At 71.3% G+C, this 229,274-nt stretch carries 205 protein-coding genes and 2 pseudogenes (2 of these 207 only partly in view); 109 read left to right on the forward strand and 98 right to left on the reverse strand.

All coding sequences use genetic code 11. The features are described from left to right. The 4 genes from SNA_RS21790 to SNA_RS21805 all read right to left on the reverse strand — a co-directional run. Positions 1-211, reverse strand: the beginning of a protein-coding gene (locus SNA_RS21790; RefSeq protein ID WP_051877211.1) for an MvdC/MvdD family ATP grasp protein. 782 nt of this gene lie to the left of the window's left edge; the window shows 211 of its 993 coding nt (coding positions 1-211); its start codon is at positions 209-211; its stop codon lies off the left edge, out of view. Beyond that, positions 208-1,272 carry a M12 family metallopeptidase gene (locus tag SNA_RS21795; protein ID WP_198535111.1) on the reverse strand — a complete coding sequence of 355 codons (1,065 nt, stop codon included), beginning with the start codon at positions 1,270-1,272 and terminating at the stop codon, positions 208-210. The genes SNA_RS21790 and SNA_RS21795 overlap by 4 nt, the downstream gene beginning before the upstream one ends. Positions 1,273-1,582: 310 nt before the next feature. Beyond that, the gene (locus SNA_RS21800) at positions 1,583-2,770 is read right to left on the reverse strand and encodes an AI-2E family transporter (RefSeq protein WP_078970088.1); all 1,188 of its coding nucleotides are present in this window, start codon (positions 2,768-2,770) and stop codon (positions 1,583-1,585) included. Between the two features lie 213 nt (positions 2,771-2,983). Then, positions 2,984-4,123 carry a substrate-binding domain-containing protein gene (locus tag SNA_RS21805; RefSeq protein ID WP_030065242.1) on the reverse strand — a complete coding sequence of 380 codons (1,140 nt, stop codon included), beginning with the start codon at positions 4,121-4,123 and terminating at the stop codon, positions 2,984-2,986. A gap of 546 nt (positions 4,124-4,669) precedes the next feature. Here SNA_RS21805 and SNA_RS21810 point away from each other — a divergent pair. The 4 genes from SNA_RS21810 to SNA_RS21825 are packed head-to-tail and all read left to right on the forward strand — an operon-like array spanning position 4,670 to position 8,562. Beyond that, positions 4,670-7,048, forward strand: a complete 2,379-nt coding sequence (locus SNA_RS21810; protein WP_044366645.1) for an ATP-binding protein — start codon at positions 4,670-4,672, stop codon at positions 7,046-7,048. Next, positions 7,029-7,505 (forward strand): roadblock/LC7 domain-containing protein, encoded by a 477-nt coding sequence (locus tag SNA_RS21815; RefSeq protein WP_044366289.1) that lies wholly within the window; start codon positions 7,029-7,031, stop codon positions 7,503-7,505. Before SNA_RS21810 ends, SNA_RS21815 begins: the two co-directional genes overlap by 20 nt. A gap of 51 nt (positions 7,506-7,556) precedes the next feature. Then, complete coding sequence (locus SNA_RS21820) at positions 7,557-8,000, forward strand: DUF742 domain-containing protein (protein ID WP_044366647.1); 444 nt, start codon at positions 7,557-7,559, stop codon at positions 7,998-8,000. After that, positions 7,948-8,562 (forward strand): GTP-binding protein, encoded by a 615-nt coding sequence (locus SNA_RS21825; protein ID WP_037789145.1) that lies wholly within the window; start codon positions 7,948-7,950, stop codon positions 8,560-8,562. Before SNA_RS21820 ends, SNA_RS21825 begins: the two co-directional genes overlap by 53 nt. A 136-nt stretch (positions 8,563-8,698) precedes the next feature. Here the strand turns inward: SNA_RS21825 and tgmB are convergent, their stop codons facing one another. From tgmB to SNA_RS21845, 4 genes are all read right to left on the reverse strand, one after another. Next, complete coding sequence (gene tgmB, locus SNA_RS21830) at positions 8,699-9,628, reverse strand: ATP-grasp ribosomal peptide maturase (protein WP_030065231.1); 930 nt, start codon at positions 9,626-9,628, stop codon at positions 8,699-8,701. A 6-nt stretch (positions 9,629-9,634) separates the two neighbouring features. Beyond that, complete coding sequence (gene tgmA / locus SNA_RS21835) at positions 9,635-9,826, reverse strand: putative ATP-grasp-modified RiPP (protein ID WP_030065229.1); 192 nt, start codon at positions 9,824-9,826, stop codon at positions 9,635-9,637. 252 nt (positions 9,827-10,078) lie between these two features. Further along, entirely contained in the window at positions 10,079-11,281 is a 1,203-nt protein-coding gene (locus SNA_RS21840) for a polysaccharide deacetylase family protein (RefSeq protein WP_030065227.1), read from the reverse strand. Between the two features lie 185 nt (positions 11,282-11,466). Further along, the gene (locus tag SNA_RS21845) at positions 11,467-12,123 is read right to left on the reverse strand and encodes a DUF4232 domain-containing protein (RefSeq protein ID WP_052808955.1); all 657 of its coding nucleotides are present in this window, start codon (positions 12,121-12,123) and stop codon (positions 11,467-11,469) included. Between the two features lie 240 nt (positions 12,124-12,363). Between SNA_RS21845 and SNA_RS21850 the strand changes: the two genes are divergently transcribed. Continuing rightward, the gene (locus tag SNA_RS21850) at positions 12,364-14,118 is read left to right on the forward strand and encodes a DUF885 domain-containing protein (RefSeq protein WP_044366291.1); all 1,755 of its coding nucleotides are present in this window, start codon (positions 12,364-12,366) and stop codon (positions 14,116-14,118) included. Here the strand turns inward: SNA_RS21850 and SNA_RS21855 are convergent. The 5 genes from SNA_RS21855 to SNA_RS21875 form a co-directional block, all read right to left on the reverse strand. Then, positions 14,094-16,019, reverse strand: a complete 1,926-nt coding sequence (locus tag SNA_RS21855) for an ArnT family glycosyltransferase (RefSeq protein WP_052808956.1) — start codon at positions 16,017-16,019, stop codon at positions 14,094-14,096. The genes SNA_RS21850 and SNA_RS21855 overlap by 25 nt on opposite strands. A gap of 77 nt (positions 16,020-16,096) precedes the next feature. Next, complete coding sequence (locus SNA_RS21860; protein ID WP_044366292.1) at positions 16,097-17,149, reverse strand: NlpC/P60 family protein; 1,053 nt, start codon at positions 17,147-17,149, stop codon at positions 16,097-16,099. 117 nt (positions 17,150-17,266) lie between these two features. Continuing rightward, positions 17,267-17,749, reverse strand: a complete 483-nt coding sequence (locus SNA_RS21865; RefSeq protein ID WP_030065218.1) for a poly-gamma-glutamate biosynthesis protein PgsC/CapC — start codon at positions 17,747-17,749, stop codon at positions 17,267-17,269. Beyond that, a complete protein-coding gene (pgsB, locus tag SNA_RS21870; RefSeq protein WP_078970089.1) occupies positions 17,746-19,158 on the reverse strand; it encodes a poly-gamma-glutamate synthase PgsB in 1,413 nt (470 codons plus the stop codon). Before pgsB ends, SNA_RS21865 begins: the two co-directional genes overlap by 4 nt. A gap of 13 nt (positions 19,159-19,171) precedes the next feature. After that, the gene (locus SNA_RS21875) at positions 19,172-21,643 is read right to left on the reverse strand and encodes a HAMP domain-containing protein (RefSeq protein ID WP_063894097.1); all 2,472 of its coding nucleotides are present in this window, start codon (positions 21,641-21,643) and stop codon (positions 19,172-19,174) included. 464 nt (positions 21,644-22,107) lie between these two features. On the opposite strand from SNA_RS21875, the gene SNA_RS21880 reads away from it, so the two are divergent. From SNA_RS21880 to SNA_RS21890, 3 genes are all read left to right on the forward strand, one after another. Continuing rightward, the gene (locus tag SNA_RS21880) at positions 22,108-23,391 is read left to right on the forward strand and encodes an alpha/beta hydrolase family protein (protein ID WP_030065208.1); all 1,284 of its coding nucleotides are present in this window, start codon (positions 22,108-22,110) and stop codon (positions 23,389-23,391) included. Positions 23,392-23,754: 363 nt separating this feature from the next. After that, positions 23,755-25,275, forward strand: coding sequence for a hypothetical protein (locus SNA_RS21885; protein ID WP_241779775.1), 1,521 nt, complete (start codon positions 23,755-23,757; stop codon positions 25,273-25,275). Positions 25,276-25,532: 257 nt separating this feature from the next. After that, positions 25,533-27,275 (forward strand): PKD domain-containing protein, encoded by a 1,743-nt coding sequence (locus SNA_RS21890; protein WP_241779776.1) that lies wholly within the window; start codon positions 25,533-25,535, stop codon positions 27,273-27,275. Positions 27,276-27,344: 69 nt separating this feature from the next. Here the strand turns inward: SNA_RS21890 and SNA_RS21895 are convergent, their stop codons facing one another. Continuing rightward, positions 27,345-28,271 carry a LysR family transcriptional regulator gene (locus SNA_RS21895; protein ID WP_030065203.1) on the reverse strand — a complete coding sequence of 309 codons (927 nt, stop codon included), beginning with the start codon at positions 28,269-28,271 and terminating at the stop codon, positions 27,345-27,347. Between the two features lie 134 nt (positions 28,272-28,405). Between SNA_RS21895 and SNA_RS21900 the strand changes: the two genes are divergently transcribed. Continuing rightward, entirely contained in the window at positions 28,406-29,650 is a 1,245-nt protein-coding gene (locus SNA_RS21900) for an MFS transporter (protein WP_030065201.1), read from the forward strand. Here the strand turns inward: SNA_RS21900 and SNA_RS21905 are convergent. After that, complete coding sequence (locus tag SNA_RS21905; RefSeq protein ID WP_030065199.1) at positions 29,643-30,398, reverse strand: dienelactone hydrolase family protein; 756 nt, start codon at positions 30,396-30,398, stop codon at positions 29,643-29,645. The two genes, SNA_RS21900 and SNA_RS21905, sit on opposite strands and share 8 nt — an antisense overlap. Positions 30,399-30,792: 394 nt before the next feature. Here SNA_RS21905 and SNA_RS21910 point away from each other — a divergent pair, with 394 nt between their 5' ends. The 3 genes from SNA_RS21910 to SNA_RS21920 all read left to right on the forward strand — a co-directional run bounded on the left by SNA_RS21910 (position 30,793) and on the right by SNA_RS21920 (position 34,185). Further along, complete coding sequence (locus tag SNA_RS21910) at positions 30,793-31,686, forward strand: alkaline phosphatase family protein (RefSeq protein ID WP_030065197.1); 894 nt, start codon at positions 30,793-30,795, stop codon at positions 31,684-31,686. 5 nt (positions 31,687-31,691) lie between these two features. Then, positions 31,692-33,083, forward strand: coding sequence for an MFS transporter (locus SNA_RS21915; protein ID WP_044366299.1), 1,392 nt, complete (start codon positions 31,692-31,694; stop codon positions 33,081-33,083). A gap of 73 nt (positions 33,084-33,156) precedes the next feature. Next, on the forward strand, positions 33,157-34,185 hold the full coding sequence (locus SNA_RS21920; protein ID WP_030065194.1) for a TolB family protein: 1,029 nt from the start codon (positions 33,157-33,159) through the stop codon (positions 34,183-34,185). Between the two features lie 32 nt (positions 34,186-34,217). Here the strand turns inward: SNA_RS21920 and SNA_RS21925 are convergent, their stop codons facing one another. Beyond that, positions 34,218-34,688 carry a hypothetical protein gene (locus tag SNA_RS21925; RefSeq protein ID WP_241779777.1) on the reverse strand — a complete coding sequence of 157 codons (471 nt, stop codon included), beginning with the start codon at positions 34,686-34,688 and terminating at the stop codon, positions 34,218-34,220. Positions 34,689-34,875: 187 nt separating this feature from the next. Further along, positions 34,876-36,147 (reverse strand): HAD family hydrolase, encoded by a 1,272-nt coding sequence (locus SNA_RS21930; RefSeq protein ID WP_030065191.1) that lies wholly within the window; start codon positions 36,145-36,147, stop codon positions 34,876-34,878. A 305-nt stretch (positions 36,148-36,452) separates the two neighbouring features. Here SNA_RS21930 and SNA_RS21935 point away from each other — a divergent pair, with 305 nt between their 5' ends. Then, positions 36,453-36,779, forward strand: coding sequence for a hypothetical protein (locus tag SNA_RS21935; protein ID WP_030065189.1), 327 nt, complete (start codon positions 36,453-36,455; stop codon positions 36,777-36,779). A gap of 135 nt (positions 36,780-36,914) precedes the next feature. On the opposite strand, the gene SNA_RS21940 is transcribed toward SNA_RS21935, so the two are convergent. Beyond that, positions 36,915-37,457: a hypothetical protein gene (locus tag SNA_RS21940; protein ID WP_044366303.1), complete on the reverse strand. Its 543-nt coding sequence runs from the start codon at positions 37,455-37,457 to the stop codon at positions 36,915-36,917. Between the two features lie 311 nt (positions 37,458-37,768). On the opposite strand from SNA_RS21940, the gene SNA_RS21945 reads away from it, so the two are divergent. After that, complete coding sequence (locus SNA_RS21945) at positions 37,769-38,329, forward strand: hemerythrin domain-containing protein (RefSeq protein ID WP_030065186.1); 561 nt, start codon at positions 37,769-37,771, stop codon at positions 38,327-38,329. A 25-nt stretch (positions 38,330-38,354) separates the two neighbouring features. Here SNA_RS21945 and SNA_RS21950 read toward each other — a convergent pair whose 3' ends face one another. After that, positions 38,355-39,008, reverse strand: coding sequence for a carbonic anhydrase (locus SNA_RS21950; protein WP_030065185.1), 654 nt, complete (start codon positions 39,006-39,008; stop codon positions 38,355-38,357). A gap of 306 nt (positions 39,009-39,314) precedes the next feature. Between SNA_RS21950 and SNA_RS21955 the strand changes: the two genes are divergently transcribed. From SNA_RS21955 to SNA_RS21965, 3 genes are all read left to right on the forward strand, one after another. Beyond that, on the forward strand, positions 39,315-39,833 hold the full coding sequence (locus SNA_RS21955; protein ID WP_044366305.1) for a YlcI/YnfO family protein: 519 nt from the start codon (positions 39,315-39,317) through the stop codon (positions 39,831-39,833). 83 nt (positions 39,834-39,916) lie between these two features. Next, positions 39,917-40,762, forward strand: coding sequence for a DUF4097 family beta strand repeat-containing protein (locus SNA_RS21960; RefSeq protein ID WP_030065183.1), 846 nt, complete (start codon positions 39,917-39,919; stop codon positions 40,760-40,762). 212 nt (positions 40,763-40,974) lie between these two features. Beyond that, positions 40,975-42,201, forward strand: coding sequence for a cytochrome P450 (locus SNA_RS21965; protein ID WP_030065181.1), 1,227 nt, complete (start codon positions 40,975-40,977; stop codon positions 42,199-42,201). Between the two features lie 38 nt (positions 42,202-42,239). Here SNA_RS21965 and SNA_RS21970 read toward each other — a convergent pair whose 3' ends face one another. From SNA_RS21970 to SNA_RS21980, 3 genes are all read right to left on the reverse strand, one after another. Beyond that, positions 42,240-42,980: an SOS response-associated peptidase gene (locus SNA_RS21970; RefSeq protein ID WP_044366307.1), complete on the reverse strand. Its 741-nt coding sequence runs from the start codon at positions 42,978-42,980 to the stop codon at positions 42,240-42,242. 76 nt (positions 42,981-43,056) lie between these two features. After that, positions 43,057-43,614, reverse strand: coding sequence for a hemerythrin domain-containing protein (locus tag SNA_RS21975; protein ID WP_030065178.1), 558 nt, complete (start codon positions 43,612-43,614; stop codon positions 43,057-43,059). A 216-nt stretch (positions 43,615-43,830) separates the two neighbouring features. Then, the gene (locus tag SNA_RS21980; protein ID WP_044366308.1) at positions 43,831-45,486 is read right to left on the reverse strand and encodes an APC family permease; all 1,656 of its coding nucleotides are present in this window, start codon (positions 45,484-45,486) and stop codon (positions 43,831-43,833) included. 502 nt (positions 45,487-45,988) lie between these two features. Here SNA_RS21980 and SNA_RS45290 point away from each other — a divergent pair. After that, on the forward strand, positions 45,989-46,453 hold the full coding sequence (locus SNA_RS45290; protein WP_078970090.1) for an alpha/beta hydrolase: 465 nt from the start codon (positions 45,989-45,991) through the stop codon (positions 46,451-46,453). Between the two features lie 21 nt (positions 46,454-46,474). Here SNA_RS45290 and SNA_RS21985 read toward each other — a convergent pair whose 3' ends face one another. From SNA_RS21985 to SNA_RS22010, 6 genes are all read right to left on the reverse strand, one after another. Next, positions 46,475-47,641: an acyl-CoA dehydrogenase family protein gene (locus SNA_RS21985; protein ID WP_030065171.1), complete on the reverse strand. Its 1,167-nt coding sequence runs from the start codon at positions 47,639-47,641 to the stop codon at positions 46,475-46,477. A 64-nt stretch (positions 47,642-47,705) separates the two neighbouring features. Next, entirely contained in the window at positions 47,706-48,902 is a 1,197-nt protein-coding gene (locus SNA_RS21990; protein ID WP_030065169.1) for a CaiB/BaiF CoA transferase family protein, read from the reverse strand. A gap of 90 nt (positions 48,903-48,992) precedes the next feature. After that, on the reverse strand, positions 48,993-49,367 hold the full coding sequence (locus SNA_RS21995) for an SDR family NAD(P)-dependent oxidoreductase (protein WP_241779778.1): 375 nt from the start codon (positions 49,365-49,367) through the stop codon (positions 48,993-48,995). A 101-nt stretch (positions 49,368-49,468) separates the two neighbouring features. After that, complete coding sequence (locus SNA_RS22000) at positions 49,469-49,954, reverse strand: nuclear transport factor 2 family protein (protein WP_030065160.1); 486 nt, start codon at positions 49,952-49,954, stop codon at positions 49,469-49,471. 51 nt (positions 49,955-50,005) lie between these two features. Then, on the reverse strand, positions 50,006-51,460 hold the full coding sequence (locus tag SNA_RS22005) for a sensor histidine kinase (protein ID WP_044366310.1): 1,455 nt from the start codon (positions 51,458-51,460) through the stop codon (positions 50,006-50,008). A gap of 94 nt (positions 51,461-51,554) precedes the next feature. Next, the gene (locus tag SNA_RS22010) at positions 51,555-52,289 is read right to left on the reverse strand and encodes a response regulator transcription factor (protein WP_030065152.1); all 735 of its coding nucleotides are present in this window, start codon (positions 52,287-52,289) and stop codon (positions 51,555-51,557) included. A gap of 123 nt (positions 52,290-52,412) precedes the next feature. Here SNA_RS22010 and SNA_RS22015 point away from each other — a divergent pair, with 123 nt between their 5' ends. Genes SNA_RS22015 through SNA_RS22025 form a run of 3 tightly spaced genes read left to right on the forward strand, consistent with a single transcriptional unit; the run spans position 52,413 to position 54,988 of the window. Beyond that, positions 52,413-53,774, forward strand: coding sequence for a ferredoxin reductase family protein (locus SNA_RS22015; protein ID WP_030065150.1), 1,362 nt, complete (start codon positions 52,413-52,415; stop codon positions 53,772-53,774). Positions 53,775-53,784: 10 nt separating this feature from the next. Beyond that, positions 53,785-54,225, forward strand: a complete 441-nt coding sequence (locus SNA_RS22020; RefSeq protein WP_030065148.1) for an FMN-binding protein — start codon at positions 53,785-53,787, stop codon at positions 54,223-54,225. Continuing rightward, the gene (locus tag SNA_RS22025) at positions 54,218-54,988 is read left to right on the forward strand and encodes an FAD:protein FMN transferase (RefSeq protein ID WP_030065146.1); all 771 of its coding nucleotides are present in this window, start codon (positions 54,218-54,220) and stop codon (positions 54,986-54,988) included. The genes SNA_RS22020 and SNA_RS22025 overlap by 8 nt, the downstream gene beginning before the upstream one ends. Positions 54,989-54,999: 11 nt before the next feature. Here SNA_RS22025 and SNA_RS22030 read toward each other — a convergent pair whose 3' ends face one another. Then, positions 55,000-55,626: a TetR/AcrR family transcriptional regulator gene (locus tag SNA_RS22030; RefSeq protein WP_030065143.1), complete on the reverse strand. Its 627-nt coding sequence runs from the start codon at positions 55,624-55,626 to the stop codon at positions 55,000-55,002. Positions 55,627-55,738: 112 nt separating this feature from the next. Here SNA_RS22030 and SNA_RS22035 point away from each other — a divergent pair, with 112 nt between their 5' ends. The 8 genes from SNA_RS22035 (at position 55,739) to SNA_RS22070 (ending at position 64,550) form a co-directional block, all read left to right on the forward strand. Continuing rightward, on the forward strand, positions 55,739-56,407 hold the full coding sequence (locus SNA_RS22035; RefSeq protein WP_051877208.1) for a hypothetical protein: 669 nt from the start codon (positions 55,739-55,741) through the stop codon (positions 56,405-56,407). A 94-nt stretch (positions 56,408-56,501) separates the two neighbouring features. Next, on the forward strand, positions 56,502-57,602 hold the full coding sequence (locus tag SNA_RS22040) for a PP2C family protein-serine/threonine phosphatase (RefSeq protein WP_052808957.1): 1,101 nt from the start codon (positions 56,502-56,504) through the stop codon (positions 57,600-57,602). 196 nt (positions 57,603-57,798) lie between these two features. Continuing rightward, positions 57,799-58,536 (forward strand): two-component system response regulator CseB, encoded by a 738-nt coding sequence (gene cseB / locus SNA_RS22045; protein ID WP_078970091.1) that lies wholly within the window; start codon positions 57,799-57,801, stop codon positions 58,534-58,536. Between the two features lie 47 nt (positions 58,537-58,583). Next, complete coding sequence (locus SNA_RS22050) at positions 58,584-59,873, forward strand: sensor histidine kinase (RefSeq protein ID WP_044366659.1); 1,290 nt, start codon at positions 58,584-58,586, stop codon at positions 59,871-59,873. Positions 59,874-60,019: 146 nt separating this feature from the next. Continuing rightward, entirely contained in the window at positions 60,020-60,802 is a 783-nt protein-coding gene (locus SNA_RS22055) for an ABC transporter ATP-binding protein (RefSeq protein ID WP_030065131.1), read from the forward strand. A gap of 80 nt (positions 60,803-60,882) precedes the next feature. Continuing rightward, positions 60,883-63,447 carry an ABC transporter permease gene (locus SNA_RS22060; RefSeq protein WP_030065129.1) on the forward strand — a complete coding sequence of 855 codons (2,565 nt, stop codon included), beginning with the start codon at positions 60,883-60,885 and terminating at the stop codon, positions 63,445-63,447. A gap of 192 nt (positions 63,448-63,639) precedes the next feature. After that, a complete protein-coding gene (locus SNA_RS22065; protein ID WP_030065127.1) occupies positions 63,640-64,101 on the forward strand; it encodes an SRPBCC family protein in 462 nt (153 codons plus the stop codon). 95 nt (positions 64,102-64,196) lie between these two features. Then, positions 64,197-64,550: a VOC family protein gene (locus SNA_RS22070; RefSeq protein WP_030065126.1), complete on the forward strand. Its 354-nt coding sequence runs from the start codon at positions 64,197-64,199 to the stop codon at positions 64,548-64,550. A 237-nt stretch (positions 64,551-64,787) separates the two neighbouring features. Here the strand turns inward: SNA_RS22070 and SNA_RS22075 are convergent, their stop codons facing one another. Together SNA_RS22075 and SNA_RS22080 are read right to left on the reverse strand one after the other, a co-directional pair. Next, the gene (locus SNA_RS22075; RefSeq protein ID WP_030065124.1) at positions 64,788-65,702 is read right to left on the reverse strand and encodes a helix-turn-helix domain-containing protein; all 915 of its coding nucleotides are present in this window, start codon (positions 65,700-65,702) and stop codon (positions 64,788-64,790) included. Positions 65,703-65,909: 207 nt separating this feature from the next. Beyond that, positions 65,910-66,149: a DUF397 domain-containing protein gene (locus tag SNA_RS22080; protein WP_030065123.1), complete on the reverse strand. Its 240-nt coding sequence runs from the start codon at positions 66,147-66,149 to the stop codon at positions 65,910-65,912. A 198-nt stretch (positions 66,150-66,347) separates the two neighbouring features. On the opposite strand from SNA_RS22080, the gene SNA_RS22085 reads away from it, so the two are divergent. Further along, on the forward strand, positions 66,348-66,920 hold the full coding sequence (locus tag SNA_RS22085) for an ATP-binding protein (RefSeq protein WP_052808958.1): 573 nt from the start codon (positions 66,348-66,350) through the stop codon (positions 66,918-66,920). Positions 66,921-66,945: 25 nt separating this feature from the next. Here the strand turns inward: SNA_RS22085 and SNA_RS22090 are convergent, their stop codons facing one another. Both SNA_RS22090 and SNA_RS22095 read right to left on the reverse strand, forming a co-directional pair. After that, a complete protein-coding gene (locus tag SNA_RS22090) occupies positions 66,946-67,767 on the reverse strand; it encodes an SAM-dependent methyltransferase (protein WP_198535112.1) in 822 nt (273 codons plus the stop codon). Between the two features lie 391 nt (positions 67,768-68,158). Beyond that, entirely contained in the window at positions 68,159-69,421 is a 1,263-nt protein-coding gene (locus tag SNA_RS22095; RefSeq protein ID WP_030065117.1) for a S53 family peptidase, read from the reverse strand. Positions 69,422-69,720: 299 nt separating this feature from the next. Between SNA_RS22095 and SNA_RS22100 the strand changes: the two genes are divergently transcribed. Further along, positions 69,721-70,662, forward strand: coding sequence for a TrmB family transcriptional regulator (locus SNA_RS22100; RefSeq protein ID WP_078970092.1), 942 nt, complete (start codon positions 69,721-69,723; stop codon positions 70,660-70,662). 179 nt (positions 70,663-70,841) lie between these two features. On the opposite strand, the gene SNA_RS22105 is transcribed toward SNA_RS22100, so the two are convergent. From SNA_RS22105 to SNA_RS22115, 3 genes are all read right to left on the reverse strand, one after another. Then, positions 70,842-71,633, reverse strand: coding sequence for a maleylpyruvate isomerase family mycothiol-dependent enzyme (locus SNA_RS22105; RefSeq protein WP_030065114.1), 792 nt, complete (start codon positions 71,631-71,633; stop codon positions 70,842-70,844). A 142-nt stretch (positions 71,634-71,775) separates the two neighbouring features. Further along, complete coding sequence (locus SNA_RS22110; protein WP_044366318.1) at positions 71,776-72,573, reverse strand: class I SAM-dependent methyltransferase; 798 nt, start codon at positions 72,571-72,573, stop codon at positions 71,776-71,778. 111 nt (positions 72,574-72,684) lie between these two features. Continuing rightward, positions 72,685-73,422, reverse strand: coding sequence for an SDR family oxidoreductase (locus SNA_RS22115; protein ID WP_030065109.1), 738 nt, complete (start codon positions 73,420-73,422; stop codon positions 72,685-72,687). 157 nt (positions 73,423-73,579) lie between these two features. Between SNA_RS22115 and SNA_RS22120 the strand changes: the two genes are divergently transcribed. Further along, positions 73,580-74,152: a TetR/AcrR family transcriptional regulator gene (locus SNA_RS22120; RefSeq protein WP_030065107.1), complete on the forward strand. Its 573-nt coding sequence runs from the start codon at positions 73,580-73,582 to the stop codon at positions 74,150-74,152. Between the two features lie 42 nt (positions 74,153-74,194). On the opposite strand, the gene SNA_RS22125 is transcribed toward SNA_RS22120, so the two are convergent. After that, positions 74,195-75,007, reverse strand: coding sequence for an alpha/beta fold hydrolase (locus SNA_RS22125; protein ID WP_104532031.1), 813 nt, complete (start codon positions 75,005-75,007; stop codon positions 74,195-74,197). 76 nt (positions 75,008-75,083) lie between these two features. On the opposite strand from SNA_RS22125, the gene SNA_RS22130 reads away from it, so the two are divergent. Further along, positions 75,084-75,557 (forward strand): MarR family winged helix-turn-helix transcriptional regulator, encoded by a 474-nt coding sequence (locus SNA_RS22130; protein ID WP_030065103.1) that lies wholly within the window; start codon positions 75,084-75,086, stop codon positions 75,555-75,557. A gap of 330 nt (positions 75,558-75,887) precedes the next feature. Here SNA_RS22130 and SNA_RS22135 read toward each other — a convergent pair whose 3' ends face one another. Continuing rightward, entirely contained in the window at positions 75,888-77,084 is a 1,197-nt protein-coding gene (locus SNA_RS22135) for a PucR family transcriptional regulator (protein ID WP_198535113.1), read from the reverse strand. A 223-nt stretch (positions 77,085-77,307) separates the two neighbouring features. On the opposite strand from SNA_RS22135, the gene SNA_RS22140 reads away from it, so the two are divergent. Continuing rightward, positions 77,308-78,207 carry an SGNH/GDSL hydrolase family protein gene (locus SNA_RS22140; protein ID WP_030065100.1) on the forward strand — a complete coding sequence of 300 codons (900 nt, stop codon included), beginning with the start codon at positions 77,308-77,310 and terminating at the stop codon, positions 78,205-78,207. 112 nt (positions 78,208-78,319) lie between these two features. Here the strand turns inward: SNA_RS22140 and SNA_RS22145 are convergent, their stop codons facing one another. From SNA_RS22145 to SNA_RS22155, 3 genes are all read right to left on the reverse strand, one after another. After that, the gene (locus tag SNA_RS22145) at positions 78,320-78,727 is read right to left on the reverse strand and encodes a hypothetical protein (protein WP_037789139.1); all 408 of its coding nucleotides are present in this window, start codon (positions 78,725-78,727) and stop codon (positions 78,320-78,322) included. Positions 78,728-78,812: 85 nt separating this feature from the next. Then, a complete protein-coding gene (locus SNA_RS22150) occupies positions 78,813-79,985 on the reverse strand; it encodes an NAD(P)H-dependent flavin oxidoreductase (protein WP_420823497.1) in 1,173 nt (390 codons plus the stop codon). A gap of 34 nt (positions 79,986-80,019) precedes the next feature. Then, on the reverse strand, positions 80,020-80,415 hold the full coding sequence (locus tag SNA_RS22155; protein ID WP_030065095.1) for a cupin domain-containing protein: 396 nt from the start codon (positions 80,413-80,415) through the stop codon (positions 80,020-80,022). 175 nt (positions 80,416-80,590) lie between these two features. Here SNA_RS22155 and SNA_RS22160 point away from each other — a divergent pair, with 175 nt between their 5' ends. Then, entirely contained in the window at positions 80,591-81,589 is a 999-nt protein-coding gene (locus SNA_RS22160) for a GlxA family transcriptional regulator (protein ID WP_241779779.1), read from the forward strand. Here SNA_RS22160 and SNA_RS22165 read toward each other — a convergent pair. Continuing rightward, positions 81,586-82,359, reverse strand: coding sequence for an SDR family oxidoreductase (locus SNA_RS22165; protein ID WP_063894098.1), 774 nt, complete (start codon positions 82,357-82,359; stop codon positions 81,586-81,588). The two genes, SNA_RS22160 and SNA_RS22165, sit on opposite strands and share 4 nt — an antisense overlap. Positions 82,360-82,856: 497 nt before the next feature. Between SNA_RS22165 and SNA_RS22170 the strand changes: the two genes are divergently transcribed. Continuing rightward, on the forward strand, positions 82,857-83,228 hold the full coding sequence (locus tag SNA_RS22170; protein WP_030065091.1) for a DUF4179 domain-containing protein: 372 nt from the start codon (positions 82,857-82,859) through the stop codon (positions 83,226-83,228). 94 nt (positions 83,229-83,322) lie between these two features. On the opposite strand, the gene SNA_RS22175 is transcribed toward SNA_RS22170, so the two are convergent. Then, positions 83,323-83,622 (reverse strand): helix-turn-helix domain-containing protein, encoded by a 300-nt coding sequence (locus SNA_RS22175; RefSeq protein WP_241779780.1) that lies wholly within the window; start codon positions 83,620-83,622, stop codon positions 83,323-83,325. A 40-nt stretch (positions 83,623-83,662) separates the two neighbouring features. Next, positions 83,663-84,415 (reverse strand): maleylpyruvate isomerase family mycothiol-dependent enzyme, encoded by a 753-nt coding sequence (locus SNA_RS22180; RefSeq protein WP_051877206.1) that lies wholly within the window; start codon positions 84,413-84,415, stop codon positions 83,663-83,665. Between the two features lie 289 nt (positions 84,416-84,704). Here SNA_RS22180 and SNA_RS42635 point away from each other — a divergent pair, with 289 nt between their 5' ends. The 15 genes and pseudogenes from SNA_RS42635 (at position 84,705) to SNA_RS22245 (ending at position 100,310) form a co-directional block, all read left to right on the forward strand. Continuing rightward, positions 84,705-84,866, forward strand: coding sequence for a hypothetical protein (locus SNA_RS42635; protein ID WP_157880039.1), 162 nt, complete (start codon positions 84,705-84,707; stop codon positions 84,864-84,866). Next, positions 84,863-86,467, forward strand: a complete 1,605-nt coding sequence (locus SNA_RS22185) for an AMP-binding protein (protein WP_037789137.1) — start codon at positions 84,863-84,865, stop codon at positions 86,465-86,467. Before SNA_RS42635 ends, SNA_RS22185 begins: the two co-directional genes overlap by 4 nt. Then, positions 86,464-87,486, forward strand: coding sequence for an NAD-dependent epimerase/dehydratase family protein (locus tag SNA_RS22190; RefSeq protein WP_030065087.1), 1,023 nt, complete (start codon positions 86,464-86,466; stop codon positions 87,484-87,486). The genes SNA_RS22185 and SNA_RS22190 overlap by 4 nt, the downstream gene beginning before the upstream one ends. 97 nt (positions 87,487-87,583) lie before the next feature. After that, positions 87,584-87,847 (forward strand): acyl carrier protein, encoded by a 264-nt coding sequence (locus tag SNA_RS22195; protein WP_044366324.1) that lies wholly within the window; start codon positions 87,584-87,586, stop codon positions 87,845-87,847. A gap of 10 nt (positions 87,848-87,857) precedes the next feature. Then, positions 87,858-87,980: a hypothetical protein gene (locus tag SNA_RS44780; RefSeq protein WP_275042021.1), complete on the forward strand. Its 123-nt coding sequence runs from the start codon at positions 87,858-87,860 to the stop codon at positions 87,978-87,980. A 30-nt stretch (positions 87,981-88,010) separates the two neighbouring features. Then, entirely contained in the window at positions 88,011-88,766 is a 756-nt protein-coding gene (locus tag SNA_RS22200; protein WP_030065085.1) for a response regulator transcription factor, read from the forward strand. Further along, the gene (locus tag SNA_RS22205) at positions 88,763-90,253 is read left to right on the forward strand and encodes a sensor histidine kinase (RefSeq protein ID WP_044366326.1); all 1,491 of its coding nucleotides are present in this window, start codon (positions 88,763-88,765) and stop codon (positions 90,251-90,253) included. Before SNA_RS22200 ends, SNA_RS22205 begins: the two co-directional genes overlap by 4 nt. Positions 90,254-90,450: 197 nt before the next feature. Next, positions 90,451-90,897: a hypothetical protein gene (locus SNA_RS22210; RefSeq protein WP_030065083.1), complete on the forward strand. Its 447-nt coding sequence runs from the start codon at positions 90,451-90,453 to the stop codon at positions 90,895-90,897. Continuing rightward, positions 90,894-91,130: a hypothetical protein gene (locus SNA_RS22215; protein WP_044366328.1), complete on the forward strand. Its 237-nt coding sequence runs from the start codon at positions 90,894-90,896 to the stop codon at positions 91,128-91,130. The genes SNA_RS22210 and SNA_RS22215 overlap by 4 nt, the downstream gene beginning before the upstream one ends. 179 nt (positions 91,131-91,309) lie before the next feature. Then, complete coding sequence (locus tag SNA_RS22220; protein ID WP_030065082.1) at positions 91,310-92,257, forward strand: cyclase family protein; 948 nt, start codon at positions 91,310-91,312, stop codon at positions 92,255-92,257. A gap of 118 nt (positions 92,258-92,375) precedes the next feature. Further along, a complete protein-coding gene (locus SNA_RS22225) occupies positions 92,376-95,225 on the forward strand; it encodes a SpoIIE family protein phosphatase (RefSeq protein ID WP_030065081.1) in 2,850 nt (949 codons plus the stop codon). Positions 95,226-95,266: 41 nt separating this feature from the next. Further along, positions 95,267-96,793 carry a sugar ABC transporter ATP-binding protein gene (locus SNA_RS22230; RefSeq protein ID WP_044366332.1) on the forward strand — a complete coding sequence of 509 codons (1,527 nt, stop codon included), beginning with the start codon at positions 95,267-95,269 and terminating at the stop codon, positions 96,791-96,793. Continuing rightward, positions 96,790-97,839, forward strand: coding sequence for an ABC transporter permease (locus SNA_RS22235; protein ID WP_044366333.1), 1,050 nt, complete (start codon positions 96,790-96,792; stop codon positions 97,837-97,839). Before SNA_RS22230 ends, SNA_RS22235 begins: the two co-directional genes overlap by 4 nt. Beyond that, complete coding sequence (locus SNA_RS22240) at positions 97,817-98,965, forward strand: substrate-binding domain-containing protein (protein WP_044366334.1); 1,149 nt, start codon at positions 97,817-97,819, stop codon at positions 98,963-98,965. The genes SNA_RS22235 and SNA_RS22240 overlap by 23 nt, the downstream gene beginning before the upstream one ends. 134 nt (positions 98,966-99,099) lie before the next feature. Continuing rightward, positions 99,100-100,310, forward strand: a pseudogene (locus SNA_RS22245) (PP2C family protein-serine/threonine phosphatase). Between the two features lie 89 nt (positions 100,311-100,399). On the opposite strand, the gene SNA_RS22250 reads toward SNA_RS22245, so the two are convergent. Further along, complete coding sequence (locus SNA_RS22250; protein ID WP_030065073.1) at positions 100,400-100,990, reverse strand: hypothetical protein; 591 nt, start codon at positions 100,988-100,990, stop codon at positions 100,400-100,402. A 179-nt stretch (positions 100,991-101,169) separates the two neighbouring features. On the opposite strand from SNA_RS22250, the gene SNA_RS22255 reads away from it, so the two are divergent. Continuing rightward, the gene (locus tag SNA_RS22255) at positions 101,170-101,904 is read left to right on the forward strand and encodes a GntR family transcriptional regulator (RefSeq protein WP_044366336.1); all 735 of its coding nucleotides are present in this window, start codon (positions 101,170-101,172) and stop codon (positions 101,902-101,904) included. On the opposite strand, the gene SNA_RS38465 is transcribed toward SNA_RS22255, so the two are convergent. The 3 genes from SNA_RS38465 to SNA_RS22270 all read right to left on the reverse strand — a co-directional run bounded on the left by SNA_RS38465 (position 101,889) and on the right by SNA_RS22270 (position 104,993). After that, a complete protein-coding gene (locus SNA_RS38465; RefSeq protein WP_078970095.1) occupies positions 101,889-102,800 on the reverse strand; it encodes a phosphatase domain-containing protein in 912 nt (303 codons plus the stop codon). The two genes, SNA_RS22255 and SNA_RS38465, sit on opposite strands and share 16 nt — an antisense overlap. A 2-nt stretch (positions 102,801-102,802) precedes the next feature. Next, on the reverse strand, positions 102,803-104,011 hold the full coding sequence (locus SNA_RS22265) for an RNA ligase (RefSeq protein WP_030065067.1): 1,209 nt from the start codon (positions 104,009-104,011) through the stop codon (positions 102,803-102,805). A gap of 115 nt (positions 104,012-104,126) precedes the next feature. Further along, positions 104,127-104,993 carry a dienelactone hydrolase family protein gene (locus tag SNA_RS22270; RefSeq protein ID WP_044366339.1) on the reverse strand — a complete coding sequence of 289 codons (867 nt, stop codon included), beginning with the start codon at positions 104,991-104,993 and terminating at the stop codon, positions 104,127-104,129. A gap of 254 nt (positions 104,994-105,247) precedes the next feature. On the opposite strand from SNA_RS22270, the gene SNA_RS22275 reads away from it, so the two are divergent. Further along, positions 105,248-105,862, forward strand: coding sequence for a hypothetical protein (locus tag SNA_RS22275; protein WP_044366342.1), 615 nt, complete (start codon positions 105,248-105,250; stop codon positions 105,860-105,862). A gap of 60 nt (positions 105,863-105,922) precedes the next feature. Here SNA_RS22275 and SNA_RS42640 read toward each other — a convergent pair whose 3' ends face one another. The 3 genes from SNA_RS42640 to SNA_RS22285 are packed head-to-tail and all read right to left on the reverse strand — an operon-like array spanning position 105,923 to position 108,761. After that, the gene (locus SNA_RS42640) at positions 105,923-106,099 is read right to left on the reverse strand and encodes a hypothetical protein (RefSeq protein WP_157880040.1); all 177 of its coding nucleotides are present in this window, start codon (positions 106,097-106,099) and stop codon (positions 105,923-105,925) included. Positions 106,100-106,156: 57 nt separating this feature from the next. Then, positions 106,157-106,774 carry a GOLPH3/VPS74 family protein gene (locus SNA_RS22280; RefSeq protein ID WP_030065060.1) on the reverse strand — a complete coding sequence of 206 codons (618 nt, stop codon included), beginning with the start codon at positions 106,772-106,774 and terminating at the stop codon, positions 106,157-106,159. A 22-nt stretch (positions 106,775-106,796) separates the two neighbouring features. Next, a complete protein-coding gene (locus tag SNA_RS22285; protein ID WP_157880041.1) occupies positions 106,797-108,761 on the reverse strand; it encodes an ATP-binding protein in 1,965 nt (654 codons plus the stop codon). Positions 108,762-109,157: 396 nt separating this feature from the next. Between SNA_RS22285 and SNA_RS22290 the strand changes: the two genes are divergently transcribed. The 6 genes from SNA_RS22290 to SNA_RS22315 all read left to right on the forward strand — a co-directional run bounded on the left by SNA_RS22290 (position 109,158) and on the right by SNA_RS22315 (position 117,117). Next, on the forward strand, positions 109,158-110,138 hold the full coding sequence (locus SNA_RS22290) for an ABC transporter permease (protein WP_030065055.1): 981 nt from the start codon (positions 109,158-109,160) through the stop codon (positions 110,136-110,138). Positions 110,139-110,189: 51 nt separating this feature from the next. Continuing rightward, the gene (locus SNA_RS22295) at positions 110,190-111,227 is read left to right on the forward strand and encodes an ABC transporter permease (RefSeq protein ID WP_044366344.1); all 1,038 of its coding nucleotides are present in this window, start codon (positions 110,190-110,192) and stop codon (positions 111,225-111,227) included. 62 nt (positions 111,228-111,289) lie between these two features. After that, entirely contained in the window at positions 111,290-113,464 is a 2,175-nt protein-coding gene (locus SNA_RS22300) for a dipeptide ABC transporter ATP-binding protein (protein ID WP_037789126.1), read from the forward strand. A gap of 60 nt (positions 113,465-113,524) precedes the next feature. Further along, positions 113,525-115,219 (forward strand): ABC transporter family substrate-binding protein, encoded by a 1,695-nt coding sequence (locus tag SNA_RS22305; RefSeq protein ID WP_030065049.1) that lies wholly within the window; start codon positions 113,525-113,527, stop codon positions 115,217-115,219. A 191-nt stretch (positions 115,220-115,410) separates the two neighbouring features. Continuing rightward, on the forward strand, positions 115,411-116,193 hold the full coding sequence (locus SNA_RS22310) for a PE-PPE domain-containing protein (RefSeq protein ID WP_241779781.1): 783 nt from the start codon (positions 115,411-115,413) through the stop codon (positions 116,191-116,193). 237 nt (positions 116,194-116,430) lie between these two features. Further along, a complete protein-coding gene (locus SNA_RS22315) occupies positions 116,431-117,117 on the forward strand; it encodes a helix-turn-helix domain-containing protein (protein ID WP_044366347.1) in 687 nt (228 codons plus the stop codon). Between the two features lie 43 nt (positions 117,118-117,160). Here SNA_RS22315 and SNA_RS22320 read toward each other — a convergent pair whose 3' ends face one another. Next, complete coding sequence (locus tag SNA_RS22320) at positions 117,161-118,096, reverse strand: universal stress protein (protein ID WP_044366349.1); 936 nt, start codon at positions 118,094-118,096, stop codon at positions 117,161-117,163. After that, the gene (locus SNA_RS22325; protein WP_030065039.1) at positions 118,093-118,554 is read right to left on the reverse strand and encodes a Crp/Fnr family transcriptional regulator; all 462 of its coding nucleotides are present in this window, start codon (positions 118,552-118,554) and stop codon (positions 118,093-118,095) included. Before SNA_RS22325 ends, SNA_RS22320 begins: the two co-directional genes overlap by 4 nt. A gap of 253 nt (positions 118,555-118,807) precedes the next feature. On the opposite strand from SNA_RS22325, the gene SNA_RS22330 reads away from it, so the two are divergent. Beyond that, on the forward strand, positions 118,808-119,665 hold the full coding sequence (locus SNA_RS22330) for a universal stress protein (RefSeq protein WP_030065038.1): 858 nt from the start codon (positions 118,808-118,810) through the stop codon (positions 119,663-119,665). A 71-nt stretch (positions 119,666-119,736) separates the two neighbouring features. On the opposite strand, the gene SNA_RS22335 is transcribed toward SNA_RS22330, so the two are convergent. Further along, complete coding sequence (locus tag SNA_RS22335; protein WP_030065037.1) at positions 119,737-120,624, reverse strand: universal stress protein; 888 nt, start codon at positions 120,622-120,624, stop codon at positions 119,737-119,739. Positions 120,625-120,893: 269 nt separating this feature from the next. On the opposite strand from SNA_RS22335, the gene SNA_RS22340 reads away from it, so the two are divergent. Continuing rightward, positions 120,894-122,603 carry a GAF domain-containing sensor histidine kinase gene (locus SNA_RS22340; RefSeq protein WP_030065036.1) on the forward strand — a complete coding sequence of 570 codons (1,710 nt, stop codon included), beginning with the start codon at positions 120,894-120,896 and terminating at the stop codon, positions 122,601-122,603. A gap of 20 nt (positions 122,604-122,623) precedes the next feature. On the opposite strand, the gene SNA_RS22345 is transcribed toward SNA_RS22340, so the two are convergent. The 6 genes from SNA_RS22345 to SNA_RS22370 form a co-directional block, all read right to left on the reverse strand. Further along, a complete protein-coding gene (locus SNA_RS22345; protein ID WP_030065034.1) occupies positions 122,624-123,331 on the reverse strand; it encodes a response regulator in 708 nt (235 codons plus the stop codon). A 43-nt stretch (positions 123,332-123,374) separates the two neighbouring features. Beyond that, on the reverse strand, positions 123,375-124,064 hold the full coding sequence (locus tag SNA_RS22350; RefSeq protein WP_241779782.1) for a CBS domain-containing protein: 690 nt from the start codon (positions 124,062-124,064) through the stop codon (positions 123,375-123,377). A 98-nt stretch (positions 124,065-124,162) separates the two neighbouring features. Next, positions 124,163-124,813: a CBS domain-containing protein gene (locus tag SNA_RS22355; RefSeq protein WP_037789179.1), complete on the reverse strand. Its 651-nt coding sequence runs from the start codon at positions 124,811-124,813 to the stop codon at positions 124,163-124,165. A gap of 266 nt (positions 124,814-125,079) precedes the next feature. Continuing rightward, entirely contained in the window at positions 125,080-127,278 is a 2,199-nt protein-coding gene (gene kdpB, locus SNA_RS22360) for a potassium-transporting ATPase subunit KdpB (RefSeq protein WP_030065029.1), read from the reverse strand. A 218-nt stretch (positions 127,279-127,496) separates the two neighbouring features. Then, positions 127,497-128,558, reverse strand: coding sequence for an LCP family protein (locus tag SNA_RS22365; RefSeq protein ID WP_037789122.1), 1,062 nt, complete (start codon positions 128,556-128,558; stop codon positions 127,497-127,499). A 177-nt stretch (positions 128,559-128,735) separates the two neighbouring features. Further along, complete coding sequence (locus SNA_RS22370) at positions 128,736-130,847, reverse strand: bifunctional polysaccharide deacetylase/glycosyltransferase family 2 protein (protein WP_030065025.1); 2,112 nt, start codon at positions 130,845-130,847, stop codon at positions 128,736-128,738. Between the two features lie 134 nt (positions 130,848-130,981). Between SNA_RS22370 and SNA_RS42645 the strand changes: the two genes are divergently transcribed. Continuing rightward, positions 130,982-131,134, forward strand: a complete 153-nt coding sequence (locus SNA_RS42645) for a hypothetical protein (protein ID WP_157880042.1) — start codon at positions 130,982-130,984, stop codon at positions 131,132-131,134. Positions 131,135-131,653: 519 nt separating this feature from the next. Here the strand turns inward: SNA_RS42645 and SNA_RS22375 are convergent. Beyond that, positions 131,654-132,607, reverse strand: coding sequence for a CPBP family glutamic-type intramembrane protease (locus SNA_RS22375; protein WP_157880043.1), 954 nt, complete (start codon positions 132,605-132,607; stop codon positions 131,654-131,656). A 164-nt stretch (positions 132,608-132,771) separates the two neighbouring features. On the opposite strand from SNA_RS22375, the gene SNA_RS22380 reads away from it, so the two are divergent. Beyond that, a complete protein-coding gene (locus SNA_RS22380) occupies positions 132,772-135,099 on the forward strand; it encodes an FUSC family protein (RefSeq protein ID WP_030065023.1) in 2,328 nt (775 codons plus the stop codon). A gap of 110 nt (positions 135,100-135,209) precedes the next feature. Continuing rightward, positions 135,210-136,448 (forward strand): carbohydrate-binding protein, encoded by a 1,239-nt coding sequence (locus SNA_RS22385; RefSeq protein WP_044366351.1) that lies wholly within the window; start codon positions 135,210-135,212, stop codon positions 136,446-136,448. A 228-nt stretch (positions 136,449-136,676) separates the two neighbouring features. On the opposite strand, the gene SNA_RS22390 is transcribed toward SNA_RS22385, so the two are convergent. Then, the gene (locus SNA_RS22390; RefSeq protein ID WP_044366352.1) at positions 136,677-137,753 is read right to left on the reverse strand and encodes a mechanosensitive ion channel family protein; all 1,077 of its coding nucleotides are present in this window, start codon (positions 137,751-137,753) and stop codon (positions 136,677-136,679) included. Positions 137,754-138,335: 582 nt separating this feature from the next. On the opposite strand from SNA_RS22390, the gene SNA_RS22395 reads away from it, so the two are divergent. After that, complete coding sequence (locus tag SNA_RS22395) at positions 138,336-138,557, forward strand: S1 domain-containing protein (RefSeq protein ID WP_030065021.1); 222 nt, start codon at positions 138,336-138,338, stop codon at positions 138,555-138,557. 90 nt (positions 138,558-138,647) lie between these two features. Further along, positions 138,648-139,481 (forward strand): polyphosphate kinase 2, encoded by an 834-nt coding sequence (ppk2, locus tag SNA_RS22400; RefSeq protein WP_044366354.1) that lies wholly within the window; start codon positions 138,648-138,650, stop codon positions 139,479-139,481. Here ppk2 and SNA_RS22405 read toward each other — a convergent pair. The 5 genes from SNA_RS22405 to argF form a co-directional block, all read right to left on the reverse strand. Next, positions 139,460-140,149 carry a CBS domain-containing protein gene (locus SNA_RS22405; RefSeq protein ID WP_044366356.1) on the reverse strand — a complete coding sequence of 230 codons (690 nt, stop codon included), beginning with the start codon at positions 140,147-140,149 and terminating at the stop codon, positions 139,460-139,462. The genes ppk2 and SNA_RS22405 overlap by 22 nt on opposite strands. A gap of 182 nt (positions 140,150-140,331) precedes the next feature. Further along, on the reverse strand, positions 140,332-141,672 hold the full coding sequence (locus SNA_RS22410; protein ID WP_051877202.1) for a lanthionine synthetase C family protein: 1,341 nt from the start codon (positions 141,670-141,672) through the stop codon (positions 140,332-140,334). Next, entirely contained in the window at positions 141,669-144,926 is a 3,258-nt protein-coding gene (locus tag SNA_RS22415; RefSeq protein ID WP_198535114.1) for a lantibiotic dehydratase, read from the reverse strand. The genes SNA_RS22410 and SNA_RS22415 overlap by 4 nt, the downstream gene beginning before the upstream one ends. Before the next feature lie 90 nt (positions 144,927-145,016). Continuing rightward, positions 145,017-145,181, reverse strand: a complete 165-nt coding sequence (locus tag SNA_RS42650) for a hypothetical protein (protein WP_157880044.1) — start codon at positions 145,179-145,181, stop codon at positions 145,017-145,019. Between the two features lie 151 nt (positions 145,182-145,332). Beyond that, positions 145,333-146,325, reverse strand: a complete 993-nt coding sequence (argF, locus tag SNA_RS22420) for an ornithine carbamoyltransferase (protein WP_044366361.1) — start codon at positions 146,323-146,325, stop codon at positions 145,333-145,335. A gap of 140 nt (positions 146,326-146,465) precedes the next feature. Between argF and SNA_RS22425 the strand changes: the two genes are divergently transcribed. The 7 genes from SNA_RS22425 to SNA_RS22455 all read left to right on the forward strand — a co-directional run bounded on the left by SNA_RS22425 (position 146,466) and on the right by SNA_RS22455 (position 155,368). Continuing rightward, entirely contained in the window at positions 146,466-147,752 is a 1,287-nt protein-coding gene (locus SNA_RS22425) for a carboxylate-amine ligase (protein WP_241779783.1), read from the forward strand. A 108-nt stretch (positions 147,753-147,860) separates the two neighbouring features. Continuing rightward, the gene (locus SNA_RS22430; RefSeq protein WP_030064997.1) at positions 147,861-148,421 is read left to right on the forward strand and encodes a SixA phosphatase family protein; all 561 of its coding nucleotides are present in this window, start codon (positions 147,861-147,863) and stop codon (positions 148,419-148,421) included. A 172-nt stretch (positions 148,422-148,593) separates the two neighbouring features. Continuing rightward, the gene (locus tag SNA_RS22435) at positions 148,594-149,856 is read left to right on the forward strand and encodes an EfeM/EfeO family lipoprotein (protein ID WP_044366362.1); all 1,263 of its coding nucleotides are present in this window, start codon (positions 148,594-148,596) and stop codon (positions 149,854-149,856) included. A 2-nt stretch (positions 149,857-149,858) separates the two neighbouring features. Then, positions 149,859-151,088, forward strand: a complete 1,230-nt coding sequence (gene efeB / locus SNA_RS22440) for an iron uptake transporter deferrochelatase/peroxidase subunit (RefSeq protein WP_030064993.1) — start codon at positions 149,859-149,861, stop codon at positions 151,086-151,088. Between the two features lie 179 nt (positions 151,089-151,267). After that, a complete protein-coding gene (locus SNA_RS22445; RefSeq protein WP_044366368.1) occupies positions 151,268-153,130 on the forward strand; it encodes a phospholipase C in 1,863 nt (620 codons plus the stop codon). A gap of 201 nt (positions 153,131-153,331) precedes the next feature. Then, positions 153,332-154,648: a PP2C family protein-serine/threonine phosphatase gene (locus SNA_RS22450; protein ID WP_044366370.1), complete on the forward strand. Its 1,317-nt coding sequence runs from the start codon at positions 153,332-153,334 to the stop codon at positions 154,646-154,648. 123 nt (positions 154,649-154,771) lie between these two features. Beyond that, a complete protein-coding gene (locus tag SNA_RS22455) occupies positions 154,772-155,368 on the forward strand; it encodes a dihydrofolate reductase family protein (RefSeq protein ID WP_030064987.1) in 597 nt (198 codons plus the stop codon). On the opposite strand, the gene SNA_RS22460 is transcribed toward SNA_RS22455, so the two are convergent. The 6 genes from SNA_RS22460 to SNA_RS22485 all read right to left on the reverse strand — a co-directional run bounded on the left by SNA_RS22460 (position 155,313) and on the right by SNA_RS22485 (position 161,771). Continuing rightward, the gene (locus SNA_RS22460) at positions 155,313-155,837 is read right to left on the reverse strand and encodes an ATP-binding protein (protein WP_078970099.1); all 525 of its coding nucleotides are present in this window, start codon (positions 155,835-155,837) and stop codon (positions 155,313-155,315) included. The two genes, SNA_RS22455 and SNA_RS22460, sit on opposite strands and share 56 nt — an antisense overlap. A gap of 225 nt (positions 155,838-156,062) precedes the next feature. Then, entirely contained in the window at positions 156,063-156,914 is an 852-nt protein-coding gene (locus SNA_RS22465) for a carbohydrate ABC transporter permease (RefSeq protein ID WP_044366372.1), read from the reverse strand. A 41-nt stretch (positions 156,915-156,955) separates the two neighbouring features. Beyond that, a complete protein-coding gene (locus SNA_RS22470; RefSeq protein WP_044366374.1) occupies positions 156,956-157,924 on the reverse strand; it encodes a carbohydrate ABC transporter permease in 969 nt (322 codons plus the stop codon). Continuing rightward, positions 157,905-159,284 (reverse strand): ABC transporter substrate-binding protein, encoded by a 1,380-nt coding sequence (locus tag SNA_RS22475; protein ID WP_044366376.1) that lies wholly within the window; start codon positions 159,282-159,284, stop codon positions 157,905-157,907. Before SNA_RS22475 ends, SNA_RS22470 begins: the two co-directional genes overlap by 20 nt. Before the next feature lie 98 nt (positions 159,285-159,382). Then, positions 159,383-160,333, reverse strand: coding sequence for a sugar-binding transcriptional regulator (locus SNA_RS22480; RefSeq protein WP_037793463.1), 951 nt, complete (start codon positions 160,331-160,333; stop codon positions 159,383-159,385). Between the two features lie 76 nt (positions 160,334-160,409). Continuing rightward, a complete protein-coding gene (locus SNA_RS22485) occupies positions 160,410-161,771 on the reverse strand; it encodes an MFS transporter (RefSeq protein ID WP_030071353.1) in 1,362 nt (453 codons plus the stop codon). A 158-nt stretch (positions 161,772-161,929) separates the two neighbouring features. On the opposite strand from SNA_RS22485, the gene SNA_RS22490 reads away from it, so the two are divergent. The 4 genes from SNA_RS22490 to SNA_RS22505 all read left to right on the forward strand — a co-directional run bounded on the left by SNA_RS22490 (position 161,930) and on the right by SNA_RS22505 (position 166,456). Further along, positions 161,930-162,736 carry a DeoR/GlpR family DNA-binding transcription regulator gene (locus tag SNA_RS22490; RefSeq protein WP_030071352.1) on the forward strand — a complete coding sequence of 269 codons (807 nt, stop codon included), beginning with the start codon at positions 161,930-161,932 and terminating at the stop codon, positions 162,734-162,736. 62 nt (positions 162,737-162,798) lie between these two features. Further along, positions 162,799-163,797, forward strand: coding sequence for a zinc-dependent alcohol dehydrogenase family protein (locus tag SNA_RS22495; RefSeq protein WP_030071350.1), 999 nt, complete (start codon positions 162,799-162,801; stop codon positions 163,795-163,797). 43 nt (positions 163,798-163,840) lie between these two features. Then, on the forward strand, positions 163,841-165,244 hold the full coding sequence (gene xylB, locus SNA_RS22500; RefSeq protein WP_044366379.1) for a xylulokinase: 1,404 nt from the start codon (positions 163,841-163,843) through the stop codon (positions 165,242-165,244). Between the two features lie 216 nt (positions 165,245-165,460). Next, positions 165,461-166,456: a DUF1259 domain-containing protein gene (locus SNA_RS22505; RefSeq protein WP_030071344.1), complete on the forward strand. Its 996-nt coding sequence runs from the start codon at positions 165,461-165,463 to the stop codon at positions 166,454-166,456. 6 nt (positions 166,457-166,462) lie between these two features. Here the strand turns inward: SNA_RS22505 and SNA_RS22510 are convergent, their stop codons facing one another. Beyond that, the gene (locus tag SNA_RS22510; RefSeq protein WP_044366381.1) at positions 166,463-168,151 is read right to left on the reverse strand and encodes a CocE/NonD family hydrolase; all 1,689 of its coding nucleotides are present in this window, start codon (positions 168,149-168,151) and stop codon (positions 166,463-166,465) included. A gap of 333 nt (positions 168,152-168,484) precedes the next feature. Further along, complete coding sequence (locus tag SNA_RS22515) at positions 168,485-169,834, reverse strand: NsdA family TPR-like regulatory protein (protein ID WP_044366678.1); 1,350 nt, start codon at positions 169,832-169,834, stop codon at positions 168,485-168,487. A gap of 350 nt (positions 169,835-170,184) precedes the next feature. Between SNA_RS22515 and SNA_RS22520 the strand changes: the two genes are divergently transcribed. From SNA_RS22520 to SNA_RS22565, 10 genes are all read left to right on the forward strand, one after another. Then, positions 170,185-171,552, forward strand: coding sequence for an NsdA family TPR-like regulatory protein (locus SNA_RS22520; RefSeq protein ID WP_051877503.1), 1,368 nt, complete (start codon positions 170,185-170,187; stop codon positions 171,550-171,552). 143 nt (positions 171,553-171,695) lie between these two features. Next, positions 171,696-172,787: an acyltransferase domain-containing protein gene (locus tag SNA_RS22525; protein ID WP_078970102.1), complete on the forward strand. Its 1,092-nt coding sequence runs from the start codon at positions 171,696-171,698 to the stop codon at positions 172,785-172,787. Further along, positions 172,759-174,627 carry an acyl-CoA dehydrogenase family protein gene (locus tag SNA_RS22530; protein ID WP_044366383.1) on the forward strand — a complete coding sequence of 623 codons (1,869 nt, stop codon included), beginning with the start codon at positions 172,759-172,761 and terminating at the stop codon, positions 174,625-174,627. The genes SNA_RS22525 and SNA_RS22530 overlap by 29 nt, the downstream gene beginning before the upstream one ends. Next, positions 174,624-175,748 carry a 3-oxoacyl-ACP synthase III family protein gene (locus SNA_RS22535; RefSeq protein WP_044366385.1) on the forward strand — a complete coding sequence of 375 codons (1,125 nt, stop codon included), beginning with the start codon at positions 174,624-174,626 and terminating at the stop codon, positions 175,746-175,748. Before SNA_RS22530 ends, SNA_RS22535 begins: the two co-directional genes overlap by 4 nt. Beyond that, on the forward strand, positions 175,748-176,587 hold the full coding sequence (locus SNA_RS22540) for an SDR family NAD(P)-dependent oxidoreductase (RefSeq protein ID WP_030071323.1): 840 nt from the start codon (positions 175,748-175,750) through the stop codon (positions 176,585-176,587). Before SNA_RS22535 ends, SNA_RS22540 begins: the two co-directional genes overlap by 1 nt. A 27-nt stretch (positions 176,588-176,614) precedes the next feature. Continuing rightward, on the forward strand, positions 176,615-177,718 hold the full coding sequence (locus SNA_RS22545; RefSeq protein WP_030071321.1) for a beta-ketoacyl-ACP synthase III: 1,104 nt from the start codon (positions 176,615-176,617) through the stop codon (positions 177,716-177,718). Beyond that, a complete protein-coding gene (locus tag SNA_RS22550; RefSeq protein ID WP_030071319.1) occupies positions 177,691-177,960 on the forward strand; it encodes an acyl carrier protein in 270 nt (89 codons plus the stop codon). The genes SNA_RS22545 and SNA_RS22550 overlap by 28 nt, the downstream gene beginning before the upstream one ends. Continuing rightward, on the forward strand, positions 177,957-179,201 hold the full coding sequence (locus SNA_RS22555) for a beta-ketoacyl-[acyl-carrier-protein] synthase family protein (protein WP_104532034.1): 1,245 nt from the start codon (positions 177,957-177,959) through the stop codon (positions 179,199-179,201). The genes SNA_RS22550 and SNA_RS22555 overlap by 4 nt, the downstream gene beginning before the upstream one ends. A 255-nt stretch (positions 179,202-179,456) precedes the next feature. Further along, on the forward strand, positions 179,457-180,335 hold the full coding sequence (locus SNA_RS22560) for an SCO2400 family protein (protein WP_078970103.1): 879 nt from the start codon (positions 179,457-179,459) through the stop codon (positions 180,333-180,335). A gap of 256 nt (positions 180,336-180,591) precedes the next feature. Continuing rightward, on the forward strand, positions 180,592-181,014 hold the full coding sequence (locus SNA_RS22565; protein WP_420823498.1) for a TIGR03668 family PPOX class F420-dependent oxidoreductase: 423 nt from the start codon (positions 180,592-180,594) through the stop codon (positions 181,012-181,014). Between the two features lie 38 nt (positions 181,015-181,052). On the opposite strand, the gene SNA_RS22570 is transcribed toward SNA_RS22565, so the two are convergent. From SNA_RS22570 to SNA_RS22585, 4 genes are all read right to left on the reverse strand, one after another. Beyond that, positions 181,053-181,673: an L-threonylcarbamoyladenylate synthase gene (locus tag SNA_RS22570; RefSeq protein WP_030071307.1), complete on the reverse strand. Its 621-nt coding sequence runs from the start codon at positions 181,671-181,673 to the stop codon at positions 181,053-181,055. A gap of 96 nt (positions 181,674-181,769) precedes the next feature. After that, positions 181,770-182,417, reverse strand: a complete 648-nt coding sequence (locus SNA_RS22575) for an HNH endonuclease family protein (RefSeq protein ID WP_030071306.1) — start codon at positions 182,415-182,417, stop codon at positions 181,770-181,772. 92 nt (positions 182,418-182,509) lie between these two features. After that, positions 182,510-184,249 carry a purine-cytosine permease family protein gene (locus SNA_RS22580; protein ID WP_030071304.1) on the reverse strand — a complete coding sequence of 580 codons (1,740 nt, stop codon included), beginning with the start codon at positions 184,247-184,249 and terminating at the stop codon, positions 182,510-182,512. A 160-nt stretch (positions 184,250-184,409) separates the two neighbouring features. Next, complete coding sequence (locus SNA_RS22585) at positions 184,410-185,543, reverse strand: PP2C family protein-serine/threonine phosphatase (protein ID WP_030071302.1); 1,134 nt, start codon at positions 185,541-185,543, stop codon at positions 184,410-184,412. A gap of 205 nt (positions 185,544-185,748) precedes the next feature. On the opposite strand from SNA_RS22585, the gene SNA_RS22590 reads away from it, so the two are divergent. Beyond that, the gene (locus SNA_RS22590) at positions 185,749-186,351 is read left to right on the forward strand and encodes a type-2Aa cytolytic delta-endotoxin (RefSeq protein ID WP_030071300.1); all 603 of its coding nucleotides are present in this window, start codon (positions 185,749-185,751) and stop codon (positions 186,349-186,351) included. 73 nt (positions 186,352-186,424) lie between these two features. On the opposite strand, the gene SNA_RS22595 is transcribed toward SNA_RS22590, so the two are convergent. The 4 genes from SNA_RS22595 to SNA_RS22610 form a co-directional block, all read right to left on the reverse strand. After that, positions 186,425-187,582 (reverse strand): PP2C family protein-serine/threonine phosphatase, encoded by a 1,158-nt coding sequence (locus SNA_RS22595; protein ID WP_241779784.1) that lies wholly within the window; start codon positions 187,580-187,582, stop codon positions 186,425-186,427. Positions 187,583-187,825: 243 nt separating this feature from the next. Further along, the gene (locus SNA_RS22600) at positions 187,826-188,599 is read right to left on the reverse strand and encodes a DUF72 domain-containing protein (protein WP_044366391.1); all 774 of its coding nucleotides are present in this window, start codon (positions 188,597-188,599) and stop codon (positions 187,826-187,828) included. Between the two features lie 34 nt (positions 188,600-188,633). Beyond that, positions 188,634-189,884: a glycosyltransferase gene (locus SNA_RS22605; RefSeq protein ID WP_030071295.1), complete on the reverse strand. Its 1,251-nt coding sequence runs from the start codon at positions 189,882-189,884 to the stop codon at positions 188,634-188,636. A 156-nt stretch (positions 189,885-190,040) separates the two neighbouring features. Continuing rightward, entirely contained in the window at positions 190,041-190,985 is a 945-nt protein-coding gene (locus SNA_RS22610) for a trypsin-like serine peptidase (protein ID WP_030071293.1), read from the reverse strand. A gap of 545 nt (positions 190,986-191,530) precedes the next feature. Between SNA_RS22610 and SNA_RS22615 the strand changes: the two genes are divergently transcribed. Both SNA_RS22615 and SNA_RS38470 read left to right on the forward strand, forming a co-directional pair. Then, positions 191,531-192,370: a peptidoglycan-binding protein gene (locus tag SNA_RS22615; RefSeq protein WP_044366393.1), complete on the forward strand. Its 840-nt coding sequence runs from the start codon at positions 191,531-191,533 to the stop codon at positions 192,368-192,370. A 113-nt stretch (positions 192,371-192,483) separates the two neighbouring features. Beyond that, positions 192,484-193,176, forward strand: coding sequence for a transglycosylase SLT domain-containing protein (locus tag SNA_RS38470; RefSeq protein ID WP_051877500.1), 693 nt, complete (start codon positions 192,484-192,486; stop codon positions 193,174-193,176). Positions 193,177-193,190: 14 nt separating this feature from the next. On the opposite strand, the gene SNA_RS45040 is transcribed toward SNA_RS38470, so the two are convergent. From SNA_RS45040 to SNA_RS22635, 3 genes and pseudogenes are all read right to left on the reverse strand, one after another. Further along, a complete protein-coding gene (locus SNA_RS45040; protein WP_338059814.1) occupies positions 193,191-194,000 on the reverse strand; it encodes an ATP-binding protein in 810 nt (269 codons plus the stop codon). Positions 194,001-194,212: 212 nt separating this feature from the next. Further along, positions 194,213-194,479 (reverse strand): annotated as a pseudogene (locus SNA_RS45045) (GNAT family N-acetyltransferase); the annotation flags it as partial. A gap of 23 nt (positions 194,480-194,502) precedes the next feature. Beyond that, positions 194,503-194,808 (reverse strand): SHOCT domain-containing protein, encoded by a 306-nt coding sequence (locus SNA_RS22635; RefSeq protein WP_030071287.1) that lies wholly within the window; start codon positions 194,806-194,808, stop codon positions 194,503-194,505. Positions 194,809-195,055: 247 nt separating this feature from the next. On the opposite strand from SNA_RS22635, the gene SNA_RS22640 reads away from it, so the two are divergent. From SNA_RS22640 to SNA_RS22660, 5 genes are all read left to right on the forward strand, one after another. Continuing rightward, positions 195,056-195,607 (forward strand): (2Fe-2S)-binding protein, encoded by a 552-nt coding sequence (locus SNA_RS22640; RefSeq protein WP_044366395.1) that lies wholly within the window; start codon positions 195,056-195,058, stop codon positions 195,605-195,607. 11 nt (positions 195,608-195,618) lie between these two features. Further along, positions 195,619-196,680: an FAD binding domain-containing protein gene (locus tag SNA_RS22645; protein WP_078970104.1), complete on the forward strand. Its 1,062-nt coding sequence runs from the start codon at positions 195,619-195,621 to the stop codon at positions 196,678-196,680. Next, positions 196,677-198,917, forward strand: a complete 2,241-nt coding sequence (locus SNA_RS22650) for a xanthine dehydrogenase family protein molybdopterin-binding subunit (RefSeq protein WP_044366397.1) — start codon at positions 196,677-196,679, stop codon at positions 198,915-198,917. The genes SNA_RS22645 and SNA_RS22650 overlap by 4 nt, the downstream gene beginning before the upstream one ends. Before the next feature lie 276 nt (positions 198,918-199,193). Further along, the gene (locus SNA_RS22655; protein WP_030071275.1) at positions 199,194-199,976 is read left to right on the forward strand and encodes a GNAT family N-acetyltransferase; all 783 of its coding nucleotides are present in this window, start codon (positions 199,194-199,196) and stop codon (positions 199,974-199,976) included. Positions 199,977-200,207: 231 nt separating this feature from the next. Beyond that, positions 200,208-201,743, forward strand: a complete 1,536-nt coding sequence (locus SNA_RS22660) for a GMC family oxidoreductase (RefSeq protein ID WP_044366399.1) — start codon at positions 200,208-200,210, stop codon at positions 201,741-201,743. Positions 201,744-201,812: 69 nt separating this feature from the next. Here SNA_RS22660 and SNA_RS22665 read toward each other — a convergent pair whose 3' ends face one another. Together SNA_RS22665 and SNA_RS22670 are read right to left on the reverse strand one after the other, a co-directional pair. Continuing rightward, positions 201,813-202,736, reverse strand: a complete 924-nt coding sequence (locus SNA_RS22665; RefSeq protein WP_030071271.1) for an LLM class F420-dependent oxidoreductase — start codon at positions 202,734-202,736, stop codon at positions 201,813-201,815. Between the two features lie 89 nt (positions 202,737-202,825). Continuing rightward, a complete protein-coding gene (locus SNA_RS22670; RefSeq protein WP_030071270.1) occupies positions 202,826-203,161 on the reverse strand; it encodes a putative quinol monooxygenase in 336 nt (111 codons plus the stop codon). A 251-nt stretch (positions 203,162-203,412) separates the two neighbouring features. On the opposite strand from SNA_RS22670, the gene SNA_RS22675 reads away from it, so the two are divergent. Both SNA_RS22675 and SNA_RS42655 read left to right on the forward strand, forming a co-directional pair. After that, entirely contained in the window at positions 203,413-204,192 is a 780-nt protein-coding gene (locus SNA_RS22675) for an aminotransferase class IV family protein (protein WP_030071269.1), read from the forward strand. A 152-nt stretch (positions 204,193-204,344) separates the two neighbouring features. Continuing rightward, the gene (locus SNA_RS42655) at positions 204,345-204,500 is read left to right on the forward strand and encodes a DUF6131 family protein (RefSeq protein WP_241779797.1); all 156 of its coding nucleotides are present in this window, start codon (positions 204,345-204,347) and stop codon (positions 204,498-204,500) included. 349 nt (positions 204,501-204,849) lie between these two features. On the opposite strand, the gene SNA_RS40255 is transcribed toward SNA_RS42655, so the two are convergent. From SNA_RS40255 to gvpO, 4 genes are all read right to left on the reverse strand, one after another. Beyond that, positions 204,850-205,023 (reverse strand): CsbD family protein, encoded by a 174-nt coding sequence (locus SNA_RS40255; RefSeq protein ID WP_078970105.1) that lies wholly within the window; start codon positions 205,021-205,023, stop codon positions 204,850-204,852. 96 nt (positions 205,024-205,119) lie between these two features. Next, positions 205,120-205,455, reverse strand: a complete 336-nt coding sequence (gene gvpK, locus SNA_RS44210) for a gas vesicle protein GvpK (RefSeq protein ID WP_052808963.1) — start codon at positions 205,453-205,455, stop codon at positions 205,120-205,122. Beyond that, entirely contained in the window at positions 205,452-206,348 is an 897-nt protein-coding gene (locus tag SNA_RS22685) for a GvpL/GvpF family gas vesicle protein (RefSeq protein ID WP_044366400.1), read from the reverse strand. Before SNA_RS22685 ends, gvpK begins: the two co-directional genes overlap by 4 nt. 38 nt (positions 206,349-206,386) lie before the next feature. Continuing rightward, entirely contained in the window at positions 206,387-206,608 is a 222-nt protein-coding gene (gene gvpO, locus SNA_RS44215; RefSeq protein WP_241779785.1) for a gas vesicle protein GvpO, read from the reverse strand. A gap of 346 nt (positions 206,609-206,954) precedes the next feature. On the opposite strand from gvpO, the gene SNA_RS22700 reads away from it, so the two are divergent. Then, positions 206,955-207,890, forward strand: a complete 936-nt coding sequence (locus SNA_RS22700) for a universal stress protein (RefSeq protein ID WP_044366402.1) — start codon at positions 206,955-206,957, stop codon at positions 207,888-207,890. A gap of 108 nt (positions 207,891-207,998) precedes the next feature. Here SNA_RS22700 and SNA_RS22705 read toward each other — a convergent pair whose 3' ends face one another. Then, entirely contained in the window at positions 207,999-208,898 is a 900-nt protein-coding gene (locus SNA_RS22705) for a glutathione S-transferase C-terminal domain-containing protein (protein ID WP_063894099.1), read from the reverse strand. 556 nt (positions 208,899-209,454) lie between these two features. Between SNA_RS22705 and SNA_RS22710 the strand changes: the two genes are divergently transcribed. Together SNA_RS22710 and SNA_RS22715 are read left to right on the forward strand one after the other, a co-directional pair. Next, the gene (locus SNA_RS22710) at positions 209,455-209,913 is read left to right on the forward strand and encodes an RrF2 family transcriptional regulator (protein WP_030071256.1); all 459 of its coding nucleotides are present in this window, start codon (positions 209,455-209,457) and stop codon (positions 209,911-209,913) included. A 227-nt stretch (positions 209,914-210,140) separates the two neighbouring features. Further along, entirely contained in the window at positions 210,141-211,409 is a 1,269-nt protein-coding gene (locus SNA_RS22715) for an acyl-CoA dehydrogenase family protein (RefSeq protein WP_044366404.1), read from the forward strand. Positions 211,410-211,451: 42 nt separating this feature from the next. Here SNA_RS22715 and SNA_RS22720 read toward each other — a convergent pair whose 3' ends face one another. Genes SNA_RS22720 through SNA_RS22730 form a run of 3 tightly spaced genes read right to left on the reverse strand, consistent with a single transcriptional unit; the run spans position 211,452 to position 214,195 of the window. Then, positions 211,452-212,486, reverse strand: coding sequence for an ABC transporter substrate-binding protein (locus SNA_RS22720; protein ID WP_030071254.1), 1,035 nt, complete (start codon positions 212,484-212,486; stop codon positions 211,452-211,454). Positions 212,487-212,523: 37 nt separating this feature from the next. Next, positions 212,524-213,390: an ABC transporter permease gene (locus SNA_RS22725; protein WP_030071252.1), complete on the reverse strand. Its 867-nt coding sequence runs from the start codon at positions 213,388-213,390 to the stop codon at positions 212,524-212,526. Further along, a complete protein-coding gene (locus SNA_RS22730) occupies positions 213,380-214,195 on the reverse strand; it encodes an ABC transporter ATP-binding protein (protein WP_030071248.1) in 816 nt (271 codons plus the stop codon). The genes SNA_RS22725 and SNA_RS22730 overlap by 11 nt, the downstream gene beginning before the upstream one ends. Positions 214,196-214,452: 257 nt before the next feature. On the opposite strand from SNA_RS22730, the gene SNA_RS22735 reads away from it, so the two are divergent. The 4 genes from SNA_RS22735 to grpE all read left to right on the forward strand — a co-directional run bounded on the left by SNA_RS22735 (position 214,453) and on the right by grpE (position 219,789). Then, entirely contained in the window at positions 214,453-216,225 is a 1,773-nt protein-coding gene (locus SNA_RS22735; RefSeq protein ID WP_044366407.1) for a sensor histidine kinase, read from the forward strand. 109 nt (positions 216,226-216,334) lie between these two features. After that, a complete protein-coding gene (locus SNA_RS22740) occupies positions 216,335-217,027 on the forward strand; it encodes a response regulator (RefSeq protein WP_030071242.1) in 693 nt (230 codons plus the stop codon). A gap of 210 nt (positions 217,028-217,237) precedes the next feature. Then, positions 217,238-219,121: a molecular chaperone DnaK gene (gene dnaK / locus SNA_RS22745; protein WP_044366409.1), complete on the forward strand. Its 1,884-nt coding sequence runs from the start codon at positions 217,238-217,240 to the stop codon at positions 219,119-219,121. Further along, the gene (gene grpE / locus SNA_RS22750) at positions 219,118-219,789 is read left to right on the forward strand and encodes a nucleotide exchange factor GrpE (RefSeq protein ID WP_044366412.1); all 672 of its coding nucleotides are present in this window, start codon (positions 219,118-219,120) and stop codon (positions 219,787-219,789) included. The genes dnaK and grpE overlap by 4 nt, the downstream gene beginning before the upstream one ends. Positions 219,790-219,895: 106 nt before the next feature. Here the strand turns inward: grpE and SNA_RS22755 are convergent, their stop codons facing one another. Both SNA_RS22755 and SNA_RS22760 read right to left on the reverse strand, forming a co-directional pair. Next, positions 219,896-220,324 (reverse strand): SRPBCC family protein, encoded by a 429-nt coding sequence (locus tag SNA_RS22755; protein ID WP_030074063.1) that lies wholly within the window; start codon positions 220,322-220,324, stop codon positions 219,896-219,898. Positions 220,325-220,446: 122 nt separating this feature from the next. Next, positions 220,447-222,417: an APC family permease gene (locus SNA_RS22760; RefSeq protein ID WP_044366414.1), complete on the reverse strand. Its 1,971-nt coding sequence runs from the start codon at positions 222,415-222,417 to the stop codon at positions 220,447-220,449. A 370-nt stretch (positions 222,418-222,787) separates the two neighbouring features. Here SNA_RS22760 and SNA_RS22765 point away from each other — a divergent pair, with 370 nt between their 5' ends. From SNA_RS22765 to SNA_RS22785, 5 genes are all read left to right on the forward strand, one after another. Continuing rightward, complete coding sequence (locus SNA_RS22765; RefSeq protein WP_030069511.1) at positions 222,788-223,993, forward strand: 4-hydroxybenzoate 3-monooxygenase; 1,206 nt, start codon at positions 222,788-222,790, stop codon at positions 223,991-223,993. An 85-nt stretch (positions 223,994-224,078) separates the two neighbouring features. Next, positions 224,079-225,116 (forward strand): zinc-dependent alcohol dehydrogenase family protein, encoded by a 1,038-nt coding sequence (locus SNA_RS22770; protein WP_044366416.1) that lies wholly within the window; start codon positions 224,079-224,081, stop codon positions 225,114-225,116. A gap of 198 nt (positions 225,117-225,314) precedes the next feature. Beyond that, positions 225,315-227,723, forward strand: a complete 2,409-nt coding sequence (locus SNA_RS22775) for a SpoIIE family protein phosphatase (RefSeq protein ID WP_030069517.1) — start codon at positions 225,315-225,317, stop codon at positions 227,721-227,723. A gap of 1 nt (position 227,724) precedes the next feature. Next, on the forward strand, positions 227,725-228,822 hold the full coding sequence (locus tag SNA_RS22780; protein ID WP_030069519.1) for a sugar ABC transporter substrate-binding protein: 1,098 nt from the start codon (positions 227,725-227,727) through the stop codon (positions 228,820-228,822). 10 nt (positions 228,823-228,832) lie between these two features. Further along, on the forward strand, positions 228,833-229,274 hold the 5' portion of the coding sequence (locus SNA_RS22785) for an ATP-binding cassette domain-containing protein (RefSeq protein ID WP_030069521.1). 338 nt of this gene lie beyond the right edge of the window; the window shows 442 of its 780 coding nt (coding positions 1-442); it begins with the start codon at positions 228,833-228,835; its stop codon lies beyond the right edge, outside the window.

Here is a 229,274-nt window from a genome sequence, read left to right on the forward strand (position 1 = left end):
ACCACGCGACGCGGCAGTTGTCCAGTGACGCGGATCCGGTGGACGCGGTGAGTGTGCAGTCCGGCGGCCCGCCATCGGAATAGTCGAGGTTGATCACGCCGTGGGCGGGAAAGTCCGCCAGGTCGAAGCGCACGACCTCCCGGCCGGCTGCCTCCAGCCGGCCCATGACGTCCAGGGTGTGGTCCTCGTCGTAGGAGATGACGAGGATCATCGCATCTGCCCCACACTTCCACTGCCGACGAGCAGCGGACCCAGCTGGGCCACGAGGCTTTGCTGGCTGGCAGTCACGGCGGCGAGGCCCTGCTGGACGGAGCCGAGCAGCTGGGTGAGCTGACGTACCTGCTCGGCCAGCCCGTCGGGCTGCCCGGTCAGCGCGGGTGACTGGTGCGGGGTGGCGAGTACGAAGGGGCTGGCGGCGGCCGGGCTCATCAGGTCGTGGCCCGGGAACTTCATGGCAACGTCATGAGCCGGGATCTTCGCGGGAATGTCGTGGACCGGCATCTTCGTGGCAAGATCGTGTACCGGGTCCTTCCCCTTGACGGGCACGGTCGGGTACAACGCCTGGACACCGGCGAGATCGCCCTGCGACAGCCCCGTCCGCTGGCCCATCACCACACCGGGAGGCAGCGGCTGCTTGGCGGTGATTGTCGGCCAACTGGCGTCGATCGCAAAGGCGTTGGGCGGGTAGTGCATGATCGACCCGAAGTCGTACGGCCCCATGTCATCACCGTCGGAAATCTGCTGAAGGAAATTGTGCTGCTGTTCCGGCGCGATGTTGGAGAAGTCGATGGAGATGAACTGGTCGCGGTCCTCCCGGCTCTGCTCGTGCCACAGCCCCACCGTGTGACCGATCTCGTGGATGGCGTTTCCGGCGGAGCAGTTGTCGCCCAGCGTGATGAGTTGCATGCCGCCCCGGCGGCCGACCCAGGACGAGCACCCGCCGCCGGGAACAAAGCGCACGAAGTCGGGGAACAGCGCCGCGTTGTCGGCGGTCCGTGCCTCGAAGCGGATCCGGGTGTTCGTCCTCCAGTGGGCGATGGCATCGAATACCCGGCCCTGGTCGGGAAGGGCGGGGTCGATCTCGAACGGGATGGTCGCGTTCGGCCAGCGGAATTGCTGCCCGGTAATCCCGATCGACCGGGGCATCAGCTCCTGACCGCCTGCGGACGCGGCCTCGGCCACCTCCGCCACGGTGCCGAGGACGATGTCTCCCTCGACCACCGCCATACCGTCCACCTCTGCGTACTGGACGCCCTTGCCGAGGAATGTCACGCCGTCCAGCAACGCGGTCCCTGCAATCGGGCCGGACCGGCACTCTCCGGAGCCACTGCCCTGGCTCTTGCTTCTGCGCCCTCCCCCGGTCGCGGCCGTCTTGCGGGCTGCGGTGGACTTTCGTGGGGTGGCTTTCTTCGTCCGGCGGGGGGATTCCGGCGGCTTGGCATTCATGGTTCACCTCGGGAAGGGGAGAGCAGGGGGCGGGATCGTGCTCCCGATTCCTTCCCATCGGCTCCGGATGCCTCCTACCGCCATCCGGGCGCTTGGACGGGTCCACTCGGACAGCGCCCGTCCGCTGTGGCCGCTCTCAGCGCATGGGGACCTTGACGTCGGCCGTCCGCAGCACGCCGTAGACGGACCACAGCACCGAGACCAGCGGTACCGCGACGACCGCGCCAAGGACGCCCGCCGTCACCGCGCCGCAGACCACGGAGAGCGCCACGACGACGGGGTGCAGTCGTACGGCGCGGCTCATCACCAAGGGGTGCAGCACATGCCCCTCGATCTGGCCGATGACCACGATCAGCAGAATGAGGATGAGGGCGACCAGGGGACCCTTCACGGCGAGGGCCACGACCGTGGCCACCGCCAGGGCGATGGGTGAGCCGACGAGTGGGATGAAGGCGGCGAAGAACTCCAGGACGGCCAGCGGGAGGACGAGCGGGACGCCCAGGAAGAAGAGCGCCAGCCCCACGAGGACCGCGTTGGTCGCGGCGACGATCACAATGCCGCGGGTGTAACCGGTGAAGGTCGTCCATGCGGCGTACCCGCTGATACGAGCCGCGCCGCGCCTCCGCTCCGGCAGTTGGCCGCCGAACCACCGCCACATCCGCTCCCCCGAATGCAGGAAGAAGACCGAGCAGAAGAGTGCCAGCAATCCGGCCGTCAGCACGTCCACCAGCTGGCCCACACCGCTGACCGCGGCGTTGAACAGGCTCGAACCGTGTGTGGCGATGAATCGCGACACCCACGACTGGAGGCGGGCCAGGGCTCCGTGCCGGAGGTGGAAGGGCGCGCCTTCGAGCCACCGTTCGGTCCGCGCCAGATCGCCGCCGAACTGCCGGCGCAGCTCTTGCCACTCGGCGGCCACATTCGCTCCGATCAGGCTCAGCACCCCGAGGACGAGCACGAGGGCGAGCAGCAGTCCGAGTGCGACGGCCGCCGAGCGCGGCATCCAGCGGTGGAGCAGATCGGTCAGCGGCCCCAGGAGGGCCGTCACCACCAGGGCGAGGAAGACCGCCAGCGTCACCTGGTGGAACCGTCCGAGCACCATGAAGATGACGTAGACGGCGGCGCCCACGACGAGCAGGCGCCAGGCGTACGCGGCGGCCGCCCACAGCAGCGGAGAGAATCCGTCATGGCCGCGGGTCGGATGCGCTCCCCCGCCCAGCCGCCCCGCGCGGGCCGTGCGCTCCAGGGCGCGCAGGCGCTGCCGAGTCGTCCGGCGAGGTACGGCAAAGGACCGCTCGCGCTCACCACCGGGTCGGTTCCGCACCCGCCGCCGCCACCTCCTGCCCGTCGCGTACCGAGGCCCCGCAAGGGGGCCGTTTGCGCACGGGGGCCGGGCGACGGCACCCGTGCATGCCCCATGGTGGTATCACCTCGGAGCGGTCTTCGAACGTGTACGGGCGGGCTTTCCCCCGAAGGCAGGGCACGACCTTTCGCGCCCACGCCGACCGCAGCCGAGCGGGCGTGCCCCTCCCCGGCGTCAGGCGCCCCAGATCTTCCGGTAGGCCTGGCGGTAGCCCTCGGAGTCCCAGGACAGTGCGCCGCCGCTGTTGGTGGCGGTGGCGATGTGGACGGGGGCGACGTATCCGCTGGCCGGGGCGCCGGCGAAGGCGCGGTTGAATTCGTCGATGATCTGCCAGCCCTGTTCGGAGAGCGGCTCGGGCACGGTGGCGGCCTGGAACTCCTTGCCGTTGACGCGCTGGAAGGCCGATGGATCGCCGTCACCGGCACCGATGTTGAAGGGGGCGCCGGCGCCGTCCTTGCCCGCGGCGCGCAGGGCGGGGGCGGCGTGCTGGAAGTACAGGTCGTTGATGGCGGCGGAATAGGTCCACTTGCCGCCGAAACGGGACAGCAGGGAGCGGACTGCCCCGATGGAGCGGGTGTTGGCCTGGGGAATGGGGATGTTGGTGTAGCTCAGCAGCTTGGTGCCGGAGCAGGTGGCGAGTTCCTTCTTGATCAGATCGGACTTGTGCTTCGCGAAGGGTATCGAGGCGTCGGTGAACAGGACGACGCCCGCGTGGCCGTTGGACCGTGCGATGATCCAGTCGGCGCTGATCTTCGCGACGTCCTCGACCCGGGAGGTGATGTTGCTGAAGAGCTGCGGATCCTTGCTGGGGCCGGGAGCGGCGGTGGCATGCCAGCCGATCAGCGGTATTCCCGCCTTGTTCGCTTTTTTGACGTCCGCTGCGACGGACCGGGGATCGAAACCGCCGATGACGATGCCGTCCGGTTTGAGGCCGAGGGCCTGCTTGAAGGCGGCCCGCATGCCGTCGGGCGTGCCCTGGCCGTTGAGGGTGCGGGCGTGCCAGCCGAGGATCTTGGCGGCTTCCTCGACGCCTTGGGCGACGCCGGCGACGCCGGGGTTGGTCAGGGTCTGGGCGATGTAGACGACGGTTTTGCCGTGGACGGCCTTGGGTCCGGTGGTGGGGCCCTTCCAGGGGGCGTTGACCTCCTGTGCCCGCTGGACGGCCCGCTTGGCCCGGGAGAGCTCGGTGGGGCAACCGGGCTTGGCGGCGCTGCGGTGGGATGCGGTGGTGTCGGCGCCGGGTTGGCAGCCGGCGGTCGCGGCCATGACCAGGAGTGCGGCGGCTGTCACGACCGCCTTGCGGGTGGGGTGCACGGGTCTCCTCGCAGGGCGGGATGAGGATGTGGGTCGGGGTGGGGGGAGACAGGTTACGGGTGGCGAGATTTCGACGGTCATCCGCCGTCGGAATTGGGCGCACGCCGCTGACATCGACCCCTCGCTCGTCGGCACATCGGCTCACGACCCGCTGGTCAAGGCGCTATCGCGCCAAAAGTGACAAAGAGCTGAATACCGTTTGACCTTTGATGGGGCACGTCTTGCATGCCTCCGCACACGCGGTAGTGTTCGCGGCCTGTTGGACGTGTGGCGCAATCTTGTCGCTCGCATTCCGGCATGAACGTCACGGGCGTCGCGTCACGCTCACCCCTCGTCGGCGGTCGGCAACAACAACATTTCGGTCACCGCTCAGGAGCACGTCGTAAGGAGGCCGGGGTGTCTGTGGACACAGTGGACCCGCCGCACGAGGTGGACCCGCCGCACCAACAGGACCCGTCCCGGCGTTCGCCGTTGAGGCCGCGGTTCCGTCAGCGGGCGGGCGCGCTCCTGGACCGATGGCCGTTCCGGCGGAAGCTCAACGTTCTGGTGATCGCGCCCGTCGCGGTCGTCGGCGTGCTGCTGGGCGTCGGCGTCGACGCTCAGGTGGACAAGGCCCTGGACGCCGACCGGACCGCGGAGCTGGTGCGCGACAGCGAGCAGGTCACCAGGCTGATCAATGACGTCCAGGCCGAACACCGGCAGGCGCTCCTGCTGTCCGTGGAGCAGGAGTCGGTCCGGCCCGGCGCCGCCCTGCCCTCCATCACCACCTACCGTCGCACGCAGCAGGACACCGATGAGCAGGTGAGCGCCGTGCATTCCGCGTTCGGGGCGAGCCTGCCGCGGAAGGAAGCACAGGCCCTCGACTACATCCGGGACCTTGCCGTGCTGCGCGACAAGGTCGAGCGGGGCTCCGTCCCGGCCGCCGGCATCGATCCCGCGTACGCGGCCGCGGTCGGCTACCTGATCGACGGCATCGGCCTGGACCGCTTCGTCGGCAGCTCGTCGTCCTCGGTCATCAACCTTCTCGACACGGTACTGCGCGCGGACGCCGCCCACGCGGCCTTCGAGAGCGGGGTGTTCTCCGCCCAGACCCGGGATGCCAATGCGCTCACCGAGTACACCCGTGCGGTCGGTGCCCACCAGGTCTACGAGGAGCAGACGGAACGCTTCGGCCGGATCGCCGACCCCGACCAGGTGCTGCGCCTGAGCGGGATCGAGCGGGATGCCGAGGAGAACGGCATCGAGGCGCAGTTCGCGGAGCTCCAGATCGACCCCGGCTCGTTGCAGGGCCAGACCCCGCACCAGCTGCGCAAGGCGATCGCCGCCGGCACCCGGCAGGCCGAGGCCCGGCTCGCCATCACCCGGTCGCTGATCCAGCAGATCGCCGCGCGGGCCGACGGGCTCTCCCGGGACTCCCTGGACAACGCGCTGGTGATGCTCGCCCTCGCCCTGCTCGGCTTCGCCTCCTGGCTGTCCTTCTCCGTCCTGGTCCGGCGGTCGGTCGTACGGCCCCTGGCGGCCCTGACCGGCGCCGCCCAGCAGGTCGTCGACGTGGCCGGCGAGGAACTGGCCAAGGTCGAGGACGACGAGTCGGCGGACGGCACCCCGCTGCAACCGCAGCCGATACCCGTTCCGGTCCGCGACGAGATCGGGCATCTGGCCGAGGCGTTCAACCAGGTGCAGGTCACCGCCGCGGCGCTGCTGGAGCGGCAGGTGCTCAGTCGCCGCAACGTCGCCGAGATGTTCGGCAACGTCGGACGCCGGGTCAGCAACCTCACCTCGCGCCAACTCCTGCTGATCGACGCCGTGGAGCGCGAGGAGACCGACCCCGACGTCCTGGAGCGGATGTATCGCATCGACCACATCGCGGTACGCCTCCAGCGCAACGCCGACAGCCTGATGCTGCTCGCCGGCATCCGCGACCCCGAGGTGGAGGCCCGGCCGACCGCCCTGGTCAACGTCATCCGGGCCGGGCTCGGCCAGATCGAGGGGTACCAGCGGGTGTCCCTGCGCTCCGAGACGGAGATCACCGTCGCGCCGGACATCGTCGACGATCTGACGCTGATGCTCGCCGAACTGCTGGAGAACGCGGTCTCGTTCTCCCCCTCCGACACACCCGTCGAGGTCGTCGTCCGGCCCGGCACCGACGTCACCTCGGACGGTGGTGCACTGATCGAGGTCATCGACCACGGCCTCGGCATGAGCACGGAGCGCCTCGACGAGGAGAACGCCCGGCTGGTCCGGCGGGAACGGCTCGACCTCGTACCGACCAAGGTCCTTGGCCTGTTCGTGGTCGGAAACCTCGCCCGGCGCTCGGGCATACGGGTCGCCCTGAGCCGTACGCCGGGCGGCGGGGTCACCGGCACCGTCTGGCTCCCTTCCGCGCTGCTGCTCGCCGTGGATCCGGCCGCCATGTCGGGCCCGGCCTCGGGCGTGACCGAGGCGGGGGCCGCGGAGGCGGATGTGGACGGCGCCGGTGCCCTCTCCGATGGCAGAACTGACGCCATGTCAGACGTGACGTCAGACACCACGTCAGGCCACCACCCGGCAGCGCCCGAGCGGGAATCCCGCACGCCCGAGCCCGAACGCGAGCAGGATCCCCGGCCCGCTCCCGTCTCCCCCACTCCCCTGCCGTTGCGCCGGACCTCCGCCGCCCCGCCCGAACCGCGCCCGGCGCAGCCCGGCCGGCCGCTGCGACGGCGGGTACGGGGTGCGACGCTCGGGATGACCGCCCCGGCGGCCGACCGCGGGGCCCAGGCGATGCGCCGGCCCGTCGACGCCGACGCGGTCCGTTCGGAACTCGATGAATTCGAGGCCGCCGTACGCAGGGCGGAGCAGGAGAGTGCCCCTGCCCCTGGGGACCCAGCATCTTCGCAACACCAGCAAACCCGGAAGGAGTCGGGCAGTGACCACGCCGACAGGTAAGAGCGGTTCCGAGCGGACGGAACCCACCGATCTGACAGCCGCCGCGGCCGACTTCACCTGGCTGCTCGACCGGTTCGCCACCCAGACCGCCGGTGTCGTCGACGCCATCGCGGTCTCCTCCGACGGTCTGCTGATCGCCGTCTCCCAACTGCGCGAGCAGGCCGACTCCGAGCGGCTCGCAGCGATCGTGTCGGGCGTGACGAGTCTGGCCGCCGGTGCGTCCGGCAATTACGGCCTCGGCGGCCTCAACAAGGTCATCATCGACCTGGAGGGCGGCCATGTGCTGGTGTCGGCCATCGGCTGCGGTGCCGTTCTCGGCGTGGTGACCACGAAGGAGGCGAAGCTCGGCAACATCGCCTACGAGATGACCCTCTTCGCCAACCGGGCCGGGAGCGCCCTCACCCCCCAGCTGGTGCTGGAGCTGAAGAAGACCGCCGGCGCCACACCGGCCCGCTGACCCGTCCCACACCGCCGAGACAGCGGTGCAGGGCTTGAGAAGAGGAGCATGATGGCCGGTGGTGAACCAGGACCGGACGAGGCGGAGGGCAGCGCCCGGGGCCCCTCGAAGCCGGTCGGCCGCGCTTCCGCGATCCGGCCGTTCCTGCTGACCGCCGGCCGGGTGGCCGGTGGCGGGACCGGCCCGCCGCTCCCGGTCGAAACCCAGGTCGTGGCGACGGCCTCCGGGCTCACCGTCCTGGGCTCGCTCGCCTTCGAACACCACGACATCGTCGCCGCATGCCGGCATCCGCAGTCGGTGGCGGAACTCGCCGCCCGGCTGCGCCTCCACCTCAACGTGGTCCGGGTGCTGGCGGAGGACCTGTGCGCCGCCGGGCATCTGGCGGTCCATGTCCCGGACGCCAGGGCAACCCAGGACATCTCCGTACTGCGAAGGGTTATCGATGGTCTCCGTGCCGTCCCCGACTCACGGGGCACACTCCGTGACAGCGGTTGAACAGCCGCCACTACCGGTCAAGTTGGTCATCGCCGGCGGCTTCGGCGTCGGCAAGACCACGGCCGTGGGCGCGATCTCCGAGATCCGGCCGCTGACGACGGAGGCGGCCATCACCGAGGTCGCGGCGGGCGTGGACGATCTCTCCCACACGCCCGGCAAGACCACCACCACGGTCGCCATGGACTTCGGCTGTATCACCATCGACCCGACGCTGAAGCTCTATCTGTTCGGCACACCGGGCCAGGACCGGTTCGGGTTCATGTGGGACGACGTGGTCGAGGGCGCTCTCGGTGCTCTGGTGATCGTGGACACCCGGCGCCTGGACGACTGTTACGCCGCGGTGGACTACTTCGAGCACAAGGGCATGCCGTTCGCCGTCGCGGTCAACGCGTTCGACGGCGAGGTCCACCACAACCTCGACGAGGTGCGGTGGGCGCTGGACGTCTCCGACCACGTGCCGCTGGTCGTCTTCGACGCCCGCACGACGGGCTCGGTCCGCGATGCGCTGCTGGTCGTACTCGAGGTCGCCCTGTCCCGTGCGGAAGGCACCGCAGGGGGCTGACTCCCGAAGCCCCTCGGGGGACTGCGGTCACTCCCCGGCCGCGTCGAGGAGGATCCGGGCCATCTGCTCATCCGTGAGGCCCTGACCGCCGCTGACAACGGCTCCGAGAACGGCCGACCGGCGAGCGGACAGGGCGTCAGGCGAGCGGGTCCGCCGCGAGCCAGGCGGCGATGGCCTCGGCGATGGGCTGGTCGGTGTCGAGCTGGATGAAGGCGAACTGGCCGCCCTGGTTGCATTCGAGGAACCACCAGGTCCCGTTGGCGTCCTCCGCGAAGTCGAAGGCCCCGTAAGCGAGTTGAGTGGCCGTCATATAGGCGGCCACCGACCGTCGGATGTGTTCGGGGACCTCGGCGGGCTTCCAGACGCCGTTCTCCGCGAAGCGGCTGTCCACCTCCTCTAAGTCGGCTTCCTTACGGGCCGCGAAGAGGTGGCCGCCGACACAGGTCAGCCGGATGTCGGCCCCCTTGCGGACATGCTGCTGGAGCAGGGTGGGGCCGGCCGCGACCGCGGTGAAGTCCGCGTCCGGACTGATACGGGTGGTGGGCAGCACCAACGGAGGGTCGTCGGGATGCTTCCCGGAGACCGACTTGACCACCAGGTCCTGGTACGTGTCGGCGAACTGGCGTGCGACGGCGGGGAAGGAGGTGATCAGCGTGGCGGGCACGGTGAAGCCGCTCTGCTGGGCGATATGGAGCTGCCAGGGTTTGTAGCGGGCCTGTCCGGCCGCCGCGGGGTGGTTCATCCAGCGAGCCCGGGTAGAGGTGAGCATGCCGTAGAGCGCCTGCTCGGATTCCAGGGTGAGCCAGGTCGACCGCTCCTCGGCTCGGGTGCCGGGGGTGCCGGGCCGGCGCACCCACACCGAACGCAGGCTGTTCAGGCTCACCATGCGTTCGTTCGTCCTGAGATAGCCGTGGAAGCCGTTGGTGCCGTAGTCCGCCGAGAGGTGGACCCGGCCGGGCAGGTCGGCGGGGTCGAGGCGGACGAGCGGCACGCCGAGGTCGTGCAGGACCGCGACGACCGTATCCGCGGTCAAGTCTTCCTCACAGGTGAGGACCAGAACCGTCATCGGCGTTCAGTCGTCGAAGTGGGTCTTGGACCCGGCGGTGGAGGCGGTGGTGCCGGTGGCCATCAGGACCGCCCGACTGCTGGTGGCCTGGCGACCGTCGGACAGGACGTTGAGTTGCCGCGTGGCGTCATAGGTGTACGGGGTTTCGGTTGCCGACTTCACCGCCGGACGGGCGTAGCTCAGCGCGAACGGTCGCATGCTTTCTCCTCCAAGACCGCGATGTCCGTCCTCATGCCACGCTGCCGGGACGGCTATCTCACCAGACAACTCTGAACAGTTGACGCAACAGTTCGGTCAATAGTTGCCATCTTTGCTCGTTTTCCGCGATTAACTTGACGGAAAATGCACCAGTCGGCGTTGACGAAGTGATGCGAACTGCCTGAGGGTGAGAACGGAGCTACGCCGCGTATTCCCGTGCCATTACGAGAGGCGGCGTGAGCTCCGGCGCCGTCAGCTGCGCCCCGTGAACTGCTGCCCCACCCCGAGGCGGCGCAGATCAGCGAGGACTTGCGGGTCCTGGGCATCCAGCCAGTCGCAGAGCTGGCGGAAGGAAACCAGACGGACGTCCTTCCGCTTCTCGTCGGCGATGTGCTTGAACGCCTCTTCGACGGCGTCCATGTAGATGCCGCCGTTCCACTGCTCGAAGTGGTTGCCTATGAAGAACGGGGCCCGGTTGGTCTCGTAGGCCCGCTGGAAGCCGGCGATGTAGGCCTCGGCGGCCTGCTTGCGCCAGCCCGGGTAGTTGGCCGGCGGGCCCTTGGTGGAGTTCTGGGACTGATTGAACATCATGTTGTAGTCCATGGACAGGACCTGGAAGGAGTGACCGGGGAACGGTATGGACTGGAGCGGGAAGTCCCACAGGCCCTGCTTCTTGGCGGGCCAGATCTGGAGGCCGCCTGGCGAGCTGGCGTCGTACCGCCAGCCGCGCTTGCGCGCCGTGGGCAGCAGGTTCTCCTGGCCGAGCAGGCACGGTGTACGGCCGCCGACCAGTTCCTTGCTGTAGTCGAAAGGCAGCGGTTCGAGGTCGGTGAAGCCGGTGTTGGTCCGCCACTTGGTGACGAAGGACATGGCCTGCTCGATCTCGTCGTCCCACTGGGCGGGGGTCCAGAACTTCACCGACCCCCGCTCCTCGCCGCAGAAGTGACCGTTGAAGTGGGTGCCTATCTCGTGGCCCTCCAGCCACGCCGCGCGCACGTTCTTCAGCGTCGCCTTGACGTGGTCGTCGCTGAGAAAGGGGATCTGGGAGGCACCGACGGGGTTGTTCGGCGGGCGGTACATCCGCCTCTTCGACTCGGGCAGCGCATACAGCCCGGAAAGGAAGAAGGTCATCGAAGCATTGTGGTCGCGGGCGAGCTTGCGGAACCTCGGGAAGAGGCCATTGCCCACCTCTCCCGCCCCGTCCCAGGAGAAAACCACGAACTGGGGCGGCTTCTGCCCCGGCTCCAGCTTCTCCGGCTTGTCCGGCTGGTGCGGCTGCTTTCCGGTGAAGGCGGTCGAGCCGTCGCCTATCGGCTTGGCCTGCGCCGTCTGGCCGGGCTTGGTTCCGACCTTGCCGGAGGCCCCCGACCCGGAAGAAGAGCATCCGGCTACGGACAATGCGGCCGCCGCCCCTGCACCGAGCCCGAGTATTCCGCGCCGGCTGAATTCACGCATCACTGTCCCTATCGCATTCGTTCAAAAGTTCTTGTCACTGGGACGCCCAGAGAGACGGGCCAGCTCAGGCCGAGGTTCCGTATACGACCCAAAGAAACGGCCCAAAGAAGGAGATATCTCGACGGACCGCACGGAGGGTTGTGAATGGATTACCGTCCGGTGCTCACGACGAGACTTTGGGGCGGTTAATCCGTGGCCCCGGGCTTCACCGACGTCACATCGAACTCTCCGCCGCACACCCGCAGCCCGTCGGTACCGGCGGTCATCGCTTCCTTGGAACCGGGCGGGTAGACGCGGACGAGCTGCGCCGTGGACCAGCACGGCGTGTCCGAGACGCCGTCGTTGACCGTGTGCAGCACGGCATGCGCGCTCTGTCCGGGCCGCAGGCGGACGGCGTCGCCCGCGGCGCCCGAGCGGGTGGCGGGCTTGCCGACGGGCGTGCCCTCCTTGAGCGTCAGGGAGACCCCGGGGAAGCCACGCAGCGAACAGGCCGTCTTGCCCTTGTTGGGGAAGACCAGCGGTATGTGGATGTTGCCCGCGCCGATGTCCGTACGGCCCAGGCTCACCGACAGGGTGTCGGCGGTACAGCGGTCCGAGGCGGTCATCGCCGAGGTGCGGGCCTGGGCCGCGCTCGGCACCTGGGCCGCGCTCGGGGCCCGGTCCGCGCTCGGGGCGTTCGCCGCCTTGCCGTGGGGCGCCACTGCCGCGGCGGCCGCGGAGGAGTGGAGCGCGGAGTCCTTTCCGCCGCTCTGGCAGGCGGAGAGCGTAAGCGCCGTCACGGCGATCAGTGATCCGGCGGCGATCCTGCGGCCGTGCCGGAGGGTCTTGGTGGTGAGCGACATCCGTCTCCCCCTCGTGTGGTCGTGCGTGCCCCTCCGGGAGGGGGCGTGCACGGTCGATCCGTTGCGCTTCCAGCCTGATCACTGCCGCTGCCGGTCGACTAACGGGGCGGTAACGCCTCGCTAATGCCGTGTCCGGAAGTGGTGCGCCTATGCCGGGCCCGACCCGGGTATGGTCACGCAGCGTGGCGGGTGGCCGGCGGAACGGATGGCCGGCGCGCGGACAGCGGAAGGGGCGGGGACATGGCGGGTGGGGCAGGCGGCGGCACGCGGCCGGGGCAGGAGACGGGGCGGGGCGGGGCGCTGCCGCGTCAGGTCGCGGAGGAATACGCCGACGCGGTCGTCCGACTCGACCCGATCCTGGGCACGTTCCTCGGCGTACCGGAGAGTGCGGGCGCTCTTCCCGACTTCTCGCCAAAGGGGCAGGAGGCCACCGCCGAGCTGGCCCGTACCACGCTCGCACGGCTGGCGGGAGCTGAGGCCGAGCCGGGTGCCGACGCCGACGGGGAGCGGCGTTGCGCGCGGTTGCTGCGTGAGCGGCTGACCGCCGAACTGGCCCTGCACGACGCGGGAGAGGGCCTGCGGCAGGTCAGCAATCTCGCTTCTCCGCTGCACCGGGTGCGCAAGATCTTCCCGCTCATGCCCACCGGCATCGAGGACGACTGGGCGGCGATCGCCCGGCGGCTGCGGGCGGTGCCCGATGCGATCGACGACTACCGGGCCGCACTCATCGAGGGGGTGCGACGCGACCTGCCGGCCGGGCCCCGCCAGGTCGACGCCAACATCGACCAGTTGGAGGAGTGGCTGGGGACGGACGGCAGCTGGTTCGCCGACTTCGTCGCCGCCGGGCCGGACGCCTTGCGCAGCGAGCTGGACGGGGCCGCGGAGGATGCCACGACCGCCGTGGCGGAGCTGCACGACTGGTTCCTCAATGTGTACGGCCCCATGGTCGCGGACGCCCCGGATGTGGTGGGCCGTGAGCGGTACGTGCGCTTCGCCCGCGTCCACACCGGCGCGGATCTGGACCTGGACGAGGCGTACGCGTACGGCTGGTCCGAGTTCCACCGGCTGCTGGCCGAGATGCGGACCGAGGCGAAGAAGGTCCTGCCGGGGGCCGGTACCCCGTGGGAGGCGATGGCATGGCTGGACCGGCACGGCCCGGCCATCGACGGTGTGGAGGAGACCAGGTGCTGGTTGCAGTCCTTGATGGACGAGACCGCCGAAGCGCTGGACGGCACCCACTTCGATCTGTCCGAGGAGCTCACACGCGTCGAGTCCCGGATCGCCCCGCCCGGCAGCGCCGCCGCGCCGTACTACACCTCGCCCTCACCGGACTTCTCGCGCCCGGGTCGCACCTGGCTGCCCACGCTGGGCCGGAGCCGCTTCCCCGTCCACGGCCTGGTGTCCACCTGGTACCACGAGGGCCTGCCCGGTCACCATCTGCAACTGGCCTGGTGGAAACGCTCCGTCGCCGCAGGTGACCTCACCCGCTATCAGACGGCGGTGGGCAAGATCAGCGCCAATGTCGAGGGCTGGGCGCTGTACGCCGAGCGGCTCATGGACGAGACGGGCTTCCTCTCCGATCCCGGACACCGGCTCGGTTACCTCGACGCGCAGATGATGCGTGCCGTACGGGTCATCGTCGACATCGGTATGCACCTGGGGCTCCGGATCCCCCCGGACTCCCCGCGCCACCCCGGCGAGCGGTGGACGCCGGCCCTGGCGCAGGACTTCCTCGGCCGGTGCTCCGGCCGCCCCTCCGCGTACATCGAGAGCGAGATCATCCGCTACCAGGGCAGGCCCGCCCAGGCCATCGGCTACAAGCTGGGCGAACGGGCCTGGCTGCGGGGCCGGGAGGCCGCCCGTATGCGGCAGGGCGCCGACTTCGACCTCAAGCGCTGGCATATGGCGGCGCTGTCCCTGGGCTCCCTGGGCCTGACGGACCTCGAAGCCGAGCTCGCGGTGCTGAACGGTCAGACTCCCGGCGCGCAGTCGTAGAGCGTGAAGCTGCCGTCCGCGGCGCGTCCGTAGGCGCGCGGGGGGATGCGGGTGCAGTGCTGCTTCACCCAGGTCACTGCTGGTGTGCGGGGGCGGCGGCTGGTCAGCAGCGCGTAGCGGAGCTGGTGAGCGGAGACGACGGTGCTCAGCTGCTGCGCGCTCGGGTACGGGGTCAGGCCGGTGAAGCCGCCCATGACCAGCACGGGTTGGGAGGTGGCGCGCAGCAGCGGCTCGGCACCGTAGGCGGCTTGGGTGGCGAGGAGGTACTTCTCCCCGGAACGGTGTGCGGTGAGGTAGTTCAGCAGAGCGGTGTCCCGCACGGACGGGGTGTTCAGGGCGTCGGGCTTGGCCCGGTGCTGGTGGCGCAGGGCGCGGTAGCCGGGTCCCACCGGTCCGGCCAGCGGCGACATCGGGGAGCCGCCGTAGAGCGGGTCCAGGCAGGAGGCGGCCCAGACGGCCGGGGCGAGCAGTGTGGACGCCAGCCCTGCCGCCAGGGCGCTGTGCAGCGCCCGCCGCGTGCTGCGCGGCCCCCTGGACCACAGGCCGATGGTCCCGCACACACCGAGCATCAGCACCACCGGCAGCAACCAGGGCGCGAAGCGGGTATGCGGACCGTCGATCACCGCGGCCCAGAGTGCGGTCAGCGCGATGGCGGCGGGCAGCGCCGGCCGACGCGGGCCGCCGGCGCGGTACTCCGCCCAGAACAGGGCCGCTCCGCCACCGGTCAGCGCGGCCACGGCCGGGGCGAGTACGGCGGTGTAGTAGCCGTGGTTACCGTTCGAGGTGCTGAACACCACGACGTGCACCGCCAGCCAGCCGCCCCACAGCACATACCCCGCGCGCAGCCCGTCGGTGCGCGGCTGCCCCGTACGCCACAACAGGCCCAGCACCAGGGCCAGTACGGCGAGCGGCAGCAGCCAGGCGATCTGCGGGCCCACGACGTCGTTGACCAGCATGGTCCAGCCGGTGTTGCCGCTGGTGCGGCTGGCGGCGGTGCCGGCTACGGCGCCCAGCGCGTGCGGATCGTTGCCGAAGCGGCTCAGCCCGTTGTATCCGAAGGCGAGGGTGAAGGGGTTGTTGTTGGTGGTCCCGTCGATGTAGGGGCGGCTCGCGTCAGGTGTCGCCCACACCAGCAGCAGCCAGGAGCAGGAGACGAGGAGTGCGGTGGCCCCGGCAGCCAGCAGCCGCCAGGCGCGGTCCAGCCGGGAGCCGGGCGCGGCCAGTTGGTACACGGCCGCGAAGACCGGCAGGACCAGCCATGCCTGGAGCATCTTGGCCTGGAACGCGAGCCCCACCCATACGCCGCAGACGAGCAGCGGCAGCAGCCTCCCGGTGCTGACCGCCTTTTGCAGCGACCCCGCGGCGAGGACCAGCAGCAGGACGAGCAGGGTGTCCGGGATGGTGTGCCGGTTCAGTGCGACGGTGATCGGGGTGAGGGTCAGCGTCAGCGCGGCGAGCAGAGCGGCCAGCGGGCCGGCCCAGGCGCGGACGATCCGGTGCAGCGCCCAGACGGCCAGGACGCCCTCCAGTGCCTGCGGCAGCGCCGCCGCCCAGTCGTACGGCCCGAAGAGCTTCACGGAGAGGGCCTGCGGCCACAGCGCGCCGGGGATCTTGTCCAGCGTGATCCAGCCACTGGGGTCCAGCCCGCCGAAGAAGAAGGTATGCCAGTTCGCCGCCATCGACCGTACGACCGCGCCGTAGTAGGGCTGCACTCCGGCATGGCCGATACCCCAGGTGTACAGCACCGCGGCCAGGGCGAGGATCACCAGCAGGGCCTGCAACTCGCCTCTGTCGAGGGGCGGTTGGGAGGGAGCCGAGGTCCGCCTGACGCCCATGGATATGAAGCGGAGACGGAAGCGGTGGCGGTCGGCGGAGTCCTGGGTGAGGGGGGTGGTGGCCATGGCGGGGCCTCTCGGGAGGAGCGTGAGACGGGGGACGGTCGGCAGGCGTCAGGCGGGCGACGAGGGGGACGGCGGCTTCACAGACGGCGGGCCATGCGCAGCCCCTGTGCATAGAAGCCGTCGCCGTCGAGCGTCGCGCGGCCGGCCAGGTCGCCCATGGTGGGGCCGTTGGCCTTCGAGCGGCTGGAGTAGAACCGCGGATGTCCTTCGGTGTCCGGCCCCAGGTAGATGCCGCAGTGGTCGATACCGTGCGGTCTGCCGATGTCGATGGCGAAGAAGACCAGGTCCCCGGGTTGCAGCAGGCTGATGTCGGCGGGCGGCCGGCCGGTGTCGGGGAGCAGCAGCACGCCCGGGGCCCGCGAGGCGATGGCGTAGGCCCGGCGGGGCAGGCCGACCCCCGGCAGGTTGGTGGAGTGCATGGGGTACCCCATGCGGTAGCCCCACACCAGCCGCATGAAACCGGAGCAGTCCACGTCACCGTAGCGGGCGTGTTCCGGATCCTTACGGGTGCCGTCCGGGAAGGTCCAGGGGACGCCGAGGTAGTCGTAGAAGTCCGACTTCTCGTCGTGGAAGTGGAACGACGTCGCCGACTCCCCGGGAACGTGCGGTCCGAAGTGGGCCTTGCCCGCGTAGCGCAGGCCGGATCCGTTACGGCGGTCGGGGGCCCCGTCGCCGTACTGGAAGGCCACGCCGAGGACGTCCGGGCTCCGGTCGGCGAGGGTCTTGGGGAACCACTCGCGGAACCAGCGCGTGTGCTCCTTGCCCTGCCGCCATCCGTCGGGCATCAGCCGCACCCAGGCGTTGCCGCGCACCACCGCGCTGGTGGTGCGCGGCTCGCTCCAGGTACGGGTCGGGCCGGTCAGCAGTGCGGTGCGCGCACCGTCGGTGAAGGTGGCCAGCACCCGGCCGTCGGCGGCCCGGACCTCGGTACGGTCGGGCGTCCGGCGGCGCTGGAAGTGGTAGCCGCCGGTCGGCGCCGTGAAGTCGTCGTGCGGGTGGCCGTTGTCGGGCTGCTGGAAGTGGCTGCGTGCATAGGCGCTGACCGCTCCGGCGGCCGCGGCCAGACCGGCGACGCCGGTCAGGACCTGACGGCGGCTGGGGCCACGACGCGGGGGGCGTTCGGTGCTCATGGTGACCTCCTCGACGTGCGGGTGGGCGGCGGATGCGGGCGGTGCGGCTCGGTCGGCTGCGGGCGGTGCGGCTCGGTCAGCGTATGTCCCGCTCGGTCAGGGGACGGTGCGGCTCGGTCAGCCGGTGGGCAGCGCCCCCATCAGGAGCCCGGCCACGAGCACCACATAGGTGCCGAGGGTGACCGCGGTGGTGGAGATCGCGGTGGCCGCCCATGGCTGGCGTATCAGCTGGTAGGCGATCAGGCCGGGGACGATGAAGCCCAGAGTCTGGGCGGTGTAGAGGAGCGGGAACTCGTGCTGGAGCGCGAGCACGACCGTCGTCTGGAGCACCACGGCACACAGCACCACGGCGGCGAACAGCCGCTTCCCGTAGAGGATCACCTGACGCTGAAGGACCTTGGTCGCGAGGAAGGTGAGCGCCGTGACGCCGATCATCATTCCGGCCCGGCCCACGTCGGTGACGAGGGTCAGCGCCAGCCAGCCGGGGGTGATCATGCCACCGGGAGAGAGATTGGTGGTCAGATAGCACACCAGCGAGAAGACCAGGCCGAGGGCGATCCCCAGCGCGGCTGTCTCCGGGGTGACGGTGACGGGGATCATGACGGCTTCCTTGTCGGGTCGTGCGGGGCGCGCAATTCGTACGTGTCGTGCGAGTCGTAGTGGTCGTGCCGGTCATGCCGGTCGTGGCGGTCGTGCCGGTCTTGGTGGCCGGCGGATGCGGCGCCGGGGGGGTGCGGGCGGTCGGGCTCCGGGCCGTTCAGCGGGGCCACCCAGCCGTACGGCTCCGGCTCGGGCGGATGCGCGACGGCGAGCGGTTCGTCGGTCTCGTCCGCGGGCAGTTCGCCGAGGCGCTCCAGGAAGAGTTCGCCCTGGCCGTGGATGTTGCCGATGGCCACCAGCGAGGAGTCCGGGCCCAGTTCGGCGAGGACCGCGTGGGTCAGCTCGGCCGCGTCGCGCCGGTCGCCGCCCAGGTCCACCACGCGCCCGGAGGACCAGGTCGGTGGGATGCCGTCGCGGGCGCTCTTGGTGGGGTGGCCGATCAGCAGGACCGTCTCCGGGTCCAGGTCGGGGACGATCGCGCCCATCTGCCCGTTGCGTTCCACCCGGTCCGGGCGGCAGTTGATGATGACGTTGAGCGGGCGGCGGATCGCGCCCAGGTCCTCCAGCTGACGGATGTTCATCACCGTCGACTCGGGGTCGTTGGCGGCGAAGACATTGGCGAAGCGCAGCCGCTTGCCGTCCGGTGTGCGGTAGCGCTCGACGGAGAGCACACCGGGGTCCGGCGGGGCGTCCCACATACCGCGCAGTGCGGTGTGCCGGTCCACGCCGAGCAGTTCCGCCACCGCCAGCGCGATGGCGACGTTCTCCTTGAAGGTGAACCAGCTGAACCCGCGCAGCTCCTCGTCGGTGACCGTCTCCGGATCGACCGCTATCAGCCGGCAACTCCGCTTGTCCGCCTCCTCCTGGAGGATGCCCAGCCGGTCCCGCTCGGCGGTGACGCAGATCCCGCCGACCGGCATCGACCGGCACAGCGAGCGGGCCACATCGTCCAGCGTGGGCCCCATCTCCTCGAGGTGGTCCTCGCGGACGTTGCACAGCACGCCGATGGTGGAATGGATCAGCTTCTCCTGGTTGACCTCCTGAAGTGCCGGCATCACCGCCATGCACTCGATCACCAGGGCGTCCGGCCGGTAGGCCGCCGCGCGCCGGACGATGCCGATCTGTTCCACGACATTGGCGATGCCGAATTTGCGGTACACCGGCTCCTCGGTGGCATCCGGGTGGATGAACCGGGCCGCGGTGCCGGTGGTCTTGGCGACGGTGGTCAGACCGCCGCCGCGCAGCGCCCCCGCGCACAGCCGGGTGATGGAACTCTTTCCGCGGATGCCGTTGACCAGCACCCGGGTGGGGATCTGCGCCAGCGCCGCGTAGTGGCGTCGCTGTTCCAGCACACCGGCCACCAGGAGCACCGTGCAACTCAGCAGCAGCACAACATAGAGGAAAAGCACGTCAGTTGATCCTTTACGGCCGCGGCGCACTTTCGCGCCGGGACGGCTGGGCATGGGCAGTGGCGAGGTCGGCTCCACCACCAGGGTCGTGATCACCACCGAGGTCGCGATGATCACTTCGGTCGCGATCACCACTACGGCCGCGATCACCGCCACGGTCTCGATCACCACCACGGTCGCGATCCGCGAGCGCCTGGCGGAGCAGTTCCAGGCTGCGGGTGACCGAGCCGCACTCGTCGTGGTGGACCGGGTACAGCACGGTGCGACGGTCGCCGCCGGCCAGCCGTTCCGCGTACCCCGCCAGGGAACGCAGCGGTCTGACCACCACGATGTGCAGCCAGCCCAGACAGGCGACGCCCGCGGTCAGGGCGAGCAGCCCGGCCAGCATCGTGCGCGACTGGACCTGATACGCCGTCAGCTTGAGGGCCGCGGCGGGCTCCGCCGAGACCACCCGCCAGCCGAGCGGGGCGGCGGGCCCCGTCTGCGCCAGCGGCGCGGCGGCCGCGACCGACGGTCCGGCACCCGGCGTGGTCTCCGCATGCACGACGGCCGACGCCGGGCTGCCCGCACTGCCGGGCGCCGCCTCGGTCTTGGCCGCCAGCCGGGTGAAGCCCTGGCTGGGCAGCGGCTGGAACGCCTGGAAGCCGACGCTGGCCGCGAGGACCCGTTGCCGGTGGTCGGTGAGCCAGACGCTGCCGAGCCCCGGCCGCGAGAGCAGGCTGTTCAGCGCGTCCACATCGATCTCGGCGAAGACGACGGCCGGGGGGCGCCCGCCCGCGCCGCCCTTGGCGTCCTTGGCCGGCGGGATCTGGGCGTAGGCGGCGATCGACGGGATCCGGCCCGAGGTGTTGACCTGGGTGATGCCGCTGCCGGTCGGCGCATGGACGCGGGTGCGCAGCGGCTCGTTGCCCACCCGCGTCACGATGGCGCCGGTGCGGTCCACCGCGTACACCGAGCGGTACTTGGGATGGGCGGCGAGCGCGCGCCGCAGCGTGTCCGCCGCCCGCTCGGGCGACTGCCCGGAGACGGCCGAGGCGACCCCCGTGAGGTCGGTGTAGCTCTGGTCCAGGATCGACCGCACCCGGTCGGCCGCGGCCTCGGTACGTGCCTGCTGGTCGGCTATGGCAGCGGCCGGTACGGCCTTGCCGGCTTCGACACGGTTGACCATGAAGAGCAACGGCACCCCCCAGATCGCGATCAGCAGCACGCAGGCGAGCACCACGGACCGGACATCGGGCCGTCGGCCCACCGACGGCGCGGGCTCCGGTCCCGCCTCACCGAGCAGTTGGCGGCGTATCGACTCCAGTGCCCGGCCGACCCTGCCCAGCTCGCCGAAGGCCGGGACGGGCACCGGCCGCGCCAACTCCTCCCGCGCCTCGGGACACTCCGCGGCGGCCCCCTTTGCCAACCGCGCGGCGGACAGATGGAGCCGCAGCAGCGGACGCTGCAGGATGCTCCCCAGTCCCACCGTGACCAGCGCGGCGATCACCAGCAACGCGCCGGCGCCCAGGAGGGCGAACCGGAGGTGGTCGGGCCTGTCCTTGGCCGGAGGCACGTCCCGGAACGTGAGGAGCGTCAGCCCCAGGTCGGAGGTCTCGTCCTTGCCGTCCGCCGCGGCGACCGACGCCCAGCCCGCGACCCTGCGCAATCCGCCGTGAGCGTCGCCGAGCGTGCTTCCGGCGGCGCCGGCGGCGTGCGGAACGGAGTCCGCCGCGCTCACCGCGGCGCGCAGAGCGCCGTCACCGGCGTCAGCCGCAAGGGCCTGACCGTCGGTGGCGGTCCCGGCGAGCACCTTTCCGCTCCCGTCGACCAGTTGGCCGGTGCGCCCGTCCCCGTGCACCGGAGGGGTGGGGAGCTTTTCGGACACGACCAGCAGCAGTTCGCGCGCGCCGGGTCCCTTCCCGGCCAGATCCCCCGGCTGGTCGGCGTTCTCGTCCTTGTTGCGCCCCGGAACGGGTACGGTCACCCGGGCGAAGAACAGCAGCCGGGCCTCAGGGGTCCCCTCGGTGACCAGCCGGGGCATGATGTCGTCGGCACCGGACCGCGCCAGGTCGGTCACGTCCACCCCGGCCAGCGGCACCGCTTCGCCGCTGACCGCCAGCCGCTTGCCGGTGCCGGGGACGAGCAGCGCGCCGCCCCGTACGGACTGTCCGGACAGCCCGGGGTGCCCGTCCTGCCGGGGCTTTCGGGACTTGGGGGCGGAAAGCCGGTCCGGGAGGAAGGTCTTCAGTATCTGTGCCGCGGTGCTGTCGGCGGCGGGCGTGCCCGCGGCTGCGGAACGGCGCAGCGCCGCGGCTCTGGCGTTGACGGAGGCGGCGACCGAAGCGGCGCTGTCGGCGGCGATCTGACGTTCCCCGTCGCTCACGGCCTGGGGCACGTCCTCTTCATGGACGGTGCCGAGACCGAGCGCGAAGAACGCGGCAACGGCCAGCAGCGCGCAGAGCAGTGCGGCTATCGGGGGGCGAACGCCTCCGAGTAGGGGCATATCGGCGCGGCGTCGGGTGCGGTGTCGACGGGGCGCGCGGGCTACCTGGCGCAGGGCAGCGTCCTCTCGGCACAGGGGGATCTATGTAGCAACTCGCAGTATGCGTCAGTATTATCACGAGATCATCACAACATTGTTCGCACCTCGGTCCCGTTTGCGAGCACGGAGTATCCCCCGCGGCCATTTCAGGCTGCACGGAGGCCCGGCAAACGTTTACGGGGCCCGACAAACGTTTTTCGGCCCCTTTCGCAGGGCGGGCTCAGCCGGTCGGCACAGCCGGTCGGGGCACAGCCGGGAAGGGCCCGGACGCGGGGGACGTCGGGGCGTCGGCCTCGCGACTCACCCACGCCTCCCGGGTGCACTCTCCGTGCAACAGGGCATTGCAGCGCACCGGCCGAACACCGCTACGATGAGCGGCCATTCGGCCGTCCACGTTTGCGATCGCCATCAGGGAGAGGGCTGCCATGAAGCACGCACGGAGAAAACCCCGCAGCCGGATGCGCGACCGGGTCGCCAGTACCACAGGAGCGCTTGCCGTCATCCTGGGCGCCGGGATCGGGACGGCCAACGCCGCCGGGAAGGCCGCCGCGGCGCCCGCGGCCAAGGAGGCCAAGGAGGTCCCCCAGGACGCGGCGAACGCGGCAGACGCGGCGGACGCCCCGGGTGCGGTGACGCTGCCCGCCCCGAGCGGGCATTACCAGGTCGGGATGACCAACCTCCACCTGCTCGATACGAAACGCACCGACCCCTGGCTGCCCGACGGCCGGCCGCGCGAGCTGATGGTCTCGCTCTGGTACCCGGCCACCCACACGGCCGGCCACCCCGCCGCTCCGTACCTGGAGCCCGCCGCCGCCGCGCACTACCTGGCCTCCCGGGGGCTGCCGCCCAACGCGGTCACCCTGCCCACCACCGCCGGTCACACCGGTGCCCCGGTGGACGGCAAGGCCGGGAAGCTGCCGGTCGTGCTGTACTCGACCGGGCGGGGCTCGGACCGCGCGACGGGCACCGCGCTCGCCCAGGACCTGGCCAGCCGCGGCTACCTGGTCGTCACCCTCGACGACACCCACGATGACGGCGAAGTGCAGTTCCCCGGCGGCCGGCTGGAAGTGGCCACGATGCCGCCGGGCATCCCTGCGTCCCGCATCATCTCCGTCCGGGCCGCGGACACCCGCTTCGTCGTCGACCAACTGGGCGCCATCGCCCGTGGCCACAACCCGGACGTGGAGCACGCACCGCTTCCCCAAGGACTGTCCCATGCGGTGGACATGGACCGAATAGGGATGTTCGGTGCCTCGCTCGGCGGTGCGGTGGTGCCGGAGGCCATGCACGTGGACCCCAGGATCCACGCCGGCGCGAACCTGGACGGCCAGTTCTTCGGCCCCGCGAAAACCCGCGACCTCAAGCGCCCCTTCCTGCTGTTCAGCTCCCAGCACCACAATCGCAACGACGATTCGAGCTGGTCGACCTTCTGGCAGCATCTGCACGGCGAGCGATTCGATCTGAAGCTGCAAGGCGCCGAGCACCTGTCCTTCATGGACTACGAGGAACTCCTGCCCCAGATGGCCGGCCCGCTCGGATACTCCTCCGCCCAGCTCGTCCAGATGCTCGGCACGATCGCCCCCGACCGCGCCATCGAGATCCAACGCACCTATCTCGCGGCCTTCTTCGACAAGGAACTGCGCGGCCATCACAGCGACCTCCTGAATGGCCCTTCGCGCCACTATCCGGAGATCAAGTTCGTACGGTGAGCCGGGCCGATCCGAGCTGGTCCGAGCGAGCTGAGCCGAGCACCAAAAGCCCGAACGGGCCGCCTCCGCCTGCCCGTTGACCGGTGATGGACGCCTCGCCTTACTCCATCACCGGGGGCTGATATCCGCCGGGGGACGGCGCTTGCTGCGCACAAGCCGTACGGCCTCGGCGGATGTGAGCCAGATCATCCGCTTACGACGGATGAATCCGCTCATTGTTCCTGATGTCCATGACACGATCTTGCGGATCATTACCTGCCGGTTCGGCAACCGCCGGGCACCGACTTACGTCGGTCTCCCCCGGCCTACCCCCACCTCACCTCTCCAGGACCAACCTTGCGCAGATCCACCAGGATTGCTCCTTTGCTGGCCCTCACCGCCGCGTCCCTGCTCGTCGCCGGATGCTCGGCGACGCAGTCCGGCGCGCCCGACAAGGATTCGGCGGTCACCGACGGCGCCCCGGCTTCGCCGCAGCTGACCGTCCGGGGCGCCGACGACGGTAACGGCGGCGACGCCCCGAGCGCCGTGGCCCGGCCGGGCGGCGGCCACGCGGGACGACTTGCCACGAAGTCCGCACTCAAGGTCGCCTCCTTCGACCGGAACAGCGGACGGGCCGTCATCACCACCGCGGCCGTCCGGCCGTCGCCGGGCAAGCCGAGTGCATCGTCAGGTGCCCCGTCAGGCTCCCCGTCGAGTACCCCGTCAGGTGCCCCGACGAATCCGCCGTCGTCCGGCAGCCCGTCCGCCGCGGCCTCGGCCTCGGCATCGCCGTCCCCGACATCCTCGGCATCGCCGTCCGCCGCCCCGTCGAAGGGCGGGGCCTCACCCAAGGCGGACGTGGCCGCCGGCGACATCATCGCCAGCGCCCCCGCACCGGGCGCGCCCCAGGGCGTCCTGGCCAAGGTCACCAAGGTCGTCGCCACGACCGATCGAGGCACCGAGGTCACCACCGCCCCGGCCACGCTCGACGCACTGCTCGGCGGTTCCACGGCGCACGGCGCGGTGCCCGTCGATCCGGCCTCCGTCAAGGTCGAGCCGCTCGCCCCCAAGGTCAAGGTCTCCTGGGCCAGGACCGGCGGCCTCCACTTCGGCCCCAAGGGCGCCCAACTGCCCCTCGGCCGCCTGCGCCTGGACGTCGGCGCCTCGCTGCCCACGCCCTCCGGTGGGCCCGTCTCGGCCAAGGCGTCGGCCACCGGCTACGTCCAGCTCGCCCCCGAGGTCGACTTCTCGTACGAGGGCGGCCGGGGCGGCGGTGTCGGCGGCGCCTCGCTGACGCTGTCCGGCAGATGGTCCTCGCAGTGGGAGTTCAAGGGCCGGGCGGCCGCCTCCACCGAGGCCGAGCCGCTGCGGGTGCCCTTCGCCAAGCTGCACGCCGACCCCGTCATCCAGGTCGGGCCGGTGCCGGTCGTGGTCAACCTCGACCTCACCTGCTACCTCCAGGTCGACGCCGACGGCAAGGCCAGCGTGGACGTCAAGCAGGACCTCAAGGGCGACTTCACCGTTGGCGGCACCTACCGGCACGCCAAGGGCTGGGCCCCGGTCGCCAAGGCCACCATGCACGGCACACCGGTACGGGCCACCGCGGCCGCCGCCGGCAAGGTCAAGGCCGCCCTCGGCACCGAAGCCAGCCTCGGCCTCTACGGCAGCGTCGGCGTGACCGCCGATGTCGCCCCCTACCTGCGCGCCGAAGTCGCCGGCACCGCCTCCGCCGCCACGGACGGCACCGCCTCCGCCACCGGCAGCTGGGCCGCCTTCGGCGGTGTCGACCTCTCGGGTGCACTCCGTGCCCACCTCGACATCTTCGGCACGCCGATCTTCGACCGGCGGATCCCCCTGGGCCCGCTGAACCGTGAGTGGAAACTGGCCGCCGGGAAACGTCCGTAACTGCGGGTAAGTGATCAGTTTCACTCGGTATGCGACCTCGCTCGCGGTCCCTACCGGCTCCCTGGCTGCCATGATCCCTACCGATGCGGACGCAGTTGACTCCGCACGGAACACGGACACACGGACACACGGACCGAAATGGCAGCGAAGACAGGGGTGTTGGCGTGAAATTAGCGTGGTCGCGAGGGGTTGTGCCGAGGCGGGCGGGCACCGGCCGGGGATCCGTCCCGGGCGGGCCGGGGGTGGCGCTTCGCTCGTTGGCAGCGAGGCGTTTCGCGGCGGTCGGCGCGGCCGCCGTGCTCCTCGGCCAGCTCCTCCTCGGCGGGCACCCCGCCGAGGCACAGCCCCTCGCCCTGCCGGGGTCGGCGTTCCCCCTCGTCCTCGACGTCGACATGACGCCGAATCCGGTGTGCAGCGGACCGGTACACGGCCGGGTGGAGATCTACGACCCCGGCGCGGCGAAGGCCAAGGACACCGTGGAGTGGCGCGTACGCGCCGGTGAGAAGCAACTGGCCGGCGGGCGCGTCACCATGGCCGCCAACGTCGCCACGGCGAAGTTCACCATCCCCTACGACCGGGTGCCCGCCGCCGAGACCGCCTTGCAGGTCGACGCCCGCATCGCCGCCTCGTCCGACGGGGATGAGCCCGGCCACTACGGCAAGGTCTGGCGGGACACGATACGCCGGGGGTGCCACCCGGTGCGGGTGGCATCCGTCGGTGACTCCGTGGTCTGGGGGCAGGGCCTGGACCACGACCAGAAGTTCCCCGATCTGACGGCCCAGTTGCTCGGCCGTGCGACCGGCCGGGGCTTTCAGCACCTGGACTACTCGATCTCCGGCGCGGTGCTCGATGCGCCCCATCTCCCCGCGGGCAACAAGGACGCGAACTGTCTGCGCACGACGGAGAAGCAGGACCCGGACGGCGACGGAGAGATGGAGTTCGGCGAGGTCACCCAGCAAATGCCGGATGTGTTCTGCCAATTGGAAAAGGCGGGCGCGCAGGCACGGGCGGGCGGCTACGGTCTCGATCTGGTCGTGATCAACGGGTGCATCAACGACCTCGATCCGTTCTTCGGCATCGGCGTCGGCATCACCCCCGGCTCGGAAGACCTGCCCAAGGCCGTGAAGCGCGAGTGCTCCGGCATCGGCGCGGCAGCCAAGAACCCGGCCAAGGACGTGCCCTACTTCAGCGGCGCCAAGGTCGGATACGGCGGACGCGGGATGCAGGCGGCGATCGAGAAGGCCCACTCCCTGCCGGGGCGGCCGAAGGTGATCGTGGCCGACTTCTACTACGCGCTCAGCCGCAGCAGCTCTCCGGTCCCGGTCAGGACGTGCTCGACCCCGGGGGTCGCCGGAGCACGGCTGGCCTCCTGCAAGGCCGCCCTCGGTAGCGTGGCCGAGCGCTACGAGCAGTACACACAGCTGGCCAATGCCGCCTACCACCAGGCCGCGGCCGCCGCCGACAAGGCGTCCGCGGACGGTCCCTACGCGGTCGCGGCCGACGGACTGTTCACCGTGGACAACGCCCTTCTCTCCCGGGACTCCAAGGTCTGGAACACCCCGGTCACCGACCCGGCGTTCCCGCTGCGCACGCGGGCCTGCCCGGAACTCAGCTCGACTCCGTTGCAGTGTCTGTCCGCGGCCGTCGGTCACCCCGACATCGAGGGTGCCCGGCAGTACGCCGACGCTTTCCTCCTCAACCCGAAGGTCCGCGACTGGTTCCGCCTCCCCCGGCAGGGGCCCCGGGCGCAGCTGAACGTCCCGGAGCACACGCACGTCGGCAGTGAGGTGCGGATGTCGGTGACGGTCCACGGAAAGCCGCCCGCCGCCGGGTACCGCTACCACTGGTACTTCGGCGACGGTACGCAGCAGGAGACCGGCGGGGCGGCCGTCACCCATGCCTACGACCGTAACGGCCCCTGGCTGCCACGGGTCGTGATGACCGGTCGGGACGGAGGCAAGGTCCTGGTCGAGGCCGCCCAGGACCTCACCGCCGACTGACGCTCCGACGACCGAGGGGCGGCTCGCAGGCGCTTGGGCCGCGGGCCGCCCCTCGGCGTGTCCTGACCACTACGCCCATGTCGGCGTCCAGATCTCACCGGCGGTGTGATCGCGCCGCCCGGAGCGGAAGTGGTCGCGGAGCGCGGCGAGCGCCGGGTGGGCGTTGTCGTGGTGCCATACCAGTGAGTGCGGATAGACCGGTGTCGGGTCCCGCACGGCGATGCGCCGCAGGCCGTGGTCGGCGGGCCAGACGAGCCTGGTCTGCTCGCCGACGAAGGTCGCCAGTGAACGGGAGTCGGCGATGGTGTCGAGCAGGGGCTCGGTGCCGAAGTCGGGACCGGTGATCTCGATGGTGAGCGCGAACGCGGCGGCGAGGGCGTCGTAGTAGGCGCCCCACTCGGTGCCGGGAACGAGGCCGGGCATCCAGATCCGGTGCCCGAAGAGGTCCGCGGGCGTCACCGCACGGGCGGCGGCGAGCTCGTGTTGCGGTCCGGTGAGCAGCTGGATCGGCTCGTCGCGGACCCGGGCGGCCACGATGTCGTCGGGGAGCTGCCGACCGGGCATGGTGACGGCGCGGAAGGATGCGTCGATCGTGCCGGACCGGATGGCGTTGACGGCCGCGTCGGCGTCGAAGAGGGTGACGACATCGAGCTCGATCTCGGGGTGCACGCGGTGGAAGTCGCGCAGCAGGCCGGCCGGGGCGAGGCGTCGGCCGATCACGTCGACGCGCAGCGCGCGGTGGCCGGGACGCACCGAGGCGAGGGCCCGCTCTTCGGCCCGTAGGAGATCGCGGGCGTGCGGCAGGAACGCCTGTCCGTCGATGGTGAGCTTCGCTCCCCGCGGGGTGCGGGTGAACAGCCGCACCCCGATGGTCTTCTCCAGCGTGGCGACGCGTTTGGAGACGGCCTGCTGGGTGATCGACAGGTCGGCGGCGGCGTCCTGGAACCGCCCGGCGTCCGCGGCGGCCACGAAGGTGCGCACAGCATCCAGATCCACGCCGGCCAGAGTATCTGCACAACGCCTGGTTGTGGTTTCCTGGCCGATCGGTTGTTTGAGCTCGCCATCCGCCAACCGCTTTGATGCCGGTGGTCAGCTTGTGGTTGTTCGGATCGGCGTGAGGTGCGGTGGGTATGACGCGTAGGCGGGGGCTGGGCAGGCAGTTCGGGTGGTTGTGGGCGGCGTTCGCGGTCAGCTCGTACGGCACAGGGTTCGGGTTCGGTGCGCTTCCGCTGATCGCGGTCCTGGTGCTGCACTCCGGGCCGGCCCAGGTGGCGGCGCTGGCCGCCGCGGGACGGGCAGTGGGAGCCCTGGTGGCGGTGCCGCTCGGTCCGTGGGTGGAGTTCCGGCGTAAGCGGCCGGTGATGGTGGCGATGGATCTGATCCGGTTCGCGGCGTTGCTGAGCGTTCCCGCCGCGTTCGCGCTCGGCCGGCTCGGCTTCGCCCAGCTCCTCCTCGTCTCCGTGGCCACCGCCGCGGCCGATATCGCCTTCAAGGCGGCCGGCGGTGCGTATCTCAAGGCGCTCGTGGCGCCGCAGGACCTGCTGATCGCGAACAGCCGGTTCGAGTCCACGACGTGGACCGCGACGGTGGTCGGACCGCCGCTCGGCGGGGCGGCGATCGGGCTGTTCGGCCCGGTGACGACCGTGCTGGCCGATGCGGTCAGCTACCTGCTCTCGGCGCTGGGCATCCGCGCCATCGGCGGTACGGAACCGCGCCCGGCGCGGACCGGTGCACCGCGGCTGCGAGCAGGCGATCTGCTCACAGGATGGCGCCACATCCTCACCCATCCCACGCTGCGTCCGCTGTTCTTCAACTCGATCGTGGTCAACGGCCTGATCATGGCCACCGAGCCGCTGCTCGCCGTACTCCTGCTGGGCCGCCTCGGGTTCACACCCTGGCAGTACGGTCTCGCGTTCGCGGCCCCGTGCGTCGGTGGTCTCATCGGCTCACGCCTCGCGCGCCCGCTCGTGGCGCGGTTCGGGCAGCACAAGGTGCTGCTCACCGCTGGGGCGCTGCGTGCGTGCTGGTCCGTCGGATTGGCGTTCGTCGGGCCCGGTGTCCCCGGGATCGTCCTCATCATCGCCGTCCAACTCGGCCTGGTGACCAGCTGCGGCCTGTTCGCCCCGGTGCTGGCCACCTACCGGCTCGACCACACCGGCGCCGACCGGGTCGCCCGTACCCTGTCCGCGTGGTCGGTCAGCAGCAGCGCCGCCATCGCGGCCCTGACCGCCGTATGGGGTCTGCTGGCCACCCTCACCGGCCCGCGCACCGCGATCGCCGCCGCCGGAGTGCTGCTCCTGGCCACCCCGCTGCTGCTCCCGCGCCGCGAGAACGCACCCCAAAAGGCGCGGGAACAGGCGGCGAGCCTCACATGACGGCCCGGCCGAGGTGCCGGACGAAGAACCGGAGCGCGCTGTCGGCCTCGAACCTGGGCAGCTCCTTGTGCCTGCCCGGGTTGACGTGCAACGTCTTCTCCTTCGAGGCGAAGGCGTCGAACAGCGCGAGACCGGCCTCGCGCGGGATGTGCTCGTCGTCCCACTGCATGACGAACTCCACCGGGACGGTGATCTGCCGCGCCGTCCCGGCCAGGGCGTCGGGCCAGTGGAGACCGAGGACCGCGGCGGTGATCCGGGGATCGGACGCCACGAACGGCACCCCCGTCGCGGTGCCCATGTTCAGGCCGAAGTAGCCGACCGGCCCTTCGGCGCCGATCTCCGGCAGTTCCTGGAGGGCGTCCAGGGTCGCCCGCCACTCGGGTACGGCGCGCTCCGCCAGGTGCGCGTTGTAGCGGACGACGATCGGTCCTTCCGGCTCGCCCGCCGCCCTGGCCCGGAGCATCGCGTCGACCTCCTGCTCGTCGTACGCCGTACGCGGCCGGTCGCCGTGACCGGGTGCGTCGATACAGGCGACATGGAAACCACCATGGGTCACGAGGAGGCGTGCCCGGCCCGTCATCGCCGGCCATCTCTTGTGCGTGCCGCCGCCGTGGCCCATCAGCACCAGGGGCGCGCGATCGGCACCGGATGCGGGCGACCAGAGCACGCCGGGGATCTCACCGACAGTGAAATCGCGTTCGATGACACCGTTTGACGATGTCTCCACAGTGAAATGCAAAGAATTCATTGGCTGTTGCCTTTCGGGAGTGCCTTGTTGTTGAGGCGCTCCCGGCAGCGACAGCTACGTCAATCGCCCGACCGTGACGGCGAAGGGGAGCACCCACACAGATACAGCGTTCACGGGTCTCACCTCCTGGCGCGATGTCACGATCAGCTGCAAGCTACCAGCCCGAATGTCGTCCCGCCGAATCCTTATTCGCCACCGTTTTCCCCGCCCCTCCCCACCCGGACAACCGCACCCAAGTCGGCGTGAATTCAAGCCCGTTCGCGGCTGCGGGAAACGGAACGGCCGTTCGTCTCTTCTTCACTTACCGGATGCGGCCGAAGCCGCTTGGCGGATTCTAAGGTTGCGCCCGTGCCGCCCCCCCCGAACGCTCGCCACTTCTGTCCGGAGGACAGCCATGACCGAAGTCAAGGCACCCAAGCGCAGACGCCGTCGTTCCCTCACCGCACTGGCCGGGGGCATGGCCCTCGCCGTCACCTCGCTCGGGCTGTGGGCCATCACCGGGTCCACCGCCTCGGCCGTCTCCCTGCCGACGCCCGACCATGTCGTGGTCGTGGTGATGGAGAACCACGCCTACTCCCAGGTGATCGGCAGCTCCAGCGCGCCGTACATCAACAACACCCTCAAGGCGGGTGGCGCCAACCTCACCCAGTCCTTCGCGCTCACCCACCCCAGCGAGCCGAACTACTACATGCTGTTCTCGGGCTCCAACCAGGGCCGCACCGACGACAGTTGCGTCCCGGTCCAGTCCCTCTCCGCGCCCAACCTCGGCTCCGAGCTGATCGGCGCCGGAAAGACCTGGGACAGCTACAACGAGGACCTGCCCAGCGAAGGTTCGACGGTCTGTAGCAGCGGCAACTACGCGCAGAAGCACAACCCCTGGTTCGGCTTCTCCAACGTGCCGCTCAACACCGCCAAGACCATGGCGCAGTTCCCGACCGACTACAGCACGCTGCCGAAGGTCTCCTTCGTCGTGCCGAACCTGTGCAACGACATGCACGACTGCTCGGTCGCCACCGGCGACACCTGGATCAAGAACAAGCTGAGTGCGTACGCGACGTGGGCGCAGTCCCACAACAGCATCCTGGCCGTCACCTTCGACGAGGACAACAAGCAGTCAGGCAACCGCATTCCCACCGTCCTGTACGGAGCGCATGTCGCCCCCGGCAGCTCCAGCGCCACCACCTACAACCACTACAACATGCTCCGCACGCTGGAAGACCTCGCAGGTCTGACCACGCACGCCGGCAACGCCGCCACCGCGTCCGACATCACCGGCATCTGGAACTGACGCCTGTGTACCTCGCGGATTCCCGTAGCACCACGTCAGCCGCCGCCCCGAACACCCGCTCGGGGCGGCGGCCCGCCGTGCCCGGCGCCGTCCTGTCCCTCGGTGCGGTCAGCCTGATCACCGATGTCTCCTCGGAAATGGTCACCGCCGTCCTCCCGCTCTACGTGGTCGCGGCTCTCGGCCTCTCGCCCCTCGGCTTCGGGCTGCTGGACGGCATCAACAACGGTGTCGGCGCGCTGGTCCGGCTGGTCGGCGGCCACCTCGCGGACCGGGGCGGCCGGCGGCACAAGGTGGTGGCAGGGCTCGGATACGGACTGTCCGCCCTGTGCAAACCGCTGTTCCTGTTCGTGCACACCCTCCCCGGCATCAGCGCCGTGCTGGCCGCCGACCGCACGGGCAAGGGCCTTCGGACCGCCCCCCGGGACGCGATGATCTCGCTGGCCACGCGGCCCGAACACCGGGGCAGGGCATTCGGTGTGCACCGCGCCATGGACACCACCGGCGCCATGCTCGGCCCGCTGACGGCGTTCGCCGTGCTCCGGGCCACGGTCGACGGCTATGACGCGGTCTTCGCGGTCAGCGGCTGCATCGCCGCACTCGGGGTCCTCGTCCTGGTCCTCTTCGTGCCGCGCAGGATCACCGCCGAGACGGCCCCGACGGCCACACCCGGGGCCACCCCGGCGGCCCCTCCCGAGCCGGCCCCGGCGGCCACACCCGCGACCACCTCCGCGACCGCCGCTCGGGGCGCCACCCCCGCCCCGTCCGGCCCCACCCTGCGCGACGCGCTCGCGCTGCTGCGCCGCCCCGGCCTGCGCCGCCTCACGCTCTGCGCCGCCCTGCTCGGGCTCACCACCGTCAGCGACGCCTTCCTCTATCTGCTCCTCCAACGCGAACTGCGCCTGCCCGCCCACCTCTTCCCGCTGCTGCCGCTCGGCACGGCCGCGGCGTTTCTGCTGCTCGCGGTCCCGATGGGCGCGCTCGCGGACCGTATGGGCCGTCTCCGGCTCTTCCTGGCAGGACACGGCGTCCTGCTGCTCGGCTACGGCCTGGTGCTCGCCCGCGTGCACGGCGCCCCGGTCGCGGTCTCCGTCGCCGTCCTGGTGCTGCACGGCGCGTTCTACGCGGCGACCGACGGGGTCCTCGCGGCCGCCACCTCCGAAGCCGTCCCGGCCGCACATCAAGGGGCCGGACAAGCCCTGGTGGGCACCGGCCAGGCGCTGGCCCGGTTCGCCTGCTCGCTCGCCTTCGGTGCCGGCTGGAGCCTGTGGGGCGGGCGACGCGCCCTCGCCGTCACCGCCGTTGCGCTGACCGTCAGCGCGCTCGTCGCATGGGCTGTTCTCCGCCGGAATGCCGGGGCCACGCATACCGGGGCTGCGCATGCCGAGGCGTCGACCTGACCCGGCGCCGCCATTTCTTCCCTCCCCCTCCAGCCGTCCGGCACGGCCGACCGTACGACCGATGAGGTGCCGAATGACCCGAACCACCCGCGTCGTGATCCTGCTCGTCGCCGTACTCCTGCTGGGAACGGTCGGCACCGCGGCGGTGTTGCGCGCCGCCGACCGGTCCGGCCGCCGCGAACAGGAACAGGCGGGTGGTCCGCCCGTCCACCCCGGCACCGTCTCGCTCCGGGCGGCCGCCGCCGGCCGTCAGCTGCTCGTCCGCAACCTGGCCTGGGGCCCGCACCGCGACGAGATCGCCGCCGTGCCGGCCGACCGGCCCGACGGGCCACGCACCGTGTCCGGCGTGAAGTGCCTGCGCTTCCATGCGGCCGCCGGTACCGGCATCTGTCTTCAGGCCGTGCACCACGCGTTGGACGACACCTATCGAGCCGTCGTACTCGATTCCCACCTGCGCGAACGGCATCACTTCCCGGTCGGCGGCGTCCCGACCCGCGCCCGGGTCTCACCCTCCGGGCACCTGGTCGGATGGACGGTGTTCGTCAGCGGAGACTCCTACGCCACGGGGACCAACTTCTCCACCCGCACCGCGATCGTCGACACCCGCACCTGGGCGATCGACGACAACCTGGAGTCCTTCGCCGTCACCAAGGACGGCCGGCCGTACCACGCCTCCGACATCAACATCTGGGGCGTCACCTTCGCCGATGACAACCGCTTCTACGCCACGCTGGCGACCGGCGGCCAGACCTACCTCGTCCGGGGCGATGTCAGCGCCCGCACCCTCACCACACTGCACGGAAACGTCGAATGCCCCTCGCTCTCCCCCGACGGCACCCGGATCGCGTACAAAAAACGCGTCCACGGAGCCTCGCCGGATGCCCCGTGGCGGCTGTACGTACTCAATCTGCGCACCATGTCCGAGACCCCCACCGCCGAGCGGCGCAACATCGACGACCAGGCCCTCTGGGCCAACGGCTCCACCCTGGTCTACGCCCTCGCCGGCGATTACGGCTCGGATCTGTGGACCGTACCGGCCGACGGCAGCGGCAAGGCCCAGCGGCTGATGCTCTCGGCCCTGGCTCCGGCATATCTGCCCTGATGCGCCCGGCACTCGGCTCCGCTCGGCCGCGCTCAGCCCACCGTCTGGTCGCCGTCGGGCAGATCCTCGACCGTCACCTTCCCCCGCGGCACGGCGAGTTCGTCGGCCACGACCCCGGCCACGCCGTCCGGGTCGGGCCCAGCGGGTAGGGGAACCTGCTCGCCCTCCCCGTAGCTTTCGATCGCCTTGCGGAAATAGCTCGGATCCCAGGCACCGACGGCGCCCCTGACCTCCACCGCGCGTACCCCTCGCAGCGCGATCCGCTGCTTGACGGCAGCGAGGATCCGATCCGACCGATACTCCCCCGGCACCTGAAACAAGCTGGCGTGCGCTCCCACTTTTACACCGCCCCGAAGTCGGACGGTCACCGTCAGACAACTGGTCACACTCGGGTAGGTGAGCGTCCCACCGGGCCCGATCTCGCCGACCTGCCCCTCAGTAATCCTGATGTTGGCGGTCGCGGGGGTGACGGCACTCGCGACCGCCGGCTGAGCCTGGGCCATGAGCACCCCCGTGGCACCCAGGCATAAGGCCGGCCACCGTATCGACGCCACATTGCCTCCGTTTCCCACCCTGTCTCCCTTTCTCCTACTGCCGCCGCGTACGACGGCGTCACGTGCCGCGCGCCGGGCACCGAAAGGGCCGCACCGCCCACGTCGATGACGGGGACGGTGCGGCCCGCGGCTCCGGTCAGCCGTGGATGCGGTCCTGCTGGTCCGGTATCACCGAACCGTCGGGGCGGTGGATCGGCCCGAGCGTGCCGTCCGGGTGGACATAGCCCTTGGTCGCGCAGGGGTACGGCGCGGCCTGGCGCTTCTTCGGCTCGATGAACATGGGGTTGATGAGCCAGCGGCCGTCGCCGTTGTCGTAGGCGCGGCACATGAGTTCGGTCTTGTTGCGGTTGATCGCCAGGTGGACGCCGGTGGCGTCACCGACGAAGGTGACATCGGTTTCGGCGTCGCCCGCGGCGAGGGCCGGGCGGTGCGCCGGGTCCTGCTGCTTCCATGCCTTGGCGCCCTTGACGCCGTAGATCGCCTGGTTGATCCAGCAGCGCTTGCCGTCCATGTACGTCAGGACCTCGCCGTGGGTGTCCTTGACGTCGCCGCAGCCCTGGACGCCGTAGGTGAGGCGGCCGTGGCGGAGGGTGTTGCGGATGCCGACGATGTGGTCGCGGTCGATGCCCACACCGGGCGCCCAGGCCCGTACGACCGGTTCCGAGGACGCGGAGACGATGTAGACGTCGAAGCCGGCCTTCTGGAGCGTGTGGATGAGGTCGCGCTGCTGGTCGTAGTAGCGGACGTACCCCTCCATGGTGTGCGTGCCGACCTTCTGCTCCGTACCGACCGGCGCGGCGAGGTTCTCCGCGCGCGCCTTACGGGCGATCCCGGTCAGCTGTGCCGGGGTGCGGCCGCCGAAGAGCTGGGTGATCCAGACGTACGAGGGCACCGTGCGACGGTGGTTCCACTCCCCCGCGAACGCCGTCTTGCCGTCGGAGGTCTTCTCGTCCTGGTAGATGTCGAGGATCTCATCGGTGCAGCCGGTGTCCGTCGACGTCGGCAGCGGGCGGCCGGGGCGTACGGACGTGCCGCAGGCCTTGGTCAGCGCGCGTGCGGCGTCGTCGGTGAGCCACTTGTTGGTGGCTTTCCAGCTGGTGGGCTGGAGCACCTTGTCGTGCCGGAGCATCCACGCCAGCGTGGCGTCGGAGACGTCGTTCTTGACGACGGTGTTGTCCCAGTCGAAGGTCGCGACGGGCTTGGCGCCACCGGATCCGGAACAGCTGCCGCGCTCGTCGATCATCTTCTGCAACGCGGCATGGTTGGCGCCGTACCAGCCCTTGGAGACATGCAGGGTAGGGCAGTTGCGCGGGGCCGGACCCGCGGTGGCCGTCTGGGCCGTCGCGATGCCGCCTCCCGCCACCGCGAGAACGGCACCTGCTGCCAGCCAACGACGCTTGTTGCGCATAAAAGGTACTCCTGTCGAACGAGGACTCGACTGCGGACGGTAACGCATGGCAGGCCGGCGTTGTACGCCGCCCGGCTGACCGGGGGTTACCCGAAGGTGAACAACGAGCGGCGACCGAACAGCTCATCGGGCAGCGGGTTGTTGAGGCAGGCCGCCGGGCCGCCGCCGCTCCCCCGCACGATCGGCGCGTTCGTCTCGCGTGCCGCTGCAATCGGAGGCGAACTGGAGAGAAGACGGCGGTCACGCCGCCCGGTGACGCCAGAAACGCGCCGACCGGTCACGAAGCCACGAAATCAGGAGCCGTCATGCCCGCGGGGTCGAGCAAGAAGCGTGAGCGTCAGTACGAGCACATCAAGGAAAGCGCCGAAGAACGAGGCGAGTCCACCAAGCGCGCCAAGGAGATCGCCGCCCGGACCGTGAACAAGGAACGCGCACGCTCCGGCGAGTCGAGGACCGCGAGCAGGGTCTCCGTGCGGGACCCGAAGTCCGCCTCGCAACGGGGCGGCGAACGCTCCCACAGCGGGGCCCAGGGCCCGACCAGGGACCAGCTGTACGAGGAAGCCAAGAAGAAGAACATCGAGGGCCGTTCCCATATGAACAAACAGGAACTCCGCAACGCCCTCGGCCGCTGACTGCGGCCCCGGTGCAGCCGCATGGCGTCGGCCGTGCGCCCGCCGCACCCACAGGATACTCAGGGCGACCGGTAGGTCAACTCCCTTGCCCTCACTGGCTGTTGAGGGCGGAGGGATCGCGTGCGGCCGAGCCGGTCAGTCGCTGTCGACGGGAACTCGCCGCAGCTGGCGTACGAGCGTGGCGCGGTGCAGATCGGCGACGGGGGCGAGGAGATCCGGATGTCTCAGTAGCGCCGCTGCCCGGCGGTCGTGGTCATCGGGCCGGGTCAGCCGGCCGAAGTCGAGCGGCAGTCCCGCGGCGTGCTCGCACGCGGTGAGCGCGGCCACCGCGGCATCGGCCAGATCGGGCGCGGTGAGCAGACAGGCGGCCCAGCTCGCCACGACCTCGTCGACCCAGCTGCGCCACGCCTCCTCCGCTCCCCCGGCGTCTCCGTCCTCCCCGCAGGCGGCCGCATCGGCCCCGGTGAGCCAGTCCAGCCGTCCGGAGCCGCCCGGACCGACGAGGGCGACCAGTCCCGCGTCGGCTGCCGTGGGATACCGCAGCCATGCGGCGACGGTGGCCGCCTGCCGGGCCTGGGCCTGGGCCCGTGCCGCGTCGAAGGCGCCACCCGTTACGGGGTAGGAGCGCAGGAGCCACTGCGTGGTCGAGGCTATGACCGAGGAGATGTCGGCAGACAAGGCACGGCGTCCTTTCGCTGGCGCATGCTGGCTGCGGTGGAAGGGGGCCTTACGGGGCCGATCAAGCTGCTCCAGACCGCCCCGTGGAGCGCGGACGCCCGGAAGCCTAGACGTAAGCCGGTTCGCCCGAAATGACGCAGATCACTCCTCTGCGTACGGATCGGGTGAAACCGCCGCGCCAACCGGGCCCTCGGCCCGCCCCGTCCGTTAGCCGCCTCGGGACACGGGAATCGCTGGATGCGCGCGCCCGCCGCACCGCTCGCGGGCGCCCCAACGCACCACTTCAGGGATTCGCCACTTCAGGAGGCACCATGGCGCACGGCGGCGACATCATCGAGGAGCTGACCTCGGACCACCGCGAGGCCGAGGAGGTGTTCCGGCAGATCACGATGCTGCCCAGCGGCCACCAGGACCGCAAGCGCCTGATCGACCACCTCACGATCGATCTGGTGCGGCACTCGGTCGCCGAGGAGCAGTACCTCTACCCGACGGTGCGCGAGCGCCTGCCGCAGGGTGCCGCCCTGGCCGACAAGGAGATCGGCGATCACTCGGCGGTGGAAAAGCTGCTCAAGCGGCTCGAAGGGTGCGCCGCCGACGATCCGCAGCTCGACCAGTTGTTCATGGCCGTGAAAGAGGCGGTCACCAGCCACGTGGAGGACGAGGAGAACCACCTCTTCCCACAGCTGCGCCGGGCCTGCTCACCGGAGGAACTGGCCAAGCTCGGCGACAAGGTCCGGATGGCCAAAAAGGCCGCGCCGACCCGCCCCCACCCGGCCGCGCCGACCACTCCTCCGGCCAACAAACTCCTGGCACCGGGGCTCGGCCTCGTCGACCGGGCGCGAGACTACGTCACCGGGCGCGGCAGGTCCTGAGACGGATCCGCACCCGGTTGAGCGGTCACGAGGCGAGGCCGACCGGGACGTCGAGTCCCCGGACCGCGACCGGGCGTGCGCTGCCGTCGGCCAGGCGGTAACACAGCCCCACCACGGCGGCCCGCCCGGCGGCGACGCGTTCGGCGAGGACCCGGGAGCGGTCCAGCAGGAGGTCCACGGTGTGCCGTATGTGCTCGGCCAGGATCTCGTCGGCCTTGAGGAATCCAGCAGCCCGGGCCGCGAGCACGCTGGGCGTCACCCGCTCGACCACGTCCCGGACGTAACCGGTCGGGGCCACGCCCTCCTCCATCGCGGCGCATGCGGCCGCGACCGCACCGCACGAGTCGTGGCCCAGGACCACCAGCAGCGGGCAGTCCAGCAGGCTGACCCCGTACTCGATGCTGCCCAGCACCTCCGTCCCCACGACGTGGCCCGCGGTGCGCACCACGAACAGGTCCCCCAGACCGCGATCAAAGATGATCTCGGCGGCGAGCCGGGAATCGGAGCATCCGAACAGCACGGCGAACGGGCTCTGGGACGGTGCGATCTCGGTGCGACGCGCGGCGTCCTGGTTCGGGTGCTCCGGCGTGCCCGCGACGAATCGCCGATTGCCGGCCAGCAGCAACTCGTAGGCTTCGCCGGGGGTCAGGGGCTGATGCTGGGGCTGCGTAGGGGGCATGCCCGCAGCGTACGACCAAGCCCGTGCGCCGCGCGGAGAGGATCGCCGCGGTCCACCGCTGCGAGCCGCTCGGGGGGGCGAGGCCGAGCCTGCGAGGCGCGACAGGCCGCCCTCGCGCGACACCGCATGGCGCCACATGGCATCACGCGACATCACTCGGCATCACGCGGCACCGTATGGCATCACATGGCGCCACTGGTCGCCCTCCTCGCCTTTCACCAGCTCAGGGCCGCCATCTCACGTCTGCACCACGTGAGACACCACCGGGACTTGCGCATGGCGCCACTTCGGTGCCATCATGACGTCATGGACCTCACTCCGTATGTCGACACCCTGCGTCGCGAGCTCGCGGTGGCCGCCGAAGCCGGCGGGGAAGATGCTCGCGAACTGGCCGAGCGGCTCACCACTCCTCTGGAGTCGGCGACCCGTCTGACCATGCTCAATGTGCTCTCCGCCGCGATGGACGAGATCACCCGCGAGCTCGCCCCCGGCTCGGTCGACGTACGGCTGCGCGGGCTGGACCCCGACTTCGTGGTGACGCTGCCGCCCAGTGACAGCGGCCACCCGGAAGCGACGGCCGGACCCGCCGAACCGCTCGCGGCGCCGCTCTCCTCGGAGGGCGACGAGGGTGGCACCGCCCGCGTCAATCTGCGACTGCCGGCCCACCTCAAGGCGCGCGCCGAGGAGGCCGCGAACCGCGAGGGCCTGTCGCTCAACGCGTGGCTGGTGCGCGCCGTGTCGGCCGCGGTCGACGGCGGCGCGCGGCCGCGTACGACGGAGAAGAGCCACGCCGTCGGACAGAACTTCAAGGGCTGGGTGCGCTAGCCGCGCCCGCGCCCGCTCCACTTCACCCACACCACGTCCCCACCAGCGGGGACGACGATGAGACCCAAGAGGACGGGACAGCTATGCCTTCTTTCGACACTCCCGAACCGATCTCGGCAACCGTGCATGTGGAGGCCGGTTCCATCCAGTTCACCGCGGGCGAGCGCCTCGACACGGTCGTCGAGGTGCGGCCCCGCGACCCGAAGCTGGACCGCGATGTGCGGTCGGCCGAGCAGACCGAAGTCACGTACGCAAGCGGCGTCCTGACCGTCAGGACCCCCAAGCTGCGCAATTCGCTTCGCCGCCCGGGCACCGTCGATGTGACGGTCGAACTGCCCACGGGCTCCCGCATCGATATGACCGGCTCCTGGGCCCAGGTGCTCGGCGAGGGCCGGCTCGGCGAGGCCCGTGTGAAGACCTCCGCGGGCGATGTACGCCTGGACACGACCGGGCCGCTGGATCTGACCGCATCGCACGGCTCGATCACCGTGGACCGCGTCGAGGGCAGGGCCGAGATCACCACCAGCACCGGCAGCCTGCGCGTCGGCCTCGTCGACGGCCCCGCCGTTCTGAAGAACTCGCACGGCACCACGACCATCGGTGCCGCGACCGGCGAGCTGCGGGTGAGCAACGCCAACGGCGACATCGACATCCGGCGCGCCGAGAACTCGGTCACCGCCACCACCGCCCACGGCACCGTGCGCGTGGCCGAAGTGGCCCGCGGCACCGTCCAGTTGGAGACCTCCTACGGCGCCATCGAGGTCGGCATCCGCGAGGGCACGGCCGCCTGGCTCGACGCCAGCTCGCGCTCCGGGCAGGTGCGCAACGCGCTCACCGAGTCCGAGTCCCCGGAGAAGGCCGAGGACACCGTCGAGGTCCGCGCCCGTACCCGGTACGGCAACATCGACATCCTCCGCGCCAAGCCCTGAACACCCCCGCGCACCCCACACCATCCTCAACTCACGTCATCCTCAACTCACCCCATCCCTCGACTACTTCATCTCGGAACGGGTGAGCCCATGAGTTCTTCTGTCATGCCCACATCACTCGCGCCCACATCACTCATGCCCACAACGCATCAGGGCGGTCCGCAGTCGACGGCCGCCGTCCGGCCGCAGTTACCGCCACGAAAGGCAGTCCGATGAGTAACACGGTTCCCGTCCCGCACGGCCTTCCCATGGAGCGCAATGCGGGCCCCTTCGACCCGCCCCGCGAGATCACCCGGCTGCGCGAGGCCCGCCCGGTCAGTCCCCTGGTCTTCCCCGATGGCCACGAGGGCTGGCTCGTCACCGGCTACGACGCGGTCCGCCAGCTCCTGGCCGACACCCGGTTCAGCTCCCGCCAGGACATCGGCGTGCTCCACCTGCCGTACGAGACCCCCGGCATGCCCGTCATGACCGAACCGTCCCCGCAGGTGCCGGGTTTGTTCGTCGCCATGGACCCGCCGGACCACACCCGGCTGCGGCGCAAGCTCACCGGCGCCTTCACCGTCAAACGCATGAAGCAGCTCGAAGAGCGCATCAGCGACATCGCCGAGCGGCAACTGGACGAGATGGCGCGGCTCACCCCGCCGGTCGACCTGGTCAAGGAGTTCGCGCTGCCGGTGCCCTCGCTGGTGATCTGCGAACTGCTCGGTGTCCCCTACGAGGACCGGGACAACTTCCAGGTCAACACGGTCAAGTTCATGGCCAAGGACGTGACGCTCGACGAGAAGATGGCCGCGTACGGCGCAATGAGCGCGTTCCTCGCCGAACTGGTCACGGGCAAACGCGCCACACCCGGCGAGGACATCCTGTCCGACCTGGCCCGCGATGAGGACCTCACCATCGAAGAGCTGACCGGTATCGCCTTCCTGCTGCTGCTCGCGGGCCACGAGACCACGGCCAACATGCTGGGGCTGGGCACCTTCGCGCTCCTGGAGCACCCCGAGCAGCTGGCCGAGCTGCGCGCCAACCCGGATCTGATGCCCGGTGCCGTCGAGGAACTCATGCGCTACCTGGCGGTCGGCGACATCTTCTACCGCTACGCCACGGAGGACATCGAACTCGGCGGCGAAACCATCGGCAAGGGATCCACCGTCCTGATCTCGCTGCTGGCCGCCAACCGCGACCCCGAGCGCTTCGAGAACCCCGACACCCTGGACCTCCACCGCAAGGCCCGCGGTCACCTGTCCTTCGGCCACGGCATCCACCAATGCCTCGGCCAGCAACTGGCCCGCATAGAGATGCGCGCCGGTTTCGACGGACTGCTGCGTCGCTTCCCGACCCTCGAACTCGCCATCCCCGCCGACGAGGTGAAACTCAAGACCGACATGAATCTCTACGGCGTCCACGAACTGCCGGTCACGTGGACGGAAACGGCCCGGTAGAACCGTCGGCCGAGCGCGTCACCCGCCGTCACCCGCCGTCAGCGGCCCGCACCGGCATCGTCCAAAAGGTGCGGGCCGTTGTTGCGGACGCTGTTGACCGCGCTGGACACGGCGCGGGCGTCGAGATGGCCGGCGGCGGGGGTCGCCAGCAGGGCGCGGAGTTCGCCGCTGTCCTGGTGGGCCGGGTCGAGCCAGGCGCTCCAGTCGGCGGGCGCGATGGCCAGCGGCATGCGGGGGTGGACGTGTCCGGCGGCATCGACGGCCTCGGTCGTGATGATGGTGCAGGTCGTCCACCACGCCGCCGGGTCGTCGTCCTCGGCCACCGCCGGGTCGCGCCAGAACTCGTACAGCCCGGCGAGCGCCATGACCTGACCGTCTTCGGGGCTGATGAAATACGGCTGCTTGCGGGCCTTGGTCGTCTTGGTCGCCGCTACGGGCTGCCACTCGTAGAAGCCGTCCGCGGGCAGCAGGCAACGGCGCTTGGCGAAGGCCCGGCGGTAGGCCGGCTTCTCGGCCACGGTCTCCACCCTCGCGTTGATCATTTTCGCGCCCACGTTCAGGCTCTTCGCCCACGACGGCACCAGCCCCCAGCGCAACGGCCGCAGCTGCCGGGTGATCTCGCCGGTGTCCCGCTCGACGCGTTCCAGCACCGACCACACGGTGTCGGTCGGGGCCACATTCCAGCTCGGGTCCAGCGCCTGGCCGGGATCCCAGCGCATGACGTCGAACAGGTCCACAAGGTCTTGCGGACGGCGGGTGGAGACGTAGCGACCGCACATACCTCCACCCTGCCAGGCCAGCCGGTCACTCGGGCCGGATCGCCCCCACCAGGCGCGCGCCGCCGGAGGGGGCGAGCTACTGCCCGCGGCCCGTGACGTAGTCCCGGGCCCGGTCGACCAGGCCGAGGCCGGGCGCCAGGAGCTTGTTGGCCGGCGGCGTGCTCGGGGCCGCCGGATGGGGCCGGGTGGGGGCGGTCTTCTTCGCCTCGCGGACCTTCTTACCCAGGCTCTCCAGGACAAAGGGGTGGACACCCGTACGCAGCTGCTCGAAGAGGTGGTTCTCCTCGTCGTCCACGTGCGCGAGGACCTCGGTGCGCAGCTCGCGCACCAGGCGGTCGAAGTCGGCGTCGTCCGGTTCGCGGCCCTCCAGGTCCTTCAGAAGCCGTTCGACGCGGCCGTGGTCGGCGATCTCCTTGTCCGCCAGCGCATCGCCGTCCTCAAGGTGCTCGCGCACCGCCGGGTAGAGGTGCTGCTCTTCGGCGACCGAGTGCCGTACCAGCTCGATGGTCAGGGCATCGATCAGCCGCTTGCGGTCCGTGCTGCCGGGAGCCGCGTCGTCGAACTGTTCAAAGAGTGCGTCGACCTCGCGGTGGTCGACGAGCAGCTCCGCAATGACGTCCCCGCCGTGGCCCATATGGTGCCGCCTCCTGGTGGTGCTCGGACGGCCGGCCTACCCGGCCGTCCGACCGACCCGTTCCCTCCTGCCGAGCCGGGTACAACCCCCGCTGTAAAAGTCCGCTGAACCGGCGGACACGGCCGAGGAGCGCGGCGCCCGGTGGCCCGGACACCAGCAAGCCGTGGGACCGCCGGATGTCCGGCGGTCCCACGGCTTGTCAGGTCGGGTACGAGGTCAGTGACCGCCCTCGTCCACGACCGCGACCTCCTCGATGTTCTGCTCGATGGCCTCGCCGGAGACGGCGGTGGCGCGGGCCCAGTAGTAGATCCCCACGGCGAACGCCGAGACGAGCGCCATGTCCCACCACATCGGGATGTGGCTCTGGCCGCCGAAGCCGCCCTGCCAGGAGATGACGCCCATGCCGATCAGGTACACCGGAAGCCACTGCGCGGCCTTCCAGTCCAGTCGCGGCGCGTTCGGCAGCCGCTTCTTCGTCGCGTACACGGCGTAGCTGCCGAGCAGTACGTAGCCCATGATGATCGCCCAGCCGAGCCGCTGGAGGGTGTCCCAGCCGGCCCAGTAGATGATCAGGCTCGCGACGACGAAGGCTATCGGCGAGATCACGTTGCCGCCGGGCAGGCGGTACGGGCGCTCGTGGTTCGGCAGCCGGTCACGGAACACACCGAAGGCCAGCGGCGCACCGGCGTACATCAGGACGCTCGCCGAGGTGATGAAGGAGACCAGCTCCTGCCAGCTCGGGAAGGGCAGGAAGCAGATCACGCCGGTCACGAACGAGATGATCAGGCCGAACCACGGCACACCGCGCTTGTCGGTCTTCTCGAACGCCCGGGGGGCGTAGCCGTTCTTGCTCAGGCCGTAGGAGATACGCGAGGTGGACGTGGTGTAGATCAGGCCGGTGCCACCGGGAGAGATGATCGCGTCCGCGTACAGGACCCAGCCGAGCCAGCCCAGGCCGATCAGGGTGGCCAGACCGGCCCACGGGCCGCTGATGCCGACGTAGTTCAGCTTGGCCCAGCCGTGTGCGAAGGAGGCCAGCGGCAGGGCGCCGATGTAGACCACCTGGAGCGCGATGTAGATGACCGCGCCGATCGCGACCGACCCGATCGTTGCGCGCGGCAGGTCACGCTTGGGGTTGCGGCTCTCGCCCGCGAGCTGGATGGCCTGCTCGAAGCCGAGCAGCGCGAAGATGATGCCGCTGGTGCTGATCGCGCTGAGCACGCCCTTGGCGCCGAACGGGGCGAAGCCGTGCGAGGTGAAGTTGTGCGGGTGGAAGTTGGTCGCCGCGATGACGAAGATCGCCCCGAGGGGTACGGCGATCTTCCACCACGTCGCCGCACTGTTGGTGTGCGCCAGCACCTTCACGCCGAGGAAGTTCACGGCGACGAAGACCGCCATCAGGAGGACGGCGACGACGAGACCGCTCGCCGTGAGCGTCCCGTTCGCATTCAGGAATCCCTGGGCCCACTTCCAGTGACCGGCATAGCCGATCATGGCCTCGACCTCGATCGGGGCGACGGTCGCCGCCTGGAGCCAGGAGAACCAGCCGAACGACATGCCCGCCAGGCCGCCGAAGGCGTAGTGCGGGTACCGCGCCGTACCGCCGGCGACCGGGAAGAGGCCACCGAGCTCGGCATGCACCAGCGCAAGGAGAATGATCGCAACTGCGCCGATGCCCCAGGAGATGACCGCGGCGGGTCCCGCCACGACCACGGCCTTCTGGGCGCCGTAGAGCCAGCCGGATCCGATGATGGAGCCGACCGACGCCCACATCAGACCGATCAGTCCCACATCCCTGCGGAGGGAGCCACCCTTTCCGAGGGAGCCGGGTTCGCCTGCCCTCGGTGCAGAGATTTCGTCAACGTTTGCCATTGGAGCCCTTTCAAGACAGGGACTGGCTGGAAATTTGCATCAGGCTAGGGAGCATGCACGGACCTGCAAAGGGGCCTCGGCTGAATAGTTATATTCTTTGGAGAAATCCTTGCTTGGATTTCGGCTCGCCATTGTGGACATTTCCCTGAACGCATGCAGGGGGGTGGGCTTTATCCGCGCCTTACACAGCGGAAGGCGATCGACCGATTACCCCAAGCGACCTTCGGCGCGTCTTTCCTTGACGCAAACTTGAACTTTCGCAAAGAGGAATAAATCTTCCACAGAAGACCCGGTTCGGCGACCGCGGCACCCAACACCCCTTGGTGCCGCGGACACTTGGTGCCGCCCACCGTGTGAAGCGATGCTCACAGACGACGCCGGGCACCGAGAGAGCCACCTCGGCGGGGCAAATCGGATAGATATGGGCGAATGACACTGCGCCCCGGCAAAACCCCGTCCCCGCAGTCCGTCCTGTCCGTCCTGTCCGCCCTGTGCGGCGTCACTGCGCTGCTGCTCGGCACGGGGTGCGGCGGCCCCGCGGGCTCCTCGGCCTCCCCCGGCCGCCCCTCACCCCACCGTTCCCAGCAGGGCCTCGTTTGGAAGGGCTGCCCGCTGCCGGGGCAGCCGGGCCGTCAGTGCACGACGGTGGCCGAGCAGGGGCAGACCGCTCGGCAAGATCACGACACCCGCTGCCGGGCCGCGCCCGCTGGTCATCAACGGCACCCAGGACCCCCGTACGGGAATCGCGGGCGCCCGGGCGGTGGCCCGCCGCCTCGACGCGAAGCTGGTGACCTTCACGGGGCGCACGCATATCGCGACCACGGGCGGGGTGGAGTGCGTGCAGCGGGCGGCGGCGCGGTTCCTGGTTTCGGGGACCACCGGGGGGACGGGAAGTACGGGAAGTACGGGAAGTACGGGAAGTACGGGGAGCACGGCGAGTACGGGGCGCCTGTCCGCGTGCGGCTAGCGGGACCCGCCGGCGTCCGGGTCAGGCATCGAGGCCGCCACGCTCGATGAGCTGGCGGGTGATCACGTTGCGCTGGATCTCGTTGGTCCCCTCTCCGACGATCATCAGCGGTGCGTCGCGGAAGTAGCGCTCCACATCGAACTCGGTGGAATAGCCGTACCCACCATGGATACGGACGGCGTTGACGGCGATCTGCAAGGCCGTCTCGGAGGCGAACAGCTTCGCCATCCCCGCCTCCATATCGACCCGGCGCCCCGCGTCGGCTTCCCTGGCCGCGTACAGGGTGAGCTGGCGCGCGGCGGTGAGCGCGGTGGCCATGTCGGCGAGGTGGTTGCCGATCGACTGGTGTTTCCAGATCGGCTTGCCGAACGCTTCGCGCTGCTGCGCATAGGCAAGGGCGTCCTCCAGCGCGGCCCGGCCCACGCCCAGCGCACGGGCGGCCACCTGGATCCGGCCCGTCTCCAGCCCCTTCATCATCTGCGCGAAGCCCTTGCCCTCGACGCCCCCCAGTACGGCGTCGGCCGGAGCGCGGTAGCCGTCGAAGGACAACTCGCAGCTCTCCACGCCCTTGTAGCCGAGTTTGGGGAGGTCGCGGGAGACGGTGAGGCCGGGTCCGTGCTCGACAAGGAGGAGGGAGATGCCCCGGTGCGCGGGGGCCGCGTCCGGGTCGGTCTTGCACAGCAGCGCGATCAGCCCGGAGCGGCGCGCATTGGTGATCCACGTTTTCGCGCCGTCGATCTCGTAGCCGACGGTGTGCTTACGGGCGACAGTGCGCAGGGCCTGGAGGTCGGAGCCGCCGCCCGGTTCGGTCAGGGCCATGGTCGCCCGTACCTCGCCGGTCGCCATCTTCGGCAGATACCGGCGCTTTTGCTCCTCGGTGCCGAAGTGCAGCAGCAGTTTGGCGACCACGGTGTGGCCGCCCATCGCGCCGGCCAGGCTCATCCACCCTCGGGCGAGCTCCTCGGAGATCAGCACATAGCAGGGGGTGGAGACGGGGGTGCCGCCGTACTCCTCCGGGATGGCGAGGCCGAAGACGCCGAGCCGCTTCATCTGCTCGATCAGGGCCTCGGGGTAGGTGTTGGTGTGGTCGAGTTCCCTGGCGACCGGCTTGACGCTCTTGTCGACGAAGTCGCGCACCGTGCCGACGATGCACCGTTCGTCCTCGGACAGGATGTCGAGGGTGCTCATGTGGTGTGTTCGCTCCTTGCGGGAGGAGGGCGGCCGAACTACGGGGCGGTACCGGCGCGGAGGTTCAGATGACGTGGTCGGCCCGCAGCGCGTCGATCTCCGCCGTGCCGTAGCCGAGTTCGGCGAGGATCGCCTCGGTGTGCTGGCCGACGGCGGGGATGTCCCCCATCCGTACCGTGGTGCCGAAGAGGTCCACGGGCGGCAGCAGCGCCGATACCGTGGCGCCCCCGGGAATTCGTACGTCCCGCCAACGGCCGCGGGCGCTCAGGACGGGGTGCGCGAGGAATTCCTCGACGTCGTTGACTCCGGCGTTGGCGATGCCCGCCTTGTCGAGCAGCGTCATCACCTCGCCGCTGTCGCATTCGCCGAACCGCCCGGTCACGATCGCGTTCAGCTCCTCGCGGTGGGCCACCCGGGCGGAGCCGGTGGCGAACCGCGGATCGTCGACGAGGTCGGGGCGCCGCAGGAACTGCTCGCACAGGGCGGCCCATTCGCGTTCGTTCTGGACGGAGAAGAGCACGTCCTTGCCGTCGGCCGCGGTATAGGCGCCGTAGGGGGCGATCGTGGCGTGCTGGGTGCCGACCCGCGGGGGCTGGCTGCCCCCGTAGCGGGTGTAGTAGGCGGGCTGGCCCATCCACTCGGCCAGCGCCTCGAACAAGGACACCTCCACGGCGCGGGCGATGCCGGTGGTCGCGCGGGCGAACAGGGCGGTGAGGATGCCCGAGTAGGCATACATCCCGGCGGCGATGTCGGCGACCGACACCCCCGCCCGGGCGGTCTCCTGCGGGCTCCCGGTCAGGGAGACCAGGCCGGTCTGGCACTGTACGAGCAGGTCGTACGCCTTACGGTCGGCCCACGGTCCGCTCGACCCGTAACCGGAGATCGCGCACGGGATCAGCGACGGGAACCGCTCGGCGACGGTCTGCGCGTCCAGGCCGAGCCGGCCGATCGCACCCGGAGCGAGGTTGTGTACGAACACGTCGGCTTCCGAGAGCAGTTGTTCCAGGATCCGCCGCCCACGGTCCGTTTTGAGGTCCAGCGTCACCGAGTCCTTCGACCGGTTGAGCCACACGAAGTAACTGGACTGGCCGTGCACGGTGGTGTCGTACCGGCGCGCGAAATCGCCGCCTCCCGGCCGCTCCACCTTGATCACCCTGGCCCCGAGATCGGCCAGCTGCCGGGTGGCGAAGGGCGCCGCCACCGCCTGCTCGACACTGACGACGGTGACACCGGACAACGGCAGTTCCTCGGGGCGCTCCATGGACGGTGACCTCCAGGGTCGGCCGGGCAGGTGCTACGCGACGTACCATCATGGCCGGTCAGGACCGTGGGAGCGCAAGAGGCGCGGTGGTCAGCCCAGGCGCCCGAGGGCGAGCAGATCGAGCAGGGTGGGGCCGCCGACGTAGGCGGAGAGACCACCGTCGATGGTCAGGCAGCGTCCGGTGACCAGCTCGGAGGCGTCGCCGGCCAGGTAGACGGCGGAGTCGGCGATCTGCTCGGGCGTTCCCCACCGGTGCATCGGGACGGCATGCATCAGACCGGCGGAGACGTCGTGGTTTGCGCGGACCGCCGCCGTCTCCGCGGTGGCGGTCCAGCCCGGGAGGATCGCATTGACCCGGACCCCGGCCGATGCCCATTCCGCGCCGAGAGTCCGCGTCAGGGCGATGACGGCGGCCTTCGATACGGCGATCGTCGAACGGGAGGGAACGCCCGCGCCGCGGCGCACGGAGGCATCCGGCGCGGCCGGGGCGCGCGCAAACGCAAAGGGACCTACGAGGTGGGCTCCCTTCGCCGGCATTGCCATGCACTCCGGCTCATGCGCTCCGGTCAGGCGCGGGGCGCGTGCGCGGCGGGGAGTCGCTCCGTGCCGCCGGCGGCGCCGAAGGGGAGGTGGACGGTGCGGGTGGCGAGGAGCCAGGTGCCGTCGACCGTGCGGAAGGTGTCCTCGTAGTGGCCGACGTTGGTCGGGATGCGGGGCTCGACCATTCCGCCGGTGTAGCCGTCGACCCGGTACGTCGTCAGATAGGAGACGGCACGGGCCGCCGTCGCGGACTCCACCGTGACCAGGATGTTCGTCATCAGACGGCGCGAGAGCCGGTCCGCCGGGCGGGAGGCGAAGTAGGTGCGCAGGGCCTCCCGGCCCTCGATACGGCGCTCGCCGTGCGGCCAGTGCCAGTAGCCGTCGTGCGTGAACAGCTCCGCCACGGAGCCCGGTTCGCCGAGGTCGAGCCGGTGCACGAAGTCCACGATGATCCGCTCACAGGCGCGTTCCGCGAGCATCCGGTCGACGGGGGTGGGGATCGTGTCGTCCATACCCCTTTCTATCAACTCCGCCTCATCGGATGCCTGTTGATTGTTCGCGGGCTATTCCGCGCCGCCCGGTCGGCCGGGCGGTTCCGCGGGAAGGCTCACCACGAACCGGGTGCGGCCGGGGCGGCTCGTCAGGGTGACCGTGCCGCCGTGGGCGGTGGCCACGGCCTGCACGATGGCGAGTCCCAGGCCGGTGCTGCCGGCGGCGCGGGAGCGGCTGTGGTCCGCGCGCACGAAGCGGCCGAAGATCTCGGGCTGGATGCCGGCCGGGATTCCCGGGCCGTTGTCCTCGACGGTCAACCGGGGGCCGCGCTCATCGGCGGTCAGTTCCACGCTGACAGTCGTCCCCGCGGGCGTATGCGTACGGGCGTTGACCAGCAGGTTTCCGATCACCTGATGCAGTCGGTGCGCGTCGCCGGTAGCGGTCACCACCGTCTCGGGAAGATCCAGCAGCCACCGGTGATCGGGGCCGGCCGCCCGCGCATCGTCCGTCGCATCGAGCACCAGGCGGGTCAGATCCACCGGCTGGTGTTCGAGGGCACGGCCCGCGTCGAGCCGGGCGAGCAGCAGCAGATCGTTCACCAGGCTGCTCATCCGTTCCGACTCGGCCCCGATACGCTCCAGGGCGCGCCGGACCTCGCCGGGCACCGGCCCCTCGTGCCGGAGGGCGAGTTCCGCATGGCCGCGGACGTTGGCCACCGGGGTGCGCAGTTCATGGCTGGCGTCGGCGGCGAAGTGCCGTAGCCGCTCCTCGCTCGCATGGCGGCGCTCCAGGGCGTTGCCGACGTGGCCGAGCATACGGTTGAGGGCGGTGCCCACCTGCCCGACCTCGGTGCGCGGATCGGTCACCGGTACCGGCGCCGGCATCGCCACCTCGCCGCTGGCCAGCGGCAGTTCGGCCACGCTCGCGGCGGTGGTGGTGACCCGCCGCAGCGGGCGCAGCGACAGCCGTACCCACAGCGCGCCCAGGACGCCGGTGACCAGGAGCGCGCCGCCGAAGACCGCGGCCTCCACCGCTTCCAGGCGGTGCACCGTCTCCTCCACCGGATGCAGCGGCAGGCCGGTGATCAGGACATCGCCGTCGTCGCCCGGCACGGCGGTGACGCGGTAGCGCCCGAGGGCGGACAGCCGGATGCCGTGGCCGGTGCCGTCGGCGGGGAGGGCGGCCAGCGCCCGGCGGTCGCCGCCGGTGAGCGGCACCTTCGTGTCCGCCGCGGCACGCACCACCGCCGCCTGGGTGGGGGTGCCGCGCAGCAGCCGGGCGCCGAACGTGCCCTCGGACTGGCCCCGGGTGTCGGGCCGGTTGTCCGCATCGGGCCGCCTCTCGTGCTCCAGACTCGCCGCGAACCGACCGGCGGAGGCGGAGAGTTGCTGGTCCACGCGGCGGACCAGGAATCCCTGGAGGGCGAGGGCGGTGGTCACCCCGACGGCGAGGCAGACGAGCGCCAGCAGCGCGACCAGCCCCGCGGTGAGCTGGCTGCGCAGTGTGCGTGGCAGCGGCCGGATCATGCCGACTCCGGTTTCATGCCGACTCCGGATTCCCGCCGATTCCGGTTTCCTGCCGGCTCGGGTTTCATGCCGATGCCGGACCCAGGTTCCCGGATCATGCCGACTCCGGTTTGAGGACGTATCCGACCCCGCGGACGGTATGGATCATCGGTGTCCGTCCGGCGTCGATCTTCTTGCGGAGATAGCTGATGTAGAGCTCGACGACATGGGAGCGGCCACCGAAGTCGTAGGACCAGACCCGGTCGAGGATCTGCGCCTTGGACAGCACCCGCCGCGGATTGCGCATCAGGAACCTCAGCAGCTCGAATTCGGTCCGCGACAGCTCGACGAGCTCATCGCCGCGGATCACCTCCCGGGCGTCCTCGTCCATCACCAGGTCGCCGACGACCAGCCGGTCCCCGTCCGGCTCGCGGCCCATACCGGCCCGGCGCAGCAGTCCGCGCAGCCGCGCCAGCACCTCTTCCAGGCTGAACGGCTTGGTCACGTAGTCGTCGCCCCCGGCGGTGATCCCCGCGATCCGGTCCTCGACGGAGTCACGGGCGGTCAGGAAGAGGACACAGACCGTCTCCAGCTCCTGGCGCAGCAGGTGCAGCACCCGCAGGCCGTCCAGGTCGGGCAGCATCCAGTCCAGGACGACGGCGTGCGGGCGGAAGGTACGCGCGAGGGCGAGCGCCCCGGCGCCGTCGGCAGCGCTGCGGACCTCCCAGCCCTCGCTCGACAGGGCGCCGCAGAGCACTTCGGTGAGGTCCGGCTCGTCGTCGACGACCAGGACGCGTACCGGTGAACCGTCGGCGCTGCGCAGGTGGGCGGGGGTGCGGTGGCTGTGCATGGTCGCTCCAGCATCCCTCGCGGGACGGCGTACGGGGGCCGGGGCGGCTCTGAATTTCCTGTGAATCGCCTCTCAGCGATCCGCTCAGAGGTTCTTGAGAGGTTGCGCTGCGACGCTCGCGCCATGAGCACCCTCTCGCCCGCCCGCCGCGGTGCCGCCCGCCGTACCGCGCCGCGCCGGCCGCCGCACCCGGCGCCGCTGCTCGCCCTGGGTGCCGTCTGGGCGGGCGCCGCCGGTGTGCTCGCCCTGTGGTGGACGGGTACGACGTCGGTGGTGGGTCCGGCGGACTGGCTGACCGGCGCCGGCCGGATCACCGGTCTGCTCGCCGGCTACGCCTGTGCGGTGCTGGTCGCGCTCATGGCCCGGATCCCGCTGCTGGACCACAGCCTCGGCACCGACCGTCTGGCGCGCTGGCATGCGCACGGCGGCCGCTACACGCTCTCCCTGGTGCTCGCCCACACCCTGCTGATCATCTGGGGGTACACGCTCACCTCCCACAGCGGCGTGGTCGACGAGACCACCACGCTCGTCCTGGACTATCCGGACATGCTCAAGGCGACCGCGGGCTTTCTGCTGCTGGTCGCCACCGGCATCGTCTCGGCACGGGCCGCCCGCCGCCGGATGAGCTACGAGACCTGGCACTACCTCCACTTCGCCACCTATCTGGCGGTCTTCCTCACCTTCGGGCACCAACTCTCCAACGGCGCCGACTTCGTGGGCCGGCGGCCCGCCCAACTCGCCTGGTACGCCCTGTACGGGACGGTGGCGGCGCTGATCCTCTGGTACCGCTTCGTGGTTCCCGTATGCCGGGCCCGGCGCCACCGGCTCCGCGTCGCCGACGTCCGCCCGGAGGCGCCGGGTGTGGTGTCGGTCCATCTCACCGGCGAGCGGCTGACCGAACTGGGCGCCCGGCCCGGCCAGTTCTTCCGCTGGCGCTTCCTGGCGCCCGGTCTGCGGTGGACCGCCATCCCCTACTCGCTGTCCGCGCCGCCGCTCCCCCACGAGCTGCGCATCACGGTCAAGGCGGCCGGCGGGCACAGCGCGGCGATGGCGCGGCTGCGGCCCGGAACCCGGGTGTGGGCCGAGGGCCCGTACGGTGCCTTCACGGCGAAGCGCCGCAGCCCGGAAAAGGTGCTGCTGCTGGCGGGCGGCGTGGGCATCACCCCGCTGCGCGCGCTCTTCGAAACCCTCCCCGGCGAGGTCACGCTCCTGTACCGGGCGCGGCGCCCCGAGGACCTCGCGCTGCGCGGCGAGCTCGATGCGATAGCCGCCGCCCGGGGTGCGGCCGTGCACTACTCCGTCAGCGAACCGGCCGCCCGTTCCACCCCGTTGACGGCCCGCGCCCTGAGCCGCCTGGTCCCGGACCTGGCCGCCCATGAGGTGTATCTGTGCGGCCCGCCCGGTATGGCCGAGGCCGCCCGGCGTGCCCTGCGCGGCGCCGGCGTGCCGCGACGCCAGATCCACCACGAGTCGTTCGAGTTCTGAGGAGCCCCGCGTGCGCCGAGCCGTTGTGACCGCAGCGTCGACCAGCACCCTGATCGTCCTGCTGCTCGCCCTCAAACCGCACCACACCGCGGGCCCGGTCGGCGACGCGGCGCAGCCGGGCGTCGCGCCGGCCCCGACGCCCACCGGCCGTCCGCACAAGGGCGCCCACCCGGCCGACGGCACGTTCACCGGCGCCCCGATCCGCACCACCTACGGCACCGTGCAGGTCGCGGCCACCGTCAAGGCGGGGACGCTGACCGCGGTCAAGGTGCTCCGGGCTCCGTCCGGAAACGGCCGGGACCGGGAGATCGCCGGATACGCCGTACCGCGTCTGACGCAGGAGGCGCTGAGCGTGCACAGCGCCCATATCGATGCGGTGTCCGGCGCCAGCTATACGAGCGCGGGCTACATCCGGTCCCTGCAAAGCGCCCTGGACCGGGCCGGTGTCTGAGGACGGGCGCGGTCTGCGCCGTGTCGAGCATGCGATGGGCACGGTGTTCTCGTTCGACATCCACGACGCCCGCACCGCCGCCATCGACGCCGCCCTCAGCGACGCCGTCGCCTGGCTCCACCACGTCGACGAGGTCTTCTCCACCTACCGCAGCGACAGCACCATCAGCCGCCTGGCGCGCGGCGAGATCGCGCTCGACGCCTGCTCCTCCGAGGTACGTGAGGTCCTGGACCGGTGCGCACGGGCCGCTCGCGCCACCGAGGGATGGTTCAGTCCGACGCCCGGCGGCGCTTTGGATCCCTCCGGTCTGGTGAAGGGATGGGCCATCGAACGCGCCTGGCAGATGCTGCGCGAGGCGGGGGCGCACCACGTCTGTGTGAACGGCGGCGGCGACCTCCAGCTCAGCGGCGAGTCCGCGCCCGGCACACCGTGGCGCATCGGCATCGCCCATCCCTTGCGCCCCGGCGAGCTGTACGCCGTCGTCACCGGCAACGACCTGGCCGTCGCCACCTCGGGCACCGCCGAACGCGGCGCCCACATCCTCGACCCCCACACCGGAGCCCCGGCCGCGGGACTCGCCTCCGTCACGGTGGTCGGCAGCCGATTGACCCCGACCGACGTCTACGCCACGGCGGCCTTCGCCATGGGCGAGCGGGCGGAAGACTGGCTGGAACACCTCGACGGCCACGAAGGCTTCGCGGTCCTGCCCGACGGCCGGTCGTGGCGCACGCGGGGCTTCCCGGGACGGTTCGCCGACACGTAGCCCGGCCGAATTCACTCCTCGACGAGGGTCGCGAACCCCGCGCACAGCAACCGGACGCTCCGTTGGAACATGTCGTCCCGGCTCGGCCGCGGCATCCGCTCGATGATCAGCGGAAAGCGCGTCCGCAGGTCGGCGTGGACCTCGGCGGTGACGGGCGGTGCCGGGGAGTTGCCGCGTTCCTGGAGGACGAATCCGGTGACGTGACTGAGCAGGGTGTCGGCCGCGACGACGCAGTGCGCGGCGGGCACACCGGCGTCGAGGAGGGTCTGGAGCAGACGCTCCATCAGGGACAGCGCACCGGAGCTCAGCGTTCGGGGGCTGTCCGCGAGCAGCACCGCGCCGCCCGGGTGCTGCTGGATGGTGCGGCGCAGCGCCTCGGCCTGGGCTTCGATCGCGTCGTGCCAGGTCGCCTCGGGTGGTAGTCCGGCGAGGGCGGCGGTACCGGCGTCGTACGCCTGCCGGCAGACGCGGTCGGCCATCAGCGCGAGCAGTTCGTCCTTGCCGCGTACGTGGTAGTAGAGGCTGCCGGCATGCGCGCCGAGCCGTTCGGCGACCCGGCGCATGGACAGGCCGTGGTAGCCGACCTCGGCGAACGTGGCCATACCGGCGTCGACGATCCGCTCCTTGGTGAGCTTCATGCGGCCACCATACAACGAAGTTCGAACGGTGTTTGAAACTTTTCCAACACCGTTCGAAATACGTGCTAGCCTCACCGCATCGACTTCGAACAGCGTGGGAAAGGGGGCGGACATGGGGGGACTGCTGTTCAGCGCGACCACGGCCGCACTGATGGTGATGATGGTCAACTGTGGGCTCGGGGTGATCGGGCGTGACACCCTGCGTGGACGCCCCGTCCCGTGGGCCGCGGTCGGTCTGACCGCGCTTGCCGTGGGCGGCGTCGTGCTCCAGCTGTGCTGGTCGGGCGCGATGGCCGCACTCGACGACGATCCCGCCAAGACCGGCTGGTGGCGGGTGTTCACCTCGGTCTTCATGCAGAACGGCGGCATCGGGGGCGCGGCCTGGAACATCGCCACCCTCGCCGGCGTGGCCGCCCTCGCGCAGTGGTTCTGGGGCGGCCCGCTGACGGTCTTCTTCTTCCTCGCCGGCATCCTCCTGCCGGAGCGGATCGACGCCCTGCTCGGCCTGGGCGGCGGCCCCAGCACCGACCCCCGGAACTTCGCGGGCAGTTCCGGCGCCACGTACTTCCTCGGCGCCACCCTGGCCCTGGCCCTCCTGACCCGCACCCAGGTCGCCAAGCAGCGGCTCCTCGCGGTGGCCGTTCCGGTGCTCGGCCTGCTGATGTGGTGTGCCCAGGAGAACGGCCACGGGCTGGTGAGCGTGTACGGATTCGCGCTCGGCGCCCTGGTCTGGACGGTACGCCGCCGGCTGCCGCGCCCGGCCGACGAGCCCACGGCCTGAGCCGTTCGCGCAGCGCCGCTCCACGACTGGCAGCCGTGATCCGGCCCGAGGATGCTTGAGCGTGTGGCACACGCGACAGAGCGGGAGCGGGTACGTGAGGGCACCGAGGGTGGGGCGCACCACCATCGGACGCTGGTGTCTGCGCCACCTCCAGCTGCTGCCCGTCGCGATCCTCGTCGTAGGTGCCCTTCTCGACTACAACACTCCCCCGCATTTCAGTGCGGAGGCGTTCTACACGGCCGCGCCGATGACCGCCGCCGCGCTGCTGTCGCTGCGCGCGACGATCCTGGCGGGTCTCGGTGCCTGTGCCGCGGACGTCGCGCTGCTCACCCACTTCGGCTTCATAACGGAGGCCGGTGGGCTGAGTGAGCTGGCGGCGGTCGTGACCGTCTCGGCCTTCGCCATCGTGGTCAACCGCCTCATGTACTACAGCAACGTGCGGCTCCAGTCCGCACGCAGAATCGCCCTCGCCGTGCAGCGCGCCGTACTGCCCCAGCTGCCGACCTCGATCGGGCCGCTGCGGATCGCCGTGCGCTACCGGGCGGCGGTGAAGGACGCACAGATCGGCGGCGACCTGTACAGCGCGCAGGACACTCCGTACGGCGTGCGCTGTCTGGTCGGCGATGTGCGGGGCAAGGGCATGGACGCGGTCAGGGTGGTGGCCGTGGCCATGGGGGCGTTCCGGGAGGCCGCCGAGGAGGAACCCACGCTCGTCGGGATCGCCGCCAGGCTGGAGCGGGCGCTGCTGCGGGAGAGAGCGCGGCGGGCGGGGCCCGAGCGGACGGAGGGGTTCGTCACCGGCATTCTCGTCGAGATTCCGCACCGCGGCGACGAACTGCGGCTGGTCAACCGTGGCCACCCGTCGCCGCTGCTGCTGCATGCCGGTCAGGTGCGCAGCGCGGAACCGTCCGAACCGGCACTCCCCCTGGGCCTGGCGGAGCTGGGCGCCGACCAGGACCGGACCGAAACCGTGCCCTTCCCCGTGGGGTCGACCCTCCTCCTGTACACCGACGGCCTGAACGAGGCACGAAACCGCGCCGGGCGCTTCTACGACCCCGCGGCCCGGCTGGCCGGACGCGACTTCCCCGGGCCGGACGAACTGCTCGACACCCTCCTCACCGAGGTGAGCCGCCACACCGGCGGGCGCATCACCGATGACTTGGCGCTGCTCGCGGTCACCCACGGCGGCGGGTGAGCGGCGGAACCGGTTTGTATCCGGTGGGTATCAGGGAGCGCTTCGTTGTCCATCGGATCGGGCGCCGGGCCACGGCGAAGGGTGGCTCACCCCGGCCTCTCCCGTATCGTTTTTCAGGTCGCCGACTGCGCATCCATGGTGAGTGCAGCCAGGTCCGCCCTCTCACCCGGCCCGTCCGAACAGGAGTCATCCGCCCGTGTCCTCGTCCGCCCCGGCTGGGGTCTCTGCGCGACCGGTGCGCGTGCTGCTGGTGGAGGACGACGAGCTGATGCGCCGGTCCTTCACCGTCGCCCTGGAGCGCTACGGCTACGAGATGAAGGCCGCGGCCGACGGCCTTTCGGGGCTGGAGCTCTTCCGGGACGAGGAGTTCGACCTGCTGATTCTGGATGTGATGCTGCCCGGTCTGGACGGGATCGGCCTGTGCCGCAGAGTCCGGGAGACGAGCCTGGTGCCGGTTCTGATGATGTCCGCCCGTGGCGACGGACTCGATGTCGTCGCAGGTCTGGAGGCCGGGGCGGACGACTACGTGGTCAAGCCCGTGGACACCTACGTGCTCGTGGCACGCATCCGCTCGCTGCTGCGCCGGGCGACCTACGCGCCCGTCCCGGGACCCGAGCGCACCGCAGGCGAGGGGCCGCCGACCGAGGGGGAGGTGCTGGTCTTCGGGGACCTGACCCTCGACACCGCCGGTATGGAGGTGTTCGTCGCCGGAAGCCCGGTGGCGCTGACCCCGACCGAACTCAAGCTGCTCCTGGAGTTCGCCGCCCACCCCGGCGTCGTGCTGGAGCGGCACACCCTGCTGCGTGACGTGTGGGAGTACGGCTGGGACGGCGACAGCCGGGTCGTGGACCTGTGTGTGCAGCGGCTGCGCAGGAAGCTGGGCCGGGACCGGATCGAGACGGTCCGCGGCTTCGGCTACAAGCTCAGGCGCTGAGACCGGTGCGTCCCTTCCGCCGACCGGTGCGCCCGTTCCACCTACCGGTGCGCCCGTTCCGACGACTCCGGCCGGACCTCGCGTCCCTGCGCTGGAAGATCGCCGCGCTGGCCGCGGCCACAGCCTGCCTGGTGGTGGCCGCGGTGGGCGTGCTGGTGCACCTGTGGACCGCACACGACATCCGCTCCCGGGCCGATATGCAGGTCTTCAACGGCGTCTACTCGGCCATGGACGTCTACCGGCGTACCGGAACGCCGGCGGACGGCGCCGAGCTCGATCCGGCCGACCTGCCCGCCGCCCTGCGCCACCCGACGGACGGCAACCGGCACACGGCCTATGACGGACGCGTCGACGCGGACGCGAATGCGGGGCCGACCATGTGGGCCGGCCAGCGGACCGGCGGGCCCGGCAGCCGGGTCCTGGCCGTCCGCGTCAACATGAGCAACGACTTCCACACACTGCGTCAACTCGACGTGACCATGGCGGTCGCCTCACTGGCCGCGCTCGCGGCGGCCGCGCCCCTCGCGGTCTACGGGGCCGGGCTGCTCGCCCGCAGACTGCGGCGGGTCTCCGAGACCGCGGGCCGGATCTCCGCCGGGGACCTCGATGCCCGGACCGGGCCCACCAAGGGCCGCGACGAGGTGGCCGACATCGCCGCCACCGTCGACCTCATGGCCGACAGCCTCGGCCAACGGCTGCGCACCGAGCGGCAGTTCACCGCGGATGTGGCCCACGAACTGCGCACCCCCGTCGGCGGTCTGCTGGCCGCCGTCGACCTGCTGCCGCCCGGTGAGACGGAGGATCTGCTCCGGGCCCGGGTGCGCGATCTGCGCGGTCTGGTCGAGGACCTGCTGGAGATCTCCCGGCTGGACGCGGGCGCCGAACGGCCGGTCCGTGCCCGGGTGCCGCTCGGCGCCGTCGTCTCCGAGGCCGTGACGCGCACCGGCCTCGACACCGAGGTCACCGTTGCCGGGGTCATCAGTGGTGAGGTCATCGACGGTGAGGCGGACGCCGCTTGGACCGTGGAGACCGACCCGCGCCGCCTGGAGCGGATCGTCAGCAATCTCGTCGTCAACGCCCACCGGCACGGGGACACCCCGGTGCGGGTGACCGTCGAGGACCGTACGGTCGTCGTACGCGACCACGGCCCCGGCTTCCCGAAGGACCTGCTTCTCCACGGCCCGCGCCGCTTCCACACGGGCGCCACGGAGCGCGGCTCGGGCCACGGCCTCGGCCTGACCATCGCCCTGGGACAGTCCCGGCTTCTGGGCGCCGAGCTGCGCCTGGACAACGCCCCGGACGGCGGCGCCGTCGCCACCCTGCGCCTGCCGGACTGACCACCCGACGCCCGGCCCCTACAGAACCGCCCCCTACAGAACTGCTACGAATCGGCGCGGTTGCCGATACACGGCGGCCCAGGCCCCCGATACGTTCGCCGGACACCCTTCGACGTGCACCCTTCCGCACCCGAAGAGGAGTCCCCGTGACCGCCAACTCCCCAGCCCCCTACGCGCCGCACACGACGCCCGGGATCGCGGCCGCCGCCACCGACCTGACGAAGGTCTACGGCAGCGGCGACACCCGGGTCGTGGCCCTGGACGAGGTCAGCATCGGCTTCCGGGAGGGCGAGTTCACCGCCGTCATGGGCCCCTCCGGCTGCGGCAAGTCCACCCTGATGCACTGCGCCGCCGGTCTCGACTCACCCAGCTCCGGCTCCGTACGCATCGGCACCACCGAACTGAGCACGCTGGGCGACCGGCAGCTCACCCAGCTGCGCCGCGACCGGATCGGCTTCATCTTCCAGGCGTTCAACCTGCTGCCGACGCTGACCGCCCTGGAGAACATCACGCTGCCGGCGACCATCGCCGGACGCCGGCCCGACCAGCAGTGGCTGGACCGCGTGGTCGCCATGGTCGGCCTCTCCCAGCGCCTCGGCCACCGGCCCGCACAGCTGTCCGGCGGGCAGCAGCAGCGCGTCGCGGTGGCCCGCGCCCTGGCCGCACGGCCCGCGATCATCTTCGGCGACGAGCCCACCGGCAACCTCGACTCCCGCGCGGGGGCCGAGGTCCTCGGCTTCCTGCGCGACTCGGTACGCGAACTCGGCCAGACCGTCGTCATGGTGACCCACGACCCCGTCGCCGCCGGCTACGCCGACCGCGTCGTCTTCCTCACCGACGGCCGCCTGGTCGACGAGATGACACGGCCCACCCCGGACCGGGTCCTCGACCGGATGAAGGCTCTCGACACCCACTCACACACCAGCTGACCCGCGCCCGCGCCGCACATCCCGCCCCTCCGTACCTCGTTCCCTCTGTTCCCGAAAACCCTCGCTCCCGAAAGCTGCCCATGCTGAGAACAGCCCTGCGCAACGTCCTGGCGCACAAGGCCCGTCTGGTCATGACCGTCCTCGCGGTCTGCCTGGGTGTCGCGTTCGTCTCCGGCACCCTCGTCTTCGCGGACTCGACCGCCGCGGCCTACCGCGCCGCCGCGTCGAAGAACTTCGCCGATATCGCGGTCACCGTGACCGCCAAGGACCCCGCGCCGGGGGCCGCCGCCAACCAGCGCTCCAGCATGCTCGACGACGCCCTCGCGCGGAAACTCGCCGGCCTACCCGGTGTTGCTGCCGTGCGCCCCTCCGTCGACGGCTCGGCCACCCTGAACGCCGCGGACAGCACCCCGCTGCGCGTCAAAACGGGATCGAACCTGGCCGCCGCCTACGTACCCGGCAAGGACGGCAAGGACAGCCGCTCCCCCCTGATCGAGGGCCGCGCCCCGGCCCACCGCAATGAACTCGCCGTGGACAGCGGCACCGCCACCGCCGGCCACTTCCGCATCGGCGACACGATCACGCTGGCCACCGACGGCCCGGTCATGACGAAACGGCTCGTCGGCATCGTCACCACCAAGGACACCCGGGTGACCGCCGGCGGCACCCTCGCCCTCTTCGACAAGGCCACCGCCCAGCGCCTGTTCGCCACCCCGGGCCACTACACCAGCATCGATCTGTCCGCCACGCCCGGCACCGACCAGTTCGACCTCTCCCGCCGGGTCTCCGGCATGCTCCCGGCCGACCGGGCCGAGGCCACCACCGGCACCGCCCAGGCCGACCAGCAGGGCATCCTCGTCGGCACCCTGACCCGCGGTTACGAGAAGCTGCCGCTGGTCTTCGCCGGAGTCTCGCTGTTCATCGGCTCGTTCCTCATCATCAACACCTTCACCATGCTCGTCACCCGGCGCACCCGTGAGATCGCGCTGCTGCGGGCGATCGGCGCCTCCCGCCGTCAGGTGGTCCGCTCCGTCCTTGCTGAAGCCTTCCTGGTCGGCCTCGCCGCATCAGCAGTCGGTTTCGTCCTCGGCCTCGGTATCGCGTCCGTCCTGCCCGAGGTCCTGAGCACCGACGGGAACACACTGCCCCAAGGCCCCCTGGTGATCGGCCCGCGCCCCGTCATGGCGGCGCTCGGCGTGGGCGTGGGCGTCACCGTGCTCGCCGCCTGGCTGCCCTCCCGCAAGGCGGCGAAGGTCGCGCCCATCGAGGCGATGCGCACGGCCCAGCAACCACCCACCAGCCGACCCCGCATCCGCGCCCTCGTGGGCCTGGCCCTCCTCGTCCTCGGCGCCGGCCTGCTGATCTCCCTCACCGGCGCGAAGGACGCCTCGGTGGAGAACCTGCACAGCGCGATGCTGGGCTGCGGCATCCTCGTCATCGCCCTGATCGTGCTCGCGCCGCTGCTCGCCGTCCCGGTGATCCGGCTGATCGGACGCCTGACCGGCCGCTTCGGGATCACCGGCCATCTCGCACGGCAGAACGCGCTGCGCGACCCACGGCGCACCGCGGCCACCGCCGCCACCCTGCTGATCAGCACGGCGCTGGTCGCCGGGCTCGCCGTCATCGGCCACTCCACCGGCCAGGCCCTCGACCACCAGGCAGCGGCCGGCCTCAGCGCCGACTACGTGATCAGCACCCGCACCCCCACGACCGGCATCGACCCGGCAGCCGTTCAGCGGGTGGCCCACACCTCCGGAGTGCGGACCACGAGCACCGTCACCGACTCCACCCTGTTCACCGGCGGCGGTACCCAGAACATCTCCGGCGTCGACCCCGACAGCGTCAACGACGTCATGAAGCTCGACTTCGTCAGCGGCTCCCTCAAAGACCTCGGGCCGGGCCGGATCGCCGTCTCCACCACCCTCGCCCGCACATTCGGCGTGAGCGCGGGCGGCAAGCTCAACGCCGGCCTGCGCAGGGGGCCGAACCAGAGCTTCAAGCAGTACACCGTCGTGGGCGTCTACAAGGACAACCCCGTCGCCCACGACGCGTTGGGCGTCCGCAGCGAAGTACAGCAGAACAGCTTCCTCCCCCACTCCGTCCAGCGCATCCTCGTCCGCACCGACGGCAGCGCGATCTCCCCTGCCACCGAGGACCGGCTACGCAGCGCCGTGGGCAACAACCCGCTGCTGAAGGTGCAGGACCGACCCGAACTCGTCCGGGAGACCGCCGGCACCCTGGGCAACCTGCTGACCCTGATGTACGGCCTGCTCGCCATCGGCGTCGTGATCTCCGCGCTCGGCATCGTGAACACCCTGGCCATGTCGGTCGCCGAACGCACCCGCGAGATCGGCGCACTGCGTGCCCTCGGCATGGACCGTGCCGGTATCCGCCGGATGATCCGCCTGGAAGCGGTGACCGTCGCCGCGTTCGGCACCCTGCTGGGCCTGGCCGGCGGCCTGTTCGGCGCCTGGGCGGTCGGCTCGCTGGCCAACGGCGCGATGGAGCACTACGCCCTGGCACTGCCCTGGGGGACGCTGCTCCTGGTGTGCCTGGTCTCCCTCACGATCGGCACGGTCGCGGCCGCCGTCCCGGCCCGCCGGGCAGCCGCCCTGAGCCCGCTGGAGGCCGTCGCGGAGACGTAATTCCCGCTCCCCGAACACCCACGCCCCGACCGGCCGCGCCCCGCCCGGGCCGCACCACCGTCGCATCGGCCCGCGACGTGACGCACGTCACCAGCGATAACGTCACGATCGCGGGCTGCGTGCTGTCTACACGGTGAACAGGCTGGGCGCGGCCCTCGTTCCGCGCCGTCCGACCTTGAGAAGGGACACGACATGGAGACCCTGACGGTGCAACGTGTCATCGCAGCGCCGATCGCCGACGTCTTCGACTGGTGCGCCACGACCACCAACTACACCCGCTCCCCCTTCGTCCTCAAGGCGCGCCTGGCCCGGCCGGGCGCGGGCGCACCCTACGGAGTGGGCGCCGTCCGGCAACACACCTGGCTGATCGGCTGGTTCCGCGAACGGATCACCGTCTACAACCCGCCGTACGACTTCGACTACGCCGTCGACCGCAGCTTCCCGGCCGCCCGGCACGAACTCGGCCGCATGACCTTCGCCGAAGTCCCCGAAGGCACCCTCGTGACCTGGACGACCCGCTTCCAACTCCCCCTCCCCTTCATCGGCGCGCCCCTCACCCGGGCATTCGCCAAACCCGTCATCGGCCACGTCTTCGGCAAGATCCTCGACGCCGCCGACACCGCGCTCACAGCCGCCCCCGCCGGCCGCACCTGATGAGCGACAAGTGGGCCCGCACCGCTCGGGTGCGGGCCCCCACAGCCGAACCAAAGTGCCTGTCCCTGAAGCCCTGGCAGGTCTAAGCTCGGCGAATGACCTTGGAATGGGAACAGGTAATTGTTCACTCGGTGGATCCGGCAGCCTTGGGGCAGTGGTGGGCCGAGGCTCTTGGCTGGGTTGTGGTCCACTCCTCTGATGACGAGTTCGAGATCCGCCCGGAGCCGGATCGCCTGCCGGGGTTGGACTTCGTCCGGATCGAGGAGAGCAAGAAGGCCAAGAGCCGACTCCATCTCGACTTCAGGCCCGTTGACCAGGACGCCGAGGTGGCTCGCCTGGTGGCTCATGGCGCACAGCGTGTTGATATCGGCCAGGGCGATCAATCGTGGGTTGTCTTGGCAGACCCCGAAGGCAACGAATTCTGCATTCTTGGCCAACGACGCCAATAATTGGCTGCATTGATTCCAAAATGATTCCGAATTAGTGCCCGGCCTTCAAGCTCAGCCGTTTTGACGCCCGAGCACGAAGGTGATGAGTCGTCGGCTTGATGGTGGCTTGGCGCCTGCACAATGCAGGCCCCATGCTCATTCCGCACCTCATGACTCGGCAGCGTCCTTATCGCGATGACACCACCACACCCGGGCCACAGTCACAGTCACAGTCACAGTCACGGCAACGAACCACCGTCACGTGAGCCGACCGATCAGCCTCTTGAGGAAGTTCTGTGTCTCCTCCGGCGGGTCCGCCGCGGTGCACAGGCGATCCATGACCGCCGAGTACTGGTCGATCTCCTCCTGCTTGTCCAGGTAGAGCCCACCGGTCAGCTGCTCGAGGTACACCTTGTCCGGCAGCTCCGGCTCGGGGAAGCGCAAGATACTGATCGGGGACCCGGCCGCCGCGTGCGCCCCCACACTGAACGGGGCGACCTGCACCGTCACATGCGGCATCCGCTCCACCACATCAAGCAGGTGCTCCAGCTGCGCGCGCATCACCTCGGCGCCGCCGAACGTACGGCGCAGCACCGCTTCGTCCAGCACCGCCCACAGCTGAGGTGGCTCCGGGCGGCTCAGCAGCTCCTGGCGCTGTATCCGCAGCTCCACGAGGCGTTCGATCTTCGCGTCCGGCTCGTTGGGATACCCGAGGCGGGTCACCGCGTCCGCGTAGGACCTGGTCTGCAACAAGCCGGGCAGGAACTGCACTTGGTAGGTGCGGATCAGCGCCGCCGCTTCCTCCAGCCCGATGTGCAGTTCGAACCAGTCTTCCAGGACGTCGTTGTACTGCTGCCACCAGCCCGCGACATTGGCCTGGCGGGCCAGCTCGAAATATTCTTCGCGCCGCTTCGGATCCAGTACGCGGTAGAGCGTGAGCAGATCGACCAAGTCCTTGTGCTTGAAGCCGACTTGTCCGCGCTCCAGCCGAGTGATCTTGGCGTGCGATCCGCGGATCGTCCTGCCCGCGTCCTCGCGTGAGATTCCGCATGCCTGACGCAGCTTCCTCAGCTGCGCGCCCAGCACAATGCGCCGGACCGTGGGGCTGCCCTGATTCTCGTCCAGGTAGCGCCCTATCGACAGCTCGTCATCCGGCCGCATCATGGCGGTCATTCCCACTCCCGAAGCAACAGTGCGGATACACCCAGTGTCCCATCCGTCGACTGCCAGGTACAGGAAGCCGCCGAAGACCGAACGGCCGGGGCGCGCTGCCAGGCGAAAGCCCCGGCCCAGCACGCCCCGGCCCCTCGTCCAACGGGCCGCGGGCGGGTCGGCCCTGGGCGGGCCGACCCTGGATCACCCGACCCTCAGGGATTCGGCTCAGCTCACCATCGCGTCGAAGTCGCCGTCCTTGGCACCACCGAGGAACGCAACCATCTCGGCGCGGGTGTAGATCAGCGCGGGACCCTGGGGGTCACGCGAATTCCGGACGGCGAACCCACCGTCCTCCAGAGCCGCGATCTCCACGCAGTCGCCTCCCGGTGCGCTGCGCCGGCTCTTCCGCCAGACCGCCCCCTCGATACTCTCAGCCGATACGCCATTGTCGAACTGCTGCGGCATTCCCGTCGCTCCCTCGCTCATACACGGGCGTTTGACCAGGCATCATGTGCCTGCGTAATTGCTTCTGCACGTACCGATGCAATTACGTTTCTTCTTAACGTAATTGCAGATGCAGTTGCAGCGCCATGGGTCCCCGTGGATAGTGGTCGCGAATCACCCGTTCGTGATGAAGGCCTGGAAGGCTCCACGGAGATCGTGATGACACCGCACCCGGAAGGAACGACCGCGCCCCTCATACCTGTAGAACCCCTCAGCCATTTACTGGCGCAGGCCACCGGCACCCCCACCCTCCCGACCGGCGACAGCGGCCACGACCCCACGGAATTCGCAGCCTGTGCCCTCACCGCGGACCAGCAGGCGGCCGGAAAGGCCCGCCGCTTCACCTGGGCGACCCTCAGCGGCTGGCAGTTGGGCCCTCTCGTCGACAACGCCGCCCTCGTCGTCAGCGAACTGCTGACCAACGCCCTGCGCTACGGACTGCCCACCTCCGCAGCCCGCACCACCACCTGCCCGCGCCCGCTCTGGCTCGGCCTTCTGCGCCGCCCCGACCTCGTGCTGTGCACGGTCTGCGACCACAGCACCCAAGTCCCCCTGCTGAAAACCCCCGACCACCTCGCCCAGTCCGGCCGCGGCCTGCACATCGTCAACTGCCTCAGCCAGTCGTGGGGCTGGACCACCCCGACCGTCGCGGGCAAGGCCGTATGGGCCGCACTCTCCATCGCCGAGCACGACGCCCGCTCCGCCGACCCACCCCGTTGCCCGCCCTGTTGACACCACTCCCGGCGGACGCGGCCGCTCACACCTTGCAGGCGGCCCCGCCGTACAGCGGGACGTCCGTGTCGCTCAAGGCGTCCGCTCCCACGTCCAGCTCGTCCGGCCGCCACCGGTGGACCACTTCGAGACCGGGCTCGACCAGTTCCAGACCCTCGAAGAACCGCCGCACCTCGGCCTTGCTGCGCGCGTTGACGTGCGATCCCTTGGCTTCGAAGTTCTCCGAGACCGTCTCGATGGCATCGGGCTCGAAGTCGTTGGTGACGTAGGTCAAGGCCAGGAAGCTGCCGGTGGGGAGCTCGCCGAGGAGTTCCTTGACGATGGCGTACGGGTCGTATTCCGGGGGGAGCCAGTGCAGGACGGCTACCAGGGTCAATGCGACGGGCTGCGCCAGGTCGAGGACTCCCCGCAGTTGGGGATGGCGCAGGATCTCCTGGGGATGGCACAGGTCGGCCTGGATGTACGCGGTCCTGCCGTCGGGGTGGCTGGTGTGCAGGGCGCGCGAGTGAGCGAGGACGATCGGGTCGTTGTCGGCGTACACGACCCGTGCCTGCGGGGTGATCGCCTGGACGACTTCGTGCAGGTTGGGCGACGTGGGAATACCGGTGCCGATGTCGAGGAACTGGCGGATGCCGGCCTCTGCTGCCAGGTATCGGGCCGCGCGCTGCATGAAGGCCCGGTTCTGCCGGGCGATCACGGCGGCGTTGGGGAGCGCCGCCAGCGTCTGCTCGGCGGCCTTCCGGTCGGCCGGGTAGTTGGTCTTACCGCCGAGGAACAGGTCATAGACGCGGGCGGCGTGCGGCCGGTCCGTGTGAAGGTCGATGGGCGATTTGGGTGTTGCTGCCATCCAGTCCTCTGGCTCCACGATGCTGGCTCCGCCTCTTCCGCTCGTGGGGAGCGTCCGCTGACTCCCGCCGAACCTTAACCGGTTGACCGCCGGGCGCTGACTGGTTCGCGTGGTTGTTCAAGCCAACCCGGCGCTGAGCCTTGACACCGCCCGGTGATCACATTCACCACTCCGCGAATCCGCAAACGCTGCGTGGACCTGGCACATCAACATGAGTGACGCCACGGAACCCGCCCCGGCAGAGCCCCGCTACGCACAACGTCGGCCTGCCCAGCCCCGAGGGGTTGGACAGGCCGACGTCCTGCACGTTCCGCGCGGCGCGGTGAGCGTGCTTGGGCTTGCTCAGCTTGATTGGCGTACTGGGCGTGCTGGTTCTACGTGGCCAGCGGGACTACTTGGTGAAGGCCGCGGCGCCGTTCGGCGTACCGAGACCCGTCGGGCCGTCATAGCCCTTGCCCGCCTGGCACTGGTAGTTGCCGCAGGACCCGTTGGAGCCCTCGGTGACGTCGTTCAGCTTGTCCGCGTGGGCGTACGGGTACGAGGCCGGAACGTCACCGGAACCCGGGGCCCCCGCGAGGGCGTAGACACCGGCGATGAACGGCGAGGAGGCGCTGGTGCCGCCGTACACGTTCCAGCCCTTGGCCTGGTAGGTGTCGTAGACCGCGAGGCCGGTGGCCGGGTCGGCGACGGCTGCGACATCGGCGACGGTGCGCTTGGCGCAGTCGCTGTCCTTCTGCCAGGACGGCTTGGCGTCGTACTTCGAGCAGCCCGAGCCGGCGCCCTCGCCACCGGCGGAAGTGCCCCAGACGGACTCGGAGTAGCCGCGCTTGCTGCTGTCCTTCTTGAGCGAGGTGCCGCCGACGGCGGTGACGTACTGCGAGGCAGCCGGGTACTCGACGCCGTAGCCGCTGTCGCCGGAGCTGACGGTGATGGCGACGCCGGGGTGCTTGAAGTACTTGTCGTCCGCGGACGTGTCGGCGGCTTCCTCGCCGCCGCCGTAGCTGTTGGAGACGTACTTGGCGCCCTGCTTAACGGCCTGGTTCACGGCCGCACCGAGGTCGTCCATGTTGGCGGTCTTGGCTTCGACGAGCAGGATGTGGCAGCTCGGGCAGGCGGCGCTGACCATGTCCACGTCCAGGGAGATCTCACCGGCCCAACCCGCGTCCGGCGCCGGGTACTTCGCGCCCCCGTCCTGGTCGATCTTCTTGAAGCAGCCGTTGCTGGTGCTGCACTCCGGCAGGCCGTACTGCTTCCGGTAGGCCGCCAGGTCCTTCTCGGCGTTCGGGTCGTCGTTCGCGTCGACGATCGCCACGGTGGCGTCCTTGCCACCGTCCTTGGGGAGGTTGTAGGCGGCCTGGAGGTCGCTCGGTCCGAAACCCTTGGGGGTGTCGTGGCGGCCGAGGGACTGCTGCGACGGGATGTCGGTGCGGACGACGGACTGACACGCCATGTAGCCAGGCTTGCTCGGCTCCGAGCAGAGCCGGTGGGTGTGTGCCGAGGATGCTGCGGGCGTCGCGGTGTGCGTCGCGGTGTGCGTCGTCGCGAAGGCGCTCGACTGGGACGCGAAGACCAGGCCGCCGGTTACCAGGGCCGCCGCCGACAGCAGGGCGGGCGCGCCGCGGCGTATCAGGCTCTTTCTGCGATGAGAATGCAAGGAACTGCCCTCCGTGGGGGGATGGCTGGCCCCGCAACGGCCGTCGAGAAGTACCTGCGCGTTGTCATCACATCCAGATCATCATGGACCTGACATGTCAAGAGCATGACAACACACATCTCGCATGGGGTGCCGCGGTGGAGCCAGTGTTGGAGCGTTTCGAGCATGGGGTTCAGCTACTGCCACCCCGTTCAGTGGTGGCTATAAATCAAAGTATTGACAGCTTGGCCAAGGGGATAGAGGCACTTGGTAAAACCTTCCCCTCAACTTCTGCGCCTTGGCATATACCTTGTGGAGCCATGGAGTTGGAAGAAGGACCCATCAACGACCTGATGGCGCTCGGCCTGGCCCGGTATGAGGCACGGGTCTATCTGGCGCTCATCAGGCGTGATTCGTACACGGCCGCCGAGGCCGCGCGCGAGGCCGACGTGCCGCGCCAGCGGGTTTACGACGTGCTGGACGCGCTGATACGGCGGCGGCTGGCCACCACACACCCCGGACGCGTGACCAAGTACTCAGCCGTCACACCCGAGTTGGCCGTAGCGCGGTTGATGGCGCTGCAACGCGAGTCCCTGGACCGGTTGGAGCGGGTCTCGGAGGGTCTGTCCGGAATTCTGCAACCGCTCTGGTCCGACGGGCGGGTGCACACCGATCCGCTGGACTACATCGAGATCCTGCGCGACCCGAAGGCGATCACGGAACGCTTCGCCGACATCCAGCGGCAGGCCCAGCACGAACTTCTCACCTTCTGCAAACCGCCGTTCGTCGCCCCCGCGGAGAACGCGGAGGGCATCAAGGTCGTCCGCCGGCTCCACCGGGCGGGCGGCACCGTCCGGGCGATCTACCTCAATGACGAGCTCGACAACCCCGGGACGGTGGAGCATGTCCGCCGCTTCGCCACCGCGGGGGAAGAAGCCCGTTTCGCCCCGGAACTGCCGCTGAAACTCGTCATCGCCGACGCCTCACTCGTGCTGTGCGATATGCCCGACCCGGTGGCCGGTGCGGGCTCCACCACCACGCTCTTCATCGAACATCCGGCGCTCGCGGGCTGCTTGCGGCTGGCCTTCCAGACCGTGTGGAAGGACGCGGCACCTGCGCCGGCGGCGGCGATGGAGACGGAGTCGGGCTCGGAGTCGGGCTCGGAGTTGGGTTCGGAGTTGGGTTCGGAGTTGGGTTCGGATTCGGAGTCGGATTCGAAGTCGGCGAACGAGTCGGCGCGGGAGTCCGGAGTGGCGCGGTGAGGGGCTGAGTGCGGGGCTGAGTGCGGGGCTACGGCCCCGGGGGCGCGCGGGCCATACGGGCCGCCGAAAGCCCGGGGCGGCGCCCGGCGGTCGCCGCCCCTTGCCCGTATCCGTGTCGGACTGCTCGTATCCGTCTCAGAAACCGGAGTCCGTCTCAGAAACCCGTCTCCGTCTCCGTCTCAGAAAGCGGAGTTGGCGAACCAGCGCGTCAGCAGCTCCTCGTCGCCCTGCACCTCGAAGACATCCGCACCGTGGCCCAGACGTCCGTACACGAGGCGCAGCAGATCCGCGGCGGCTCCGTGGACGGCAGCGTCGGCGCTCCCCGGGGCCGCCGGGCCCTCCACGAGGCCGAAGCCGCCGGGCTCCAGACGGACCAGCCAGTCGCCGTCGGTGTCGGTGCACCGGAAGCGGAGCGTTTCGCCGTGGCCGCGCAGGGCGGCAACCTTGGGGGCGAAGAACGCGGCGAAGGGCAGATTGACCAGGAACTCGTCCACACCGTCGGTCGCGAGCCCGCCGTCGATCACCGGCTGCAACCCGAGGGCCAGCTCCGCGTCGGTTCGGTGCACGAGGGTCTCGAACAGCATCCGCCGTACCCAGAACCTGGCATGCTGATCGGCGCCCCACGCCCACATCGGGGCCTCCGGATCGGTGACCGCGAACACGCTCTCGGCCTCCGCCGCACTCGCCACGAGCCAGTCGGCGTAGCCGTCCTCGTGCTCCGGCAGATGCAGTTCGACATCGCGGCTGCGGGGCGGTTCCTGGACGAGTTGACGCAGCAGGACGGAGAACCAGCGCTGCACGCTCCCGGTGTGCCTGACCAGGTCCACCAGCGTCCAGCCCGGACAGCCGGGCACCGGGGTCGCCGGGTCGGCGCCCCTGACCACCTCCACGAACCTGGCGGTCTCCGCCGCGATGGCCGCACGATGGGCACCGGGTGCAGCCGCCCACCCCGACTGACTAGGCATGTCCATTTCGCCACACTTCCTGACGTCCTCCGGCCCGGCGGCCTGACCGGCCGGGCATCCCGATGCAGCCTGTCACAGCCCTGCGGCCGGAACGGCGCCGGCCGACACGCCGACCGGCGGACGGTGGACGTCAGATGGCAGACGGCAGTCACGTGAGGCGACGGGCCACGCGTAGCTGCGTGAGGTAGCGCTTGGCGACGCTGCCGCCGCACCTGCGGTCGATCAGGTCGCCGATGGCCTCCAGCAGTCCGTCCAGGACGACGGGGTCCAGGGCACGGTGTCCGGAGTAGGTGCGCAGGAGGTCCAGGTACTCCTGGGTGGAGTAGGTCAGCTCCCCCTCGTAACGGCGAAAGACGGCAGGCCCGAAGCGCCCCGAGGCGTCCAGTTCCTCGCTGTCCTCGGGGATGTCGGCCGCCGTGGGCAGCCGTAGGCCAGGCGGCGTGGCGGGGTCGAACCGTTCGTAGCAGTCCTGGACCTCGAGGAAGAAGGATTCGCTGCCGCCGGCGATATGGTGCGTGGTCACGGTGGCCAGCGCACCCGCCGGGCACAGGGCGTCGGCCGCTCTGGTCACGCGGACCGCGGGATCGATCCAATGGAACGCGGTCGCTGCCATGACCACGTCGAAGCGTTCTTGCGGCAGCGGCCAGTTCTCGAACGCAGAGACCACGATCTCCACGTCGGCGAAGTCAGCGAGGTTCCTACGAGCCAGAGCGGCCATCTCGGCGCCCAGTTCCACCGCGGTGATCCGACAACCACGGGCCGCCAGGGGCAGCGTGGCCTGCCCGGTACCGCACCCGATCTCCAGCACCCGGCATCCGGGGCCCGTTCCGGCGAGCCGGACAAGGTCGTCGAACATGCGCTGCGGGTAAGCAGGGCGCATACGGTCGTAGAGACCTGCGGCCTCGGTGAAGGTCCCGCGCAGTCGCTCGCGGTTCGGCTTGGTCACGGTTGAACCCTAGGCTGGCCCCCAACGTCCCTGCCGTGCAGGGACGTCAAGAGAAAGGGCCAGGGCCTGTCCTGAGCCCGGCCCATCGAACGCGGTGGTCTCTGCCGATCGTCAGGCTTGCGCAGTGGGCCGGACGACGACCTCGCTGACGTCGACGCCGATGGGCTGCTCGATCGCGAAACCGATCGCGGATGCGATGGCGGAGGGCGGGATGGCGATCTCGTCGCGCTGTCGGACCATCGCTGCCGCTGCCTCGGGGCTCGCTCCCTTGCCGACCCCTTCGGTGTGGGTGAACCCGGGTGAGACGAGGGTGACACGCAGGTCGGGACCGGACTCCTGCCGCAGCCCCTCGGTCAGCACTTTGACCGCCGTCTTGGTGGCCGCGTACACGCTCTGCGGTGATTTCACCACGTAGGCCGCGGTGGAAGCGATATTGACGAACTGGCCGGAACGCTGCCGCCGGAAGACGGGCAGCGCCGCTCCGATCCCGTTGAGCAGGCCGGTGATGTGCGTGGCGACCATCGCGTCCCAGTCGTCCTGGCGCAGCTCGTCGAACGGTGACACCGCCATCGTGCCGGCGTTGGAAACCAGCACGTCGAGCCGCCCGAACCGATTGACCGCCGTATCCGTGAGGAGCTTCAGGTCTTCCCGGCGTGTCACGTCGATGACGGCTCCGACGGCCGAGCCGCCCTGCGCAGTGATCCGGTCCACCACCGCGTTCAGCCGGTCTTCCCGTCGGGCTCCCAGGACGAGCCGGGCCCCTTTCTCGGCGAGGTATGTCGCCGTCGCGGCTCCGATGCCGCTGCTGGCACCCGTGATCGCTACGACCTTGCCTGCGATTCCCGACATGATCAAAAGTCCTTACCGGTGGAATACGCGCAGGTCAGACCATGACCTACAGTGGAATTGGAGGCGCCCCCACTTATGCGAGACTAACTGGGGGCGCCCCCGCTTAGCAACTGGAGCAGAGTGCTGGAGAAGACTGGAGAGGAGAGGGCAACCACCGATGGTCGAAGATGCGCAACGCCCGTTGCGGGCCGACGCGCGACGCAACCGGGACAGGATCCTCACGGCTGCGGTGAGCGTGTTCGCCAAGGAGGGGCTGGACGCACACCTGGAGCGCATCGCCAAGGCAGCGGGCGTGGGCAGCGCAACCCTGTATCGCAACTTCCCCACCCGCGAAGCCCTGATCGAGGCGGTCTACCGCAACGAAGTGGCCCAATTGTGCGACGCGGTCCCCGACCTTCTGTCGGCAAAGCCGCCGTACGAAGCCCTGCGTGCTTGGACACGCCTCTTCCTGGACTACGTCACTGCCAAACTCGGCATGATCGACGCTCTGCGCGCCATCGCCGCCACGGGAGAGAACCCCTACGGCCACAGCCGGGAGATGATCCAGGCCGCCCTTACGACCCTGATGGACGCATGTGCAGCCGCCGGCACGATCCGCACCGACATCAGCCCGTCCGACATGGGCGCCGCCCTCACAGGCATCGCCCTCACCTCAGCACAGCCCGAACAACGACAGCAGGCCGAACGCCTACTGGACCTCACCCTGGACGGACTGGCCGCCGGGTCGTGATCCTGCTCCTAAGAGGCGCTAACAGTATGGGCTGGAGACCGCCTAGCCGTTTTGAGCGGAGATGGTGCGGACGAAGTCCCGAAGGATCTCGTTGAAGGTATCCGGTCGTTCCATGTTGGGGTAGTGAGCGGTGGCTTCGATGGTCGTCACCCGGCCGTTGGCGACGGTGTGTACGAGACGTTCGGCCATGCCGATGTGGTCGTCCGAGTCGATGCCGCCGTTGATGGCCAGCACCGGAACCGTGATCTTCGCCGCTCGCTCCCAGGTATCGGCCACCGGCACCCTGTGATCGGGTTCGGCACTGGTGTGCTTGGCGACGGTCCGCCGGGTCATCTCCCGCAGCCTGCGCACGACATCCTGGTTGACGTCGTCGAGTGTGCGGTGCGGTCCCGCCCCGAGCCGGGTGAATGCCTCGACCCAGCCCTCGGCGTCACCCGCGGCCAGTGCACGGGCCTCCTCGGCCTCGATCTCCTTGAGCCATGGGTCCTGGAATTCGGGTTCGCTGGTGCCGACGCCGCTGATGACCAACGCACTGACCAGCTCAGGGTGTTCGAGTGCGGTATCGACGGCGATGGCTCCGCCCATCGAGAGTCCGACGAGGGTCGCGGGGCCGACGTCGAGGTGACGCAGCAGCGCTGCGAGGTCATCGGTGGGACGGAACGGTGCGCTCGCATTGGAGGATTCGCCGTGCCCGCGGGCATCCGGTGCGATCACCCGGTGGTCCGACGCCAGGACCGGCACCTGGTCGTCCCACATGCGGTGGTCCAGGAAGCCACCGTGGAGCAGCACCAGGGGCCGGCCTGCCCCGGTGTCGCGGTAAGCGAGGTGGCCGTCTGCGGTGTCTAACGAGAACATGTCAGAAACGTGAGTCATGACAACCAAGGTGTCATATCGTTTGGGGTATTGGCAACACAGGTGTCATCCTGGCTGGGTGACTGATGCTGACACTCCCCTCGCTGCCGACGACCTCGGCCACCGGCTCACGGAAGTTTTCGCGCTGGTCGGCCCGCTGTACCGACGCGTGCAGCGCAAGGTCGAACAAGCAGAACCCATCGAGGGGCTCTCCGTCGGTGTGCGCGCCGTCCTGGATCTGCTCCTCAAACACGGGCCCATGACCGTCCCGCAGATGGGTCGCGCACAGGCACTGAGCCGACAATTCGTGCAGCGCACGGTCAACGACGCAGCAACCCGGCAACTGGTCGAGATCACCCCCAACCCTGCCCACCAGCGCTCCTCGCTGATCCGGCTGACCGACGACGGCAGGGCGGCCATCACCGCGGTAACCATCCGCGAGCACGCACTCCTGCGCCAGGTCGGCGGCGACCTGACCGACGCCGAGCTGACGGCATGCATGCGCGTGCTCACCCAGATGCTCGAACTCTTCGACAACGTAGACGTGAACTGACTCTCATGCTGCATGTCGTTGCCCAGGTCGGGAGTCGCTGAACAGTGCGTGCGCACCGGCAGGAGCGGCGCAATCCGTTCGTACAGTGCGCCGTCATTCACCGACGCCCTTCCCCCTCCCCCGTGAACTCCCCGACGAGCTGCTGCAGGAGAGACCTGGCTCATGGGTCAGCATTCCGTTAGCTCCCCTTATGCCAAGGCGGGCGCCGTGGTCGATGGCTTTGATGCGGTCGCCGGTATCCACGCACTCGCCGAGACAAAGCACCCTTACGGGGCTTGCGAGCGCCACGGGGCTTGGCGGGAGGGCCTGAGCCGCCGCGGGTGCACGCCCTCACCGTCCGTCAAGAGACAGCAGCGGCAGCGCATGCAACGCCACGGCCAGGTCGGCGACCGCGCGGGGGTCGCGGAGGGAGCGGCCGGTCAGTTCTTCCAGCCTGTGGAGTCGGTAGCGCACCGTGTTGCGGTGGCAGTACAGCAGCTCCGCCGCGTCGGCGGCCGAGCCCGCGGCTGCGTACCAGCACTCCAGGGTCTCCAGCAGGCGGTCGCGCTCGGCGGCCGGCAGTTCCAGTACGGCCTCGAAGACCGTCCGAGCGATCCGGCCGGCCTCGTCCGGGGCCGAGGCGACCAGCAGGGCGGCCGGGCTGTCGTCGAATCGCGCGACGCCTGCCCGCTTCCGGCGGACGCCGGCCAGCGCCACTCGCGCAAGGCGCAGCGCCCTGGGGGTGTCCTGTAGGGCACGGTACGGAGGGCTGACGCCCACCCGGGAGGCGGGAGACCGCTCCAAGACGCGCAGGATGACGTCCTCGGCACCCGGGTGCTGGACGGCGACCACACCGATCTGGACGTCCGGCAGCAGACGCCAGGCCGAACGCAGTTCCTCGGCACGAAGCCGCGCCTCGATGCCGGGCAGCGCCTCCCGGCCGGGCGCCGGCACCTCGGACGCCACGACGACGTACGGACCACCGGTCGGCAGGCCGAGGACGCCCGCGGCCTCCCAGAGGGTGGTGCGATCGGTGAGCATGCCGGTGAAGAGCGCCTCGACCATGGCGGACCGTTCGCGCTCCCGTTGCAGCACCAGTTCGGAGGTCTCCTCGCGATAGGCGTCGCTGGCCGCCGCGGCGAGTCCCTCGATCACCCACCATCCGGCCAGGGACACAAAGGTGTCCGTGGTGACGCCCTCGGCATCGCGGGCTTCGGCGGCGAGTTCGGACCACAGGAACTCGGACCCGACGCGATAGGCGTGCAGCAGATCGGCCAACGGATCCCCGCGCCGGGCACGTTCGCGGCCGGTCTCGAGCGCCGGTGTCATATCGCTGCTGGGGTCCCCGGCGAGATGCCCGAAGACCAGCTCCGCGTTACGCCGGCACGAGGCGCTCAACTCGGCGAACGGCACGCTGTCCTCACTGCCGTAGTACGTCACCTCGGCACGGATGCGGCGTGCCATGCGTATACCGAGTTCCGCTGCGCGGCCCCGCAACGAGGCGGCGATGGGGGCGACTTCGACGGGCGGATCGGGGATGTGGCGCATGAACCGCAGGTTACAAAACCTGGTGCACGCAGTGCTGGGAGTTGTTCCCGGGGACAACGGGGACGGTGACGCTGCTGTGCGTCGGCACATGGCTCATTCGGCGGGCGGCCGCAACGATGTCGGAGACGTTACCAGCCGGTATCGGCCTCTCTTCGATCTTGCTGCCTCCTCAGGGGGAACTGTGACCAGAGCCGCAACACCCAACAACACGAGCACACCGAACTTGTCGCCGATCCGATCGCCGAAGTGGTCGCCCAAGTGGTCGTCCGCACTGACCGGCGCCGCGCTGCTCGCCACCGCACTCGGCGCCACCGTCTCCCCCGCCCACGCCGTGGAATCGGCCGGATCCGGCAAGTATGTGTCGCTCGGGGACTCGTACGCCGCCGGCGCCGGCATCCCCGCCTCCTCCGCCGGCCTGTGCCTGCGCTCCGACCACAACTACGGCCATCTCGTCGCCACGGCCCTCGCCTCGTCGTCGTACGTGGACACCACATGCGCCGGGGCCAAGGTGGGCGCGCTCACCACGCCCCAGAAGGACGTGGGGATCGTCGTCAACGGTCCTCAACTCGATGCCGTCACACCGGACACCTCCCTCATCACGCTCACCATCGGCGGCGACAACCTCGGGACCTCCGATATCGGCTTCGGCGATCTCGCGGTCGTCTGCTCCGCCCTGTCCCTGACGAATCCGTTCGGCGCCCCCTGCCGCAACCACTACGGGGACACGCTCAGCAACCGGATGGACTCCGCGACCACGGAGCTGGCCGCGGCCCTTCAGAAGGTGCACGCGAAGGCACCGAAGGCCAGGGTGCTGATCCTCGGCTATCCGTCGGTGCTGCCGGAGGACCCGACGAAGTGCTTCGGCAAAATGCCCGTCACGACCGGGGATCTGGCGTTCCTGCACTCCGTCCTCGGCGAACTCAACACCAAGATCGCCAAAACCGCCACCGCGGCCGGCGCCACGTACGTCGACACGCTCGGCCCGACCAAGGGCCACGACAGCTGCTCGTCGGACCCGTGGATCGAGGGTCTCCTGCCGGGCTCACCGACCCTCCCACTGCATCCGAACGCGACCGGTGAACGGGTCATGAGCGAAGCGGTGTTGAGCGCGCTGAGGCACTGACCGTCCTGGTCGGAACGCCGCCTCAGCCTCATCCGTCTGGTACGCCATCGCCCGGCCCGGCCCCTGATCCGGGCCGGGCATTGGCACTCCGGTGCGCGCAGGCCGTCGATGCCTACGCGTAGGGCACCACCACGATCTGTACGTCGTCCTCGTAGATCACACGCCCCGGATCGGCGGAACGCATCATCCGGCAATCGACACCATGGGCGGCCAGAATCTCCAGATAGCCGGAGACCCGCCCAATGAGATGTACGGCTGACGGCTTGAACCACGCCGCGGCGCCAGGGTTGATCTCATGGTCGTAAACAGTGGCGTCAACGGTCGACGGGTTGGCGTACGCAGCGTCGTACCAGCTGTTGTTGATGCGGCGGAAGGATTCCTGTTCGTCCGAGAGTCTCCCGTTCCGCGCCAGCGTGTTGACCAGCCCAAACACTCCGGTGAAGTGGCCCCGCCTGTTCGGGTGCGGCGACTGGAACCGTACGTACCGGACGGTCTTGCGGTCGCCATCGGTCATCCCCATCAGCGAATCTTCTCACCGCCCACCACAACCTGAGCCGCCGCAGCCACGGCCAGAGACGGCGCGCAGGCATCCGGGACGCCGTTCATCAGCTTCTCCACCCCGCGCGAAATGCTGGCACTGGCCCGCGACGCCGGCTTCGCAGACGCCCGGCACCTGTCGGGAGCTTCACTCGGCCACCGCTACTTCGCCGATCGCTCCGACCGCCTCCGCCCGTCGAGCGGAGAGGACGTGCTGCTGGCCACCACCTGAACCTGCTCGTCACGCCTCTGGTGTAGGTGTCTGTTGTACGTGGCGGCCGCTGTGGGCCCAGCGCGGCCTCGGCCTGGGTGGCCAGGGTGGCGACCAGATCGGCCGCGGACGGCAGGTCGTTGATGAGGTCGATGCCCTCGCCGGCCCACTGCGGCAGCGGGGGGATCGTGCCGCGTGCCACGGCGTCCTGGTACGCCTGTTGGGCGGGGAGCGTAGCTGAGCGTTCGAGTTCGTCCTCCCGGCCCCGCCATGCGTCGAGGAAAGGGTGGCCCAGGGTGCGTGCGGTGTACTGCGCCGGCCACCGTGCGCCGCGGGCGATGTCCAGCACCCTGTTGCGCTCGGTGCTCTCCCCGCCTCCGTCCACGATCGCCTGGGCGGTCGCGGGGGCGACGAGGGCCTCGGCCGTGGCCTGGAAGCGGGTGCCGAGCAAGGCCCCGGCCGCGCCCAGGGCCAGGGCGGCCGCCACGCCGCGGCCGTCGGCGATCCCGCCGGCCGCCAGCACCGGCACGGGCGCCGCCAGGTCCACGACGACGGGCACGAACGGCAGCGTGGACCGCCCCTGCCGGGCGCCGTGCCCGCCGGCTTCGGTGCCCTGCGCCACGATCACATCGGCGCCCAGATCCACCGCCCTGCGCGCCTCCTCCAGGTCGGTGACCTGGAGGATCAGCGTCGTGCCCGCGGTGCGGATGCGCTCCACGAAGGGACCGGGGTCGCCGAAGGACAACATCACCGCCGCCGGGTCGTGCTCCAGCGCCCGCGCCACCACTCCGTCGTCAATGGCCCATGCCTGAAAGCCGATGCCCCAGGGTCTCCCGGCGCTCTCGTCGGCCGCGACCGGCAGTTCGCGGGCCAGCCAGTCCCGATCCCCGTTCCCGCTGCCCAGCAGTCCCAGCCCGCCGCCGCGCGACACCGCCGCCGTCAGGGCGCCACCGGCCGAGCCGCCCATCGGGGCCAGGGCAATCGGATGCTCCACATCGAACAGTTCCGTGAACGACGTCGACAATGCCATGACCGCAATCCTCCTCTGATTCGCCTGATTCACCTCAGGAGGTGAGTGCGTGTCCCGTCGTCACGTCGACATGGTCGGGGATCTCCTCGTGGCGGTCGCCGACGGTCGGTGTCCCGGTGGGCTCGAAGACGAGGATCGCGGCGCCGGTGGGGGCGGACGGTTTGTGTTCCGTGCCGCGGGGGACGGTGAACACCGCGCCCTTCGGGAGCGTGACCGTACGCTCTCCGGCCGGCTCGCGCAGGGAGATGGTCAACTCGCCGTCGAGTACCAGGAAGAACTCATCGGTGTCGTCGTGGACGTGCCAGAGGTGCTCTCCCTCGACCTTGGCGATGCGGACGTCGTAATCGTTGACGCGAGTGACGATGCGCGGGCTCCACAGCGCGTCGAAGGAGGCCAGGGCGGTGCTGAGGGCGATGGGTTCGTTGCTCATGAGGGAATCGTTGCCGGTTGAGGGCGGCACATGTGAGTGCTAGGAATCGCATATGCCGCAAGATTCCTCGCACGCAGTCGACGCAGTCGCATCGACGGGCACGCCCACGGACACGCCCACGGACACGCCGACGGACACGCCCGAAGACGCGTCCACGGGCACGCACCGCGTCGTCGTGATCGTGGATGCGAACTCCAACCCCTTCGAACTCGGCTGCGCCACCGAGGTCTTCGGCCTGCGCAGGCCCGAACTCGGCCGCGATCTCTACGATTTCCGGCTCTGCTCCCCCGAGCCGAGCACGCCGATGCGGGACGGTTTCTTCACGCTCACGGGAGTCGCCGGTCTGGAAGCGGCCGACTCGGCGGACACGCTGATCGTCCCCAACCGGCCCGATGTCGAGGTGCCGCGCCGGCCGGCGGTTCTCGACGCCGTCCGGCGGGCGCATGCACGCGGAACGCGGCTGGTCGGCTTCTGTAGCGGCGCGTTCACGCTGGCCGAGGCCGGTGTCCTCGACGGGCGTCGGGTCACCGCCCACTGGCAGTGGGCGGATTCCTTCCGGGCCCGCTTCCCTTCCGTCCGGCTTGCGGAGGACGTGCTGTACGTGGACGACGGCGACATCCTCACCGCCGCCGGAAGCGCGGCCGCACTCGACCTCGGGCTGCATATCGTCCGCCGCGACCACGGCGCGGAGGTCGCCAACACGGTCAGCCGACGGCTGGTCTTCGCGGCACACCGGGACGGCGGGCAGCGGCAGTTCATCGAACGGCCCGTGCCCGATATCCCCGATGTGTCCTTGGCACCCGTCCTGGCCTGGGCCCAGGAACGGCTGGATGCCCCGCTCACCGTGTCCGACCTCGCGACGTGTGCCGCCGTCAGCCCGGCGACGCTGCACCGCCGCTTCCGTACGCAACTGGGCACGACGCCTCTGGCCTGGCTGACGGGGGAACGGCTCGCCCTGGCGTGCCGGCTGATCGAGCGGGGCGAGTCACGCTTCGAGGTCGTCGCTCGGCGCAGCGGGCTGGGCACGGCCGCCCATTTGCGCGCGCTGATGCGTCGCGAGACGGGGCTCGCTCCGTCGGAGTACCGCCGCCGGTTCGGTCCGGGGGCGGAGGCGGGCCCGGCGGTGCGCAGCAATGACGAACCGCCAGGTCTGCGGTCGCCGGACGCTGCCTAGCGGAGGGTGTAGCCGCCGTCGGTGTAGAGCGTGGAGCCCGTGGTGAAGCCGTTGGTGAAGAGGAAGACCACGGCCTGCGCGATCTCGTCCTCGGTGGCAGGGCGACCCAGGAGGGCATCGCGGCGGTACTGCGCGAAGGCGGCCTCGCGGGCGGCGTCGGGGCGGTTCGACCAGAGGTGACCGTCGACGGTGCCGGGCGCCACCGCATTGACCCGGACCGGGGCCAGTTCCACCGCCAGGCCCCGGCCCAGGCCCTCGATCGCGGCGTTGCAGGCGACGTACGCGGGGGCGGGACCGGCCGGGCGCGCCGAGGCCGCGCCCGACATCAGCACGACGGAGCCGTCCTCGGCCAGCTTGGGAGCGGCACGGCGCACCGCGTGGTACTGGCCCCAGAACTTGGAGTCGAAGGGCGACGCGGCGTCCTCGTCGCTCAGTTCGCGCATCGGGCCGACCTGGTAGGAGGCGGCGGAGGTGAAGAGGTGGTCGACGCGCTCGATCCCGTCGAAGAAGGCGGCGAGCGACTCGGTGTCGCCCGTGTCCACGACGCGCCAGGTGGCCGCCGCGCCCAGCTCGTCGGCGGCGGCCTCCAGTCGCGCCGCGGTGCGGCCGCCGAGCACCACTCGGGCGCCGGCGGCCACCACCCGGTGCGCGACCCGCAGTCCAATACCGGATCCGCCGCCGATCAGGACGACCGTCCGGCCCCGCAGACCCTCGGCACCGCCCTCGACGGCCGGACGGGGGACGGTGACGCCGACGGTGGCCTGGCTCATGTGGTTCCTCGCTCACATACGTTGTGGTGTGGTGGCGGCTGCGGTGATCGCGGATGCCGTGCGTGCCGTTGACGTGATTGCCGTTGGCGTGACTGCGGTTGCCGTAGGTGCGGCTGCCGCGTATACGGCCGGCGTTGCGTGATCACTGCGCCATATCGCCCAACCGCCGTATCCCCGGCCGTATTCCCGAACCCCCGGCCAGCGAACTCCATGGTTCGCGGACCGGGCGCGTAGTGCCCCTCCCCCGGCAGGGAACGGACCGCATGAGGCGTCCCGGCCTGCTGTCTTCGACACCTGGATACCTGGACACCTGGATACCCGGGCACCTGCCGCTGACGTGCAGGTCTTGATCGGACGGGTGACGTGCCGACACTTTGATATGAGCGCGGTGGTTAGGGGGTGTGGCAGTGCGTTGCGAGCGTCCACGAAGGGCCGCTCCGGAGGTACGAGGGTCGTGCCGCCGCCTTGAACGCACCTGCTGGAAAGGGATACAGGTCGTGAAGATCGCCAAGGCTGCTGCGGGTGTTGTCGGTGTCGCGCTGGCTCTGGGGGCCGCCTCCCCCGCACTTGCGGCTTCCGGGCCGCACGGTGAGAAGGCGCTGACGAACAGCGACACCGTCACCAAGAACGACGTGAAGAACCCGCTCGCCGGCCTCGACATCGACGGGCTCGTCAGCTCGGTCGACAAGGTCGCCGGCAAGCTGAAGACGCCCAACAGCACCCACGCCAAGACGCACAGTGGTGACCAGGCCAAGACGGCGCACGTCGCTCACCACCCCAAGACCCACAGTGGTGGCCACGCCAAGACGGCGCACGTCGGTGACCACGCCAAGACCCACAGTGCTGGGCACGGAAAGGCCGGTCGATGACCTTCTTCGTCAACTGGTGAGATTCGGCGCCCCTGGCATCCGGTCCAGGGGCGCCGGTCGGCTGTCCGGGGCCGTTTCGCCTTCGGACACCCCTTCAGACCGTGGGTGCTTCGGTCAGGGAATCCACCGCCGGCTCGCCCGCGGTCTCGATCAACGCCCGCAGCGCCTTCACCAGGCCGGTGCGCTGGTGGGCGGGCAAGCGGGCAAGCGGGCAAGCGGGCAAGCGGGCAAGCGGGCAAGCGGGCAAGCGGGCAACGATCTCGTCGTACCGGCGGGCCAGGACCTTCTCGACCGGTTGCCGGCCCGCCGTCGTGAGGCGCAGGACCAGCTCGCGGCGGTCTTCCGGGTTGACCTGCCGGTCCACGAGGCCGAGGGTTTCGAGTTTGTCCACCATGCGCATCGCCGTGGAGGGGTTCACATCCGTCCAGTAGGGGTCAGATCCAGTAGGGCGCCGGGGGCACCTCGTCGGCTCCGGACGCCGTCAGGCCCGTGCCGGGTGAGCGTCCGGTGAGCCAGGCCAGGAGGGCGGACTGCGGGCCGGTGACGAGGGGGCCGCCGGGGGCGAGTTCATGGGAGAGGGCGGTGTCGGTCGCGGCGAAGCGCAGGGCGGGGGGATCGTCGCGGCGGTGCAGGGCCTCGACGAGGTCGTCGATGATCCAGCGTGCCGCGGCGGGCGGTACGTCGGCGAAGGTGTAACCGGCCGCCAAGTCGGCGTGGTGCACCTCCAGTTCGCGCAGCCGGGTGGGGATCAGGCTCGCGGGGGTGCGCAGTTCGCCGGTACGCATCCGCACCTCGGCGCGCCACGCCGCCTCGGGCAGGGAACGCACCGCCTCCTCGAACCGGGCGGCGGTGTCGGCGATATCGGCGATCAGCGCGGCGACCGGCCGCGTTGCGCCCGCTTCGATCTCGGCGGCGCGGGCCTCCATGCTCGCGTACTGCGGGGTCTCGACTCCGGTGCGGGCCCAGGCCAGCAGTCGGCAGAGGCTGTCGGTGGCCCGTGCGACATGGGTGATCACATGGCCGCGGGTCCATGGCGGTACGAGGGTCGGGCCGCCGATCCGGTCGTCGGTGAGGGCGGTGAGGGTGGCCATGAACCGGGCGGTGGACTCGGCTACCTCGGCCATCTCGGCCACCCCGGGTGTCTCGGTCGGCTTGCCGAGGGGGTGCTGCGCCTCGATCTCCTGCATGACCTCGCCCCCGTTTGATGCATCCGCATTGCGGAATAGAAGATTCGCACGGCGGTAAGTGTGTTGACTGTAAGGAGGAGGGCTCTCAGCAGTCAACCGCTACGCCGAGCCCCCTCCCCGACTCCGCCCCGCCGCGCACGACTGTCCGACACTTCCACACGGCTGTCCGACAGTTCCGTTTGGGGCGAGCTACCCAACTCCACGCCATCTGGCGCGAGTTTTGACCATATTGAGTGAATTAAGTTGTATGGGCGGCGAGTTCGCTGTTCGTCCTGAATATCGTGGTGTGGTGAGCGATGTTCCGCGTGGCCGTCTGGCCACCCTCGCCGTCCATCTGCCGTCCCGCTACCGGACCACGGAGGAGACCCGGGCGGGGATCGCGGCGTCCGGTGAGGACGCCGCCGAGCAACTCGGCCGCCGCCTCCGCGACTTCCTCCAGGAGACCGCATGACGGCGGACGGCGTGGGGCTCTACACCGAGGTGGCACGGCTGGCCCGGTCCCGGCCCGACGCCACGGCGCTGGTCCGCGGACGCCGCGACGGTTCGGGGCAGGCCGTCAGCTACGCCCGGCTGTCGACGGGCTGCCACGCCGTGGCCGAGGCGCTGCGCGCGGCCGGGGTGCGCCGGGGCCACAAGGCGGTGACGATGACCGGGGATCCCTACGAACTGGTCGCCGTCGTCTACGGGTTGCTCGCCCTCGGCGCCGTCCCGGTCCTGGTGGACCCAGGGCTGCCCCGCGCCCGGCTGCGGGCCTGTCTGGACGAGGTGGCTCCCGAGGTGTTCATCGGCGAACCCCTGGCTCATCTGGCGCGGCGGGTGCTGCGCTGGGCGCCCGGTCACATCCGTACGCCCCTGGTGACCCGTCGCGCGCTGCCGGGGCTGGGGCGGGCGGTGCCGGTGGTGGTGCCGGACGCGGCCGGGCCGGGCCTGGAGGCCGCCGAACCCGGTGCGGAGGAGCTGGCGGTCATCGCCTTCACCTCGGGCTCCACCGGCGTGCCCAAGGGGGTGGAGTACCGGTACGGCACCCTGGCCGGGCAGGTCGAGGCGCTGCGCGCGGTACTGGCCCTCGATCCGGGCGGGGTGCTGCTGTCCGGCTTCCTGCCCCTCGTCCTCCTCGGCCCGGCCCTCGGGATCACCACCCTCTCCCCGGCCCTGCGCCACCACGCCCCGGCCCGTACGCGTCCCGAGCGTCTGCTGCGTCCCCTGCTGGAACACCGCGCCTCGGTGGTCGCCGGCTCGCCCGCCGTCCTCGGCCTGCTGGCCGGCCACTGTGTACGCCACGGTCTGCGGCTGCCGTCCGTCGACCGGGTGCTGTCCTTCGGTGCCCCGTTGCGCGCCGGGCTCGCCGAGGCGTGGGGTTCGGTGCTCCGCGCGGACGCCGAGGTGCTCAGCGTCTACGGCGCCACCGAATGCCTTCCGGTCAGCGCCGTCACCACGCGGGAACTGTCGGCACTGCGGGCCGCTGGGCACGGTGCGCTCTCGGGGACATGCGTCGGCCGTCCCGTGGCCGGGGTCGAGGTGCGCGTACTGGGGGTCGACGACACCGGAGTGGGCGAGATCGCGGTCGCCGGGCGCAACATCAGTCCCGCGTATCACGCCCGCCCGCGAGCCACCGCCGATGCCAAGGTCGCCACCGACTGCGGGCTGCTGCACCGCACCGGTGACCTGGGACATCTCGACGGCGAGGGCCGCCTCTGGTTCCACGGCCGCGCGTCCCAGCGCGTCACCGGCGACAACTTCGTCCTGAACACCGAGGACATCGAAACGGCGGCCGATACGGCACCGGGCGTACGGCGCACCGCCCTGGTCGGCCTCGGCCCGGCCGGGCGGCAACGGGCCGTGCTCTGCGTCGAGTTGGAACGGTGCGGCAGGAGGGAACGCCGGGGCGCCGTCGCGGCCCTGCGGGAGGTCCTCCGGGGCCACCCGCAGGGCCACCACATCCGTTCCGTCCTCCTCCACCCCGGCTTTCCCACCGACATCCGCCACAACTCCAAGATCGACCGCGAGCGGCTGGCGGACTGGGCCGCCAAGCGGGCAGGAGGCAGCGCATGACCGGGGACCCCGCGTCCGGCCCCGCCCGGGTGCTCGTCACCGGAGGCAGCGGCTTTCTGGGCCGGGAGATCTGCCGTCGGCTCGTCGCCCGCGGCACCCCGACCCGCTCCCTCACCCGCCGCCCCAGCGCCGCCCTGGAGCGCCTCGGCGTCCACCAGTACCACGGCGACCTCGCCGATCCCGCCGTCGTGGCCCGGGCCGTCGCCGGATGCGACGCCGTCGTCCACAGCGCGGCCCTCGCCGGCGTCAGCGGGCCGACGCGCCCGTACTGGATGACCAACGTCCACGGCACCCGCAACGTCCTCGACCAGTGCCGCGCGCACGCCGTCCGCACCCTGGTGTACACATCCACCGCCAGCGTCGTCTGCCCGCCGGACGGACTGCGCAACGCCGACGAGAGCGCGCCCTACCCCGTGCGCCACCTGGCCGCCTATCCCTGGACCAAGGCCCAGGCAGAACGGCTCGTCCTGGCGGCCAACCGCCCCTCCCTGGCCACCTGTTCCCTGCGCCCGCACCTCATCTGGGGCCCCGGCGACCCCCACTTCCTGCCCGCCCTGCGGCGCGCGGTCCGTGGCCGGTGTCTCTTCCTGCCCGGCGACGGCAGCAACCTCGTCGACACCACCCATGTGCGCACCGCCGCCCACGCCCATCTGCTCGCCCTGGACCTCCTCCACCGACGCCAACCCGTCGGCGGCCGCGCCTACTTCATCACCCAGGACGACCCGCGGCCGCTGCGCATCATCGCCACGCTCTTCCTGGCCGCCGCCGGGGTCCGCGCCACATGGTGCCCGGTGCCCGTACGGCTGGCCCGTGCCGCGGCCGCGGCCCATGAGACGGCCGCACGCCTCGCCCGGACCACCGGCACCCGGGAACTGAGCCGCTTCCTGGTGGCCGAACTCGTCCAGCCGCACTGGTTCGACCTCTCCGCGGCCCGGCACCACCTGGGATTCGTACCGCCGGTCGGCTTCTCGGACGGGATCGCGGAACTGACCCGGGCGGACGGCCACGCGGCGCCCTGAACGAGCTTGCCCGCCAACGGAGTTACCCGCCACCGGACCTCTCCCCACCGGTCCTGTCCGCCACCGGTCCTGTCCGCCACCGGAAAGGAAGCCTGTCATGGACGTGGACGACGCCGTCTACCGCACCGCGCGCACCCTCCTGAGCGAACGCTCCGGGGTCCCCGTCGAGGAGATCCGCCCCGACACCACCTTCGATGAGCTGGACGTGGACTCCCTCGCCCTCGCCGAGTTCGCCTTCATCCTGCGCGACGAGTTCTCCGTCCTGCTCACCACCCAGGACGTGAGCAAGAGGAGCACGCTGACCGACGTCGCCCGGATCCTGACCAAGCGGCTCGTCTCTCCCTCGCCCGCGGCACCGTGACCGGCCCACCGTGACCGCACCCATAGGCGCCCTCGGCCACAGCCTCGGGGCGGCCGGTGCGATCGAGGCTGCGGTCAGCCGTTCCTTCGGCTTCGGCGGCCACACCGCCGTCCTCGCCTTCCGCCGCCCCTGACCGGCCGCCCGGCGGCAGCGGTAGTGCATGATGCGGGGATCGGAAACAGGGGCGGCGAAGGCGGGGACGGGTGTGACGGCCGGCTGTGGGCGGGTGTTGCTGGTGGATGACGACGCCGCGATCCGGCGGTCGTTGGGGCGCGGACTGCGGTTGAACGGCTTCGCCGTCGACCTGGCGGACGGCGGCCGCGGCGCGCTGACCAGGCTGGCGGACGCGCCGCCGGACGTCGTGGTGCTGGACATCTCGATGCCCGACGTCGACGGCATCGAGGTGTGCCGGCGCCTGCGGACGGACGGCAACGACATACCGGTGCTGATGCTGTCCGCCCTGGACGAGGTGACGGACCGGGTGGCCGGGCTCCAGGCAGGTGCCGACGACTACCTCGTCAAACCCTTCGCCCTGGACGAGCTGGTGCTGCGGCTGCATGCGCTGCTGCGCCGCCGCCCGCCCGCCGCCACCGAAACCGTACGGGTCGGGGGCCTGGAGCTGGACGCGGCGGCGCGCACCGTACGACTCGACGGCAGGCCGGTGGAGCTGACCCGGCGGGAGTTCGAGCTGCTCGAAGTGCTCGCCCGCAATGCGGGTCTGGTGCTGACCCGGGACCAGCTGCTGGACCGGGTGTGGGGCTACGACTTCGACGTCCGCACCGACGCGGTCGACACCTTCGTCAGCTATCTGCGCCGCAAGCTGGAGGCGGGCGGGCGGTCCCGGATCGTGCACACGGTGCGCGGTGTCGGTTTCGTCCTGCGCGACGGGACCAGCGGCGAGCGGGAGGGCCGGGCGTGAGACTGTCCACCCGGATCGCGATCGTGGTGGGGGCCGTGGTGCCCCTGCTGGTGCTGGCCGCCGGCTGGGTGCTGGTGGGCCTGGTCGGCAAGGACCTGCACACACAGACCGACCGGCAGCTCCGCGAGCAGGCCCAGGGCGTCGCCTCGGCGGCCAGGGGAGTGCTGCGCGCCGCGTCCAACGGCCGGCCACGCGCCGAGCAGGCCCGCCAGCGCAAGCTGTTCGCCGCGGCCCTGGACATCGGCATCCGGCTGACCGGCCCCAACGGCACCGTCATGGACGGCCCGCAGCCCGGCCCCGCCGTCCGCCTGCCGGCCGCGACCGGGCATCCCGTCAGCGTCCACGCCCGCGGCAAGACCTGGCGCGCCGTCCATGTCCCGATCACCGTCCAGCATCCCGAGGTGCACGGGACGCTGTGGCTGTTCGCCCCGGAGGCCGCGAACCAGGCGCAGATCCGGATGGTGCGCGGCCGGGTGCTCACCGTGGCGCTGCTCGCCGCGCCGCTGTCCGCGGGCCTGGCCTGGGCGCTGGCCGCCGGCGCGGCCCGTCCGCTGCGGCACCTCCAGCAGCGCACCAGCGGCCTCGATCCGCACACCAGCGCCGCCCGGCTGGACCACACCCCGACCCGGATCACGGAGGTCGACGACCTCGCGCACACCCTGCAAACGGTCCTGGCACGCTACGACGAACAGGCCGCCCGCACCGCCGAGGCCCTGGCGACCGCCCGTTCCTTCTCCGCCGCCGCCTCCCACGAGCTGCGGACGCCGCTGATGAGCATGCAGACCAGCCTCGACATCCTCGACGCGTTCCAGGACCTCGATCCCGCCGACCGCGCGGAGACGGTGGACGATCTGCGGCGCGGCCACGCCCGGCTGCTGGGGCTGCTGGTCATGCTGCGGGCGCTCGCCCAGGGAGATCTTGTCGAGGCGGATGCGTTCGCGCCCGTCGACCTGGCCGACCTCGCCGACGCGGCCGTGTCGGACCTGCGGCGCGCCCATCCCGAGGCCGAGGTGACGTTCGAGGGCGCACCGGGCCTGACCGTGCACGGGTGGCAGCCGGGGCTGCGGTCGCTGGTGGACAACCTCCTCGGCAACGCCCTGGTGCACGGCCGCTCCCCGGACGGCCGGACGCGGATCGCCGTACGGCTGCGGGCGGAGCGCGACGGTGTCGCCCCGGCGGCCGTCCTCACCGTCGAGGACCGGGGGGCCGGGGTGCCGCCGGAGCAGCGGCAGACGATCTTCGGGCGCTTCCACCGGCGCTCCGACAGTCCCGGGTCGGGGCTGGGCCTGACGCTGGTCGCCCAGCAGTCCGCCCTGCACCGCGCGCAGCTGCGCGTGGGGGACGGCGCCGGGGGCGTGGGGGCCCGCTTCGAGGTCGTCTTTCCGCTCGCGCCTTTGGACCAGGCCGGTGACGGGGTGCCCCAGCATCGGTCCTGGATGTCGGACACCGCCCGGCAGCACCGGGAGATCCCGGCCGCGCGTCCCTGACGTTCCCCGTGGTCCCGGCCGCCTCCCGCCGGCCCGGCCCGCCCCGACCGGGCCCACAAAGAAACCACAAGAACCGCCTCTACCGTCGCTCGCACGCGGACCGCCGCCGGCCCCCGTAGGGGTGAGCCCCGCACGGGTGGGCCGCCGACCGCGTCCGTGCACCGGTCCGTGCACCAGAGCGAAACGGAGATCCATTCATGCAGCGTCGCAAAGCGACCATGACGGCGGCCCTCGCGGGCCTCGTCCTTGCCGCAACGGCCGCCACCGCACCGTCCTACGCGGCCGACGGCCAGAGCCCGGCCACCTCCGCGCCCGCGGCCGCGCACGCCAAGGCCCCCAAGGACGACGGGGCGAAGCGGCTGTGCCACCGGGTGCCGCGCCTGGAGCGGCGGATCGACCGGCGGATCACGCGCTTCGAGGGCCCGGTCACCCGGCGCGGCTCCATCGCCTTCCTGGAACGGCGCATCGACAACGCCAAGAAGGCCCACCACACCGCCATCGCGACCTTCCTCGGCGACCGCCTCACCGCCCGCAAGGAGATGCTGACGGTCCTCAAGAAGAAGAAGCCCGACCTGAAGGAGGTCGCCGCCTGGTGCAAGGCGAACAACGGCGGCGCGAAGGACACGGACAAGGCCACGTCATGACCCGCCGCCGACCCCTGTCCGTACTGGTGACGGCGGCCCTCGCGGTGCCCCTCCTGGCCACCGCGGCCTGCTCGTCCGCCACCACACCGGACACGGCGGCCCCGGCCGCATCCCGCAGCAGCTCCCCGGCCGCGCCGGACCAGCTGGCGCAGATGCAGAAGAAGGTGGACGACGCCGAGCACGCCGCCGATGCGGCGGACGCAAACGCCGCCGCGGACGCCTCCGGAAACTGACCCCCGCGCCTCCGCCGGGCCGTACTCGCCCGGCGGAGGCGACGGCGCGTGACGGCACCAGGCCGCTTGACGACGCCGACCGTCTGACGACACCGGGCCGGGGACGACTCCGGGCCGGGGGAGACTCCGGGCGCCCCGCGCGGCGCGCGTGCGGCCGTCGGATGCGCCACGATCAAGTGGTGACCAGCAAGGGAAACGACCACCCCGGCAACGGCCCCGCCGTCTCCCGCGAGGAGTTCGACGCGCTCTTCGAGGCGGTCCGTACCTGGGGCCGCTGGACTCCGGCCGACCGCGGCGCCTGCAACCGGGTGTCCCCCGAGCACGTACGCCGGGCCGCGGACCTGGTCCGGTCGGGAACGGTCGTCCCGCTGGCACGCCCGTGGGACACGGAACCCGGCCCGGACAACGCCCGGCCCGCCCTGCACTACATGTCCGCCCTCGGCGATGCCGCGGCCCCCGAACCCTCCGTTTACAAGGACTTCCTCGGTGCCGACTACCACGGCAAGGCCGTCAGCCATCTGGACGCGCTGTCCCATATCGCCTACCAGGGCCGCCTCTACGACGGCCGTACGGCGCGCGAGGCGGTCGGCTCCAGGGGTGCCCGCTTCGGTGCCGTATCGGCGCTCGGCCCCCTCGTGACCCGGGGGGTGCTCCTGGATCTGCCCACCGTGTCGGGCGAGAAATGGCTGGAGCCCGGACGGGCCGTGCACGCCCCGGACCTCGTCGCCGCGGAGGAGGCACTCGGGGTGACGCTCGGCGAGGGCGATGCGGTCCTGCTGCGCACCGGGCGGCTGCGGCGGCGCCGGGAACGAGGCGCCTGGGACCTCGACGCGGCGAGCGCGGGCCTCCATGTGCACGCGCTGCCCCTGCTCGCCGAGCGCGGGATCTGCGTGCTGGGCGGCGACGGCGACAGCGATGTACGGCCCTCGCCGGTCGACGGCGTGCGCTCCCCGGTCCATACGCTCGCCCTCGCCGCGATGGGGGTGCCGCTCCTGGACAATCTCGCTCTCGACGCGCTCTCGGCCGCCTGTGCGGAGGCGGGCCGTTATGCCTTCCTGCTCGTGGTGGCCCCGCTGAACGTGCCCGGCGGTACGGGGTCACCGGTCACCCCGGTCGCGGTGCTGTGAGGGCCGGGACGACCGCACCGTTGCCTACCCAAAGCCCTACAATTGGATCAAACGGGACAGCTGCTCACCGGGGGAAGGGTGGGCAACGCCGTCTGTACGGACGTGGGAAGTGATCGGGATGGGGCTGGCGGGAGAGGGCATCGGTCCCGCGCTCGCCCGTGATCAGTTCCTTCGCGGTGAACCGGTCGAGGGGACCGTCCGCAGCTCGATCCTCACGTCCTGGCAGCGCTCCCAGTCGCTGGGGCTGACGCCGGAAGGCTGCGAGCTGCCCTTCCAGCAGGACCTCGACCTGGACGGCCGGCTCGTCCGCGCCGCCGTTCCCGTACTGGACCGGCTCCAGGCCCGATTCGCGGGCCGGACCATCAATGTGTCCCTCGCCGACGGTCGCGGTGCGGTGCTCCAGCGCCGTTTCGGCACCGCCTCGATGGCCAGGCAGCTGCCCCCGATCCAGACCGTCCCCGGCTTCGTCTTCGCCGAGCAGTTCGGCGGGACCAACGGCATCGGCCTCGCCCTCGCGGAACGCAAGCTGATCAATGTCTACGGGGCCGAGCACTTCGCCGAACGCGCGCAGACCAACGCCTGCGCGGCAATTCCCCTACGGGACCTGCTCAGTGGGCGCATCGAGGGCATCCTCTGCTTCGGCTACCCGATGGCCGATGCCTCTGTCGCGCTGAACACCCTGATCCGCCGGGCGGCCGAGGTCATCGAACGGCGGCTGCTGGAGCAGAGTTCGACGCGGGAACGGGCCCTGCTGGAGGCCTACCTCGAGGCCCGGCGCCGCTCGCCGGCCGGCGCCGCCGAAGGCAACGGGCAGCCGGCCGAGCTGGCCGCGAGCGGGCTGGACTGGCGCGACCAGATGATCCTCAAGGAGCGGGCCGGCGATCTGATCTCCGCGGCCCAACGGGCCGCCGTCGAGGTCCCGCTGCCCGGCGGCCGGCAGGTCACCTTGCTGAGCCGGCCGGTGACCAGCCCGTCCGGGGTGGAGGGCGTCGCCATCGAAGCGATCCTCCCCTCGTCGCGACAGCCCCTCGCCGTCCCCACGGAAACCGAGGCCCCTGATCTCACCCTGGCCCCGACCGCCACGGCGCCGGGGACCCTTCCCGAGCCCGTACCCGGCGTCCCCGAGCCCGTACCCGGCCGGGCGGCCGCGACGGTCCACAGGCCCGGCACCGGACCTCCCGCGGGCGGTGCGACCAGCGGGCTGGTGCTGGTGGGCGAGCCGGGTGTGGGCAAGTACGCGGTGGCGGCCCGGCGCCGCCTGGAGCTGCTGTCCGAGGCCAGCACCCGGATCGGCACCAGCCTGGACGTGACCCGCACCGCCCGGGAACTCGCCGAGATGGCCGTCCCGCGCCTGGCCGACTTCGTCACCATCGACCTTTCCGAGGCGGTGCTGCGCGGCGAGGAGCCGTCCGACCCGTGCACCGGCCTGCATCGCACGGTGGTCCACGGCTATCGCGACGACTGCCCCTTCTACCCCGCCGGCGAACCGGTCGACCTGCGCCCGAGCACCCCCCAACTGCGGTGTCTGGCCGCCGGACAGCCGGTGCTCGAACCCGATCTGCGCGCCGCTCCGGGCTGGATCGCCCAGGATCCCGTGGCGGCCCAGCGCCTCCTCGACCACCACGTGCACTCCCTGATCGCCGTCCCCCTGCTCGCCCGCGGCATCGCCCTGGGGGTGGCGAGCTTCTACCGCTCGCGGGACCCCGCCCCCTTCGGGGACGACGACCGGTCCCTGGCCCAGGAGCTCGCCACCCGCGCGGCCATCTGCATCGACAACGCCCGCCGCTACACCCGCGAACACACCATGGTCGTCGCGCTCCAGCGCAGCCTGCTGCCGCGCAGTTTCCCCGAGCTGAACGCCGTCGAGGTCGCCCATCGCTATCTGCCTGCCGCATCCGGGGTCGGCGGGGACTGGTTCGACGTCATCCCGTTGTCCAGCAGCCGCGTCGCCCTCGTCGTCGGGGACGTCGTCGGCCATGGGATGCACGCCGCCGCCACCATGGGCCGACTGCGCACCGCCGCCCGCAACTTCGCCGAACTGGACCTCGCGCCGGACGAGGTCCTCACCCACCTCGACAATGTGGTGGGGCGCCTGGACCGGGACGAGGGCCATGAGGACCCCACCGCCGACGGCACCGGCATCATCGGCGCCACCTGCCTCTACACCATCTACGACCCCACCTCGCAGCAGTGCGTGATGGCCCGCGCCGGCCACCCGCCGCCCGCGCTGGTCCACCCCGACGGCGTCGTCACCTTCCCCGATCTGCCGGCCGGGCCACCGCTGGGCCTGGGCGGCCTCCCCTTCGAGACCGCCGCCTTCCACCTCCCCGAGGGCAGCCAGCTCGTCCTCTACACGGACGGGGTCATCGGCCACCGTCACCGCGATGTGGATACGGCCCTCGACCAGCTGCGCCGGGCCCTGGCGCACCCGAGCCGACCGCCCGAGGAGACCTGTGAGGCGGTGCTGCGGACCGTGGTGCCGCACCACCCCGACGACGACATCGCGCTGCTCGTCGCCCGCACCCACGCCCTGGACGCACAGCGGATCGCCACCTGGGACCTGCCCGCCGACCCCGCGCTCGTCTCCGGAATCCGTGCCGCGGTCACCCGCCAACTTGCCGCATGGGGACTGGACGAGGTCGCCTTCGCCACCGAACTCCTGCTCAGCGAGCTGGTCACCAACGCCATCCGCTACGGCACCGGCCCCATCCAGGTACGTCTGCTGTACGACCGCACGCTGACCTGTGAGGTCTCCGACGCCAGCAGCACCGCCCCGCATCTGCGCCGGGCGGCCACCACGGACGAGGGCGGCCGCGGCCTGTTCCTCGTCGCCCAGCTCACCCAGGCGTGGGGCACCCGCTACACCACCCAGGGCAAGGTCATCTGGGCCGAATGCGCACTGGAGATCCCCGCCGGAAAGCCCGGCCCCGTCGAGATCTCCTTCGACGACATTCCCGCCATCTCCTAGCCATCCGGCAAAGACGCCGAAACGGGCTTTACCATGCCGAAATGCGTCAGCACGCGCCTCCCCCGCGCCGTGGCCCGGAGCCCCTCGTCCGCATCCGCGGACTCGGCAAACGGTTCGGCGGCACCGTGGCGCTGGACGCGGTCGACCTCGATATCGTCCCCGGCAGCGTCCTGGCCCTGCTCGGTCCCAACGGCGCCGGAAAGTCCACCCTGATCAAGGTCCTCGCGGGCGTCCACCACCCGGACGAGGGCGAGGTGACGGTGGCCGGGCACCCGCTCGGCAGCGAAGCAGCCTCCCGGACCATGTCCTTCATCCACCAGGATCTGGGGCTGGTCCCATGGATGACGGTCGCCGAGAACATCGCGCTGGGCACCGGCTATCCGCGCCGCGCGGGACTGCTGTCCTGGCGGCGGGTCCGCGAGCGGTGCACCGAGGCCCTGGGCATCGTCGCCGCACACCTCGACCCGCGCACCACCCTCGCCGACCTCCCGCGCGCCGAACGCTCCCTGGTGGCCCTCGCCCGCGCGCTCGCCACCCGCGCCGAACTCCTCGTCCTGGACGAGCCGACCGCCAGCCTCCCGGCGGCGGACTGCGCCCGGCTCTTCGGCGTCCTGCACTCCCTGCGCGAGGCGGGCCACGCCATCGTCTTCGTCACCCACCGGCTCGACGAGGTCTACAAGGTCGCCGACGCCTTCGCCGTCCTGCGCGACGGCCGCCTCATCAGGCACGGCCCGCTCGCCGGCTACCGCCCCGCCCAGCTGGTACGCGACATCGTGGGCCACGAACCGGGCGGCTATGCCTTCGCACCCGCCGCGGGCCCGGCGGTCCTCAGCCTCGACGGCGTACGGACCGCGCACACCGGACCGGTCGGCCTGGAACTGCGCGCCGGGGAAATCCTCGGCCTGGTGGGCCTCACCGGCGCCGGACACATGGAACTGGGCCGCGCGCTCGCCGGCGCCCGCCCGATCCTCGCCGGACGGGCCCTGCTCGACGGGCGGCCGTACGCACCGCGCTCGGTCACCGCCGCCGTCGACGCCGGTGTCGCCTTCGTGACCGGCAACCGTCAGGAAGAGGGCTGCGCGGCCGAGCTGACCGTACGGGAGAACTTCCTGGCCAACCCCAGGGCGGACGGCCTGACGGCCTTTCACTGGATCGGGCCCGGGCGCGAGCGGGCCGAGGCGGGCGCGCTGGTCGAGCGGTTCGCGGTGCAGCCCCGGGACACCGAGGCGCCGGTCGTCACCCTCTCCGGCGGGAACCAGCAGAAGGTCATGGTCGGCCGGGGGCTCCGGACGGGCCGCAGACTGCTGATCCTCGAAGAGCCGACCGCCGGGGTGGACGTCGGCGCCAAGACGGCGGTCTACCGGCTGCTCCAGGACGCGCTGGCCGGCGGCCTCGGCGTCCTCCTTCTGTCCACCGACTTCGAGGAGGTCGCCACGGTCTGCCACCGGGCCCTGGTCTTCGTCCGCGGTGCGCAGACCGTGGAGCTGAGCGGCGCGGCCCTCACCGTCACGGAACTGGCCCGTGCCTCGTCGGCCATGGCGCCGCTCACCGGGACGACGCAGCCATGACCCCCGCCCGCCGTCCGCGCCGTCCCCCGCTGAGCCGCCGGTCCGGTCATCTCCTCGGCTCCTACGGCCTGTTGGCCCTCACCGCCCTGCTGTTCGGGGCCTTCTCCCTCGCCCTGCCGGACACCTTCCCCACCCTGGACAACATCTCGGCGGTCCTGTCCAACCAGTCGATCCCCGCCCTGCTCGCGCTCGGCGCCATGATTCCCCTCGTCACGGCCAAATTCGACCTGTCCCTCGGCTACGGGCTCGGCTTCGCCCACGTCATGACCATGCACCTGATCGCGAACGACGCCTGGCCCTGGCCGCTCGCCTGCCTGACGGTGATCCTCGGCGGGGCCGTCTTCGGCACCCTCAACGGCGTCGTCGTCGAATTCGCGAAGATCGACTCGTTCATCGCCACCCTGGGCACCGGCAGCATCCTCTACGCCCTCACCGGCTGGATCACCAACGGCGCCCGGATCGTCCCCGGCCCCCAGGGCCTGCCGCCCGCCTTCACCGACCTGTACGACTCCCGGTTCCTGGGCCTGCCGGTGTCCGCCTTCTACGTACTGGCCCTCACCGCCGTCCTGTGGGTGCTCCTGGAGCGGCTGCCGCTCGGCCGGTACCTGTACGTCATCGGCTCCAACCGCCGCACCGCCGACCTGGTGGGCATCCCCTCCCGGCGCTACGTCCTCTACGCCTTCACCGGATCGGGGCTGGTCGTCGGTATCGCCGGCGTGCTGCTCGCGGCCCAGCAGCGCATCGGCAACCCCAGCGTCGGCCTGGACTACCTGCTGCCCGCGTTCGTCGGTGCGCTGCTCGGCTCCACCGCGATCCGCCCGGGCCGCGCCAACGCCTTGGGCACCCTGATCGCCGTCATCATCCTCGCCATCGGCCTCGCCGGAATCGGCCAGCTCGGCGCCCAGTTCTGGGTCACGCCGCTGTTCAACGGGGCCACGCTGCTGCTCGCCGTCGGCATGGCCGGCTATGCCGCGCGCCGACAGCTGCGGCAACCCCGCACACCGCCTCCCCGGACGCCCCGTGATGTACCCGAAGTCGCCTCGTAGCCGCCGCGTCGCCGTACTGGCGGTGGCGGCCGCCCTCCTCGTCGGCTGCCAGCGCGGTACGTCCACCGGCGCCGGACCCTCCCCCACGGAACCGGCCCGGCCCGGGTGCCCCACCGACCTGGCCCGAGCCGAGGCGGCCACCGCATACGCCGAGAAACCCCACACCATGTGGCACGGCCCGGCCCTCGGCCCCAGGGCCACCTCCGGCAAGGACATCGTCTATGTCGCGCAGACCATGACCAACCCCGGCGTCGCGGGCGCCGCCAAGGGCGTACAGGAGGCCGCGAAGGTCATCGGCTGGAACGTCCGCGTGATCGACGGCCAGGGCACACCCGCCGGGATCCAGGCCGCCTTCAGCCAGGCCATCGCCCTGCGCCCGTCGGGCATCGTCCTCGGCGGTTTCGACCCCGGCCTGACGTCGCAGCAGGTTGCCAAGGCAACCGCGGAACACCTCCCGCTCATCGGCTGGCACGCGGTCGCCGCCCCCGGCCCGAGCAAACACCCCGCGCTCTTCACCAACATCACCACCAGGGTCGAGGACGTCGCGAAGATCAGCGCCGACTGGATCATCGCGCACTCCCACGGCCACGCCGGAGTCGTGCTGTTCACCGACGCGTCGATCCCGTTCGCCAAAAACAAGTCCGACCTGATCAGAAAAGAACTGGCCACCTGTTCCGGCGTCCATCTGCTCGCGCAGGAGAACATCCCCCTCTCGGACACCAGCAGCCGCGCCCCCCAGGAGGTCTCCTCTCTCCTCTCCCGCTTCCCGGACACCTGGACACACTCCGTAGCCATCAACGACGTCTACTTCGCCGACGCCGCCCCCGCCCTGCGCGCGGCACGCCGGAAAGGCGCCGGCGTCCCCTTCAACATCGGCGCCGGCGACGGCGACCCCTCCGCCTTCCAGCGCATCAACAGCAGGCAGTTCCAGACCGCGACCGTCCCCGAGCCGTTCTCCCAACAGGGCTGGCAGATCCTCGACGAATTCAACCGCGCCTTCTCGGGCGGGCCCGCCAGCGGCTACGTCGCCCCCGTCCACATCGCCACCGCCGCCAACAGCGGCGGGGCCACCACCTGGGACCCACCCGGATACCGCGCGGTGTACCGGAGGATCTGGGGCAGGTAGGCCCTCCGGGACAGCCCATACCCGGCCCCTTCGCAGAGAGGTCGTCGGCGCAGCCGTGGCCCGGCTCGGCGGGCGCCGCTGAGGTGAGAGGCGCCGGGATCGGTGTGAAACTGGGTGCGGAAGGGGTGATCCCCGTGCCGGACGCATCGCGGGCGCCCGCCGATCCCGGCGGCGCCGTCGACGAGAGTCTGCTGGAAGCGCTGATCACCGAGGCGCAGATCGTCCTCCCGGTGGATTTGTCCGCACTGGCGAACCGCTGCGCCTCCGCCCTCGGCCTGAACACGGTGCGTATCTACGTCGTCGACCTTCAGCAAGTGGTGCTCGTCCCGCTCGACGAGTCCCTGGAAGCACTGCCGGTGGACGCCTCGCAGGCCGGCTGGGCGTACCGCACGGTCTCTCCCCACGGGTGACGGACAACGGCGACGGCGTGGTCGTCTGGCTGCCGATGGTCGACGGTGCGGAGCGGCTGGGGGTGGTGGCGGTGCGGACCGCCGCACTGGACGGGCCGCGGATGCGCCGCAGCCGGATGCTGGCCGATCTGCTCGCGATGGTCGTCACCTCCAAGCGCGCCTACAGCGACTGGATCGCCGCTCGCACCCGCACCGCGACCATGCGGCTGCCCGCCGAGATGCTGCGGGCCTTCCTGCCGCCCCGCACCATCGGCAGCAAGCACTGCGTATCGACCGCCGTGCTGGAGCCGGCGTACGACGTCGGCGGCGACGCCTTCGACCACGCGGTGGTCAAGCACGTACTGCACACCATGATCCTCGACGCCATGGGCCACGATCTGGCCTCCGGTCTGACCACCTCGGTGGCGATGGCCGGCGCACGCAACGCCCGCCGCAGCGGAGCCGACCTGCCCGACCTCGTCGGCTCCGTCGACCACGCGCTCGCCCAGTGGCTGCCCGACCACTTCTGCACCGGTGTGGTGTGCCGTCTCGACGCCGGCACCGGGGAGTTGCACTGGATCAACTGCGGTCACCCGCCACCGCTGCTGATCCGTGCCGAGCGGGTGATCGAGGGGGAGCTGGACAGCCCCCCGCAACCACCGATCGGCCTGCACCTCGAACTCGGCCCGGCCGCCCGGCAGGTCCACAAGACCGCTCTCCAACCGGGCGACCGCGTTCTGCTCTACACCGACGGCGTGGTCGACGCACGCGACGCGAACGGCGTCGAATTCGGCCTCGACCACTTCACGGACTTCATCATCCGTGCCTCCGCCGCCGGCCAACGCCCGTCCGAGGTCCTGCGGCTGCTCAGCCACGCCATCCTCGACTTCCAGCACAACAACCTGCGGGACGACGCCACCATCCTGCTCTTCGAATGGCACCCGCAGCACCCGTGATATGCGCGACTCCGGGGCTTGAGCCTGCCGGCTCGGTCTCCGCGCCCACCGCGACCACGCCCGGCGCCGCCGCTACTCGCAACCGTCGATCAGCGCACTCCCGGGAATTGCAGGCCGAGATTCTCCTCCAGGGCTCGCGCTTGCTCAGGCGAGACAAGCGCCATGACGGTGTCGTAGATGCGGTGCCGCTCACGCTCGAACTCGACGAGGTGAAACGCGCGGGGATCGTCGTCGGGGTCGAGGGCTGCGACGGCATCCACCGCAGCTGCGATGTCGTAGTAGTCCTCCGAGAAGTGCTCGGCTGGTATGGAGACCAGTTGACCGTTGCGTTCGAACTCCAGGACGTCATCGCGTGGAGCGAAGTCAGGCCGACCGAACCCTTCTGTGGCGTGCCCTTCGTGCAGGCGCACGTTCGCGACAGTGACCGCACCGCCGGCGACTGCGGCTGCCGCGTTCAGGAGCGAGGCGTAGGACTCCTCCAGGAAGTCGATGTCGTCGGCGTGAATCCTGACCGCGACACCGAACCCCACAAGAGAGCACGCGACGTCATACGGCGTCAGGTTGTACTGGTCGGCGCCCCATTCCTCGACGACCGTGTGCGCTCTGTCCTGCGACACCATGCCGAGCTGCTGAAGGACTTCGGCCACCCGCCCATAGGTCATCGATGAAATATTCGCCATGAGGTCACTTTGCCAGGTGAGGGGCGCGCTCGTGGCCGTAGTCAGGAGCGCAGGGCCCTCACCGCGGATGCGAACGCAGTGTCCTCGACGACCGCCCGCTATGACCGCCATGGCCACCGGCAAGAACAACGTGACATTGTACGCTGTGAGGCACCGGCACGAAGGGGATCACCACAGCCATGGGCCACCTCAAGCAGCGCAATCTCAACACGACCCGGGAGCGCCTGCGCGACCAGGTGGCCCACCATCTGCGTGCCGGGCTGATCTCCGGTGAACTGCGGCCCGGTGAGGTCTACTCGGCGCCCGCGCTTGCGGAGGATTTCGGTATTTCCGCGACGCCGGTGCGTGAGGCGATGCTCGATCTGGCGCGCGAGGGGCTGGTCGAGCCGGTTCGCAACAAGGGCTTCCGGGTGACGGAGGTCAATGAGCGCGACCTCGACCAGTACACGGAGATCCGTACCCTGATCGAGGTCCCCATGGTCGGCCGGATCACCCGCACCGCCTCCCGTACGGATCTGGAGGAACTGCGGCCGGTCGCCGAGGAGATCGTGCGCGCCGCCCGCGATCACGACCTCATCGGCTATCTGGAGGCCGACCGGCGGTTCCATCTGTCCCTGCTGGCCCTCGGCGGCAACGACCGGCTCGTGGAGACCGTTGGTGACCTGCGCAAGCGCTCGCGGTTGTACGGCCTGACCGGGCTGGACGAGCGCGATCAGCTGATCCCCTCCGCCGAGGAGCACCTCGAACTCCTCGACCTGATGGTGGCGGGCGACGCCGAGGCCGCCGAGCGGTGCATGGCGCGCCATCTCGGCCATGTGCGCTCGCTGTGGGCCGAGGACGCCGAGCGGCGCCCGCCCGTCCAGGGTGGGCGCCGTGCCCCCCGTCCCCGGACTCCCGGTCAGAAGTTGCCGTAGTTGACCTGCCAGGTGGGCAGGCCCATCCGGCGCCAGACGGCGACCACGCGGTCGCGGTCGTCCAGCGAGACGCGCACCGCGAGGCGGTGGCGGACGTGGCGGTCGAAGAGTTCGGCCTTGACGAGGTCGTCACGGCGGCCGTCGCCGGCGGCGCGCATCCACAGTTCGTCGTAGGGGACTTCGTGCCGGTGCAGCCATGCCTCGGTCCGCTCGCGGTGCTCCTCACCGCGCCCCGACAGCAGAGCGATGACATCGCCGTCGCGCCGGAAGGAGCGCAGGGCGTCCCGCACCGAGACGTTGAGCAGGTCCTCGTCGCAGCGGCTGAAGTCGTAGGGGCCGCGGTCGCCCCGCAGGGCGAGCGTTCCGTCGATATCGCACATCACCGCCGGCGGCAGGGCCGGGTCGGCGGTGTACGGCTCGACGGGGACCTCGTCGTTGAGCCATTCCGCGGTGAGCCGCCAGCCGCCCTGCCGGGCCTTGGCGTGCTTGTCGGCCAGGATCCGGATGATCTCCTCACCCGCGGTCCGCTCCCGTTCGGCGTCGCGCCGTATGCACTCCTCCACCGGTACGTCGGTGAAGTCGTGCACGACGAAGGCAGCCGCTCCGGCCACCGCCGCCTTCAGGCGCTTGGGAATGTGCGGCGTCAGATGGGTGTTGTCCACGACGACGTCGAACCCGCCGTCCACCGCCGCCCGCACCGCCGCGTCCTGGATCGCCAGCGCGGTCTGCTCGTGCGCGTACGACCGGCCGCGCTCGGGCGCCGGGATGTCGAGCATGGTCCGCAGGTCGTCGAGGTTCACCCGGCGCATCCGGCCCTCGGACTCTGCCTGCAACGTCCGCGCGGCGGTCGTCTTTCCCGAGGCCGGAAGCCCCGTCATGACGTGTACTACGGGCACGGTCAGTTCTCCTCGTCGGTGGTGAAGGGGTCGGCGGCCTGCGGCCGGACGGAACGGTACGTCATCAGCTCGGTGGGACGCCCGTCCAGGCGCTGGAACACGGCGGGGCGGACGGCCGCGTCCGGCAGCGCCTGCGCGGCGCGGGCGAAGGCGCCCCGGTCGGCGGCGAGAGGAGCGAGGGAGGCGTATGCCTCATCGATCGCGCGCTCGCGGTCGGCGACGTCCTTCTCAATGCGCGCGATCACCTCGCGGACCCAGGTGTCGAATTCGTCGGGCACCTGCTCCAGCAGCGTGTCCAGGGGCCTGCCGCCGGACGCCGCCGTATCGGCCGCCGAGCAGCCCAGCGCCTGGGCCAGCTGCTTGGGCGGGAGCCCCGCGAAGCGCTGGATGCCGTGGCTGCGCCAGATGTCCCGCTCCGTGACGCCGGTGAGCACCTTGTGCAGCCGTACGTACTCGGCGAGCTTGGCCTTCGCCCGGATGCCCGAGGCGAAGCGCAGCACAAAGCCTTCGGCGTCCGTGCCCGTGGCGGTCCGGCCGTCGGGCAGCCGGTTGGATGCGGTCCGGGCGAGCAGTTCGGCCAGCGGCAGGGCGGGCCAGACGGTGACGACCGAGCCGATGCCCTGCCAGCCGGCCGCGGCGTCGGCCAGGGGTATCTCCGTGCCGTCCTTGCCGATGGCGGCGAGGAGCACCAGGTCGCGGCGCTCGCCGTAGTCGACGACGATACGGTTTTGCGGGTACAGGATCTCGGCGAGATAGGTCACGCCGGGCACCAGGGCGGAGGTGTCCTTGGCGTCCAGCAGGCGCTGGGCCCACGTCGCCTGGGTGCTGATGAACGATCCCCTGGTGGCGACCAGCCACCGGCCGGCGTAGTGGAAGATCACCGCGAGGCTGCCGTCGACCTTGTCGTACACCTCGAACGGCTCGTCCGGCAGCGCCGGCGCGTACGGCTGACCGGTCCCGTGCTCACCGACGTTGAAGAACTTCGCCAGCGGCAGCGCCACGATCTCGCCGGTGACGTCATCGGCGACCAGACCGCGGCAGCGCAGCGTCGCCTCGTTCCAGACGCGCTCGAACTGGCAGGCCCTCGTGTACGAGTAGAGGGACAGCGGCAGTTCGGGGTGTCGCTTACGGCTGATGTGCCCGGCATCGAGGGCCGCCGTCAGGTCCTGGGACGGCACCAGCTCATGGAGAGTCAGGTAGTCCTGGCTCATGTGTTCCTCCTGGTAGTGGACCTTGATTGTCACGTGCAGGAGGGCCGGACGAACACCGAATTAGCTGCCTACGGCGGTTTGGTGATCAGGGTCATGACGGCGCGAGGTCTCTGTGTCACTCGCCTCCCGCTGGGGCCGGCGTCTCCGCGGCCGTCTCGTGGGGCTGCTCCAGCAAGCGGGTGCGGAAGAGGTCGAGCACCTCGTCCAGGGCCGCGCGGGTCGGTTCGCCGGGTGCGTCGACGAGGTGTTCGGTCAGCACGGAGTGCGGCGGCAGCGCGGCCTCGGGGTTCGCGTCGGAGTCGTCCAGTTCGACGGCGACGAACGCCTCACCGAGTGCGCGGCGCAGAAAGGCGAACCGGTCGCCCGGTACCAACCGGTCCCCACGGAAGCGCAGCCCCATGACCCGAAGGCCGTCACGTTCGCAGCGGCCCCGGACGGCGGCGAGGTCCTCGGCGGAGATGTCGATCCCGGCGGCGCGGCCCTTGGTGAGGGCCAGTGGCAGGGACGGCTGGGACAGGACGGGGGCGAGCAGGCGCTCATCGGCGGCCATGGCCAGGGCGAACCCGCCGGTGAGGCACATCCCGATGGCCCCGACGCCGGGTCCGCCGCAGCGCTCGTGCTCGTACGCGGCCAGGGCTCGCAGCCAGGTCACCACCGGCGAGGATTTCCCCGTCGCCAGCACGGTGAACTCCCGGCTCACGCACACCTTCCCCATCGACGAGGCGGTGTAGAGCGCCGACTTCAGCCGGCCGCCGGACGCCGGGAAGCCCTCGCGGCCGGGCGTGCCGAAGAGCACCGGGAGCACGGCGGTGCAGCCGATCGCGGCCACGCGTTCCGCGAACGCGAGCACCTTGGGCGTGATGCCCGGAATCTCCGCCATCACGATCACCGCAGGCCCCGTACCGCGCCGCAGAATCCGGCGGGTGACGCCGTCATGGGCGAAGGTTCCGCGGTCGAAACCGGTCAGGTCGTGATCTGCCATGGCTTACCACCGTTTCGGTCGGATGCTGGTCGGGGGTCGCTCTCCGGACGGGCGCGCCTGGTCGCCCGTCCGCCGCACTTCCCCGCGAGACTACCCAGCGGTAACTCCGGGCGCACGCCTTCCGCTTGTCCGGCCGGGCCCCCGGGGCTGCCGTGGACGCCTACATCGGGGCTGCCGTAGACGCCTCCACCGGTGACGCCCACCGGCGTGCGACGAGGTAGCTTGACCGACCGGGAACGACGCACGGGGGACCGATGGGGCAACACGAAAGAGCCGTCCGTACGGAGACCGCGCCCGCCGAGCCCCCGCCGCGGAACCGGGCGCGCACCGCACTCCGTGCGGTCCTCGTCCTCGTCATCCTGACGGTGGCGGGCCTGGTCATGCGGCTGCCGCTCGACGACTTCCGTTACACAACGGGCCTGTCCGGCACGCCCGGTACGTTCACCGCCGCGCAGTGCCACACCGTGGGCTCGGGACGCAGCTCCTCACGCACCTGTACGGGGACGTACGTCGCGGCACACGGCGGGTTCACCGATCGCACGGCGCGGGTGGACGGCGGCCGGATCGAGCGCGGCAAGCCCGTCGGGATGCAGCGCGAGTCGGACGGCAGCTATGTCCGGCCGCTGACCTCCGGTGTGTTGGAGGATGTGGCGGGCGCCTTCGGGATCGCGGCGGTGGCGGCGTTCCTGTTGCTGGGGGTGTGTGTGAGTTCCCCCAGAGTTGTCGTCGAAGGCGATGCCCCGCTCCGCGCGAACCCGCGGCGCTGGCGCATCGCGCTGTCCGTCCTCCTGACGCTCTTCATCGGAGGGGGCGTGGCGGGGGCGTTGGCGTTCGCCGCCAGTTTCGTGATCGTACTGACCGGCCACTGACCGACCGCGGAGAGTGTGCCCCGTACCCGTACCCGGTGGCGTCCGGTGGCCGAGCCCGGCTCAACCGCCCAGCGCGGCGAGCAGGGAACGGGTCGCTGCCGTCGTTCTCCTGGGCGCATCGCCGAACTGCCCTCGCATCCCTTCTTCCTGGCCACCCTGTTCCAGCCGGAACTTCACGGCGACAACACCCGCCCGCACCCGCTGATCAGGGAGTTCGCGGCGGCGGCCGTACGGCACGCGGGGAATCGTGCGGCAGCCGAAGCGGTGAGCCGAGGAGCCCGCCGCCCGCCGTCGTCAATTGCCCCGCCAGATGTTGTCGAACGCCGCCTCGTGGAGGGCTCGGCGCTGCCGCTCGAACTCCAGGTGGCTCAGGGCGTCGTGGAGGGCGGCGAGGACGGTCGCCACGTCGTCGTCGGGCGGGCCCGGGGTGTTCTCCGGGGTGTTCGCCGCCTGCTCGTGGTGGATCCCCATGGCCTGTGCGAGGGCGGTGAGTACAGGCTCTTCCGAGGACCAGCGGTATGCCGCCTGGCGGCGGGCGGGCGAGTCGGTCAGCACCGTCCGGGTGGTCCGGAAGGGCCGTCGGCCCTCGCGTTGCCGGGTGAGCTGGCCGTCGGCCTCCAGTGCGGTGAGGTAGGACGCGGCGAGATCACGTCCTCTGCGCCACAGCCAGTCGTCGACCGATTCGTACGGCGCCTGGCGGACGAGCGCCGCGGCGGCCTCGTCCAGGAGGTGATCGTCGAGGGACGGCCGGTAGCCCGGCACGATGTGCTCGTCGTCGAGGGTGATCGCCTGGGCGCTCAGGAGGTCGAGCAGCTCGGCGCCCGCGAGCGCCAGGGACAGGTCGCCCCGCTCCAGGGGGCGGCTGGCGGCCGTGTCCAGAGCAATGATCAAGAGGTCCCGCGGTGTGGTCATGGGCAGCGCTCCTGGAACGATTTTACCGGTCCAGCAGCTCGGTGACCTCCTGGGCGTACTGCGGTAGCCCCGCCTCCTCGTACGCCGACCGGGCCCGCTCCCAGTAGCCGCGGGCCGCGTCCGGGCGGTGCCTGGCGAGCGCCAGGTGGCCGAGGTGATGCAGGGTGCGCGCCAGCCCGGCGGGGTCGTCGAGGCGGTGGTAGACGTCCAGGGCGCGCCGGTAGTGGTCCTGGGCGTCCTCGTGGTGGCCCTGCCGGCGGGCGGAGTACCCCAGGTTGAACAGGGTGTGGCCGCTCGCCCGGTGGTCTTCGAGCGCGTCGAAGAGCGGCAGGGCGGCGGCGTAGTGGCATTCCGCCTCCTCGTACCGGCCGAGGCGCCGGGCGGCCGTGCCCATGCTGTGCAGGGTCCTGGCCTGGCCGGTGCGGTCGTCCAGCTCGCGATAGCGGGCGAGTGCATCGGCGAATACGGGCAGCGCCTGAGGGAACTCCTGCTGGTGCTTGAGGAAGTCGCCCAGGTTGTACAGGGCCAGTGCCTGCTGGGCGCCGTCGGGCAGGGCGGCGGCGAACTCCACGGCCGTATCGCAGACTTCCCGGCCGACGGCCCAGTCCTGACGGCGGCGGAGGAACCAGCTGACGTCATGGGCCAGCGGCAGGGCCATGGCGGGCCGCCCGTGCCGCTGGGCCAGCTTCAGCGCCGAGCGCAGATTCAGGCTCTCGGTGTCGAGCCAGCGCTCGGCCTCGTCGTCCCGTCCGCGCTGCCGGGCCGCCGCCACGATCCGCTCGGTGGCGTCCCGGGCGGCGTCACGGTAGTGGGCCAGCAGCCGGTCGACGGCGGCCTGGATGCTCGCCGCGTCGTCCTCCTCACGGCGGCGCCGTTCGGCGAACAGCCGCAGCAGGTCGTGGAAGCGGACCCAGCCGCGGGGTTTGCCGTGCTCGATCATGTGGACGCCGCGCAGCGCACGGAGCAGCTTTCGGGCCTGGGGCAGCGGTTGTCCGGTGAGCGCGGCGGCGGCCTCCACGCTCACCTGCTGGCCCGGGTTGAGGGACAGGTACCGGAACATCCGGGCCTCGTCGGGGGTGAGCCGGGCGTAGGAGAGGGCGAAGGCGGCGGTGACCGAGCGGCGCTCCCCGTAGGTCAGTTCTTCCAGGCGGGTGGCGCGGTCGCGTAAGGCCGCGGTGAGTTCGCCGACCGTCTGGTCCGGGTCGCCGGCCAGTATGGAGGCCACGACGGCCAGCGCCAGCGGGAGATGGCCGCACAGGGCGGTGAGGTCCTCGACGGCCTCGGGCTCGTCCTGGGCGCGGGTGTCGTCGGAGCGGCGCATGCGCAGCGTGCGGGAGATGAGGGCGGCGGCCTCGGGTGGTTCCAGTACGCCGAGGTCGACGATCCGGGAGCCGGGCAGGTCGGCGAGGGTGTGACGACTGGTCACGAGGACCCGGTGGAGCGGGGGTCCGGGCAGCAGGGGTCTGATCTGGTCCGTGGCGGAGGCGTTGTCGCACACGATCAGGGCCGCGCCGTGCCGGTCGGCGCGTTCCGCGAGCCTGGAGCGGTACAGCGACAGCCGCCCGGCGAAGGTCGGCGGGAAGAGCTCGTCGGGGACGCCGAGGGCGCTGAGGAAGACGGATACCGCGGTCTCGGGCCCCACGTAGCGGAGGTCGTCGTAGCCCTGGAGGTTGATGAAGAGCACGCCGCCGGGGAACCAGCCCGCGTCCACGGCGTCATGGGCGGCGCGCAGCGCGAGGGTGGTCTTGCCGACGCCGGCCGTGCCCGTCAGCGTGGACACCACGACCGGCGCGGCGTCGGAGCCGGGCCGCAGGGCGTCGGTGACCTGCCGCAGGGCCTCGTCCCGGCCGGTGAACTCCGGGACCGCCGGCGGCAGGCCCGCCAGCGCGGTGGGCGCCGGTGGCGAGAGGTACAACTGCCCTACGTGGCCCGCTTGGACGACAGGGCCGGTGACGCTCCCGCTCAGATCATTCGACGACTGGTTCACGCCACCCTTTCTAGCTCACCTGCGGCGGGTGAGGAAGGCAGGCCGTCCGCTCCCCCGGACGCTCGGAGCGACGCGCCGACACTCCCCCTTTACGTAAATTTTTGTTCAATTAGACCGGGGCAAGGTTACGTTCCACACGCCGTCCGCATACCGGGCATCTTCACCCGGGGAGCGGTCACGCCTGTGAATAGAAGGGAACGGCACGCATGCACCCGCAGGTTCATCGACAGCCGCCCGTAATGCCCCCGTCTGGGCGGGACTTGGCGTTACCGCTCCGTAAACATCCCGTGATCGACAATCCGGTTGCCCTCGCTAAAAGATGTCGCTCGACCAGCACCGTCCCCACACAGCCGTCATGCGCTGATGCGGTGCGCAAGAGGGAGAGGCATCAAAAACATGGGCCGGTATCTGCTACGCCGATTGGCGAATTATCTGGTCCTCGTGGTCGTCGCGGCGTCACTGACGTACTTCCTGGCCGGGCTCAGTCTCAACCCCCGCGCCAAGTTCGAGGGACGTAACCCACCGCTGCCCGAGACGTCCATCACCAAGACGCTCGACGAGTACAACATGAACCCGGACACCCCGATCCTGACCCGGTTCGGGCACTGGGCGGACGGCGTGGTCCACGGCGATCTCGGCAAGACCATCGAGGGCGACGACGTCAACGACGACTTCGGGCGCCGGGTGGGCGTCTCCACCCGGCTGTTGCTGCTCGCCACCATCGTCGGCTCCATCGGCGGCGTCGCCCTCGGTGCGTTCGGCGCGATTCGCCAGTACCGGCTCTTCGACCGGTTCACCACCCTGGCCTCGTTCTTCGTGCTGGCCATGCCGGTGTTCGTGATCGGCGTCGCGCTGAAGATCGGCGCCACCGCGCTCAACGACGGCACGCAGACCATCAAAGTGCTCGGCGAATACGATCCGCAGTACGCCGGGCAGTGGAACTTCGACGCCCTCGTCAACCGCGCCCAGCACATGCTGCTCCCCGCGCTCACCCTGATCATCCTTCAGGTCGCCCTCTACAGCCGCTACCAGCGCTCCACCATGCTCGACGTGCTCGGCAGCGACTTTCTGCGCACCGCGCGGGCCAAGGGGCTACGGCGACGAAAGGCCCTGGTCAAACACGGCCTGCGGACCGCGATCCTGCCCGTGGTGCCGCTGCTGGTCTACAACATCGTGCTGCTCTTCACCGGCGCGACCTTCACCGAGAAAACCTTCGGCTGGCACGGTATGGGCGAGCTGCTGGTCGATTCGATCGGGAAGCAGGACGTCAATTCCGTGGCCGCGGTGGGGCTGTTCACCGCCGTACTGGTGCTGATCGCCGGTCTGCTGTCCGATGTGCTGTACGCGGCGCTCGATCCGCGCGTACGGGTCCGCTGACCCTGGCCCGCAGACCGACCCCCTACCCACCGCACCTCAGGAGAGCGCGCGATGAGCGTCCAGCTGCCCCCCGCCACCGAACCCGCCCCCGGCCCCGTCCCGCCCACCGAAGCCGAAGGCCGCCCCGCCAAGACCCGCACCTCACGGATGCGGCTGACCGTCCGCCGTTTCGCCCGTAACCGCCTGGCGCTGTTCGGGCTGTTCCTCCTCGTGCTGCTGTTCCTCGGCGCGTACGGCGGCCCGTTCCTCACCAAATGGGACTACCAGCAGCACGACTACCTGAACTTCCTCGCCAGCCCCTCCGGGGACCACTGGTGGGGCACCACACAAGGCGGCGTCGACCTCTTCGCGCTCACCATGCGCGGTCTCCAGAAGTCGCTGATCATCGGCCTTCTGGTCGGCGTCATCTCCACCTTCCTGGCCGCCACCGTCGGCGCGTTCGCCGCGTACTTCGGCGGCTGGACCGACCGGGTGCTGATGTGGATCGTCGACCTGCTGCTGGTCATGCCGTCGTTCCTGATCATCGCCGTGCTGTCGCCCATGTTCCGCGGCTCCACCTGGCTGATCTTCGTGGTGCTGCTCGGCGCCTTCAGCTGGATGATCACCGGTCGCGTCGTGCGCTCCATGACCTTCACGCTCAAGGACCGCGAATTCGTCAAGGCCGCCAAGTACATGGGCGTCTCCGCGCCGGTCATCATCTTCCGGCACATCCTGCCCAGCATGGCCTCGATGCTGATCATCGACACCGTCATCCAGGTCGGCGCGGCGGTCATCGGCGAGAGCAGCCTGTCGTACTTCGGCTTCGGTGTGCAGGCGCCCGATGTCTCCCTCGGCACGGTCATCGCCGACAACACCACCAACGCCACCACCTACCCGTGGCTGTTCTTCTTCCCGGCCGGCTGCCTGGTGCTGATCGGCGTCTCGATCTCCTTCATCGGCGACGGTCTGCGCGATGCGCTCGACCCCAACGCGTCCGGCGCCAAGGTGCGTTCGCCCCGTAAGAAGAAGCAGCCGAAGTCCGGGCGGCCGACCGCGGCCGTACCGGCGCAGACCACGGCCACCGCCGGCAGCCAGGGCGCCGCCTCGTGAAGCGCGCCGTCCCCACCCCGCACCAGCACCCCGCGCACCGCGCGCCAGGAAGGACCCCGACGGTGACCGAGACCAGCCCGGCCCAGCCCACCGAGGCCCTCGACGCGACGCAGCCCGTCCTCGAGGTCAGCGATCTGACGGTCTCCTTCCCGAGCGAAGCGGGCCGGGTCCAGGCCGTACGCGGCGTTTCCTATGCCGTGCGGCCCGGCGAGGTCCTCGGCATCGTCGGTGAATCCGGCTCGGGCAAGTCCGTCTCCTCCATGGCCGTTCTCGGGCTGCTCCCCGAGACCGCCGAGGTCACCGGGTCCGTCAAGCTCGCCGGGCGCGAACTGCTCGGTCTCGGCGACGCCGACCTGTCGAAGATCCGCGGTAAGGACATCGGCATGGTCTTCCAGGACCCGCTGTCCGCGCTGACCCCCGTCTACTCCGTCGGCGACCAGATCATCGAGGCCCTCCAGGTCCACCAGTCGCTGGACAAGGCCGCCGCCCGCAAACGGGCCGTCGAACTCCTCGATGTGGTCGGCATTCCCGACTCCAAGCGCCGGGTGGACGCCTTCCCGCACGAGTTCTCCGGCGGTATGCGCCAGCGCGCGATGATCGCCATGGCCATCGCCAACGACCCCAAGGTCATCATCGCCGACGAGCCCACCACGGCCCTCGACGTGACGATCCAGGCCCAGGTCCTGGAGGTGCTCAAGACCGCCCAGGAGGTCACCGGGGCAGCCATCGTCATGATCACCCACGACCTCGGTGTGATCGCCGGCTTCGCCGACCGGGTGCAGGTCATGTACGCGGGCAAGCCGGTCGAGGCGGGCCCGGTGGACGAGGTGTACTACCGGCCTCGGATGCCGTACACCATCGGTCTGCTCGGCTCCATCCCCCGGCTCGACGAAGCGCGGGCGGAGGGCACCGAGCGCCGCGCCCTCACCCCGATCGACGGCAACCCACCCGCCATGGTCGACCTGGCACCGGGCTGCCCCTTCGCCCCGCGCTGCCCCATCGCCGTCGACCAATGCCGCACGGTGGAACCGGAGTTGACGGTGGCCGAGGGCGCCGATCTTCCCCAAGCTCTCAACTCCGTTCGAGCAGGGGAGACCCCAATGGCCGCCTGCCACCGCGCGCACGAGATCGGCGCCGGGCTCGACCGGGACGCGGTCTATCCGCTGCCGGTCCTGCCGGAGGCCGGCGAGATCGAGCTGCTGCCGCGCGAGGAGCGCGCCACCGTCCTCGAACTCGACGGTCTGGTCAAGCACTTCCCGCTCACCAAGGGCGCGATCGTCAAGCGCACGGTCGGCACCGTACGGGCCGTCGACGGCATCAGCTTCGACATCCGCGAGGGCGAAACGCTCGGCCTGGTCGGCGAGTCCGGCTGCGGCAAGACCACCACCCTGCTGGAGATCCTCGATCTGCCCAGCGGCCAGGCCGGTACGGTCACCGTCTTCGGCAAGGACATCCGCGGTCTGAGCCGGGCGGACCGCAAGGGCCTGCGCCGCGACATGCAGATCGTCTTCCAGGATCCGATGGCGGCGCTCGACGCCCGGATGCCGATCGGCGACATCCTCGCCGAGCCGCTGAAGACCCACGGCTGGGACAAGGAGCGGATCGCCGCCCGCGTCCCCGAACTCCTGACGATGGTCGGCCTGGAGCCCGAGCACGCCGACCGCTATCCGCAGGAGTTCTCCGGCGGCCAGCGCCAGCGCATCTCCATCGCCCGCGCCCTCGCGCTGGAGCCCAAGCTGGTCATCCTCGACGAGCCGGTCTCCGCCCTCGACGTCTCCATCCAGGCGGGCGTCCTCAACCTCCTCGACGAGCTCAAGACCCGCCTCGGGCTCAGCTATCTCTTCGTCGCCCACGACCTGTCCGTCGTACGGCATATCGCCGACCGCATCGCGGTGATGTACCTCGGCCGGATCGTGGAGAGCGGCGCGGCCGACGACGTCTTCGCCGCGCCCTCCCATCCGTACACCCAGGCGCTGCTGTCCGCGGTCCCGCTGCCCGACCCGCGCAAGGAGCGGGAACGCAGCCGGATCCTGCTCAGCGGCGATCTGCCCAGTCCGGCGGATGTGCCGTCCGGCTGCCGGTTCGCCGGCCGCTGCCCGAAGTACGCCGGGCTCGGCGAGAGCGAGCAGGCGCGCTGCCGGGACGACGATCCGGCCACGGCCGTCCTCGGCCCGGACCACGGCGCGGCCTGCCACTACGCGGCGGCGGTCGACGTCGTTGCGTCCGCACCGCAGTAAGCCACAGTAATTCGGCCGCGCTCGCTCCTCCGCTCCATCCCCACACAGGAAGAGAAAACCGTGAAGGTCTCCCGATACCCACTCCCTCTGGTCGCGACACTCGCCGTGGCGTCGCTGGCCCTGACCGCCTGCGGCGGCTCGGACGACGACGCGGCGGAGAAGGCCCCGCAGAAGTCGACCTCCCTCAACATCAAGGCGACGGATCCCGCCAAGCTCAAGCAGGGCGGGACGATGAACTGGGCCATCCAGACGTTCGCCACGCAGTGGAACGTGGTGGAGATCGACGGCCTTCAGGCCGGTCCCACCGAGGTGATGAAGGCCCTCATGCCGAGCTTCTGGATCTCCGGCGCGAGCGGCGACCAGACCCCGAACAAGGCGTTCCTGCTGGACGCCTCGTCCAAGACCGTCAACGGCAAGCAGGTCGTCACCTGGCATCTGAACCCCAAGGCCAAGTGGTCCGACGGCACCCCGATCACCTGGAAGGACATCGCCGCCAACACCACCGCCCTCAGCGGTCATGACAAGGCGTACAAGGTGACCTCCACCGTCGGCTTCGACCAGGTGGCGGACGTCAAGAAGGGCAAGGACGACTACGAGGCCGTCATGACCTTCGCCAAGCCGTTCGCGGACTGGAAGGGCATGTTCAACTCGGCGGCCAACCAGCCGCTGTACCCGGCGAAGTACTTCTCGGATGCGAAGAGCTTCAACACCGCCTACGTCAACAAGATCCCGGTCACCGGTAACGCCTTCAAGCTGGGCAGCATGGACAAGTCCGCCAAGACCGTCACGGTGGTGGCGGATCCGAAGTGGTGGGGCGACAAGCCCAAGCTCGACAAGATCGTCTTCCACGCGATGGACAATGCCTCGATGCCCGGCGCCTTCGCCAACGGCGAGATCGACTACTTCGACATCGGCGGCGACGCCTCCGCCTACAAGCAGGCGTCCAAGGTGGCCTCCGGCGAGATCCGTGAGGCCGGCGGCCCCAACTTCCGCCAGATCACGTTCAACGGCCAGAGCGCCAAGCTGAAGGACGTGAGGGTGCGTCAGGCGCTGTTCATGGCCACCGACCGCGAGACGATCGCCAAGTCGGACCTCAAGGGCCTGGGCTGGAAGCCCTCCGTCATGAACAACAATCTCCTGATCCCCACCCAGAAGGGATACCAGGACAACTCCGGCAAGCTCGGCAAGTACGACCCCAAGGCAGCCGGGAAGCTGCTGGACGAGGCGGGCTGGAAGCTCAGCGGCAAGATCCGGAAGAAGGACGGCAAGGAGCTGTCGCTGCGGTTCGTCATCCCGTCCGGCACCCCCGCGGCCACCAACGAGGGGTCGATGCTGACGCAGATGTACCAGCAGGTCGGCGTCAAGCTCCAGGTCCAGTCGGTCCCGGCCAACGACTTCTTCGACAAGTACATCACCCCGGGCGACTTCGACGTCACGCCCTACACCCTGCTCGGCACGCCGTTCCCCGCGAGTGGGGCCACTAACGTCTACACCCTCAAGGGCGGCAACAACTACGCCAAGGTCGGCAGCAAGAAGCTGGACGACTTCCTCTACGCGGCCAGCTCCAACGCCACCGACCCGGCCGGTGCGCTGAAGCAGACCAACCAGGCCGACGCCGAGGCATGGCAGGTCGCCGGTGTCCTGCCCCTCTACCAGCGCCCCGACGTCGCGGCCATCAACAAGAAGCTCGCCAACATGGGCGCCCTCGGCCTCACCGAGCACCCGGTCTACGAGCACATCGGCTTCCTCAAGTAGCCACTCCCGCAGCTCCGTTGCTCCGAGGGCCGGATCCGTACCGCACGGGTCCGGCCCTCGGGCGTTGCGGATCTCCTTGACTTGACTTGACAGGGTTGCCCACCGCCCCAGGCCCTCCCACCAGCGCTGTCATCGGCATGTCAGCACGATGTCAACGGCCGTGGCTAGCGTCGGCGCCGTCCGATGCAGGCATGACCCAAACCAAGGGGGAGACCCAGGACATGTCGACAAAGAGCAGGCTGATGCGGGCCGTTGGGACCGCAGCGATGACGGCGGCGATGGTGGCCGGCACCGCCGTCGTCGCCCAGGCCGACGACGTCCACCACTACTACCTGGAGGTGGGCGGCACGGGCGCCGCGGCGGACGCCCCGGGGTGCACCACGTCCTACGGCTTCGCCAACCAGCACCTGGACGCGGGCGACAAGGTAGTTCCGGTCTGCTACCCGGCGAGCGCGGGACCGTGGGCGGGCAGCAAGCAGTTCAGCCCGGACCCGAACGCACCGAGCTATGACGCGAGTGTGGAGCTGGGGTACAAGAACCTGCTGGCGAAGGCCGAGGAGACGCACCGCAACGACCCCAGCGCACGCCTCACGATCGTCGGCTACTCCCAGGGCGCACAGGTCGCGGACGTAGTGCTCCAGAAGATCGCCAACAACGAGACCGAGGTACCGCGCGACCAGGTCAACGGCATGCTCTACGCCGACCCGATGCAGCCGGGCACCGGCGTCGCGGCCCGCGTGCCGAAGGGCCTGAGCGCCTTCGGGTTCACCTCCCCCGGAGCCGGGCCGGAGGAATTCCCGGGTGTTCCGGTGGAGCGGTTCTGCATCCGCGGCGACGGGGTGTGCGATGCGACCTCGCTCGCGTCCGTCCTCGGCTACTTCACCAAGCACGGGCAGTACCCCCAGGACGGCAACGTCATGACCCGGACCATCGCCCACGACGGCGGCAACGGGATCACCTGGATCGACGCCTGACCCGACGTCGCCCGGCACCGCAGCCCGCGGGGGAGGGGGCGGAACACCGGCCCGGTCGCCACTGCGCGGCCGGGCCGGTGGGCGTCGGCGGCCGATTGCGGAGCGGACCACGCCGGAGCGCGGCGCGCTCCATGCCATTCGGGAGCGGCCGGGGTCATGATCGGCCCGAGGGGCGGCCGCCGGGTCAGTCGGCGGCCGCTCTGCACCGATGCCGCTGGACGAAGGGATGAGTGCACGATGACCGACGAGCCGACACCCCGCGCGGAGCCGGGCGGGCCGGGCAGCGACCTGGGGCGGCGCGCCACGCTGCGCCGGGAGCAGCTGGGGCTGTCCCGGGAGGAGGTCGCCGCCCGTGCCGGTGCCTCGCCGGACTATGTCCGCTACGTCGAGGAGCAGGCGGCCGAGCCGGACATCGGTTTTCTGCTGCGGCTCGCCGGCGCGCTCGACACCACCGTCGACGAACTGGCGGGCAGCACGACCGAACTGCCGGCCGGCTTCGGCGCGGCGGGGCGCCATCCCGAGGTGCTGGTCCTGAGCCCCGAGGAGTGCCGGGAACGGCTCTCCACGCACGGCATCGGCAGGGTGGCGGTGACCCTTCGGGACACCCCGGCCGTCTTTCCCGTGAACTACACCGTCGCCGGTGAGCTGATCGCCTACCGCACCCATGCGGACTCGGGGCCGGCCGCGGCGGCCGGGCACCAGGTGGCCCTGGAAGTCGATCACATCGACGAGGCGATGAGTCAGGGCTGGAGCGTGCTGGTCGTGGGGCCCGCCCATGTGGTGACCGGTTTCTACGAGGCCCAGCGGCTGGACGAACACGCCCACACCGCGCCCTGGGTGGGCGAGGGCCGCTACCAGTGGATCGCCATCCGCCCCACGCGCATCACCGGCCGCCGGATTCGCGTGACGGGCACCGGTGGGTGATCTGACGCCCAGTCACCCCAGGGTTGGGGGAACTGATGCCGCGTCACCCCAGCGGCACCACCACGACCGGGCACGCGGCGTGCACCAGCGCGGCATGCGCCACCCGGCCGAGCCGCGGGCCCAGATGGCCGACGCGCCGGTGGGCGCCGAGGACGAGCAGGTCCGCGGCGGCGGACCGGTGTACGAGCACCTTGTGGGCCGCTCCTTCGACCGTGGCCCGCCGCACCCGGACCGTCGGATGCCCGGCGGCCTCGTCCGCCAGGGCCTCGTGCGGCAGGGCCTCGTGCGGCGGGGCCTCGTGCGGCGGGGCCTCGTGCCGCAGCGCCTCGTCCGGCCCGGCCGGGCCGCGGTGCTCGTGGTGGCGGACGTGTACGGCCTCCAGTGCGCAGCCGCGGGCCGCGGCCTCGTGGAAGGCCCAGTGGACCGCTTCCGTCCCCTGGGGCGTGGCGCCGACGCCGAGGAGGATCCGCTCGTGGGTCGCTGCCAGCGCGGCCCGGTCTCCCCGCACCACGATCACCGGGCATTCGGCCCGGGCGGCGACCGCCGGGCCGACCGACCCGGCCGGTCCCGGCAACAGGCCGGTGAGGGCGCCCCGGTCCCGCGCGGCGCCGAGGACGACGGCGGTGGCGTAGGCGCTCTCGCGCAGCAGCACGGTCGTCGGGTCGTCGCCCAGCACCTGCGTCGTGATGTCGAGGTCCGGATGCCGCAGCCCGGCGCGTTCGGCCGCGGCCGCGACGGCGTCGTCGGCGGGCAGCGGCTCGGCCGTGGGGTGTCCGAGGTGCAGCGCCGGGGTCGGCTCCTCGTGGCGCTCCTGCCGGGAGGCGTACACCAGGCGCAGCGGCAGGGCGTGGAGTGCGGCCTCGTCGGCGGCCCAGTCGACGGCCCGGAAGCCGCTCTCCGACCCGTCGACGCCGACGACCCCGAGGACGACGGGGCGCGCGGCCGTCGTCCCGTCCGTGCCCCCGGGCCGGCGGCTCATGGCCTGGCCGCCGTCGCGCCCGCGCCCGCGTCGCAGATGTCGAGCAGCCGCAGCCTGGTGGCCTGGAGGCGCCGTGCGACCACGTCGAGGACCCGGCGGGTCAGGGCCAGGCCGAGGGCCGGGTCCGCGGCGCACAGGGCGCGTACGGACGTCGCATCGAACTCATAGGCCCGTACGGGGGTGGCGGCCTCGGCCCCCAGGCGCCAGGTGTACGGCGACACCAGCCAGGACCAGCCCAGCAGATCGCCGTGGCCCAGCATCTCGACGACCAGTGGCCGCCGGTGCGCCACCCGCAGATCGAGATTGACCGAGCCGGTGTGGACGATCCAGAACCGGTCGGCGAGGCCGCCTTCCTCGAAGATCCGTGTCCCGGCCGGGAACGACACCTCGTGCGCGAAGGTCATCAGGCGCTCGCGGCCCTCCGGCGGGAGCAGGTGAAGCACGGGCCTCGCAGCCATGGCGGTCCTCCCAGGGGTCCGCCGACGACGCGCCGCCGCCGGCCGTACATCCCGTTCACCCCCAGCGTGCGCGCCCGGCCTGCGGCGGGGCAGGGGCTGTTCGGCCGGTGCGGTGGCCGAAGGGCCCAGGGGCGGGAGCCGGTGCCCGTGTGCCCCTCCCCCGTGGCCCGCTCGGCCCATGGCGGGGCTCCGGGACGCGGCGATGCTGGTAGCGAGGGAGGGGACGCATGGCCCGGCTCCGTGGAGGTACGTCATGGGCGGCTCTGTCGTCGTGGGACTGGATGGCAGCAGGCACAGCCTTCCGGCGGTGCGCTGGGGTGCCGAGGAGGCCGCGGCCCGCGGGCTGACGCTGCACCTTCTGCACGCATGGAACCCCCGGCCGTCCACCGTCCGCGTCGCCCATGACGCCGCGGCCAGGAAGCACCACGGGGCCGAGGTGCTCGCCTCGGCCGAAGCGGCGGCACATGGATGGCATCCGGGGATCATCGTGACCACCGAGCAGGTTCCCGAGGAGGCGGTGGAGGCACTGGTGGACCGCAGCGGGCAGGCCGCGATGGTGGTGCTCGGCTCGCGTGGGCACGAGGCCGTCGACGGCTTCCTGCTCGGCTCGGTCAGTCTGCACGTACTCGGGCGCGCGGAGTGCCCGGTGGTCACGGTCCGCGAGGGGCAGTCCGACCCGTGTCCCCGGCCGGTGGTCGTCGTCGGCGTGCAGGATGTGGGGCCGCCGGGCGAGGCGGTGCTGGACCTGGCGTTCACGGTCGCCGAGGCCCACCGTGGGAGCCTGCGCGCCGTACGGGCGTGGGAGCCGGGCGTGGCCGTGGGTGCCGTCCCGCCCCCTGAGCCTGCGCCGGACGCAGCGGAGCGTGAGGTCGGCGAGCAGAAGGCGCTGGCCGACGCCCTGGGCCCCTGGCGGGCCCGTTTTCCCGACGTCGAGGTGACCGAGGAGGTGGCCCGCGGCAAGGCCGTTCCCGCGCTGCTGGGCGCCTGCTCACGGGCCGGGCTGCTGGTCATCGGCCGCCGGGTCGGGCGCTCGCCGACGCGGCTGGGCCCGGTCGTGCTCGCCGTTCTGCACCATGGGCGCTGTCCGGTGGCGGTGGTTCCCCGGACGTGAGGCGCCACCCACCGGAGCACGGGGTCGCGACGCGTTCGGTCCTGGGGTCGCGACGCGTTCAGTCCTGGGGTTCAGTCGTGGGGCACGACCACGACGGGGCAGGTCACATGGTGGATGGCGGCGTGGGCGACGGGGCCTACGCGGGGCGCCAGGGCGTGGCGGTGCCGCCCGCGCCCGACCACCAGCAGCTCGGCTCCCGGCGCCGTGCGGACGACGGCTCGGGCCGGGCTCTCCGGCAGGACCGTCAGCTGCACCGTGACCTCGGGGAACCGCCCGCTCCACGGGTCGATGGCGGCCCGGAGGTCGTCCTGCGCCTCCTTGACGACCGTCGCCTCGGCATCGGGATCGACGCCCCAGGGCGCGTACGCATGCACGGGCAGCGGACGGCCGTGGACGGCTTGCAGGGGAAGCCCCCGGGTCGCGGCGGCGTCGAAGGCGAAGGCGAGGAGTCCGTCGCAGGGTGCGGTCAGGCCCATGCCGACAACGACCCGTGGATCGGGGACCGTTGGGGGCCGTTCGGCCGGTGCCGCTGCGGTGTGTCCGGGTGCCCGTACGAGCACGACGGGTCCCTCGGCGCGGCCCACCACGTCCAGACTGATATCGCCGAGGACATAGCTCTCCCAGGCGCCCAGTGCCCTCGATCCGAGGACGAGCATCTGCGATTCACCGGCCGCGCGCAGCAGCGCCGGCTCGGCCTCGGCGCCCACCAGGTCCTCGATGATCTGGAGGTGCGGATGGCGTTCGCGCACCGCGTCGAGGACCTGCCGTACGAGCTGCCGGGCCCCGGCGTTCTGGTCGCGGTCGGGGGGTGTGCCGGGGGCTTCGGCGGCGAGCAGGATCCACGCATGGAGCAGCCGCAGCACGGACTGGCGACGGTCCGCCTCATCGGCCGCCCATTGCGCGGCCGCCAGGCTCTCGGACGAGCCGTCGAGCCCTACGGTGATGATGTCCGGCTCCATGGCTGGCCTTCTTCCGGGCTTCGGGGAGCGGTGCGCCCCCGTGTTGTCGAGCCTGCGGGATGCGGGGCCGCCGGCCAAGGAGCCGATGGGCGCTGTGGGAGGGCCGGACGGCCCCTTGGCCGAGATGCTCGCCGACGGCGGGCGACTACCGTGGATTGTGCGTCCGTGCCTTCGGCGGCGGGCGCGGCGGACGTAGGGGCGATGTCGGCGTGGGGGATGTCGGCCCGGGTGGTGTCGGCGTGGGTGATGTCGTCGTGGGTGATGCCGTCGTGGGTGATGAGGAAGCCGGGCGGGCGAAGGAGCCGCGGCAGCACCTGGATGCGCTGCCCGACGATCTGCTGGAACGTCTCCGCACCCTGGCAGGGGGCACCGGCCCCTCCCCCCACCTGCTGCTCGAAGCGGTGTTGTCCGTGGGCCAGGGACTGGAGCTGCCGCAGGTGCTGCGGCGGATCGTCGAGGCCGCCACCGTCCTGGTCGATGCCGAGTACGGGGCGCTCGGCCTGATCCGTGAAGGCACCCGGATCGGCCAGTTCCTTCCGGTGGGGGTCACGCAGCGGCAAATGGACGCCATCGGCGGACTGCCGGAGGGCCACGGCATTCTCGGCGAGCTGATCCGTCATCCCACACCGCTGCGGCTCAACGAACTGGGCGAGCACCCCGCCTCGTACGGATTCCCGCCCCACCACCCCCCGATGCACTCCTTCCTCGGGGTGCCGATCAAGGTCCGGGGCGAGGTTTTCGGCAATCTGTATCTGACCGAGAAGCGCGGCGGGCACTTCGACGCCGATGACGAGACCGTGTTGGCGACGCTCGCGGTGGCGGCGGGCGCGGCCATCGAGCATGCCCGGCTGTACGAGGAGGCCCGCAACCGTCAGCGGTGGCTGGAGGCCAACGGCGAGATCGTGGCGGGCCTGCTGCCCGGGGCGGACGAGGCCGATGTGCTGCCGATGATCGTCGGCCATGCCGTACGGCTCCTCTCGGCCGACCTGGGCGTGCTGGCGCAGCCCGCCGAGGGCGAGCATCTGCGGGTGGAACTCGCCGTGGGAGAGGGCGCCGAGGCGCACCGGGGCCTCGACCTGCCCCGTCACGGGTCGTTCATGGGCGCCACGCTCACCGCCAAAACCCTGTTGATCAGCCACGATGTCGAGCACGACCCCAGGGTCACCGCCGGGCCGCCCCGGTGGACGGGTCTGGGGCCCGCCGTTGCGGTGCCGATGATCGCCGGGGAGCAGGTGCGCGGTGTGCTCCTGCTGGCCCGGCGCCGGGGCCGCGAGCCGTTCACCGCGTCGGAGACCGCACCGCTGCTGACCTTCGCCGGCCAGGCGGCCCTCGCCATGGAGCTGGCCGAGCGCCGGGCCGCCGCGGAGCGGCTCACGCTGCTCACCGAACGCGAACGGATCGCCCGTGACCTGCACGATCTCGCCATTCAACGGCTCTTCGCCACCGGTATGACGCTCCAGAGCGCGGTCCGCTTCGTGGACCATCCCGAGGCGACCGAGCGTCTCTGGCGCGCGGTGGACGATCTGGACGAGACCATCAAGATCATCAGGTCCACCATTTTCGGGCTGCGCGCCCACGACACCGCCCGCGGCAGGCACAGCCTGCGCGTCCGTACGGTCACGACCGTGGACCAGGCGTCCCATGCCCTGGGGTTCTCCCCCGCACTCCACATGGAGGGGCTGGTGGACACGGACGTACCGCCGGAGATCGCCGAGCATGCGCTGGCGGTGCTCGGCGAGGCGCTGAGCAATACCGCGCGGCATGCCCGCGCGAGTGCGGCGGAGGTCGCCATGGTCGTGGGTGACCGCAGACTGACGCTGACCGTCAGGGACAACGGGGTGGGCATCGCGCGGGGCGGCCGGCGCAGCGGGCTGAGCAATCTGGCGAAGCGGGCGGAGAGCGTGGGGGGTGAGCTGAGCGTCGAGCCGCTGCCGGAGGGCGGGACCCGCCTGGTGTGGTCCGTACCGCTGCCCGCATAGCCCCGAGGAGCGCGGCGGCCTCAGTTCCTGCCCCGGCCCGTCTCCGCCCCCGTGCCCGAGGACAGCTGTGTCGCCATGACGGCCGCCTGGATGCGGCGCTCGACGCCGAGTTTGGCCAGCAGGCGGGAGATGTGGTTCTTGACGGTCTTCTCCGACAGATAGAGCCGCTGGCCGATCTGACGGTTCGTCAGCCCTTCGCCGATCAGACCGAGGATCTCCCGTTCCCGCGGCGACAGTTCGGCCAGCGCATCGGCCTCGGGCTCCGCGTCATCGGCCTCCCCCCGCAGGCTGTTCATCAGCCGGGCCGTCGTCGCCGGGTCGAGCATCGAGCGGCCGGAGGCGATGGTGCGCACCGCGGTGACCAGATCGGCTCCCTTGATCTCCTTCAGCACATAACCGGCCGCACCGGCCATGATCGCGTCGAGCAGCGCGTCGTCGTCATCGAACGACGTGAGCATCAGACAGCCCAGCCCCGGCATCCGCGACCTCAGCTCCCGGCAGACGGAGATCCCGTCCCCGTCCGGCAGCCGCACGTCCAGAACGGCGACATCCGGCCGCAGCGCCGGGCCCCGGGCGAGCGCATGGTCGGCCGTACCGGCGTCGCCCACCACTTCGATGTCCGGTTCGGCATCGAGCAGGTCCTGCACCCCGCGCCGGACCACCTCATGATCGTCCAGCACAAAGACCCGGATCGGCCGCTGCGGTGAGAAGGTGCCCGTCTCGCTCATCGCTCCTCCGACTGCGTACGACGCCGCTGCGCTCTTCTCATGGTCACCCCGATTCCCCGGGGTCACCAGAGCCGAACGGTCCCGCCCCAGGGCGAAGCGGCCCGTACGGAGTCTCATGCCGGTACGGAGTCTCGTGCCGGTACGGAGTCTCGTGCCGGTACGGAGTCTCGTGCCGGCAGGTGAGGCGGCTGATGACCGCGATGACGCCGTCGACCTGGCCGGTCATCCGCACCGCGAGGGCCACCTGACCGCTGCTCTCCAGCGTGCCGTGCAGCGTCACCACGCCCTCGTGCACGGAGACCTGCACGCTCTGCGGACTCAGCCACAGCGCCCGCACCATGATCTCGTCCACCACCTCGTCGCGGATGTCCGCGTCGGAACGGACGAAGATCCGCAGCACATCACGCCGGGTGAGCATGCCGACGAGCCGTTGCTCCTCGTCCACCACGGGAAGCCGCTCGATACGGCTCTCGCTCATCAGCCGCGCCGCCCGCACCACCGAGTCGTCGGCGCGGACCGTACGGGCGGGGGCGGACATCACCACGGCCGCGGTGGGGCGCGGCTCGCCGTCCGCGTCGCGCCGGGCCCGCTCCAGGTCCGTCGCGGAGACGACCCCGAGCACCTTCTCGTCGGCGTCCACCACCGGCACGCCGCTGATGTCGAACTCCGTCAGCCACCGCGCCAGTTCATCGGCCGGTGTCCCGCGCTGCGCGCGGACGACATCGCTGCTCATGATGCTCCCGACCCGTCGGCGCTTCATCCCGGGGCCTCTTTCCGCCTGCCCTCTTGCCGCCTGCCCGCCGTCTGCCTGCTGCCTGCTGCCTGCCCGGCTCAGTGCTGCCGCTGTGCCGTCGCTCCCGTTGCGGCGGGCGTCGGCGTGGTGTCCTCGAAGGTCACGTCCACGACCCCCTCCACCGCCCGTACCAGGCGCGCCGCCACGGACAGGAGCGAGGTGCGGGGCATCGGGCCGCGGAGGGTGACCACACCGTCCTCGACACGCACCGTCACCTGCTGCGCGGATCCGGCGAACAGCCGGTCCACGATCTCCGTCCGGACCTCCGCCGCCAGGTCCTCGTCCGCGCGGAGAAAGACCTTCAGCAGGTCCGAGCGGCTGACGATGCCCCGCAACATCCCCTCGTCGTCAACCACCGGTAGCCGTTTCACGGACTTGTACGCCATCGTCCGCGCCGCCTGGGCGAGGGTGTCGCCGGCGTGCACCGTGAGGGCCGGTGCGCTCATCAGCTCCCCGGCCGTGACGGCTCCCGCCTTGCGTACGTCGTCCAGGCGCTCCCGCTGCTCCAGGCGGCTGGGGGCCGCCGTGCGGAACTCCTCCTTGGGCAGCAGATCGGCCTCCGAGACCACCCCGATCACCCGCCCCTCCCCCACCAGCACGGGCAGGGCGCCGACCTTCCACCGCTGCATGGTCTCGACGATCTCCTTGAAGCGTGCTTCCCGGCCGATCGCGACCACCGCCTGCGTCATCACCTCGCCGACGGTGTGCGGAGCGCGCGGCGTGTGCGGAGTGTTCGGAGTGTTCGGAGTGTTCGGAGTGTTCGGAGTGTGCTCCATGACGCCTCCTCGTGCCGCCTCGTCATGACTCCTCGCCGTGACTCCTCGTCGGTTCCAGCGTGCGGTTTTCCGGCCGCCCGGGGGCAGAGGCCGTCCGGCCCTTTGCGGGGCCCCTTCCGCCCCTCCTCCCGCCCCGTCGGGCGCACCCGGCGCGGAAGACGCGGACCGACCGCGACCGCTCACCCCAGGCCCGGGATCGTGGAGATCACCAGGTCGATCAGCTTGATGCCGATGAACGGCAGGACGAGGCCGCCCAGGCCGTAGCAGGCGAGGTTGCGGCGCAGGAGGTCATGGGCCGTGGTGGGGGTGTAGCGCACACCGCGCAGGGCCAGCGGGATCAGGCCGACGATGATCAGGGCGTTGAAGATGATCGCGGAGGTGATGGCCGAGGTCGGGCTGTGCAGGCCCATGATGTTCAGCGCCGCCAGGCCCGGATAGGCGCCGGTGAACATCGCCGGGATGATCGCGAAGTATTTGGCGACGTCGTTGGTGATGGAGAAGGTCGTCAACGCCCCTCGGGTGATGAGGAGTTGCTTGCCGATCTCGACGATGTCGATGAGTTTGGTCGGATTGGAGTCCAGGTCGACCATGTTCCCGGCCTCCTTGGCGGCCGAGGTGCCGGTGTTCATGGCCACGCCCACGTCCGCCTGGGCCAGCGCCGGGGCGTCGTTGGTGCCGTCGCCGGTCATCGCGACCAGCTTGCCGCCTTCCTGTTCGCGGGTGATGAGGGCGAGTTTGTCCTCGGGGGTGGCCTCGGCCAGGTAGTCGTCGACGCCCGCTTCCTCGGCGATGGCCTTGGCCGTCAGCGGATTGTCCCCCGTGATCATCACCGTACGGATGCCCATCCGGCGCAGCTCGTCGAACCGCTCGCGGATGCCTTCCTTGACCACGTCCTTCAGATGGATCACGCCCAGCACCCGGGGCCCGCCGCGATCGTGCATCGCCACCAGCAGCGGGGTGCCGCCCGAGGCCGCGATGGAGTCCGTGAACCGGCGTGCCTCGACCGGGACGTGGCCGCCGTAGCGCTGCACCCAGTCGATCACCTGGGCCGCCGCGCCCTTGCGGACATGACTCACCTCCCCGTTGTCCCAGCGCACGTCCACACCGCTCATCCGCGTCCGGGCGCTGAACTCCACCCACCGGACCTGGCTCAGCTCTCCCTCGGCGGGCTCGCGCAGTCCGTACGTCCGCCGGGCCAGGACGACGACGGAACGGCCCTCCGGGGTCTCGTCGGCCAGCGAGGCCAGCTGCGCGGCGTCCGCCAGCTGGAGTTCGTCGACGCCCGGCAGCGGAACGAAGGCGGCGGCCTCCCGGTTGCCGAGGGTGATGGTGCCGGTCTTGTCGAGCAGCAGGGTGTTGACGTCGCCCGCGGCCTCGACCGCGCGCCCCGACATGGCCACGACGTTGCGCTGGACGAGGCGGTCCATGCCGGCGATGCCGATGGCGGAGAGCAGGGCGCCGATGGTGGTCGGGATGAGGGTGACCAGGAGCGCGACGAGCACCGTCGTGGACTGGTCCGCACCGGCGTAGTCGCCCATCGGCTGCACGGTGACGACGACCAGGATGAAGACGATGGTGAGCGCGGCGAGCAGGATGTGCAGGGCGATCTCGTTCGGGGTCCGCTGCCGCGACGCCCCCTCGACCAGGGCGATCATCCGGTCCAGGAAGGAATGGCCGGAGCGCGAGGTGACCCGGACGACGATGCGGTCGGACAGCACGGTCGTACCGCCCGTGACACCGGAGCGGTCGCCGCCCGACTCGCGGATGACGGGCGCGGATTCGCCGGTCACCGCCGACTCGTCGACCGCCGCGACGCCGTCGACCACATCGCCGTCGGCCGGGATCGTCTCCCCCGCCTCGACCAGCACGAAGTCGAAGGGCTGGAGATCGGTGGCGGGGACGGCCTCGGTCTCGGCGCACCGGAGGTCGGTGCCGACCCGCCAGTTGTTGCGCAGCCGCCGGGCGACGGTGGCCGTACGCGCCTTGCGCAGGGACTCGGCCTGCGCCTTGCCGCGGCCCTCGGCGACCGCTTCGGCGAGGTTGGCGAAGATCACCGTCAGCCAGAGCCAGGCGCCGATGACCCAGGTGAACACGGCCGGGTGGAGCACCGCGGACACGGTGGTGAGGACGGCGCCGACGGCGACGACGAACAGCACCGGATTCCTGACCAGCGCCCGCGGATGCAGTTTGTGCAGGGCGTCCGGGAAGGACTGCACCAGCTGCTTGGGGTCGAAGAGGCCCGCCCGCGCCGCGCGCCGCCGGTTCCCGGTCCCCGGCCGCAGCCGGGCGAACGGGCCCCGCGGAGTTCTCGGCGCGGCGGGTGGCACGGCCTCGGGCGTCGGATCGTACGGTGCCTGGCGAGGGGCGGCGGGGAGCATGGGGGGTGATGACCTTCTCAGGGGAGCGGCAGCCTTGCACGCGGCCGGTCGAGCCGGCCGGGACAGGAATGTAAACCGCGGCCGGTCGATGAATGCCCAGTACAGCCCGGGTATTTGCGGCCCTCTTACGGACCTCGCGACCCCGCATCAAACCTGCGTCAAACCTGCGTCAAGAGAAGGCGGGAGAGCATCAGAGCGGCGTCAACGGGGGCGGCCCCTCACCTCCGCCCCCCTTTCTCCGTCACCGGCTGGTCCTCACCGAGCTCGTAGAACAGCCGGCGGGCCCGCGCGGTGTCCCAGAGGATGGCGCTGCCCTTGGGGGTGTGGATGCCCACCGCGGACACCGGGACGTTGAGCCGGGTGCCGCGGCCGCCCGCGACGCCGTGCACCGCCTTGAACAGCGAGGCCAGGTCCAGCAGGCCGGTGTCCCGGTCGACGACGACGGTGCCCAGTCCGGCGTCCAGGACGGAGTAGAGCGCGTACGGGTTGAGGACGGTGTCCGCCTCGCCGGCCCGGTGGGCGAGGGCGGACAGGAACTTCTGCTGGTTCTGTGTGCGGCCCAGGTCGCCCTGGGCCTCCTGGTGGCGCTGGCGGACGAAGGCGAGCGCCGCGGTGCCGTTGAGGGTGTGACAGCCCTTCTTCAGGTCGGCGCCCGACTTCTTGTCCTTGAGGTCCCGGGGAAGGCAGAGCGGGACCCCGCCGACCGCGTCGACCACGTTCACGAAGCCCGCGAAGCCCACCTCCACATAGTGGTCGATCTTCAGTCCGGTGTTGTGCTCGATGGTGCGCACGAGCATCTGCGGGCCGCCGATCGAGAACGCCGCATTGAGCTTGTTCTTCGCCGGGGCGTGCCGCTTTCCGGTCATGGGGCTGGTGTACGCCGGAATGGTCAGCCAGGAGTCGCGCGGCAGGCTCACCATCGTGGTGCCGGCCGCGCCGGTGTGCAGCAGGATCATCGAGTCGGTGCGTCCGCCGCCGGCCGAACCGGTGTGCAGGTTGTGCTTCTCGCTGTCGGTGAGCCCCTCGCGGCTGTCGGACCCGACGAGGAGATAGGTGGTGCCCTTGCCCTCCGGGGGCCGCTCCGGCAGGGTGCCGAGGTCGACGGTGCTGTTGAGTTCGCCCTCGGCCCAGGCCAGGGCACCGGCGGGCACGGCCAGGAGGACGACGAGCACGGCCAGCGCGAGGCGGCGCAGCGGCCGCCTCCTGCGGGAGCGGTGGGCACGGCGCCGCCCCGGGGCCGTGGTGTCGCCGCGGGCGCCGGGGCCCGGCGAGTCGCTCATGCCGAGACCTCGCTTCGCTCGGCATCGCATTCGCGAGGCGCGCACCTCCTGATTGTTCGCTCGCTTCGCTCGCTCATGCCGAGACCTCGCTTCGCTCGGCATCGCATTCGCGAAGCGCGCACCTCCTGATTGTTCTCCCCCAGCCTCCGGCCGGGGGGACCCCCACGCTTCGCTCGCTCATGTCCATACCTCCTTGGTCGCTGCGGTGGGTGGCTCCGGGGCCGGCTCCTGGCGCAGATGCTGGTTGGCGGTGCCCGCGCGCTGCATGCGGTGCCATTTGAGCCGGGTGCCGAGCAGGGCGGTGACCACGGACTGGATGACGACGAGGTAGAGCAGCTGCCGGTAGACGAAGAGCTGGAGCGGCAGTGCCCACAGCGCCCGCAGGGGTTCGCGGTCCAGCCGTAGCGCATAGGCCGCCGTGACCAGTTGGACGGCGAGGAAGCCCAGCCAGACCCCGAGGGCCTCTCCGGTGTCGCCGAAGCACACCCCGTACAGGGCCGAGATGTCGACGACCGGCGCGCACAGCGGCAGAACGACCTGGAACAGCGTGAGGTAGGTCAGTCCGCGGCGCCCGAACCGTCCGGCCGGGCCGAGCTCCAGCACGGCGTGGCGGTGCTTCCACATCGACTGGAGGGTCCCGTAGCACCAGCGGTAGCGCTGCCGCCACAACTGGCGCAGGCTGCTGGGGACTTCGGTCCAGGCGATGGCCGTCTCCTCGTAGACCACGCGCCGCCCGACCCGCCACAGCGCCATGGTCAGATCGGTGTCCTCGGCGAGGGTGTCGTCGCTGATACCGCCGATGGCGGTCAGCGCGTCCCGCCGGAAGGCGCCGATGGCGCCGGGGACCGTCGGCATGCATTCGAGGACCTCGTACATCCGCCGGTCCAGATTGAAGCCGAGGACGTATTCGAGGTGCTGCCATCTGCCCAGCAGCCCCTGGCGGTTGCCCACCTTGGTGTTCCCGCTGACCGCGCCGATCGTGGGGTCGGCCAGCGGCTGGATGAGCCGGTGGAGCGCGTCGGGCTCGAAGACCGTATCCGCGTCGATCATGACGATGATGTCGCAACGCGCGTAGCTCAAGCCCATGCCGAGGGCGTTGGGCTTACCGGAGTTGGGCTGGTGCAGCACGGTCACCCGGGGGTCGCGGATATCGCGGGCGATCTGGGCGGTCCGGTCCGTGGATCCGTCGTCGATGACGAGGATCTGGAGGTCCTGGTGGGTGGAGGCCAGGAGCGAGCGCACCGTGGCCTCGATGCCCGCCTCTTCGTTGTACGCGGGAACCAGGACCGTCACCGGTTCGTTCACCTCGTGCAGCCAGGGCGCGCCGGACCGGTGGCGGCGTCTGCGCCGTACCTGGACGCGGGCGAGCAGGGCCAGCAGCACCAGCCGCACGACACCCAGCGCGCCGGCAACGCCCAGCGCCCAGGTCATCGCGTGGGCGAAGGCGTGTCCCGCGGCCTGCATCCAGATCAGCGCCCGGCCCTGGACCCGCTCGATCGGCGAGGCACGGGTGGTGAGCGAGGGCCGTCCCAGCCCGTCGGAGATGGTGGCGAACCGCCCCACCTCCGGGTCGGCCAGGAGTTTCGCCGCCTCCTGGTAGCCCAGGGCGGTGTGGCTGTACTGCCGGATGACGCCCTGCGGGGGCTTGCGGGAGTGCGGGGTGGCGGCGACGACGAGATACCCCTCGTCGGAGGCGCGCCGGGCGGCCGACCATTCGGCGCCGCAGAGGGTCTCGGCGGTGGTGGTGTGCGGCAGGCGCAGCAGCCGGGTGTGGATGCCCGCGGAACCGGCCAACGCGGTCTGCGCGAGGGAGAGTTCCAGGGGGTAGCGGACGGACGAGGCGCTGCCCAGGTCTCCGCCGGTGTAGCCGTACGAGCCGATCTCATGGCCTTCGTCGCGGATGCGCCGTACGAGGTCCGGATGCCGGGCGGCCTGGGTTCCGTAGAGGAAGAAGGTCGCCCGGGCGTGGTTTCTCCGCAGCAGATCGAGCAGCCGCGGTGTCCACACCGGGTCGGGTCCGCCGTCGAAGGTGAGCGCGGCGGTGCGCTGCGGCATCTGCGCGGTCTCCGCCCCGGTGGCGGTGAGGTGCAGCACCGGGTCTCCGTTGTCCGCGGACTTCGGTATGGGGTGCGTACACGCCAGCCGCGTCCGGGCGCCGTCGACCTCGTGGGTGGTCCAGCCTTCGAAAAGCAGGGAGGTGGCGACGATGGGGAGAATGAGCAGCAGCAGTAACCAGTGCCAGCGTGGGGGATGGCGTAGCGCGTGACGCCCCTGGCCTGACAACGCCACAGTGGGGCCCTTTCTGTCGAGGTGTCATACCGCGTGAGGGGGTGCGTCACGCCCGGCGGGGTAACGCACCTGACCGGTGGGTCTCACGGGGTGGGAGCGGTGTCGACAGGGGCCCCGGGTCGATGGTGGGCGGTGTGCTGCGGAAGCGGATCGGCCTGCCCCTGTGCCGGCTTTCCGGCCGGCTGGAGGAGGCCGCCGAACACGACGGCGAGAAGCACGAGATATCCGGTGCATATGCACACGAGGGTCAACGCTGCGTGCGCCAGGAAGCGTCGACGCCGGCCTGAGGCATCGACAAATACGGGAAGATTCCGTTGCTTACCTGCGCGACTGCTGTGGGGGGTAGCGGTTCGCATGGAGCGTGAGTGTAACCAGTTACCTGTGCAGAAGAAGAGGAAAGATTGGCCGACGTCGTCGCCTTACGGTGGCACGGTCAAAGGCATGCAGAAGCCCACCGGCTGCGGCGAGGCCGCGCGGCGGACTACAAGGCCGGGCTCCTACCCAGAAATTCGGCTCCTATTCACCATGGCCCCTCACCTGCGCCGCAGCACGGCACATCGTCCGCATTCGCCCCTCTCTCGCAGGTGGCGCAGCAATGGGGGGTCGCGCCGACCCATTTCCGCCGCCGTCTTCGCACTGTGAAAGACCTCACGTCGACCGGACGGGCCCGTCGGCCGCCGCAAACGTGCCGCCGGCGCTACGGCCGTAATGCCCCCAACGCGTATTTGCCGACGAGAACTAAGGAAAATCCCCCCAATTCTCCATTCCGTCAGCCAATCCCGTCACCCGTCCCGTCACCCGCCCCGTCATTCTGCATATTCGCCGAGGGACGGCCGTTTCCACCGCCGCAGGCACAGGAAGACGGCCGCGGTGACGGCGAGATAGCCCAGGCAGAGGAGCGCCGCGTGCTCCGGGGCGATGCGGGCCGACCAGCCCGTATGACGGCGAACGCCCTCGAAGGCCACGCGGTTGACGCTCAGAAAGGTCAGATGCGTACCGATCGAGGCCCACAGCGGCCCGGGGCCCGGTGAGGTCCGCGCGGCCACCAGGGTGAGGCCGAAGACGATGAGCAACACCGGGTAGAAGAACGGGTCCTGGCCGTGCGGGACGAGGCCCATCGGCGGGGTCTGCACACCCAGGATCCGGCCCACCCCCGCTTCCACCACGGTCGAGGCGCCCGGTGTGACGAGGAAGACCGCCGTCGTGCCCAGGGCCGCGCCCACACCCCCCAGCCGCTCGCGCAGCGCTGCCCAGGTGTACCCCCGCAGGGTCAGCTCTTCCGGCACCGCCTCCAGCAGCATCGCGACCAGGGCGTTGGTCAGCAGGAACCAGCCGAACGACGCGAGGTGGAGCGACGTCCAGCGGACCCAGCCGGCCGCCGTACCGGCCCCGAAGACCAGTGCGGCGGACGAGCCCGTGACGGCCACGCCGCGGCAGAATCCGTACAACGCCGGGGCCGGCGGGCCGAGTTGAGGAGCGCGGCGCGGCGTCGGGCGGCGTGCGCTGCGTAACCACAGCACGGTGGGCACGGCGAGCAGGCTGACGAGGACGGCGGACAGCAGATGCCCGCCGTAGCCGCCGACGCCGAACGCCCGGGAAAGCGCCGCCCCGCCCGCATTACCGGCCCCGAGCGCGCAGGCCATCACCGCGCCGCCGAGCAGGGCACGCGCCCAGGCCCGGTGGAGGCGGGGCCGACCCGGGGCCGGGGCCGGGGCCGGTTTTGTTCTCCGTGCGTCGTCGGCAGGGGATATCGGGGTCATCAGGTGTCCCATCCGTAGTCGGTGAAGAGAAGTGGCCGATGATCGCCACTCGTCGCAGCAATCATCGGCGATCATGCCCCGGCGTCGTGCGATGCTGGGGACGGCCGGCCGACGGCGCGCATGACCTCGGCCGATGTCTGGAACGGGGAGCGTACGGCAGCGTGATGGCAGCGATACGACGGACGGCGACCGGCATCTGGGACCGCTTCCTGGCATCGGACCCCGGACTGCTACGGCTGATGGCGGGGCTGCGCACGGTGGGGGCGATCGTGCTCACCCTGCTCGTCCTCGCACTGCTCCGGACCGGCGTGACCCTCATGGTCGCGGGAGCGATGGCGGCCATGGTCGCCACGTTCGCGATCAGGGAGAAGGAGGTGCGCGGCCAGGCGGTCACCCTCGCCCTGGGGCTGCCCGTCGCGCTCGCCGCCGTCACTCTGGGGGCCCTGCTCCACAGCCGGATCATCGCCGGCGACCTGTTTTTCATCGCCCTGATCTTCGGCGCCGTCTACGCCCGCCGCTTCGGTGACCGCGGGATGGCGCTGGGGCTGATCGGCTTCCAGATCTACTTCGTCTCGCTGTTCGTCCACGCGACCCTGCCGACGCTGCCGCCCCTGTTCCTGACCCTGGCCATCGCGTTCGCGTGCAGCGCGACCGTACGGTTCGCCGTCGTCCCCGACACTCCGGAACGCACCCTGCGCCGCCTGCGGGAGGCGTTCCGGGCCCGTCTCGCGCAGCTGGTGGCCACCCACCGCGAGCTGGTGGACGCCGAGCCCAAGGAGCTGGACGACGTTCTGGACGATCTGCGGCGGCACACCTCCCGGCTCCACGAGGCGGCGCTGATGATCCAGGACCGCCTGGAGGAAGGCACCCGTGACGCGGCCACCGCGCGGCTGCTGCAACGCCGGGTCGCGGACGCCGAGATCGCCGCCGAGCGGCTGGGGATGATGCTGCTCAACGCCCGTAGCGCCGAGCGCACGGAGACCCTCACCCTGCATCTGCCACACGCCCCGCTGCCGAGCACGGCGAACCGCATGCAGGGCGAGGGCGATGCCGTGACCAGGCTGCGCCGGGATCTGGACGCGCTGTTGCTGCTGGTCACCCGGGCCCCCGACGACCGCGGTACCGCGGTGGCCCACGTACGCAACCGGCTGCTCGCCTACCGCGACGAGGACCGGCTGCCGCCCGCACCACCGGCCGTCCAGGACGCGTTCCGCGGTCTCGGCGAGGCGGCCCGCGCCGTCCTGGGCCTGCGGCTGGCGCTGGACGGGCCACAGGACGAGTCCGACGACAGCTCCGCCACCACGCGTTCGCGTGAGGAGTTCGACGCCGAGGACCTGGCGATCGTCGGGTCGGAGGGCGACGAGGAGGAGAGCGAGGACGCGGACACCGGGCTCCAGCGGCCCACCACCCGGGCCGCGTTCCAGGTCTCGGTGGGTTCCGCGCTGGCCATCGTCGGTGGCGAGTTCCTCTCCACCCAGCGGTGGTACTGGGCGGTGCTGACGTGCTGGGTGGTGTTCCTCAACACCGCGTCCACGGGCGAGGTGCTGGTCAAGGGCTATCGCCGGCTGGTGGGCACGGTGCTCGGCGTGGTCGCCGGTGTCGCGCTCGCGGGGCTGGTGGGCAATCACACCTGGACGGCGTTCGCGCTGGTGCTGCTCTGCGTCTTCGGGATGTTCTTCACCGCGCCGCTGTCGTACGCGCTGATGTCCTTCTTCGTCACCGCGATGCTCGGCCTGCTCTACACGCTCCTGAACACCTACAGTCTCGCCACGCTGGTGCTGCGCATCGAGGAGACGGCGCTGGGCGCCGCCTGCGGGATCATCGCCGCCGTGCTGGTGCTGCCGGTGCATACGGACCGCCGTACGGACGAGCACCTGGGCACCGTCCTGGTCCGGTTGCGCGAGGCCGTCTCCGCGGCGGTGCACCAGCTCAGCGGCGGGCCGGCCGTCGAACTGCTCACCAGGGCGCGCGATCTGGACACCGCCCTGAACGATCTGCGCGGCTCCACGCAGCCGCTGGTGCATCCCATCACGCCGCTGCGCGGGCGCCGGCAGACCGCCCGCTATCTGGTGGCGCTGCTGGAGACCTGTGCCTATCACGCCCGGTCCCTGGCGGCGACGGCGGAACTGCTGCCGTACAGCAGGACCGTGGCGGCCGACCCCCGGCTCGAAGGCGTCGGCCTGCGCATCGCGCGCAATATCGATCTCATCGTCGCCCGCGTAGCGGACGAGGACGGAGACGGGGACGGAACCGGGGACGGGGCCGGGGACGGCGAGGTCATCTCCGGCCCGAGCATCGCCTCACTGCTGGAGGCGGACGGCGCCCCGGCGCTGCGGCCGGACACCGTCACCCTCCGCGTGCTGCGGCATCTCCAGCGCCTTGACGAGGGCGTGGTCGGCATCGCCCGCGCCCTCGACGTACCGGTGGCGGGGCGCGGCGGGACGCGGCGGGTGCAGGAAGGCCGGCTGACGGGGGCGGGCGGCGGATCGTGAGGTCCGGTCCGCCCTGGTCCAGTCCAAAGTATTGACGCCCTCGTGATCGGGGCTCACTCTGTGGGGCAATTGGTCTGGACCAGCTCGGTTCAGGGTTCACGGGAGGGCATATGGCACCTCGTCACCTCAGAACGCTCGCCGCCGGCGTCGCGACGGCCGGACTCGCGCTTGCGGCGGCGGCCGGTACGGCACTCGCCGTCGGCCACCACACCGCCACTCCGACCCCGAAAGCCGCGGGCGCGGCACTGGGGAGCAATTGGTACGCGGCGGCGCCCTATCTCATGCCGCTCGACAACGACCCGCCGGACGCCGGGGCGGTGATGGACGCCACCGGCCTCAAGGCATTCCAGCTCGCCTTCATCCTGGCGCCCAACGGCGGTGGCTGCTCGCCGACCTGGGGCGGGACCAGTCCGGTGGGCACGGATACCGCGGTCGGCGGCGTGATATCCGCGATCCGCGCCAAGGGCGGCGACGTTTCCGCCTCCGTCGGCGGATACGGCGGCACCAAGCTCGGCCAGAACTGCGGCACCCCGGAGGCAACGGCCGCCGCCTACCAGCAGGTCGTCGACAAATACGGCCTCAAGGCACTCGATTTCGATCTGGAGGAGCCGGAGTACGAGAACTCCGCCGCCATCCACAACGAAATCGGGGCCGCCAGAATTCTTCAGCAGAAGAACCCCGGAATCTATCTTTCGGTGACCACCGCCGGGACCGCCGACGGCACCGGCTGGTTCGGCAAGCAGATGCTCAACGAGGCCAAGGCGCAGTCCTTCACCCCGGACAACTTCTCCATCATGCCGTTCGACGGCGGTTTCCAGGGCGCCGCCGCACAGACCGCGGCCCTGACGCACTTCAACTCCCTTCTGCAATCCACCTTCGGCTGGGACGAGGCCACCGCGTACGCCCATGAGGGCATTTCGCAGATGAACGGCCGCAGCGACACCGGCGAATTCTTCACTCAGGCCGACTTCCAGACGGTGCTGGATTTCGCGACGTCCCATCACATGGCGCGCTTCACCAACTGGTCCGTCAACCGGGACCGGCAGTGCTCCCCGCCGGACAACAACGGTAAAACGTCCGGCACCTGTAGCAGCGTTCCGCAGCGCGCCTACGAATTCACCACCTACTCGGTGAAGTTCGCCGGAGCCACTCCCCCCACCACCACGCCACCCACCACCCCACCACCGGACCACAGCTGCACCGCCGCCGCCTACCGCGCCGACACGGTCTACCTGGGCGGCGACACGGCCTCATACGGCGGCCACACCTGGAAGGCCAAGTGGTGGACCCAGGGCGAGACGCCGTCCACCGGAGGCTCGGGAGTCTGGCAGGACCTGGGCGCCTGCTGACCGACGGGTGGGGAGGAGCAGGCGGCCCTTCTCCCCACCCTCTCAGCTGCCTCGTCACGCCGCCTGGCGCGACGGGAGCCGGTGACGACCCTGGAGGTGCCGAAGTCCGGCGAACCGGGGGCCCATGGAATGGCCTATGTGCCGGGCCTCCGGCCGGTGGGCCAGGGCCTGGCCGGTGGGTTGAGTCCGGTGGGTTGAGTCCGGTCGGTCGAGTCCGGTGGGGTCCCGCTACGGCATCGGTTCCGGCGCCTCGCGCTGATGCGGTATCGGGGCCCCGTCGGACTGCTGGAAGGCCACGGTGCGCGTCGGGGCGGGAATGGTGATGCCCTCGGAGCGGTATCGCTGGTGCAGGCGCTTGATGAATTCGTGCTTGATCCGGTACTGGTCGCTGAATTCGCCGACACCGAGGATCACCGTGAAGCCGATCCGGGAGTCTCCGAACGTATGGAAACGAACGGCCGGTTCATGCTCCGGGACGGCTCCGGTGACCTCGTTCATGACGCTTTTGACGACCGCGAGGGTGACCCGTTCGACGTGTTCGAGGTCGCTGTCGTACCCGACTCCCACCTGCACCAGTATCGTCAGCCGCTGTTCCGGCCGGGTGAAATTGGTCATGTTGGTGCCGGACAGCTGGACATTGGGGATGATCACCAGGTTGTTGGAAAGCTGGCGCACCACGGTGTTACGCCAATTGATATCGACCACATAGCCTTCCTCGCCGCTGCTGAGCCGGATGTAGTCGCCGGGCTGCACCGTCTTCGAGGCGAGGACGTGGACGCCGGCGAAGAGGTTGGCGAGGGTGTCCTGAAGTGCCAGGGCGACCGCGAGACCGCCCACACCCAGCGCGGTGAGCAGCGGGGCGATGGAGATGCCGAGGGTTTGCAGGACGACGAGCATCCCCATCGCCAGCACCACGATGCGGGTGATGTTGGCGAAGATGGTGGCCGATCCGGCCACGCCGGACCGGGACTGGGCCAGGGACTTCACCAGCCCGGTGATCACCCGGGCCGCGGTGAGCGTGACGACCAGGATGAGCAGCACGGTGAGCGTCCGGTAGACATTGCGTCCTACCGCCGCCGTCAGCGGCAGCGCCGCGGTGGCCGCCGCCAGACCGGCACAGAGTGCCGCCCAGGGCACCACGGACCGCAGGGCATCCACGATGATGTCGTCCCCGCTCCACCGCGTCCGGAGCGCGTGCTTGCCCAGCCATTTCAGGACCGCACGCAGCAACAGGCCGGCCGCGATACCGGCGGCCAGCGCGATTCCGGCGACGATCGCGTCATGCAGGGTCAGTGCGCGATTCACCGGCCGGCTCCCGCCGACCGGAGGAGCGACCGCGCTGAACGCCGGATATGAGGTCTGGTCACCTTGCCACCTGCTTGTCTCTAGGGCTGAAAATGCGCCGGGACGTCCGCTGACGCCCCGGCACGCGGTGTCATCCTGCCGCACGCGTCCCGGCAGGCCGCAGGAGCCCCGGGAGAGAGCGCCTGTCAGTTCCCTTGGGAGGTACGGGGTTTGGAGACGGGGCCGGGAGAGGGGAGCGAGGGGTGGCGAGAAGGGATGGGGGGAGCGGGGAAATTCGCACGGCGCGCGGAAGAAGGTGTTCAGCCATTCGCGCGCCGGGAGTACAGCAATGCAGCGACCGGCCTGTCACACGCCGATTTTTCGGGGAATAAGCGGTTAGGCGTAGGAAAGACGAAGCATTTTGCACCGCTGGATTTGCGATCTCACAGTGAACTCTCCCGATTCTCCGATGCACTGACAGTGATTCCAGAAGAGGGCGTGCAAGACCACAGATCCGCATGCGGGTGGCCACAGAGCCATGCACCCAGGCAAGAGCGCGAACCGCGGTAACGCCGCAGCGCCGCAGAAACACCGGGAGTACAGATGTCGCAACGCAGGTCGGGAACCGTACAGGCGGTCAGCGAGGCACGAAAGGAAGCCGTCATCCGGGCGGACGAGGACGGGGCCGATGTCCTCGCCGCGTACACCGAGCTCAGTGGGTCGGACGGGGACCGCCCCACGATGCGGGTGGGTGAACGCGTGACGTACACACGGGAAGAGCAACTACAGGGTCCGATCGCACGGGACATCCGCGCCTCTGTGTGAGGGCCGGCCCTCCCGCCGCCCGCGGGAGGCGCTGCCCCGTTCGGCTCCGCCGTCCGAGCCGTGCCCGGCAGGTGTCCGTACGGTCGTCGCATGGCGGAAAAACCGGGCGCGGAAAAATCGGGCGACGGCGGCCGCGGCACACTGCCGCGGCCGCTGTACGAGCGCGAGCTCTACCGGCTCCAGACGGAGCTGGTGAAGCTCCAGGAATGGGTGCGCGCCGAGGACGCCCGGCTCGTCGTGATCTTCGAGGGGCGCGACGCGGCCGGCAAGGGCAGCACGATCAAACGCATCACCCAGCACCTCAACCCCCGGGTGGCACGGATCGCCGCGCTGCCGCGGCCGACCGAGCGCGAACAGACCCAGTGGTACTTCCAGCGCTACACGGAGCACCTTCCCGCCGCGGGCGAGATCGTGCTCTTCGACCGCAGCTGGTACAACCGGGCGGGCGTCGAGCGGGTGATGGGCTTCTGCACCCCCGCGGAGCACCAGATCTTCCTGCGGCAGTGCCCGGTCTTCGAGCGCATGCTCGTGGAGGACGGCATCCTCCTGCGCAAATACTGGTTCTCGGTGAGCGACGAGGTACAGGAGCAGCGCTTCCGGCGCCGGCTCAGCGATCCGACGCGGCGCTGGAAGCTCTCTCCCATGGATCTGGAGTCGTTGACCCGCTGGGAGGAGTACTCACGGGCCAAGGACGAGATGTTCGTGCACACGGACATCGCGGAGTCGCCGTGGTACGTCGTCGAGAGCGACGACAAACGGCGGGCCCGGCTGAACATGATCGCCCATCTGCTGTCCACCGTGCCCTATCACGACGTCGCCCCGCAGACCCTCGAACTCCCCCCGCGGCCACCCGCCACCGGCTACCGGCGGCCGCCCCGGGACCTCCAGACCTATGTGCCCGATCACGCCGCCGGCCTGGAGTGACGAAGGCCGGAGTGACGAAGGGAAACGGGACCGGTCACGTCGAACTCCACGTCCACGACTCCCTCAACGGCGCGGACCAGGCGGGCGGCCACCGGGATCAAGGACGTGTCGCGCACCCGCCCGCTGAGCGTGACCACCCCGTTCACGACGGTGACCCGCAGATCCCTCTCCGGCGCCGCGAACAGGCCCCCGACGACATCCCGGCGGATCTCCTCGGCAAGCTCCTCGTCCGAGCGGAGAAAGACCTTCAGCAGATCGGCGCGGCTGACGATGCCCCGCAGCACCCCGTCCCCGTCCACCACGGGCAACCGCTTGACGGACTTCCGGGCCATGGTGCGGGCGGCCTGCGACAGCGTGGCGTCGGCCCGCACGGTCAGCGCGGGGCTGGTCATCAGCTCCCCCGCCGTCACCGCTTCGGCCCGGCGTACGTCGTCGAGGCGCCGCAGCCGCTCCAGACGGTCCGGGTCCGCCTCCCGGAAGCCCTCTTTGGGCAGCAGATCCGCTTCCGAGACGATGCCGACCACCCGGCCCTCCCCCGCCAGCACCGGCAGCGCGCTGACCTGCCACCGCTCCATGGTCTCCACGATCTCCTTGAACCGTGCCTCCCGGTCGACGGCGGCCACGGTCCGGGTCATCACATCGCCGACGAGGTGCGGGGCGTTGCGCATACGGCCTCCTCGGGACGGGGCCGGGGGCGGGGCCCGCGGTCCCCGGCCGGTGTCACGTCTCCAGCGTGAAGTGCGCCGCGGAGGACCGGCAGGGGCCGTCCGGACCTCTTTCCCGGCGGGCCGCCGGACCGACGGGTCCCTGGGCACCGGGCGCCGGGCAGCGGACCGCCGCGGCCGGAACGTCACCTGATCAGCAGCGCGGCATCCCAGGCCGTGGCGGGAGGAGCGTCGGCCGCCCAGGAGTGCAGGGCGAGGGCGATACCGGCGGCGCCGTCGAGCAGTCCCGTGCGGTGGGCGACGCTCCGTGGCTGCGGAGAGAGGGCGAGGGCGTCCAGGAGCCGGCCCGCCAGCTCGGCCGCCCGCGCGGTGAGGTGCGGGTCGCCGGAGCAGCGGGCGAGGTGGGCGGTGAGGTGCAGGAGGCCCGCCCACCCGTGGCACAGGCCCGCGTCGGTGACGCCCCGCGGGGCCTCCAGCGCCGTGGTGAGGTCGGCGACGGCCGTACGGGACCAGTCGGGACGGCCCAGGGCCTCGGCCGCCAGGTGCAGGGCGCAGGCGGCGCCTGGGGTGCCGTAGCACCAGGCGGTGCGGGCGGCGACGGGACGCGGAGAGGCGGGGCCGTCGTCGGGGTGCGGATGATCCGGATAACGGCCGTCCGCATCACGGCCGTCGGCGTAATCGTCGAACGGGACGACGCCCGCCCACTGGCCGTCGGCGCGTCGCTGATGTGCCAGGGCCTCGGCGAAGGTGGTGACGGCGGCGTCATGCCCGGGTTCGGTGAGGCCCGCGCGGCGGGTGAGGGCGAGGAGCGCCAGGGGGCCGGCGATGCCGTGGGCGAGGCCGAAGTTGAGGTGTCCGCGGGGCAGTGCGGGCTCCGGTCGTATCGAGGGGCCGTCCGGTGTCCACCAGCCGGGAACCGTACGGCCGTGGGCCCTGACGGGTCCGGACAGCCGGATCAGATAGCGCACCGTCGCCCTGAGCCCGGCCTCGGGTCCATGGGGAGCGGACGGGTGGCGGGCCAGCAGGAGGCGTCCCAGTCCGGTGGCGCCGCTCACCACGTCGTACGCGGCGATGCGGGTGCCGGGGCGGCCCGCGTCCAGGCGTGCGTTCTCGTCGGTCAGCAGGGTGTGGACGCGGCGTGCGAGGAAGTCGTCGAGCCGGTGCAGCAGGCGCGCGTAGTCGTCGGGGGCGTGGCGGGCTGCGTGCGCGGCGAAGGCGAGGGCCGGGGGTCCCTGGAAGAGGCCGTCGGTCGGGGCGGTGTGCACCTGCGCGGCGGCCGCGGCCAGATGGGCGTGGGCGGCGGCGCGGTAGCGCTCGCGCCGGTCGGGGGGTGCCGTATGGGACAGCTCGGCGAACAGCAGGGCCAGGCCCGGGTGGCCGTCCGCGAGGGAGAGGGCCCGGCCCGGCGGGTAGCGGGAGCCGTCGCCCGGTTCGGGGGCGTCGGCCAGCTCGTAGACCGCCCGGCGTGCGCGCTCGCGTGTCGTACGGTCTCCGGGGTCCGCCGGTGCGGCGGCGGAGGCGGTCATCGGCCCTGCCGGATGCGGTCGACATGGGCCTGTACGGCCGCGCGGGCCACGGCCTGGGACGCCCGCTCGGCCGCGCGGTCCGCACCGGCGAAGCGGTTGTGGTGCAGGTGGAGCAGAGAGGCCAGCGCTCCGGTGGGCGTGCACCAGGCGCCGGGGCCCAGTTCCCGCAGGCGCCTGCCGTACGCCGCCACCGCCTCGTCCCGTCGCGCCCATGCCTCCCGCAGCGCCGCACCGCCCGGCGCGCCGACGGGCCAGCCCCGGCCGCCGCCGGGGTCGATGACGGCGAGGGTCTCGCGGAGCCGGCTGCGGAACCGCCGGTGCAGCTCCGGGTCCTTGCCGAAGGTGCCCAGCAGCCAGGCGGCCCAGCCCGGTCCGGCGGCGCCCGCACCCGGCACGTCCCGGAAGAAGGCGCGCGCCATCGCCACCTGGCCCGCGGCCACCAGGAGCAGCGGGTCGGGCTCGGTCGGCGAGCGGCGCAGCAGGCTCAGCTGTTCCAGGGTGGCGAGGCTGTCGGTGTGGAAGACGCGCTCGGCGGCGGGCATGGCCTCCGGGCCGCCGTACCGTTCCAGCTCCGGGTCGTAGGTGTCCAGGGCCAGGCGGCGGACGAGCCGGGCCCGGCGCAACGAGGCGGCGAACTGGTGGATGCGGGGCAGCAGTTGGGTGGTGAGTGCCGCGGCGGGGCCATGGAAGCGCAGCCGGAGATGCGGCCCCTCGACGTCCTGGTAGCGCAGGAAGAACCACCGGTCCACTGGCTCGGGCAGTGCGGCGATGAGGTGCGGCAGATGGCCGGCCAGGATCTCGTCGTGCCGTTCCGCGGAGCAGTGCAGAGTGGCGAACAGCCAGTCACCGCCCGGCAGTTGGGGCTGATGCGCATCGATGTCGTCGCGGCGGACGTGGGGCGCCCGTACGGCCGGCGGGTCCGGGGCGGCCTCCGGCCGCCTCGCCACGAGGGGAAGGACCACCTCGGCGCGGTGCGGCCCGTCGGGTCCGGACAGCCAGCCGTCCGGGCACCCCGCCTCGGTGGGCGCCTCCTGGACGAGGGCGTGCGGGCGGCGTACCAGCTCCTGACGCAGCAGGCTCCGGTGCGCGGGGAGGTGCAGATCCAGCTCCAGGTACCGGTCCGCGGATCCGACGCGGATGCGGTGCGGTACCCGCAGGCGCGCCCGCCATGCCTCCAGGGCCGCCGACCACCGGCCGTAAGGGGCCTGCCGGTCGCGCAGCGCGTCGTCCGGGCGCCAGCTCGCCGGTGCCAGCACGGTACGTCCATAGCGCACCCGGGGCAGACAGGGCAGCACTCCGGCGCCCGCCCAGTCCCACCACGCCGGCCCGCGGACCCCGCACTCGGCGACGTCGCGCAGGAAGCGCACGGCATTGGGCGCCTGCCACTGCGGGTTGAGGACATGGAAGAAGGCCGGTGCGACGCGGCGTCCGGTGGCGGTGTGGAGCAGATACAGCCCTTCCGCGTCGGCGCCCACGGCGAGGTCGTGCAGCGTCGCGGGGACCGGCTCCACGCGGTCGCCGGGGTCGTCGTCGCAGTGGCCCGGCCCTTCCGCCGGGGCGCGTCCGGGGAACGAGGCCACCGGCAGCAGCGCATCGAGCCAGCGCGGCACCTGCGCCACATTGCCGCCACGGGCCAGCCCCGGCGGCACGCTGACCTGCACCCGCAGCGCCTCCGTCGGCGCCGGGCCCGCGCTCCGGGCCAGCCGCCGCACCCGCTCGCGCGCCTGTGCCGGGAAGAGGTACGCGAACCGTCCGGCCATGGCCCCGGCCTGCGCCGAGCCGCCGACCAGGACCAGCCGGAAGTCGCCCGCCGCCAGCCGTTCGGGCGAGGCGGACAGCAGCTGCGCGCAGAGTTCCGCCGACGCCGGTGGCCGCCCCTCGTCGCGGGCGAAGCGGGTCAGCAGCGGATGGCCGTCGTCCAGCAGCACCTCCCGACGCCCGGCCAGCAGCGCCTCCTGCGCCAGCGCGGCCAGTGCCCGGTCGCGCTCGGTATCGGCCGCCGGTACGGGCGCGGTACGCGGGCCGGGCGGGCAGCGGTACCCGGCCGGGGGTCCCAGCCCCGTGTCGGCATCGAGGAGTTCGGTGACCGGGACCAGGCGGCCGGTGCCGTAGCGGTCGAGGAATTCGGTGTGATAGCCGCGCAGCGGGGCCGGGCCCGGTTCGGTGGCGGAGAGCCGCCACAGCAGCCCGGCCGCCGCCTCCGCCTCCTGCGCGACCACCGGAGGCAGCCGCACCTCTGCGTCCAGCGCGAGATCGACCTGTAACGGCCGTTCCCCGTCGTGCAGTTCCCGCATCCGTGCGCACACCGCGGCATAGGCCGGTGCACCCTGTCCCACCGGCCGGGCGGCGTAGGCGGCCAGCTCCGCGCCGAGCGCGCGCAGGGCGTCGCCCTCCGGGACGTCCTCGCGCGGGACGTTCCCGAGCACCTGCCCCACATGCGCCAGCGGATCCGCGGTCTCCAGCGGCGGATGCAGCTCGCTGAGCAGCAACTGCCGGGAGACGAGCTGGACCAGCATCGCCTCGATGCCCTGCCGGGGCACGCCGGGAAACCGCGCGCAGAGCCGCGCGGCCAGCTCCCCGCCGCGTACGGGGGTGCGGGCCCAGTCCACCACCGCCCGCACCGCGGGGGTGCAGCGCACGCTGACTTCCTGGACGGCGGGGCCCCCGTCGCGCTCGGCGGCGTCGGTCTGCGGTACGTACGGCAGCACCAGCCGGTCGCCCCGTACGAACGCCAGGTCGTTGACCGCCACCCGCAGGTGCCGCAGCACGGCGGGGCGCCGCTCCAGGCCGTGGACCAGCCCCCGCAGCCATGCGCGGTCCGGGCGCACCCCGCGGCGGTGGGCGGCGCCCCAGCGTGCCGTCGTCTCGTCCGGCCGCGCGGCGAACCGCACCGGCGCGACCCCGGCCATCAGCCCGAACGGGGTGGCCCGCGCGGCCATCCGCAGCCGGTACCCGGCCAGGGCGCGCACCGCCCGCCGCAGGTCCTTCGCCCGTACATCGCCCGCGCACCCGGCCGGTCCGGTCACCCGCCGTACGGTCTGCGCCAGCGGCGGACTGGCCACCGCGATGGCCTCGGCCACAAGCGAATCGTCCGCCAACTCCCTTACCAGAGCGGCCAGTTCCTCGATGCTGTGGCCACCGTTACCCTGCCCCTCGTCGCCCCCTGACCTCTCACCGTCACCGGCCGCATCCGACGGGAGCTGTCGCGCCCGGTCCACCGGATGCACCGGGGCCCGCAGCATTCCCGGCTCCATGCACCGGAACACCGATCCTTCACCCATGGACCGTCCCCTCCCATGAAGAGGCCGGCCGTCCGCTGCGGACGGCCGGCCGGGTGACCCCGCCTAATGCGTGCCGGGATGATCCGGCGGACAGGTCCACAGGGACAGATTGCACGCGAGACCGCTGAGCATCGCCGATGTCTCGGCCGGATCGGCGGTGCGGATCTCGCGCACGTCCAGGTCGAGGATGTCGTAGGGGGTGGTCGTCTCGATGCCGTTCTCCGTCATGCCGCGTCCTCCACGAGAGGGATGAGTGCATAAGCACGCTAAACGGCATACATCACCTGAGTCAGCACATGGACCAGTGAAGCGCACGATGGAGGGAAATGCGCTACTGCGATGTTTAACGGCGGGCCGGTGCGGTTCCGGCCATGCTGCGTCAGGCCGCCCGCTGGCGGGCCGTGGTGATGAGGGTGTGCAGCACCGCCTGGGCGGTGGGCAGCCGGTTCGCCGCCTGGCGCCAGACCAGCGACCGGGGGCCGTCGAGGACTTCGGAGGTGATCTCCTGCCCACGGTGCGCGGGCAGACAGTGCAGGGCCATCGCCTCCCGGGGAGCCTGGTCGAGCAGCGCCTCGTCGACCCGGTAGGCGGCCAGGCGCCGGGTCCGTTCGGCTTCTTCCTGCTGTTTGTCCATGGGCACCCGGACCTCGGCGTAGACGGCCTGGGCGGCGCGGACGGCCTCGGCCGGTTCCGTCATGAGCGCGACGGACCCGCCGGTCTGCGCCATCAGCTCCCGGGCCTCTCCGAGGATGTCCTCGTCGGTCTCGTAGCCGGACGGGGTGGCGATGTTCAGGTGCATACCGGAGGCCGCACAGGCAGCGAGGAAGGAGTTGCAGGTGTTGCTCGTGCCGTCGCCGATGAAGGCCGCCGTCATCCCGGCCAGGGTGCCGAAGTGCTCGCGCAGCGCGAGGAGATCGGCCAGGGACTGGCAGGGGTGATGGGTGTTGGACAGGGCGTTGATGACCGGAATCGTCGCGGCGTCGGCCATCTGCTCCACCGTGCTGTGCTCGAAGGTGCGCACCGTGAGGGCGTCGAGGTAGGAGGACAGGACGCGGGTGGTGTCGGCGACGGTCTCGCCGTGGCCGAGCTGCATCTCGTCCCGGTTGAGCACGATGGCGCTCATGCCCAGCCGGTGCGCGGCCGTGGCCAGCGAGACGCGGGTGCGGGTGGACGGCTTTTCGAAGATGCAGCCGATCACGGCTCCGTGCAGGCTGCGCTCCCAGCCCAGGGGCTCCGCTTTCATCGCCGCCGCCAGATCCAGCACCTGGCCCAGGGTCCCCGGATCCAGGTCGCTGACCCGCAGCAGATCGTCGGGGACCTTGCCGGTGACGGCCGGGCGGTCGGGGGCGGATGCCGGTGTCGGGCGGGCCATCGGATCTCCTGCTGGTGTCGGGAGGGACATCGCCGCTCCGGTTCCTCCGCCCTCGCCGGGCGCCTGCCATCAGCGTGATACGGGGTGGACGGGCGGGCACCCCGGCGGCTGCGGGTGGGTGAACCGCTGTGGCGCGCCCCGTGCCGTCACCCGACCATGGAGCCGCGGAGACCGGCAAGGCCGCCGCCCCGCAGGTGCGACCGGCACAGCACGTCCCGGCCATGGCGTACGGCCCGGACCCGGCAGCGAAGGACACCGGCATGACCCGTGGCGAGAAGGGCCCCACCATGGGGGTGGAGGAGGAGTACTTCCTCATCGACCCCGCCAGCCGCACCGTGGTACCCGCGGGATCCCTGGTCCTGCGCCGCGCCGCGGACATCCTGTGCGACCGGGTCTCGGGCGAGCTGACCGAGTACCAGTTCGAGGCCAAGACGCCGCCGTGCACCGGCCTGGACGCCCTGCGCGCACAGTTGGCCGGGATCCGTACGGCGGTGGTGGCGGCGGCCGCCGCGGAAGGGCTGGGCGTGGCCGCCTCGGGCACTCCGGTCCTGGCGGCGCACGGCCCCGCGCCGATCCGGGACGACCCCGCCTACCGGCCCGGCCTTGACGCGTACCGGGCCCTCAACGACACCTACGCCCTGTGTGCCCTGCACACCCACGTCCAGGTCCCCGACCTGGATCACGCCGTCCTCGTCTGCAACCACCTGCGGCCCTGGCTCCCGCTGCTGGTCGCCCTGTCGGCGAACTCCCCCTTCTGGGAAGGCCGCGACACCGGCTACGCGAGCTGGCGCACCGTCGCCGGCGGCCAGTGGCCGGTCGCCGGGCCGCCGCCGTACTTCACCTCGGCCGACCACTACAAGCAGCTGTGCGCGACCCTGACGGAGACGGGGGCGGCGGTGGGCGATCACACGCTGCTGTGGGACGTCCGGCCCTCGGCGCATCTGCCGACGGTCGAGATCCGCGTCATGGACGTCCCCACCCGCCTGGAGGAGACGGCCGCGCTCGCCGCGCTCGTCCGCGCCCTGGTCGCCCGGGCGCTGGAGCGCGTGACAGGCGGCGACCCGGGGCCCCAGGTGTGCCCTGCCCTGCTGCGGGCGGCGTACTGGCGATCCGCCCGCGACGGCTGCTCCGGCGACGCCCTCGACCTCCGCAGCGGCGCGCTCGTGCCCGTCTCCCGGCTGGTGCGCGATCTGGTCGACCACGCTCGTCCCGCGCTCGACGAGTACGGGGAACTGGCGCCGGTGACCGCGGTGCTCGGCGAGCTGACCGGCCGGGGCGGCGCCGAGCGCCAGCGCGCCGCGTTCGCCCGCCGGTCCCGTCCGGCGGATGTCGTCGACGAGCTGATCCGGCAGACGGCGTCCGTACCCGCCGTTCAGGAGGCCGGCGGAATGGCCGCTGCGGGCGGGGCCGGATTGTCGTGTACCTGAGCGTGGACGACACTGAAAGGCATGCAGAACGAGTGGGCCGCCAGTACGTCGTCCCTGTCGTCCCTGTCGTCCATGTCGTCCCTGTCGTCCATGTCGTCCATGTCGTCCATGTCGTCCGCACCGGACTCCCGGCCAACCCGCCCCGGGCCGTTCCGCCTTGTCGTGCTGCGGCACGCCAAGTCCGCGTGGCCGGAGGTGGAGGACCGTGACCGGCCCCTCGCTCCCCGGGGCCGCAGGGACGCACCGGCCGCCGGACGCCGGCTGGCCGACGCCGGATGCCTGCCCGATGCGGTGGTCTGCTCCCCGTCGCGCCGTACCCGTGAGACCTGGGAGCTGGTGGCGGCGCAGTTCGCGGCGGCACCCCCGGTGACGTTCGACGACCGCGTCTACGGGGCGAGCGCGGCCCGGCTGCTGGACGTCGTACGGGAGACACCGGCGGGGGTGCGCACGCTGCTGCTCATCGGCCATCAGCCGGGTGTGCAGGACCTCGTACTGAGCCTGGCCGGCGGGGGCGACGACGAGGCGCTGGCGCGGGTACGGGAGAAGTTCCCGACCTCCGGGCTCGCGGTCCTGGAGTCCCCGGCGCCCTGGCCGGAGTTCGGCGCCGGTGGCGCGGTGCTCAGGGACTTCGCCGTGCCCCGGGGCGTCAAGCACACGAGGGGTGAGTGAACCGCGGGCAAATTCTGGCCCACGGAAGATGCGGAAGGCCGTTCGAGCGCCGCGGGGGTGCCTACGATGCACTGCGGCGTCCCGGGCCGCGCGGAGGGGAAGAATCCGTGGTCGGGACGGCCCGCCGGTCGCCGGTCCGTACGGCGCCGCCCGATCGCCTTGGAGACGTGGAGTGCCGCACACCGCCCCTACCGCCCCCGCCCGCCCCGTCGCCGCGACGGGGTCCGGCCCGAGGGCCGTCGTCCGGCGTCCGCTGGTGGCGGTGGGCGCCGTGCTGGCGGCCGCGGCGTCGGCGGCGGGAGTGCTGCTGTGGGCGGGCGGCGGCCCGGACGGCGGGGCGGGGCGGCCGCGGTATGGGGCCGACGGGCTGGTGCACACCGGCGTGGAGGTCTCGCAGAGCCGTTGCGGCCGGGGCTGGGACCGCCCGCGGCCCGGCCTCCAGGTCTTCGATCTGCGCAACACCTCGGGTGCCGCGGCCGAGGTGTATCTCAAGGACGCCCGGACCGGAGCGGTGTACGGGGAGGTGGAGGGGCTCGCCCCCGGCACCTCCCGGCCGCTGCGGGTACGGCTGGGCAGGGGCGCGTATGCGTTCATGTGCCTGCCCGATGACGCCGACGCGGTCACCGGCCCCACGGTCCGGGTCGGCGCGGGCGGCGCCAGGGGCCCGGCGGCCGCGCCCGTCACCGAGCACGACCTGATCCCGCCGACGCTGGCGTATCAGAAGTGGGTAGCGGGCCAGATGGACGGCCTGGTGCAAAAGACCGGTCTGCTGCGGGACGCCGTCGACGGCGGGGACCGGTCCGCGGCCCGTACGGCCTGGCTGGCGGCCCATCTCCAGTACGAACGGCTCGGTGCCGCCTACGGGGCCTTCGGCGATGCGGACACGGCGATCAACGGAACGACGGCGGGAGGGCCCGACGGCGTACGGGACAAGGGCTTCACCGGGTTCCATCGCGTCGAATACGGGCTGTGGCACGGGGAGTCCACCGGGCGGCTGCGCGGGCCGGCCGATGCGCTGGCCAAGGCCGTGGGGGCGTTGCGCAGCACCTGGGCGCAGGCGCGGATGGACCCGGCGGACCTGGGGCTGCGCGCCCACGAAATCCTGGAGAACACCGTGCAGTTCGAGCTGACCGGCCGCACCGACTACGGCAGTGGCAGCAACCTGGCCACCGCGCGGGCCAACCTCGACGGTACCCGTGCCGTACTGGCCCGCCTGCGGCCGCTGCTGGCGACCCGGCTGGGCGATCTGCCCGGTCTGGAGGACCGGTTGGACCGTGCGCAGCGGGCCCTCGATGCGTCCCGGCGCGGCGGGCGGTGGCTGCCGCTCGACCGCCTCGGGCGCGGAGCGCGGGAGAAGGTCGACGCGGACATGGGTGATCTGGTGGAGCGGCTGGCGGCCGTGGCGACGGTGTGCGACGTACGGAGAACGGTGTGAGCGTGGGCGGGGACGGTGTCGGCAGGCGGCGGTTTCTGCGCGGGGCGGTGGTGGCCGGTGCGGGCCTGGTGGCGGGAGAGGGGGATGCGGCGGCTGGCGGGCACCCGCGCGCGGGGCGCGACGGGGCGGCGGCCCCGGTGCCGTTCCACGGTCTCCATCAGGCGGCGATCGGGACGCCGGCGCGGCGCAGCACCGCCTTCGTCTCCTTCGATGTGACCGCGGAGAACCGCCGGGAGCTGACCGAGCTGCTGCGCACGCTCACCGAGCGGGCCAGGTTCCTGACCGGTGGCGGCACCCCGGCCCCGGCCGGAATCACCGCCCCTCCCCCGGACTCCGGGATCCTCGGGCCGCAGCTCCCGGCCGGCGGGCCGCTGGTGACGGTGGGCGTCGGCGCCTCGCTCTTCGACGACCGCTTCGGTCTGCGACGGCGCAAGCCGCTGCGGCTGGACACCATGGCGTCCTTCCCGGACGACGATCTGGACCCCTCCTGGTGCCACGGCGATCTGAGCCTCCAGCTGTGCGCGGACAGCACGGACACGGTGCTGCACGCGCTGCGGGACATCGCCCGGCACACCCGTGGCGGGATGCAGGTGCGCTGGCGGCTCGACGGGTTCGCCAACCCGCCGCGGCCCTCGGGGACTCCCCGCAATCTGATGGGTTTCAAGGACGGGATCGCCAACCCCGATGTGCGGGACGCCCGCGTCATGGACCGGCTGGTGTGGGTGGGGGCCGGTGCGGGCGAACCGGAGTGGGCGGTCGGCGGCAGCTATCAAGTGGTGCGGCTGATCCGCATGCTGGTGGAGTTCTGGGACCGTGTCTCGCTCACCGAGCAGGAGCGGATGTTCGGCCGCAGCCGCGACACCGGGGCGCCCCTGGACGGCAACCACGAGGGCGATGCGCCGGATTATCCGCGGGATCCGAAGGGCGAGGTGATCCCGCTGGACAGTCATATCCGCCGGGCCAATCCCCGTACCCCGCACAGCGAGGGGGAGCGGATACTGCGCCGCGGCTACAACTACGACCGCGGTATGGACTCCAACGGCAATCTGGACATGGGGCTGCTGTTCTGCTGCTACCAGCAGGACCTGGCGCGGCAGTTCGAGACCGTGCAGCGGCGCCTGGCCGGTGAGCCGCTGGTCGACTACGTCACGCCGTTCGGCGGCGGCTACTTCTTCGCGCTGCCGGGTGTACGGGACGGGGAGGACTGGTTCGGGCGGGCCCTGCTGCGGTAGGAGCACACCAAGTTCGGGCCAAAGGTCAACGTACGGTCAAGGTTTGACTTTGCGTTCCTGACCGTGTGTTCACCCGCATGCCATGGTGGGTCCGCTGGTCCGACGCACAGCGAGCGGAGGATCCCGAGCCGTACCCGGAATTTCCTATCCGGATTTTCATATGTGGAGGGGCAGACAGCATGGCCGGCACCGGAAGAACGTCACGCAGGAACAGGCGGGTGGGGGCGCTCGCCGGCGCCGCCGCGCTCACGGCATTCACCGCCGTCGCCGGTCTGGGCACCGCCGCTCCGTCCTGGGCGGCCGCGCCCGCCGGGCACGCCGGTTCCGCCACGGCCACGCCCATCAAGCACGTCGTCGTCCTCTTCGACGAAAACATCTCCTTCGACCACTACTTCGCGACCTACCCCAAGGCGGCGAACAGCGACGGGACCACGTTCCACCCGTCGCGGCACACCCCGCGCGACATCGACAATCTGCGCACCGCCGGGCTGCTGAAGAAGAACCCCAACCAGTACCTGCCCAAGCGGCTCACCCCGCAGCAGGCCATGACCTGCGACCAGAACCACGACTACGGCCCCGAGCAGTACGCCTACAACGGCGGCAAGGCCGACAAGTTCGTCGAGAACACCGACTCCGGGAAGTGTTCGGGCAGCCTCTTCGGCGAGCCCGGCCTGGTCATGGACTACTACGACGGCAACACCGTCACCGCGCTGTGGAACTACGCCCAGCACTACGCGCTCAACGACCGGTCGTTCGGCACGACCTACGGCCCCTCCACCCCGGGCGCCATCAACCTCGTCTCCGGCCAGACCCACGGCATCATCTCCACCGACCCCGCCTCCGGCAGCGAGCACCCCCGGCAGACCGACAAGCCCGACCCGTACACCGTGCTCTCGCCCGACGCCAAGGGCGTCGGCACGCTGGTCAACGACCCGGACCCGGCCTACGACGACTGCTCGGGCCACGACCGCACCAGCAAGGACACGCTCGGCGCGCTCCAGGGCCGCAACATCGGCGATCTGCTCAACTCCCGTCATGTCAGCTGGGGTTGGTTCCAGGGCGGCTTTAGGCCGAGCACCCCGTGGGACGGCAAGCAGGACCACTTCGCGAAGTGCGGCGGCACCACCCACACCAACGTCGGCGGCGCGCAGGTCGCCGACTACAGCCCGCACCACTCGCCGTTCCAGTACTACAGGTCGACGTCCAACCCGCACCACCTGCCGCCCAAGAGCGTGCGGGAGATCGGCCACGCCGGGCCGGCCAACCACAACTACGACCTGACCGACTTCGACGCCTCGCTCAAGGCGGGCATGCTCCCCGCGGTCAGCTTCGTCAAGGCACCGGCGTACCAGGACGGCCACGCGGGCTACTCCGACCCCACCGACGAGCAGCACTTCCTCGTCCGGCAGATCAACAAGATCCAGCGGTCGCCGCAGTGGAAGAACACCGCGATCGTGGTGGCGTACGACGACTCCGACGGCTGGTACGACCACGCCTTCGCCAAGCCGCTCAACGGCTCGAAGGACTCCACCCCCGGCTCGAACCACAAGGCCACCGACGGCCCGGCCTGCCAGGCGGGACCGGCGCCCGCGGGCGGCTACGCCGACCGCTGCGGCCCCGGCAGCCGCCAGCCGCTGCTGGTGATCTCCCCTTACAGCAAGGTCAACGCCGTCGACCACACGCCGACCGAGCAGACCTCGGTGCTGAAGTTCATCGAGGACAACTGGCACACCGGACGGCTCGGCGACGCCTCCTTCGACGAGCGGGCCGGGTCGCTGGCCGGGATGTTCGACTTCCGGCACCCGAACGGCAAGCAGGTCCTGCTGAACAAGGACGGTTCGGTCAAGTCGGTGGGCAAGATCCGGCCCGTCGCCCCCGTGGCGGCGAGCATCGACCGCGGCGCCGCCGCACCGAACCTGAGCGAGACGGCGGACTCCGTGCCCACTCTGCCGATCGGTATCGCGGCGGGTGCCCTGGCGGTCGGCGCGACCGGCACCCTGCTGGCCGTCCGGCGGCGTCGGACGCGGCACACGGCCGCCTAGCCTGCGGCGCTCCCGCACCACCACGGCTGCCGCCGCGCCGCGCTTGAGCACGGCGCGGCGGCGGCAGGGACCGATCTCCTTCTATGGTGGAAGCGGGACGCCAGGAGCAACGGCACCGGGCATGTCCTGACAGGGCGTGCCCGGTGCCGGACCGGTCCGGACCCCCACCACGGGCCGGTCGCCGGCAGGAAAGAGCCGCACATGGAGCCACAGGACCCGCTGCCGCCCGACGTGCAGCTGCGCCTGGACGCCGAGTGGGACCGCGTCACCCAGCAGCTCCACACGCTGGCCGAGGCCCACGAACGGTTGCAGGAGCTGCTGTCCGCCGTGCTGGCGATCAGCCGGGAGCTGGAGCTGCCCGTCGTGCTGCGCCGTATCGTCACCACCGCGATGGACCTGGTCGGCGCGCGCTACGGCGCCCTGGGCGTCCTGGACGAGGAGCGCACGGGCCTGTCGGAATTCATCCCCGTCGGGATCACCGACCAGGAGCTGGCCGCCATGGCCGGCGTCGGGCAGCCGCGGGGCCGGGGGCTGCTGGGGCATCTGATCCACCACCCCGAACCGCTGCGGACCGAGAACATCCCCGGCCACCCCCACGCCGCCGGATTCCCCCCGGGGCATCCGCCGATGCGCAGCCTGCTCGGGGTCGCCATCAGCGTGCGCGGGGAGATCTACGGGGACCTCTACCTGGCCGACCGGCTCGACGGGCGGCCCTTCGACACCGAGGACGAATCGGTGGTCCTGGCCCTGGCCGGCGCCGCGGGCGTGGCCATCGACAAGGCCCGGCTCTTCGAGCAGGTCCGTGCCGGGGCCGAACAGTTCCAGCGGCTGCTGCTGCCCCACCTGCCCGACCTGCGGCCCTTCACCGCGGCGGCGATCTACCGGCCGGCCACCGCTCCCGGGCTCCTGGGCGGGGACTGGTACGACGCCGTCCTGCTGCCCGACAACGCCTGTGCGACGGTCGTCGGCGATGTCGTCGGCCACGATATGCAGGCGGCGGCCGCCATGGCCCAGACCCGCAATATGCTGCGCGCCCTGCTGTACGACCGCTGCACCCCGCCCAGCTCCGTCCTCACCCAGCTCGACCGCACCCTGCACGCGATCACCGACGACCCCGTCGCCACCGCCTGCCTGGCCAGGATCGAGCCCGGCGACGACGCCTGGACACTGCGCTGGAGCAGCGCCGGTCACCTGCCCCCGCTGCTGATCTCCCCCGACGGCGGGGCGGAGTATCTGGACGCCGAGCCCGGCCTCCCGCTCGGCGTCGACGCCAGCCAGCCCCGCCCCGACCACGCCCGCCCGCTGCCCGTCGGCGCCACCGTGGTCTTCTTCACCGACGGGCTGGTGGAACACCCCCACTACTCCATCGACACCAGCCTGCGCCTCCTGGCGACCACCGCCGCCGCGCACGCCGGCCTCCCCCTGGACGCGCTGTGCCAGACCCTGGCCGACCATCCCCCCGGCGACGGCCACGACGACATGGCCATCCTCGCGGTACGCACCCCGCCCCGTACTTAGTACCTGTCCACGGAAATCCGCGCCCGCGGAAGCGATGATTTCCGGGCGGCGCGGGAGTCTGTCCTGCCGTACACCGGGAACGGCCCCGTTCCCGGTGCCCGCACCACGGAAGAGGAGCACCACATGCGCATCGTGGTCAGTGAGTTCATGAGCCTGGACGGCGTCGTGCAGGCACCGGGCGGCCCCGAGGAGGACACCGACGGCGGCTTTGCGCACGGCGGGTGGTCGCATCCGTTCTTCGACCCGGAGGTGGTGGGCGGCGCCTTCGCCGAGGGGCTGTCCCGGGCCGAGGCGCTGCTGTTCGGGCGGCGCACCTGGCAGACGATGGCCGCGGCCTGGCCCGAGCGGGCGGGCGACCCGTTCGCCGACCAGATGAATGCCCTGCCGAAGTACGTCGTGTCCGAGACGCTCACGGATGACGAGCTGACCTGGGAGAACAGTCGGCGTATCCCCGGTGCCAAGGCCGTCGCCGGCATCCGGGAGCTGCACGGGACCGCCGGCGGCGACCTGGCGGTCATGGGGAGCCCGACGCTGGTGCGCACGCTGCTGCGCGAGGGCCTGGTCGATGAGCTGCGGCTGATCCGCATGCCGGTGCTGCTCGGCGGCGGGAAGACGATCTTCCCCGATGACGGGGCGCTGCGCACGCTCGAACTGGTCTCCTCGGTCACCAGCGGGACCGGAGCGCAGGTGTGCACCTATCGGCCGGCGGCCGGGGCGTAGGCGGTACGGCGGCGGCACACCGCAGCGTCGCGCGGACCCACTTGCCGCCGCCCGGGTCCCGGCCGCACGTCCAGGACTCGGCGAGCGCGGCGATGATCGCCATCCCGCGGCCGCAGTCCTCGTCACCGGCGGCGGTGCGCGGGACGGGCAGGACCGCGGATCCGTCGTGCACCTCGATGTGCAGCACGGCGGATGCGCGCGTCAGCCGGAGAGTGATCACGGAATCCGGCCCCGGCGCGCTTCCGGCGCCGTCGGGCGGCCGGGCTCCGTGACGGATGGCGTTGGTGGCCAGTTCGCAGACGATCAGCACGGCCGCTTCAATGAGGTCGTCGCTCTCGTCCCACAGCCGCAGGGACGTGGCGGTAAAGGTCCGTGCCTGCCGGGCCGAGCGCAGGACTGCCGGCAAGGTGAGCGAGGCGGAAGCCACGTCGACATCACGGGGGATGGCGCATTCGGCCACAGCAGTCATTTTCTTAACCCTTCAAGCAAGCACGCGGAAGATCGATGCCGCCGCTTACCGCGGCTTTGGATTGTGCTCAGGTGAGCGGGTACAGCTCATATATGCAATTACCTTCCATTAAAGATACGGAAAGTGTGATGTCAACGGATTGCGGGGAATTCGACGAAATCTGAGCGGTGAGCGCTCAGACGAGCATTTTCGCCACACCCGCCGCGCTCACCGTCCCGCCTGACGTCATTTCACGGCGCCGAGGGAGAGGCCCTCGACGAGCTTGTCCTGGGCGGCGAATCCGGCGGCCAGGACCGGGAGGGAGATGACGGTGGCGGCGGCGCACACCTTCGCCAGGAACAGACCCTGGCTGGTGACGAACCCGGTCAGGAACACCGGCGCGGTACCGGCCACGACGCCGGTCAGCACCCGGGCGAACAGCAGCTCGTTCCAGCTGAAGATGAAGGAGATCAGGCCCGTGGCGGCGATCCCGGGGAGGGCGAGGGGCGCGACGATCCGCAGCAGGGTGGTGGGCAGCCCCGCGCCGTCGATCGCGGCGGCCTCCAGGATCTCCACCGGGATCTCGGCCAGAAAGGAGCGCATCATCCATACCGCGATCGGCAGATTCATCGACGCATAGAGAATGATCAGCAGCCAGATGTTGTCCAGCATCCCAGCCTTCTGGGCGACGAGGTAGAGCGGCAGCAGTCCCGCCACCACCGGCAGCATTTTCGTGGACAGGAAAAAGAAAAGGACATCGCTCCATCTGCGGACCGGTTTGACGGCCAGGGCGTAGGCGGCGGGTACGGCAAGGGTGAGGACCAGGAGCGTGGCGACCACCGATGCGGTCAGCGAATTGATGAGCGGCGGCCAGGGACTGGCGCCGCCGCCCGCGCCGAAGAATTCGCGATAGCCGTGCAGGGTGAGAGGGGCGCCGAGGTCGGGCGGATTCGCCGCGGTATCCGTTTCCCGGTGAAAGGACGTCAGCACCATCCAGGCGACGGGAACGAAGAAGAACAGTCCGCACAGCCAGGCGGCAAGGCCCAGCAGGCTCCGGCGGCGCCGTCCGCGCGGCGGCACGGTGGCGGTTCTCCTCATCGCCCTCATCGTCCTCAACGTCCTCATCCGACTCGACGGACTCATCGGACCCCCTCCTCGCGCAGCAGGGACGACACGGTGCGCAGCGCGAAGGTGGCCACGAGCAGCGAGGCCAGCAGCACGACGACGCCCTGTGCGGAGGCCAGTCCGTAGTCATGGGCCTGGTAGAAGGTCTGGTAGAGGGTGTAGGGGAGGTTGGCGGTGCCCAGGCCGCCGGAGGTGATGGTGAAGACCGCGTCGAAGTTCTGGACGACGTAGATGGTCCCGAGCAGCGCGGCCAGCTCCAGATAGCGCCGCAGATGCGGCAGCGTCAGATAGCGGAAGATGTCGAAGGGCGAGGCGCCGTCGACCTGGGCGGCCTCGACGGTGTCGGTGGGCCGGCTCTGGAGTCCGGCCAGCAGGATCAGCATCATGAACGGCGTCCACTGCCAGATCAGCGCCACCTCGACCGCGGCGAGCGGGGTACGGGTCAGCCAGTCCGGCTGGGGCGGACCGTCGCTGCCGAACAGTCCCCACACCCAGGTCAGTACACCGTTGATGAGCCCGTACGAGGCGTTGTACAGCGCATGCTTCCAGATCAGCGCGGAGGCGACGGGGACGATCAGGAACGGCGTGATCAGCAGGGTCCGGACGATCCCGCGGCCGCGGAATCTGCGGTCCAGCAGCAGCGCGAGCCCCAGTCCGAGCAGCAGGCTCACCAGCACCACGGTCACCGTCAGGAGGACCGTGGTCGCTACGGAACTCCGTAGCGCGGGGTCGGTGAAGACGGCCCGGTAGTTGTCGAAGCCGGCGGGGCCGCGGTTCTGCGGGGCCAGGGCGTTCCAGCGGAGGAAGGAGATCACCACCGTTGCCAGGAACGGGAGTTGGGTGACGACGATCAGGAAGAGCAGTGCGGGGAGGAGGGGCGCGCGGCGGGTCCGCGCCCTGGCCCGGTCCACGGCCGCCCGGCCGCGGGTGTGCGCGGTGCCGTTCGGGCCGGGAGCCGGTGCGTCAGTGGCCTGCGTAGGCACGGGCCACCTCCTGCGCCAGTCGCCGGCTCTTTTCGAGGGCTTCGCGCACGCTCTGCTTTCCGGCGATGGCCGAGCTGATCTCCTGGGAGACCTTGGTGCCCAGATCGGAGAATTCGGGGATGCCGACGAACTGGATGCCGGGGGCCGGACGTTGCTGGAGGCCGGGGTCATCCGGCCGGGCGGTGGTGATGGCGCGTTCGGTCGCGGCGCCGAAGGCCCCGGACTCCTTGATGAACTGAGGGTCGCGGTAGAGGGAGGCGCGTTTGCCGCCGGGGACGCGGGACCAGCCCAGCTCCCGGCCCACCAGTCGCTCGTAGCCCTTTCCGGAAGCCCAGCGGATGAACTTCCAGGCGTCGTCCTGGTGCGTACTGGCCTTCTGCACGCCCCAGGCCCAGGTGTAGAGCCACCCGGAGTTACCGGTCTTCTCGACCGGGGCGGGCGCGTAGCCGACCTTCCCGGCGACCTTGGAATCCCTGCCCTCCAGGGAGCCGGCGCCGGCGGTCGCGTCGTACCACATGGCGACCTTGCCCTGCTGCATATCGTTGAGGCATTCGGTGTAGCCGGCCTGCGGCGCCCCCGCCTCGCCGTGCTTGCGCACCAGGTCGACGTAGAACCGGGTGGCCTCGGTGAACTGCGGGGCATCGACGCGCGCTTGCCAGTTCTTGGTGAACCAGGTGCCGCCGAAGGTGTTGACGACGGTGGTGAGCGGGGCGATCATCTGCCCCCAGCCGGGCTGGCCGCGCAGGCAGATCCCCTTCATCCCCTTACGGAATCCGTCCAACTTGGCAGCCAGCGCGGCGACTTGGTGCCAGGTGGGGCGGGCGGGCATGGTCAGTCCGGCGGCCTTGAGGAGGTCCTTGCGGTACATCAGGAACGACGACTCGCCGTAGAAGGGCTCCGCGTAGATCTTCCCGTCGGCGGCCGTCAGCGACTTGCGGACCGGCGCGAGGATGTCGCCCTGGTCGAAGGCCGCGTCCTTGGCCGCCCGCGCCCCCAGATCCACCAGCCAGCCGTTACGGGCGTAGATCGGCGTCTCGTAGTTGCTGAGGCCGCCCACGTCGTACTGCCCGGCCTGGCTGGAGAAGTCCTGGCTCATCTTGTCGCGCAGATCGTCCTCCGGCAGCACGGTGAAGTGCACCGTGATGCCGGTCTCCTTGGTGAAGTGCTCGGCGGTGAGCTTCTCCAGATCCACCATCTGCGGGTTGTTGACCATCAGCACATTGATCGTGTGACGGCCGCTGTTGCCCACGTCACCGGCGCCGCGGTAGCAGCCGGTGGCGGACAGCGCCACGGCCAGGGCGACCGGGACCGGCCACAGCGCGCGGCTCGCACGGCGCCGCCCGGGGAATCGTGCTCTCACGGCTGGCACCTTTCACGCGGGCCGTGGCAAGAATGCCCGATGTCCGCCACGGTCCCACCAATGGAGCAAGGATCCCGCGCGGTGTCGGACGTACGCCGTCACAGCAGGCTCGCAGCCACCCCGGCGTCCGTGACGATGCCGTGGAAGAGGCCGGTTTTCACCGCCGCGGAGGCGGCGGTCGCCCGTTCCACGCCGTCGGCCAGGAGGATGACGTCGGGCACCTTGCGCAGCTCGTCGAAGCTGATGGCGATGACCCGTTCGGTGAGTTCGGGGACGACGACCCGTCCCTCCGCATCGAGCAGTTGGCCGACGACTTCGGCGCATACGCCCCGGCGCCGGTAATCCTCCCGTTCGGCGTCGCCGAGCGCGTCGTAGATGGTGGAGAGTCCGGGCCCCCAGCCGCCGACGGTGACGACCGCCTTGGTCACCTGGCCGAAGCAGCGGATCGCATCGACCACCCCGGGCTGCTCGCGCAGCATCCGGGCCGCCTCGCCGTCGGGCAGCAGGAGCGGGGCGTAAATGGGGTGGACGACTCCGCGGGAGATGGTGGCGGCTCGGCGTACCGCTTCCACGGCGGTCTTGTTCACGGGGCGCAGCGGGGTCGCCCCGCACAGCTGGACGACCGTGCAGCGGGCGAGTGTGGTCAGCCCGAGTCCCAGGGCCTCGATCTCGGGGCCCCAGACGAGGCCGAGGACGTCGTTCTCGGTGACGATCTCGGCCAGCAGGTCGGCGGCGACGGCGCCGAGGCGGCGGGTGGCCTGCACCGTGTCGTCCGGGACTTCCTGCTGCGAGTCGATGACGATCGAGTGCCGCAGGCCGAAGCGGGTGCGCAGGGCGTCGGAGAGGTCGGCGTCGAGTTCGGGCGGCAGCCGGATCTCCAGCCGTATCAGGCCGTCGCGCAGGGCGGTCTCCAGGGTGCGGGCCACCTTGAACCGGCTGATGCCGAACTCCTCGGCGATCTCCATCTTGGATTTGCCCTCAAGGTAGAACCGCCGGGCCATGGCGGCCGTCTGCACCAGGTATTCGGGGCCGGTGTGGTGGGTGCGCATATCAGCCCTGGCCTTTCCGGACGCCGGGCGCTACCGCTCGCATGAGCGGTAGCGCCTCATATGCACCTTTTCCCTATTAAAACTCCTGGGAGGGTGCTGTCAACGTCCCGACCGGCCGGCGCTCGGCCCGAGGGTCGGCGGCGGGGTCGGCGGCAGGGGCGGCGTCCGCTTCCGGTCGCGCCTGGGGTGTCTTCATGAGCAGGACCAGGACGGTGCTGAGCAGATGCAGGGCCGCGTAGATCCACATGACGCCCCCGATGCCGATCACGCCGGTGAAGACCGTGCCGAGGAGCGGGCCGAAGGCCATGCTGGCGCCGGCGCCCAGGGTGTACGCCGACATGATCTGGCCCTTGCGCTGGGGATCCTGCGCGGTCATCAGGGGCGGCAGCGGGACGTAGCCGGCCATGCCGACGCCGAGCGCGCCGGCGGCAAGGGCGACGAGCGGGTAGTCGTGGCCCGCGGCTTCGGGGACGTAGTAGAGGGCCAGGCAGGCGAGCGCCGAGACCACGCCGCCGAGCCAGGCGACGGTTTTGCGCCGGCTCCACCGGTCGCCGAGCGCCCCGAAGAGGACGACGCAGGCGAGATTGCTGACCATCATCACGATCAGCAGGGAGGCCCACTCCTGAGCGCTGAAGCCGATCCGGTCGATGAGGAAGAGCGGGATGAAGACCCACACGCCGAACTGCGAGGTGGTGTTGATGAGCCGGACCACCGCGCCCATGCCGACACGCGGTTCGGTGAACATGACGGTGAAACAGCCCAGGAAGGTGCGCGGCAGGCTGATGCGCTCCCGGCTCTTGGACAGGCCCTGGAATCCGGTGCGTTCGCGCAGGAGGAACAGGACGACCAGGGCGCCCGCGACGATCATCGCCAGGGACACCCACAGCGTGTGGTAGAAGCCGATCGTGGGCTTGAGGAGCGAGACCAGGACGGAGCCGATGACGGGATAGCCCATGGTGAAGCAGAACCAGAACCAGCCGAGCGCCTTGCCGAGCTGGCGTTCCGGGGCGCCCGCCATGATCCAGACCATGAATCCGTAGGCGAACAGGGGATAGCCGAATCCGCGCAGGCCGTAGGTGAAGAGGATCAGCCCGTACGCATGCGTGGGGATGGCGACCGCGAGCAGCAGCGCATGGCAGACCGCCCAGCAGGCGGCGCCGGTCATCATCACCCGGCGCGGCCCCCACAGGTCGCAGAGGCCGCCGGCCAGGAAGGCGCCGATCGCGGCGGTGACGCCGTAGACCGTGAAGATGATGCCGACGCTCGCCTCCGCGAAGCCGAGGTCGGTCTTGAAGTACGTGGGCAGATAGCTGGTCTCCACACCGTCGCCGATCATGAAGAGCAGGACGCCGAAATAGCCCCAGATCAGGGCCCGGGGGATCCCGAGGACGGCGGGGCGGGGCAGCGACGGATCGCGCTCTTGAGGTGTGCGCAGCACGGCGGGGACCTTCCTGACGGGCCGGGCGTTCGCCCGAATGTGGCCATCAGACTGAACAACCTCACAGACAATTTCAAGAGCTTCACATAAAGTGTGTGATGTTCTAGGGTGAGCGCATGGCGGAAAACCGCCGCCGAATCGAACGGGGGATGCCCACGATGAGAGCGAGTCGCGGCTCCGAGGCCGAGGTGGAGGAGCGCCGTCAGGCGGTGCTGCGCCATGTCGCCCAGGAGGGCGGGATCCGCATCGCCGAGCTCGCCGCGCGGATGCGGGTCAGCGTGATGACCATGCACCGCGACCTGGACAACCTTCACGAGCGCCAGCTGCTGCGCAAGGGCCGCGGGGTGGCCACCGCCTTCTCCAACGTCGCCATGGAGAGCGCGCTGCGCTTCCGCGAGAACTCCCATACGGAGCTGAAGACCGCCATCGCGGAGGCACTCGCGGAGGAGGTCTCCCCCGGCGACACGGTGCTGATCGACTGCGGCTCCACGCTCTTCCCGCTCGCCCGCCGGCTCGCCACCGTCGAGGGGATCCGGGTGATCACCAACTCGCTGCGCATCACCTACCTCCTGGCGTCCTCGCCGGCCGAGGTGACGCTGCTGGGCGACCGCTACTACGAGGACTTCGAGTCCTGCGCCGGGCCGCAGTCCCGCCGCCAGCTCCAGGACATCCGCGCCACCGTCGCCTTCGTCACCGCCACGTCGGTCCGCGAGGGCCGGCTCTACCACCCGGTGCGCGAGTACGCGGAGACGAAACAGGCGTATCTCCAGGCCGCGGACCGCGCCGTACTGGCCGTCGACCACAGCAAGTTCGGCCGCACGGCCACCTATCCGTACGGCGATGTCGGCGGCTACGACCTGCTGGTCACCGACGCCGACACCCCCGAGAGCGAACTGCGGCCCGTCCGCGACCTCGGCGTCGAGGTCCGCACCGTCGAGGTCCGCACCGGGGACACCCCCGGCTGAGCCGGTCCAGGCCGCCGCTCACCCGCCTCCCCCTCCTCCTCCCCCGAGAAAGGCCCTCCTCCATGCGCGCTGTCGTCATCCACACCCCCGGGCACTACGAGGTCACCACCGTCGACGACCCCACCCCGGGCCCCGGCGAGGTCATCGTCGCGCCCGTCGCGGTGGGCATCTGCGGCACCGATGTGCACATCGTCCAGGGGGAGTTCGCGCCCACCCCGTACCCGATCATTCCCGGCCACGAGTTCACCGGCGAGATCGTCGCGCTGGGCGCCGGGGTCACCGGGCTGCGCACCGGCGAGCAGGTCGCCGTCGACCCGTCGCTCTTCTGCGGCGCCTGCCATTACTGCGCGATCGGGCACGGCAACCTGTGCGAGAACTGGGGCGCGATCGGCGACACCGTGGACGGCGCGATGGCCGAGTACGTCAAGGTGCCGGCCGCCAACTGCTACCGGCTGCCCGAGAGCGTCGACGTCGCGCAGGGCACCCTGATCGAGCCGCTGTCGTGCGCGGTGCGCGGCTTCGACGTGCTGCCGCGCCGCCTCGGGGACCACTACCTCATCTACGGGGCGGGCACCATGGGCCTGATGATGCTTCAGCTCGCCAAGGCCGCCGGCGCGGCCTCCCTCTCGGTCGTGGACATCAACAAGGACCGGCTGGCGGTCGCCCGGCAGCTGGGCGCGGACGCCACCGCGGCGAGTGCGGCGGATCTGGACCGGCCGCAGGGCTGGGAAACCGTCATCGACTGCACCGGCGTCATCCCCGTCATCGAGGACGGCCTGACCCGGGTGCGCCGCGGCGGCACCTTCCAGCAGTTCGGCGTCGCGCCGTCCGCCGCCAAGGCGTCCTTCTCGCCGTTCCACGTGTACAACGACGAGATCACCATCGTCGGGTCGATGGCCGTACTGCACAGCTTCGGGCGCGCCGTGGACCTGATGGCGAAGGGGGTCATCGACGCGGACACGATGCTCACGCACAGCTTCGGGCTGGCGGACTTCGGCTCCGCCCTCCAGACGTTCAAGGACGGCTCCGGGCGCAAGATCCAGATCCGACCGCAGAGCTGAACTCCCTTACCCCTTGGTCTCGTTGCACGGAAGCGACATCGACATGCCCACAGTTGCCGGGGTGGATTCCTCCACCCAGTCCTGCAAGGTCGTCGTCTGCGACGCCGACACCGGGGAAGTACTGCACCGGGGCCGCGCCGCCCATCCCGAGGGCACCGAGGTCGCCCCCGAAGCCTGGTGGCGGGCGCTCCTCGAAGCGGGCAACGGCCTGCTGGAACGCGTCGATGCCCTCGCGGTCGCGGGGCAGCAGCACGGCCTGGTCGCGCTGGACGCGACCGGACTGCCGGTGCGCGAGGCGCTGCTGTGGAACGACACCCGCTCGGCGCAGGCGGCGGCGGATCTGGTCGATGAGCTCGGCGGGCCGGAGAAATGGGCCGAGGCGGTCGGCACCGTACCGGTGGCGGCCATCACCGTCGCCAAGCTGCGCTGGCTGGCCGCGCACGAGCCGCGCCATGCGGACCGTACGGACCGGGTGCTGCTGCCGCACGACTGGCTGACCTGGCAGCTGTGCGGCGGCCCCGGTACGGGCGCAGAACCGGTCACCGACCGGGGCGACGCCTCGGGCACCGGTTACTGGTCCCCGGCCGAGGGCGCCTACCGCCGCGATCTGCTCGCCCTCGCCTTCGGCGGCCGTACCCCCGAACTGCCGCGGGTGCTCGGCCCCACCGAGGCGGCCGGCCGCACCCCGTACGGGGCGCTGGTGGCGGCCGGGACGGGCGACAACATGGGCGCGGCCCTGGGGCTGGGCATCCGGCCGGGCGATGTCGTCATCTCGCTGGGGACCAGCGGTACCGCCTTCGCCCTCACCGAGCACCCGGTGGGCGAACCCACCGGCGCCGTCGCCGGGTTCGCCGACGCCACCGGCCGCTATCTGCCCCTGGTGTGCACCCTGAACGCGGCCCGGGTCCTCAGCTCCACCGCCCGCATGCTCGGCATCGCCCTCGACGACCTCGGCCCCCTCGCCCGCGCGGCCGACCCGGGCGCCGGCGGCCTGGTTCTGCTCCCCTACCTGGGCGGCGAGCGGACCCCCAATCTCCCGGAGGCCGCGGGCAGTCTGATGGGCATGCGCAAGGCGAACATGCACCCGCCGAACTTCGCCCGCGCGGCCGTCGAGGGCATGTTGTGCAATATGGCCGACGCCCTCGACCGGCTGCGGGCCCAGGACGTCGAGGCGCGCCGCGTGCTGATCATCGGCGGTGCGGCCAAGGCGCCCGTGGTCGGCGAGATCGCCGCCGAGATCTTCGGTACCCCGGTCACCGTCCCCGAACCCGAGGAGTACGTGGCCCTGGGCGCGGCCCGGCAGGCCGCCTGGGCCCTGGCGGGGACGCCCGAACCGCCGCACTGGCCGGTGGCCGCGGCGCGGCAGATCCCCGCACCGGCCGACGGCACCGCCGGCCGTCGCATCCGGGAGGCGTATGCCGACGCGCGGTCGATGGTGTACGGCTGATCGGGGAAGCCGGTGTGTGCACGCTCCGGTTGCGGGGGCGGCGGAGCCGTGCGTGCCGCCGCCGAGGCCGCGTCGGGCGCCTGACAGAGGGCCCGCGGCCCCGGGGCGTGCCACCCACCGCGCTGACTGCTTAGGCCACTTGGCCCCAAGAGATGACCGCCATCACGTTGTTCCCGGTTTGCCGTGCTTCGATCTCGGCATGGAGGTACTGACGTGATGATCGCTGCACATCGACAGCAGGACGCCGCGCAGGCGGGTACGCCCCGGCGGCGGGTACTGACCGCGGCCGCGCTGGCTCCGGTGCTGGCCGCGGCGCCGACCCCCGCCCGCGCCCTGTCCGTCCGGGACCCCGAGGCGGGCAGCGCCGCGCCGTCCGCGCCGGTGCAGACGAGCCTGGCCGACTGGTCGGGCGTCGCCGAAGCCCTCGGCCGGGAGGGCGACATGAAGCAGAACATGATGTATCACACCGCTTTCCCGCGCTATGACCTGCGCGTGGTCTCCCGCGGCATCGTCGTCCAGCCCGGCCTCGCCCTGGGCACGAACGTGTCCTTCGTCCGTTACCCCGACGGCTCGCTGATGATGGGCGATGTGGTGGTCTCCGAGCCCGAACTCCAGGGGTTCTCCGATGCCTTGCACGCGAACGAGATCTCCCAGACCGCCATCCACAAGCATCTGCTCTCCCAGAGCCCGGACATCTGGTGGATCCACATCCATGCGCACGGCGACGACCCGGACTCCCTGGCCCGGGGGCTGCGCGCCTCGCTCGACCGCACCAACACCCCGTCGGAGCCCACCACGCCGCAGCAGCAGTCCGTCGACCTGGACACGGCGGGCATCGATGCCGCGCTGGAGACCAAGGGCATCGCCGACCACGGGATCTACCGCAGCCTCTTCGTCCGCCGCGAGACCATCACCGACGGCACCTGGGCGCTGCCGCCGGGCCTGGGCTCGACCAGCGCGTTCAGCTTCCAGCCGCTGGGCGGCGGCCGGGCCGCGGTCAGCGGCGACTGCGCGATGATCGCCGGCGAGGTCCAGAACGTCCTGGGCGCCCTCCGCCAGGCCGGGGCCCAGCTCGTCGAGCTGCACAACCACGGCCTGACGGACGAACCCCGGCTGTTCTTCACCCACTTCTGGGCCGAGGGCGACGCCGTGACGCTCGCCCACGCCCTGCGTCCGGCGGTGGAAGCCACGAATGTCGTGGCGGGCGGCTGACGCGGGTCAGCGCAGGGGCAGCTCCAGCTCGGACGGGTCGGCCGCGGTCGAGCCGAACGAGACGGTGCTGCCCTTCGGCGTGCTGCCGCCGTACAGCGGGTCCTTGGTGTCCAGGACCAGCGCCAGCCGGTGCCCGGCGGGCACGTCGTAGGCGGTGGTGAAGAGCGAGACATCGAGCGGGAATGCCTGCCCGGGACGCTTGCCGGACCAGCTCTGCGGGGCGTGGGAGATCAGCTTGCCCACCCCGAGGGCGTTGACGTCGTAGAGGTAGGCGAAGACCGTTCCCCGGGGGGCGGTGGCCGTGACCGTGGTGTGCAGGCGCGCGGCGCCGCGGAGGGCGTGCGTGGCCGCGTAGGGGGCCGACTGCCATACGGCGGCGGAGCGCTGCGGCAGCAGCGGGAGGAAGACGAGGGGCGGCAGACCGGCGAGCTGGTCCAGCGTGCCGGACAGTTCGGCGACGCCGCCGTCCGCTCCGGAGTCCGTGTCGCCGGCGACGGGCTTGTGCCAGCCCGGCCGGTCCGTGGTGCCGAGTTGTCCGTCGCCGGGGACACCCGGGTCGCCCAGCCGCAGACGTTCGGTGCGGGAGCTGATGGCGCGCCAGGTGGGGTAGTGCTCGGTCGCGCCGTTGTGCCGGACCTGGAGCTGGACCGCCTGGGGGGCGTCGCCTCGGCCGCCGGTGCCCTTGAGGTGGCTGTCGAGAAAGCGCCGGGCGCTCGTCCAGGTGGCGTTGTGCAGGCCCAGCAGGCTGGTCATTTCCTGGGTGGCGTGGTCCCCGGGGCGCAGTTCGAGGCGCTTGGGGCCGGTCAGCCGCTGGTAGAAGGCGGTCATCTGGCTGGGGTTGAAGATGCTGTCGCCCCAGGCGTTGGCCAGGAAGACGGCGGTGCCATGGGCGTTGATCCGGTCCACGTAGCGGGCCGGGGAGCGGGTCTGCGCCCAGGCGACGACCTTGGGGAGATCGCGGTCGGCGAAGAGGTCGGCCAGCATGCGCGCGAATTCCGGGCTCTTGCGGCCGGTGGGGGTCTCGACGGCGGTGAGCAGGGCGGCGGCCTGGAGGTGCCGGGTCTGACCGCTGTAGAGCGAGTCGGTCAGGTCCGCCCAGCCGCTCAGGGACGCGACCGCCTTGATCCGGGGGTCGAAGGCGGCGCCCATCAGCGTCAGTCCGCCGCCCAGGGAGAGGCCCACCATGCCGATGCGTTGGCGGTCGGCAGGTGTGTGGGCGAGCGCCCAGTCGATGACCGCGGACACGTCCTTGACGTCCTTGGGTCCGGCGACATCGACCTCGCCGCCCGACTGCCAGAAGCCGCGCACGGTGTAGGTGACGGCGATATAGCCGTCGGCGGCCAGCTGTTTGCCCTGGGCGACGTATTCCAGGTCGTTCTGGCCCCAGCTGGCGGGCTGGACGACCAGGGGGTAGCGGCCCTTGCGGTCGGCGCCGGGGGTGCCGGGAGCGGGAGTGAAGACGTTGGCCTTGAGGACGACGCCGTCCTTCATGCGGATGTCGACCCGGCGGAAGGACGGGGCGGTGTGCGCGGCGGAGGCGGCGGTGGCGGCCGCGGGGCCGGTGTGGGAGGCCGCCGACGCGGGGGTGGCAAGGAGGGTGCCGCACAGGGCAAATGCCGTGAGCAGTGCGGGAGTTGTCGCCCTGAGCCCCGGCCGGCCGCGGTATCGGCCGGCGGTACGGGGGGATCGCGCCATCGGTGCTCCATCGGAATCTGACCGCAGTGCCACCATGGCACCCATCCGGTGCGGTGATCGGAAGCGTACGGGCGCGGCATCGCCCCTGGTGAGACGATGATCAGCCAAAGATACTCGCGGGTAATGCGGGGTGGCGGGAATCAAGTGCCATGGCCCGGCCCCCAGTTCCCGGTGCGTGCGTATGGGTGAAGCCCGGGGCGAGGTGGGCGCGCCAGAGGCGGGAAAGCGCCCGTGCGTCCCCCTTATAGCTGTGTGATCGATCCTTTTGATGTGACGAGAGTGACGCTCGCCCGCTTAGGCGTGCCGGATCCGGACGGGGGCGCGGCGTCGGACTCAGCACGGGGTCGCCCGCAGGCGTTCGCGGAAGGCCCTGACGCGGGGGTTCCGCTCGTAGGGGGCGAGTTCTCGGAGCAGTCGGGGGACGGTGCCGTGCACGGAGCCCGCGGCGAGCTGCTGGTGGTGGCGCAGGACGTGGTGGCAGTGGTCGACCGCCGCCTCGACCTGGTGGGTGGCCAGCAGGGTGTGGGCGAGCCGGGCGTGCAGCAGGGTGCGGGCCTTGTGGTGGTCGGCGGGCCGGGCGGCCAGCGAACCTTCCAGCTCGGCCGCGGCGCCCTGGTGGTCGCCCAGGCGTGAGAGCACCTCGGCGCGCTGATAACGCAGGGCGGTTTCGGGATAGCTGGTGAAGGGGCCCTCCGGTCCCGTCGCCTGCGCCAGGTGCCGTTCGGCGGCCAGCAGATCTCCGGCGGACGCCCGGCCCTGGCCCGCACCGGCGAGGACGAGGGCCCGGCCCGCGTGGACGAAGGCCCGCGTGGCATGCGGGACGGCGCTGCCCGCGACATCGAGCGCCGCCTCGCCCAGGGCGACGGCCCGCTGGTGGTCGCCCAGCCGGTGGGTGTGCACGCTCAGACAGCGCAGCACGATCGCGTAACTGCCGCGGTCCCCGGCCGCACGGGCGAGTTCGAGGGCGAGGGAGTAGTAGTGCTGCGCGAGGCCGGCCTGGCCGACTTCGGAGGCGCGGCCGGCCAGCAGGAGGGTCAGCTGCGCGGCACCGGTGAACAGCGCCTGGCGGACCGACGGGTGGGCCGGAGCGGTGAGCAGCGGCACCACCTCCTCGCAGAGATGGACCGTCAGCGCCCGCCGGCCATGGGCACCGCCGTACTTCTCTCCCATCAGGACGCCGCAGACGGCCGCGTTCTCCAGCCGTGCCGCATCGGCGGCCGTCGCCTGCCGTACCCCGGGGGTGACGGGCGGGAGGGTCGGCGGCCGGGTTCCCCAGTGGGTGGGGACGTCGGGCCCGGCGGGGGCGACCGCGCGGGCCAGACGTGCGCGGCGGACGGGGTCGGCGTCCGCGCGGCACAGGGCGGCGAGCCGCTGCACCGGATCGTCGCTGCGCAGGAGCCGTGCCATCACCTCCGCTGCGTCGTCCGGTTCGGCGAGTCCGGTGTCCAGGGGGGTCAGCGTGCGGCCGAGGCGGCGGCCCAGTGCCTGGCCGACCAGTTCGCCGACCGGTGTGCGGGGGCGCGAGCCGTTGAGCCAGTGGGCCACCGAGGTCCGGTCGTAGCGCAGCCGGAGCCCGTGGGCGGCGCCCAGCGTATTGACGGCGCGGGCGAGATCCGCGGCGGTCCAGTCGGCCTCGGCCAGCAGCGCGGTGAGAAGGCGGTTGGGGTCACGGCGGGGATTCATCAGGGTGCTGCCTCGCTCCATGCTGCGGCTCGGTGGGCCCTTTCGTCGTTCAACGTTCAACACGTTCACGCTTTGGGGCGCGGCCGGGCGTTCCACCCTGGCTCGTTTCATGGTTCCGTTAAGGGGCGGCCGTTGGCTATGGCCCGGTCACCCGTAGGGAGGATTTCCGGCCAGCCGCCGGTCATTCGCCGGGGAATTCCACGGGCGCCGCGGACGCATTGCCGGCCGTGCGCGTTGCCTCACCACGGGCAACAGCGGTCTCAGGCACGGCACATGGCAGCGCCTGAACTCCCGCGCCATTCGGCCCTTTGCGGACTTCCCCGGATCGCACCTTCCACCGGGAGCACCAGGTGCCGTCGTCACGCCGTCGTAACCAGAAATTACGGGCCCTGCTGGCAGAGGCCCAATGGACGCAGGCCGCGCTGGCCCGTTCGGTCAATGCGCTCGCCGCGGAAATCGGCCTGGATCTGCACTACGACCGTACGGGCGTGGCCCATTGGCTCAGCGGTACGCAGCCGGCGCCACCGGTGCCGGACCTGATCGCGGAGTCGCTGACCCGGCGCCTGGGGCGGGCGGTCTCCCCCGGAGCCGCGGGGCTGCTCTCCCCGCCGTGCACACCGCCGGCCGGGCGGCCGGCCGAGGGCGGCTCCCCGGCCGGGACCGCGCTCACCGACGCATGCGCCCTGGAGAGCGACCCCACGCGCCGGACGGCCGCCAGGCTGGAGCCGTACCGGGAGGCGGAACTCGCGAAACTGGCGGACGATCAGCACGAACGGAGTCCTCGGCCCCCGGTGCCGCACGGCGGAGCGGACGACGGCGAGCTCGCCGTCGTCCGCTTCGCCGTCCGCTTCTATGCGACGTCCTTCAATGCGCACGGCGGTGGCAGCGCGCGCTCGGCGCTCGCCGCCTACCTCGCCGACGACATCGCGCCGCGGCTGCGCGAACCGGACGGCGACGCGGCGCACCGCGGCCTGCTGGTGGAGGCGTCCCGGCTGTCCTTCCTGCTGGCCCGGATGTACCAGGACGCATCCGTCCACGGCCTCGCCCAGCGCCATTTCACCACCGCGCTGCGGCTCGCCGAGGAGTCCGGGGACCCCACCGCACGCGCCGTCGTCCTGCGCGGACTGAGCGCCCAGGGGCTCGCGCTGGGCCACCGGCGCATGGCTCTGGATGCCGCCGAGGCCGCCGTGGCCGCCGCGCGGGCTCCGCACGCCGCGACCCAGGCGTTCCTGGCGTCCCAGCTCGCGGTGGCGCAGGCGGCCTGCGGAGTGCGCCGGGCGGCCCTCGCGTCGCTCGGCGTGGCCGAGCGCGCCCTGGAGGCACAGCAGCGCGGCGCCGGGCCGGGCGGGCCGTTCGCCGCGTACTCGCGCGCCTCGCTCGCGTTCCAGAGCGCCGAAGTCCTGCGGCACACGGGCGATCCGGCGGCCGCGCGCACCGAGCTGCACCGCTCGCTGGCGCGGCGGGCGGACGACGACCACCGGGGGCTGGCCCTGAGTTATGCCCGGCACGCGGAAATCCTCGTCGGCCTCGGACATGTCGAGGAAGCCTGTGCGTCTTGGAACTCCTTTCTCGATCATTACGTTCATCTGCGGTCGGGCTCGGCGGATCTCGCCGCGGCCCGGCTGCGGAAGCTGCTGATCTCCTTTCGGCGCGTTCCGGCGGCGGCCGCCGTGCTGCACCGTACGTGCGCCATGACGCAGCCGGCGCAGCGCTGCTGAGCGCATGCGCCGCCGGTGCCTTCCCTCCTTTCACCGGTGCTTTCACTCCTTTCAACAGCCCCGGGCTCCGGAAACCGGCAATCGGCGTGAGGGCCGCTGTTCAATCGGTGAGCGGACGTCAACAGGAAAGGAGGGGTGGCGAGATGCGCAATTCCTTCGTCGTATCCGAGAGCGATCAGGATCCGGGGAATCATGAGTCGTCGCCGCGCCGGATCGTCCATGTCTTTCCGGGGCAGGGCGACTTTTCCGTCAGCCCGCTCGTACGGGCGATCCGTACGCATGCCGCGGTACGGAAATCCGTCGCCGAGGTATTCCAAGAAGCGGAAGACGTGGGCCGCGAATTCGGTATCGCGCCCTTGGCCGGGCCCCTGCTGGGCGACTCCCCGCCCAGTGGCCGCGATCTGGCCGCCGCCCGGGTGGGCACGCCCCAACTCGCGCTGTTCTGCTCCTCGGTGGCGGTGCACCGCGCCCTGTGCACGATCGGGCTGGTGCCCGATGCCGTGCTCGGGGTGAGCTTCGGGGAGATCGCCGCGCTCACCGCGGCGGGGGTGTTCGAGGTGGCCGAAGGGGCCCGTATCGCCTGTCTGCTGGCCCGTCAGCTGGTGGGCTGTGCGGGCGGGATGACGCTGGTGGGCGCGGCGGAGTGGCGTACGCGCGCACTGATGCGCGAGGCGAATGCCCCGGATCTGGCGGCGGCCTGCATCAACGACCCCGGTGAGACCCTCGTGAGCGGCCCGCTCGGGACGCTGGGGGCCGTGGAGGAACTGGCCCGGCGGCAGGGAATCGCGGTGAGCCGGCTGCGGCTTCCGTTCTCCTCCCACCACCCGTCGCTCACCGGTCCCGCCGACGCGTTCGAGGCGGCGATCCGCCCCCTGACCGCCCGGCCCGCCCGGGTCCCCGTCTTCTCCGCCGTCCACAAGGGCCGCTACCGGCCCGGCGACGACGTGCACCGCGGGCTGGCGAACTGCCTGGTCCGTCCCGTGCGGCTGCCCGAGGTGCTGCACCAAGTGACCACCGGAGGCGGCGTGTTGTTCCTCGAAGCGGGCACCGGCCGCGCGCTGACCCGCAATGTGCGGCACACCCTGCCGCCCGCCGCGGCCCGCGCCCACGCCCCGCTCGCCGACCCCCGCTTCCCCTGGCCGGACGCCCACCCCCCGACCGCCCCGCCGCCCGACGGCCCCCTCTCCGCCCTCTGGAGCCGACGCGATGACCACGCACCTGCCACCCCGCGGTGAACTGACCGAGATCGTGGGCGGGACCCGTTCCGACGCCCTGCGCCACCGCCTGCTGCTCACCCTGGCCGAGGACGCCCCCGCGGCCGCGGGCTGCGGGGACCGCGCCCTGCGCGTGCACCGGCGGCTGCGCCGGATCGCCCAGATCCTGCCGCCGGTGGGCGAGTTGTTCCGCGACCCGGAGCAGCTCGCGGTGCTCAGCGAATGCGTGGCGCTCGTCGACCCTCCCCTGTACATGGCCGTCCTCTCCCACTACGCCCTGTGCCTGGGCTCCGTCGTCACGCTGGCCGGGGACCCGGCCCGCCTCGGCCGGCAGGGGGAGGCGCTGGCGAGCGCACGCGCCAAGGGCGTCTTCCTGGTGACCGAGATCGGCGACGCCAGCAGCCACCTGGGGATCCGGACCACCGCCCGATTCGACCCCGCATCAGGGGAGTTCGTCCTGCAAACGCCCGATGCGCGGGCGGCGAAATTCTCCGCGGTCGGCTCTCCCCGCACTCCGCAGACGGCCGTGGTGTGCGCCCGCGTGGTGACCGGCGGGACGGACCGCGGAGTGTTCTCCTTCGTGGTGGACCTCAGCGACGAGAACGGTCCGCTCCCCGGGGTGGAGATCTCCCGCAGCCTGGAGGTGCCGGCTCTCCCGCTGGACTATGCGCTGGTGCGCTTCCACGGCGTACGACTACGGCCCGAGCAGTGGCTGTGCGACGGGGCGCGGATCGCTGCGGACGGCGCCTTCCACGATCCCCTCGGCAGCCCGGACGCGCGGCTGCAACGGACCCTGTGCGTGGGGCAGATCCTGTGGGCGACGCTGCCCTCGGCGATGGCCGCCATGGCACGGGAGAGTTCCGTACAGGCGCTGCGCTTCTCGGCGCGCCGCCGGGCGCACGGCCGGCTGGCGCCGGGGGCGAAGGTGCTGGACTGCCGCACACAGCAGCATGCGCTGCTGGGGTGTCTGGCGGAATCGTTCGCCCTGACCTGTGCCGGACGGACGGCGCGGGAAATCTGGACCCGGTCGCGTACCGCACCGGGCGCCCCGGCACCGGGGGCGCAGCGCGCGAACGGGATGGCCTTCGCTCCGTGGACCGCCGTCGACCGTCCGCTGGCGGTGCTCAAGGCGCTGTCGGTGCGCGGGACGGCCCGGGTGGCCGCCGAATGCCAGCACCGGTGCGGGCTCGCCGGATTCCTGCACCCCAACATGCTGGGCGGCTACCACGGTTTCGCCCATGCCTTCGAGAGCGCGGGCGGCGACAGCCAGTTGATTCTGCTGGACGCCGGCCGGGCCCTCGCACAGGAGGCCGGCCGCAGCAACGGCCGCGCCCACGGCACCGGCACACCGCTTCCCGACGTGCCCGTCGACCACCCCGGCTGGTGGCTCGCGACCACCCGCGCCCAGGAGACCCGGCTGGCGGACGCGCTGCACCAGGCCCTGCGTGCCCGGGCGGGCGCGACGGGCCTGGAGCTGTGGAATCCGCTGCTGGACGCGGCGCGCGGGCTCGGGGAGGCGTACGGGAGCCGGCTCATGGCCGAGGCGGTGGCCGGCGTTCTGGAGGCCGTCCACGATCCCGGGCTGCTGGCCGTCCTGCGTCCCCTGGCCACGCTGTACGGGGCGGTCGAGGCGCGCCGCCTGTCCGGCCCCCTCCAGGCGACCGGTGTGCTCGATGCCGCAACGGTACGGACGCTGCCCGCGGTGCTGGACAGGCTGTGCGACCGCCTGCTGCCGCATCTGCCCCTGCTGGAGGACGCCATGGGCGCCCCGTCCGGCGCGGTGTCCGCTCCGCTGGGCGCCGACGACTACGCCGCGGCCCTGTCCGCATCCCTCAACTGGCTACCGGAAAGGCCGTCATGAGCCACGAACCTCCGACCGTGCCCCGGATCGGCGTGCTGGGCATGGGCACGTATCTGCCCGGCGGCATCCGCACCAATCACGACGTCGCGGCCTCGGCAGGCGTCACACCGGAGTGGATCACCGAACGCACCGGTGTGCACACCCGGCATGTGGCCGCGCCCGAAGAGGCCGCCTCCGATCTCGCGGCGGCCGCCGTACGGGCCGCGGTGGCCGCCGCGGGCATCGACATCGACCAGATCGACGTGCTGATCGCCGCCACCTCCACCCCCGACGAACTCGGCCCCTCGACCGCCTGCCGGATCCAGGCGCTGACCGGCGCCCGCCGTGCCGTGGCGCTGGATGTCAGCGCGGCCTGCGCGGGCTGGCTGTTCGCGGCGCGGGTCGCCCACGACTGGCTGCGCGGGGAGCCGGGGGCGCGGTATGCGGCGGTCGTCGGCGTCGAGGCGTACTCCAAGTTCCTCGATCCCACGGACCGGGGCACCGCGGTGCTCTTCGCCGACGGCGCGGCCGCCGCGGTCCTGGGAACCGTCGCGGACGACGCCGGATTCGCCGACTTCCGGCTCGGCTCCGACGGCACCGGCGCCCATCACGTCCTGATCCCCGCCGGCGGCAGCCGCGCACCCGCCAGCCCCGCCACGCTCGGCGGCCACCGCCACCGCATCCACATGGACGGCCGTGCGGTACGCGATTTCATCGCCGAGGTCTTCCCCCGGCTCGTCGACGAAACCCTGGTGCGCAACCGGCTGCGGCTGACGGACCTCGACGCGGTCATCACCCATCAGCCCAATCCCGTTCTGCTGCGCAGCCTAGGCGACCGGATCGGCATTGCGCGCGAGCGGCTGGTCATCGTCGGGGACGAGGTCGGCAACATCGGCGCCGCGAGCGCACCGTACGCGCTGGCGACCGCCGCGGCACGCGGGCTGCTGCCCCAGGGCGGAAGGATTCTGCTGGCCGTCTTCGGGGCGGGCGTGACCTGGGGCAGCGCGCTGCTCACCTGGACCGGGGCGCCGGCCATCCGGATCGCGCCCACCCGCACCCCGGCCACCCACAGCGCACCGGCCCGCGCCCCGCACACCGTCCGGACATCCACCAACACCCCTGTCATGCAAAGGAGTTCCTGATGAAGACCCTCGCCTCGTTCCGGCTGGACGGCGCGCGCATCCTGGTGACCGGCGCCTCGCGCGGTATCGGCAGGGCCGTCGCCGTGGCGTTCGCCCGGGCCGGCGCCGATCTGGCGCTGTCCGCACGGAGTTCGGCCGCGCTGAAGGAGACCGCGGCGCTCGTGGAGGAGGAGGGGCGCACCGCCGTGCTCGTCCCGGGCGATCTGGCCGGGCCGGGCGCCGCGGAGTCGGTGGTGGACGAGGCCGCGGAGGCGCTCGGGGGACTGGACGGAATGGTCCACAACGCGGGCATGCTCCCGGCGCACCCGGACGGCAGCCCCGCCCTGGACCCCCTCCAGGACTCGGCGCAGGAGGACTGGAACCAGGTGCTGTCGGTCAACCTCAACGCCACCGCGGCGCTGTGCCGGCGGGCCCACCGCCATCTGGCCGCCTCGCCCCGGGCCAGCGTGGTGCTGATGTCCTCGCTGGCCGGTGTGATCGGCACGCCGGGGATGGAGGCGTATGCGGCGTCCAAGGCGGCGCAGATCTCGCTGGCCCGCAGCCTCGCGGTGGGCTGGGCGCGGCAGGGCATCCGGGTCAATGCGCTGTGCCCGGGCTGGACCCGTACGGACATGACCGCCTTCGCCTACTCCATGGAGCCGCTGTCCGACTGGCTGATGGCCCATGTGCCGCTGGGCCGCTGGGCGGAGCCGGACGAGGTCGCCTGCGCCGCGCTGTACCTGGCCTGCCCCGCAGCGTCCTATCTGACGGGCCAGGCGCTGATGCTCGACGGCGGCGCCTCGGTGCCCGACGGCGGGCTCGCCGGGATCCCGAAACCGCCCTCCCCCTTCGCCGCCTGACACCCCTCCCGAGAGGCCGGGTCGACCATGACCACCGTGACCCCCACCGCCGTGATCCGCGGTATCGGCAGCTGTCTGCCGCCCCAGGTGCTGTCCAACGAGGACGTCAAACGCCGCGGGGTGCTGGACACCACCGACGAATGGATCCGCACCCGCACCGGCATCGCCCGGCGCCGGGCGGCCGAGGAGCACACCAGCACCGGAGATCTGGCGGTGGCCGCGGGCCGCGCCGCCCAGGAGTCCGCACACGCCCGCGCGGATCTGCTCCTGCTCGCGACGACGACCCCGGACCGCCGCTGTCCGGCGACCGCACCCGAGGTCGCGTACCGGCTGGGGCTGGGGGCGGTGCCCGCCTTCGATCTGTCGGCGGTGTGCTCGGGCTTCGTCTACGCCGTCACCGTGGCCACCGCCCTGGTCCGTACCGGGGTCTGCACCCGGCCCCTGGTGATCGGCGCCGAAACGTACTCGCGCATCATCGATCCGCTCGACCGGGACACCGCGGTGATCTTCGGTGACGGCGCGGGGGCGGTGCTGCTGGAGGCCGGGGACCGCGCCGAGCCCGGGGCGATCGCCGCCGTCGACTGGGGGTCCGACGGTTCGGGCAGCGATCTGATCGCCATCGCCGCCGGCGGCTCGCGCCGGCCCGACACCTCGCCCCGACTGTGCCGCGAGGACCGGTACTTCCGGATGAGCGGCCGCGCGGTGTACGGACACGCCGTGCGCCGGATGACCGATTCCTCGCTCGCCGTGCTGGCCAGGGCCGGCTGGCGGCCCGGCACGGTCGGGGCGTTCATCGGCCACCAGGCCAACAAGCGCATCCTCGACTCGGTCGCCGACCGAGTGGGCATCGCCCCCCGCTTCCGCCACGGCAACATCCGCGACGTCGGCAACACCGCCGCCGCCTCCATCCCGCTGGCGCTGGCCGACACGGCGGCGCGCCACCGCGTCCAGCCCGGCACCCGCACGCTGCTCACCGCGTTCGGCGGCGGCCTCACCTGGGGGTCGGTCGCGCTGAGCTGGCCGGCCGCCCGCCCCCGCTCGTCCGAACCCGAACCGCGTGACGCCCGTTCCACCACCCACCCGACACCTGAGGGAAAAGCACCATGGAATCTGTCTACGACCACCTCGTGACCGTGCTCCAGGACAAGTTCGAGGCCGATGCCGACGAGATCCGTCCCGAGGCGACCCTCGCCTCCCTGGAACTGGACTCCCTGGCCGTCGTCGAGCTCTACGTCACGCTTCAGGAACACTGGGGCGTCGCGCTCGAAGAGGACGACGCGGCCGCGGAGATGGCGCTGCACAAGCTGGCGCAGACCGTTGCGGCGCAGCTGTCCGCGGCGGGCGCGGCGACCGACTCGGGAGCCCCGCAGTGATCCGACGCGGCCGCGATCCGGGCATCGCCGTCACCGGCATCGGGCTGGTCACCCCGGCCGGTGTCGGTACGGCACGGACCTGGGCGGGCGTCTGCGCCGGCCGGGGCACCGCGGCCGAGGACCCGGCGCTGGCCGGGCTTCCGGTCTCCTTCTCCTGCCGGGTGCCCGGCTTCGATCCCCGCACGCAGGTGCCGGGTCGGCGGCCGTGGTGCCATGACCGGTTCACCCAGTTCGCGCTGGCCGCCGCCCGTGAGGCCGTCGCCGACGCCGGGCTGGACCCGGCGTCGTGGGACGGCGCCCGGGTCGCGGTCGTCCTGGGCTCGGCGGCCGGCGGGGTGGACACCTACGAGAGCCAGCTCCGCAAGCTGCTGGCCGCCGGGTCCCGGGCGGTCTCGCCGCTGACCCTGCCCGCCTTCCTGCCCAACATGGCCGCCGGGCAGCTGGCCATCGCCCTGCGGGCCCAGGGCCCGGCGCTGCACACCGCCGCGGCCTGTGCGTCGGGCGCGTCCGCGGTGGCCACGGCGGCCCTGCTGCTGCGCGCCGACGACTGTGACCTCGCCGTCGCCGGCGGCACCGACGCCATGGTCACCCCGCTGTGCGCCGCCGCGTTCGCGAGGATGGGCGCGCTCTCCCGGCACCCCGGTCCCCCCGCGGCCGCCTCGCGGCCCTTCGATGCGGCCCGGGACGGCTTCGTGCTGGCCGAGGGGGCGGGCGTACTGGTCCTGGAGCGGGGCGCCGACGCGGCCGCCCGGCGCGCACCGGTCCACGCCCGCCTCGCCGGATACGGCAGCTCCGCCGACGCCCACCACCCCGTGGCCCCCGACCCCGACGGCCAGGGCCTGCGGCGGGCCACGGAGCAGGCCCTGCGGGTGGCCGGCGCCGGCCCGGCGGAGGTGGACCATGTCAACGCCCACGGGACCGGCACCGCACTCAACGACCGGGCCGAGGCCGCTGCGCTGGCGCGGATGTTCGGTGCCGCTCCTCCGTCGGTGACCGCCGCCAAGGGCGTCCTGGGCCACACCATGGGAGCGGCCGGCGCCATCGAGGCCGCCCTGACCGCGCTGACCGTCGAGCACCGCCTCGTCCCGCCCACCGCCAACTTCCGCAGCGCCGAACCGGACACCGGCCCGGTGGACCTGGTGACCGGCCGGCCCCGTCCGCAGACCGTCCGCCTCGCCCTGAGCAACTCCCTCGGCTTCGGCGGCCACAACACCGTGCTGGCTTTCCGGCCGGGCGGCTAGGACCGCTGTTCGGAGGGCCGGGATCGACCAAGATCACAAACATCGCCCCCGCGTCCAGCGTCACATGACGGGATTCATCGGGGCATGCCAGGAATGCGCGAGCCATCGACAAGGAATCTTCACGAAAGCGCCACCGGCTCCCCGTTCCGTGATCGGCGGGCCTCGTTACCGTTACTGCTCGCTCGCCCCCCGCGTACGAATGTGATCAAGGTATCCGGCGTCCCTGGCGGCGCAGTCAGCACAGAAAGCTCGCAGATGGACTACTGCTCGTCGTGTCGCCGGAATCTCAACGGGGCGCTCGTGTGCCCGGGATGCGGCGATTACGCTCCGGACATAGCCCCGACCGGCCGCCGCCGACCCGACGCGGAGGCCGTCGGCGACAACTGGGACGCCTGGCCGGCGGAGTCCGCGCCCGACTGGACGCCGCCCGAGGCGACGGCGGCGGTACCGGCGTGGTCGGAGGCATCGGAGGTACCGGACGCCGCGGTGTCCGACAGCCCCGAGGCCCCCGCCGCCACCGGCCAGGGCCGGGCGGCACGCCGCCGTCAGCTGGCCCGGTGGAAGAAGTACCGGCGCCGGGCCGCGGCCGCTACGGCCTTCGCCCTGTTCGGCGGCGGCCTGACGACCATGCTGATGCAGCACCGCCCCACCCCCGGCCATGACCAGGCGGCCGCGGCGCCGGAGCCGGAGCGGACGTCCGCGCCCGGGATGTCGGCCGCCGCGCCCGAGGAGCAGCCCGACGACCGGACCTCCCGGCATCCCGGAGCCCGCCCGCCCCTGACGGCCGACCGCCCGCAGCACCACGCCGCCACGCCGACCGCCGCCACGCCGCTCCGGCGGGACGCCACCGCCGCGGCCCACCCCGTCGCGTCCCCGAGCGCGCCGTCGCACACCGCAGCGGCCCCCGCGACGCACACCGGCCACTCCGCCGTCTCGTCATCGCACACGACGGCCCCCGCGTCCTCCGACGGCTCGGGCGATTCCGGCGGCTCCGCTGCGGGCAACGCCCCGGCACAGGCCCCGGCGACGACCTCGCCGAGCACCTCGACCTCCCCGACGTCACCGACCTCCCCGTCGGCCGATCCGACCTCGCCCACACATCTGTGCGTGCTGGGACTTGTCTGCGTGAACTGAGGCTCTGCATGGACTGAGGCCCTGCGTGAACTGAGGCTCCGCGGGGACTGAGGCTCCGCGGGGACTGAGGCTCTGCGTGCTGAGGCCCGGCCGGGCGATCGCCCGGCCGGCCGCACGGATTGTTGTGCCGGGCGCGATCGGGGTACCTCGCCAGGGATCCGCGGGACCGTGAACGCGGCAGTGACACGGCCGTATCGCGGCAGCCCGGAAGCGAAGGAGCCACCACGGTGAGGTGCCGGGGGCCGCAGTGCCGACGATGACGAGCGAACAGGCCCGCGAGCGCTTCGTCCGGGCCCGGATCGCCCGCCTCGCCACCACCGGCGCCGACGGCCGACCGCATCTGGTCCCCGCGGTGTTCGCCCTCACCGCGGACACCGTCGCCTTCGCCGTCGACCACAAGCCGAAGCGGTCGGCCCGGCTGAAGCGGCTGGCCAATATCCGCGTCCACCCCGAGGTCTGCCTGCTCGTCGACGGCTACGACGAGGACTGGGACCGCCTGTGGTGGGCCCGCGCGGACGGCATCGCCACCATCCTGCCCCCGGCCTCCGGCTCGGCGGCTTCCGCGCGCTACGTCCGCCTGCTCACGGACAAGTACCGCCACCAGTACGCCGACCGCCCACCGGAAGGCCCCGTGGTGGAGATCGCGGTGACCCGGTGGTCGGGCTGGCGGGCCGCCTGAAGTCGGGCCGTCAGACCGCGGTCACTCGCATCGCGCGGTCACTCGAACCGCTCGGTGTCGCCCGCCCCCCGGCGGACGATCTCGACCGCACCGCCGGAGAAATCGATGACCGTCGTCGGCTCGGTGCCGCAGTCCCCCGAGTCGACCACGGCGTCGACGACATGGTCGAGCCGCTCCTTGATCTCCCAGCCCTGGGTCATCGGCTCGTCCTCGTCGGGGAGGAGCAGGGTGCTGGAGAGCAGCGGCTCACCGAGCTCGGCGAGCAGGGCCTGCGCGACGACATGGTCGGGGATGCGCACACCGACGGTCTTCTTCTTGGGGTGCAGCAGCTGGCGCGGTACGTCCTTCGTCGCGGGGAGGATGAAGGTGTAGCGGCCGGGGGTCGCCGCCTTGATGGCGCGGAACACATCGTTGTCGATGTGCACGAACTGCCCGAGCTGCGCGAAGTTCTGGCATACGAGGGTGAAGTGGTGACGGTCGTCGAGCTTGCGGATCGTCCGGATCCGGTCGATGCCGTCGCGACTGCCCAGCTGGCACCCCAGGGCGAAACAGGAGTCCGTCGGATACGCGACGAGCGCGCCGGACCGGATGCTGTCGGCCACGGTCGCGATGGTGCGCCGCTGCGGGTTCTCCGGGTGTACGTCGAAATACTTCGCCATCCGCCGAGTCTAGGTGATCGGGGCCGTGGCGCCCGGCGACGTCCCCGTCCGGTCATGGGAGGCCGGACGGGGACGACGACGGGGACTGGCGATGGGTCAGCTCTTGCAGGTGTCGAGCATCGAGCCGAGGGCCTTCTTCTCGGGGTCGGTGGTGGTGAGCTTCCAGACGGACTTCACATGGGTGTAGTCCTCGGCGTAGGTGCACCAGAAGCTCTTGTTGGTGGGCTTCCAGTCGGCCGGGCCGCTGTCGCTCTTGGAGCTGTTGGAGGACTCGGAGGCGATCAGGAGCTGGGGGTCCTTGAGGTCGTTGCCGAAGTTCTTGCGCTGGTCGGCGGTCCACTTGCTGGCACCGGACCGCCACGCCTCGGCGAGCGGCACCATGTGGTCGATGGTGGCCTGGGCGACGTCGGTGACGGTGGTGTCGTCGTAGGCGGAGTACCACTTTCCGCTGGTCGGCTGGCAGGACTTGGAGCCGTCGGTGATGTCCTTGCCGTCGCGGGCCAGGACGTCCTGACGGGTGGTGCAGCCGTCGGGCTGCTTGGCCCAGATGTCGAACTTGTCGCGGGCGTAACCGTCCATCGAGCCCGGCGTGGCGACGGTCAGGCCGGCGAGTTCGGCGCGGGCCGTCGACTCCGAGGGCGGGGCGGGCGGGTCGGCGAGGGCGGGGGCGGGGATGGCGGCCGTCACACCGACGGCGGCGAGTGCGAGGGCGGTCACGGACAGACCGAGGACAGCACGGCGCATGGAGGTCTCCAAAGAGTGTGGGGGGAAGAGACACTTCAGGAAACCGCAGTGTCCATGTCATTCGCTACGCGCGTTGACCGAACTTCACAACTTCATTTCCTGTCCATTACCTGCCCGTTGGACGACGCACCCGCCGGCAGGACGTGCTCCCCCGTCTTGTCCGTGGTCAGGCACAGGGAGCAGACCATCGCGTCATGGGCGTGACAGGCCGCCAGATCCGGCCGCTCGAAGGGCTGGTGGCAGACATGGCAGGCGTAGGTGGCGGCGCTGGGGTTGCCGTCCGGGTCGAGGAGCGGTTCGGCCAGGCCGTCGTCGGCGCGGCGCAGGTAGTAGCGGCCCTTGGTCGCCACCGCCATGAGCGGGGTGAGGACGAAGGCGATCACGGCCGCGGCGACCGGCGAGTAGGGCTGGAGCGCGTCGCCGAACGCGTGGAAGTACAGGGCGATGGAGAGGCCGGAGGCGGCGATGAACGACACCACGCCCACGGGGTTGACGGCATGGAGCATCCCGCGGCGGAACTCGGGTGCCTGCGGGGAGAGTCGGAGCAGGTACTTGTTGACGACGATGTCGGTGGCGACGGTGACGACCCAGGCGATGGCGCAGTTGGAGTAGAACCCGAGGAGGGAGTTGAGGACGCGGAACATGTCCGTCTCCATCAGCGCCAGCGCAAAGGCCAGGTTGAGCAGGACGAAGGCCATCCGGCCGGGGTAGCGCTTGGTGAGGCGGGTGACGGAGTTGGTCCACGCCAGCGAGCCCGAATAGGCGTTGGTCACATTGATCTTGATCTGGCTGATCACGACCAGGACCACGGCCAGCGGGATGACCAGCCAGGACGGCAGCACCGCCGCGAACGCGCCCCGGAACTGCTGGATGGGCTCGGTGGCGGCGGCCGGGCCGACCTCGGCGAGGATGTACACCGCCAGAAACACCCCGATGGCCTGCTTCAGTGCGCCGAGCACCACCCATCCGGGACCGGCCATGACCACGGCGGTCCACCAACTGCGGCGGTTTTCGGGGGTCTTGGGCGGCATGAAGCGCAGATAGTCGATCTGCTCGCCGATCTGCGCGATCAGCGACAGACATACGCCCGCACCCAGCAGCACCGAGGCGGTGTTGAGGCCGCCGTTGCCGTCGCTCCCGGCGTAGGACAGGAAACGGGTGACCGTACCGGGGTCGGTGGAGACCAGATACACCAGTGGGCCCACCATCAGCAGCAGCCAGATCGGCGTGGTCCACACCTGGAGCTTGCTGAGGGCCTTCATCCCGTAGATCACCAGGGGGATCACCATCAGGGTGGCGACCAGATACCCCAGCCACAGCGGCAGCCCGGGCCACAGGCTCAGGCCCTGCGCCATGATCGAGCCCTCCAGCGCGAAGAAGATGAAGGTGAAGCTGGCGAAGATGACGCTGGTCAGGACCGAACCGTAGTAACCGAAGCCGGAGCCGCGGGTGATCAGGTCCAGATCGATGTTGTAGCGGGCGCCGTAGTAGGCGAGGGGGAAGCCGGTCAGGAAGATGACCGCCGCCGCGACGGCGATCGCGGCGAGGGCGTTCCCGGTGCCGTGGGTGAGGCCGATGCCGGCCCCGATGGAGAAGTCGGCCATGTAGGCGATGCCGCCGAGTGCGGTGGTCGCCACCACCATCGGGGTCCAGCGCCGGTAACTGCGGGGCGCGAAGCGGAGGGTGTAGTCCTCCAGGGTCTCGTTGGCGGCGGCCCGCCCAGTGCCGGACGGTTCCTCGGGCGCCGGTCCGGGCCGGATGTCCTCAGCCGCCGCCGGTACGTCCGTTGCCGTCGGCCGTACGTCCGCTGCCGGTCGTGGGTGCGCACTCATGCCACGCCTCCTGGGGTGCTCGGGAACGCTGTGTGTCCCCGCATGGCGCCATCGGCAGGAGGGGAGGGACGGAAACGCTAGACACGGCGTATTTCGCGGCCCCGATCATGCGATGTCAGGGAGATTTCCGGGAGCTCACCGCCCCGGCCGAGGGCGCGCGTCAACCGTCGTGGCGCGTCCCGGGGCCGGGCTCCCGCACCTCGATCGCGATCATGGCCACGTCGTCGTTGAGGTTTCCCCCGGCAAACCGCAGCAGGTCTTCGTGGAGATGCCGGACGAGGGAGGCCGGGCCGGTCGCGTTCCATGAGGCAACGCGGTCGAGCAGCGGGTAGAAGGCGCCGTGGCGGTCGCGTGCCTCGATCACGCCGTCGGTGTACAGGAGCAGGAGATCACCGGGCTCGAAGCCGAACGTCGCGACCTCGTAGTCACTCTCCGCCGGAGCGCTCAGGCCCAGCGGAACCGCGGGATCGGGGACTTCGAGTGCGCGCACCTTGTCGTTCCGCAGCAGCAGGGGCGGCGGGTGACCGCAGTTCACCATGGTGAGGAAGGGGCTGTTGTGGTGGACGTCCATCACCAGCGCGGTGACGAACGACTCCTCGGAGTCGGGGATGCCGTCCCCGAGGTGGGTGATGTTCCAGTACACGGAGTTCCCCAGGTGCGCCACGACGGCGGGCAGGGACATATGGCGGTACGCGGACCCCTGGAAGGCCCCGATCAGCACCGCGGCCTCTCCGATCGCGGACAGCCCTTTGCCGCGGACGTCGCCGACGACGAAACGGGTGGCGTCGGGCAGGGGCACCGCCGCATACAGATCGCCGCCGATCTGGGCCTCGGCCTCGGCGGCGAGGTAGGAGAAGGCGATCCGCAGCGGGCCGATCCGCTCGGGAAGCGGCCGCAGCAGGACCTGCTGTGCCGCGACGGCCACCGACTGCACCTGGGTGAACCGCCGCTGGTGCCGGTCGCGGACATAGCGGAAGACCGTCACCAGCACGGAAATCACCACGAGGGCGGCGATCTGCGCCAGGTGGTTCGGGGTCGTCAGACCGCCGTGCAGCTGGCCGATGACGACCAGGGCCGCCACCGCCAGGGCTCCGATGGCCCCGGTGAGGGCCGGGCCGGCGAACGACGCGGTGATCGCGGGGGCCGCGACCAGGAACGGGCCCAGGTGGATGGTGGTCGGGGTATTGATGTCGATCACCGTGACCGCCACGATGATCGCCAACGGCACCGCCACCCACCCATGGCTCGGCCGCCGGGCCCTGCCGAGGCGGACGAGCCCACGCCGCACATTCATACCTCCTGCCTACACCCCCGACGCCCGCCGCGCCGCGCCGGCCCGGCCGCGCACGGCAAGAGGTTGAACGCGCAACGATCGAGGGGCCGCGCCCCGCCCGAAGTCCGCTCCGCGTCCCCAGGGCCGCCCGCCGCAGCCGCCCCGGACCACGGGCGGCATACTTCCCGTCGGCGCGACGCGATCATTCCGCACATGAGGAGCAGTCATGGCCGACCAGCCCACCACCGGGAAGACGACCTTCCGGACCGTCTTCGACGTGGGCCCCGACGCCCTGGAGCAGGCGCAGGGCATAGCCGACACGTTCCAGCACGCGATTGCACCGGCGACCGTGAACTTCGACTTCGGCGAGATCAGCCGGGTGGCGGGCGGCATCCCGGACAGCTCGACGGTCAAGATCGTCCGTGGCTGGGGGCTCCAGGAGACCGCACCCGTCGGCGTCATGGTGCTCTCCCTGCGCGAGGCCGTACGCCAGGCGCTGACGCACCCGTTCACCAACCCCGCCTTCTGGGAGAAGGCGGAGTCCGCGCTCACCGACGCCTTCCTCGGCCTCGGCACACAGGACGGCACCCACCTCTCGTTCTACGGAGACGACCCCGACAGCACGAGCTACTACTACAACCTCCTGTTCGCGCTCCAGGACGAGGAGACCGAGGGCTTCGTCCACGCCCTCGCCTTCTGCATCGATGTCACCGTCGCCCTCCCCGCGGCACAGGCCCACGCGCTGACCCTCGACGATGTCGCCCCGTACGCCATCCGGCTGAACGCGCTCGCCGTACGGCAGGGACGGACGGGGCCGGTGGCGGCCTGATCACCGGCGGCGGGCCGGGGCGTGACGCGGCGTCCGCACGCCCCGGCCTGTCGCCGCCGCCGTCGAAGCGCCGCTACCCACCGTCCGCGGGGGCGAGGGCGAGGATGGCCACATCGTCGTGGAAGGCGCGGGTGTGGTGCGGAAGGTCCGTGTTGAGGAAGTCGATGACGTCGTCCGGGCCGGGGACGGGACCGTCGGCGAAGCGGGCGCGGAGCCGGTCGAGGAGCGGGTAGAAGGCGCCGGTGTGGTCCCGGGCCTCGATCAGACCGTCGGTGCAGAGCAGGAGGACGTCACCGGGGGCAAGGGGGTGGCGGTAGGCGGCGGGGCGATCGCCGCACAGGCGGCTCAGGCCGAGGGGCAGGGCGGGCGGTCCGACGAGGGCCCGCACCTCGCCCCGGGAGATCAGCACGGGTTCGATGTGCCCGTGGTTGACGATCGTCACCTGCTGGGCCTCGGCGTCGTATTCGACCAGGGCAGCGGTGACGAACAGCTCGTCGTCGCGGATCTCCTCGGCCTCGCGGACCACGCTGCGTTCCATCCGCAGCGCCACGGACCGCAGGTCCCCCTGGTCGTGGGCGGCCTCACGGAAGGCGCCCAGGATCCCGGCGACGGTGCGCACGGCCTTGAGCCCCTTGCCGCGGACGTCGCCGATGATGGCGCGCTCACCGGACTCGGTGGCCCGGATGTCGTAGAGATCGCCGCCCACCATGGTGCCGACCTCGCCGGACCGGTAGAGACCGGCCGCAAGCACCCGCCCCACCTGGTGCGGCACCGGTCGCAGGAGCGTGCGCATCAGGGCCTCGGCCACCGAGTGGGCGCGCACCAGATGCCGTTCCTGGCGCTGGCGGTGGGCGGCCAGCGCCACGCCGAGGATGCCGACCAGGGTGGTGGCGATGTACGCGGCGATGTGGTGGCCCTCCCACAGCTGGTGGATGTTGCGGCCGGTGCAGCAGGGGGTGCCGGCGATGACGCCCTCCAGGACGACGGCGCCGACCGTGATGGCGGCGACGCTCACCGGGCCGAGGGTGTAGGCGGCGGTCACCGGCAGGGCGACGAGCATGAAGCTGACCGGCCACGGGGTGGGCGTCACCGGTTCGAGCAGCAGGACCGCCGCGACGAACGCGGCCGGCAGCCAGCGCATCCATGCGGGCGGCCGGATCGCCTCGAAGCCGTTGGGGTCCAGCCGCACCACGCGCCCGTTGGCGGGCCGGCCGTGGTCGGGGCGTCTCATGGCGTCCCCGGGGCGGTCGGCGGCTCCCCGAGCGTCGCAGGACCGGGACGCGCCAAAGCCTTCACCACCGTATTCCGCGACACCTTGTTCCACCGGGCCGGCGTCCGCCCCGCGTCCGGAGGGTGCGACCGGCGGCTTGGGGCACGGCCGTGCTCAAGGCCCACAGCCTGACCGAGCCGCAGCGCCCCGCCCGGTGATTACGCCGTCGGCGGCATGTCCTGCGGGGGCCGACGCTGTCGGGACTCAAGAGGGCTGAGGGTCTCTGCCCGGCGCGCGGGTCACCGAACGGCCCGTGGCCGCAACGGCGCGGGCGAAGTGGGCGGCGTCGTGGACGGCCGCTCCGCCCGGGTCGTTGTTGAAGTACGTGTAGACGTCCGCCCGGTCCGGCCAGGTGTCGGCGATCCGCCGGGCCCAAGTGGCCAGCGCCTGGCGTCCGTAGTGCGGCCAGGGTTCGGCGCGGCCCTCGTGGAACCGCAGATAGCCCCAGTCGGTGGTCCGCCACAGCGGCGTCACGGGCCGGGATCCGCGGTCCGCCCAGCACAGCGCGGCGCCGCGGCGCTCCAGCACCGTACGGATCCCGGCGGTCCACCACGAGTCGTGCCGGGGCTCGACGGCCACCCGCGTCCCCGCGGGAAAGCACCCGAGGCAGTCGTCCAGCAGCCCGGCGTCCGCATGCAGCGTGGGCGGCAGTTGGAGCAGTACGGGACCGAGCCGGGGGCCGAGGCGGGCGGCGCGCCCCATCAGGCGTCCGACCGGCTCTTCCGGGTCGCGCAGCCGCTTGATGTGGGTCAGATAGCGGCTGGCCTTGACGGCCATCACAAAGCCGTCCGGGGTCCGGTCCCGCCAGTCGGCGAAGGTCTTCTCCTCGGGCAGCCGGTAGAAGGCGGCATTGCTCTCGACGGTGGCGAACTGCCGCGCGTACTCCTCCAGCCAGAGCCGCTGCGGCCGGTCCGGCGGGTAGAGCACGCCGCGCCAGTCCTTGTACTGCCAGCCGGAGGTTCCCAGGACAACGGTCATGTCCGGATCCGTCCCCGGGCCGGGGCGGGGTCTATCAGCGCCTGGTGTGTGCCAGCCACTCCTCCAGGAGATCGGCCGCACGCTCCGGGCCGCGTTCCGCCGCGATCTGTTCCTGGAGGGCCTTGGCCCTCTCCCCCATGGCGCGGTCGGCGAGGGCCTGCCGTACGGCGCCGGTCAGCTGGTCCGCCGTCAGGGTGTGGACCGGCAGCGGCGCCGTGCCGACTCCCAGGGCGTGCAGGCGCTCGCCCCAGAAGGGCTGGTCGGCGTAGAAGGGGGTGACGACCTGTGGCACGCCCGCGCGCAACCCGGCGGCCGTGGTGCCGGCTCCGCCGTGGTGCACCACGGCGGCCATCCGGGGGAACAGCCACTGGTGCGGGGCCTCCGCGAGGACGTGGAACTCGTCGTCGGACGGCATGGCGGCCGGGTCGCCCAGCAGGACGCCCCGGGTGCCCGCACGGCGCAGCGCGGTACGGATCAGCCGCTGTTCCCGGCCGCCGGGCACGATGCTGCTGAAGCCCACGCACACCGGTGGCGGTCCGCCGGCGAGGAAGGCGCCGAGGTCCGGCGGGGGTGTCCAGGCGGCATGGTGGTCGGTGAACCAGTAGCCGGTGACGTGGACGGAGCGCGGCCAGTCGGCCGGTCGCGGTACGACGGCCCGGCTGAAGCCGTAGAGCTTCGGGTGGCCGGCCCGGCGCAGCTGCGCCGTGGGCGACCGCAGCGGGAGGCTGCGCGCGGACCGGCTGGCGAGGAACCGGCGGAAGACGTGCCACAGCAGGGTCTCGACCGCGCTGTGGCTGCGCTTGTTGGCCCAGCCGCCGAGCGAGCGGTGACCGGCGAGGTGGATGGTGGGGAAGGCGCGTGTGGGATAGGTGGGTTGCAGTCCGCCGTAGCAGAAGGGAACGGACGGCGGGACGACCGCCGGCCGGAACGCCATACCCACCGCGGAGCAGACGACGGCGTCCGCGTCCGTGCAGGAGTCCGCCAGGCTGCGGACCACCTGGTCCGCATAGGCAGCGGCCAGCGGTCGCGCCCGTCGGGCGAGCCGCAGCGGATTGCGCCCGGATTCCAGCAAGCGCCGTCCGTCGGGGCCCAGGGCGAGCGCGTTGAAGGCATCCACATCGATGGGGAGGTGTTCCAGCCCGGCCTCTTCGACCAGACCGCGGTAGCGCTGTTCGGTGGCGATCCGCACCCGGTGGCCGCGCTCCCGGAGGACCCGGCCGACCGCTGTATAGGGCTGGGCGTCGCCACGGGTGCCGAGGGCGAGGAAGGTGAGCGTGAAGGTCATGTCAGGGACGGTAGGCAGCCGCGGCGCTCATCGTCCTTGTCCACGCCGGGAGTTGACCCCTATGGGTCGCTCCGGTCGAACCCACGCACCCAACCACCCGCCCTCGCCCCTGATGTCGACGTCGGCGTCACGGCCACGGCGGATGCGAGAGCGGTCTCAGCGCGGCGCGGCGGGGGTGTCGCCGCGCAGGGCGTGCAGATAGAGGGCCAGCGTGTCGAGTGTGAAGTACGAACTGTAGGAGACGTCGGGGAAGTCGCCGCCCGTGTGATAGCCGCCGATCACGCCGATCAGCGCGGTGCCGGTCCAGTCGCTGACCAGGAAGGGACCGCCGGAGGTGCCGCCGATATAGCCCGCGCAGGCGATTTCCAGGAAGTCGCCTGGGGCGCCCGGGTCGGTGCTGGTGTAGCGGCGGGTGGAGGAGGTGCAGTCCAGCGGCTTGGGGTGGGTGGTGTCGCTGTTGCCCGGGTAGCCGATGAGCCGTACCTCGCGGTGGCGGTAGCCCGGGTACGGGACGAGGTCGTAGCCGCCGGTCTCGTCCTCCACCTGCGCCCCGTCCTCACGCGCCGCGAGCCGTACGACGGCATAGTCCCAGCGCGCCCCGGCGCCCGTGCCGAGGTCGTAGTACCGCTGGTCGATGTAGATCCGGTCGACGGGGAAGACCCCATGCGGTTTGAGGCCATCGTGATATTGCGGCACGAACGACAGATGCCGTCTGGGGTCGGGCGAACGGAGGCAGTGCCCGGCGGTGACGACCAGGTCGCGGTGCGGGCTGCGGACGACCGTTCCGCCGCAGAACCGGCCGGTGTTGCTGCCGTCCGTCCAGAAGAACGTCCCGACCTGCGGGATCCCGTCGAAGGGATGGCTCGGCGGGACGGGGTCGGCCGCCGGGCGCGCGGCCCGCGAACTCCCCTTGACGGAGGCGGGTTTGGCGGCCGCCATCCGCCGTGCCGTCCAGTACGCGTCGTCCTCCGACGCGGTCACGTGCCCCCGGATCCCGGCGGCGTGCGCGGGCGGCCCGTTCAGCGCCGTGAGCGGCAGCCCGAGCAACAGGCCGGCGGACAGCAGGGCGGTGACGGCGCGTACGGCAGACGGTCTGCTCATGGACGGAGTCCTTTCGCGGGCACGGCGCACGGAGGGAGGGGCGCGGGTCTACAGGAGGCACGGTCTACGGGAGGCACGGGCACGCGGGAGGCGCGGGGACATCGTCGTACGCCGGGGGGCCGGTGACGAGAGGGCGGGGCCGACAACATTGGGTGAAGGGTGGCGGAAAGCTGGAGGGTGGGTGGGGCGGAGGCCGGGCCGGCGGGCCGTCAGGAACCGGACGGGGCGGGGGCGCGGGAGCCTCGTGCGGGATGCGCGACGGGGCCCCGGAGGGCGGATACGTGGGTACGGAGGCGTGGCCACCCACAGTGGCGTGGAGTGCACTCCGCCGAGGCTCGCGCCGGGCCTGGAGGGCCCGTTGGACGCCGACCCCGCCCCCAGCGGTGGCCGAACCCTACGTCCCGGATCAGACTTGAAGTACACACCCTCATGCCCCAGAGAAAGATCCGTTCGCCGACCGTGACGGCACGGCATGAGGCTCTGGCGGTAACGGCCGGTACGGCTTTGTGTCTTCCTCACCTGGGGCACAACGGCAGGAGCTGACCATGGCCGATATATGGATGCCTCAGGCCATCAAGGTGGACCTCGGTGATCACGCCCCGTGCGACCCCGGCTTTCCGCCGAAGGCGATCGCGCACATCACGGCGGACCGCGATGACGCCACGGCGGCGCACCCGAAGGATCTGGTGCCGTTCGCCAATCTCCAGGGATTCTTCTCCGGCGGCGGGAAGGGAATAGCGCCGCATATTCTGTGGAACCCCTTCACAGGTACGTTCGCCCAGTTCTTCCCCGCGACGTCCCGGAGCAAGGGACTCTTCGAAAAGCAGGGCGGTACGCGAGTCAATCGCGCCGGCAAGGTCGTCCTTCAGATCGAGGCGCTGTTCTTCCCCTTCTGCCGGGTCAACGGCAAGGTTTTCGCCACGCTGGCCGACACCCCGTGCAAAGGATGGTCGGAGCTCAATGGCTTTGTGCGTTCCTGGGGAGTTCCGGACGCCTGGCCCATGGGCCATCCCAATGGTTTCACCTCGAATCGCTCCGAGCACATATGGGAGACCAAGGGCGGCTGGTACGCGCATGCGCACGTACCCGAGAACGACCATGTGGATCCCGGCTCCTGGCCGGAATTCGTGGCCACCGAACCGTTCCCCGGTGCGGCGTTCTTCCACACCGGCCAGAAATCGCCGGTCATCGCCGCCATGCACCAACGACTGGTCACCGAGGGCTGCAACCAGTACCAGGCCAGTGATGTTCTCGACGTATGGGAACCGGATGACGTGAAGTCCTACGCCGCCTGGCAGCAGAAGCTCGGATTCTCGGGCCACGACGCCAACGGCATCCCGGGCGAGTCCAGCTGGGAGCAGCTGCAAGTCCCCCACCTCGTCTGACTCTGACGCACGCATCTCGTCCGACGTCCCCCTTCCGACTCAATCCGTCCGTCGCACGTCGTCCGAGACCCCCCGTCCTCCGACGTGCGACACAACCTGCCGTAGGAGCCAGGATGGTCAACCTTTTCAACGTCCGGTTCGGCAAGCAGAACAGCGACGTGAAGACCCTTCAAGAAGCCCTGATCGCCGCCCATTTCAGCCTCCCAAAGGGCGCCACGGGCACGTTCGACGACCAGACCAGGTCCGCGTATGCCGCCTGGCAGGGGTCGCTCGGATTCCACGGCAAGGATGCCGATGGAAACCCCGGATGCGGTTCCCTGACAAAGCTCGGCCACAAAGCGGGATTCGCGGTGGACTGCCGGAATCCGGGAGCCATCACCGCCGGCTCGGTGCGCTTTACGAAAAACCACGGGATCGCCCAGAACATCGACACGGCCCGCGATTTCGCCAAACAGGCATGCAAGCTGACCGGTGCGCCGTCGACCTGGGTGACCGGGGTCGGAAACGATGCGAATATGCTGACCCTGATCCTCCGGGAGTCCTCCTACAACCCGAACGCGGTGAACAAGACCGACAGCAATGCCACGGGTACCCATCAGTCCGACGGGGCACCGCTCAATTGTTCGCGCGGTTATGCCCAGGTCATCGCCACAACGTTCGCCGATAACCACCAGGCGGGTACGTCTGATCAGATCTACGATCCGGTGGCGAACATTTCGGCGGCGATCAACTACATCTGGAACCGATACGGGGACATCTCACACGTCCAGCAGGCGAATCCGCATCTCAAGCCCCATGGCTACTGAGGAGTTACCGGCCATCAGACCCGGGCCGCCGACCGCAGGTCCTGGTCGAAGGCCCGGATGTCCTCCTCGCTGAGCGAGGTGCGCGTACCGGCGATGGCCTGGAGGTAATCGCCGGTCAGCCGGGTGGAGTCCGGGGGTTCCTGCGGGTCGGCCGACAGGTGGCGCTCGAAGGCGGTCTGCGCGGCGGTACGTGCCGCGTACTCGATGTCCGCGGGGGTGAAGCGGTCGCTGGCCTCGACCAGCGCATTCAGCTCGACGCCCGCCGCCCGGTCCGGCCCGATGTAACGGATCCAAATGGCCCGGCGGGCCTCGGCGTCGGGCGGGCCGACCGGGATCAGATAGTCGAACCGTCCCGGCCGCAGAAAGGCCGGGTCCAGGGAGCGCACCGCATTGGTCGCACAGATCAGCAGCCGACGGTCGCCCCGCCGGAACTGCGGGATGAGTTTGAGCAGTTCATTGGTCACCCGATGGGCCAGGCTGGTCGGGTCCTGCCGTTCGGAGGCGATCTCCTCCGCCTCGTCGAAGAACAGCACGGCCTCCTGAAGATGCTCGACACGGGCGAACAGCCGTCGCAGCCCTGCCGCCACCCCATGCGCCTCGTCGGCGAGCTGGTACGGGAACACCTCGATGAACGGCCAGCGCAGCCGGGAGGCCACCGCCCGTGCGAACGTGGTCTTGCCCGTGCCCGGGGGGGGCCGAAGAGCACCACCGCCCGCGGCGGCACCAGCTGGTAAAGCCCCGCGACCTCGGGGTTCTCGAGCGGCAGCACCAGCCGGCGCTCGATCAGCGTCTTCTCCGCGGTCATCCCCGCGATGCGCTCCCACAGGCCGTCCTCCGGCACCGCCCCGTCGAGCTGGTCGAGCACGGTGGCCTCGGCCGAATCCGCGGTCAGCAGTTTCTCGAAATAGCTCAGGTCCGGCCGGCCGGTGTATCCGGAATTCCGGAAGGCGTCCTCGCCGACCTCACCCTCCGGCAGCAGCGCCCCGATACGCCGTACCCCCACCCGCGCCAGACGCTCCTCCAGGGCGGCCAGCAGGGCCGATCCGATGCCGTGGCGGCGCCACTGACGGGCGATGGCCAGCCGTAGCACCCAGCCCCGCTCCTGGGCGACGGAGGAGACCGCCGCACCGACGACCTCCTTCCCCACCACGGCCACCACAGCGGGCATATCCGCCTGGAGGGCGCTCACCACCTCCGCGAGGCTCACGGCGGGATCCGCGGTGGTGTCCCGCGACTCCTCCCAGATGCGCACCACCTGATCGAGGTCGTCCTCGTCCAGCGTGCGAACCCGCCAGGGAGACATCGGTGTCACCTCCCTCGGCCGCTTCAGGGCGCCGCCGGTCCGCCCCGCGACGAACGGAGCGTGGCCAGGCGGCGCTCGTACTCCTCGTCCTCGATCTCACCGCGTGCATAGCGTTCGGCGAGGATCCGCTCCGGGGTGGGCGGGACGCCGGATGCGGGGCCGAAGTGCCAGCCGGTGCGTTCACCGCCGCCGTCGCGGGGTGCCGGGCGGGCGAAAGCGCGGAAGAGCAGGACGCCGACCAGGATGATCAGCCCCCAGAACAGAACGATGCCGAGCATCATGGCAAACCAGCCCCAGCCCCCGCCGCCATGGCCGTACCAATACATCATCGCGCGTCACTTCCCAGGTCAGGGAGGGTGCGGGCCCAGCGCTCACGAAGGGCCCCAGCTCAATTCTCGCCTCCCGCCGCCGCGGGCGCAGATGTCGGGTCGCGATCACCGGGTCCATGAACCAGCATGAAAACTCCGGGCGCGATACGGGCCCCACCTGTCTTACGTGCCCTGCACGCCCTGCACGCCCTGCACGCCCTGCACGCCTTACGTGCCCTACGTGCCTACGTGCCTTGGAGGCGAGCCAGTGTCTGCCCCTCACGTCCCCTCGCGGGCGCCCGCGGCCGCCGTTCTCCCGGAGCGCGGCCCCGAGCCGGTGAAGATCACGCTGTCGGTCAACGGCGACGAGCACACCTTCGACGCCGAACCACGCGTCAGCCTCCTGGACGCCCTGCGCGAGCGGCTGTCCATGACGGGCGCGAAGAAGGGCTGTGACCAGGGGACGTGCGGCGCCTGCACGGTGTGGGTGGACGGGCGCCGGGTGCTGGCCTGCCTCACGCTGGCCATCGCCTGTGAGGGGCATGAGGTGACGACCATCGAAGGTCTGGCGCAGGGCGACGAGCTGCACGCCGTGCAGAGCGCGTTCATCGAGCAGGACGCCTTCCAGTGCGGCTACTGCACCCCCGGCCAGATCATGTCCGCGGTGGCGCTGCTCAAGGAGGGCCACGACGGCGATGACGCCGAGATCGCCGAGTGGATGAGCGGCAACATCTGCCGCTGCGCCGCCTATCCCCACATCCGGGCCGCCATCCGCACGGTCCGTGACCGGAGCCGGGACCCGTCCCACGGCCAGACCTAAGGAGCCCTGTTGTGCGGCCCATCAGTTACTCCCGTGCGGACGCCGTCGCCGATGCGGTCGCCGCCGTAGCCGCGGACCCCACCAGCGACTTCCTGGCCGGGGGCACCACCGAGGTGGATCTGCTGCGCCAGAACGTACTGCTGCCGCGCCGCCTGGTGGACATCAACGATCTGCCCCTCGCCCAGATCGAGGACCGTCCGGACGGCGGCCTGTACATCGGCGCCCTGGCCCGGATGAGCGAGGTGGCCGAGGCGCCCTCCGTACGCGAGCGGTTCCCGATGGTCGCCGAGGCGCTGGAGCTCGGGGCCTCCGCACAGCTGCGCCACATGGCGAGCATGGGCGGCAACATGATGCAGCGGGTGCGCTGCGGCTACTTCCGCGATGCGGCGTCGCCGTGCAACAAACGGGACCCGGGCAGCGGCTGTGCGGCCCTGGACGGCTTCAACCGCGGCCATGCCGTTCTCGGCGTCGGCGAGCACTGCATCGCCACCCACCCCTCGGACGTCGCGGTCCCGCTGATGGCCCTCGACGCCCGGATCCACACCGAGGGACCGCACGGCCGGCGGGTCTACGCGATCGACGACTTCTTCCTGCTGCCGGGCGCCACCCCGCATCTGGAGCATCCGCTGGAGCACGGCGAGCTGGTGGTCGGGATCGAGGTGCCGGGGACGCCGATGGCCCGCACCTCGCGGTATCTGAAGGTCCGCGACCGCGAATCGTACGAGTTCGCGCTGGCCTCGGTCGCGGCCGCGGTGACCCTCCACGACGGTGTCATCGCCGACGTACGGCTGGCGCTGGGCGGAGTGGCGACCAAGCCGTGGCGGGCCCGGCACGCGGAGGACGTGCTGCGCGGGGCGCCCGCCGGCACCGGGACCTTCCGGCGGGCCGCCGGTGCGGAGTTCGCCTCCGCCCGCACCACGCCGCTCAACGCCTTCAAGGTCGAGCTCGCCCAGCGGACGATGGTCCGCATCCTGGAGACCCTCACCGGTACGGGCACGCCCTCCGGTACGGAGACGGACGCGGCTCCCGATACGGACACGCACACGGACCCCGGCAGGGAGGGTCAGCCATGACCACCGCCCTCGCGATCGGACAGCCCACCGACCGGGTCGACGGCCGCCACAAGGTCACCGGCGGCGCGCACTACTCCGGAGACATGCTCCCGGGCACCACGGCGTATGCCGTCCTGGTGGGTGCCCGCGCGGCGAGCGGCCGGATCACCGGCATCGACACCACCGAGGCGCTCCAGGCCGACGGCGTGCTGGCGATCCTGACCCACGAGAACCTCCCCAAGGCCGCCGCGCAGCCGCCGCTGATCCCGTCCCTCGCCGGTATGCCCGCCCCGGGACAGACCTTCTTCCCCTTCCAGGACGACGTCGTGCACTACGCGGGCCAGCCCGTCGCCCTCGTCGTCGCCGACACCCTGGAACGCGCCCAGCACGCGGGCGCCCTGCTGCGCATCGCGTACGCGGAGACGCCCTCGGTCACCACCCTCGACCAGGCGCGCGAGGAGGCGTACGAGCCCGAGGCGATCTTCGGGGGCTTCGTCCCCGGCCGGAACACCCGCGGCGACATCGAGGCCGGGCTGGCCCGGGCCGACGTCCGCATCGACGCGACGTACACCTTCGCCGCGAACCACCACAACCCCATCGAGCCCTCCGCCACCACCGCGGCCTGGGACGGCGACCAGCTCACCCTCTACGACGCCACCCAGGGCGTGGCGGCCACCCAGCTCACCGTCGCGGCACTGCTGGGCCTGACCCCGTCGAAGGTGCATGTCATCTCCCACTACGTCGGCGGCAGCTTCGGCTGCAAGGCCATGATCTGGGCGCATCCCGCGCTGGCCGCGCTCGCCGCCCGCCACGTCCAACGCCCCGTCAAACTCGCCCTCACCCGGGAGCAGATGTTCACCTCGGTCGGCCACCGGGAGGAGCAGGAGCAGCGCATCACGCTGGGCGCGGACAAGGACGGCCGGCTCACCGCGCTGCGGCACCACAAGCTCTCGCCCACCTCGCCCTTCGACGACTGGGCCGAGCCGTCCCTCGGCGTCGCCTCGCAGATCTACGCCTGCCCGCACTACGAGGGCGTCTACCGGCTGGTCCGCGCCAACACCATGACGCCCACCTTCATGCGGGCCCCCGGTGAGGCATCCGGAATGTACGCGCTGGAAACGGCGATGGACGACCTCGCCCACCAGTTGGGCATCGACCCCATCGACCTGCGGCTGCGCAACTACACCGACATGGACCCCAACACCGGCAACCCCTGGTCCAGCACCGGCCTCAAGGAGTGTTACCGGCGCGGCGCCGAACGCTTCGGCTGGCACCGGCGCAACCCCGAACCGCGCTCCCACCGCGACGGCCGCCGGCTCCTCGGCTACGGCATGGCCACCGCCGGCTATCCCGTCTACGGCCCCAACAACCCGCAGCGCGCCCGCGCCCGCCTGTACGCCGACGGCACCGCCGTCGTCCAGGCCGCGACCCCCGACTTCGGCACCGGCGTCGCCACCGTCATGACCCAGGTGACCGCCGACGCCCTCGGCCTGCCGCTGGACCGGTGCCGGTTCGAGGGCGGCGACACCACGCTGCCCACGATCGCCGCGGCGGTCGGCTCCTCGGGGGCGGGGATGATCAGCGCGGCCGTGCACACCGCCGCGACCAATCTGCGCAACCAGCTGGTGGCCCAGGCCATCGGGGACGCCCAGTCGCCGCTGCACGGGGCGGATCCCGCCACCGTCACCGTACGGGACGGTCGCATGATGCTGCGCGACGCCCCGGAGACCGGCGAGGGCTATGCCGAGCTGCTGCACCGCAACGTCCTGCCCGATGTCGAGGCGACCGGTGCGTGGTCCCCGTCCCCGGAGAGCGCGCACTACGGGATGATGACCTTCGGCGCGCAGTTCGCCGAGGTGGCGGTCGATCCCGACCTCGGCCTCGCCCGGGTCCGCCGGATGGTCGGCGCGTTCGCCCCCGGCCGGGTCCTCAATGCCAAGACGGCCCGCAGCCAGCTGATGGGCGGCATGCTGTGGGGGCTGGGCCAGGCCCTCCTTGAGGCCAACGCCATGGATCCGCACCGCGGCCGCTGGGTCGCCTCCAGCCTGGGCGAGTACCTCGTACCGGTCAACGCCGATGCCCCCGAGGTGGACATCGAGCTCATCGAGGTGGCGGACAAGGTCGTCAACCCGCTCGGCGTCAAGGGCGTCGGCGAGGTCGGCCAGGTGGGCGCCGCGGCGGCCATCGCCAATGCGATCCATCACGCCACCGGGCGCCGAATCCGCAAACTCCCGATCACCATCGAGGATCTGCTCTGAGGCGGGGACCGGCTCCGCGTCCCTCGATCTGCACCAGGTGAGGCCCCGATTTGCCCCGGGCCAGGGGCGGTATGCCACAGTGGGCCGACCCGGTCGGCCGGGCGCGCGGGCGCGCGCCGCTGCCGGGATCCCCCAAAAAAACCAGACGGCCGAGCCGTCGGATCCGTCGGACGGCCTTGTCGGACGTATCCGCCGGGACGCACCGTTGCGGCCGCGCGCCGTGCGGGCCCGAACGGCCGTCGCCCGCCCCCGATCCCCTTCCTTCCTCAGAGAGCGATGCTGGCAACGACACTTGTCCCCCGGACCGCGGACCTGTTCAGCCAGGGCCTGGAGCAGCGGGCCGGCGCCGCCCTGCTGCGCTTCGGCGCCGCGCGGCCGCGCCCGGCCGGCCGGATCAGCTGGTCCGGCGACGGCGCCGCCGCCTGGCTGGACGAGGCGCGCGGCCATGTGTGGAGCGTCGGCGAGGCCGAGGCGGCGGCCGGACTCGTCGTCCGCGCCGCCCATGGCCTGCCCGACCGCGTACGGGAGTTCACCGGACCGCGCGGCACGGATGCCCTGGTCGGCCGGCATCTGCCGGTCACCGATGCCGTGGAGTGGGTCTTCCGCTGGACACTGGAGGAGCCGCCCGTCCATCCGGCGGAGGAGCGGGTGATCGCGTTCGACGCGTCCCACCACGAGGAACTGCTCGCCTTTCTGCGGGTGCACAGCCCGGCCCATTCGACCGGCCCCGGTTCCTCGGACGTGAGCCTGTGGGCCGGTATCCGCGCCGACGACGGTGACGGGGAAGGGAACGGGCGGCTGGTGGCCTGCGGGGCCCTGAGCAGCCTGCGGGACAGTGGTGCGCCGCTGATGGCCTCCGTGGCGACCGATGCCGGGCTGCGCGGCCAGGGGCTCGGCGCGGCGCTGACCTCATGGCTGACCCGGTACGCCGTACGCCGCCACGGCTTCTGCACGCTCTGGCAGCTCGCCGACAACAACCCCGCCGAGCGGCTCTACACCCGCCTCGGCTACCGCAACGAGGACCCCTGCGTGTCCGCACGCCTCGCCCCGACGCGCTGACCGGCGAGCGGCGGCCGTCCCCTGGCCCGTCCCGGCCGGCCCGTCCTCCCGTAGCCCAATCCCTCATTTCGGGACCCCGCCGTCTACGCCCCGGCCACAATCGACATACATCGACCACGGCCGCGTGACAGCCGTCATCCGGACGGATCGACAGGGGAGGACACCGCCTTGCCGAAGGAATTCAAGGACTTCGAGGGATCCGGGTTATCCGGGGTAGACAGCGGATCCGGGGTGGACGGGGGATCCGGGGAGTTCGACTACATCGTTGTGGGCGCCGGGTCGGCCGGCTGCGTGCTGGCCGCTCGGCTGTCCGAGGACGCGTCACGCACCGTGCTGCTGCTGGAGGCGGGGCCGCCGGACACCAAGCCGGAGCTCGCCACGCCCACCGCCTGGCCCGCGTTGCAGGGCACCGAGGTCGACCACGCCTACACCACGGTGCCGCAGCCCGGCGCCGACGGGCGGGCGATCCCGTATCCGCGCGGCCGCACGCTCGGCGGCAGCAGCGCGATCAACGCGATGGTCTTCCTGCGCGGACACCGTCACGACTACGACCGCTGGGCGGCGGCCGGATGCGCCGGGTGGGACTTCGATGCGCTCCTGCCGTACTTCCGCCGGATGGAGACGACGACCGGCCGGGACCCGAAGTTCCGCGGCCACAACGGCCCGATGCGCCCGGCGCCCGCGTCGCCCGAGGAGGCCAACCCGCTCTCCCAGGTCTTCCTCGACGGCGCGGTGGCCGCGGGCCATCCGCTGACGGACGACTTCAACGGCGCCGGCCAGGAGGGCGCCGGTTGGCTCGACCTGAGCATCACCGACGGCCGACGGCAGAGCACCGCCGACGCCTATCTCCACCCCGTCCGCGCCGAGCGGCCGAACCTGACCGTGCTGACCGATGCCGTCGCGCGGCGCCTCCTGTTCGACGGCAACCGGTGTACGGGGGTGGAGTTCCGGCGGGCGGGCGAGACGGTCACCGTACGGGCCGGCGCCGAGGTGATCGTCGCCTCCGGCGCCGTGGATTCACCGCGGCTGCTCCTGCTCTCGGGCATCGGACCCGCCGACGAGCTGCGGCAGGCCGGTATCGCGGTCCGCCACGACCTGCCCGGCGTCGGGCGCAATCTGCACGACCATCCGCTCTGCCCGGTCGTCTACGAGGCGAGCCGGCCGGTTCCCGCGCCCAGGACCAACCTGGGCGAAACCTCGCTCCTCTGGCGCAGCGACGCGTCCCTGCCGGGACCCGACATGCAGCTGATGTTCATTCATCTCCCGTACGTCCCGCCCACGATGCAGGCCCCGCCCAACGGCTTCACCTTCGGCGTGGCCACCGTCCCGCAGAGCCGGGGCGCGGTGCGCCTGGCCGACGCCGACCCGGACACGGCGCCGCTGATCGACCCCGGCTTCCTCGGCGCGGAGCCGGACATCCGGCGGCTGCTCCACGGCATCGAGGTGGCGCGCGAGATCGCGGCGACCGGCCCCTTCGCACGGTGGGGTGCGCGCGAGGTGCTGCCGGGCGCACCCGTCAGCGACGAGGCGGACCTGCGCCGCTATCTGACGGCCGCCACCGGAACGTACTTCCACCCCGTGGGCAGTTGCGCCATGGGGACGGGCCCGGATGCGGTGGTCGCCCCGGACCTGACCGTCCACGGCCTGGAGGGGCTGCGGGTGGCGGATGCGTCGGTCATGCCGACGATCGTCTCCGTCAATACGAACCCGGCGACGATCGTCATCGCGGAGAAGGCCGCCGACCTGATCCGGGGCGCGAGGGCGTAGAGCAACGGGGCGGGGACCCGCCAGGGGCCGGGGTGCCACCGACCGGCGGCGCCCCGGCCTGCCCCTCCCTCAGCCCGCCAACTCCCCCAGCAGGGCCCAGGTCCGGCGCCGGTCGGCATCCCCGGCGATCTCCGTGCCACCGAAGACCACCTCCGTCGCCCCGGCGTCGCGGTACCGCTGCACCTCGGCGGCGACCGTCTTCTCGTCACCGATGACGGCCACATCGACGGCCCGTTCGCCGCCGGAGAGCTCGATGACCCGCGCGTAGGACGGTATCTGCTCGTAGAACGCGAGCTGTTCGGCGGCCTTTTCCCGTACGGCGTCGATGTCGTCCGTCACCACGCCGTTGACCAGCGCCACGATCCGCGGCGCGGGACGGCCGGCCGCCTCCGCCGCCGCGGTGACGGCCGGAACGATGTGCTCCGCCAGCGCGCGGGGACCGGCGAGATACGGCAGGATCCCGTCCGCCAGCTCCCCGCTCGCCCGCAGCGCCTGCGGCCCCATCGCGGCGACGAGCAGTGGTACACCGGCCTCCGCGCCCGGTACACGGGCGGGAATCGGGGTGGTCGCGGTGAGCAGCTCTCCGTGGAAGTCGGCGGCGCCGGTCTCGGTCAGCTGACGCAACGCGGTGAGGAATTCCCGCAGCCGGGCGACCGGCCGCTCGAAGGGGATGCCGAAGCCGGATTCGGTCAACAGCTTGGTGCCGAGCGCGAGTCCCAGGTGATAGCGGCCGTGGGTGGCCGCCTGTGCGGTCTGGGCCTGGCTGGAGACGACGAGCGGATGGCGCCCGAATACGGGGATCGCGGACGTGCCCACCTGGAGGGCAGGCACCTCCCGCCCCACGATCGCCGCCAGCAACGGCGAATCGGCACCGAAGGTCTGCCCGAACCACGCCGACCGCAGCCCCGCCTCGGCGGCCTGCGCGGCGAGCCGCACGGTGGCGTCGATCTGGTTGTCGGCGTCGGCGGCGTTGAGTGCTACTCCCACAGTCATGTCGGCCTGAACGAACGGCAATTGCCACGTATTCCCGCCGCCGCGTACTCCGGCTGCCGCGTCTTCCCGCGAGGCCGAACGGGCGCTGCCTACTTCGGCTCGCGGGGAGTGATCTCCCCCATCTCGCCCCAGCCGTCCATCCCGGGAATCTCGGTGCTGACGATCTGCGGCCGGCCGGCGACCGCGTACGACATGTCCTCCATCGCGGCCTTGAAGTGCTCGGACTCCACGTGCTCCTTGCCCGCCTCGCCATCGCGGAACGCCTCGACCAGCACGAACTGATGCGGGTCCGTCACGCTCCGGGACCATTCGAAGAAGATGTTTCCCGGCTCGCGGCGCGTGGCCTGGGTGAAGTCGTCCACGAGATCGAGCCAGTTGTCGCTCTGCTCGGGGCGGACGGTGAATTTCACGGTGATGAAGATCATGAGGGGGGTCTTCCTTACCCAGATGAATGGGGTTGGGGATGAATGGGGTTGGGGGTTGGGGCCGGCGTGATGCCTTTCCGGCTCTTCCAACCGCCTTTCCACTCCGCACACGGCGGAACAATCATCATGCGGGAAGACCCCTTCACCGGCAAAATGCCTTATACCCCTGCGGCCCTGCCTGGCGCGGGTGCGGAGCGAGTACGGCGCGAGTACCGCACGAGTGCGGCGCGGGCCGATGCCAGACTGAGCCAATGGACCACCTCAATGGCGCCCCGCTCTCCCTCACCGACCTCAAGGCGCTCGCCCTGACCAACTTCGGCCATTTCACGTCACTCCGCGTCGACGAGGGGCGGGCCAAGGGGCTGTCGCTGCACCTCGATCGCCTGGTCCACGACTGCCGGACGGTCTTCGACGCGGAGCTGGACCGGGACCGGATCCGCTCCGCCATCCGCCAAGCGGCTTCCGGGCAGACCGGGTCGTGCGTGGTCCGGGTGACGGTCTTCGATCCGCAGCTGGGAGTCGCCCGTCCCGGGGCCGACGCCCGGCCGCACCTGCTGGCCACCTGCCGTCCCGTTCCCCGCTCCTGCCCGCCCCTGCGCGTCGCCACGAGGGCGTATCAGCGGGACCTGCCCGAGGTGAAACACGTCGGGCTGTTCGGGCAACTGGCCGTCCGGCGCGCCGCACAGCGCGCCGGGTTCGACGATGCGCTGTTCACGGAGCCGGGGACCGGCGCCTTCTCCGAGGGCGGCACCTGGAACGTCGGATTCATCGACGACCACGACCGTGTCATCTGGCCGCAGGCGCGCGTCCTTCCCGGAGTCACCATGCGCCTCCTCCAGGACGTATATCCGTCACTGACCCGCCCCTTCACCCCCGCCGACCTGCCGACCCTGCGCGCGGCCTTCGCCACCAACACGGCAATCGGCGTGCGCCCCCTCTCCGCCATCGACGACCTGCCCCTGGACCCCGAACACCCGGTACTCGCGGAACTCCGGCGGCGCTATGAGGGCATTCCTAGCGACGCCGTCTGATGCGGACGGGCGTGCGTGTGCGCGCCGGAGGCGGAGGGTGACGCACCGTACCCGCAACCCGGCCCGGCGCACCGTTCACCGTTCACCGATTGCCGTTGTGGTGGCCCGGTACGAAAGTGGAAAGGGGACGGGTATGTGGATCGGAGCGCATGGTGATAATTCTCGGAATCATCCTCCTCATCGTCGGGTTTCTGACGGGCATAGGAATCCTGTGGACCATCGGAATCGTGCTCGCCGTCATTGGGGCGATCCTGTGGGTCCTCGGCGCCATGGGACACGCGGTCCGTGGCCGCAGGCATTATTGGTAGGGCGTTGTCACGGCCGTTGTTTCTCCAGGAATTGCAGGACCAGGCGGTCGATCTCGGCCGCGTGAAGGAATGGGATGCCCGTGGTGTGAAAGGCCCGGGACCATGGCCGTCTCGACATACGGCAGATGGCGGCGCGCGGCCGCTCCGCGGTGGGCCGGAGGAGCAGCGGCAGAGCGCGCAGCAGATATCCGAACCGGTAGCCGGCGAAGCACTCCTTCGGTGCCCCGGAGGTGGCGACGGTCCAGCGGTTCCTGCTGGCGGTACGGGAGATCGTGGCCGGGCAGCGGGATCTGCCGTAAGTGCGCGTGTGCGCAACGGCGGTTCCGAAGCCGGCGGCCCGGCCGGCGCATCAGTGCTTCAGCGTGTCCCTGGCCTTTTCCGCCGCGTGCTTCATCTTGCCCTTGATCTTTTCGGCCCTGCCCTTCCACTGCATGTTCTCGTTGCCGAGGGCGTGGCCGAGCTTTTCCTTGGTCTTTCCTTCGGCGATCTTGCCGAAGTTCCTGGCCTTCTCTCCGATGCCCATATCGCACTCCCTAAGAGGCTTCGGTAGGACCATGGGGATTCCGGTTGAATTGTCTCACCACAACGGTCTCACCACCGCACGGGCTGCGCGCTGCGCTCAGTCGGACGGCGGCAGCAAGGTGCCCAGCGGACCGAGATCCAGATTGAGGTCTTTGAGGGAAAGGTCGTATCGGGCACAGAGTTCGATCATGCGGTCGTGGAGGATCATCAGCGTCGATCCCAGGTGTTCCTCCTGCTCCTCGGTGAGGTCTCCGCCGAGCAATCGGTCCAGCAGATCGATCAGCGCGATCTGCCGGTCCGCGAGCGGCCGGTCCGGGAGCGGTCGGTCCGGGAGCGGTCTTTCCTGAAGCGGCCGGTCCCTGAGCGGCCGGTCCGCCGCCGGGAGCCCCGCTGCCGGGCCCACCTCCGGCAGGCGCCCCTCGGCCGCCGTCATGGCGCGGCTCCCTGCGGCTGCCCGCCCTGCGACGGCTCATCGGGCGGGGACTCATCGGGCAACGGCTCATCGTGCGTGGTCGCGATGAAGGAGTACGGCGCCCAGGGGCCGGTGACGTCCACCTGGATCCCTGGGAGGCCGTCGGCGGCCCTCCGTACGGCGGCACGGAAGTCCGCGGCGTGCTCCAGCGGCACGAGATAGGCGTCGTTGACGACGTTCTCGCCGGGCCCCTGCGCGAGTTCGCCCTGCTGCGGGCGATGCTGGACCCGGTCGACCGCATGGTCACGGGCCGCGGCCTCGACGCGCTCGGCGGCCCGTTCGGCCTCCCGGTATGTGTCCTCGCGCACCCGGTGCTGCGCCCGGCGCCGGCTGAGGTAGGCGCGGCCGGGGTCCGGGGCCGGGTCGGGCTCCGGGCCCGGGGCCCGACCGGCCGGTTCGGACCGGGCTTCGGCCGTCGCGGGCATCTCGACGTAGATCTTGACGCCCCATTCCTCGTGTCCCGCCAGGGCCGACAGCCGCTCGGCGAACGCCTCCCGGCGGGCGTCGAGCATGCGCCGTACCCGGTCGTCGTCCAGATAGACGGTCGCCAGCCGGAGGGGCAGCACGGTCGTGCGCGCGGCCAGCGCCTCGATCACCCGGTGATGGGCGCGAGCGACCGATTCCAGCCAGTCCAGGTCCTCCAGGTGCGCATGCAGTGCGGCCTCCCGGAAGTCCTGGGCGGGCACCGGGCTCACCGCGACCACCACGTCATGGTCCGCTCCCCCGCGCACCAGGTGGAGCGGCGCATCCGCCACGCCGCGGAGCCCGGAGAGCACGTCGGCCAACGCTTCGTGGGCATCCCGAGCCACTCCGTAGGCGTAGGTGAGCGCATCCTGGGCGGTCGGCTCGGTCATCGCTCACCTCGTCCCTTACGGGCTCATTCCCTTCGGGCTCATTCCTTTCGCTGCCGGGTCGGCCGACGGGACGACCGTTCCTGCCTCTCCGCGGGCTCCTTGTGCCGTGTCCGGTGCACCCGCTCCCACTCCTTCCCCTGGTCGCCCTCCTCCTCGTCCTCGCCGGAATCCGGGTTGCTCTGCCCTCGGGTGTAGCGACGGGTGCGCTCATACACCACCAATGAGCCTTCCTCGTCGGGCGTCACCCGGTAGCTCGCCATCACGCGGAATCGGAGACGACATGCTGCCCGCGCCATCGTCAAGAGGCGCCATTCCATGGTATACGGCTCGTTTCAGAGCTTATCGGGATGAAGCGGGCACGCAGGGTGTACGGCAGGCACGGCGCCATGCGCGACTCCACGCCACGTCCCAGCTCCGCGTCACATCACGTCAGCGGGCGAACACAGGGCGGTGAGGCCCGCGGACAACGGCCGATCCACACCGCCTTGAACCCCGGAAGTCACGGGTAGCAGGCACCGCCGACAACGCTTTAGGAGCAGGAGCACGAGCAGGAGCAGGACAAGCAGAGCCAGCAGGACGAGCAGAAAGAGCAGGAGAAGCACCCTGATGAACGGCATTGTCACAGCAGACCGTCCCACCGCACACCGCCCCGTAGCAGGCCGCCCCGTCCTGGCGGGCATCGGCGGAGGGGGCGACCGGCTGCGGGTGGCCCGGCACGCCGCACTGCACGCGGGGCTGCACCACCGTCCACTGCACCTCCTGCATATCGCCGAACGGGCGGGCCCGGCGGGGCCGTTGGCGGATCCGGCCGAGGACACCCTCGAAGCCCTCGCATCCCTGATGCGTACGGAGTTCCCCGGCTTGACGGTATGTAGGGAAACGACGCACGGCCGGACTGCCGACGCCCTGCTGAGCCGCTCGCACGGGGCGTCGCGCCTGGTCCTCGGACATCAAGGAGGCGGCGGCCTACCCCGGCTTCCCCTGGGGTCGGTCGGCCGCCACGTGGCCGCACATGCGCCCTGTCCGGTCATCGTCATACCGCCGCGCGAAGCCCCCGAGGCTCCGGAAAATCGGGTGGTCGTCGGTGTCGACGTCTGCGACACCTCTCCCGTCTCCGACGAGGCTCTGGACCTCGCCTTCACCGAAGCCGAACTCCGGGGCGCACGACTGGAGTTGCTGCATGCCGCCTTCCACCCCGGCGAGACCCCCGTCGGCCCGGGGCTGGTGCCACCCGACTATCGGGCCCCCGACGATGCGGCCCGGCTCCTCCTGGAGGCCGAAACCGCCAAGCGACGTAACAGCCACCCCGGGTTACGGGTCCACGTACGGGTCGAGCGCGTCCGCCCCGCCACCCTCCTGCGAGAGGCCGGTCGCCGCGCCGCACTGCTGGTCGTCGGCTCCCATGGCCGCGGTGGCCTGCGGCGGCTGGTGCTGGGGTCGGTGAGCGCCGAAACCCTGCGCAGCGCGGCGTGCCCGGTGGCGGTGGTGCCGTCGGCGGCGGTCCCGTTGGCGGACGGCGGGGGCGGGCGCGGGCGCGGGTAGGCGGCCGGGGAAGCCGCCGTCATTCCTCTTCGTCCTCGTAGCGGTCTTCGTCAGCCTCGGCTTCCCCTCGGGTCAAGGAGGCCCGCCCTGCGCCCCGTCCGTCTCCACTCAGCCGAAGCTGGGCGTCACCGGCCCCGAACGGCGCGCCGCCGTCCAGTCCACGATCTGTACCGCCGCCCCGGCGGCCTCCTGCCCACGGCAACGGGCGTGATGGCGGCGTGCGATGCCGTCCAGGTCGAGGTGGGCGCCGAACGCGGGGCGCGCGGCCAGGCGGCGGGCGTACGACCACAGCCGCCGGTGGCCTGCGATGCGGTGCACCGCCGCGGCGTCCAGGTGCCAGCGGTGCACGGTGTCGAGCTGGACCAGGGCCACCCACAACTCGACGTCGGCCGAGGTGAGTTCGCCGCTCAGTACGTGGTCCCGGTCGGCCAGTCGCCGTTCGAACGAGCCCAGCGCGCCGAGCAGGGTGCCCAACGCCGTCTCGTACTCCGGGCTGTCCGCGCCCAGCCGGCCGGCGTTCTGCGCGGCCTCGTGGATGCCGTACGCACAGAGCCGGCTGATCTCCTCAAGGGCGTTGCGGGCACGGCACGGATACAGCACCGGGCCACGCTCGCCGAACCGCTCGGCCAGGTCACGCGCGATGTCGGGCGCGTGGGTGCTGACGATCCGCCCCGTCCATCCGTCGCTCAGCGCCGGCGCCGCGGCCGGTCCGGGGTACTGGTGCGAGCTGGCCTCGTACAGCGGTCGCAGCGCGGCGTATTCACCGTCCGGGCTGTCGGGGACGGCGGGCAGCAGCGTCACCGGGAGGGTGTCGCCGAGCTCCAGGAGGCTGTGGGTGATGGCGATCCGCAGGCAGTCCGGACAGGCGGGCGAGAGGTGGAGGCGGTAGCGGTGCGGCGCGGCGTAGTGGCCGCTGCGCGGGTCGCCGCCGATCCGGCCGCGGAGCGGGGGTACGGCGGTGCGGTGGGGGGTGGGAGACATGGCGGTCGCAGCAGAGGTGGCGGTCATGTGGACTCCCTGGGGTGTGGACGGGTGATGTGGGGACGGGTGAGGTGAGGACGGCGGAGGTGGCGGCGGAGGTGAGGACGCGTGGGGCGGCGTACGGCGGGCAGGTCCCGAGGGAGGGATCAGTAGGCCGGTAGGCCGCCACGCCGGCAGGGCCCGCAGAACCGACGGAAGCGGACGGGCGGTAGGGGCCGCCGTAGAGGTGGATCGACGTCACGTCGGCATCGGACCCGAGCCCACGCCGAGCCGACCCGCTACCGCCTCACGCGCATCAGGAAGCGGAACTTGCCGCGCTGCACACACGCAGAAGGTCGATGTGCCGTCGCGAGGTGAGCAGCGGAAGCGACGTCAGCGGCGGGCGCGACATCGGGAGGGGAAGCGCGGTGAGCAGGGAAAAAGGCCGGGCCGCGCGGGCCGCGCGGTCGGTGTCCGGCACCGTACGCCCCATGAATTCCCACCCGTTCACTAGGTTCCCGCCCCCGAGTGTCGAGCCGCCGTCGAACGGCGTCAAGAGCGCACACCCGACCACCCGCCCGCGCCCTTGCGGGATAATGCCCCCATGCGGATTTCAGCCAGGGCGGACTATGCGGTGCGAGCCGCGCTGCAACTCGCTGATGTCCGGGATGCGGGGCCGCTCAAGGCCGAGGCCATTGCGGACGCTCAGGAGATTCCGCACAAATTCCTCGAAGGCATCCTCAACGACATGCGCCGCGGCGGTCTCGTCCTCAGTCAGCGCGGCGGCAACGGCGGGTACCGGCTGGCCAAGCCCCCGGAGAGCATCAGCATCGCGGACGTCATCCGCGTCGTGGACGGACCGCTGGTGTCGGTACGCGGCGTACGCCCGCCGGAGCTGTCGTACAGCGGGCCGGCCGAGTCGCTGCTCCCCCTGTGGATCGCGCTGCGGGCCAACGTCCGGCAGATCCTCGACGGTGTGTCGCTGGCGGATGTCGCCGCCGCCGAGCTGCCCGCCCTGGTGTCCGCGCTGAGCGAGGACCCCGCCTCATGGACAAACCCGTGACGAACCCGTAGAGACCGGACGGCGAGGCAGGGCGCCACAGGCACGACGGAGACCTCTGCCCCCGCGACCTCGCGTCCGGATCCCGACCCCAACTGTCCACCCCTTGAACACCCCTTGCCCCTCCCGGAGTCCGCAAGCATGCTTAATCCCTATTAATCCAGTGGGAAAACTAGGGAAGCCGGGATGACCGCCGGCCCACCTCCCCCGACAGGACGGTGAACGGCGCCATGCCGAAAGAGTCCGCAGCCCGCCCCGCCCCGGCGCCGCCCACCGCGGCGGAGGACGGCATCTGGCTCCGCGTCACCCGGGAGATCGCCGATGACCTGGCCGTCGACGCGCTCGCCCGTGACCGGGCGGGCAAGCCTCCCTTCGACGAGCTCTCGCGGCTGCGCGAGGCCGGTCTGCCGGCCCGGCTGCTGCCCGCCGGCCCGCTGGGCAGGGGCAGTGACTGGCGTACGGCCTGTGCGGTCCTCCGCGAGATCGCGGCGGCCGACAGCTCCATCGCCGAAGTCCTCGCCCGCCACTACGTCCTGTCCTGGTCCCCCCGCTTCTTCGGCACCCCGGAGCGCGCGGAACGCCTCGAACTGCTCTCGGCCGAGGGGCAGTGGCTCTGGGCCGGCAGCACCGACATCCCGGAGCCGGAGCCGGCCTCCCCGACGGACGCCGATCTCACCCTCACGCCCGCCCCCGGCGGATACGTCCTCACCGGGCACAAAAGCCTGGCCACGGGCGTGACCGTCGCCGACCGCCTGGTCCTCGGCGCGCGCTGCGGCGAGACCGGCGACGCGCTGATCGTGTCCGTGGACCCGGCCCATCCCGCCGTAACGGCCGTCCCGGCGCATGACCGGCTCGGGCAGCGGCTGGCCGGAGCGGGCGACATCGGGTTCGACAACGTACGGATTCCCGGGGACCAGGTACTCGGCGCCGTCCCCCGCGACGAGCACGCCCTCTCCCCCTTCGCCTCGCTCGCCCCGTTGGCGTTGCGGCTGGCGCTGGCCCATGTCGCCCTGGGCGCCGCCGAAGGCGCACTGGCCGAGGCGCGGGATGTCAGCCGGGCCACGCCGCACGGCTGGTCCGGCGCGGCCGCGGACGACGGCGGCTACCCGGACCGTCCGGGCCGGGATCCCTATCTCCTCCTCGCCTACGGGGAGTTGGTGACCGCTGCCCACACCGCCGCGGCGGTCGTCGAACCGGCGACGGAGGCCCTGGCGAGGGGGCTGCTCCTGGGCCCGGCACTCGGCGTCGACCAGCGTGCCGATATCGCCGTACTCGTCGCCGCGGCCGAGGCCGTCACCGGCGCGTCCGCCCTCCAGATCACCACCCGCGTCATGGAGCTGGCGGGCGGCGCCGACTCCCCCACCGACGGTCCGGGCTTCGACCGGTTCTGGCGCAATGCACGCGTCCTGACCGCCCAGTGTTCCCCCACCCACAGCCTCCGCGACATCGGCGACCACTACCTGAACGGCACGGATCCGGCCCTGCCGCTGGGGATCTGAGCGGCAGGGCCGGCGTGGGCGCGCCGGTTGGTCCGGCTCCGTTCAGCCCGCCTTCTTGGCGAATTCCGTCGTGTAGGTCTTCGTCAGATCCACCGTCGCGTTCTTCAGATTCGGGTTGAAGGACTTCAGGACGCGTTCGACGGTGGCGGGCCCGTCCGCCGGCATCACGCCGTCCTTGGTGAACATCGGCAGGGTGTCCTTGATGGCCTGGGCATACAGCTGCTCACCGCCCTGGGCGTAGTCGGCGGGCATTTTGGCCGCGATCTGTTCGGGAGTGTGGGTGGACATCCACTTGAGGGTCTTCACAAAGGCGTTGGTGAGTTTCTGGACCGTCTCCTTGTGGCTGTTCACCCAGTCGGTGTTCATATAGAGGCTGGAGGAGGGGTACGGGCCGCCGAGCGCCTGCCGGGAGCCCTCGGGGGTGCGCATGTCGACGAGGACCTTGCCGAGGTTCTTGTTCACGAGCTGCGCGACGGTGGGGTCGGTCGTCATTCCGCCCTGGATGGAGCCCTGTTGGAGCGCGGAGAGGAAGGTCTGGCCCGCGCCGACCGCCACCGGGGTGAAGGAGTTCGTCGGTACGCCGTTCTTGACCGCGAGGTATTTGGTGAGGAAATCGGTGGACGAGCCGAGGCCGGTGACGCCGAGTTTCTGTCCCTTGAAGTCCTTGGGTGAGGCGAGGCTACCGGCCGCCTTGCGGGAGACGACTTCGACCTCGCCGGGGGCGTGCGCGAGCTGTACCACCGATTCCACCTGCTTGCCCTTGGCCTGAAGGTCGAGGGTGTGGTCGTAGAAGCCGACGACGCCCTGGACATCGCCGGAGACGAGGGAGGTGGTGGCCTGGACGCCGGCGGGTTCGGTGAGGAGGGTGACGTCGAGGCCCTCGTCCTTGAAGTAGCCGAGCTGCTGGGTGAGTCTGGCGGGGAGGTAGATGACCTTGTCGAGGCCGCCCACCATGATCTTGATGCCGCCGTCCTTGGCGTCGGCGCCGGCCGGGGAACCGCCGCCACAGGCGGTCAGGGTGGTGAGGGCGAGCAGCGTGGCGGCAGCGGCGGCCGACAGCTTGAGCGGGGTACGCATGGTCACGTCCTTGGGGGTCAGGGGCGGGGTCGGGGGTTCAGCGGTCGGCGGAGGTGTCGGCGGGCTTCCAGCGGAAGAGGCGCTTTTCGAGGAAGGCGAGCAGGCCCTCGGCGAGCAGGGCGACGACGGCGAGGATCGCCATGGCGGCGTAGACACCGGCCGCGTTGAACGTGCCCTGTGAGGCGGAGACCAGCAGGCCCAGGCCCTTGGTGGCGCCGATGTACTCGCCGACGATCGCGCCGATCAGGGCGAAGCCGAAGCTGACGTGCAGGCTGGTGAAGATCCAGGAGGTGGCGGAGGGGATCACCACCTGGAGGGTGACCTGGCGGTTGCTCGCGCCGAGGATCCGGGAGTTGGCGACCAGGTTGCGGTCGACCTCCCGGGCGCCCTGGAAGGCGTTGAAGAAGACCGGGAAGAAGACGAGGACGACGGCGGAGGCGACCTTGGAGGCCGGGCCGAGGCCGAACCAGATGAGGAAGATCGGCGCGAGGACGATCCTCGGCAGTGCGTTGAGGACCTTGATGTACGGGCCGAGCACATCGGCCAGGAACCGGATCCGGCCGAGGGCGATGCCCAGCACCACACCGCCGATGACGCCGATGATCCAGCCGAACAGCGCCTCGTAGAGCGTGTACCAGATCTGCTCCCACAGGGAGCCCTGGGGCGTGCCGTCGATCGCCCACTGGGTGATCTGGTCCCAGATCTTCGAGGGCATCGAGAAGTTGAACGGGTCGATGACGGCGGCGCGGGCCAGCCCTTCCCAGAGGGCGAGGAGGCCGACGAGGAGCAGGACCCGGGTGCCGTGGACGAGCAGGGTGCGGTTGCGGGCGGCGCGCGCCCTGGCCTGGGTGCGGTCGGTACGGACGGCGGCGGGGGCGCCGAGGACCACGGACTCATGCGGCATGGGTGGCGCCCCTTTCACGGGTGATCCGTACCTCTTCGCCGAGCGAGGACCAGATCTCCCGGTAGATCTCCACGAACCGGGGCTCCAGCCGGACCTCTTCGACCCGGCGCGGGCGCGGCAGGTCGATGGCGAACACCTCCTTGACGGTGGCCGGGCCGGCGGTCATCACCACCACCTTGTCGGCGAGGGCGATCGACTCCTCCAGGTCGTGGGTGACGAAGACGACCGAGGCGCCGGTGTCCGACCACAGGTCGAGGAGTTCGTCCGACATCAGCGCCCGGGTCTGGACGTCGAGGGCGGAGAACGGCTCGTCCATGAGCAGGAGTTCGGGGTCGTTGACGAAGGTCGCGGCGAGGGCGACGCGTTTGCGCTGGCCGCCGGAGAGCTGGTGCGGATAGCGGTCCTCGAAGGCCGCCAGCCCGACGCGGGCGAGCCATTCGCGCGCCCGCTCCCTGGCCCGGTCCTTGGGTACGCCGCGGAAGCGGGGCCCGGCCATCACGTTCGACAGGACGGTGCGCCAGGGGAAGACCGCGTCCTGCTGGAAGACGAAACCGGTCCGGTCGCCGATGCCGCGGACCGGCTCGCCGGCGACCAGGACGTCACCGGAGGTGGGCTCCTCCAGGCCGCTGATCAGCGTCAGGCTGGTGGATTTGCCGCATCCGGTGGGCCCGACGACGGCGACGAATTCGCCGCGTTCGACGACCAGGTCGAGATCGCGGACGGCGGTGTGCAGCGCGCCGGACGGGGTCCGGAACGCCTTGCTCGCTCCCCGCAGTTCGATCGCGGGGACGTGGTGGCTGTTCATGGGCCGGGAGGCTAGGAGCGAGGGGGCCGGCGGCGGCAGTCTTGTGGGCGCAAGCGTCTTTCTGCGCGCAAGCACTGTTGTGCTCGTTTTGCTCACGCTAGAACGACCGAAGCGTGACCGAGGGGTGGGCAACCGCTCACCGACGGCTTACGGTGCGGTCATCGCGCCGACATGCGGAAGATTCGCTTCCGCGGGGGCGCGGCGGGCCGGGACGGCGCGGTGCGGTGCGGTGGTACCGGGAGACGAGGGAGGCAGGGATGCGGATGCGTCGGCCCCGTCGGATCTTCGCGCAGGTCCTGACCGCACAGGTGGTCATCACCACGGGGGTGATGGTCCTGGCCACCGGCCTGTTCCTCGCCCCGCTCGGCGCGGAGCTGGACGACCAGGCGATGCGGCGGGCGCTGTCGATCGCCCAGACCACGGCGGCCGATCCGGATCTGGCGCGGGAGCTGGTGGCCACGGGGCCGGATCCGCGCGGGCCGGTGCAGGCGGACGCGGAGCGGATCCGTACGGCGACGAGGGCGCTGTACATCGTGGTGATGGACACCCGCGGCGTGCGCTGGTCGCATCCGAACCCCGCCGAGATCGGGCGGCATGTCTCGACCGACCCCAGCCGTCCGCTCGCCGGGCGCGAGGTCCGGCAGATCGACACCGGCACGCTGGGGCGGTCGGCCCGGGCCAAGGTGCCGCTGCGGGACGGGCGCGGGCGGATCGTGGGCGCGGTGTCGGTCGGGATCGCGTACGACAGTGTGCGCGGGCGGCTGCTCGGCAGCATCCCGGGGCTGCTGCGGTATACGGGCGCGGCGCTGGCCGTCGGCGTCCTGGCGACGCTCGCCGTCTCGCGGACCCTGCGGCGGCGTACGCACGGTGTCGCGTTCGCCGATATCTCCGCGCTGCTGGAGGAGCGCGAGGCGATGCTGCACGGCATCCGTGAGGGGGTGGTGGCCTGTGACCGGTACGGCAGGATCCGGCTGGTCAACGACGAGGCCGCCCGGCTGCTCGGCCTCGATGCGGCGACGGCCGCCGGACGGACGCCGGACGAGGTGCTGGCGCCGGGCCGGACGGCGGACGTGCTGTCGGGGCGGGTGTCCGGGGCCGATCTGCTGGCCGTCAGCGGCGGGCGGGTGCTGGTCGCCAACCGGGTGCCGACGCGGGACGACGGAGCGGTGGTGACCCTGCGCGACCGTACCGAGCTGGAGCTGCTCGGGCGCGAACTGGACAGTACCCAGGGCCTGTTGGATGCGCTGCGCGCGCAGGACCACGAGCATGCCAACCAGCTGCACACGCTGCGCGGGCTGCTGGAGCTGGGCCGGTACGAGAAGGCCGTGGCATTCGTGGCCGAGGTGGCCGGCGCCCACCGGGCGTCCGCGGAGGAGATCGCCGAGCGGGTGCACGATCCGCTGCTGTCCGCCCTGCTCGTCGGCAAGGCCGCCATCGCGGCCGAACGCGGGGTGGCGCTGCGGGTGTCGGCCGCGACGCTGCTGCCCGATGCGGTGGTCGATCCGCGCGATCTGGTGACCGTGCTGGGCAATCTTCTCGACAATGCGCTGGACGCCGTCGCGGCGCCCCGGCGGGCCGGGCCCGCCGGGCCGTTCGCCGGGCCGTTCGCCGAACCGGGTGCCGAGCCGGGTGCGGGGCCCGGTGTCGAGCCCGGTACGGGGCCGGGCACCGGGCCGCTCGCCGAGCCGTTCGTCGAGGTGGAGCTGCGGGCCGAGGGCAGCACGGCCGTCCTGCGGGTCGCGGACACCGGCCCCGGCGTGCCGCCCGCGCTGCGCGAGCGGATCTTCGCCGAGGGCTGGTCCACCAAGGCCGCCGCCTCCGCGCACCGCGGGCGGGGCATCGGCCTCGCCCTGGTGCGCCGGCTCGCCGAGCGGTACGGCGGCAGGGCCCGGGTGACCGCCCGCGCGGGCGGCGGCGCGGTCTTCACCGTCGTCCTGCCCGAGGCCCTCGCCCGGGACGGGACCGCGCACGCTCCGGGCGCCGCCGCCACGGCGGACGCCCGGCTCACGGCCGCCGGCGAACCACGCTGACCGAGGGAGGACCCATGAGTGAGCGAAGCGAGCGAAGCATCGAGAGGTGCGCGCACCTCGAAAGCGTGCGGGCCGAGCGGAGCGAGGCCGGCGCATGAGTGACGCCACCGTGATCGACGTCCTGGTCGTGGACGACGACTTCCATGTCGCCGAGATCAACGCCGCCTATGTGGCCCAGGTCCCCGGCTTCCGCGTCACGGGCCGGGCCCATACCGCCGCCCAGGCGCTGGCGGCCCTGGAGCGCACCCCTGTCGACCTGGTGCTGCTCGACCACTATCTGCCGGACGAGACCGGTCTGACCCTGGTACGGCGGCTGCGCCAGCTGGGCCACCACGCCGACGTGATCATGGTGACGGCGGCCCGCGATGTGACCACCGTGCAGGACGCCATGCGCTGCGGCGCGTTGCAGTACCTGGTCAAGCCGTTCGGCTACTCCGGGCTGCGGGCCAAGCTGGAGGGCTATGCCGCGCTGCGCCGCACCGTTGCGGGCGTCGGCGGGCGGGGCGAGGCCGGCCAGGAGCAGGTGGACCGCATCTTCGGCGCCCTGCGGACCGCCGAGGCCCCGTATACGGAGCTTCCCAAGGGCCACTCGGCGGCCACCGTGGACCTCGTCCGCCAGGTCCTCGGCGGGGCCGCCCACCCCCTGTCCGCCCACGAGGTGGCCGCCCGCGCCGGCGTCAGCCGCTCCACCGCCCAGCGCTACCTCAAACACCTCGAACGCACCGGGCACATCACCCTGACCCTGAAATACGGGGACACCGGGCGGCCGGAACACCGATACCGATGGGCGAGGGGGCGGTGACGGCGGGCCCCTGCCATACGGCCCATTTGCCACGAATTCGGAGCATCTTGACAGGAACCGGGGCACGATTTATGCACATGGTGTAGGTGGCTTGCTCTCCGTACCGGCAGGTGAGAGGGCCTGTTCAGCGGACCGTACGACGCAGCCGCCGCTGCCCCGCGTTGGCGACCGCTCCGGGAGCGGGCGGGGCCGCAAGGTGAGGAGAGGACCATGGCACGCGCAGTGGGTATTGACCTCGGTACGACGAACTCGGTGGTCAGCGTGATGGAGGGCGGTGAGCCCACCGTGATCGCCAATGCCGAAGGAGCCCGGACCACGCCGTCGGTGGTCGGGTTCGCCAAGGGCGGCGAGGTCCTGGTCGGCGAGATCGCCAAGCGTCAGGCCGTGACCAACGTCGAACGCACCGCACGGTCGGTCAAACGCCATATGGGCGACGCCCAGTGGCGGTTCCCGGAGAAGGGCGATATCGACGGCAAGCGGTACACCGCGCAGGAGATCTCCGCACGCGTGCTGCAGAAGCTCAAGCGCGACGCCGAGCAGTACCTGGGCGAGGACGTGACCGATGCCGTCGTCACCGTACCGGCGTACTTCAACGACTCCCAGCGCACCGCGACCAAGGAGGCCGGCGAGATCGCGGGCCTGAAGGTGCTGCGGATCGTCAACGAACCGACCGCCGCGGCGCTGGCGTACGGCCTGGACAAGGAACACGACCAGACGATTCTGGTCTTCGACCTCGGCGGCGGCACCTTCGACGTCTCGCTGCTGGAGATCGGCGACGGCGTCGTCGAGGTGAAGGCCACCAACGGCGACACCCACCTCGGCGGCGACGACTGGGACCAGCGCGTCGTGGACCATCTGGCCAAGCAGTTCAAGAACGCCTACGGGATCGATCTGGCCCAGGACAAGATGGCCACCCAACGGCTGCGCGAGGCCGCCGAGAAGGCGAAGATCGAACTGTCGGCGGCGACCGAGACCACGATCAATCTGCCCTATCTGAGCGCCTCGCCGGACGGGCCGCTGCACATGGACGAAAAGCTGACGCGGGCCCAGTTCGAGCAGCTGACCAGCGATCTTCTGGACCGGTGCAAGGCGCCGTTCCACAACGCCGTCAAGGATGCGGGGATCAAGGTCTCCGACATCCACAATGTGATCCTGGTCGGCGGCTCGACCCGGATGCCGGCGGTGACCGAGCTGGTCAAGGAACTGACCGGCAAGGACCCGCACAAGGGCGTCAACCCCGACGAGGTCGTCGCGATCGGTGCCACGCTCCAGGCGGGTGTGCTCAAGGGCGAGGTCAAGGACGTCCTCCTGCTGGACGTCACCCCGCTGTCCCTCGGTATCGAGACCAAGGGCGGCATCATGACCAAGCTGATCGAGCGCAACACCACCATTCCCACCAAGCGGTCGGAGATCTTCACCACCGCCGAGGACAACCAGCCGTCGGTGCAGATCCAGGTGTTCCAGGGCGAGCGCGAGATCGCGGCGTACAACAAGAAGCTCGGGATGTTCGAGCTGACCGGTCTGCCGCCGGCCCCGCGCGGTGTCCCGCAGATCGAGGTGTCCTTCGACATCGACGCCAACGGCATCATGCACGTCACGGCCAAGGACCTCGGCACGGGCAAGGAGCAGAAGATGACCGTCACCGGCGGCTCCTCGCTGCCGAAGGACGACATCGACCGGATGGTCCACGAGGCCGAGAAGCACGCCGAGGAGGACCGCCGGCGGCGGGAGGGCGCGGAGACCCGCAACCAGGCCGAGCAGCTGGTCTACCAGACCGAGAAATTCCTCAAGGACAACGAGGACAAGGTCCCGGCCGAGACGAAGACCGAGGTCGAGGCGGCGGCCGGGGAGCTGAAGGAGAAGCTCAAGGGCGAGTCCGCCGAGGGCGACAACACGGCCGAGATCCGCACCGCCACGGAGAAGCTCGCGGCCGTCAGCCAGAAACTCGGCCAGGCGATGTACGCCGAGGCCCAGGCCGCACAGGCCGCCGGCGGTGCCGAGGGCGCCGCTGCCGGTGAGCAGGCCAAGGCCGAGGACGATGTCGTCGACGCGGAGATCGTCGACGACGACCGGGAGGGGGGAAGCGGACGATGACCCGCCGGACCGACCCCCCGACCGGCATCCGGGGCCTGCCCCGCCCACCGCTGTCGCTCGTCCCGGACCGGCCGGACGACAGTCCCGCCGTCCTCCCGGCGCGCACGCCCCAGGGCAGGAAGAGCGGCGATACGGACCGCGTCGCGCCCCCGGGCCGCGAGCCCGCCGCCGTGCAGTCGGTGTCACCGAACGCCGCGCTCCGCGCCGAGCTGCACGAGCGCACCGCCGATCTGCAACGGGTGAAGGCCGAGTACGACAACTACCGCAAGCGGGTGCGCCGCGACCGCCGGGCGGTCGGGGAGATCGCCGTCGCCAATGTGCTGGAGCGGCTGCTGCCCGTGCTCGATGCCGTCGCCGAGGCGGCCGAGCAGGGCGAGCTGACGGGCGGATTCCGCCGCGTGGCGGAGGCGCTGGAGGCGGAACTGGCGGCCCTGGGGCTGGAGTCCGTCGGCAGGCCTGGGGCGCCCTTCGACCCGACCCTCCACGAGGCCGTCACGTATACGCCCGCCGACGGCGGCGGGGGCGGTCCCGCCGCGGTCCCGGCCCCGGACCGCGCCGTTTGCGGGGAGGTCATCCGGCCGGGGTACCGGGTCGGCGACCGGCTGCTGCGGCCCGCGCAGGTGGCGGTGAGGGACGAGCCGATGTCCGACGCGCCTCGCTCAGGGTGACCGGATGATCAGGGAAGGCGGGTAGCCGAACCACTCCGAGCAGACGGATCGCTCCGAGCAGACGGATCGCTCCGATTAGACGGATTGCTCCGAGTGGACGCGCCGCTCACCGCTCGTGTTCCACCAGCGTCTTGAACTGCTGGAGATCGCTGCGCAGCCCCCGCTCGATCGCGGCGGCCTGGGCGAACCCCTTCGGCCCGCCGAAATCGTCCTTGATGGTGCCCGGGTCGTATTCGAACCGGGCCTGGACGCGGGTGTGCTCGCGGTCGATCGGCAGCAGCGAAACGGAACCGGCCAGGTCAGGGCCGCCCGTGGTCTGCCATGACATGACCTTCTCCGTGGTGCGGTCGGTGATCTCGAGGTCGAGTTCCCTGGTCCGGCCGCCCGCCTCGAGATCCAGATGGGTCCGTTTGCCCTCCAGATGGGCCTCGCGCACACCGGCCACGTACTGCGGAATGCTGTCCACCCGGTGCAGGCAGTCCCAGGTCTTGTCGACGGGAGCGCCGATGTCTACGTGTTCTTCGAGCGTGCTCATCAGGCACCTCACAGCTCGGTTCACGGCTTCGGATGATGTCTCCAGGGTGCTCCGGGCGGACGGCGGAGGCGACCCGGGCGCGGCACCGCCCGCCCGGCGCCTGCGGGCGGGCGGGCGGCCGCTCAGCCGACGTGGACGCGCGGCCGCCGCGCCCGGTCGGGCTCCGCCTCGCGCAGCACCTCGCGGGTGACGGGTGCGACTTCGCCCTGGCCGAAGAGGAAGAAGCGCAGGAACTGGGCGAAGGGGTTGCCCTCGGTCCATTCGAAGTAGATGTGCGGCCGCTGTCCGGTGAGGTCCCGTACGTGCAGCAGCAGCGCGGCCAGCGCGTTGGAGATGGTGGAGCTGTCGAGGCAGAGCACCCGGTAGCGGCCGTGCAGGACCTCGCCGCGGACGCGCAGCTCGCTCTCGAACTCCGACGGGTCGCCGACCGTGACCTCGACGAAGATGAGGTCGTCCTCGGAGGGAATGTCGTTGTCGCTGCGGATCTGCTGGAGCTTGTCGCAGTACTCGGCCACATCGCGCTGGTCGGGTTCGTTGGCGATGAGGCGGATGCCGCGCCGGGCGGCGTCGCGGAGGAACCGTTCGGCGGTCTCGTCGAGGACCACGCTGGTCACCCGCAGCTCGAAGGCGCGGGCGACGCGGGAGAGGAACGACACCAGGATGATCCCGGCGATGAAGCAGGCACCGATCTTGACACCGTCCGGCCGCTCGATGACGTTGACGACCGTGGTGTAGAGGAACACCGCCGAGATCACGGCGAAGCCGATCGTCCAGCCGCGCTGGCGGGCCCGGTGTGCGGCGATGGTCACGGCGATCGCGGCGGAGCTGATCAGGACGAGCACACCGGTGGCGTAGGCGCCGCCCTGCGCGTCGACATCGGCGTTGAAGAGCCATGTCACCAGGAACGCGACCAGCGTGAACACCAGTACCATCGGGCGGACCGCCCGCGCCCAGTGCGGGGCCATGCCGTAGCGCGGCAGATACTGCGGCATGAGATTGAGCAGCCCGGCCATCGCCGAGGCACCGGCGAACCACAGGATCGCGATGGTGGAGACGTCGTAGACGGTGCCGAAGGCGTTGCCCAGGTACTCGTGCGCGAGGAAGGCCAGTGCGCGGCCGTTGGCCTGACCGCCCGGCTTGAAGTCATCGGCCGGGATCAGCAGCGTCGTCACGAAGCTGGTGAGGATCAGGAAGACGCTCATGATCACGGCGGCCGTGGTGAGCAGCTTCTTCGTGCCACGGATGCGGCCGGTGGGACGCTGCTCGGTGTCGTCGGCGTCGCCCTCGACATGCGGCATGACCGCCACGCCGGTCTCGAAACCCGACATGCCCAGCGCCAGCTTGGGGAAGACCAGCAGGGCCACGCCGACCATGGCGACGATGTTGCCGTGCTGGACGGTCAGGGCCTGGGACCAGTCGGTGACGACATGCGGCGCCTGGGCAACGTGCCACAGTCCGACGGCGACCACCACGACGTTGAGGCCGATGTAGAGGCCCACCAGGACCACTGCGACGCCGACCGCCTCCAGGAAGCCCTTCATGAAGACCGCGCCGAGCAGGGCGACCAGGATCAGGGTGACGATCATCTGCTGGTTGTGCAGGACACCGGTCAGATGCGGGTTCTCCACGAGGTGGGTGGAGGCGTCGGCGGCCGACAGGGTGATGGTGATCAGGAAGTCGGTGGCGGCAAAGCCCAACAGGGTCAGGACGAACAGCTTGCCCTTCCAGAACGACAGCAGCCGCTCCAGCATCGCGATCGAACCCTGTCCGCGCGGACTCTCCTCCGCCACCCGCCGGTAGACCGGCAGCGCACCGGCCAGCGTGACGATGACCAGGACGATGGTCGCGACGGGTGACAGCAGACCGGCGGCGAGGGCCGCGATACCCGGCTGGTACCCGAGGGTGGAGAAGTAGTCGACGCCGGTCAGGCACATCACCCGCCACCACCGCTGCCCCTTGTGGGCGGGCTCCTGCTGGGGCTGCCCGCCCTGCTGGTGCTTGGCCATGTCGGCCAGGCCCTCCAGCATCCATGCCCGCATCCGTTGTCGCGCCGAGGCCCTGGGGGCAGCCTCGGCGGGGGCGGGGGTGGCCATGGGTGTGCTCCTTGTCGTGTGTGCGAAGGCTCTCGCGTATGTGCGAAGACTCTCGGCCATCGGCGAGAGGGACCGGTTCAGCGTACGCAGCCGGGCCGGCGGGGTGTGCGGCGGCATGCCGTCCGGGCGTTCGGGGCTCCGACGGACCGACGGTCGGGGCTTTCACGGTCCCCGACAGGCGCTCCGGCCGGGCGTTCGCGGTCCCCGAAGCACCCGCTGTCAGGACATTCGGGATCCCCGACAGGCCCTCCGGCGGGGCACTTTGGGGCCCGCCGCCGGGAGTGCCCGGGGCCCTGCGTACGATCTTGGTCCCCGCCACGCCCCGGCCCCGCCGCGTCCCCGCACGCGTACCCCGAAGGGAACTCCCGACGTGACGTCCCCCTCCCCCGCACCCACCCGCACCCGCGTCGTCGTCATCGGCGCCGGTCCCGCCGGGCTCACCGTGGCGAATCTGCTGCGCGGCGCCGGGGTCGACTGCGTCGTACTGGAGGCGGAGAGCCGCGAGTTCATCGAGCGGCGGCCGCGCGCCGGGTTCATCGAGGAGTGGGCAGTCCGCGCGCTGGCCCGTCACGGCCTCGCCGACCGGTTGCTCGAACGGGCCGAGACCCAGGCGCAGTTCGAGTTCCGCTTCGCCGGGGAGCGGCATCTGATGCGTACCGCGGAACTGTCGGGCAGCCGGCATTTCGTCTATCCGCAGCCGCTGTTGGTGACCGATCTGGTCGCGGCCTACGCGGACGCCGCGGGCGGCGACATCCGCTTCGGCGTACGGGAGGTGCGGCTGCACGACGTGGACGGCGAGCGGCCCGCGGTGTCCTACCGCGATCCGGTCACCGGCGAGCGGCAGCGCATCGAGTGCGAGCTGATCGCGGGGTGCGACGGGGCGCGCGGGGTGAGCCGGGCGTCGATACCCGCCGGCCGGACGGTCCTGACCCGGCACGACCACGGGGTGGCCTGGCTCGCGCTGCTCGCCGAGGCGCCGCCGTCCGCGGAGGGCGTGGTCTTCGGCATCCACGAGAGCGGGCTGGGCGCCCATATGGCCCGTAGCCCCGAGATCACCCGCTACTACCTCCAGGTCGAGCCCGGCGAGCGGGCCGAGAGCTGGTCGGACGCGCGCATCTGGGACGCGCTGCGCACCCGGCTCGCGGCCGCCGGTGCCCCGCCGCTGACCGAGGGGCCGCTGGTGGAGAAGGTGGTCCTGGACATGCACAACTACGTGGTCGAGCCGATGACGTACGGCCGGCTCCATCTGGCCGGGGACTCGGCACATCTGGTCGCGCCGATCGCGGCGAAGGGCATGAATCTTGCGATCAATGACGCGCTGCTGCTCGCGCAGGCGCTGATCGCGCACTTTCAGGGGGACGGCAGCGGCCTCGCCGAGTATTCGCAGGCGTGTCTGCGGCGCGCGTGGCAGTACCTGGAGTTCTCGCAGTGGCTGTCGGAGGTGCTGCACGGCGCCTCGTCGGGCGACCGCTTCCGGGCGGGCACGGCCGCGGCGCGGCTGCGGCGGCTGCTGGGCTCGCGCTCGGCGGCGGAGGCGTTCGCCGGGCTGTACATCGGCGAGGAAGCGGATCTCTGAGCGGCGGCCAGGCGCGGCGGGGCAGGGCGGCGGAGCAGGGGCGGGCCCGTTTGCCCGCCGTAGCGGGCGGCAGCAGGCTGGAGGCATGGCATCCGGTGCCGGTCCCCAGCTGCCGGACATCGTCTCCGGCTGGGCCGTCGAACGGCCCGGACCGGTGGCCTCCGGGCCGCTGGTGACGGTGCGGCGTGCGCTTCCCGGTCCCGGTCCCGGCGAGCTGGCGGTGCGGGTGGAGGCGTGCGGGGTGTGCCGTACGGATCTGCATCTGGCGGAGGGGGATCTGGCGCCGCACCGGCGGTCGACCGTGCCGGGGCACGAGATCGTGGGGCGGGTGGCCGCGACCGGCAGCGGTGTGAGCGGCTTCCGCGTCGGTGACCGGGTCGGCGGGGCCTGGCTGCGGGAGACCTGCGGCGCCTGCCGCTACTGCCGCGCGGGCCGGGAGAACCTGTGTCCGGCCTCGCGCTACACGGGCTGGGACGCCGACGGCGGCTTCGCCGATGCGGCCCTGCTGCCCGCGGACTACGCCTATCCCCTGCCCGGCGACCGCGACGCCACCCAGCTGGCGCCGCTGCTGTGCGCCGGGATCATCGGCTACCGGGCGCTGCGGCGCAGCGCGCTGCCGCCCGGCGGGCGGCTGGGGATCTACGGCTTCGGGGCGTCGGCGCATCTGGCGGCGCAGGTCGCCCTCGCCGAGGGCGCCACCGTCCATGTGCTGACCCGGTCCGCCCAGGCGCGTCAACTCGCCCTCGGGCTGGGCGCGTCCTCGGCCGGCGATGCCTATGGCCGCCCGCCCGAACCGCTGGATGCGGCGATCCTCTTCGCACCGGTCGGCGATCTGGTGCCGGTGGCGCTGGCGGCCCTGGACCGGTCCGGCACGCTGGCCGTGGCCGGTATCCATCTCAGCGACATCCCCCCGCTCACCTACCAGCGTCATCTCTTCCACGAACGGAATCTGTGCAGCGTCACCTCCAATACGCGCGAGGACGGCCGGGAGTTCCTGCGGACGGCGGCGCGGATCGGCATCCGGGTCACGGTCAGCCCGTATCCGCTCAGCCGCGCTCCGCAGGCGCTGGCGGACCTGGCGGCCGACCGGGTGCACGGGGCCGCGGTCCTGGTACCTGGCTGATCCGGGCCGTTCCCCGAACTCGGCCTGGACGTTCCCGACTAGCTCCCGTCTCCCCCGATGCCGCACCATGGAGAAGAAGCGGTAAATGGTGAAATGTCCGATGAGGTGGGGCCGGGTCCGTCCACCCCGGCCCCGAGGGCGGGTACGGCGACCGTGGCTTACGACGACGGCTTCCCGCGTACGGAGGCGGTGCAGGCAGTGACCGCGCGGGTCCTTGGGTTCTCCGGGGCCGAGCTGACCGCCGTCTATGTGCCGGCCGATGCCGAGGGGGACGGCGATCTTCAGCTGGCCGGGACGGCCGGGGGCTGGGGCCTCCCCTACGGACTGCCGCCACGCTGCGCGCGGTCCGGCGACTCCCCCGTGGCCACGGCCTTCCGTACCGGGGTGCCGCTGTGGCTGGGGCCCGGGGAGAGCGCGGCCGACGGGTCGATGGGCGTGCTGCCGCTGGGCGGGGACACGCAGCGGCTGGGCTGTCTGGTGGTCGTGGACAAGCGCCCGGACGCCTTCGGCGCGGACCGGCGGCGCCTGCTGGAGCTGCACGCCGACCAGGTCGCGGCGGGGCTGGAGGCGGTGGCGGCCCGGGACCTGGGGCGGGCGCAGGCGGCCGGCGGCGGGCGGCTGGGACCGGGGCTGGAAACACTGCGGGGCGGCGCGTTCACCCTGGGCCTGAGCACCGGGCGGATCGCCGCGGATGCGCAGGTCCTGGCGCTGTTCGGGATTGCACCGGAGGGGTTCGACGGGCGGGTGGAGACGCTGCTGGCGCGGACCGCGCCGGACGATGTGCCCGCGCTGATGGCGATCGTGGAACCGGACCGGCTGCCCACGCCCGGCCAGCAGCTGTCGTTCCGGATCCGCCGCCCCAATGGCGAGCTGCGCTGGCTGAGCCTGCGCTGCCACGTGCTGATGGGCGCCACGGGGGCGCCGGAGCGGGTGCTGGGCGTGGTCGCCGATGCGGCCTCCCTGCGGCCCACTGCCGACGAGGTCGCCATTGTGCGGCGGCTGTCGGCGGCGCTGGCCGGGGCGACGACCATCCGGGAGGTGAGCCGGGTGGTGGTCGCGGCGCTGCGGAGGCCGCTGGGCGCCTCCCGCGTGGCGGTCGCCGAACTGGAGGCCGACCGGTTCGTGGTCACGGTCCTCGATCCCCCCGAACCCGACGCCTGGCCCGAGGAATGGCGCAGCGAATGGCGCTCCGAGTGGCCCGACGCCTCCCGTCACCGGCTGCCCACGCTGGAGGCCGCGCTACGGGCCGGGCAGGTGGCCCTGTGGCCTCCGGGGGCCGCCCTGGAACCGGGTCTGGCGGATGTCGGGCCCGGCGGGCTGGCCGTGCTGCCGCTGCCGGCCGACGGCCGGATGGCCGGGGTGTGCCTGGTCGGCTGGGACGAGGAGCACCGGTTCGGGCCGGAGGAACGCTCGCTGCTGACCGCGACCGCGGGGCTGGCAGGCCAGGCACTGGTGCGGGCGCGGGCGCTGGACGCCGGGCACGAGCTGACCACGATGCTCCAGCGCAGTCTGCTGCCGCGCAAGCTGCCCAAGCTCGCGGGCGGGGTGGCCGCCGCCCGTTATCTGCCGGCCACCGTGGGCCTGGAGGTGGGGGGCGACTGGTACGACGTCATTCCGCTGTCCGACGGGCATGTGGCGCTGGTCATCGGCGATGTGGAGGGCCACAGCGCGGGCGCGGCCTCGATCATGGGCCAGATGCGCACCGCGATCCGGGCGTATGCGGTGGAGGGCCATCCGCCGGACGTGGTGGTCTCCCACACCAACCGGCTGCTCGTCGGCATGGAGACGGATCTGTTCGCCACCTGCTGCTATGTCGATCTGGACATGGAGGAGGGCATCGCCTGGTTCGTACGGGCCGGGCACCTGCCGCCGCTGCTGCGGCATCCCGACGGCCGTACGGAGGAGATGGAGATTGCGGGCGGGCCGCCGCTGGGGGTGGTCGCCGACGGGGAGTTCCCGCTGACCGAGGTCGGTCTGGCGCCCGGCACCGTACTGGCGCTGCTGACCGACGGCCTGGCCGAGTCGGCGCACCTCCCGCTGGAGGAGGGGCTGCGCAAGGTCCGCGAGGTGCTGGGGGCGGCGGATCCGTCCGATGCCGGGCGGATGGCCGATGAGCTGCTGGGCAGCGCGAAGCGCCGCGATGACGACGTGGCCGTGCTGGTGCTGCGCTACGACGGGATGCGGGTGCGTCCGACCCGGGCCCGGTGGGCGGTGTGGCGGCTGCCGGACGCGGTGATGCACGCCCGCCGGTTCACCGCGCGCACCCTGCGCTCCTGGGAGGTGACCCAGGAGATGGATGTGGCGCTGCTGGTGGTGTCCGAGCTGGTCACCAACGCCATTGCGCATACGCAGGGCGAGGTGCGGCTCGATCTGACGCTGGTCGAGGACCGGCTGCGGATCGCGGTGAACGACGCCTCGCCGCGGGCGCCGGTCAAACCGGGGAGCGTGGACTGGGAGGCGACCGGCGGCCGCGGGCTGCTGCTCGTCGAGGCGATGTCGCTGGTGTGGGGCTCGGTGCCGCTCAGCGGCGGCAAGCAGGTGTGGAGCGAGATCGCGGTGTCGCCGCGGGAGCGGCAGGCCCAGGGCGGCGCGGAGGAGGGCGGCTGAGATGGGCCTCGGCATCCGGCACGCCGTCGTCGTCCTGGCCGGGCTGTGTCTGGCCGTCGGAGCCGGCGCCTGCGGACTGGCCCGTGAGGCGGGCGGATCGAACCAGCACCCGGCCGGCGGCCTGACGATCGGTCTGCTGCTGCCCGACTACACCTCCCGGATGCAGAAGTTCGACAAGCCGCTGGTCGAGAAGCGGATTCAGGAGCGGTGCCCGGCCTGCCGGGTGGAGTTCGCCAGCGCGCAGCACGATGTGGCCACGCAGCAGGCGCAGGTCGACGCGATGATCACCAAGGGGGTCAAGGTGATGATCCTCGACGCCGTCGACTCCAGATCCCTGCGCCACTCCATCGAGAACGCCCACCGGGCGGGCATCAAGGTCATCGCCTACGACCGTCTCGCGGAGGGCCCGATCTCCGGCTATGTCTCCTTCGACGGGGACCGGGTCGGCCGGCTCCAGGGCCAGGAGCTGCTGCGGGCGATGGGCGCCAAGGCGCACGGCGGCCAGATCGTCATGATGAACGGGGACGTCAGCGACCCCAATTCCGCCTGGTTCCGGCAGGGCGCGCTGGCCGTGCTGCGCGGCAGGGTGCACATCGGCAAGGCGTACGAGACCACCGGATGGCGGCCGGAGGTCGCCCACACCAATATGTCCGGCGCCATTTCGGCCCTGGGCGCCGACCGTATCGACGGGGTGCTGTCCGCCAACGACGGTCTGGCCGCGGGCGTCATCTCCGCGATGAAGGCCGCCAAGATGCAGCCGCTGCCGCCGGTCACCGGACAGGACGTCGAGCTCTCCGCCATCCAGCGCATCGTCCGGGGCGAGCAGTACATGAGCGTCTACAAGCCCTTCGTGTACGAGGCGAACGCCGCCGCCGACATGGCCGTCGCACTGGTCCACGGCAAGAGCCTGGCCCCCATCACCCGGCACACGGTCAACAGCCCCACGACGCGGGGCGTCCCGGCCGTGCTGCTCACACCGATCGCGGTGACGGTGCACAACGTCAAAGGCACCCTCGTCAAGGACGGGATGTACACGGTCGATCAGATCTGCACGCCCCCATACGCGGCCGCCTGCGCGAAGGCCGGCCTCACCAGATAAGGCGGTATCCATGTCCGCTCCGCCGCTGCTGGCGCTGCACGGGATCTTCAAACGGTTCGGCGCCGTCCAGGCCCTCCAGGACGTCGAGCTGGAGATCCGCGCCGGGCAGGTCGTCGCGCTGGTGGGCGACAACGGCGCGGGCAAGTCGACGCTGGTCAAGGTGATCGCCGGGGTCGCTCCGGCCGATGCGGGCATGATCGAGTGGGACGGCCGTCCGGTCCACATCACCCGCCCGCACGACGCCCGGAACATGGGCATCGCCGCCGTTTACCAGGACCTCGCGCTCTGCGACAACCTCGATGTGGTCGGCAATCTCTTCCTCGGCCGCGAGATCCACCGCGCGGGTGTGCTGGACGAGGTGGAGATGGAGCGCGTCACCCTGGAGCTGCTCGACACCCTCGCCATCCGGATGCCCGGCGTCCGGCGGCCGGTCGCCTCGCTGTCCGGAGGCC

It is taken from the genome of Streptomyces natalensis ATCC 27448, from assembly GCF_000935125.1.
GTDB classification, from domain to species: domain Bacteria; phylum Actinomycetota; class Actinomycetes; order Streptomycetales; family Streptomycetaceae; genus Streptomyces; species Streptomyces natalensis.

Bases quoted from the DNA above. Each gene is read 5' to 3' on its own strand.
- SNA_RS22655 (WP_030071275.1), top strand. From the start codon at position 199,194: ATGCTGGCAACGACACTTGTCCCCCGGACCGCGGACCTGTTCAGCCAG.
- SNA_RS22180 (WP_051877206.1), bottom strand. From the start codon at position 84,415: ATGCAGGAGATCGAGGCGCAGCACCCCCTCGGCAAGCCGACCGAGACA.
- SNA_RS22135 (WP_198535113.1), bottom strand. From the start codon at position 77,084: ATGCGCCACATCCCCGATCCGCCCGTCGAAGTCGCCCCCATCGCCGCC.
- SNA_RS22760 (WP_044366414.1), bottom strand. From the start codon at position 222,417: ATGGCCACCCCCGCCCCCGCCGAGGCTGCCCCCAGGGCCTCGGCGCGA.
- SNA_RS22575 (WP_030071306.1), bottom strand. From the start codon at position 182,417: ATGCGCCGTGCTGTCCTCGGTCTGTCCGTGACCGCCCTCGCACTCGCC.
- xylB (WP_044366379.1), top strand. From the start codon at position 163,841: ATGCCCACAGTTGCCGGGGTGGATTCCTCCACCCAGTCCTGCAAGGTC.
- SNA_RS22415 (WP_198535114.1), bottom strand. From the start codon at position 144,926: ATGGAGCCGGGAATGCTGCGGGCCCCGGTGCATCCGGTGGACCGGGCG.
- SNA_RS22405 (WP_044366356.1), bottom strand. From the start codon at position 140,149: ATGCGCAACGCCCCGCACCTCGTCGGCGATGTGATGACCCGGACCGTG.
- SNA_RS22265 (WP_030065067.1), bottom strand. From the start codon at position 104,011: ATGAGCCAGGACTACCTGACTCTCCATGAGCTGGTGCCGTCCCAGGAC.
- SNA_RS22070 (WP_030065126.1), top strand. From the start codon at position 64,197: ATGACCTTGGAATGGGAACAGGTAATTGTTCACTCGGTGGATCCGGCA.
- SNA_RS22355 (WP_037789179.1), bottom strand. From the start codon at position 124,813: ATGACGCAGGCGGTGGTCGCGATCGGCCGGGAAGCACGCTTCAAGGAG.
- SNA_RS21955 (WP_044366305.1), top strand. From the start codon at position 39,315: ATGGACCTCACTCCGTATGTCGACACCCTGCGTCGCGAGCTCGCGGTG.
- argF (WP_044366361.1), bottom strand. From the start codon at position 146,325: ATGGCCCGCCCGACACCGGCATCCGCCCCCGACCGCCCGGCCGTCACC.
- SNA_RS22725 (WP_030071252.1), bottom strand. From the start codon at position 213,390: ATGCCGCATGAGTCCGTGGTCCTCGGCGCCCCCGCCGCCGTCCGTACC.
- SNA_RS21865 (WP_030065218.1), bottom strand. From the start codon at position 17,749: ATGATCCCCGTCACCGTCACCCCGGAGACAGCCGCGCTGGGGATCGCC.
- SNA_RS21945 (WP_030065186.1), top strand. From the start codon at position 37,769: ATGGCGCACGGCGGCGACATCATCGAGGAGCTGACCTCGGACCACCGC.
- SNA_RS22530 (WP_044366383.1), top strand. From the start codon at position 172,759: ATGACCACGCACCTGCCACCCCGCGGTGAACTGACCGAGATCGTGGGC.
- SNA_RS22455 (WP_030064987.1), top strand. From the start codon at position 154,772: ATGCGCATCGTGGTCAGTGAGTTCATGAGCCTGGACGGCGTCGTGCAG.
- SNA_RS22570 (WP_030071307.1), bottom strand. From the start codon at position 181,673: ATGGCGAAGTATTTCGACGTACACCCGGAGAACCCGCAGCGGCGCACC.
- SNA_RS22445 (WP_044366368.1), top strand. From the start codon at position 151,268: ATGGCCGGCACCGGAAGAACGTCACGCAGGAACAGGCGGGTGGGGGCG.
- SNA_RS22085 (WP_052808958.1), top strand. From the start codon at position 66,348: ATGACACCGCACCCGGAAGGAACGACCGCGCCCCTCATACCTGTAGAA.
- SNA_RS22270 (WP_044366339.1), bottom strand. From the start codon at position 104,993: ATGGCAGATCACGACCTGACCGGTTTCGACCGCGGAACCTTCGCCCAT.
- SNA_RS21905 (WP_030065199.1), bottom strand. From the start codon at position 30,398: ATGAATTCTTTGCATTTCACTGTGGAGACATCGTCAAACGGTGTCATC.
- SNA_RS22175 (WP_241779780.1), bottom strand. From the start codon at position 83,622: ATGGTGGACAAACTCGAAACCCTCGGCCTCGTGGACCGGCAGGTCAAC.
- dnaK (WP_044366409.1), top strand. From the start codon at position 217,238: ATGGCACGCGCAGTGGGTATTGACCTCGGTACGACGAACTCGGTGGTC.
- SNA_RS22015 (WP_030065150.1), top strand. From the start codon at position 52,413: ATGAGCACCCTCTCGCCCGCCCGCCGCGGTGCCGCCCGCCGTACCGCG.
- SNA_RS22585 (WP_030071302.1), bottom strand. From the start codon at position 185,543: ATGAATGTGCGGCGTGGGCTCGTCCGCCTCGGCAGGGCCCGGCGGCCG.
- SNA_RS22375 (WP_157880043.1), bottom strand. From the start codon at position 132,607: ATGACCCCGATATCCCCTGCCGACGACGCACGGAGAACAAAACCGGCC.
- SNA_RS22155 (WP_030065095.1), bottom strand. From the start codon at position 80,415: ATGAGCAACGAACCCATCGCCCTCAGCACCGCCCTGGCCTCCTTCGAC.
- SNA_RS22385 (WP_044366351.1), top strand. From the start codon at position 135,210: ATGGCACCTCGTCACCTCAGAACGCTCGCCGCCGGCGTCGCGACGGCC.
- grpE (WP_044366412.1), top strand. From the start codon at position 219,118: ATGACCCGCCGGACCGACCCCCCGACCGGCATCCGGGGCCTGCCCCGC.
- SNA_RS22010 (WP_030065152.1), bottom strand. From the start codon at position 52,289: ATGCACAGCCACCGCACCCCCGCCCACCTGCGCAGCGCCGACGGTTCA.
- SNA_RS22505 (WP_030071344.1), top strand. From the start codon at position 165,461: ATGATCGCTGCACATCGACAGCAGGACGCCGCGCAGGCGGGTACGCCC.
- SNA_RS22080 (WP_030065123.1), bottom strand. From the start codon at position 66,149: ATGCCGCAGCAGTTCGACAATGGCGTATCGGCTGAGAGTATCGAGGGG.
- SNA_RS22535 (WP_044366385.1), top strand. From the start codon at position 174,624: ATGAGCCACGAACCTCCGACCGTGCCCCGGATCGGCGTGCTGGGCATG.
- SNA_RS22150 (WP_420823497.1), bottom strand. From the start codon at position 79,985: ATGGCATTGTCGACGTCGTTCACGGAACTGTTCGATGTGGAGCATCCG.
- SNA_RS21920 (WP_030065194.1), top strand. From the start codon at position 33,157: ATGACCCGAACCACCCGCGTCGTGATCCTGCTCGTCGCCGTACTCCTG.
- SNA_RS22280 (WP_030065060.1), bottom strand. From the start codon at position 106,774: ATGACCACACCGCGGGACCTCTTGATCATTGCTCTGGACACGGCCGCC.
- gvpO (WP_241779785.1), bottom strand. From the start codon at position 206,608: ATGGCGAGCTACCGGGTGACGCCCGACGAGGAAGGCTCATTGGTGGTG.
- SNA_RS22185 (WP_037789137.1), top strand. From the start codon at position 84,863: ATGACGGCGGACGGCGTGGGGCTCTACACCGAGGTGGCACGGCTGGCC.
- SNA_RS22115 (WP_030065109.1), bottom strand. From the start codon at position 73,422: ATGTCGGGAATCGCAGGCAAGGTCGTAGCGATCACGGGTGCCAGCAGC.
- SNA_RS22000 (WP_030065160.1), bottom strand. From the start codon at position 49,954: ATGGACGACACGATCCCCACCCCCGTCGACCGGATGCTCGCGGAACGC.
- SNA_RS22230 (WP_044366332.1), top strand. From the start codon at position 95,267: ATGCGTCAGCACGCGCCTCCCCCGCGCCGTGGCCCGGAGCCCCTCGTC.
- SNA_RS21850 (WP_044366291.1), top strand. From the start codon at position 12,364: ATGGCGGGTGGGGCAGGCGGCGGCACGCGGCCGGGGCAGGAGACGGGG.
- SNA_RS22515 (WP_044366678.1), bottom strand. From the start codon at position 169,834: ATGAATCCCCGCCGTGACCCCAACCGCCTTCTCACCGCGCTGCTGGCC.
- SNA_RS22125 (WP_104532031.1), bottom strand. From the start codon at position 75,007: ATGTTCTCGTTAGACACCGCAGACGGCCACCTCGCTTACCGCGACACC.
- SNA_RS22210 (WP_030065083.1), top strand. From the start codon at position 90,451: ATGCAGCGTCGCAAAGCGACCATGACGGCGGCCCTCGCGGGCCTCGTC.
- SNA_RS22310 (WP_241779781.1), top strand. From the start codon at position 115,411: ATGACCCAAACCAAGGGGGAGACCCAGGACATGTCGACAAAGAGCAGG.
- kdpB (WP_030065029.1), bottom strand. From the start codon at position 127,278: ATGCTCCCCGCCGCCCCTCGCCAGGCACCGTACGATCCGACGCCCGAG.
- SNA_RS22350 (WP_241779782.1), bottom strand. From the start codon at position 124,064: ATGAGCAGCGATGTCGTCCGCGCGCAGCGCGGGACACCGGCCGATGAA.
- SNA_RS21960 (WP_030065183.1), top strand. From the start codon at position 39,917: ATGCCTTCTTTCGACACTCCCGAACCGATCTCGGCAACCGTGCATGTG.
- SNA_RS21985 (WP_030065171.1), bottom strand. From the start codon at position 47,641: ATGAGCACCCTCGACATCCTGTCCGAGGACGAACGGTGCATCGTCGGC.
- SNA_RS22720 (WP_030071254.1), bottom strand. From the start codon at position 212,486: ATGCGTACCCCGCTCAAGCTGTCGGCCGCCGCTGCCGCCACGCTGCTC.
- SNA_RS21980 (WP_044366308.1), bottom strand. From the start codon at position 45,486: ATGGCAAACGTTGACGAAATCTCTGCACCGAGGGCAGGCGAACCCGGC.
- SNA_RS38470 (WP_051877500.1), top strand. From the start codon at position 192,484: ATGGTCAACCTTTTCAACGTCCGGTTCGGCAAGCAGAACAGCGACGTG.
- SNA_RS22610 (WP_030071293.1), bottom strand. From the start codon at position 190,985: ATGAGCAGACCGTCTGCCGTACGCGCCGTCACCGCCCTGCTGTCCGCC.
- SNA_RS22090 (WP_198535112.1), bottom strand. From the start codon at position 67,767: ATGGCAGCAACACCCAAATCGCCCATCGACCTTCACACGGACCGGCCG.
- SNA_RS22335 (WP_030065037.1), bottom strand. From the start codon at position 120,624: ATGGAGCCGGACATCATCACCGTAGGGCTCGACGGCTCGTCCGAGAGC.
- SNA_RS22100 (WP_078970092.1), top strand. From the start codon at position 69,721: ATGGAGTTGGAAGAAGGACCCATCAACGACCTGATGGCGCTCGGCCTG.
- SNA_RS21970 (WP_044366307.1), bottom strand. From the start codon at position 42,980: ATGTGCGGTCGCTACGTCTCCACCCGCCGTCCGCAAGACCTTGTGGAC.
- SNA_RS21910 (WP_030065197.1), top strand. From the start codon at position 30,793: ATGACCGAAGTCAAGGCACCCAAGCGCAGACGCCGTCGTTCCCTCACC.
- SNA_RS21860 (WP_044366292.1), bottom strand. From the start codon at position 17,149: ATGAGCACCGAACGCCCCCCGCGTCGTGGCCCCAGCCGCCGTCAGGTC.
- SNA_RS22770 (WP_044366416.1), top strand. From the start codon at position 224,079: ATGGCATCCGGTGCCGGTCCCCAGCTGCCGGACATCGTCTCCGGCTGG.
- SNA_RS21845 (WP_052808955.1), bottom strand. From the start codon at position 12,123: ATGTCGCTCACCACCAAGACCCTCCGGCACGGCCGCAGGATCGCCGCC.
- SNA_RS22730 (WP_030071248.1), bottom strand. From the start codon at position 214,195: ATGAACAGCCACCACGTCCCCGCGATCGAACTGCGGGGAGCGAGCAAG.
- SNA_RS22590 (WP_030071300.1), top strand. From the start codon at position 185,749: ATGGCCGACCAGCCCACCACCGGGAAGACGACCTTCCGGACCGTCTTC.
- SNA_RS22395 (WP_030065021.1), top strand. From the start codon at position 138,336: ATGTCGCAACGCAGGTCGGGAACCGTACAGGCGGTCAGCGAGGCACGA.
- SNA_RS22325 (WP_030065039.1), bottom strand. From the start codon at position 118,554: ATGGCTGCGAGGCCCGTGCTTCACCTGCTCCCGCCGGAGGGCCGCGAG.
- SNA_RS21820 (WP_044366647.1), top strand. From the start codon at position 7,557: ATGGCCGGTGGTGAACCAGGACCGGACGAGGCGGAGGGCAGCGCCCGG.
- SNA_RS22710 (WP_030071256.1), top strand. From the start codon at position 209,455: ATGCGGATTTCAGCCAGGGCGGACTATGCGGTGCGAGCCGCGCTGCAA.
- SNA_RS22490 (WP_030071352.1), top strand. From the start codon at position 161,930: ATGAGAGCGAGTCGCGGCTCCGAGGCCGAGGTGGAGGAGCGCCGTCAG.
- SNA_RS22240 (WP_044366334.1), top strand. From the start codon at position 97,817: ATGTACCCGAAGTCGCCTCGTAGCCGCCGCGTCGCCGTACTGGCGGTG.
- ppk2 (WP_044366354.1), top strand. From the start codon at position 138,648: ATGGCGGAAAAACCGGGCGCGGAAAAATCGGGCGACGGCGGCCGCGGC.
- SNA_RS22525 (WP_078970102.1), top strand. From the start codon at position 171,696: ATGCGCAATTCCTTCGTCGTATCCGAGAGCGATCAGGATCCGGGGAAT.
- SNA_RS22705 (WP_063894099.1), bottom strand. From the start codon at position 208,898: ATGACCGCCACCTCTGCTGCGACCGCCATGTCTCCCACCCCCCACCGC.
- SNA_RS22685 (WP_044366400.1), bottom strand. From the start codon at position 206,348: ATGACCGAGCCGACCGCCCAGGATGCGCTCACCTACGCCTACGGAGTG.
- SNA_RS22235 (WP_044366333.1), top strand. From the start codon at position 96,790: ATGACCCCCGCCCGCCGTCCGCGCCGTCCCCCGCTGAGCCGCCGGTCC.
- SNA_RS21965 (WP_030065181.1), top strand. From the start codon at position 40,975: ATGAGTAACACGGTTCCCGTCCCGCACGGCCTTCCCATGGAGCGCAAT.
- SNA_RS22215 (WP_044366328.1), top strand. From the start codon at position 90,894: ATGACCCGCCGCCGACCCCTGTCCGTACTGGTGACGGCGGCCCTCGCG.
- SNA_RS21990 (WP_030065169.1), bottom strand. From the start codon at position 48,902: ATGGAGCGCCCCGAGGAACTGCCGTTGTCCGGTGTCACCGTCGTCAGT.
- SNA_RS22035 (WP_051877208.1), top strand. From the start codon at position 55,739: ATGGGGGGACTGCTGTTCAGCGCGACCACGGCCGCACTGATGGTGATG.
- SNA_RS22600 (WP_044366391.1), bottom strand. From the start codon at position 188,599: ATGACCGTTGTCCTGGGAACCTCCGGCTGGCAGTACAAGGACTGGCGC.
- SNA_RS40255 (WP_078970105.1), bottom strand. From the start codon at position 205,023: ATGGGCATCGGAGAGAAGGCCAGGAACTTCGGCAAGATCGCCGAAGGA.
- SNA_RS22495 (WP_030071350.1), top strand. From the start codon at position 162,799: ATGCGCGCTGTCGTCATCCACACCCCCGGGCACTACGAGGTCACCACC.
- SNA_RS22650 (WP_044366397.1), top strand. From the start codon at position 196,677: ATGACCACCGCCCTCGCGATCGGACAGCCCACCGACCGGGTCGACGGC.
- SNA_RS22200 (WP_030065085.1), top strand. From the start codon at position 88,011: ATGCGGGGATCGGAAACAGGGGCGGCGAAGGCGGGGACGGGTGTGACG.
- SNA_RS22465 (WP_044366372.1), bottom strand. From the start codon at position 156,914: ATGAGGAGAACCGCCACCGTGCCGCCGCGCGGACGGCGCCGCCGGAGC.
- SNA_RS22120 (WP_030065107.1), top strand. From the start codon at position 73,580: ATGGTCGAAGATGCGCAACGCCCGTTGCGGGCCGACGCGCGACGCAAC.
- SNA_RS22410 (WP_051877202.1), bottom strand. From the start codon at position 141,672: ATGACCGCCTCCGCCGCCGCACCGGCGGACCCCGGAGACCGTACGACA.
- SNA_RS21930 (WP_030065191.1), bottom strand. From the start codon at position 36,147: ATGCGCAACAAGCGTCGTTGGCTGGCAGCAGGTGCCGTTCTCGCGGTG.
- SNA_RS22315 (WP_044366347.1), top strand. From the start codon at position 116,431: ATGACCGACGAGCCGACACCCCGCGCGGAGCCGGGCGGGCCGGGCAGC.
- SNA_RS22460 (WP_078970099.1), bottom strand. From the start codon at position 155,837: ATGACTGCTGTGGCCGAATGCGCCATCCCCCGTGATGTCGACGTGGCT.
- SNA_RS22480 (WP_037793463.1), bottom strand. From the start codon at position 160,333: ATGCGCACCCACCACACCGGCCCCGAATACCTGGTGCAGACGGCCGCC.
- SNA_RS22075 (WP_030065124.1), bottom strand. From the start codon at position 65,702: ATGACCGCCATGATGCGGCCGGATGACGAGCTGTCGATAGGGCGCTAC.
- SNA_RS22225 (WP_030065081.1), top strand. From the start codon at position 92,376: ATGGGGCTGGCGGGAGAGGGCATCGGTCCCGCGCTCGCCCGTGATCAG.
- SNA_RS21840 (WP_030065227.1), bottom strand. From the start codon at position 11,281: ATGCGTGAATTCAGCCGGCGCGGAATACTCGGGCTCGGTGCAGGGGCG.
- SNA_RS22700 (WP_044366402.1), top strand. From the start codon at position 206,955: ATGAACGGCATTGTCACAGCAGACCGTCCCACCGCACACCGCCCCGTA.
- SNA_RS22060 (WP_030065129.1), top strand. From the start codon at position 60,883: ATGCTGAGAACAGCCCTGCGCAACGTCCTGGCGCACAAGGCCCGTCTG.
- SNA_RS22595 (WP_241779784.1), bottom strand. From the start codon at position 187,582: ATGAGACGCCCCGACCACGGCCGGCCCGCCAACGGGCGCGTGGTGCGG.
- SNA_RS21875 (WP_063894097.1), bottom strand. From the start codon at position 21,643: ATGCCCCTACTCGGAGGCGTTCGCCCCCCGATAGCCGCACTGCTCTGC.
- SNA_RS22165 (WP_063894098.1), bottom strand. From the start codon at position 82,359: ATGAGCCAGGCCACCGTCGGCGTCACCGTCCCCCGTCCGGCCGTCGAG.
- SNA_RS22065 (WP_030065127.1), top strand. From the start codon at position 63,640: ATGGAGACCCTGACGGTGCAACGTGTCATCGCAGCGCCGATCGCCGAC.
- SNA_RS22550 (WP_030071319.1), top strand. From the start codon at position 177,691: ATGGAATCTGTCTACGACCACCTCGTGACCGTGCTCCAGGACAAGTTC.
- SNA_RS22735 (WP_044366407.1), top strand. From the start codon at position 214,453: ATGCGGATGCGTCGGCCCCGTCGGATCTTCGCGCAGGTCCTGACCGCA.
- SNA_RS22330 (WP_030065038.1), top strand. From the start codon at position 118,808: ATGGGCGGCTCTGTCGTCGTGGGACTGGATGGCAGCAGGCACAGCCTT.
- SNA_RS22545 (WP_030071321.1), top strand. From the start codon at position 176,615: ATGACCACCGTGACCCCCACCGCCGTGATCCGCGGTATCGGCAGCTGT.
- SNA_RS22320 (WP_044366349.1), bottom strand. From the start codon at position 118,096: ATGAGCCGCCGGCCCGGGGGCACGGACGGGACGACGGCCGCGCGCCCC.
- SNA_RS22190 (WP_030065087.1), top strand. From the start codon at position 86,464: ATGACCGGGGACCCCGCGTCCGGCCCCGCCCGGGTGCTCGTCACCGGA.
- SNA_RS22345 (WP_030065034.1), bottom strand. From the start codon at position 123,331: ATGAGCGAGACGGGCACCTTCTCACCGCAGCGGCCGATCCGGGTCTTT.
- SNA_RS42650 (WP_157880044.1), bottom strand. From the start codon at position 145,181: ATGACGGAGAACGGCATCGAGACGACCACCCCCTACGACATCCTCGAC.
- SNA_RS22675 (WP_030071269.1), top strand. From the start codon at position 203,413: ATGGACCACCTCAATGGCGCCCCGCTCTCCCTCACCGACCTCAAGGCG.
- SNA_RS22665 (WP_030071271.1), bottom strand. From the start codon at position 202,736: ATGACTGTGGGAGTAGCACTCAACGCCGCCGACGCCGACAACCAGATC.
- SNA_RS22275 (WP_044366342.1), top strand. From the start codon at position 105,248: ATGGGGCAACACGAAAGAGCCGTCCGTACGGAGACCGCGCCCGCCGAG.
- SNA_RS21825 (WP_037789145.1), top strand. From the start codon at position 7,948: ATGGTCTCCGTGCCGTCCCCGACTCACGGGGCACACTCCGTGACAGCG.
- gvpK (WP_052808963.1), bottom strand. From the start codon at position 205,455: ATGACGGCGGCCGAGGGGCGCCTGCCGGAGGTGGGCCCGGCAGCGGGG.
- SNA_RS22255 (WP_044366336.1), top strand. From the start codon at position 101,170: ATGGGCCACCTCAAGCAGCGCAATCTCAACACGACCCGGGAGCGCCTG.
- SNA_RS22780 (WP_030069519.1), top strand. From the start codon at position 227,725: ATGGGCCTCGGCATCCGGCACGCCGTCGTCGTCCTGGCCGGGCTGTGT.
- SNA_RS22030 (WP_030065143.1), bottom strand. From the start codon at position 55,626: ATGAAGCTCACCAAGGAGCGGATCGTCGACGCCGGTATGGCCACGTTC.
- tgmB (WP_030065231.1), bottom strand. From the start codon at position 9,628: ATGACGGTTCTGGTCCTCACCTGTGAGGAAGACTTGACCGCGGATACG.
- SNA_RS22615 (WP_044366393.1), top strand. From the start codon at position 191,531: ATGGCCGATATATGGATGCCTCAGGCCATCAAGGTGGACCTCGGTGAT.
- SNA_RS22540 (WP_030071323.1), top strand. From the start codon at position 175,748: ATGAAGACCCTCGCCTCGTTCCGGCTGGACGGCGCGCGCATCCTGGTG.
- SNA_RS22105 (WP_030065114.1), bottom strand. From the start codon at position 71,633: ATGGACATGCCTAGTCAGTCGGGGTGGGCGGCTGCACCCGGTGCCCAT.
- SNA_RS22295 (WP_044366344.1), top strand. From the start codon at position 110,190: ATGAGCGTCCAGCTGCCCCCCGCCACCGAACCCGCCCCCGGCCCCGTC.
- SNA_RS22195 (WP_044366324.1), top strand. From the start codon at position 87,584: ATGGACGTGGACGACGCCGTCTACCGCACCGCGCGCACCCTCCTGAGC.
- SNA_RS21900 (WP_030065201.1), top strand. From the start codon at position 28,406: ATGACGCGTAGGCGGGGGCTGGGCAGGCAGTTCGGGTGGTTGTGGGCG.
- tgmA (WP_030065229.1), bottom strand. From the start codon at position 9,826: ATGCGACCGTTCGCGCTGAGCTACGCCCGTCCGGCGGTGAAGTCGGCA.
- SNA_RS22635 (WP_030071287.1), bottom strand. From the start codon at position 194,808: ATGATGTATTGGTACGGCCATGGCGGCGGGGGCTGGGGCTGGTTTGCC.
- SNA_RS22715 (WP_044366404.1), top strand. From the start codon at position 210,141: ATGCCGAAAGAGTCCGCAGCCCGCCCCGCCCCGGCGCCGCCCACCGCG.
- SNA_RS22430 (WP_030064997.1), top strand. From the start codon at position 147,861: ATGTCGTCCGCACCGGACTCCCGGCCAACCCGCCCCGGGCCGTTCCGC.
- SNA_RS22670 (WP_030071270.1), bottom strand. From the start codon at position 203,161: ATGATCTTCATCACCGTGAAATTCACCGTCCGCCCCGAGCAGAGCGAC.
- SNA_RS21935 (WP_030065189.1), top strand. From the start codon at position 36,453: ATGCCCGCGGGGTCGAGCAAGAAGCGTGAGCGTCAGTACGAGCACATC.
- SNA_RS22450 (WP_044366370.1), top strand. From the start codon at position 153,332: ATGGAGCCACAGGACCCGCTGCCGCCCGACGTGCAGCTGCGCCTGGAC.
- SNA_RS22145 (WP_037789139.1), bottom strand. From the start codon at position 78,727: ATGGGGATGACCGATGGCGACCGCAAGACCGTCCGGTACGTACGGTTC.
- SNA_RS22560 (WP_078970103.1), top strand. From the start codon at position 179,457: ATGGACTACTGCTCGTCGTGTCGCCGGAATCTCAACGGGGCGCTCGTG.
- SNA_RS21880 (WP_030065208.1), top strand. From the start codon at position 22,108: ATGAAGCACGCACGGAGAAAACCCCGCAGCCGGATGCGCGACCGGGTC.
- SNA_RS22510 (WP_044366381.1), bottom strand. From the start codon at position 168,151: ATGGCGCGATCCCCCCGTACCGCCGGCCGATACCGCGGCCGGCCGGGG.
- SNA_RS21975 (WP_030065178.1), bottom strand. From the start codon at position 43,614: ATGGGCCACGGCGGGGACGTCATTGCGGAGCTGCTCGTCGACCACCGC.
- SNA_RS21855 (WP_052808956.1), bottom strand. From the start codon at position 16,019: ATGGCCACCACCCCCCTCACCCAGGACTCCGCCGACCGCCACCGCTTC.
- SNA_RS22365 (WP_037789122.1), bottom strand. From the start codon at position 128,558: ATGAGCGACTCGCCGGGCCCCGGCGCCCGCGGCGACACCACGGCCCCG.
- SNA_RS21950 (WP_030065185.1), bottom strand. From the start codon at position 39,008: ATGCCCCCTACGCAGCCCCAGCATCAGCCCCTGACCCCCGGCGAAGCC.
- SNA_RS22290 (WP_030065055.1), top strand. From the start codon at position 109,158: ATGGGCCGGTATCTGCTACGCCGATTGGCGAATTATCTGGTCCTCGTG.
- SNA_RS21925 (WP_241779777.1), bottom strand. From the start codon at position 34,688: ATGGCCCAGGCTCAGCCGGCGGTCGCGAGTGCCGTCACCCCCGCGACC.
- SNA_RS22005 (WP_044366310.1), bottom strand. From the start codon at position 51,460: ATGATCCGGCCGCTGCCACGCACACTGCGCAGCCAGCTCACCGCGGGG.
- SNA_RS22580 (WP_030071304.1), bottom strand. From the start codon at position 184,249: ATGAGTGCGCACCCACGACCGGCAGCGGACGTACGGCCGACGGCAACG.
- SNA_RS22250 (WP_030065073.1), bottom strand. From the start codon at position 100,990: ATGGCGAATATTTCATCGATGACCTATGGGCGGGTGGCCGAAGTCCTT.
- SNA_RS22755 (WP_030074063.1), bottom strand. From the start codon at position 220,324: ATGAGCACGCTCGAAGAACACGTAGACATCGGCGCTCCCGTCGACAAG.
- SNA_RS22380 (WP_030065023.1), top strand. From the start codon at position 132,772: ATGGCAGCGATACGACGGACGGCGACCGGCATCTGGGACCGCTTCCTG.
- SNA_RS22605 (WP_030071295.1), bottom strand. From the start codon at position 189,884: ATGACCTTCACGCTCACCTTCCTCGCCCTCGGCACCCGTGGCGACGCC.
- SNA_RS22565 (WP_420823498.1), top strand. From the start codon at position 180,592: ATGACGAGCGAACAGGCCCGCGAGCGCTTCGTCCGGGCCCGGATCGCC.